Source organism: Marmoricola sp. URHA0025 HA25 (assembly GCF_054059435.1).
The window spans coordinates 2,248,908-2,471,962 of sequence record NZ_JBSSCD010000001.1 but is presented as its reverse complement, the minus strand read 5'-3'; the positions used below and the strand labels follow the sequence as shown (position 1 = coordinate 2,471,962).

General features: G+C 71.0%; 220 protein-coding genes, 4 tRNA genes and 2 pseudogenes (2 of these 226 cut by a window edge). 142 read left to right on the top strand and 84 right to left on the bottom strand.

Annotated features, from left to right (window positions below; translation table 11 throughout):
- Both ACVW00_RS12155 and ACVW00_RS12150 read left to right on the top strand, forming a co-directional pair.
- A protein-coding gene (locus ACVW00_RS12155) for an ABC transporter ATP-binding protein (protein WP_457111159.1) crosses the window boundary here: on the top strand, positions 1-445 show its 3' portion. 275 nt of this gene lie to the left of the window's left edge; the window shows 445 of its 720 coding nt (coding positions 276-720); the start codon falls outside the window, past its left edge; its stop codon occupies positions 443-445.
- 141 nt (positions 446-586) lie between these two features.
- Positions 587-1,180 (top strand): N-acetyltransferase family protein, encoded by a 594-nt coding sequence (locus ACVW00_RS12150; RefSeq protein ID WP_457111158.1) that lies wholly within the window; start codon positions 587-589, stop codon positions 1,178-1,180.
- A gap of 3 nt (positions 1,181-1,183) precedes the next feature.
- Here the strand turns inward: ACVW00_RS12150 and ACVW00_RS12145 are convergent, their stop codons facing one another.
- Entirely contained in the window at positions 1,184-1,612 is a 429-nt protein-coding gene (locus tag ACVW00_RS12145; protein WP_457111157.1) for a PaaI family thioesterase, read from the bottom strand.
- A gap of 64 nt (positions 1,613-1,676) precedes the next feature.
- Here ACVW00_RS12145 and polA point away from each other — a divergent pair, with 64 nt between their 5' ends.
- A complete protein-coding gene (polA, locus tag ACVW00_RS12140) occupies positions 1,677-4,376 on the top strand; it encodes a DNA polymerase I (RefSeq protein WP_457111156.1) in 2,700 nt (899 codons plus the stop codon).
- 11 nt (positions 4,377-4,387) lie between these two features.
- Here polA and ACVW00_RS12135 read toward each other — a convergent pair whose 3' ends face one another.
- Entirely contained in the window at positions 4,388-5,638 is a 1,251-nt protein-coding gene (locus tag ACVW00_RS12135) for a lipopolysaccharide biosynthesis protein (protein ID WP_457111155.1), read from the bottom strand.
- 65 nt (positions 5,639-5,703) lie between these two features.
- On the opposite strand from ACVW00_RS12135, the gene ACVW00_RS12130 reads away from it, so the two are divergent.
- From ACVW00_RS12130 to ACVW00_RS12100, 7 genes are all read left to right on the top strand, one after another.
- Complete coding sequence (locus ACVW00_RS12130; RefSeq protein WP_457111154.1) at positions 5,704-6,438, top strand: methyltransferase domain-containing protein; 735 nt, start codon at positions 5,704-5,706, stop codon at positions 6,436-6,438.
- 56 nt (positions 6,439-6,494) lie between these two features.
- Positions 6,495-10,517 (top strand): alpha-(1->3)-arabinofuranosyltransferase domain-containing protein, encoded by a 4,023-nt coding sequence (locus ACVW00_RS12125; RefSeq protein WP_457111153.1) that lies wholly within the window; start codon positions 6,495-6,497, stop codon positions 10,515-10,517.
- Positions 10,504-12,243, top strand: coding sequence for a hypothetical protein (locus tag ACVW00_RS12120; protein ID WP_457111152.1), 1,740 nt, complete (start codon positions 10,504-10,506; stop codon positions 12,241-12,243). Before ACVW00_RS12125 ends, ACVW00_RS12120 begins: the two co-directional genes overlap by 14 nt.
- Positions 12,244-12,308: 65 nt before the next feature.
- Positions 12,309-12,434, top strand: a complete 126-nt coding sequence (locus ACVW00_RS12115; protein WP_457111151.1) for a hypothetical protein — start codon at positions 12,309-12,311, stop codon at positions 12,432-12,434.
- A gap of 65 nt (positions 12,435-12,499) precedes the next feature.
- Entirely contained in the window at positions 12,500-13,291 is a 792-nt protein-coding gene (locus ACVW00_RS12110) for a glycosyltransferase (protein ID WP_457111150.1), read from the top strand.
- 1 nt (position 13,292) lies between these two features.
- The gene (locus ACVW00_RS12105) at positions 13,293-14,450 is read left to right on the top strand and encodes a glycosyltransferase family 4 protein (RefSeq protein WP_457111149.1); all 1,158 of its coding nucleotides are present in this window, start codon (positions 13,293-13,295) and stop codon (positions 14,448-14,450) included.
- Positions 14,450-15,433: a DUF3068 domain-containing protein gene (locus ACVW00_RS12100; RefSeq protein ID WP_457111148.1), complete on the top strand. Its 984-nt coding sequence runs from the start codon at positions 14,450-14,452 to the stop codon at positions 15,431-15,433. Before ACVW00_RS12105 ends, ACVW00_RS12100 begins: the two co-directional genes overlap by 1 nt.
- Here ACVW00_RS12100 and ACVW00_RS12095 read toward each other — a convergent pair.
- Together ACVW00_RS12095 and ACVW00_RS12090 are read right to left on the bottom strand one after the other, a co-directional pair.
- Positions 15,421-16,398, bottom strand: a complete 978-nt coding sequence (locus ACVW00_RS12095; RefSeq protein WP_457111147.1) for a hypothetical protein — start codon at positions 16,396-16,398, stop codon at positions 15,421-15,423. The genes ACVW00_RS12100 and ACVW00_RS12095 overlap by 13 nt on opposite strands.
- Before the next feature lie 65 nt (positions 16,399-16,463).
- On the bottom strand, positions 16,464-17,171 hold the full coding sequence (locus tag ACVW00_RS12090) for a class I SAM-dependent methyltransferase (RefSeq protein WP_457111146.1): 708 nt from the start codon (positions 17,169-17,171) through the stop codon (positions 16,464-16,466).
- 96 nt (positions 17,172-17,267) lie between these two features.
- On the opposite strand from ACVW00_RS12090, the gene ACVW00_RS12085 reads away from it, so the two are divergent.
- Positions 17,268-18,113, top strand: coding sequence for an FkbM family methyltransferase (locus ACVW00_RS12085; protein WP_457111145.1), 846 nt, complete (start codon positions 17,268-17,270; stop codon positions 18,111-18,113).
- Here the strand turns inward: ACVW00_RS12085 and ACVW00_RS12080 are convergent.
- Positions 18,103-18,948: a class I SAM-dependent methyltransferase gene (locus tag ACVW00_RS12080; protein WP_457111144.1), complete on the bottom strand. Its 846-nt coding sequence runs from the start codon at positions 18,946-18,948 to the stop codon at positions 18,103-18,105. The two genes, ACVW00_RS12085 and ACVW00_RS12080, sit on opposite strands and share 11 nt — an antisense overlap.
- A gap of 200 nt (positions 18,949-19,148) precedes the next feature.
- Between ACVW00_RS12080 and rpsA the strand changes: the two genes are divergently transcribed.
- Positions 19,149-20,612: a 30S ribosomal protein S1 gene (gene rpsA, locus ACVW00_RS12075; RefSeq protein ID WP_457111143.1), complete on the top strand. Its 1,464-nt coding sequence runs from the start codon at positions 19,149-19,151 to the stop codon at positions 20,610-20,612.
- Between the two features lie 59 nt (positions 20,613-20,671).
- Here the strand turns inward: rpsA and ACVW00_RS12070 are convergent, their stop codons facing one another.
- A complete protein-coding gene (locus ACVW00_RS12070; RefSeq protein WP_457111142.1) occupies positions 20,672-20,833 on the bottom strand; it encodes a hypothetical protein in 162 nt (53 codons plus the stop codon).
- Between the two features lie 93 nt (positions 20,834-20,926).
- On the opposite strand from ACVW00_RS12070, the gene ACVW00_RS12065 reads away from it, so the two are divergent.
- Positions 20,927-21,889, top strand: a complete 963-nt coding sequence (locus ACVW00_RS12065) for a GlxA family transcriptional regulator (protein WP_457111141.1) — start codon at positions 20,927-20,929, stop codon at positions 21,887-21,889.
- A 9-nt stretch (positions 21,890-21,898) separates the two neighbouring features.
- Here ACVW00_RS12065 and ACVW00_RS12060 read toward each other — a convergent pair whose 3' ends face one another.
- A complete protein-coding gene (locus ACVW00_RS12060; RefSeq protein WP_457111140.1) occupies positions 21,899-22,678 on the bottom strand; it encodes an alanyl-tRNA editing protein in 780 nt (259 codons plus the stop codon).
- Positions 22,679-22,712: 34 nt separating this feature from the next.
- Positions 22,713-23,957 (bottom strand): class I adenylate-forming enzyme family protein, encoded by a 1,245-nt coding sequence (locus ACVW00_RS12055; protein ID WP_457111139.1) that lies wholly within the window; start codon positions 23,955-23,957, stop codon positions 22,713-22,715.
- 19 nt (positions 23,958-23,976) lie between these two features.
- On the opposite strand from ACVW00_RS12055, the gene coaE reads away from it, so the two are divergent.
- Both coaE and ACVW00_RS12045 read left to right on the top strand, forming a co-directional pair.
- Positions 23,977-24,594 (top strand): dephospho-CoA kinase, encoded by a 618-nt coding sequence (gene coaE, locus ACVW00_RS12050; protein ID WP_457111138.1) that lies wholly within the window; start codon positions 23,977-23,979, stop codon positions 24,592-24,594.
- Between the two features lie 103 nt (positions 24,595-24,697).
- Positions 24,698-25,768 carry a M36 family metallopeptidase gene (locus ACVW00_RS12045; protein ID WP_457111137.1) on the top strand — a complete coding sequence of 357 codons (1,071 nt, stop codon included), beginning with the start codon at positions 24,698-24,700 and terminating at the stop codon, positions 25,766-25,768.
- Positions 25,769-25,844: 76 nt separating this feature from the next.
- Here the strand turns inward: ACVW00_RS12045 and ACVW00_RS12040 are convergent, their stop codons facing one another.
- The gene (locus ACVW00_RS12040) at positions 25,845-26,792 is read right to left on the bottom strand and encodes a sigma-70 family RNA polymerase sigma factor (RefSeq protein ID WP_457111136.1); all 948 of its coding nucleotides are present in this window, start codon (positions 26,790-26,792) and stop codon (positions 25,845-25,847) included.
- Positions 26,793-26,983: 191 nt separating this feature from the next.
- On the opposite strand from ACVW00_RS12040, the gene pxpA reads away from it, so the two are divergent.
- From pxpA to ACVW00_RS12025, 3 genes are all read left to right on the top strand, one after another.
- The gene (gene pxpA, locus ACVW00_RS12035; protein ID WP_457111135.1) at positions 26,984-27,697 is read left to right on the top strand and encodes a 5-oxoprolinase subunit PxpA; all 714 of its coding nucleotides are present in this window, start codon (positions 26,984-26,986) and stop codon (positions 27,695-27,697) included.
- 467 nt (positions 27,698-28,164) lie between these two features.
- Positions 28,165-28,773 (top strand): 5-oxoprolinase subunit B family protein, encoded by a 609-nt coding sequence (locus tag ACVW00_RS12030; RefSeq protein ID WP_457111134.1) that lies wholly within the window; start codon positions 28,165-28,167, stop codon positions 28,771-28,773.
- Positions 28,766-29,632 (top strand): 5-oxoprolinase subunit C family protein, encoded by an 867-nt coding sequence (locus ACVW00_RS12025; protein ID WP_457111133.1) that lies wholly within the window; start codon positions 28,766-28,768, stop codon positions 29,630-29,632. Before ACVW00_RS12030 ends, ACVW00_RS12025 begins: the two co-directional genes overlap by 8 nt.
- Here the strand turns inward: ACVW00_RS12025 and ACVW00_RS12020 are convergent.
- Entirely contained in the window at positions 29,610-30,932 is a 1,323-nt protein-coding gene (locus tag ACVW00_RS12020) for a DNA polymerase IV (protein ID WP_457111132.1), read from the bottom strand. The genes ACVW00_RS12025 and ACVW00_RS12020 overlap by 23 nt on opposite strands.
- Positions 30,933-31,061: 129 nt before the next feature.
- Here ACVW00_RS12020 and ACVW00_RS12015 point away from each other — a divergent pair, with 129 nt between their 5' ends.
- Both ACVW00_RS12015 and ACVW00_RS12010 read left to right on the top strand, forming a co-directional pair.
- Complete coding sequence (locus tag ACVW00_RS12015; protein ID WP_457111131.1) at positions 31,062-32,066, top strand: DUF4192 domain-containing protein; 1,005 nt, start codon at positions 31,062-31,064, stop codon at positions 32,064-32,066.
- A 42-nt stretch (positions 32,067-32,108) separates the two neighbouring features.
- Positions 32,109-33,581, top strand: a complete 1,473-nt coding sequence (locus ACVW00_RS12010; protein WP_457111130.1) for a glutamate--cysteine ligase — start codon at positions 32,109-32,111, stop codon at positions 33,579-33,581.
- On the opposite strand, the gene ACVW00_RS12005 is transcribed toward ACVW00_RS12010, so the two are convergent.
- Entirely contained in the window at positions 33,578-34,015 is a 438-nt protein-coding gene (locus ACVW00_RS12005) for a hypothetical protein (protein WP_457111129.1), read from the bottom strand. The two genes, ACVW00_RS12010 and ACVW00_RS12005, sit on opposite strands and share 4 nt — an antisense overlap.
- Before the next feature lie 83 nt (positions 34,016-34,098).
- On the opposite strand from ACVW00_RS12005, the gene ACVW00_RS12000 reads away from it, so the two are divergent.
- The 3 genes from ACVW00_RS12000 (at position 34,099) to ACVW00_RS11990 (ending at position 36,759) form a co-directional block, all read left to right on the top strand.
- Complete coding sequence (locus tag ACVW00_RS12000) at positions 34,099-34,641, top strand: hypothetical protein (protein WP_457111128.1); 543 nt, start codon at positions 34,099-34,101, stop codon at positions 34,639-34,641.
- Positions 34,642-34,708: 67 nt separating this feature from the next.
- The gene (locus ACVW00_RS11995; protein ID WP_457111127.1) at positions 34,709-35,269 is read left to right on the top strand and encodes an HhH-GPD-type base excision DNA repair protein; all 561 of its coding nucleotides are present in this window, start codon (positions 34,709-34,711) and stop codon (positions 35,267-35,269) included.
- A gap of 164 nt (positions 35,270-35,433) precedes the next feature.
- On the top strand, positions 35,434-36,759 hold the full coding sequence (locus ACVW00_RS11990) for an RNA polymerase sigma factor (RefSeq protein WP_457111126.1): 1,326 nt from the start codon (positions 35,434-35,436) through the stop codon (positions 36,757-36,759).
- On the opposite strand, the gene ACVW00_RS11985 is transcribed toward ACVW00_RS11990, so the two are convergent.
- Both ACVW00_RS11985 and ACVW00_RS11980 read right to left on the bottom strand, forming a co-directional pair.
- Positions 36,747-37,952 (bottom strand): MFS transporter, encoded by a 1,206-nt coding sequence (locus ACVW00_RS11985; protein WP_457111125.1) that lies wholly within the window; start codon positions 37,950-37,952, stop codon positions 36,747-36,749. The genes ACVW00_RS11990 and ACVW00_RS11985 overlap by 13 nt on opposite strands.
- A 77-nt stretch (positions 37,953-38,029) precedes the next feature.
- A complete protein-coding gene (locus tag ACVW00_RS11980; RefSeq protein WP_457111124.1) occupies positions 38,030-38,815 on the bottom strand; it encodes an enoyl-CoA hydratase/isomerase family protein in 786 nt (261 codons plus the stop codon).
- A 335-nt stretch (positions 38,816-39,150) separates the two neighbouring features.
- On the opposite strand from ACVW00_RS11980, the gene ACVW00_RS11975 reads away from it, so the two are divergent.
- The gene (locus tag ACVW00_RS11975; RefSeq protein ID WP_457111123.1) at positions 39,151-41,079 is read left to right on the top strand and encodes a hypothetical protein; all 1,929 of its coding nucleotides are present in this window, start codon (positions 39,151-39,153) and stop codon (positions 41,077-41,079) included.
- Between the two features lie 69 nt (positions 41,080-41,148).
- Here ACVW00_RS11975 and ACVW00_RS11970 read toward each other — a convergent pair whose 3' ends face one another.
- The 3 genes from ACVW00_RS11970 to ACVW00_RS11960 all read right to left on the bottom strand — a co-directional run bounded on the left by ACVW00_RS11970 (position 41,149) and on the right by ACVW00_RS11960 (position 42,838).
- Positions 41,149-41,991, bottom strand: a complete 843-nt coding sequence (locus ACVW00_RS11970) for an EamA family transporter (protein WP_457111122.1) — start codon at positions 41,989-41,991, stop codon at positions 41,149-41,151.
- Positions 41,991-42,467: a DUF456 domain-containing protein gene (locus ACVW00_RS11965; protein ID WP_457111121.1), complete on the bottom strand. Its 477-nt coding sequence runs from the start codon at positions 42,465-42,467 to the stop codon at positions 41,991-41,993. The genes ACVW00_RS11970 and ACVW00_RS11965 overlap by 1 nt, the downstream gene beginning before the upstream one ends.
- Positions 42,468-42,604: 137 nt before the next feature.
- Positions 42,605-42,838 (bottom strand): DUF7455 domain-containing protein, encoded by a 234-nt coding sequence (locus tag ACVW00_RS11960; RefSeq protein ID WP_457111120.1) that lies wholly within the window; start codon positions 42,836-42,838, stop codon positions 42,605-42,607.
- A 431-nt stretch (positions 42,839-43,269) separates the two neighbouring features.
- Between ACVW00_RS11960 and ACVW00_RS11955 the strand changes: the two genes are divergently transcribed.
- From ACVW00_RS11955 to ACVW00_RS11940, 4 genes are all read left to right on the top strand, one after another.
- The gene (locus ACVW00_RS11955; RefSeq protein WP_457111119.1) at positions 43,270-45,294 is read left to right on the top strand and encodes a DNA gyrase/topoisomerase IV subunit B; all 2,025 of its coding nucleotides are present in this window, start codon (positions 43,270-43,272) and stop codon (positions 45,292-45,294) included.
- Positions 45,295-45,394: 100 nt separating this feature from the next.
- Positions 45,395-46,321 carry an alpha/beta fold hydrolase gene (locus ACVW00_RS11950; protein ID WP_457111118.1) on the top strand — a complete coding sequence of 309 codons (927 nt, stop codon included), beginning with the start codon at positions 45,395-45,397 and terminating at the stop codon, positions 46,319-46,321.
- Position 46,322: 1 nt separating this feature from the next.
- Positions 46,323-46,817: a nitroreductase family deazaflavin-dependent oxidoreductase gene (locus tag ACVW00_RS11945; RefSeq protein WP_457111117.1), complete on the top strand. Its 495-nt coding sequence runs from the start codon at positions 46,323-46,325 to the stop codon at positions 46,815-46,817.
- Positions 46,818-46,946: 129 nt separating this feature from the next.
- Positions 46,947-47,747, top strand: coding sequence for an SGNH/GDSL hydrolase family protein (locus ACVW00_RS11940; protein ID WP_457111116.1), 801 nt, complete (start codon positions 46,947-46,949; stop codon positions 47,745-47,747).
- A gap of 19 nt (positions 47,748-47,766) precedes the next feature.
- On the opposite strand, the gene ACVW00_RS11935 is transcribed toward ACVW00_RS11940, so the two are convergent.
- From ACVW00_RS11935 to ACVW00_RS11915, 5 genes are all read right to left on the bottom strand, one after another.
- Entirely contained in the window at positions 47,767-48,264 is a 498-nt protein-coding gene (locus tag ACVW00_RS11935) for a beta-class carbonic anhydrase (protein ID WP_457111115.1), read from the bottom strand.
- A gap of 96 nt (positions 48,265-48,360) precedes the next feature.
- The gene (locus ACVW00_RS11930; protein WP_457111114.1) at positions 48,361-49,257 is read right to left on the bottom strand and encodes a sucrase ferredoxin; all 897 of its coding nucleotides are present in this window, start codon (positions 49,255-49,257) and stop codon (positions 48,361-48,363) included.
- Positions 49,257-51,173: an MFS transporter gene (locus tag ACVW00_RS11925; RefSeq protein ID WP_457111113.1), complete on the bottom strand. Its 1,917-nt coding sequence runs from the start codon at positions 51,171-51,173 to the stop codon at positions 49,257-49,259. Before ACVW00_RS11925 ends, ACVW00_RS11930 begins: the two co-directional genes overlap by 1 nt.
- Complete coding sequence (locus ACVW00_RS11920) at positions 51,170-51,889, bottom strand: LppX_LprAFG lipoprotein (RefSeq protein WP_457111112.1); 720 nt, start codon at positions 51,887-51,889, stop codon at positions 51,170-51,172. The genes ACVW00_RS11925 and ACVW00_RS11920 overlap by 4 nt, the downstream gene beginning before the upstream one ends.
- Positions 51,879-54,362: a DNA gyrase/topoisomerase IV subunit A gene (locus ACVW00_RS11915; RefSeq protein WP_457111111.1), complete on the bottom strand. Its 2,484-nt coding sequence runs from the start codon at positions 54,360-54,362 to the stop codon at positions 51,879-51,881. The genes ACVW00_RS11920 and ACVW00_RS11915 overlap by 11 nt, the downstream gene beginning before the upstream one ends.
- 150 nt (positions 54,363-54,512) lie before the next feature.
- Between ACVW00_RS11915 and ACVW00_RS11910 the strand changes: the two genes are divergently transcribed.
- The 5 genes from ACVW00_RS11910 (at position 54,513) to ACVW00_RS11890 (ending at position 61,610) form a co-directional block, all read left to right on the top strand.
- The gene (locus ACVW00_RS11910; RefSeq protein ID WP_457111110.1) at positions 54,513-55,121 is read left to right on the top strand and encodes a dihydrofolate reductase family protein; all 609 of its coding nucleotides are present in this window, start codon (positions 54,513-54,515) and stop codon (positions 55,119-55,121) included.
- Positions 55,122-55,181: 60 nt separating this feature from the next.
- The gene (locus ACVW00_RS11905) at positions 55,182-57,893 is read left to right on the top strand and encodes a bifunctional acetate--CoA ligase family protein/GNAT family N-acetyltransferase (RefSeq protein WP_457111109.1); all 2,712 of its coding nucleotides are present in this window, start codon (positions 55,182-55,184) and stop codon (positions 57,891-57,893) included.
- A 27-nt stretch (positions 57,894-57,920) separates the two neighbouring features.
- Entirely contained in the window at positions 57,921-58,508 is a 588-nt protein-coding gene (locus tag ACVW00_RS11900; RefSeq protein WP_457111108.1) for a DUF5998 family protein, read from the top strand.
- Positions 58,505-59,635, top strand: coding sequence for an alkaline phosphatase family protein (locus tag ACVW00_RS11895; protein WP_457111107.1), 1,131 nt, complete (start codon positions 58,505-58,507; stop codon positions 59,633-59,635). Before ACVW00_RS11900 ends, ACVW00_RS11895 begins: the two co-directional genes overlap by 4 nt.
- A 79-nt stretch (positions 59,636-59,714) precedes the next feature.
- Positions 59,715-61,610, top strand: a complete 1,896-nt coding sequence (locus ACVW00_RS11890) for a hypothetical protein (RefSeq protein WP_457111106.1) — start codon at positions 59,715-59,717, stop codon at positions 61,608-61,610.
- A 1-nt stretch (position 61,611) separates the two neighbouring features.
- On the opposite strand, the gene ACVW00_RS11885 is transcribed toward ACVW00_RS11890, so the two are convergent.
- Positions 61,612-62,265: a thymidine kinase gene (locus ACVW00_RS11885; protein WP_457111105.1), complete on the bottom strand. Its 654-nt coding sequence runs from the start codon at positions 62,263-62,265 to the stop codon at positions 61,612-61,614.
- A 16-nt stretch (positions 62,266-62,281) separates the two neighbouring features.
- On the opposite strand from ACVW00_RS11885, the gene ACVW00_RS11880 reads away from it, so the two are divergent.
- A complete protein-coding gene (locus ACVW00_RS11880; protein ID WP_457111104.1) occupies positions 62,282-63,100 on the top strand; it encodes a sulfurtransferase in 819 nt (272 codons plus the stop codon).
- Positions 63,101-63,137: 37 nt separating this feature from the next.
- On the opposite strand, the gene ACVW00_RS11875 is transcribed toward ACVW00_RS11880, so the two are convergent.
- Positions 63,138-65,147 (bottom strand): SDR family oxidoreductase, encoded by a 2,010-nt coding sequence (locus ACVW00_RS11875; protein WP_457111103.1) that lies wholly within the window; start codon positions 65,145-65,147, stop codon positions 63,138-63,140.
- Between the two features lie 151 nt (positions 65,148-65,298).
- The gene (sepH, locus tag ACVW00_RS11870) at positions 65,299-66,225 is read right to left on the bottom strand and encodes a septation protein SepH (RefSeq protein WP_457111102.1); all 927 of its coding nucleotides are present in this window, start codon (positions 66,223-66,225) and stop codon (positions 65,299-65,301) included.
- A 113-nt stretch (positions 66,226-66,338) separates the two neighbouring features.
- On the opposite strand from sepH, the gene ACVW00_RS11865 reads away from it, so the two are divergent.
- Entirely contained in the window at positions 66,339-66,968 is a 630-nt protein-coding gene (locus ACVW00_RS11865) for a trimeric intracellular cation channel family protein (protein ID WP_457111101.1), read from the top strand.
- 280 nt (positions 66,969-67,248) lie between these two features.
- Here the strand turns inward: ACVW00_RS11865 and ACVW00_RS11860 are convergent, their stop codons facing one another.
- Both ACVW00_RS11860 and ACVW00_RS11855 read right to left on the bottom strand, forming a co-directional pair.
- On the bottom strand, positions 67,249-68,544 hold the full coding sequence (locus tag ACVW00_RS11860) for a D-arabinono-1,4-lactone oxidase (RefSeq protein WP_457111100.1): 1,296 nt from the start codon (positions 68,542-68,544) through the stop codon (positions 67,249-67,251).
- Positions 68,541-69,746 (bottom strand): MFS transporter, encoded by a 1,206-nt coding sequence (locus ACVW00_RS11855; protein ID WP_457111099.1) that lies wholly within the window; start codon positions 69,744-69,746, stop codon positions 68,541-68,543. Before ACVW00_RS11855 ends, ACVW00_RS11860 begins: the two co-directional genes overlap by 4 nt.
- Before the next feature lie 45 nt (positions 69,747-69,791).
- Here ACVW00_RS11855 and ACVW00_RS11850 point away from each other — a divergent pair, with 45 nt between their 5' ends.
- The 3 genes from ACVW00_RS11850 to ACVW00_RS11840 all read left to right on the top strand — a co-directional run bounded on the left by ACVW00_RS11850 (position 69,792) and on the right by ACVW00_RS11840 (position 72,129).
- Positions 69,792-70,877, top strand: a complete 1,086-nt coding sequence (locus ACVW00_RS11850; RefSeq protein WP_457111098.1) for a ferrochelatase — start codon at positions 69,792-69,794, stop codon at positions 70,875-70,877.
- 12 nt (positions 70,878-70,889) lie between these two features.
- The gene (locus ACVW00_RS11845) at positions 70,890-71,690 is read left to right on the top strand and encodes an inositol monophosphatase family protein (RefSeq protein WP_457111097.1); all 801 of its coding nucleotides are present in this window, start codon (positions 70,890-70,892) and stop codon (positions 71,688-71,690) included.
- A gap of 148 nt (positions 71,691-71,838) precedes the next feature.
- Positions 71,839-72,129, top strand: coding sequence for a DUF4193 domain-containing protein (locus tag ACVW00_RS11840; RefSeq protein ID WP_457111096.1), 291 nt, complete (start codon positions 71,839-71,841; stop codon positions 72,127-72,129).
- 330 nt (positions 72,130-72,459) lie between these two features.
- On the opposite strand, the gene ACVW00_RS11835 is transcribed toward ACVW00_RS11840, so the two are convergent.
- Both ACVW00_RS11835 and ACVW00_RS11830 read right to left on the bottom strand, forming a co-directional pair.
- Positions 72,460-72,762 (bottom strand): DUF4235 domain-containing protein, encoded by a 303-nt coding sequence (locus ACVW00_RS11835; RefSeq protein WP_457111095.1) that lies wholly within the window; start codon positions 72,760-72,762, stop codon positions 72,460-72,462.
- Between the two features lie 88 nt (positions 72,763-72,850).
- A complete protein-coding gene (locus ACVW00_RS11830) occupies positions 72,851-73,303 on the bottom strand; it encodes a DUF3093 domain-containing protein (RefSeq protein ID WP_457111094.1) in 453 nt (150 codons plus the stop codon).
- 53 nt (positions 73,304-73,356) lie between these two features.
- Between ACVW00_RS11830 and dut the strand changes: the two genes are divergently transcribed.
- From dut to ACVW00_RS11810, 4 genes are read left to right on the top strand one after another with little or no spacing between them, the layout of a single operon-like run.
- Positions 73,357-73,821 (top strand): dUTP diphosphatase, encoded by a 465-nt coding sequence (dut, locus tag ACVW00_RS11825; RefSeq protein ID WP_457111093.1) that lies wholly within the window; start codon positions 73,357-73,359, stop codon positions 73,819-73,821.
- Positions 73,818-74,447: a DUF3710 domain-containing protein gene (locus ACVW00_RS11820; protein WP_457111092.1), complete on the top strand. Its 630-nt coding sequence runs from the start codon at positions 73,818-73,820 to the stop codon at positions 74,445-74,447. The genes dut and ACVW00_RS11820 overlap by 4 nt, the downstream gene beginning before the upstream one ends.
- A gap of 60 nt (positions 74,448-74,507) precedes the next feature.
- The gene (locus ACVW00_RS11815; protein WP_457111091.1) at positions 74,508-74,870 is read left to right on the top strand and encodes an OB-fold nucleic acid binding domain-containing protein; all 363 of its coding nucleotides are present in this window, start codon (positions 74,508-74,510) and stop codon (positions 74,868-74,870) included.
- Positions 74,871-74,873: 3 nt separating this feature from the next.
- Positions 74,874-75,596 carry a DUF3159 domain-containing protein gene (locus ACVW00_RS11810; RefSeq protein WP_457111090.1) on the top strand — a complete coding sequence of 241 codons (723 nt, stop codon included), beginning with the start codon at positions 74,874-74,876 and terminating at the stop codon, positions 75,594-75,596.
- A 50-nt stretch (positions 75,597-75,646) separates the two neighbouring features.
- Here ACVW00_RS11810 and ACVW00_RS11805 read toward each other — a convergent pair whose 3' ends face one another.
- From ACVW00_RS11805 to ACVW00_RS11790, 4 genes and pseudogenes are all read right to left on the bottom strand, one after another.
- The gene (locus ACVW00_RS11805; RefSeq protein ID WP_457111089.1) at positions 75,647-75,823 is read right to left on the bottom strand and encodes a DUF1059 domain-containing protein; all 177 of its coding nucleotides are present in this window, start codon (positions 75,821-75,823) and stop codon (positions 75,647-75,649) included.
- Complete coding sequence (locus ACVW00_RS11800) at positions 75,820-76,794, bottom strand: sensor histidine kinase (protein ID WP_457111088.1); 975 nt, start codon at positions 76,792-76,794, stop codon at positions 75,820-75,822. Before ACVW00_RS11800 ends, ACVW00_RS11805 begins: the two co-directional genes overlap by 4 nt.
- Positions 76,795-76,989: 195 nt before the next feature.
- Entirely contained in the window at positions 76,990-77,661 is a 672-nt protein-coding gene (locus tag ACVW00_RS11795; protein ID WP_457111087.1) for a potassium channel family protein, read from the bottom strand.
- 5 nt (positions 77,662-77,666) lie between these two features.
- A pseudogene (locus tag ACVW00_RS11790) lies at positions 77,667-78,315 on the bottom strand (NAD-binding protein).
- An 84-nt stretch (positions 78,316-78,399) separates the two neighbouring features.
- Between ACVW00_RS11790 and ACVW00_RS11785 the strand changes: the two are divergent.
- The 7 genes from ACVW00_RS11785 to ACVW00_RS11755 all read left to right on the top strand — a co-directional run bounded on the left by ACVW00_RS11785 (position 78,400) and on the right by ACVW00_RS11755 (position 87,692).
- Positions 78,400-80,421 (top strand): APC family permease, encoded by a 2,022-nt coding sequence (locus ACVW00_RS11785; RefSeq protein ID WP_457111086.1) that lies wholly within the window; start codon positions 78,400-78,402, stop codon positions 80,419-80,421.
- Positions 80,418-81,626: a class I SAM-dependent RNA methyltransferase gene (locus ACVW00_RS11780; RefSeq protein ID WP_457111085.1), complete on the top strand. Its 1,209-nt coding sequence runs from the start codon at positions 80,418-80,420 to the stop codon at positions 81,624-81,626. Before ACVW00_RS11785 ends, ACVW00_RS11780 begins: the two co-directional genes overlap by 4 nt.
- Entirely contained in the window at positions 81,623-82,495 is an 873-nt protein-coding gene (locus ACVW00_RS11775) for an LLM class flavin-dependent oxidoreductase (RefSeq protein WP_457111084.1), read from the top strand. Before ACVW00_RS11780 ends, ACVW00_RS11775 begins: the two co-directional genes overlap by 4 nt.
- Positions 82,496-82,650: 155 nt before the next feature.
- Entirely contained in the window at positions 82,651-85,458 is a 2,808-nt protein-coding gene (locus ACVW00_RS11770) for an aconitate hydratase (RefSeq protein WP_457111083.1), read from the top strand.
- 104 nt (positions 85,459-85,562) lie between these two features.
- The gene (locus ACVW00_RS11765; RefSeq protein ID WP_457111082.1) at positions 85,563-86,903 is read left to right on the top strand and encodes a hypothetical protein; all 1,341 of its coding nucleotides are present in this window, start codon (positions 85,563-85,565) and stop codon (positions 86,901-86,903) included.
- The gene (locus tag ACVW00_RS11760; RefSeq protein WP_457111081.1) at positions 86,896-87,390 is read left to right on the top strand and encodes a SigE family RNA polymerase sigma factor; all 495 of its coding nucleotides are present in this window, start codon (positions 86,896-86,898) and stop codon (positions 87,388-87,390) included. The genes ACVW00_RS11765 and ACVW00_RS11760 overlap by 8 nt, the downstream gene beginning before the upstream one ends.
- Entirely contained in the window at positions 87,387-87,692 is a 306-nt protein-coding gene (locus ACVW00_RS11755) for a thiamine-binding protein (RefSeq protein ID WP_457111080.1), read from the top strand. The genes ACVW00_RS11760 and ACVW00_RS11755 overlap by 4 nt, the downstream gene beginning before the upstream one ends.
- Positions 87,693-87,705: 13 nt before the next feature.
- Here the strand turns inward: ACVW00_RS11755 and ACVW00_RS11750 are convergent, their stop codons facing one another.
- The gene (locus ACVW00_RS11750) at positions 87,706-88,119 is read right to left on the bottom strand and encodes an SsgA family sporulation/cell division regulator (RefSeq protein ID WP_457111079.1); all 414 of its coding nucleotides are present in this window, start codon (positions 88,117-88,119) and stop codon (positions 87,706-87,708) included.
- Positions 88,120-88,267: 148 nt separating this feature from the next.
- Positions 88,268-89,341, bottom strand: coding sequence for an oxygenase MpaB family protein (locus ACVW00_RS11745; protein ID WP_457111078.1), 1,074 nt, complete (start codon positions 89,339-89,341; stop codon positions 88,268-88,270).
- 51 nt (positions 89,342-89,392) lie between these two features.
- Between ACVW00_RS11745 and ACVW00_RS11740 the strand changes: the two genes are divergently transcribed.
- From ACVW00_RS11740 to ACVW00_RS11705, 8 genes are all read left to right on the top strand, one after another.
- Positions 89,393-90,016: a TetR/AcrR family transcriptional regulator gene (locus tag ACVW00_RS11740; RefSeq protein WP_457111077.1), complete on the top strand. Its 624-nt coding sequence runs from the start codon at positions 89,393-89,395 to the stop codon at positions 90,014-90,016.
- 40 nt (positions 90,017-90,056) lie between these two features.
- The gene (locus ACVW00_RS11735; RefSeq protein WP_457111076.1) at positions 90,057-90,479 is read left to right on the top strand and encodes a hypothetical protein; all 423 of its coding nucleotides are present in this window, start codon (positions 90,057-90,059) and stop codon (positions 90,477-90,479) included.
- A 24-nt stretch (positions 90,480-90,503) separates the two neighbouring features.
- Entirely contained in the window at positions 90,504-90,941 is a 438-nt protein-coding gene (locus ACVW00_RS11730) for an NUDIX domain-containing protein (protein ID WP_457111075.1), read from the top strand.
- Positions 90,938-91,879, top strand: coding sequence for an SMP-30/gluconolactonase/LRE family protein (locus ACVW00_RS11725; RefSeq protein WP_457111074.1), 942 nt, complete (start codon positions 90,938-90,940; stop codon positions 91,877-91,879). Before ACVW00_RS11730 ends, ACVW00_RS11725 begins: the two co-directional genes overlap by 4 nt.
- A gap of 54 nt (positions 91,880-91,933) precedes the next feature.
- A complete protein-coding gene (gene dxs / locus ACVW00_RS11720; protein ID WP_457111073.1) occupies positions 91,934-93,832 on the top strand; it encodes a 1-deoxy-D-xylulose-5-phosphate synthase in 1,899 nt (632 codons plus the stop codon).
- A gap of 6 nt (positions 93,833-93,838) precedes the next feature.
- Complete coding sequence (locus tag ACVW00_RS11715) at positions 93,839-95,113, top strand: hypothetical protein (RefSeq protein ID WP_457111072.1); 1,275 nt, start codon at positions 93,839-93,841, stop codon at positions 95,111-95,113.
- 94 nt (positions 95,114-95,207) lie between these two features.
- Positions 95,208-96,140: a proteasome assembly chaperone family protein gene (locus ACVW00_RS11710; RefSeq protein WP_457111071.1), complete on the top strand. Its 933-nt coding sequence runs from the start codon at positions 95,208-95,210 to the stop codon at positions 96,138-96,140.
- Positions 96,140-97,003 (top strand): acyl-CoA thioesterase, encoded by an 864-nt coding sequence (locus ACVW00_RS11705; protein WP_457111070.1) that lies wholly within the window; start codon positions 96,140-96,142, stop codon positions 97,001-97,003. Before ACVW00_RS11710 ends, ACVW00_RS11705 begins: the two co-directional genes overlap by 1 nt.
- 248 nt (positions 97,004-97,251) lie before the next feature.
- On the opposite strand, the gene ACVW00_RS11700 is transcribed toward ACVW00_RS11705, so the two are convergent.
- Both ACVW00_RS11700 and ACVW00_RS11695 read right to left on the bottom strand, forming a co-directional pair.
- Entirely contained in the window at positions 97,252-98,145 is an 894-nt protein-coding gene (locus tag ACVW00_RS11700; RefSeq protein ID WP_457111069.1) for a MaoC family dehydratase, read from the bottom strand.
- A gap of 1 nt (position 98,146) precedes the next feature.
- Positions 98,147-99,484 carry a 3-oxoacyl-ACP reductase gene (locus ACVW00_RS11695; protein WP_457111068.1) on the bottom strand — a complete coding sequence of 446 codons (1,338 nt, stop codon included), beginning with the start codon at positions 99,482-99,484 and terminating at the stop codon, positions 98,147-98,149.
- A gap of 225 nt (positions 99,485-99,709) precedes the next feature.
- Between ACVW00_RS11695 and ACVW00_RS11690 the strand changes: the two genes are divergently transcribed.
- Positions 99,710-100,990, top strand: coding sequence for an acetyl-CoA C-acetyltransferase (locus ACVW00_RS11690; RefSeq protein WP_457111067.1), 1,281 nt, complete (start codon positions 99,710-99,712; stop codon positions 100,988-100,990).
- Positions 100,991-101,118: 128 nt separating this feature from the next.
- Here ACVW00_RS11690 and ACVW00_RS11685 read toward each other — a convergent pair whose 3' ends face one another.
- Positions 101,119-101,847, bottom strand: a complete 729-nt coding sequence (locus tag ACVW00_RS11685; RefSeq protein WP_457111066.1) for a TetR/AcrR family transcriptional regulator — start codon at positions 101,845-101,847, stop codon at positions 101,119-101,121.
- 39 nt (positions 101,848-101,886) lie between these two features.
- Positions 101,887-103,419, bottom strand: a complete 1,533-nt coding sequence (locus tag ACVW00_RS11680; protein ID WP_457111065.1) for an ATP-dependent DNA ligase — start codon at positions 103,417-103,419, stop codon at positions 101,887-101,889.
- Between the two features lie 69 nt (positions 103,420-103,488).
- Here ACVW00_RS11680 and ACVW00_RS11675 point away from each other — a divergent pair, with 69 nt between their 5' ends.
- The 9 genes from ACVW00_RS11675 (at position 103,489) to ACVW00_RS11635 (ending at position 112,777) form a co-directional block, all read left to right on the top strand.
- The gene (locus tag ACVW00_RS11675; RefSeq protein WP_457111064.1) at positions 103,489-104,427 is read left to right on the top strand and encodes a DNA-3-methyladenine glycosylase family protein; all 939 of its coding nucleotides are present in this window, start codon (positions 103,489-103,491) and stop codon (positions 104,425-104,427) included.
- 300 nt (positions 104,428-104,727) lie between these two features.
- The gene (locus ACVW00_RS11670) at positions 104,728-105,546 is read left to right on the top strand and encodes an MlaE family ABC transporter permease (RefSeq protein WP_457113106.1); all 819 of its coding nucleotides are present in this window, start codon (positions 104,728-104,730) and stop codon (positions 105,544-105,546) included.
- Positions 105,547-106,407: an MlaE family ABC transporter permease gene (locus ACVW00_RS11665; protein WP_457111063.1), complete on the top strand. Its 861-nt coding sequence runs from the start codon at positions 105,547-105,549 to the stop codon at positions 106,405-106,407.
- 4 nt (positions 106,408-106,411) lie between these two features.
- Positions 106,412-107,482 carry an MCE family protein gene (locus ACVW00_RS11660; protein WP_457111062.1) on the top strand — a complete coding sequence of 357 codons (1,071 nt, stop codon included), beginning with the start codon at positions 106,412-106,414 and terminating at the stop codon, positions 107,480-107,482.
- Positions 107,479-108,495 carry an MCE family protein gene (locus ACVW00_RS11655; protein WP_457111061.1) on the top strand — a complete coding sequence of 339 codons (1,017 nt, stop codon included), beginning with the start codon at positions 107,479-107,481 and terminating at the stop codon, positions 108,493-108,495. The genes ACVW00_RS11660 and ACVW00_RS11655 overlap by 4 nt, the downstream gene beginning before the upstream one ends.
- Positions 108,496-108,568: 73 nt before the next feature.
- The gene (locus ACVW00_RS11650; protein ID WP_457111060.1) at positions 108,569-109,537 is read left to right on the top strand and encodes an MCE family protein; all 969 of its coding nucleotides are present in this window, start codon (positions 108,569-108,571) and stop codon (positions 109,535-109,537) included.
- On the top strand, positions 109,537-110,610 hold the full coding sequence (locus ACVW00_RS11645; protein ID WP_457111059.1) for an MCE family protein: 1,074 nt from the start codon (positions 109,537-109,539) through the stop codon (positions 110,608-110,610). The genes ACVW00_RS11650 and ACVW00_RS11645 overlap by 1 nt, the downstream gene beginning before the upstream one ends.
- Positions 110,607-111,683 (top strand): MCE family protein, encoded by a 1,077-nt coding sequence (locus ACVW00_RS11640; RefSeq protein WP_457111058.1) that lies wholly within the window; start codon positions 110,607-110,609, stop codon positions 111,681-111,683. The genes ACVW00_RS11645 and ACVW00_RS11640 overlap by 4 nt, the downstream gene beginning before the upstream one ends.
- On the top strand, positions 111,680-112,777 hold the full coding sequence (locus tag ACVW00_RS11635) for an MCE family protein (protein ID WP_457111057.1): 1,098 nt from the start codon (positions 111,680-111,682) through the stop codon (positions 112,775-112,777). The genes ACVW00_RS11640 and ACVW00_RS11635 overlap by 4 nt, the downstream gene beginning before the upstream one ends.
- Positions 112,778-112,784: 7 nt before the next feature.
- Here ACVW00_RS11635 and ACVW00_RS11630 read toward each other — a convergent pair whose 3' ends face one another.
- Genes ACVW00_RS11630 through ACVW00_RS11620 form a run of 3 tightly spaced genes read right to left on the bottom strand, consistent with a single transcriptional unit; the run spans position 112,785 to position 115,511 of the window.
- Positions 112,785-113,324: a carboxymuconolactone decarboxylase family protein gene (locus ACVW00_RS11630; protein ID WP_457111056.1), complete on the bottom strand. Its 540-nt coding sequence runs from the start codon at positions 113,322-113,324 to the stop codon at positions 112,785-112,787.
- Positions 113,321-114,202 (bottom strand): SDR family oxidoreductase, encoded by an 882-nt coding sequence (locus tag ACVW00_RS11625; RefSeq protein WP_457111055.1) that lies wholly within the window; start codon positions 114,200-114,202, stop codon positions 113,321-113,323. The genes ACVW00_RS11630 and ACVW00_RS11625 overlap by 4 nt, the downstream gene beginning before the upstream one ends.
- A 49-nt stretch (positions 114,203-114,251) precedes the next feature.
- On the bottom strand, positions 114,252-115,511 hold the full coding sequence (locus ACVW00_RS11620; RefSeq protein WP_457111054.1) for a phospholipase D-like domain-containing protein: 1,260 nt from the start codon (positions 115,509-115,511) through the stop codon (positions 114,252-114,254).
- Between the two features lie 94 nt (positions 115,512-115,605).
- Here ACVW00_RS11620 and uvrB point away from each other — a divergent pair, with 94 nt between their 5' ends.
- The 19 genes from uvrB to ACVW00_RS11525 all read left to right on the top strand — a co-directional run bounded on the left by uvrB (position 115,606) and on the right by ACVW00_RS11525 (position 132,662).
- Entirely contained in the window at positions 115,606-117,741 is a 2,136-nt protein-coding gene (uvrB, locus tag ACVW00_RS11615; protein ID WP_457111053.1) for an excinuclease ABC subunit UvrB, read from the top strand.
- A 37-nt stretch (positions 117,742-117,778) separates the two neighbouring features.
- Positions 117,779-118,030 (top strand): DivIVA domain-containing protein, encoded by a 252-nt coding sequence (locus ACVW00_RS11610; protein WP_457111052.1) that lies wholly within the window; start codon positions 117,779-117,781, stop codon positions 118,028-118,030.
- The gene (locus ACVW00_RS11605) at positions 118,030-118,422 is read left to right on the top strand and encodes an MmcQ/YjbR family DNA-binding protein (RefSeq protein ID WP_457111051.1); all 393 of its coding nucleotides are present in this window, start codon (positions 118,030-118,032) and stop codon (positions 118,420-118,422) included. Before ACVW00_RS11610 ends, ACVW00_RS11605 begins: the two co-directional genes overlap by 1 nt.
- The gene (locus ACVW00_RS11600) at positions 118,419-118,871 is read left to right on the top strand and encodes a VOC family protein (protein ID WP_457111050.1); all 453 of its coding nucleotides are present in this window, start codon (positions 118,419-118,421) and stop codon (positions 118,869-118,871) included. The genes ACVW00_RS11605 and ACVW00_RS11600 overlap by 4 nt, the downstream gene beginning before the upstream one ends.
- A gap of 213 nt (positions 118,872-119,084) precedes the next feature.
- The gene (locus tag ACVW00_RS11595; RefSeq protein WP_457111049.1) at positions 119,085-119,858 is read left to right on the top strand and encodes an MlaE family ABC transporter permease; all 774 of its coding nucleotides are present in this window, start codon (positions 119,085-119,087) and stop codon (positions 119,856-119,858) included.
- Between the two features lie 71 nt (positions 119,859-119,929).
- Positions 119,930-120,739, top strand: coding sequence for an MlaE family ABC transporter permease (locus ACVW00_RS11590; RefSeq protein WP_457113105.1), 810 nt, complete (start codon positions 119,930-119,932; stop codon positions 120,737-120,739).
- Positions 120,740-120,908: 169 nt separating this feature from the next.
- Positions 120,909-122,036 carry an MCE family protein gene (locus ACVW00_RS11585; protein WP_457111048.1) on the top strand — a complete coding sequence of 376 codons (1,128 nt, stop codon included), beginning with the start codon at positions 120,909-120,911 and terminating at the stop codon, positions 122,034-122,036.
- Positions 122,036-123,166 (top strand): MCE family protein, encoded by a 1,131-nt coding sequence (locus ACVW00_RS11580; RefSeq protein WP_457111047.1) that lies wholly within the window; start codon positions 122,036-122,038, stop codon positions 123,164-123,166. Before ACVW00_RS11585 ends, ACVW00_RS11580 begins: the two co-directional genes overlap by 1 nt.
- Positions 123,167-123,209: 43 nt before the next feature.
- Positions 123,210-124,184 carry an MCE family protein gene (locus tag ACVW00_RS11575; RefSeq protein ID WP_457111046.1) on the top strand — a complete coding sequence of 325 codons (975 nt, stop codon included), beginning with the start codon at positions 123,210-123,212 and terminating at the stop codon, positions 124,182-124,184.
- Positions 124,185-124,189: 5 nt separating this feature from the next.
- Positions 124,190-125,401: an MCE family protein gene (locus ACVW00_RS11570; protein WP_457111045.1), complete on the top strand. Its 1,212-nt coding sequence runs from the start codon at positions 124,190-124,192 to the stop codon at positions 125,399-125,401.
- A complete protein-coding gene (locus ACVW00_RS11565) occupies positions 125,398-126,723 on the top strand; it encodes an MCE family protein (protein WP_457111044.1) in 1,326 nt (441 codons plus the stop codon). Before ACVW00_RS11570 ends, ACVW00_RS11565 begins: the two co-directional genes overlap by 4 nt.
- Positions 126,720-127,955: an MCE family protein gene (locus tag ACVW00_RS11560; RefSeq protein ID WP_457111043.1), complete on the top strand. Its 1,236-nt coding sequence runs from the start codon at positions 126,720-126,722 to the stop codon at positions 127,953-127,955. Before ACVW00_RS11565 ends, ACVW00_RS11560 begins: the two co-directional genes overlap by 4 nt.
- Entirely contained in the window at positions 127,952-128,467 is a 516-nt protein-coding gene (locus ACVW00_RS11555) for a hypothetical protein (protein ID WP_457111042.1), read from the top strand. The genes ACVW00_RS11560 and ACVW00_RS11555 overlap by 4 nt, the downstream gene beginning before the upstream one ends.
- Positions 128,464-129,258, top strand: a complete 795-nt coding sequence (locus ACVW00_RS11550) for a hypothetical protein (RefSeq protein ID WP_457111041.1) — start codon at positions 128,464-128,466, stop codon at positions 129,256-129,258. The genes ACVW00_RS11555 and ACVW00_RS11550 overlap by 4 nt, the downstream gene beginning before the upstream one ends.
- A 39-nt stretch (positions 129,259-129,297) precedes the next feature.
- The gene (locus ACVW00_RS11545; protein ID WP_457111040.1) at positions 129,298-130,302 is read left to right on the top strand and encodes an NAD(P)/FAD-dependent oxidoreductase; all 1,005 of its coding nucleotides are present in this window, start codon (positions 129,298-129,300) and stop codon (positions 130,300-130,302) included.
- Entirely contained in the window at positions 130,302-130,781 is a 480-nt protein-coding gene (locus ACVW00_RS11540; RefSeq protein WP_457111039.1) for a pyridoxamine 5'-phosphate oxidase family protein, read from the top strand. Before ACVW00_RS11545 ends, ACVW00_RS11540 begins: the two co-directional genes overlap by 1 nt.
- Positions 130,778-130,972 (top strand): ferredoxin, encoded by a 195-nt coding sequence (locus ACVW00_RS11535; protein ID WP_457111038.1) that lies wholly within the window; start codon positions 130,778-130,780, stop codon positions 130,970-130,972. Before ACVW00_RS11540 ends, ACVW00_RS11535 begins: the two co-directional genes overlap by 4 nt.
- A gap of 4 nt (positions 130,973-130,976) precedes the next feature.
- Positions 130,977-131,891, top strand: a complete 915-nt coding sequence (locus tag ACVW00_RS11530) for a 3-oxoacyl-ACP reductase (RefSeq protein ID WP_457111037.1) — start codon at positions 130,977-130,979, stop codon at positions 131,889-131,891.
- Positions 131,892-131,894: 3 nt separating this feature from the next.
- The gene (locus tag ACVW00_RS11525) at positions 131,895-132,662 is read left to right on the top strand and encodes a glucose 1-dehydrogenase (RefSeq protein WP_457111036.1); all 768 of its coding nucleotides are present in this window, start codon (positions 131,895-131,897) and stop codon (positions 132,660-132,662) included.
- Between the two features lie 11 nt (positions 132,663-132,673).
- Here the strand turns inward: ACVW00_RS11525 and ACVW00_RS11520 are convergent, their stop codons facing one another.
- A complete protein-coding gene (locus tag ACVW00_RS11520) occupies positions 132,674-133,285 on the bottom strand; it encodes a TetR family transcriptional regulator (protein ID WP_457111035.1) in 612 nt (203 codons plus the stop codon).
- Between the two features lie 106 nt (positions 133,286-133,391).
- Here ACVW00_RS11520 and ACVW00_RS11515 point away from each other — a divergent pair, with 106 nt between their 5' ends.
- The 4 genes from ACVW00_RS11515 (at position 133,392) to ACVW00_RS11500 (ending at position 139,175) form a co-directional block, all read left to right on the top strand.
- Positions 133,392-134,723: a glycosyltransferase family 4 protein gene (locus tag ACVW00_RS11515; RefSeq protein WP_457111034.1), complete on the top strand. Its 1,332-nt coding sequence runs from the start codon at positions 133,392-133,394 to the stop codon at positions 134,721-134,723.
- Entirely contained in the window at positions 134,710-135,432 is a 723-nt protein-coding gene (locus ACVW00_RS11510; RefSeq protein WP_457111033.1) for a methyltransferase domain-containing protein, read from the top strand. Before ACVW00_RS11515 ends, ACVW00_RS11510 begins: the two co-directional genes overlap by 14 nt.
- Before the next feature lie 6 nt (positions 135,433-135,438).
- On the top strand, positions 135,439-136,452 hold the full coding sequence (locus ACVW00_RS11505) for a prenyltransferase (protein WP_457111032.1): 1,014 nt from the start codon (positions 135,439-135,441) through the stop codon (positions 136,450-136,452).
- 236 nt (positions 136,453-136,688) lie between these two features.
- Entirely contained in the window at positions 136,689-139,175 is a 2,487-nt protein-coding gene (locus ACVW00_RS11500) for an ATP-binding protein (protein ID WP_457111031.1), read from the top strand.
- Positions 139,176-139,198: 23 nt separating this feature from the next.
- On the opposite strand, the gene ACVW00_RS11495 is transcribed toward ACVW00_RS11500, so the two are convergent.
- On the bottom strand, positions 139,199-139,858 hold the full coding sequence (locus ACVW00_RS11495; protein WP_457111030.1) for a class I SAM-dependent methyltransferase: 660 nt from the start codon (positions 139,856-139,858) through the stop codon (positions 139,199-139,201).
- A gap of 73 nt (positions 139,859-139,931) precedes the next feature.
- Between ACVW00_RS11495 and ACVW00_RS11490 the strand changes: the two genes are divergently transcribed.
- The gene (locus ACVW00_RS11490; RefSeq protein ID WP_457111029.1) at positions 139,932-142,055 is read left to right on the top strand and encodes an acyl-CoA dehydrogenase family protein; all 2,124 of its coding nucleotides are present in this window, start codon (positions 139,932-139,934) and stop codon (positions 142,053-142,055) included.
- A gap of 187 nt (positions 142,056-142,242) precedes the next feature.
- Here ACVW00_RS11490 and ACVW00_RS11485 read toward each other — a convergent pair whose 3' ends face one another.
- Positions 142,243-143,523, bottom strand: coding sequence for an alpha/beta hydrolase fold domain-containing protein (locus ACVW00_RS11485; RefSeq protein WP_457111028.1), 1,281 nt, complete (start codon positions 143,521-143,523; stop codon positions 142,243-142,245).
- Between the two features lie 67 nt (positions 143,524-143,590).
- Here ACVW00_RS11485 and ACVW00_RS11480 point away from each other — a divergent pair, with 67 nt between their 5' ends.
- Positions 143,591-144,988 carry a WS/DGAT/MGAT family O-acyltransferase gene (locus ACVW00_RS11480; protein WP_457111027.1) on the top strand — a complete coding sequence of 466 codons (1,398 nt, stop codon included), beginning with the start codon at positions 143,591-143,593 and terminating at the stop codon, positions 144,986-144,988.
- Between the two features lie 264 nt (positions 144,989-145,252).
- On the opposite strand, the gene ACVW00_RS11475 is transcribed toward ACVW00_RS11480, so the two are convergent.
- From ACVW00_RS11475 to ACVW00_RS11450, 6 genes are all read right to left on the bottom strand, one after another.
- Entirely contained in the window at positions 145,253-145,576 is a 324-nt protein-coding gene (locus ACVW00_RS11475; protein WP_457113104.1) for a PH domain-containing protein, read from the bottom strand.
- A 281-nt stretch (positions 145,577-145,857) separates the two neighbouring features.
- Positions 145,858-146,097: a hypothetical protein gene (locus ACVW00_RS11470; RefSeq protein ID WP_457111026.1), complete on the bottom strand. Its 240-nt coding sequence runs from the start codon at positions 146,095-146,097 to the stop codon at positions 145,858-145,860.
- Between the two features lie 54 nt (positions 146,098-146,151).
- Positions 146,152-146,340 carry a hypothetical protein gene (locus ACVW00_RS11465; RefSeq protein ID WP_457111025.1) on the bottom strand — a complete coding sequence of 63 codons (189 nt, stop codon included), beginning with the start codon at positions 146,338-146,340 and terminating at the stop codon, positions 146,152-146,154.
- Positions 146,341-146,450: 110 nt separating this feature from the next.
- Positions 146,451-147,761, bottom strand: a complete 1,311-nt coding sequence (locus ACVW00_RS11460) for an HNH endonuclease (RefSeq protein WP_457111024.1) — start codon at positions 147,759-147,761, stop codon at positions 146,451-146,453.
- 620 nt (positions 147,762-148,381) lie between these two features.
- Complete coding sequence (locus ACVW00_RS11455) at positions 148,382-148,768, bottom strand: hypothetical protein (RefSeq protein ID WP_457111023.1); 387 nt, start codon at positions 148,766-148,768, stop codon at positions 148,382-148,384.
- 33 nt (positions 148,769-148,801) lie between these two features.
- The gene (locus ACVW00_RS11450; RefSeq protein ID WP_457111022.1) at positions 148,802-149,701 is read right to left on the bottom strand and encodes an alpha/beta fold hydrolase; all 900 of its coding nucleotides are present in this window, start codon (positions 149,699-149,701) and stop codon (positions 148,802-148,804) included.
- 129 nt (positions 149,702-149,830) lie between these two features.
- Between ACVW00_RS11450 and ACVW00_RS11445 the strand changes: the two genes are divergently transcribed.
- From ACVW00_RS11445 to ACVW00_RS11410, 8 genes are read left to right on the top strand one after another with little or no spacing between them, the layout of a single operon-like run.
- Positions 149,831-152,008 (top strand): acyl-CoA dehydrogenase family protein, encoded by a 2,178-nt coding sequence (locus ACVW00_RS11445; RefSeq protein WP_457111021.1) that lies wholly within the window; start codon positions 149,831-149,833, stop codon positions 152,006-152,008.
- A complete protein-coding gene (locus ACVW00_RS11440; RefSeq protein ID WP_457111020.1) occupies positions 152,005-152,553 on the top strand; it encodes an FAS1-like dehydratase domain-containing protein in 549 nt (182 codons plus the stop codon). The genes ACVW00_RS11445 and ACVW00_RS11440 overlap by 4 nt, the downstream gene beginning before the upstream one ends.
- A complete protein-coding gene (locus ACVW00_RS11435) occupies positions 152,550-152,948 on the top strand; it encodes a Zn-ribbon domain-containing OB-fold protein (RefSeq protein ID WP_457111019.1) in 399 nt (132 codons plus the stop codon). The genes ACVW00_RS11440 and ACVW00_RS11435 overlap by 4 nt, the downstream gene beginning before the upstream one ends.
- Positions 152,945-153,331: a MaoC family dehydratase gene (locus ACVW00_RS11430; protein ID WP_457111018.1), complete on the top strand. Its 387-nt coding sequence runs from the start codon at positions 152,945-152,947 to the stop codon at positions 153,329-153,331. The genes ACVW00_RS11435 and ACVW00_RS11430 overlap by 4 nt, the downstream gene beginning before the upstream one ends.
- Positions 153,328-154,506, top strand: a complete 1,179-nt coding sequence (locus ACVW00_RS11425; protein WP_457111017.1) for a lipid-transfer protein — start codon at positions 153,328-153,330, stop codon at positions 154,504-154,506. Before ACVW00_RS11430 ends, ACVW00_RS11425 begins: the two co-directional genes overlap by 4 nt.
- 32 nt (positions 154,507-154,538) lie before the next feature.
- Complete coding sequence (locus tag ACVW00_RS11420) at positions 154,539-155,621, top strand: hypothetical protein (RefSeq protein ID WP_457111016.1); 1,083 nt, start codon at positions 154,539-154,541, stop codon at positions 155,619-155,621.
- Positions 155,618-156,529, top strand: coding sequence for an ABC transporter ATP-binding protein (locus ACVW00_RS11415; RefSeq protein ID WP_457111015.1), 912 nt, complete (start codon positions 155,618-155,620; stop codon positions 156,527-156,529). Before ACVW00_RS11420 ends, ACVW00_RS11415 begins: the two co-directional genes overlap by 4 nt.
- Positions 156,526-157,341, top strand: a complete 816-nt coding sequence (locus ACVW00_RS11410) for an ABC transporter permease (RefSeq protein ID WP_457111014.1) — start codon at positions 156,526-156,528, stop codon at positions 157,339-157,341. The genes ACVW00_RS11415 and ACVW00_RS11410 overlap by 4 nt, the downstream gene beginning before the upstream one ends.
- Here ACVW00_RS11410 and ACVW00_RS11405 read toward each other — a convergent pair.
- The 4 genes from ACVW00_RS11405 to kstD are packed head-to-tail and all read right to left on the bottom strand — an operon-like array spanning position 157,331 to position 161,549.
- Positions 157,331-158,134: a lipase family alpha/beta hydrolase gene (locus ACVW00_RS11405; RefSeq protein ID WP_457111013.1), complete on the bottom strand. Its 804-nt coding sequence runs from the start codon at positions 158,132-158,134 to the stop codon at positions 157,331-157,333. The two genes, ACVW00_RS11410 and ACVW00_RS11405, sit on opposite strands and share 11 nt — an antisense overlap.
- Positions 158,135-158,158: 24 nt before the next feature.
- A complete protein-coding gene (locus ACVW00_RS11400; RefSeq protein WP_457111012.1) occupies positions 158,159-158,893 on the bottom strand; it encodes a dienelactone hydrolase family protein in 735 nt (244 codons plus the stop codon).
- Complete coding sequence (locus ACVW00_RS11395; protein WP_457111011.1) at positions 158,890-159,777, bottom strand: MaoC/PaaZ C-terminal domain-containing protein; 888 nt, start codon at positions 159,775-159,777, stop codon at positions 158,890-158,892. The genes ACVW00_RS11400 and ACVW00_RS11395 overlap by 4 nt, the downstream gene beginning before the upstream one ends.
- Positions 159,777-161,549, bottom strand: a complete 1,773-nt coding sequence (kstD, locus tag ACVW00_RS11390) for a 3-oxosteroid 1-dehydrogenase (RefSeq protein WP_457111010.1) — start codon at positions 161,547-161,549, stop codon at positions 159,777-159,779. Before kstD ends, ACVW00_RS11395 begins: the two co-directional genes overlap by 1 nt.
- Before the next feature lie 35 nt (positions 161,550-161,584).
- Between kstD and ACVW00_RS11385 the strand changes: the two genes are divergently transcribed.
- The 4 genes from ACVW00_RS11385 to ACVW00_RS11370 all read left to right on the top strand — a co-directional run bounded on the left by ACVW00_RS11385 (position 161,585) and on the right by ACVW00_RS11370 (position 164,861).
- Positions 161,585-162,394, top strand: coding sequence for a 2-keto-4-pentenoate hydratase (locus tag ACVW00_RS11385; protein WP_457111009.1), 810 nt, complete (start codon positions 161,585-161,587; stop codon positions 162,392-162,394).
- A 2-nt stretch (positions 162,395-162,396) separates the two neighbouring features.
- Positions 162,397-163,341, top strand: coding sequence for an acetaldehyde dehydrogenase (acetylating) (locus tag ACVW00_RS11380; RefSeq protein WP_457111008.1), 945 nt, complete (start codon positions 162,397-162,399; stop codon positions 163,339-163,341).
- Positions 163,338-164,420 carry a 4-hydroxy-2-oxovalerate aldolase gene (gene dmpG, locus ACVW00_RS11375; protein ID WP_457111007.1) on the top strand — a complete coding sequence of 361 codons (1,083 nt, stop codon included), beginning with the start codon at positions 163,338-163,340 and terminating at the stop codon, positions 164,418-164,420. Before ACVW00_RS11380 ends, dmpG begins: the two co-directional genes overlap by 4 nt.
- 132 nt (positions 164,421-164,552) lie before the next feature.
- Complete coding sequence (locus ACVW00_RS11370; RefSeq protein WP_457111006.1) at positions 164,553-164,861, top strand: helix-turn-helix domain-containing protein; 309 nt, start codon at positions 164,553-164,555, stop codon at positions 164,859-164,861.
- Here ACVW00_RS11370 and ACVW00_RS11365 read toward each other — a convergent pair.
- Both ACVW00_RS11365 and ACVW00_RS11360 read right to left on the bottom strand, forming a co-directional pair.
- A complete protein-coding gene (locus ACVW00_RS11365; protein ID WP_457111005.1) occupies positions 164,821-165,435 on the bottom strand; it encodes a ClpP family protease in 615 nt (204 codons plus the stop codon). The two genes, ACVW00_RS11370 and ACVW00_RS11365, sit on opposite strands and share 41 nt — an antisense overlap.
- The gene (locus tag ACVW00_RS11360) at positions 165,432-166,064 is read right to left on the bottom strand and encodes a ClpP family protease (protein WP_457111004.1); all 633 of its coding nucleotides are present in this window, start codon (positions 166,062-166,064) and stop codon (positions 165,432-165,434) included. Before ACVW00_RS11360 ends, ACVW00_RS11365 begins: the two co-directional genes overlap by 4 nt.
- Positions 166,065-166,153: 89 nt before the next feature.
- Here ACVW00_RS11360 and ACVW00_RS11355 point away from each other — a divergent pair, with 89 nt between their 5' ends.
- Positions 166,154-166,918 (top strand): polyphosphate kinase 2 family protein, encoded by a 765-nt coding sequence (locus ACVW00_RS11355; protein ID WP_457111003.1) that lies wholly within the window; start codon positions 166,154-166,156, stop codon positions 166,916-166,918.
- Between the two features lie 38 nt (positions 166,919-166,956).
- Entirely contained in the window at positions 166,957-169,266 is a 2,310-nt protein-coding gene (locus ACVW00_RS11350; RefSeq protein ID WP_457111002.1) for a helix-turn-helix transcriptional regulator, read from the top strand.
- Here ACVW00_RS11350 and ACVW00_RS11345 read toward each other — a convergent pair.
- Positions 169,223-169,627 (bottom strand): response regulator transcription factor, encoded by a 405-nt coding sequence (locus ACVW00_RS11345; protein WP_457111001.1) that lies wholly within the window; start codon positions 169,625-169,627, stop codon positions 169,223-169,225. The genes ACVW00_RS11350 and ACVW00_RS11345 overlap by 44 nt on opposite strands.
- A gap of 294 nt (positions 169,628-169,921) precedes the next feature.
- Here ACVW00_RS11345 and hsaA point away from each other — a divergent pair, with 294 nt between their 5' ends.
- From hsaA to ACVW00_RS11315, 6 genes are all read left to right on the top strand, one after another.
- Complete coding sequence (gene hsaA, locus ACVW00_RS11340) at positions 169,922-171,088, top strand: 3-hydroxy-9,10-secoandrosta-1,3,5(10)-triene-9,17-dione monooxygenase oxygenase subunit (protein ID WP_457111000.1); 1,167 nt, start codon at positions 169,922-169,924, stop codon at positions 171,086-171,088.
- A 10-nt stretch (positions 171,089-171,098) separates the two neighbouring features.
- Positions 171,099-172,013, top strand: coding sequence for a 4,5:9,10-diseco-3-hydroxy-5,9,17-trioxoandrosta-1(10),2-diene-4-oate hydrolase (hsaD, locus tag ACVW00_RS11335; protein WP_457110999.1), 915 nt, complete (start codon positions 171,099-171,101; stop codon positions 172,011-172,013).
- Positions 172,010-172,906 carry an iron-dependent extradiol dioxygenase HsaC gene (gene hsaC / locus ACVW00_RS11330; protein WP_457110998.1) on the top strand — a complete coding sequence of 299 codons (897 nt, stop codon included), beginning with the start codon at positions 172,010-172,012 and terminating at the stop codon, positions 172,904-172,906. The genes hsaD and hsaC overlap by 4 nt, the downstream gene beginning before the upstream one ends.
- Positions 172,907-172,925: 19 nt before the next feature.
- A complete protein-coding gene (locus ACVW00_RS11325) occupies positions 172,926-173,570 on the top strand; it encodes a flavin reductase family protein (RefSeq protein WP_457110997.1) in 645 nt (214 codons plus the stop codon).
- Positions 173,571-173,639: 69 nt separating this feature from the next.
- Positions 173,640-174,098, top strand: coding sequence for a DUF1003 domain-containing protein (locus ACVW00_RS11320; protein WP_457110996.1), 459 nt, complete (start codon positions 173,640-173,642; stop codon positions 174,096-174,098).
- Positions 174,099-174,117: 19 nt separating this feature from the next.
- Positions 174,118-174,546 (top strand): TetR/AcrR family transcriptional regulator, encoded by a 429-nt coding sequence (locus ACVW00_RS11315; protein ID WP_457110995.1) that lies wholly within the window; start codon positions 174,118-174,120, stop codon positions 174,544-174,546.
- Between the two features lie 16 nt (positions 174,547-174,562).
- On the opposite strand, the gene ACVW00_RS11310 is transcribed toward ACVW00_RS11315, so the two are convergent.
- Positions 174,563-178,387, bottom strand: coding sequence for an arabinofuranosidase catalytic domain-containing protein (locus ACVW00_RS11310; protein WP_457110994.1), 3,825 nt, complete (start codon positions 178,385-178,387; stop codon positions 174,563-174,565).
- Positions 178,388-178,646: 259 nt separating this feature from the next.
- Here ACVW00_RS11310 and ACVW00_RS11305 point away from each other — a divergent pair, with 259 nt between their 5' ends.
- From ACVW00_RS11305 to ACVW00_RS11295, 3 genes are all read left to right on the top strand, one after another.
- Positions 178,647-179,561 carry a type IV toxin-antitoxin system AbiEi family antitoxin domain-containing protein gene (locus tag ACVW00_RS11305; RefSeq protein WP_457110993.1) on the top strand — a complete coding sequence of 305 codons (915 nt, stop codon included), beginning with the start codon at positions 178,647-178,649 and terminating at the stop codon, positions 179,559-179,561.
- Between the two features lie 31 nt (positions 179,562-179,592).
- On the top strand, positions 179,593-180,360 hold the full coding sequence (locus tag ACVW00_RS11300; RefSeq protein ID WP_457110992.1) for a GNAT family N-acetyltransferase: 768 nt from the start codon (positions 179,593-179,595) through the stop codon (positions 180,358-180,360).
- 91 nt (positions 180,361-180,451) lie between these two features.
- Positions 180,452-182,197 carry a phosphatidylglycerol lysyltransferase domain-containing protein gene (locus ACVW00_RS11295; protein WP_457110991.1) on the top strand — a complete coding sequence of 582 codons (1,746 nt, stop codon included), beginning with the start codon at positions 180,452-180,454 and terminating at the stop codon, positions 182,195-182,197.
- 33 nt (positions 182,198-182,230) lie between these two features.
- Here the strand turns inward: ACVW00_RS11295 and ACVW00_RS11290 are convergent, their stop codons facing one another.
- From ACVW00_RS11290 to ACVW00_RS11275, 4 genes are all read right to left on the bottom strand, one after another.
- Complete coding sequence (locus ACVW00_RS11290; RefSeq protein WP_457110990.1) at positions 182,231-183,088, bottom strand: HpcH/HpaI aldolase/citrate lyase family protein; 858 nt, start codon at positions 183,086-183,088, stop codon at positions 182,231-182,233.
- Positions 183,085-184,167 carry an HpcH/HpaI aldolase/citrate lyase family protein gene (locus ACVW00_RS11285; protein ID WP_457110989.1) on the bottom strand — a complete coding sequence of 361 codons (1,083 nt, stop codon included), beginning with the start codon at positions 184,165-184,167 and terminating at the stop codon, positions 183,085-183,087. Before ACVW00_RS11285 ends, ACVW00_RS11290 begins: the two co-directional genes overlap by 4 nt.
- A gap of 73 nt (positions 184,168-184,240) precedes the next feature.
- Positions 184,241-185,074, bottom strand: a complete 834-nt coding sequence (locus ACVW00_RS11280; RefSeq protein WP_457110988.1) for an SGNH/GDSL hydrolase family protein — start codon at positions 185,072-185,074, stop codon at positions 184,241-184,243.
- On the bottom strand, positions 185,062-186,150 hold the full coding sequence (locus ACVW00_RS11275; RefSeq protein ID WP_457110987.1) for an alpha/beta hydrolase: 1,089 nt from the start codon (positions 186,148-186,150) through the stop codon (positions 185,062-185,064). The genes ACVW00_RS11280 and ACVW00_RS11275 overlap by 13 nt, the downstream gene beginning before the upstream one ends.
- Positions 186,151-186,321: 171 nt before the next feature.
- Here ACVW00_RS11275 and ACVW00_RS11270 point away from each other — a divergent pair, with 171 nt between their 5' ends.
- The 3 genes from ACVW00_RS11270 (at position 186,322) to ACVW00_RS11260 (ending at position 187,865) form a co-directional block, all read left to right on the top strand.
- Complete coding sequence (locus tag ACVW00_RS11270; RefSeq protein ID WP_457110986.1) at positions 186,322-186,885, top strand: LysR substrate-binding domain-containing protein; 564 nt, start codon at positions 186,322-186,324, stop codon at positions 186,883-186,885.
- Between the two features lie 125 nt (positions 186,886-187,010).
- Positions 187,011-187,244 carry a WhiB family transcriptional regulator gene (locus ACVW00_RS11265; protein ID WP_457110985.1) on the top strand — a complete coding sequence of 78 codons (234 nt, stop codon included), beginning with the start codon at positions 187,011-187,013 and terminating at the stop codon, positions 187,242-187,244.
- A gap of 18 nt (positions 187,245-187,262) precedes the next feature.
- A complete protein-coding gene (locus ACVW00_RS11260; protein WP_457110984.1) occupies positions 187,263-187,865 on the top strand; it encodes a TMEM175 family protein in 603 nt (200 codons plus the stop codon).
- A 9-nt stretch (positions 187,866-187,874) separates the two neighbouring features.
- Here ACVW00_RS11260 and ACVW00_RS11255 read toward each other — a convergent pair whose 3' ends face one another.
- From ACVW00_RS11255 to ACVW00_RS11240, 4 genes are read right to left on the bottom strand one after another with little or no spacing between them, the layout of a single operon-like run.
- The gene (locus ACVW00_RS11255) at positions 187,875-188,792 is read right to left on the bottom strand and encodes an acyl-CoA dehydrogenase family protein (RefSeq protein WP_457110983.1); all 918 of its coding nucleotides are present in this window, start codon (positions 188,790-188,792) and stop codon (positions 187,875-187,877) included.
- The gene (locus ACVW00_RS11250) at positions 188,792-189,658 is read right to left on the bottom strand and encodes an acyl-CoA dehydrogenase family protein (RefSeq protein WP_457110982.1); all 867 of its coding nucleotides are present in this window, start codon (positions 189,656-189,658) and stop codon (positions 188,792-188,794) included. Before ACVW00_RS11250 ends, ACVW00_RS11255 begins: the two co-directional genes overlap by 1 nt.
- Complete coding sequence (locus ACVW00_RS11245) at positions 189,655-190,896, bottom strand: acyl-CoA dehydrogenase family protein (RefSeq protein ID WP_457110981.1); 1,242 nt, start codon at positions 190,894-190,896, stop codon at positions 189,655-189,657. The genes ACVW00_RS11250 and ACVW00_RS11245 overlap by 4 nt, the downstream gene beginning before the upstream one ends.
- Complete coding sequence (locus ACVW00_RS11240; RefSeq protein ID WP_457110980.1) at positions 190,896-192,446, bottom strand: FadD3 family acyl-CoA ligase; 1,551 nt, start codon at positions 192,444-192,446, stop codon at positions 190,896-190,898. Before ACVW00_RS11240 ends, ACVW00_RS11245 begins: the two co-directional genes overlap by 1 nt.
- A gap of 167 nt (positions 192,447-192,613) precedes the next feature.
- Between ACVW00_RS11240 and ACVW00_RS11235 the strand changes: the two genes are divergently transcribed.
- From ACVW00_RS11235 to ACVW00_RS11215, 5 genes are read left to right on the top strand one after another with little or no spacing between them, the layout of a single operon-like run.
- On the top strand, positions 192,614-193,813 hold the full coding sequence (locus ACVW00_RS11235) for an acyl-CoA dehydrogenase family protein (protein ID WP_457110979.1): 1,200 nt from the start codon (positions 192,614-192,616) through the stop codon (positions 193,811-193,813).
- Complete coding sequence (locus ACVW00_RS11230; protein ID WP_457110978.1) at positions 193,810-194,613, top strand: SDR family oxidoreductase; 804 nt, start codon at positions 193,810-193,812, stop codon at positions 194,611-194,613. The genes ACVW00_RS11235 and ACVW00_RS11230 overlap by 4 nt, the downstream gene beginning before the upstream one ends.
- Before the next feature lie 4 nt (positions 194,614-194,617).
- A complete protein-coding gene (locus ACVW00_RS11225; RefSeq protein WP_457110977.1) occupies positions 194,618-195,196 on the top strand; it encodes a TetR/AcrR family transcriptional regulator in 579 nt (192 codons plus the stop codon).
- Positions 195,193-196,356 (top strand): acetyl-CoA C-acetyltransferase, encoded by a 1,164-nt coding sequence (locus ACVW00_RS11220; protein WP_457110976.1) that lies wholly within the window; start codon positions 195,193-195,195, stop codon positions 196,354-196,356. Before ACVW00_RS11225 ends, ACVW00_RS11220 begins: the two co-directional genes overlap by 4 nt.
- 43 nt (positions 196,357-196,399) lie before the next feature.
- A complete protein-coding gene (locus ACVW00_RS11215; RefSeq protein WP_457110975.1) occupies positions 196,400-197,383 on the top strand; it encodes a GNAT family N-acetyltransferase in 984 nt (327 codons plus the stop codon).
- Positions 197,384-197,531: 148 nt separating this feature from the next.
- On the opposite strand, the gene ACVW00_RS11210 is transcribed toward ACVW00_RS11215, so the two are convergent.
- Genes ACVW00_RS11210 through ACVW00_RS11195 form a run of 4 tightly spaced genes read right to left on the bottom strand, consistent with a single transcriptional unit; the run spans position 197,532 to position 201,053 of the window.
- Positions 197,532-198,599 carry an NAD(P)H-dependent flavin oxidoreductase gene (locus ACVW00_RS11210; RefSeq protein ID WP_457110974.1) on the bottom strand — a complete coding sequence of 356 codons (1,068 nt, stop codon included), beginning with the start codon at positions 198,597-198,599 and terminating at the stop codon, positions 197,532-197,534.
- Positions 198,596-199,390: a CoA-transferase subunit beta gene (locus ACVW00_RS11205; RefSeq protein ID WP_457110973.1), complete on the bottom strand. Its 795-nt coding sequence runs from the start codon at positions 199,388-199,390 to the stop codon at positions 198,596-198,598. Before ACVW00_RS11205 ends, ACVW00_RS11210 begins: the two co-directional genes overlap by 4 nt.
- On the bottom strand, positions 199,387-200,274 hold the full coding sequence (locus tag ACVW00_RS11200; protein WP_457110972.1) for a CoA transferase subunit A: 888 nt from the start codon (positions 200,272-200,274) through the stop codon (positions 199,387-199,389). Before ACVW00_RS11200 ends, ACVW00_RS11205 begins: the two co-directional genes overlap by 4 nt.
- Positions 200,271-201,053: an enoyl-CoA hydratase family protein gene (locus tag ACVW00_RS11195; protein ID WP_457110971.1), complete on the bottom strand. Its 783-nt coding sequence runs from the start codon at positions 201,051-201,053 to the stop codon at positions 200,271-200,273. The genes ACVW00_RS11200 and ACVW00_RS11195 overlap by 4 nt, the downstream gene beginning before the upstream one ends.
- Positions 201,054-201,156: 103 nt before the next feature.
- Here ACVW00_RS11195 and ACVW00_RS11190 point away from each other — a divergent pair, with 103 nt between their 5' ends.
- The 6 genes from ACVW00_RS11190 (at position 201,157) to ACVW00_RS11165 (ending at position 205,742) form a co-directional block, all read left to right on the top strand.
- On the top strand, positions 201,157-201,906 hold the full coding sequence (locus tag ACVW00_RS11190; protein ID WP_457110970.1) for an SDR family oxidoreductase: 750 nt from the start codon (positions 201,157-201,159) through the stop codon (positions 201,904-201,906).
- 46 nt (positions 201,907-201,952) lie between these two features.
- A complete protein-coding gene (locus ACVW00_RS11185; protein WP_457110969.1) occupies positions 201,953-202,867 on the top strand; it encodes an SDR family oxidoreductase in 915 nt (304 codons plus the stop codon).
- Between the two features lie 40 nt (positions 202,868-202,907).
- Positions 202,908-203,891, top strand: coding sequence for a YihY/virulence factor BrkB family protein (locus ACVW00_RS11180; RefSeq protein WP_457110968.1), 984 nt, complete (start codon positions 202,908-202,910; stop codon positions 203,889-203,891).
- A 65-nt stretch (positions 203,892-203,956) separates the two neighbouring features.
- Entirely contained in the window at positions 203,957-204,232 is a 276-nt protein-coding gene (locus ACVW00_RS11175; protein ID WP_457110967.1) for a hypothetical protein, read from the top strand.
- A gap of 63 nt (positions 204,233-204,295) precedes the next feature.
- Positions 204,296-204,646, top strand: coding sequence for a hypothetical protein (locus ACVW00_RS11170; protein ID WP_457110966.1), 351 nt, complete (start codon positions 204,296-204,298; stop codon positions 204,644-204,646).
- Between the two features lie 4 nt (positions 204,647-204,650).
- Positions 204,651-205,742 carry a potassium channel family protein gene (locus ACVW00_RS11165; RefSeq protein ID WP_457110965.1) on the top strand — a complete coding sequence of 364 codons (1,092 nt, stop codon included), beginning with the start codon at positions 204,651-204,653 and terminating at the stop codon, positions 205,740-205,742.
- Between the two features lie 13 nt (positions 205,743-205,755).
- Here ACVW00_RS11165 and ACVW00_RS11160 read toward each other — a convergent pair whose 3' ends face one another.
- The 3 genes from ACVW00_RS11160 to ACVW00_RS11150 all read right to left on the bottom strand — a co-directional run bounded on the left by ACVW00_RS11160 (position 205,756) and on the right by ACVW00_RS11150 (position 207,561).
- Positions 205,756-205,929: a hypothetical protein gene (locus ACVW00_RS11160; protein ID WP_457110964.1), complete on the bottom strand. Its 174-nt coding sequence runs from the start codon at positions 205,927-205,929 to the stop codon at positions 205,756-205,758.
- A 307-nt stretch (positions 205,930-206,236) separates the two neighbouring features.
- Positions 206,237-206,953 carry an FAD-binding oxidoreductase gene (locus tag ACVW00_RS11155; RefSeq protein WP_457110963.1) on the bottom strand — a complete coding sequence of 239 codons (717 nt, stop codon included), beginning with the start codon at positions 206,951-206,953 and terminating at the stop codon, positions 206,237-206,239.
- A complete protein-coding gene (locus tag ACVW00_RS11150; RefSeq protein WP_457110962.1) occupies positions 206,950-207,561 on the bottom strand; it encodes a sulfite oxidase-like oxidoreductase in 612 nt (203 codons plus the stop codon). The genes ACVW00_RS11155 and ACVW00_RS11150 overlap by 4 nt, the downstream gene beginning before the upstream one ends.
- A 136-nt stretch (positions 207,562-207,697) precedes the next feature.
- On the opposite strand from ACVW00_RS11150, the gene ACVW00_RS11145 reads away from it, so the two are divergent.
- A complete protein-coding gene (locus ACVW00_RS11145) occupies positions 207,698-208,015 on the top strand; it encodes a hypothetical protein (RefSeq protein WP_457110961.1) in 318 nt (105 codons plus the stop codon).
- Between the two features lie 52 nt (positions 208,016-208,067).
- Positions 208,068-208,268, top strand: a complete 201-nt coding sequence (locus ACVW00_RS11140; protein ID WP_457110960.1) for a hypothetical protein — start codon at positions 208,068-208,070, stop codon at positions 208,266-208,268.
- Between the two features lie 12 nt (positions 208,269-208,280).
- On the opposite strand, the gene ACVW00_RS11135 is transcribed toward ACVW00_RS11140, so the two are convergent.
- Positions 208,281-208,982 carry an ANTAR domain-containing protein gene (locus ACVW00_RS11135; protein WP_457110959.1) on the bottom strand — a complete coding sequence of 234 codons (702 nt, stop codon included), beginning with the start codon at positions 208,980-208,982 and terminating at the stop codon, positions 208,281-208,283.
- A 112-nt stretch (positions 208,983-209,094) separates the two neighbouring features.
- On the opposite strand from ACVW00_RS11135, the gene ACVW00_RS11130 reads away from it, so the two are divergent.
- Complete coding sequence (locus ACVW00_RS11130) at positions 209,095-209,292, top strand: DUF2188 domain-containing protein (protein ID WP_457110958.1); 198 nt, start codon at positions 209,095-209,097, stop codon at positions 209,290-209,292.
- A 9-nt stretch (positions 209,293-209,301) separates the two neighbouring features.
- On the opposite strand, the gene ACVW00_RS11125 is transcribed toward ACVW00_RS11130, so the two are convergent.
- Both ACVW00_RS11125 and ACVW00_RS11120 read right to left on the bottom strand, forming a co-directional pair.
- Entirely contained in the window at positions 209,302-209,670 is a 369-nt protein-coding gene (locus ACVW00_RS11125) for a hypothetical protein (RefSeq protein WP_457110957.1), read from the bottom strand.
- 178 nt (positions 209,671-209,848) lie between these two features.
- A complete protein-coding gene (locus ACVW00_RS11120; RefSeq protein ID WP_457110956.1) occupies positions 209,849-210,187 on the bottom strand; it encodes an STAS domain-containing protein in 339 nt (112 codons plus the stop codon).
- 274 nt (positions 210,188-210,461) lie between these two features.
- Between ACVW00_RS11120 and ACVW00_RS11115 the strand changes: the two genes are divergently transcribed.
- Both ACVW00_RS11115 and ACVW00_RS11110 read left to right on the top strand, forming a co-directional pair.
- A complete protein-coding gene (locus ACVW00_RS11115; RefSeq protein ID WP_457110955.1) occupies positions 210,462-210,695 on the top strand; it encodes a hypothetical protein in 234 nt (77 codons plus the stop codon).
- Positions 210,692-210,829: a hypothetical protein gene (locus ACVW00_RS11110; protein WP_457110954.1), complete on the top strand. Its 138-nt coding sequence runs from the start codon at positions 210,692-210,694 to the stop codon at positions 210,827-210,829. Before ACVW00_RS11115 ends, ACVW00_RS11110 begins: the two co-directional genes overlap by 4 nt.
- Positions 210,830-210,898: 69 nt before the next feature.
- Here ACVW00_RS11110 and ACVW00_RS11105 read toward each other — a convergent pair.
- The 3 genes from ACVW00_RS11105 to ACVW00_RS11095 form a co-directional block, all read right to left on the bottom strand.
- Positions 210,899-210,973 (bottom strand) — tRNA-Val (locus ACVW00_RS11105).
- Positions 210,974-211,002: 29 nt separating this feature from the next.
- Positions 211,003-211,073, bottom strand: a tRNA-Cys gene (locus tag ACVW00_RS11100).
- Between the two features lie 22 nt (positions 211,074-211,095).
- A tRNA-Gly gene (locus ACVW00_RS11095) sits at positions 211,096-211,168 on the bottom strand.
- 113 nt (positions 211,169-211,281) lie between these two features.
- On the opposite strand from ACVW00_RS11095, the gene ACVW00_RS11090 reads away from it, so the two are divergent.
- Complete coding sequence (locus tag ACVW00_RS11090; protein ID WP_457110953.1) at positions 211,282-212,103, top strand: aminotransferase class IV; 822 nt, start codon at positions 211,282-211,284, stop codon at positions 212,101-212,103.
- Positions 212,104-212,112: 9 nt separating this feature from the next.
- Here the strand turns inward: ACVW00_RS11090 and ACVW00_RS11085 are convergent, their stop codons facing one another.
- Positions 212,113-212,535 (bottom strand): SsgA family sporulation/cell division regulator, encoded by a 423-nt coding sequence (locus tag ACVW00_RS11085; RefSeq protein ID WP_457110952.1) that lies wholly within the window; start codon positions 212,533-212,535, stop codon positions 212,113-212,115.
- Between the two features lie 408 nt (positions 212,536-212,943).
- On the opposite strand from ACVW00_RS11085, the pseudogene ACVW00_RS11080 reads away from it, so the two are divergent.
- The 5 genes and pseudogenes from ACVW00_RS11080 to ACVW00_RS11060 form a co-directional block, all read left to right on the top strand.
- Positions 212,944-213,021: pseudogene (locus ACVW00_RS11080) on the top strand (PGPGW domain-containing protein); the annotation flags it as partial.
- 42 nt (positions 213,022-213,063) lie between these two features.
- On the top strand, positions 213,064-213,237 hold the full coding sequence (locus ACVW00_RS11075; protein ID WP_457110951.1) for a hypothetical protein: 174 nt from the start codon (positions 213,064-213,066) through the stop codon (positions 213,235-213,237).
- 68 nt (positions 213,238-213,305) lie between these two features.
- Positions 213,306-213,377 (top strand) — tRNA-Val (locus ACVW00_RS11070).
- Positions 213,378-213,858: 481 nt separating this feature from the next.
- Positions 213,859-215,865, top strand: coding sequence for a threonine--tRNA ligase (thrS, locus tag ACVW00_RS11065; protein WP_457110950.1), 2,007 nt, complete (start codon positions 213,859-213,861; stop codon positions 215,863-215,865).
- A 3-nt stretch (positions 215,866-215,868) separates the two neighbouring features.
- The gene (locus tag ACVW00_RS11060) at positions 215,869-216,411 is read left to right on the top strand and encodes an HIT family protein (RefSeq protein ID WP_457110949.1); all 543 of its coding nucleotides are present in this window, start codon (positions 215,869-215,871) and stop codon (positions 216,409-216,411) included.
- An 84-nt stretch (positions 216,412-216,495) separates the two neighbouring features.
- Here the strand turns inward: ACVW00_RS11060 and ACVW00_RS11055 are convergent, their stop codons facing one another.
- From ACVW00_RS11055 to ACVW00_RS11045, 3 genes are all read right to left on the bottom strand, one after another.
- Positions 216,496-216,999, bottom strand: a complete 504-nt coding sequence (locus ACVW00_RS11055; RefSeq protein WP_457110948.1) for a hypothetical protein — start codon at positions 216,997-216,999, stop codon at positions 216,496-216,498.
- Between the two features lie 130 nt (positions 217,000-217,129).
- A complete protein-coding gene (locus tag ACVW00_RS11050) occupies positions 217,130-217,738 on the bottom strand; it encodes a sortase domain-containing protein (protein WP_457110947.1) in 609 nt (202 codons plus the stop codon).
- Positions 217,739-217,813: 75 nt separating this feature from the next.
- Complete coding sequence (locus ACVW00_RS11045) at positions 217,814-219,481, bottom strand: sigma-70 family RNA polymerase sigma factor (RefSeq protein ID WP_457110946.1); 1,668 nt, start codon at positions 219,479-219,481, stop codon at positions 217,814-217,816.
- A 144-nt stretch (positions 219,482-219,625) separates the two neighbouring features.
- Between ACVW00_RS11045 and ACVW00_RS11040 the strand changes: the two genes are divergently transcribed.
- Positions 219,626-220,390 (top strand): inositol monophosphatase family protein, encoded by a 765-nt coding sequence (locus ACVW00_RS11040; protein ID WP_457110945.1) that lies wholly within the window; start codon positions 219,626-219,628, stop codon positions 220,388-220,390.
- A 43-nt stretch (positions 220,391-220,433) separates the two neighbouring features.
- On the opposite strand, the gene ACVW00_RS11035 is transcribed toward ACVW00_RS11040, so the two are convergent.
- Positions 220,434-221,063, bottom strand: coding sequence for a hypothetical protein (locus ACVW00_RS11035; protein WP_457110944.1), 630 nt, complete (start codon positions 221,061-221,063; stop codon positions 220,434-220,436).
- 113 nt (positions 221,064-221,176) lie between these two features.
- Here ACVW00_RS11035 and ACVW00_RS11030 point away from each other — a divergent pair, with 113 nt between their 5' ends.
- A protein-coding gene (locus tag ACVW00_RS11030) for a thiamine pyrophosphate-binding protein (RefSeq protein WP_457110943.1) crosses the window boundary here: on the top strand, positions 221,177-223,055 show its 5' portion. Its footprint extends 62 nt past the window's final position; 1,879 of the gene's 1,941 nt are visible here — the first part of the coding sequence; its start codon is at positions 221,177-221,179; the stop codon falls past the right edge of the window.

Here is a 223,055-nt window from a genome sequence, read left to right as displayed (position 1 = left end):
GACCGTGCTCGAGAACCTCGACATGGGCGCGTTCGTGCGCAAGGACCGCAAGTCGCCGGCGTACCGGTCCGACCTGGACCGGGTCTTCGACCTGTTCCCACGGCTCAAGGAGCGCGAGCGGCAGGCGGCCGGCAGCATGTCCGGTGGCGAGCAGCAGATGCTGGCGATCGGCCGCGCGCTGATGGCGAAGCCGCGCCTGCTGCTGCTCGACGAGCCGTCGATGGGGCTCGCGCCGAAGCTGATCAAGCAGATCTTCGACATCATCACCGAGATCAACGAGCAGGGCACCACGGTCCTGCTGGTCGAGCAGAACGCCGCCCAGGCGCTCAAACGGGCCGACAACGCCCACATCCTCGAGACCGGCGAGATCGTCCGGTCGGGCACCGGCCACGAGCTCGCCGGCGACGAGTCGGTGAAGGCGGCGTACCTGGGCGGCGATGTCTGAGCGGGTCGAAACGTCGGTTCGTGCCGATCCATGAGCACGCTCACATCGGTGCTAGCTGGGGGCTTACCCCGGCACCCTACGGCGGCGTAGTGTGTGCGCCGTTGACCAGTCGGACCACCACGGGGGTTGGAGGAGCCGTCCATGTCCCGCTCTGCGCTCGAGATCCGCGACGCACGTCCTGAGGACGTGTCCGAGCTGCTGCGCCTGTGGGCGGAGGATCGGCGGACCGCCGAGGAGAGCACGCCCAGGCCGGTCGACGAGGCCAAGCGCGCGCTGGCCCAGATCGCTGCCGACCCGGACGAGCGGATGCTGGTGGGCCTCGCGGAGGGGCACGTGGTCGCGACCGTCCACCTCCGCCGGGCCTCACTGAGCCCGCTGAACACCGAGACGGCCGTGCACACCTCGTTCCTCCAGGTGCACCCCGACCACAGGCGGCGCGGCTACGCCCGCGCCCTCCTCGACGCCGCGCTCTCCTGGGCGGAGGAGAAGGACGTCACCCACGTCACCGCAATCACCAACAGCAGCTCGCGCGACACCAACCGCTTCCTCGCCCGTCTCGGCCTGGGCACCGCTGCCACGCTGCGGATCGCGACGACGGCGACGGTACGCCGCAAGCTCAGCCCCGAGCCGATCCGCACCCACGACGCCCGGCGCCAGCTCGGTCGCGTGCTCGCCCAGCGTCGCTCGATCCAGCGTCGCCTGGGGCAGGCACCGCTCGGCGAGACCCAGGAGTAGAGCTCAGCTGAACTTCTGCGCGGGAATCAGCGCACAGGTGATCCGCGACGTGCAGACGCGCCGGCCGTCCTCGTCGGTGATCACCACCTCGTACGCCGCGGAGCTGCGGCCGAGGTGGATCGCGGTGGCGGTGCCGGTCACCGTGCCGCTCGTGGCCGCGCGGTGGTGGGTGGCGTTGATGTCCACGCCGACCGAGAGCTTGTCGGGCAGCGCGTGCAGCGCGGAGCCGATGGAGCCGAGGGTCTCGGCGAGCGCCACGGACGCGCCTCCGTGCAGGAGACCGTACGGCTGGGTGTTGCCCTCGACGGGCATCGTCGCCACCACGCGCTCGGGGGAGATCTCGAGCAGCTCGATGCCCAGCTTCTCGTTCAGCGCACCCATGCCCTGGGGCATCCTGGACAGGAACTCGTCGAGGTCGTAGTCGTCGCTCATGGGCCTCATCCTCCCCGCTGGGGACGACGGCGCGGTTGTCGGGGCGACCCATTAGGGTCGGGACGTGCCCGCTGAGACCGCTGCCGACCGCCCTCGCCTGTTGCTCCTGGACGGCCACTCACTGGCCTATCGCGCCTTCTTCGCGCTGCCGGTCGAGAACTTCTCCACGATCACCGGACAGCACACCAATGCGGCGTACGGCTTCACCTCGATGCTGGTCAACGTCCTGCGTGACGAGCGGCCGACCCACGTCGGCGTCGCCTTCGACCTGTCGCGGCAGACGTTCCGGCTCGAGCAGTACTCCGAGTACAAGGCGAAGCGCAACAAGACGCCCGACGAGTTCAGCAGTCAGCTGCCGTTGATCCAGCGGCTGCTGGACGCCTTCCGCATCCGGCACCTGACCTACGCCGGCTACGAGGCCGACGACATCATCGCCACGCTGGCAACGCAGGCCCTGGACGCCGGCATGGAGGTGCTGATCCTCACCGGCGACCGCGACTCCCTCCAGCTCGTCACCGAGGACTCCACCGTCCTCTACCCCATGCGCGGCGTCTCCGACCTCGCCCGGATGACGCCGGCGGCGGTCGAGGCGAAGTACGGCGTGCCCCCGGCCCGCTACCCCGAGCTCGCCGCGATCGTGGGCGAGACCTCCGACAACCTTCCGGGGGTCCCCGGCGTCGGCGCGGGGTTCGCCGCCAAGTGGCTCAACCAGTACGACGGACTCGACAACGTCATCGCCCACGCCGACGAGATCACCGGGAAGAAGGGTGAGTCGCTGCGCGAGCACCTCGACGACGTGATCCGCAACCGACGGCTCAACGCACTGGTGTGCGACCTGCCGCTGGAGCTCGCGCCCATCGACCTCGGCCTGGTCGAGTGGGACCGCCAGGCCGCCCTCGAGCTCCTGGACGAGCTGGAGTTCCGCGGTGAGCTCCGCACCCGCATCCTCGACACGATGGCGCCGGCGGAGGAGCCGCTCGTCGAGGCGGGCTTCGACCTGGCGGGGCGCACCCTCGGGCCGGGCGAGCTGGCCGACTGGCTCGCCGGCCTGGGCACCGATCCCGTGGGCCTGCACATCCGCGGCAGCTGGGCGTCGGGCACCGGCCGGGTCGACGGGCTGGCGTTCGCCCGGGCCGACGGCGAGGCGGCGTACGTCGACGCCACCGGGCTCACCCCGCAGGACGACGCCGCGCTGGCGAGCTGGCTGGCCGACCCCGACCGGCCCAAGATCGTCCACGACGCCAACGGCCCGCTCCTGGCGCTCCGCGCGCACGGCTGGATGGTCGCCGGGCTGGCCACCGACACCGCGATGATGGCCTACCTGGTGGCCCCGGACCAGCGGTCCTACGCGCTGGCCGACCTCACGCTTCGCCACCTCAAGCGCGAGCTCAAGCAGGAGGCCGCCGAGGACCAGGGCCTTCTCTTCGAGACCGGGGACGAGGTGGGCGAGACCGCCATGCTGCACGCCCGTGCGGTCGTCGACCTCGCTGAGGCCCTCGAGACCGAGCTCGGCGAGCGTGGCGGCGCCCGGCTCCTCTCCGACATCGAGCTGCCCCTGGTCGAGGTGCTCGTCGGCATGGAGCAGGTCGGCATCGCGGTCGACCAGGACCTGCTGACCGGCCTGGAGGCGGAGTTCGCCGAGGGGGTGCGCGAGGCGGCCGACGACGCCTACGAGGTCATCGGGCGCGAGATCAACCTGGGCTCGCCCAAGCAGCTCCAGGAGGTGCTCTTCGACGAGCTCGGGATGCCCAAGACGAAGCGGACCAAGACTGGCTACACCACCGACGCCGACGCGCTCCAGGACCTCTTCGTCAAGACCGAGCACCCCTTCCTGCTCCACCTGCTGCGGCACCGCGACGTCATCCGGCTGCGCCAGACCGTGCAGGGCCTGCTCAAGACGGTCGCGCCCGACGGCCGGATCCACACGACGTTCAACCAGCTGATCGCCGCCACCGGCCGCTTGTCCAGCACCGAGCCCAACCTGCAGAACATCCCGGTCCGCACCGAGGAGGGCCGCCGGATCCGGCAGGGCTTCGTGGTCGGGTCGCCGATCGACGGTCAGGCCTACGACGAGCTGCTCACCGCCGACTACAGCCAGATCGAGATGCGGATCATGGCCGACCTCTCCGAGGACACCGGCCTGATCGAGGCGTTCAACTCTGGCCGCGACTTCCACCAGGTCACCGCGGCCCGGGTCTTCGGGGTCGACCCGTCGGCGGTCACCGGCGAGATGCGCGCGAAGATCAAGGCGATGAACTACGGCCTTGCCTACGGCCTGTCCGCCTTCGGGCTCTCGCAGCAGCTCAAGATCGACACCGGCGAGGCACGGGCACTCATGGAGGAGTACTTCGAGACCTTCGGCGGCATCCGCGACTACCTGGCCGGCGTGGTCGACGAGGCCCGCCGCACCGGTTTCACCGAGACGATCATGGGTCGTCGCCGCTACCTCCCGGACCTGACCAGCGACAACCGGCAGCGTCGCGAGATGGCCGAGCGGATGGCGCTGAACGCGCCGATCCAGGGATCGGCCGCCGACATCATCAAGGTCGCGATGCTCAACGTCGACCGGGCCCTGCGCAAGGCGGGGCTGGCCTCACGGATGCTGCTGCAGGTCCACGACGAGCTCGTGTTCGAGGTGGCGGCGGGGGAGCGCGCGGCGCTGGAGTCCCTGGTCCGCGAGCAGATGGCCGCGGCCGCCGACCTCACCGTGCCGCTGGACGTCTCGGTCGGCACCGGCCGCAGCTGGCACGAGGCGGCGCACTAGGAAGCCTGGAGCTATGAGCGCCCGGGATCGGCGGCTGCTGCTCGCGGCAACGTGTACAGGCTCAGGGCCAGCAGGAGCGCGAACAGCACGAGGTCCGTGGCGACCACGAGCGTGACCAGGGCGTGCAGCGACGTGACGAAGTTGCCGACTCCGACGACGGTCAGGAACGCTGCCCACACCAGGTACACCGGGCGTCGGCCCTGGCGGGCGAGGACGGAGTACACGAGGAGCTGCAGCATCGACAGCGCAGTGCCGAGGACCGCGAACACCCACAGGGTCGAGGCGATCTCGTGGTACTGGTCGCCGCCGACGAAGACCAGCGCGAGGTCCTTGAGCAGCAGGGCGCCGAGCGTCGCGCAGACTCCGAGGCCGCCCACCAGCGCCAGGCTCCGGGTGAGCGCGCTGCGGCGCTCGTCGGCGGTCGACATCGCCGGGAACGCGACGACGATGACGAATTGCGGCAGGAACAGCACCGCCTTGGCCAGGATCAGGCCGCCGGCGTAGAGGCCGGCGTCGTGCTCGGGCAGGACGTTGCGGGCGACGATCACGTCGGCGTTGGACAGGGCGAAGAACGCGAGCAGCGCCTGGGAGTTGTGCACCGCCTCCTTGAGCACCAGTCGGAAGCCGTGCTTCTCGCTGGTGACCCCGGGGACCCGCTCGCGGCGCAGCGCCCACCAGCCGAGGATGACGGGAGGCACCGCGCCGAGAGCGACGCCGAGCATCGCGCTGGTCTCGTTCGGACGCCACGCGATGAGCGCAGTGCCGATGACCAGCCGCGGCACCCCGCTCGCGACGTACATGACGGCGAGGGGCCACCAGCGGCGCTCGCCCTGGAGCACGCCGGCCTGGCCGCCCATCATCGTCATCGGGACGGCGGTGACCGCGACCAGGGCAGCGGTGGTGAGGCTGTCGAGCTTGAGCACCCGGTTGACCAGGGGCGTCAGCAGGAGCAGGACCAGCCCGATCGCCAGGGACGCCCGATAGGTGACTCCCAGGACCGTCTTCTCGATCTGCGCCACGTGCTCGGGATCGGCGGAGATGCGACGCGCTGCCGTGGCCTGCAGGCTCAGCTGCAGCACGCCGATCACGAGGAGCGTCGCGAGCAGTGAGGCCAGGGCGCCGTACGAGCGCGGGCCGAGCAGGTGGGCGGCCACGATCGTGAACCCGTAGACCGACAGGTTCATCACTGCCATCGCGACGGCGATGGCGCCGGGGCGGCGCAACGGGCTCGGGCGCGCCTCGGTGTTCGGCCGCACGGTCATGCAGGACACCCTATGGTGGTCTCGCTCGGCGAGCCGGACAGGGCCGAGTCGGACAGGAGGCCAGGGTGTCGGCACCCGTCGCGGTTCGGCGCAGCAGCCGATTCCGGGTCGCGAAGGCGCTGGCGCTGTTGCGGTGGCAGCCCGACCAGTGGCGCCGGATGACCCTGACTGCGGCGCAGGTCCCCCAGGACGCCGTGCGCGTCCTGGACGTCGGGGGGCGCGGTCGCCAGATGGCCAGCCTGCTCCGGCCCGCCGAGGTGACCAGCGTCAACGTCGAGCCTCCAGCTGACGTGGTCCTCGCTTCCGGCGAGTCACTCCCGTTCCCCGACGGTGCGTTCGACGTGGTGCTCAGCACGGACGTCCTCGAGCACGTGCCTTCCGGTGGCCGTGCGGCGCACGTCGCCGAGCTGATCCGGGTGAGCCGGCGGAGGGTAGTGCTGTGCTGGCCGCTGGGCTCGACGGAGAAGGACGCCGCTGAAAGACGGTTGCAGGCCCAGCTCCGAGCCGAGCTGGGGCTGAGCCTGGACTTCCTCGAGGAACACCTCCGCTACGGACTGCCGCGAGAGGAGCAGGTCCGGGCGATGGTCCGCGCGGCCGCGCCGGACGCGCGCCAGTCGTGGCTGTTCCAGGAGGGCATCGTCGCCGGAGACGCGGCGTTCCTCGACGCGATGCGCGCGAAGCACAGGCGGGACGTGCGGGCGCTGCTGCGGTTCGTGCTGAGGGCATACCTGCGCCGCCCGGGCTTCGGGTCGACGAGCTCGCGGGACACGTCGCGCGCGTACCTCGTCATCGATCTGTGACCCCCGTGTGGCGCCCGACCGGAATGCCCCGGCGACTGGGTAACGTGACTGCGGACATGCGCGCACTCCACGTCGGCACCCGTCTGGCCTCGGCCGCGGCGTACGGCGTGCTGCTGGTCGCGATGATGTTCGAGAAGGCCGGACAGACGACCTCGGACACGAAGGCCGCTCTCCTCGACGCGCCGGGGGAGCTGCTGCGCAGCACGTTCTCGTTGTGGAACCCCCAGACGTCGCTGGGCGAGCTGCAGAACCAGGCGTACGGCTACCTGTTCCCGATGGGGCCGTTCTTCGCCGGTCTCCAGGCGGTCCACGTGCCGGCCTGGGTCACCGAGCGGCTGTGGTCGTGGCTCGTCGTCGTGGTCGCGTGCGAGGGTGCGCGGCTGGTCTGTCGGCAGCTCGGCATCGGCGCGTGGCCCGCCGTGGTCGCGGGGCTCGCCTACGGGCTCAACGCACGGGTCATCAGCGAGATCGGAGTGCGCAGCGCTGAGATGCTGCCCGAGGCGGTGTTGCCGTGGGTCCTGCTCCCCGTGCTGTGGGTGCTGCGCGGGCGGGTGACCCCGCGCGTCGGAGCGCTCCTCTCGGCGGCCGCCTTCGCCTTCAGCGGCGCAGTCAACGGGACCGCGACCGTCGGGGGCCTGCCCCTGGTGGTCATCACCATCTGGTGGGGCTGTCGAAGCGGTCTGGCCCGCTGGTCCCTTCTCGGCTGGTGGTCGGGATGCACAGCTCTGGTCAGCGCATGGTGGGTGTTCTCGCTGCTGGAGCTGAACTCCTACTCTCCTCGGTTCTTCGACTACGTCGAGGACTCCCGGAACACCACTGCGACCACCGGGTTCGATGCCGGCCTGCGCGGCGCCAGCAACTGGGTCGGCTACCTGACCACGGGCGCCGAGAAGACCTGGCCCGCCGCATGGACGCTGGACTACAACCCCGTGCTGGTGGTCACGACGGCGCTCGTGGTGGCGATGTCGCTCGTCGGGCTCGCGAACTTCCGAAGTCCCTGGCGAACGCCCTTCGTCGTGAGCGCAGCCCTCGGCCTGGTCTGCCTCACCGTCGGGCACACCTCCTCCACGTGGATCCAGAGCCCGCTCGCACCAGCGGTGCAGTCCGTCCTCGACCACCCCCTGGCGTTGTTGCGCAACGTGTCCAAGGCCGATCCGATGATGCGTCTTCCGCTTGCCGTCGGCTTCGGGGTTGCGCTCGGCCAGCTCGCGGCGCTGGCCGTACGACTCCGCGACAGCCGACATCGCGTGCGCCCGGGACTGGTCCGCGTCGCCGCAGCCGGCGCCTGCCTGCTCGTCGTCGTGGCCGCGCAGCCCGTCCTCGCCCTCAACCTGCGGACGCCAGGCTGGAAGTCCCTCCCGTCGTACTGGTCGCAGGCAGCTGACTTCCTCGCACAGCAGCGGGGCCAGAACGCCGCGTGGGTGGTGCCCGGGAGCGGGTTCGGCATCCAGACGTGGGGCTGGACGATGGACGAGCCGATGTCGATGGTGGCGCACTCTCCCTGGGTCACCCGGTCGCAGGTCCCCCTCGTGCCACCCGAGACGATCAGGATGCTGTCGAACCTCGAGGACGTGCTCGACACGGGCTCCGGATCGGCCGAGCTCGGGGCGATGTTGCACCGGCTGGGGCTCGGGTTCGTGCTGCTGCGCCACGACCTTGATCCCGAGCTGGGAGATCCACCGCCGAGCAGCGTGGTGTCGATCGCGCTCGCACGGTCGAGCGGGATCCGCCGGGTTGCCACCTTCGGTGCGCTCGACTTCGGCCCGGCCATCGAGGTCTTCGAGGTGACCTCGCGAAGCCGGACGACCGGCGGCGACCTCACCGTCGCATCAGCCGCATCGGCCCGTACGGTCTCATCGGGGCCTGCGGACGTCCTCAACGCCGTCGGGTCCTCCCTCGTCGGGGAGGAGGACGCGACGATCGTCGCAGGTGACTCGGGCTGGACTCGCAAGGCACAGGTCGTGGGAGACGGCTATCAGATGAGGGTGCGGCAGTTCGGACGTGTCCACGCCGCCGAGGGCGCAGTTCTTGCGCGTGGGCAACCGCGACACGCGGTCCGGCGGGTCGAGAACTACCCCGGCTCGCCGGGCGCGCGTCCGGTGGTCGCTCGCTACCACGGGATCCGGTACGTCGACGCGTCGACGTCGCAGGCATATCCGCAGAGCCTGGGTCAGATACGCCCTGAGACCGCACCCTTCGCGGCCGTCGACGGGGATCCGAAGACCGGCTGGACCACCGCGTTTCCCAGCCGACCGCTGGGACAGTGGCTCTCCGTGCGGTACGACGGCACCCAGCGTTTCGGCGAGGTGGACATCCAGTCCGACGCTGATCCCTCCGGCGACGGAGTGCTGCGTTGGCAGGTGTCGGCGGCCGGCCGGTCGGTGACGGCTCGTGTCGACCCCTCCACGGGCCGGGCGACCGCGAACCTGCAAGGGGCGCGCGGCAAGTCCCTGCGGATCCGGGTCGCGGCGGTCGGGAAGAACACTCGCACGCAGGTCTCGATCCGGGAGATCTCGGCGACCGGGCTTCCCGTCGAACGCAGCCTCGTGGTCCCACCGGTGCACACCGTGGCGCCGACGGCGTACCTGTTCCGGAGCACCCCTGAGTCGCGTCCATGCGTCCCGACGCTCGTCGCGCCGGACTGCGACCCCTACCGGTACCGGCCGGCGGAGGAGTCCGCGGGAATCGATCGGGAGGTGACGCTCGACCGCGCCGGCACGTTCTCGGTGACGGGCACTGTCGTGGCGCGTGCCGATCCAGCGACGCAGACGCTCCTCGACCCTTTCGGTGGCGCGGTCACGATGCACGCGTCGTCGACCTACTTCGACGATCCGACGGTGTCGGCGCGGATGGCCTACGACGGCACGCCGACCACGTCCTGGATCGCCAGCCCGGGTGACACGAGCCCGACGCTCGTCGTGGACTTCGAGAAGCCGCGGCGCATCGACCACATCGCCGTCGCCGCCCCGTCGGCCCCGGGCGTCGCGCCGGCATCGGCGACGCTGGTCGCCGGACACCGCACCCGGGTCGTCGACCTGGGCGGTTTCGGCACGTTCAAGCGGCTGGTGACCAGGCACGTCGAGGTCACCTTCCACAACCCGACACGGAACGGCCGGCCCATCGGTGTCGGAGATCTGCGCCTCGGTCCTGCAGCCACGGCGATTCCGCTCGACGGCGCCGCCACGACGGGTGCGTTCTGCGGCTTCGGACCCGAGGTGTACGTCGACGGGCGACGCCACCCCACCCGTGTGGACGGACTGGTCGGCGACGTGGCGAGCTCCGGTCCGCTGTCGTTCTCCCTGTGTGGCGAGCCGGTCCGGATCTCCGGCGGCCCCCACCGGGTCCGGGTCGCCTCGACCCCGCAGTTCCAGCCGGTCCGGGTGGTGCTCGCGGAGCCGGGCGCGTTCGTCGACAGCAGTGCCGCCACGAGGCCCTCGCGGTCACTGCGACTGCTGGAGCAGACCGCCACCACCCGGCGAGCGGAGGTCGGCCCCGGGAACGAGGCGCTCCTGGTCACCCGTGGGAACTGGAACAGGGGCTGGACTGCCTCGCTGGACGGGAAGACCCTCCAGCCGCAGCGAATCGACGGGTGGGCCCAGGGGTGGCTGATCCCCGCCGGCGCCGGTGGCCGCGTGTCGATCCGCTACAGCCCCCAGCGGACCTACCTCATCGGCCTGGTCGGAGGCGCGGTCGTCGCCGGCGGCCTGATGCTGGTCGCTCTGTTCGTGGCGATCCGCACCCGTCCGGCGCCGGGGGCCGAGCCGCGGGTCGTCGTCCGCAGTCGTGGACGCCGCCGCTCGGCAGGACGGCTGCCACGCGTGGTCCTGCCGGTCGCCGCGTGGATCTTCGCCGGGTTGCCCGGACTCGCCGGCGTGCTGATCGCCCTCCTTCCTGGCGCCAGGCGGTACAAGGTGGTCGGCGCAGGGTTGCTCGTGGCCGCGGGCGCCTTGGTCACGGCCGGGACCTTCATCGCCCACGGTCGGGGGTTCCCGCCCGATGTCGCGGACGTACTCGCGGGGACGGGAGCGGTCCTCGCACTGGGGGTCGGCCTCGTCGGGGTACGGGATGAGCGCGCCTGACTCGGGGCGGGCACGGTGGCCTGCTTGGCTGGCCGTGCTCGTCGTGACGACTGTGGTGCTCGGCCCCCTGTACGTGCGCGGCGGCATCGCGCTGCGCGGCGACATGGTGTTCGTCCCCGACCAACCCTGGAAGCCGGCCTTCCTCGGCCTCGACGGGTCGGTCCCGCGGGCCGTGCCGATGGATGCGCTGGTGTCCTTCGTCGACAACGTGATCCCCGGGGCGCTCCTGCAGCGCCTCCTGCTCACCGCGGCGTTCCTGGGAGGTGGGCTCGGAATCGCGCGGCTCGTTCGCGGGATGCGTGCATCCGGTCAGCTGGCGGCCGTCGTCGTCTTCCTCTGGAACCCGTGGGTGGACGAGCGCCTCGCGATCGGCCAGTGGGCCACCGTCCTCGGCTACGCGCTCCTTCCCTGGCTGGTCATGGCTGCTGCGCGGGCGCGCGAGGGACAGCGCGGCGGCTGGCCCGCGACAGCGCTCCTGCTGGTGCTCAGTGCTGTGTGCGCACCCTCTGTCGGCATCGTCGGGGTCATCGTGGGCGTGGCCGTGGTCGGCGCCGGGCGGTCCGCCCTTCGCAAGATCACCGCGCTCTGCGGCCTCGCCGTCGCTGCCAATCTGCCGTGGATCCTGCCGGCCGTGCTGGGACCTGACCTCCACGCGTCGAGCGCCCAGTTCGGCGACTTCGCCGCGCGAGGTGAGTCCTCGCTCGGCACGCTGGTCAGCCTGCTGTCGATGGGTGGCATCTGGAAGACCTCGATCATCCCGCCCGAGCGGACCCACGTGGTGGTCGTGGGCGCCGCGACCGCACTCGCCGTGGCCTTCATCGTTGCCTTCCGGTACGCCGAGTCCGCGCTCGGTCGCGCCACGACCAGGGGCGTCGCCGCCGCCGGCGGCGCGTCGCTGGTCCTTGCGATCGTGCCGGCGATCGGACCGGTGGGACACGCGCTGGGCACGATGTCGGTGGACTGGACCGCGCTCGGGCTCCTGCGCGACTCCCACCGCTACCTGGCACCGTTCGGCCTGGTGCTCGCCGTCGGCGCGGCAGCTCTCGTGGACCGACTGGTCGCGAGCGCGAGCGCGGGCGCGAGCGAGGGCGCTCGCGCGGGACAGGATCGCACCGGTCGAGGCGCGATCGCAGCCCTCCTGCTGATCGCCCCCGTGGTGCTGCTGCCCTCGTTGGCCTGGGGGCTGGCCGGTGCCCTCGAGCCGGTGTCGTATCCCGGCGACTGGTCACGGGTCGCCGGCGCAGTGGCGTCAGGGCACGGCGCCACCGTGGTGCTGCCGTGGACCGGCAGCTATCGCGGCTACGGCTGGAACGGCTACCACGCCGTGCTCGACCCAGCGCCCCGATTCCTGCCCGGTGACGTGCTCATCGACGATCGCCACTTCCTGCGCCACGACGTGGTGCCGGGTGAGGACCCGTTCCTGCTCGAGATCGGAGACGCGCTGCACGCTGCTGATCGGTCGCGGGCACTGCGAGAGCTGGGCGTCCGGTGGGTGCTCGTGGAGAAGGGCAACGGTGTCGCCGAGGACGACGTCCCTGTCGGTGCGACGGCCTTCGACGGGCACTGGCTCAGGCTCGTCGACCTCGGTGCTCCCACACGGGACCTTGGCCCCTTGCGACCGGGCCCGCCGCGCTGGATCGTCGTGGCAGGAGACGTTGTCGCCGGATTCGTGGGGATTGTTTCAGTTCTGCAACTCGGAGGGCTGTTTGTCCGTACTCGTCGGTAATTCGGTGTAACGTCCGTCACGCGCTTCCTTGGGAGGGGAACGCAGGGAGGGAGTACCCAGTGAACATGCTGATCGCTGTTGTCGTGGGGGCGGTCGTGGGGGTTGCCGGAACCATCGGTGGTGTCGCCGCGTACCAGGGCAGTCCGCACGGCGTGTCCGAGATCCAGCTCTACAACTACGCAGACAACTGACCGCTCCTCGCTGAGCGGGCCGCGCTGGAGCCGCGGTTGTCTACGTGTGGTTGGAGGGCTGCACCGTGCAATTGATCATTCCTGCCTACAACGAGGAGCGCCGTCTTCCGGCAACCCTCAAGGCGCTACGCGCCTACGCGCTCTCGCCGGCCGAGCTGCCGCGCCCGCCGCTGGAGGTGCTCGTCGTCGACAACGCGAGCACCGACCGCACGGCCGCGGTCGCCCTTGCGATGGACTCACCGGCGATGCCGGTGCGGGTCCTTCGCTGCGACGTGCGCGGCAAGGGTGCGGCAGTGGCTGCCGGGATCGCGGCCACCACGGCCGACGTGGTCGGCTTCATGGACGCCGACGGGGCGACCCACCTCGACGCGTTCGAGTCCGCAGCGGCCCTGTTGGCATCGGGAGCCGACGTGGTCATCGGCTCGCGGTCCGCCGCAGGGTCGCAGACCCAGCACCGGCACACGCGCGTCCGTGGAATCGGCGCCGCGACCTACCGGCGCGCCACGGCCCGCCTCGTCCCGGGCATCGGTGACACACAGTGCGGCTTCAAGCTCCTGCAAGGGGCGCTCGCCCGTGACGTGTTCGCCGCGTGCTCGATCCGCGGGTTCAGCTTCGACGTGGAGGTGCTGGCGCGTTGTCGTCAGCAGCGCGCACGCGTCGTCGAGTTCCCGGTGACCTGGTCCGACGTACCGGGGTCCACGTTCAGCCCGTTCCGCCACGGCCTGCGCAGCTTCGTCGACCTGCTCGCCATCGCCTGGCGGCTCCGCAGCCGGCCGACTGTCCGCGTCGTCGCCGTCACGCCGCTGCAGCCGGAGGTCGGGGAGACGGCCGTGCTCGACCTGGCCGGCGGTGCGTGAGATGGACCTTCGCGGCAAGCGCGCCGTCGTCGTCAATTGGCGCGATCCCGACCACTCCCTCGCCGGGGGCGCCGAACGCTACGCCTGGGAGCTGGCCGTCGCACTGCGCGATGCGGGCGCTCGGGTCGACTTCCTGACCGCGCGCGAGCCAGGGCAGTCCCGCGACGAGGTCCAGGAGGGCATCCGGATCGTCCGCCGTGGTGGGCGGATGACGTACTACCTGTTCGGAGCACTCTGGCTGCTGCGTCATCGCTGGACGGTCGACTTCGTCACGGACATGGAGTCCGGCATCCCGATGTTCTCGCCGCTGCTGGTGTCGCGGCGCCGTACCGGTGTCGTGCTGGTCCTCCACCACGTGCACCAGGACCAGTTCGGCGTGTACTTCTCCGCCCCGGTCGCCTGGTTCGGGCGCTTCCTCGAGGGCACCGTGATGCCCCTCGTCTACCGGAACGTGACCACCGTGGCGGTGTCGGACTCGACCAGGCGCACGATGGTCGAGCGCCTCGGATGGGATGGTCCGATCACGCTGCTGCACAACGGCAACGTCGCGCCCGGCCAGGTCAGCTCCGTCCCGGAGGACACCGTCGACCGTCTGGTGGTGCTCGGCCGTCTCTCCTCGCACAAGCGGGTCGACCTGGTCATCCGGGCCGTCGCCGCCCTTCTGGTGACCCGGCCCGCGCTGCACCTCGACGTAGTCGGCAGGGGCCCGGAGCGTGAGCCGCTCGAGAAGCTCGTGCGCGACCTGGAGATCGAGAAGCACGTCACCTTCCATGGCTTCGTCTCCGAGGAGGAGAAGGCCGCGGTGCTCGGGCGGGCGCGGCTGCACGCGTGCGTCTCGGACGTCGAGGGCTGGGGTCAGGTCGTCATGGAGGCAGCCGCGTACGGCGTGCCGACGGTCGCCCGCGACGTACCGGGACTTCGCGACTCGGTTCGCGACCAGCACACCGGCTGGCTCCTCCCGGAGCCCACCACCGACCTTGCCACCGTGCAGGCGCGCCTGCTCGTCGGCATCGAGAACGCGCTTCGGGAGCTCGAGGATCCGGAGCGCAGCAGTGAGATCTCGGCGGCCTGCCGTGACTGGGCCGCCCAGTTCGACTGGGAATCCATGCGAGCGGGTGCAGTCGCACTCGTCGCAAACACCATGAAAGGGGCCAGCTGATGGCTGCCAACACGTTGATCGATGCACCCAGGTCCGCGGGCGGCGGCACGAACGGAGGGTCCCGACCGGTGCTGGGAGCAACCCTGGCAGGCCTCGGCGCCCTGCTGTTCGTGATCGGAGGCCTGGTCCACTTCTACGTCGTACCCACCCTGGCCGTCGCGCCGATCGACCAGAACTCGGTGACCTCGCTGGTGGCCAAGGACGCCACGGTGTTCGACACCGCGACCCTGAAGCCGATCACCACCGACCTGTCCGTCCAGGCGCGCACCGTCGGCGACGTCGCCGCCTCGAAGAAGGCTCCCGGTGATGCCGTCGTCTGGGTCAACACCACGACCGTCACGTCGTCCGACGGAGTCATCCGCTCCCAGAGCGTCAAGCGCGCTGCGTTCGACGAGACGACCGCCGAGGCCGTCAACTGCTGCGACAACTTCATGGAGACCGAACAGGGCGTCCGCCAGAAGGTCACCCGCTCGGGCCTCATGTTCAAGTTCCCCTTCTACGCCGAGAAGAAGTCCTACCAGGTCTGGGACGACACCATCGCGAAGCCGGTGACGACGACCTACAAGGGCACCGCGAAGGTGCAGGGCCACAAGACGTGGATCTTCACCAACGACGTCCCCGCGACCGTCGTCGGCAAGCAGGACGTGCCGGGTTCACTGGTCGGCCAGGCCAGCAACGACAACGTGTCGGCGGACAGCTACTACCAGAACCACAACACCTACTACGTCGAGCCGATCACCGGGGCGATCGTGAACCAGGTCACCGAGACCAAGTCCTGGTTCAGCTACCAGGGCACTGACCTCGTCACGACGGAGGCGCGCATCGCCTACACGCCGAAGGAGACCAGCGAGACCTACGACCTGCTGGGCGCACGACCGGCCCTGCTCGGCCTGGCGCACGGCTTCCTGCCGTGGGTGGTGGCTCTCGTGGGCCTCGGGCTGATCGGCCTCGGTGGTGCCCTCGGGCGCCGTCAAGCAGGCTGATCGGGAGCTCGATCCAGCTCCTCGACGACGAGGGCCAGTAGTTGCCGGAGGCCCTCGTCGTCGTGTCGTGACGCCCGGGCGCGAAAAGTGAGCGTCGTACGGTCCCGGAGAGTGACCGCTCCGAGCGACAGTCCCGAGCCGCCCCCGGTCACCGGGTAGAAGGCGAGCTCGTCGACCTCCGCAGGTGCCTCGACCTGCCCGAGGTGAGAGACCAGGAGAGTGGAACCGAGTCGACCGGCGAGGATCCGTACCCCTGTCTTCGCGACCGCGGTGACGATGGCCGACCCTGCGCGCTCGCTGCCGCCGGGCTGGAGCGGAGCGTGCGCGAGCAGGTCCCGGATCTCGTCGAGCTCGAGGCCTTCGACGTTTCGAAGCCGCAGGAACGCGCTGCGATCGGCCAGAGCTCCCGAGGTCGCGCCGACCGTCGAGACGCCCACGGCCACCGTGACCCGGCGCGCAGGTACTCGATGAGCCCGGTTCCACGCGACCACTGCTCGGGCTCCGGCGCGCACGAGATCGGCGGTGCGTGGCGTGCCGTCCACCCGGATCACGGCAAAGGAGTCTCCCGGCGCCGGTTCACCGGAGGCAGCGACCCGCGCCTGTGGGCGGACGGTGACCTCCCAGCCGCGTGCGGCCGCGGTCCCGACCGCGCGAGGCCGATCGGCTCCCACGCCACGGGCGGACGAGCGCAGGTCGCAGCCGAGCAGCCGGCCTGTGGCCGTCAGCATGGCGAGGCCGTCGAGCGCGTTGTGCCGGGCGGCCAGGACCATGCCCGCGTCGTGAACGCCCACTCGCGCGACCTGCGACCCGCCGGCCGCGAGCTCGCCCAGCAGCTCCCGGCGGCCGCCGGCGACCACGGCGGAGGAGGACGGAGCGGACCAGCCAGCGGTGCGGGCGAGGTCTTCGAGGCCCTCCTCGAGGCTGACGCGGCCGAGCGCCACGGCCGTCGTGACGTCGAGCAGCACGACCCACGGAATGCGTGGATCTCCCAGACCGTGTCGTTCGTGCCCTGCCGGGGTCGACGACAAGGTCATGTCCGCGTGGCCCGGATCACGAGACTGATCCCGCGGCGCGGCCGGACCGGAAGGAGCGCCTCCAGCCCCACCGTGGCGCGCAAGCCGAGGTTCAGCAGCGGATTGACCGGCACCATCTCGCTCTTCGACGTCGCCCAGGTACGCCGCCTCGTGCGCCTGGCCTTGGCCACGGGGCGCAGCAGGACGTTCCAGCTGAACACGTCGGCGACCCGGAAGCCTGCGTGCTCGACCAGCCGGACGAGGCTCTCGCGCTCGTAACGACGATGGTGCCCCAGCGCCACGTCGTGGCCGCTCCACAGGTCCGTGCCCGACGGGACCGCCACGAACAACGTGCCACCCGGCCGGAGCACGCGGTGGGCCTCGTCGGCGACGAGGTCGTCCTCCTCCACGTGCTCCCAGGCGTCAGTGGAGATGACCAGGTCGAAGGTGGACCCGGGGAAGGGCAGGATCCGGGCGTCGGCGCGCAACACCCGGAGTCCCCGGCGCCGCGTCGAGGTGACTGCCTCTTCGGAGTGGTCGAGTGCGGTGACGTCCCAGCCGAGACGGCGAAGGACGTCGCTGTTGCCGCCGGAACCGCAGCCGACGTCGAGCGCCCGCCCGGCGGTCAGGCCCGCCAGCTCGCGGCGCACCATGGAGCGTCGACTGGCATACCACCAGTGCCTGTCCTCGAGCTCGGCAGATCTTCGGATCTCCGCCTCGTCCATCGTCTCCCTCCCTGGGAACCTTCGGCGAGACGGTACCGGTCCACCGTACTGCCGCGCATCGCGGACGTCGGGCCCAGGCACTCCTACACTGGCCGGATGTTCAAGGTGGGTGGCCCGGTCCGGTCACGGGCGAGGGCCTTCCTGCGGTCCTACGCGCTGTATCGACCCGTGGAGATGGACCGCAGGTTCGCCGCAGTCGCGGAGATCGCTCGTCGTGCGGATCCTTCCCTGTACGCGGGATCCGACCTCAGCGCGTCGGAGCTCAAGGTGTTCTCGCAGAACGGCGAGGACGGGGTGATCGTCGAGATCTTCAACCGGATCGGCGTCACGAAGCGCTACTTCGTCGAGTTCGGCATCCAGGACGGCTCCGAAGGCAACTGCGTGATGCTCGCCGACATCTTCGGGTGGTCCGGGCTGTTCATCGAGGCCGACGACGATCACTTCGAGCGCGTGCAACGCAAGTACCTGCACGGACCCGTGGACGTGCGGCACGAGACCGTGACGGCGGCCAACGTCGACTCGGTGTTCGAGGACGCTGGCGTGCCGGACGACCTCGACCTGCTCTCGATCGACATCGACGGCAACGACCTGTACGTGTGGCGGGCTCTCACGCGCGTGCGGCCTCGCCTCGTGGTGATCGAGTACAACTCCGGCATCCTCGATCCCGGCCCGATGGCGCAGCCGTACTCGCCCGACCAGGGGTGGGACGGGTCGGGCGCGTTCGGAAGCACGCTCGCCGCGCTCGACGTGGTCGCGGCCGAGAAGGGCTACCGACTGGCCCACAGCGACCTCGCGGGCGTCAACGCGTTCTACGTCCGCGACGACCTCTGGGACGGGCTGGGCCTGACCAGCGTCCCGAGGCGCGGACAGAACTACGGCCTCACCGGCATCGAGCAACCACGCCGGGATCCTCCCGGCGGTTGGGTGCCGGTCACCGGCTGAGGTCGGCGACGTACAGGGCGGTGCCCGGCGTGAGCATTCCCCGCACGCGGCTCCACCCGCCCCAGACCCTGTCGTGGTCGGCCGGCCACTCCGGCTCGACGAGGTCGACCAGCCGGTAGCCGGCCGCCGCGAGCGCCCGCACCCAGTCCCCGAGGGTGCGGTGGTGCTCCACGTACGCCGTCTCGCCGGTCTCGTCGTCCACCTCGACGTAGGGCGTGCGGTCCCAGTAGGACTGCGTCGCCAGCAGACCGCCCTCGCCGGGGTCGTCGGGGAACATCCACCGTGTCGGGTGGGTGACGGAGAACGCGAGCCGGCCGCCCGGCCGGGTCACGCGTGCGATCTCCGCGACGAGCGCGTCGGCGTCGGCGATGAACTGCAGCGCACCGAACGCCGAGAACACGATGTCGAACGAGGCGTCCGGGAACGGCAGCGCGGCTGCGCCGGCGCAGACGGTCGGGACGGACGTGTCGAGCTCGACGTCGATGCGACGGCTGTGCTGGAGCTGTCGCAGCGAGACGTCGAGGCCCACGGGCAGCCCGCCGTGGCCGAGCACCCACCGCGAGCACTGACCGGCTCCGCACCCCAGCTCGAGCACCCGGCGCCCGGAGACGTCTCCCAGCGCGTGCAGGTCGTCCTCGCGCACGCCCTCGGGCCCCCAGAGGAAGCCGGCGTCGCCGAGGAACTCACCGTGCGTGGCCTGGTACTCGTCGGCGTAGCGGTCCCAGTCCGCCCGGTTCGCCCGCAGCGAGTCGTGCTCGTCGACCGGCCTGCGCTCGGCGCGCACGGTCTGCGGCGCGTGGTCGCGCGGGACAGACTCCACGTCATCGGTCTGCACGCGGTCAGTGTGGCACCCTCGTCCGAGGTCGTTCGGTTGGACGTGGGCAGGCGGGACGCCGTACCCTGTGAGATGCGCCAGAGGTCTGCCTGAGTCTCAGACGGAGCAGTCTCTCGCTCGCTGTCCTCAATCCGTGATGGTGAAACCGGCTTCCGCGCGCGCCCGCACGACATCTGTCCACCCCAAGGATCCATTTCCCTATGACCATCACCCCCACCCTCTCCGCCGCCCCGCAGGTCGCGATCAACGACATCGGGTCGGAGGAGGACTTCCTCGCCGCCATCGACGAGACCATCAAGTACTTCAACGACGGCGACATCGTCGAGGGCACCATCGTCAAGGTCGACCGCGACGAGGTCCTGCTCGACATCGGCTACAAGACCGAGGGCGTCATTCCCTCGCGCGAGCTCTCGATCAAGCACGACGTCGACCCCAACGAGGTCGTCGAGGTCGGCGACAAGGTCGAGGCCCTCGTCCTCCAGAAGGAGGACAAGGAAGGCCGGCTGATCCTCTCCAAGAAGCGCGCACAGTACGAACGCGCCTGGGGCACGATCGAGCAGGTCAAGGAGGAGGACGGCGTCGTCACCGGCACCGTCATCGAGGTGGTCAAGGGTGGCCTGATCCTGGACATCGGCCTGCGCGGCTTCCTGCCCGCGTCGCTGGTCGAGATGCGCCGGGTGCGCGACCTCCAGCCGTACGTCGGCAAGGAGCTCGAGGCGAAGATCATCGAGCTCGACAAGAACCGCAACAACGTGGTCCTCTCGCGCCGTGCCTGGCTCGAGCAGACCCAGTCCGAGGTCCGCCACGGCTTCCTCACCCAGCTGCAGAAGGGCCAGATCCGCAAGGGTGTGGTCTCCTCGATCGTCAACTTCGGTGCGTTCGTGGACCTCGGCGGCGTCGACGGCCTGGTGCACGTCTCGGAGCTGTCCTGGAAGCACATCGACCACCCGAGCGAGGTCGTCGCCGTCGGCGACGAGGTCACCGTCGAGGTGCTCGACGTCGACATGGAGCGCGAGCGCGTCTCGCTGTCGCTGAAGGCGACGCAGGAGGACCCCTGGCAGCACTTCGCCCGGACCCACCAGATCGGCCAGATCGTCCCGGGCAAGGTCACCAAGCTGGTGCCGTTCGGCTCGTTCGTCCGCGTCGAGGAGGGCATCGAGGGTCTGGTGCACATCTCCGAGCTCGCCGAGCGCCACGTCGAGATCCCCGAGCAGGTCGTCCAGGTCAACGACGACGTGATGGTCAAGATCATCGACATCGACCTCGAGCGTCGCCGGATCTCGCTGTCGCTCAAGCAGGCCAACGAGACCTCGACCGCTGCCGAGGCCGAGGACTTCGACCCGACGCTCTACGGCATGACCGCGACCTACGACGAGCAGGGCAACTACATCTACCCCGAGGGCTTCGACCCCGACACGGGCGAGTGGCTCGAGGGCTACGACGAGCAGCGCAAGGTCTGGGAGGAGCAGTACGCCAAGGCCCACGCGCGCTGGGAGGCCCACGTCAAGCAGCAGGCCGAGGCCAAGCAGGCCGAGGTCGAGGCCGGCGAGGCGACGTCCTACTCGAGCGACGCCGGCACGCCGGAGGCGGAGGAGGGCGGTTCGCTCGCCTCCGACGAGGCGCTGCAGGCGCTTCGCGAGAAGCTCACCGGCGGCGGCGCCTGAGCCGCAGTCCCGCACACGCATCGAGCCCGACCCCTCAGGGGGTCGGGCTCGAGTGTTTCTCAGGCCTGGCGGCGCCGGAACCCGAAGGGTCCGAGCTCGTCGGTGTGCCGGTACGCCGTGCCCGGCCCGGCGAACGAGTCGCCGCGGGCGAAGAGGACCAGCGCCACCAGGCCCGCGAGCAGCGCGATCAGGGCAGTGAGGGTGATCAGTGTGGTGGTCATGGCAGTAATGCTGCGCTCGCTCTGATCCTGCCACCAGTGGCAGATATGCCCCCTGCCCTCGATTTCCTGCCAGATCCGTGCCATGCTCGCGGGATGCTCACCAACGTGGCCGTCCTTGCCTTCGACGGCGTCGCCCCCTTCGAGCTGGGCGTGCTCTGCGAGGCCTGGGGCGTGGACCGCACGGAGCACGGCGTGCCGAAGCTGGACTTCGCGGTGTGCACCAAGCAGCCCGGGCAGGTGCAGACCAGCATGGGCTTCGGGCTCACCGTCGAGCACGGACTCGACCGTGCAGCCGAAGCAGATCTCGTCGCCGTACCGGCGCTCCAGCGCAGCTGGGACGTTCCGCAGGACATCCTGGGCTTCCTCCGCGAGACCATCGACCGCGGCGCTCGGGTGATGTCGGTCTGCTCCGGCGCCTTTCTCCTCGGCGCGGCCGGGCTGCTGGACCACCGCGACTGCACGACGCACTGGATGTACACCGACGAGCTGCAGCAGCGGTTCCCGAAGGCGTGCGTGGTCCCGGAGGTGCTCTACGTCGACGAGGACCCGGTCATCACGGCCGCCGGTTCCGCCGCCGGCCTGGACGCGTGCCTGCACCTGTGGCGCAAGGAGTACGGCGCCCGGGTGGCCTCCATGGTCGCGCGGCGCATGGTCGTGCCACCGCAGCGTGAGGGCGGACAGGCCCAGTACATCGCCCGCGCCGTACCCGACTGCTCGGCGGAGACCCTGGGCCCGCTGCTCCTCTGGATCACCGAGAACCTCGCCGAGGACCACAGCGTGGAGGCGCTCGCCCGGCGTGCACACATGTCCTCACGCACGTTCGCCCGCAGGTTCCGTGCCGAGACCGGGGCGACTCCCCACGCGTGGGTCACCAACCAGCGGGTGATGGCCGCCGAGGAGCTCCTCGAGGCCAGCGACGCGTCGATCGAGTGGATCGCCTCCGAGGTGGGCTTCGGCAACGCCGCGACGATGCGGCAGCACTTCACCCGGGTCCGCGGGATCAGCCCGCAGGGCTACCGCCAGTCCTTCAGCCGCTCCGCCGACCGGACGGCCTGAGGGACCACCTCACGCACCCGGGAGGTCGTCGACGACCTCGATCCGGATGCGCTTGTTGCCCTTGCCCTTGCTCTCGGTCTTCGTGACCCGCACTCCGCCCACCTCGGCGGTCGACAGCAGATGGGTGCCGCCGTCGGCCTGCCGGTCGAGGCCGACGATGTCGATGACGCGCAGCGGGTCGATCTCGCGGGGGATCAGGTCCGCGGCCGTGCGGATCAGCGCAGGGTCCGCGTCCGCGACCGAGCGCGGCAGGAAGTCCACCACGATCTCGTGGGCCTTCTCGATCTCCTCGTTGATCCGCCTCTCGATGGCGGTGCCCAGATCGATCGACATCGACTCGAACGGGAAGTCCAGCCGGCCCTGCAGCGGCTCCATGTTGCCGCCGGTCACCGGGATCCGGTAGTCCGCCCAGATCACGCCGCAGAGCACGTGCAACGCCGTGTGCGTCCGCATCAACGCGTGGCGTCTCGTCCAGTCGACCAGGCCGCGCACCTCGGTCCCCGGCTCGGGCGGCAAGCCGTCGACGGTGTGCCAGATGGACCCGCGATCGCGGCGTACGCCGGTGACGGCCAGCGTCCCGTCCGCCGTCTCGAGGCTGCCCAGGTCACAGGGTTGCCCGCCGCCACCGGGATAGAAGGCTGTGCGGGCCAGGCGCACGCGACCGTTCTCGTGGTCGACCTCCGCGACCGTCGCGTCGAACTCGTGGCGGTAGGCGTCCACGGCGAACAGCTCCGTCGACGCGAGGCCGGCCGGCGGCTCGCCGCGCGCCTGGCTCCCCGGTACTCCCATGCTGGTTCCTCCTCACCGGCACCGTAGCGCGTGGTCAGCCCTCACCCGTGAGGCGTCGGCGGAGCACCTTGCCGGTGGCCGTGCGGGGCAGCTCGCCGAGGAACTGGTAGTCCTTGGGTCGCTTCGGCGGGGCCAGCCGTTCCCTCGCCCAGGCATCCAGCTCTTCGCGAGTGGCGGGCCCGACGACCGCGGCGACCACGCGCTGTCCCCACTGCTCGTCCGGTACGCCGTAGACGGCGACGTCGTCGACGCCCGGATGTGCGGAGAGCACGTTCTCCACCTCCGCGGGGTAGACGTTCACGCCCCCGGTGATCACCAGGTCCTCGCGCCGCCCGGCCAGGTGGAGGTAGCCGTCGTCGTCGAGCCGGCCCAGGTCGCCGACCGTGAACTCGTCGCCCCGCCACGTGGCGGCGGTCTTGTCGGGGTCGCCGAAGTACTCGAAGCGGGCGTGCGGCGGCACCCGGCACCAGATCAGGCCGTCGGCATCGACGCGGAGGCTCCGACCCGGACGCGCCCGGCCGACCGTGCCGGGGTGCTCGAGCCACTCCTCGCTGCGACAGGCGGTGAACTGGCCCTCGGTCGAGCCGTAGAACTCCCACGTCGACCTCGGTGGGAAGGCCTCGATCAGGCGGCGCTTCAGCGGATCGGGGCACGGCGCTCCGGCGTGAGCGACCAGCCGGAAGCCGGTGAGGTCGGGCGTCCCGGCACGATCCCAGTGCGCGAAGAGGCGCTGCAGGTGCGTGGGCACGCAGAACATCGTCGTCGGCCGCTCGCCGTCGATCGTCGCCGTGACCCTCTCGGCGTCGAAGCCCGACCCCTGGCCCAGGCCGACGACTCGCCCGCCGGCCAGCAAGGTGCCGACGGCGAACCGCAACGGCGCCGAGTGGTGGAGCGGACTGAGCACCAGGTTCACGTCGTCGGCGGCGAAGCCCCACAGGTCGCGCTCCTCGGCGAGCAGGGCCCGCGCAAGCTCGGCGGAGAGCACGCCGCTCCACACGCCCTTCGGGTTTCCGGTGGTGCCGCTCGTCACGTGCATCGGCCGGGCCAGCGGCACGTCACCGGGAGCCCATCCGGTGGCGAGCGCGCGGAGCTCGTCCTCGTCGGTGACCACCAGAGCCGGATCGAGGTCGGCGAGGATGCGGGTGCGCTCGTGGTCGGTGAGGCGCGCGTCGAGCGGGATCGGCACCACGCCGCGGACCAGCAGGGAGATCACCGCGTCCAGGTACGCCGGCGAACCCGGCACGAGCAGCGCGACCCGGTCACCCACGTCGAGCTGCATGGTCCGCGATACTGCCACCATGGCTGGGACGAATGGCGAGCGCACCCTCCGGGTCGGGCTGACCGGCGGCATCGCGTCGGGCAAGAGCACCGTCTCGGCGATCCTCCGCGAGCTCGGCGCCGTCGTGATCGACGCAGACCAGCTCGCCCGCGACGTCGTCGCGAAGGGCACGCCCGGACTCCAGCGGGTCGTCGAGGAGTTCGGCCCGGAGCTGCTCACTGCTGACGGGGAGCTCGATCGGGCGGCGATGGGCGCGCTGGTCTTCACCGACGAGGCGGCCCGGCGCCGCCTCGAGGCGATCGTGCACCCGCTCGTCTTCGAGCAGATCGTCGCTCTGGAGGCCGACGCGCCCCCCGGGGCGGTGGTCGTGCACGACATCCCGCTGCTCGCCGAGAGCGGCCGAGCCGACACGTTCGATGCCGTGGTGGTCGTGGAGACCCCCGAAGAGGTCCAGGTCGAGCGGATGACGCGTGACCGGGGCTGGACCGAGGACGATGCCCGGTCCCGCATCGCCGCCCAGGCCACCCCGGAGGCCCGGCGCGCGGTCGCGACGTACCTGATCGAGAACACCGGCACCCGCGAGGAGCTGCGCCACCACGTCGAGCGGATCCATGCGCAACTCGAGGAGCTTCGCTGAATGCGTGGATCTTCCGGTCCTGAACCGTTCAGGAGCCCGGATCTGGCGCAGGACGGCCTCCGTGCCGCAGGATGTGTCCATCCAGCCCACTCGGAGGTCCTCCATGCGCATCCCCAGGCCCGCGGTCCGTGCCGCGTTCTCACTCTCCCTCGTGGTGGTGCTCGGCACCGCCCTCGGTGCCACGGCGCCGGCGCAGGCCACGAAGGGCGGCAGCGGTTCCTCGACCGGCACCGGTCGGGTCTTCATGGTCAACCCGGTCCAGTCGAGCGGTGACCAGACGCTCACCGACCAGAACGACTCGGCGACCGCCGTGCCCGCGAGCGCCTATCGCGACATGCAGCTGCGCAACCTCGACGGCTCCGGCTACCTGCGCGGCGCCTGGGCCACCGTCGAGTCGGCAACCGGCACGCCGGCGTTCAGCACGACCAACACGTTCCTCTACGACCGCAGCCAGGACCAGTTCGAGCAGGTGATGGCCTACTTCTGGGTCAACCAGGCCCAGGAGTACCTGCAGTCGCTCGGCTTCGGGTCGACCCTGCCGGGCATCGTCCACGAGTCGTTCGACGTCAAGATCGACCAGTACGGCGGCGACAACTCCTACCAGACCGACAAGCCGTACCGCGTCCGGCTGGGCAAGGGCGGGGTCGACGACGCCGAGGACGCCGAGGTGATCGTCCACGAGTACGGCCACGCCGTCCACGCCTCCCAGGTGCCCGGGTTCGGCGCCAGCGAGGAGGCCGGGTCGATCGGTGAGGCCTGGGGCGACTACTTCGCCGTCACCGTCGGGCTGGACGCCGCACACGACTACGGGTGGCCGGTGGCCGCCGACCCGTCGTGCCCGATGGACTGGGACTCGACGTCCTACACCGACGCTCCGCACTGCATCCGCAGCTTCCACACCGGCATGACGGTCGCGGACAAGACCGGCGAGGTGCACCACGACGGCCAGATCTGGAGCCAGGCGCTCTGGGAGATCCGCGAGGGTTACCGCGCGCTCGGCAAGGGCACGGCCGCCTGGGACACGACGCTGGTCGACTCGCAGTTCGACTACGCGCCGGACACGTCGTTCTCGGGCGCGGCCCGGGCGACCTACGACGTCGCGCTCACCAGGGACGGCAAGAAGGCAGCCGACCTGGTGCGCGACCGGTTCGCCGCCCGGGGCATCACCTTCTGAACGACAAACGAGCGCGGCGTCTGCGCAGTGTGACTGCGCTGACGCCGCGCTCGCCGGGGGTCCGTGGCGTTGGGCCTCAGGCTGCGAGGTCGGGATCCGCCAGCCGTCGCAGCTTGGCGATCGCCTCACGCTCGAGCTGGCGCACCCGCTCGGCGGAGATGCCGTGCCGGGCGCCGATGTCGGCGAGCTTGTGCTGCCGGCCGTCCACGAGCCCGTAGCGCGACCGCACGATGTCGGCCGAACGCTCGTCGAGCAGGTCGACCAAGGTGTTCAGCCGGTCGCGTGCCTCGGTGTCGAGCACGGTGAGATCGGGACCCGGAGAGCTCTCCTGGGCGATCAGGTCACCCAGTGAGGTGTCGCCGTCGACGTCCAGCGGGGTGTCCAGGCTGACGTGGTCGCGACCCCAGCTCATCAGGTCCAGCACGCGATCGAGATCCATGCCGAGCTCGGTGGCGACCTCCTCCGGCTCCGGCTCGCGTCCGAGTTGGCGCTCGAGGGTGCGGCGGGCAGAGGAGACCTGGTTGAGCTCCTCGACGACGTGCACCGGGAGCCGGACGACGCGGGCCTGCTGCGCGATGCCGCGGGTGATCGCCTGCCGGACCCACCAGGTGGCGTACGTCGAGAACTTGTAGCCCTTCGCGTAGTCGAACTTCTCGACCGCGCGGATCAGCCCGGTGTTGCCCTCCTGGATCAGGTCGAGCATCGGCATCGCGCTGCGCCCGTACTTGCGGGCGATCGACACGACCAGCCGAAGGTTCGCGTTGATGAACCGCTGCATCGCGCGCTCGCCCTCCTCGACGAGCCACTCGAGCTCTGCCTGGGTGGCGTAGGCCGGCGCGCCGCCCTTGCGGCGGCCGACGCGGCCCTCTTCCAGGAGCTTGGCGGCGAAGAGCCCTGCCTCGATGGCCTTCGACAGCTCGACCTCCGTGATGGCGTCGAGCAGCGGCGTACGCGCGATCTCGTCGAGGTACAGGCCGACGCTGTCGCGGCCCTCGATCTCGCGCTCGGTGCGACTTGTGGTCACTGCCGCCTCCCAATCTGTTCAGGTGACCCGCGCTAGCATGCTGCGGGCTCACACTCCTCAACGCACCGCCCCGGCCGGGGATTCCCCTGACGGATCGTGCCTTCTGCCTTGTACGACGGTCGGGGGGTACCCGAAGTTGCGGTGCCGATGAGGTTCTCAGCGACTTCTCAGCCGCGGGGCAGAATGTGTGCGTGCAGCGCCCGCGAACCATCGACCTGAATGCCGACCTCGGCGAGGGTGTGACCGACGACGCCGGGCTGCTCGCGGTCGTGACCAGCGCCAACGTCGCGTGCGGCTTCCACGCCGGCGACGCCGAGCTGATGCGGACGGTGTGCGCGGCTGCTGCCGCGCGGGGAGTGGTCGTCGGAGCACAGGTCTCCTACCTCGACCGGGAAGGCTTCGGGCGCCGGCCGACGGAGGTCGCCGGTGAGGTGCTCGAGGGGTGGGTGGCCGAGCAGATCGAGACCCTGGCCGGCATCGCCGCCGCGGCGGGCGTGGAGGTCACCTACGTGAAGCCGCACGGTGCCCTCTACAACCGCGTGGTCGACGACGCGGACCAGGCCGCAGCGGTGCTGCGGGGCAGCGGCACGCTGCCGGTGCTCGGCCTGCCCGGCTCGACCCTGTTGCGGCTCGCGGAGGCACGGGGACGCGTGGTGGTGCCAGAGGGCTTTCCCGACCGGGGATACACCGCTGAGGGTCGCCTCGTGCCCCGGTCGGAGCCGGGCGCGCTCGTGCACGGCGCCGAGGCGGTTGCCGCCAACGCGGTCGCTCTCGCCGAGGGGGGAGAGGTCCGCACGGTCTGCGTGCACGGCGACTCACCGGACGCGGTCGCCACCGCACAGGCCGTCCGAACGGCGCTGATCGCCGCCGGTTACGAGCTCCGAGCGTGGTGCACGGACTCCTGACCGGGCCGGAGTTGTCCACAGAAGCCTGTGGGCGACGCTGTGGAGATCGGGGTCCGGATGTGGATGGCCTGCCCTTTTCTGTGGACAAGCCTGTGCACTCGAGAATTCCTTGGAAAAACATCCGGAAAACCCTTGCGCGTTGATGGCCGGGTCCCGTAGAAATCTCCTACCGCCTCCCGCAAGGGGAGCGGGGAATCGGTCGAAGATCCGAGGATTCCACCGGAGGGGCAACCCACCGGAGGCGGCCAGGTGATGGGGTGGCTGGAGCCGAGGAGCCAGACCGGTTCGGAGCAGAGCATCACCGCTGATCCATTTGTAGGGCCCGCGAAACTCATACTTTCGCGGGCCCTACAATCAATTCCGGATCATTTCTGCTCGATTCCTTGCGGCCGCCGCTAATGCGCCGATCCGACCCCTGGGAATGCATTCTGAATTCTTCGTCGAGCTGATTGCGCGACACTGGTCCCATGCGCGCGCGACAGGTCGGACAGCACGCCCTGCTGGTGGAGTGCGCCGACGCCGACGAGGTCGCTTCGGCGTACGCCGCGCTGACCGAGCGGACCGACGACCTGCGGGCGCTGGACATCGTCCCGGCCGCACGGACGGTCCTGCTCGACGGCCTCGCGGACCTCGTGGCGGCGGCCGAGCTGGTAGCCGCGCTGAGCCCCGCCACCCGGGCGCCGGTCCCCACGGACGTCCGCGATGTGGAGCTCCCGGTCACCTACGACGGTCCGGACCTCGACGAGGTGGCGCGGCAGTGGGACGTGACCACCTCGGAGGTCGCGCGCGTGCACCGGGACACGGGGTTCGTGGTGGCGTTCTGCGGCTTCGCGCCCGGCTTCGCGTACTGCACCGGGCTGCCCGAGGATCGAGTCGTGCGACGCAGGGAGCAGGCCCGTCCGCGCGTCCCGGCCGGATCGGTGGCGCTCGCCGGGGAGTTCACCAGCGTGTACCCGTCGGCCTCGCCGGGCGGCTGGCAGCTCATCGGCAGCACCCGAGTGCCTGTGTGGAGACCGGATGCCGACCCACCCGCACTGCTCGCGCCCGGCACCAGGGTCCGGTTCGTCGATGCGTGAGGGTTCCGGAGAGCGGGCGTTCACCGTCGTCGACCCGGGTGCGCTCACGACCGTCCAGGACGCCGGGCGGCCCGGTTGGGCGCATCTCGGAGTGCCTCGATCAGGGGCGCTGGATGCCCCGGCGATGCGGCTGGCCAACCGCCTGGTCGGCAACCCGGAGTCGCTGGCAGTCCTGGAGACCACGTCGAGCGGAGTCGTGCTGCGACCCGGCGTGGCCCTTGCGCTCGCGGTCACGGGCGCTCACTGCGAGGTGCACGTCGACGGGCGCTCGGCACAGTGGGGTGCACCCGTGCCGGTTCCCGCAGGTGCCGAGGTGCGGGTCGGGACGGCGACCGAGGGCCTGAGGTCGTACGTCGCCCTCGCCGGCGGGGTCGACGTGCCCGCCGTCCTCGGCTCGAGGTCGACGGACCTGCTGTCCGGCCTCGGGCCCAGGCCACTCAGGGCCGGCGACCGGGTCGCCCTGGGGGCGCCGGGGCGCGCGGCGTACGGGACGGAGGCGGTGCCCCGGCGGCGCCCGGAAGAGCTCCGGCTCGTGCTCGGACCGCGCGCCGACTGGTTCACCACCCGGGCCGTCGAGTCGCTCGACGGGGCGACGTACGAGGTCCTCGCCGACTCGAACCGCGTCGGGCTGCGGCTCGGCGGAGTGCCGATCGCACGCTCCAGGGACGACGAGCTGCCCAGCGAGGGGATGGTGCTCGGCGCCGTCCAGGTGCCGCCGAACGGCCAGCCGGTGGTGCTGCTCCACGACCACCCGACCACGGGCGGCTATCCAGTGGTGGCGGTCGTGGTCGCCGATGACCTCCCGGTGTGTGCGCAGGCGCGGCCGGGGGAGCGGGTCACTCTTCGCGTGGTGGGCTGACCGGCCTCAGGCCGGGGTCGTCGGCGGCAAGGCTCAGCACCCTCCCCGGTGGCGTGTCCGCCGTCTCGAAGCGGACCGTCACCACACCGCGACCCGCGCCCCAGACCCAGCCCCGGCCGTGCGTGTCGTGCTCGACGTCCATGCCCGGCGCCCAGACCCGGCGCCGCGACAGGGAGGCGAGCGCGGACTCGGTCTCCTCGTCCATCTCCACGTCGAGCTCGTCGGCCGGGTCGGCGAAGAGGTCGTCCTGGATCCAGTCCGCGAGGCCGGAGACACCGACGCCGAGCAGCCGCACGCCGGCCGAGGTGTCCACCTCGGCGAGGAGCGTCCGGGCGACCCGGGCAACCGTCCTGGCGTCGTCGGTCGGTCCCGGCAGCGTGGCCGAGCGGGTGTGCGTCGAGAAGTCGTGCAGCCGGATCTTCACCGTGACGGTGCGACCGGAGAGGCGGGCCTTGCGGAGACGGTCCGTGACCTTCCCCGCCTGCCGGTCCAGCAGCGCCCGCAGCAGGCGCGGATCGACGTGGTCGGTGTCGTAGGTGTCCTCGACGCTGACCGACTTCGCCTCGCGCTCGGGCACCACGGGACGGTCGTCGTCGGCCCGTGCAAGGCGGTACAGGTTCTGTCCGTGGGACCGCCCGACGACGCGGACGAGCTCGTCGGCGCTGATCTCCTCGAGCTCTGCGACGGTGTGCACGCCGATCCGGCGCAGGCTCTCGGCGGTCGCGGGTCCGACCCCGGGGATCACGGTGACCTGCATCGGCCGGAGCAGGTCGCGCTCGTTGCCGGGTGCCACCACGACGAGCCCGTCGGGCTTGTCGAGGTCGCTGGCGATCTTCGCGATGAACTTCGACGACCCGATGCCGATCGAGCCGGTGAGGCCGCCCGAGACCGCGTGCACGCGCTCCTTGAGCTCGCGGGCGAACGCGCTCACCGTCGCGACGGAGTGGTCGGCGAGGTCGGCGGACGTGAGGTCGACGAAGGCCTCGTCGAGCGACAGCGGTTCGACCAGCGGGCTGATGCTCCTCAGCAGCTCCATGACGGCACGGCTGGTCTCGCGGTAGGCGTGGAACCGGCCCGTGAGGAACGCGGCGTTCGGGCAGCGACGCCTGGCTTCGGCGGTCGGCATCGCGGAGTGCACGCCGAACGCGCGCGCCTCGTACGACGCCGTGGCGACCACGCCGCGACCGCCGACGCCGCCCACCACCACCGGCTTGCCGCGCAGGGAGGGCTTGTCCCGCTGCTCGACCGCCGCGAAGAACGCGTCGAGGTCGACGTGCAGGATCGTCGGCTCGTCACGCACCCGGCCATCCTAGATTCGGCCTGCGCTCGCTCGGCCCGCTCACGTCCACAGTCGACCTGCGGACAACGCTGCACACAATCGCTCGGACGCGTGAGGCGAGGTGGTGGCGCACTGCGCTGGGGTGACGCCATGCGACAGCCGAGGATCACCTTCACCGCCCGGAACCCCGCCGACCTCGTGGCCCTCGTGCCCCAGGTGCTCGGGTTCCATCCCGACGACTCGGTCGTCCTGATGACCTTCGGACGAGCCGAGAACTTCCACGCACGCGTCGACCTTCCCACCGGCGAGGACGAGCAGCTTGCGGTCGTCGCGATGCTCGCCGACGTGATCGCCCACCACCGGGTACGCCAGGTGGCGCTGCTGCTCTACACCGCCGATCCCTGGGTCGCGGCTGCCTTCCACGACGCCGTGCTGGCCCGCCTCGTCCGCGACGGTGTCGACGTGATCGAGGTCCTCCGGGTCGCCGACGACCGCTACCACGATGCCGGCGACGTCGACGACCGCGGGCAGGCGTACGACCTCACGGCGCACCGGTTCACCGCGGAGCAGGTCGTGCGCGGTCACGTGGTCCACAAGAGCCGCGAGCAGCTCGCGGCCAGCCTCAGGTTCGTCGACGCGGAGGACGCCCGCGCCGTCGAGGAGGCCGCGAGCCTCGTGCGGGACGCGATCGGGTTCGCGGAGCTGTCGCGCGGACGCACCGGAGGCGAGGTCGTCGACGGAGCACGCTGGATCCAGCGCACCGTCAGACGGCAGCTGCGCAAGGGCGCGAGGCTCTCGGCCGACGATGCCGGGCGTCTGCTGGCACTGACGTCGGTGGAGGAGCTGCGCGACGTAGCGCTCGCCGAGATGACCCGCGACGACGCGGCACAGCACGTCGAGCTCTGGCGCGACCTGGTGCGTCGCTGCCCGCTGCCGTCGCTCGCCTCGGCCTCGTCGCTGTTGGCGTTCGCGGCCTGGCTGAGCGGGCAGGGAGCGCTCGCGTGGTGTGCGCTCGACCGTTGCGACGAGGTCGACCGGGGGTACCCGATGGCGGACCGCATCCGCGACCTGCTCGAGAATGCGGTGCCACCGAGCGCGTGGCCCGGGATCCCCCCGGAGGACCTCGCCGCCTTCTCGCCGCCGGACGCCTCCTAGCAGGCCTGTCCGTCGGAGTGCCCACCCGTCTAGGGTCGGGACATGGGCCAGGAGGTCGACCAGCAGGAGTTCAGCCGGGCGGACCGGACCGCGCACCGGGAGAAGGTACGCCGGTGCCTGGACGTGTTCGCGCTGATGCTGCGCCAGGCGCACTTCGAGGCCGAGGACCCGATGACCGGCCTGGAGATCGAGTTCAACCTCGTCGACGACGAGGGCCGGCCGGCACTGAAGAACGCCGAGGCGCTCGAGGCGATCGCGAACCCGGACTTCCAGACCGAGCTCGGCCAGTTCAACCTGGAGATCAACGTGGCGCCGCGCCGTCTCGGCAGCCGGGGCATCACCGGGTTCGAGGCCGACCTCCGCGCCAGCCTCAACCACGCCGAGGAGCGGGCCAACCAGGTCGGCGCGCACCTGGTGATGATCGGCATCCTGCCGACCCTGGAGCCGGGCCACCTGGCCCCCGGCACGATCAGCCCGAACCCGCGCTACCGGCTGCTCAGCGACCAGATCCTCGACGCGCGCGGCGAGGACATCGCGATCTCCATCTCCGGTGTCGAGCGGCTGCAGACGACCTCGGACTCGATCATGCCGGAGGCGGCCTGCACGAGCACCCAGCTGCACACGCAGGTGAGCCCCGAGCAGTTCGCGTCGTACTGGAACGCCTCCCAGACCATAGCCGGGATCCAGCTGGCGGTCGGCGCCAACTCGCCGTACCTGCTGGGACGCGACCTGTGGGCCGAGACCCGGATCCCGCTGTTCGAGCAGGCCACCGACACCCGCAGCGAGGAGCTGAAGGCCCAGGGCGTCCGACCGCGGGTGTGGTTCGGCGAGCGCTGGATCACCTCGATCTTCGACCTGTTCGAGGAGAACGTGCGCTACTTCCCGGCCCTGCTGCCGATCACGGAGGACGAGGACCCGCTGGCAGTCCTCGAGGCCGGCGGTACGCCGAGCCTGCACGAGCTGCGGCTGCACAACGGCACCATCTACCGGTGGAACCGGCCGATCTACGACGTGGTCGACGGCACCCCGCACCTGCGCGTGGAGAACCGCGTGCTCGCTGCCGGCCCGAGCGTCGCGGACACGATGGCGAATGCCGCGTTCTACTTCGGCCTGACCCGCGCCCTCGCCGAGCACGAGCGCCCGCTGTGGTCGCAGATGTCTTTCTCCGCGGCCGAGGAGAACTTCCACGTGGCGGCCCGCGACGGGATCGAGGCGCAGGTCTACTGGCCGGGCATCGGCCAGGTCTCGGCCACCGAGCTGGTGCTGCGGCGGCTGCTCCCCATGGCTCGGGAGGGACTGGAGCGGTGGGGCACGGACCCGGACGAGAGCAGCAGGCTGCTCGGCATCATCGAGGCGCGCTGCAGCACGGGGCGCAACGGTGCGAGTTGGTTCCGCGCACGGGTGCGCACCCGTGAGTCGGAGGGCAAGGACCGGGACGAGGCGGTGCGCGTGACGCTGCTGGAGTACCGCGAGCGGATGCACAGCAACGAGCCCGTGCACACCTGGCCGAGCTAGGCCTCCCGCTGGTCGCTCCGCGGACGCGGACGCACCCGCTTCCAGCGGATCACGTCCTCGTTGGCCAGGTTGATCCAGCCCTGACGCGTGATCACGAAGAACCCGGGCAGCTCGAGCCCGTGTCGACCGAAACCCTCCCGGGCGGCCGAGAACCAGGCGAAGTCGCAGTCGGCCGGCACCAGGTCGCCGGTCCGGGTCAGCCACGGGACCGGCCGCAGGGCGGCGGCCCCTTCGAGTCCGTCGATCGCACGCTCGACGAGATCGGCGCGCAGGCCGGCGTCGAAGTACGCGTCGTGGGGGAGGGTGATCCGGCCACCGCCCGGCGTGCCGACGTGGAACAGCGCCGGCAGCAGCCTTCGCGTCCCGGCGGAGGTCACGAAGTCACAGAGTGCCGCACGCAGCTGCCCGGCGAGGGGGAGCGCGTCGATGTCCATCGGCCAAGCGTGGACCTGCAGGGCTGTGTCCCGCAGGCGTCGTCCACAGCCGCCACGGCGCCGACCTCCGGCACACTGGCGCGATGGCGACGCACACCACTCGTGACGACAGGGCGTGGTCGAGAGCGTGGCGCGCGGTCGTGCTGCTGCTGGTCCTGTCGGCACCGCTGTGCGCCTGCTCCAGCGATGAGACCGGAGCCGCGCGGGGGCCGAAGGCGGCGTCGACCGGCTCCCTGTCCGACGACGACCGGGTGGTACCTCCCCGTGAGCTCGAGCCGGTCGACGTGGCCCGATCTCTCGCCGCAGCCTGCTCGACGGCGACCTTGAACCGGTCGGGCCTGAGCCATCAAGCCGCGGTGGAGCTGTCGACCTTCAGCGAGGACACGCTGGACCCGGCGAACGCGCTGTTGACGCCGCGGGACCGCAAGATCGTCGCCGGCAAGGCCTTCCGGAGCAGGTTCCTGCGCTGCTTCAGCGTGGCCTACGAGCCCACGAGCGAGGCAGCGAAGGCATGCGAGCGGCAGGCGCCACCCAGCGAGTTCACGCGCGCGAGCGTGGCCGAGGTCTGCCACGCAGCCTGGACGGTCGTCCTCTCCACCGGCGGAGAGCTCCTGCGGGTCTACTGAGTCCGGTGCTTCTCGACGGTCACCCTGGGCGCCGCGCTCGCCCTACGCCGTGAGGCATCCTTGGGCCATGGCGATCCACATCACCGGTGACGACGCGGCCGATAAGGTGCTCAGCGAGGACCCGTTCGCGCTCCTGCTCGGCATGCTGCTCGACCAGCAGTTCCCGATGGAGCGAGCCTTCGCGGGACCGGCGAAGATCCTCGAGCGGTTCGGCAGCCTGGACCCGGGGGCGATCGCCGCTGCCGACCCGGACACGTTCGCGGAGCTGTGCGCGACGCCGCCCGCGATCCACCGCTACGGGCGCTCGATGGCCGGCCGCGCGCAGGAGCTCGCCGCGCTCCTCCTCGAGCAGTACGACGGTGACGCCAGCCGCATCTGGACCGAGGCGACCAGCGGCGAGGACCTGGTCAAGCGCGTGATGGCACTCCCGGGGTTCGGCAGGCAGAAGGCGCAGATCTTCACCGCCCTGGTGGCCAAGCAGCTCGGCGTACGCCCGGAGGGCTGGGAGCAGGCGGTCGGCGACTACGCGCTCGAGGGCCACCGGTCGGTCGCCGACGTCGTCGACGCGGACTCCCTGGCGAAGGTTCGGGCGTACAAGAAGGAGAAGAAGGCGGCTGCGCGCGCCTGACGAGGGGCGCACGCGCGCGTGTCGGCCGACGCGACGCCACGTGACCACGTGGGCGGTGGCGTCGTTGTGTGGAGGTCCGTGCCAGAATGGGCGGTGCGGCTGTTGACAGGTACGGGCTTTGCCGCGCCCGAGTAGTGCCCAGACGTCTGACCGAGAGGTAGTTCGTGTCCTCGAGCTCGTCCACCGCGACCACCCGGAAGTCCACCCCGAAGACTGCCAAGGCCGCACCGAAGAAGGCACCTGCCAAGAGCGCGAAGGCACCTGAGAAGGTCGCTGACAAGGCTCCGGCCAAGAAGTCCGCAGCCAAGGCGCCCGCCAAGAAGGCGCCTGCGGCCAAGGCTGCGGCGGCGACCCCGGCCAAGAAGGCGGCCGCAGGCAAGGCGGTCACCGCCGAGGAGCTGCAGGCCACCGTCCAGGCTGTCGGGCCCGACGGCAAGAAGCTGCTGGTCGACGTACCGGACGAGCAGTTCGAGGCCGACGTCGTCGCGGACCCCACCATCGTGGAGGACGAGAAGCAGGCGTTCACGGTCTCCGCCGCCGACGAGACCGACGAGCCCGAGCAGCAGGTCATGGTCGCCGGCGCCACCGCCGACCCGGTCAAGGACTACCTCAAGCAGATCGGCAAGGTCCCGCTGCTGAACGCGGAGATGGAGGTCGAGCTCGCCAAGCGGATCGAGGCCGGCCTCTTCTCCGAGGAGAAGCTGGGCAAGGGCGGCAAGCTCAGCGCCAAGATGCTCGACGAGCTCGAGTGGATCGCGGAGGACGGCAAGCGCGCGAAGAACCACCTGCTCGAGGCCAACCTTCGGCTCGTCGTCTCCCTGGCCAAGCGCTACACCGGTCGCGGCATGCTCTTCCTGGACCTGATCCAGGAGGGCAACCTGGGCCTGATCCGTGCGGTCGAGAAGTTCGACTACACCAAGGGCTACAAGTTCTCGACGTACGCGACCTGGTGGATCCGCCAGGCGATCACCCGCGCGATGGCCGACCAGGCACGCACCATCCGGATCCCGGTGCACATGGTCGAGGTGATCAACAAGCTCGCCCGCGTCCAGCGGCAGATGCTGCAGGACCTCGGGCGCGAGCCCACTCCCGAGGAGCTCGCCAAGGAGCTCGACATGACCCCCGAGAAGGTCATCGAGGTCCAGAAGTACGGCCGCGAGCCGATCTCCCTGCACACGCCCCTCGGTGAGGACGGCGACTCCGAGTTCGGTGACCTCATCGAGGACTCCGAGGCGATCGTCCCGGCCGACGCGGTCTCGTTCACGCTGCTCCAGGAGCAGCTGCACGCGGTCCTCGACACGCTGTCCGAGCGTGAGGCCGGAGTGGTCAGCATGCGCTTCGGCCTGACCGACGGCCAGCCGAAGACCCTCGACGAGATCGGCAAGGTGTACGGCGTGACCCGCGAGCGGATCCGCCAGATCGAGTCGAAGACGATGTCGAAGCTGCGCCACCCCAGCCGGTCACAGGTCCTGCGCGACTACCTCGACTGAGCCGCGTCCAGCTCGGCGCCGGACACGCCTGCGGCACCCCGGCGCCGCACTGACTGCACCACGAGGCCGACCAGGGCCATGCCGAGCCCGACGAAGCCGGCGAGCTCGAAGCCGCCCTGCCAGCCGCCGTGGTCGATTCCCCAACCGACCAGTGGCGCACCGACCGCACCGCCGAGGGTGAGTGCGGAGCCGTGCCAGCCCATCGCCTCGCCCCGCACGCGGGCCGGAACGGCCCGGGACAGGTCGTCGATCGTGGCGGTGATGGTCGGCGCGCAGAACACGCCCGAGGCGAACAGCAGCACCGTGAACATCGCGCGCCCGTCGCCCAGGGCGACCAGCGCGGTCGAGCCGGCAAGGATGACGAGCAGGACCGGGGCAGGCGGGTGCCTGCGGAGGGCGCCGTAGACGATGCCGCCCACCGCCGAGCCCAGCCCCCACAGTGCCAGCACCCAGCCGATCGACGTCGTGTGGTGCATCTCGCGGAGCGCTGCGACGGTCCCGAGGTCCTCGCCGGTCAGGATGAGCACGGCGGTGGCGGAGATCGCCAGGATCGCCACCACGCCGGGCGAGAGCCACTCCGAGACCCGGCGCCGGGACGTGCTCTCGTCCGGGGCGACCCCCATGGGCGGGTTGACCAGCCACATCGCGATGCCGCCGATCACCACGGCCAGCTGGCAGAGCAGCAGCGCCACGGGCGTCGGAAGGTACGTCGCGGCGAGCACCCCGATCACCGGGCCGATCATGAACGAGAGCTCCACGACCACGGAGTCGACCGAGAGCGCCGCCGTGCGCTGCTCGTCCGGCACCGCACCGATCAGCACCTGCCGGACGATGGAGAAGGTCGGCATCGTGAACAGCCCGGCGACCGCGACGAACGCGAGCAGGATCCAGTAGCCGACCCACGGCGCGATGCTCCAGCACACCGTCAACATCACCAGTGACGGGACCAGCGCGGCGCGCAGGCCGACTTGGTCGAGCCGGCGGCCACGCCACGGGCCGCTCACCGCCAGGGCGAGGGAGTACACCATCTGCAGGATGCCGGCCTCGGTGTAGGAGCGGTCGAGGTGGGTCACCACGTGCAGCGTGATGACCACGGCCGAGGACCACAGGGGGATGCGCACGAGCAGGCCGAGGACGAGGATGCGGCGTACGGCGGGAATCCGTGCCAGGTCGGCGTACGTCGAGAAACCCACCGGCACAACCAATCACGTGCCGCCGATGGCCGGGTACTTGTTTGGGGAAGTCGTGCCCGCGGACCGGGGCGGTCGGGTCACCAGCCGGCGGGCAGCGCCGTGAAGTCGGGTTCGCGTCCCTCGGCGAAGGCGGTCAGCGCCTCCACGTTGGCGGGCCCGCCCATGAGCTCGGCGAAGCAGGCGTTCTCGCGCTCGCGCGCGGCCGCGACCTGGGCGCGCAGAGGTGCGGTCATGGTGTCCTTGACGGCCCTGAGGCTCGAGATCGGCCTCGACGCGAGGATCTCCGCGTGGGCTCGGGCGGTCGCCAACAGGTCGTCGGGCTCGCACACCTTCCAGACGAGTCCGGTCCTCAGCGCGTCGTGGGCATCGACCCACTCGGCGGACAGCAGCATCCATGCCGCCTCCTGCCGACCCATCAGCCGGGGGAGCAAGTAGCTCGAGGCAGCCTCCGGCGCCACTCCCAGGCTCGTGAACGGGCACTTGAGGCGTGCGGTGGTGGACATGAAGGCGAGATCGGCGAACCCGAGGATCGTGGCTCCGATTCCCAGCCCGACGCCGTTGACCGCGACCAGCAACGGCTTCGGGAAGGCAGCGAGCGCGTCGACGAGCCCGATGAAGCCGTGCTTGCCCCGCTCGAAGGTCGGGTCGGTCGCCATCCGGTGCATCTCGAGAAGGTCCGTGCCGGCGCTGAAGGCGCGCCCGTTGCCGGTGAGCAGGACGACGGCGACGCCCGGGTCCTCGGCCGCCTCCAGCAGGGCCTCGGCGGTCGCGTCGTACAGCGCCTCGTCGAACGCGTTGAGCGCGGCCGGCCGGTCCAGGGTGAGGGTGCGCACGCGGTTCTGGTCGTCGATCAGGAGGCTCATGCGGCGACTCTAGAACACGTTCCACTTCCTGGTGAGAACGTGTTCCACGGTGATGTGGCGCGGATTCGCACCGGTTGGCCCGGCATCGCCCGTTTCCTCATGGCCCAGACGGATCAGCCCGTCTGAAGGTCGTTCTGGCCGTTCGGGCAGGGGCGATGGTGCCATTGCGCGCGCGGGCGGTCGTGCAGTGTCCTGTCCGTGGCGGTCAGGGATCGGCCAGCAAGGTCGGGGGAGAGTCTCGTCAGCCGTGGTTCGGGGCAGCGACTTGGGGGTCGCGGCGCGGTGCAGTGCGTGGACGCGCACGCGTCCGTGAACGCTCGAAATGGGGACTCCACATGCACAAGACCTTCTTCTCGCCTGCCCGCAGCAGGAAACGGTCGGGCAGACGTCGCACGGTCGGCATTCTCGGCGCTCTCGTCGTGGTGCTGAGCGGCGCCCTCGTCGCCAGCGGACCCGCACACGCCGCGAGCGGACCCTTCGCGATCGACGGCACGGTGCCGGACGGCGGCGCGACCGAGCTCACCGATGTCTTCGGCAACGTCAAGGAGCTGGGCCCGCTCAACTCGAGCACCACAAAGATCGGGGTCATCCACAGCGACGCCGTCCCGACGCTCGGCACGACGAACCCGAACGCCCAGGTGGACCTGCGTCGGGCCTGGCTCAAGACCCAGCGCGACGCCGGCAAGGACTGGCTGTACTTCGGGTGGGAGCGCGACGCCAACAGCGGCAGCGGCTTCATTGCGTTCGAGTTCATGCAGGACGCGGCCGGAGCCACGTGCGACTACTCCACGAAGACCGACGCGGAGCTCGTCTCCGGCTGCAACCCGTGGGCGCACCGCAAGGCCGGCGACTTCATGATCCTGTGGGACCAGCAGGGGGGCAGCAAGGACCTCTCGGTGAGGACCTGGTCGGGCACGGCTCCCAACCTGGTCCTCGGCCCGCCGGTGACGCTCGTCGCGAGCGTCTCCGAGGCGCAGTACAGCCCCGACGGGTTCCGGGGGGAGGCTGCGGTCAACCTGACCGACACGATCTTCGGAGGCAGCACGGCCTGCAAGTCGTTCGCGAACATCATCCCGAGCACCGTGACCGGCAACTCTGACTCCGCGGACTACAAGGACACGATCCTGCAGCCGTCGATCCCGGTGACGAACTGCTCGTCGTCGACGGTCACGACGCCCAAGCAGAGTGACGGCACCACGAACGTCGCAGCCACTGGTCTGTCCATCGGGACCGGGGTCGTCGGCGTCAAGGACTCGGCGCTGGTCGGCGTCACCGGCGGGACGGCCACACCGGCCGGATCGGTGGCGTTCTCTCTGTGCAAGGTCGATTCGGCGAACGCGTGCGTCGGCACCGCGACCACGGTCGGCTCCTCGAACCTGAGCGGTACGGCGTACCCGGTCACGGTGGTGTCACCGATCGCCTACGTGACGTCGGCGGGCCGCTACTGCTGGAGCGCAACCTTCAGCGGGGACAGCGCGAACGGCATCCCGTCCTCTGGTGACTCCAGCGCGGGCGAGTGCTTCGACGTGAACCCGGTGTCAGCCACGCTGTCCACCACGGCCAGCGCGGGGGTCACTCTCGGTCAGTCCGTGAGCGACTCGGCACTGCTGGGCGGGACGGCGACGAAGCCGGCGAACCCGGTGATCAACCTGACCGGCACCGCCGGGGCCGCAGCGGACGGGACCATCACGTTCAAGCTCTACGGTCCCGGCAACTGCACGACTCTCGCCTACACGTCGGCGACGGTGCCCGTCTCGGGGAACGGGAGCTACAGCTCGCCAGCGCCCCAGTTCGTGCCCACGCAGGCCGGGAGCTACCACTGGGTCGCCACCTACAGCGGCTCGTCGCCGAACACGAGTGGCCTCACGCACAACGGGTCGTGCACGGTCGGAACCGAGGACGTGACCGTCAGCACCGTCGCCTCGTCGGTGTCGACCGCGCAGTCGTGGGTCCCGAACGACTCCGCGACCGTGAGCGCGCCGGCGGGCGGCAACCTCAACGGCACGCTGACCTTCACCCTGTACCCGACGGCCAACTGCACGGGCACACCGGTCTACGGGCCGATCGGCCGGACGGTCGCCGGAACCTCACCGCAGACGGTCGTCACGTCGAACACGACGGCCATCAGCGCGGCTACGGGTGCGCCGTACTCCTGGAAGGTCAGCTACAGCAGCTCGAACTTGGCGCAGCGAGCCATCCCGGACAGCTGCCAGGAGACCTCGACGCTGAGCATCGCGAACGGGAGCACTGTCTCGAGCCCCTGAGACGGCGGGGGCGGTCTGTGGTCCTGTTCGGGGGGCGGGACCACAGACCGCTGCGTCGGGACGACGTCGCTAGGCAACCGACACGAGCACGATCGTCACCGCGCAGAGGGCGAGCCCGACCCCCTGTGCGCGGTGGACGCGTTCTCGCAGCACGGCGACCGCGAGCAGGACCGTGGCGGCCGGGTAGAACGACGCCAGGACGCCGGCCAGGGTGAGGAACCCGTGGTGGGTGGCCAGCAGGAAGGCGAGCGTGGCCGAGGCGCCCAGCGGCCCGGTGGTGAGCGCCCAGGTCACCCGCCGACTTCGTGGCACCCACGAGGCCCCCAGGGCTGTCGCCAGCGCGATCACCGCCACCACGGAGGACGCCTGGGCGGTGGCGAGCGGCCAGAGTCCGGCCGAGTCGGGCACCTGGCCGAGCGCCGCGAAGAGGCCTCCGAAGCCGAGCCCCGCGAGCACGCCGTCGACGAGCCCGGCAGCGAGCGTCGCGCGCTCGAGTCCCCGGGTGGCGGCCGGCACCGTCGAGATCAGCCAGATCGCCGGGATCGCGAGCGCGATGCCGATCCACATGAGCGCGCCCGGGCGCTCGCCGTCGATCGCCCCGGCGACCACCGGAACCACCGCCGCCCCGACCGCGGAGACGGGCGCGACCACGCCCATCCGGCCGCTCTCGAAGCCGCGGTACAGGAACGCCGTACCGAGCCCGGCGCCCAGACCGGCGACGGCACCCCACACGAAGTCCGTGTGGCCGGGGCTGCCGCCGACGAAGACCGCGACCACGGCCGAGCACACCGTGGAGGAGAACTGCCCGACCACGGCGGCGGGCCACGCGGAGACGCGGCGGGAGACGAGGCCGCCGACGAAGTCGGACAGGCCGTACATCGTGGCCGAGACCAGCGCGAGCAGCACCACCATCAGGTCACGACCACGCCGATGGCCCAGGTCGCCGCGGCCAGGATGCCGAAACCGAGCTCGATGACGATCCCCAGCCCGACCGCCTTGAGGGCGTGCACGGTCGCCGGCCAGGCCTCGCGAGGGCCCAGCCTGCTCGACTCGGACAGGTAGACGCCCAGCACGAAGCCGACGAGCAGCCCGATGACCGGGATCACGAAGAAGCCGACGATCCCGAGGACTGCTCCGGCCGCCAGGGTGCGCGTGGGTACGCCGACCCGCTGGAGCCGGCGCCCGGGGACCAGGTACTTCACGACCGTGCCCGCGACCAGCAGCAGGAGCGCCACCGAGGCCACCAGCCAGGCCGTGGTCCCGGACTGTGCGAGCGCCCACACCACGATCGCGGCGGCGACGAGAAGGCTTCCGGGAAGGGCGGGGACGAGCACTCCGATCAGGCCTACCGCGATCGCGAGCGCGACGAGGACCTCGAGACCGGACACGTGGCGATCCTGTCAGCACGGGTCGGCCCGCTTCGAGGTCTTTTCGGTCGTGGCGGCCGAGAAGTCGCTCGCCACGACACCCGGAGACGACGATGCCCCGGTCACCGGACCGGGGCATCGTCAGCGCTCAGGGAGCCTCAGGCGTCGTCCTGCGCGGACACGGCCGGGGTGTCGGCGAGCTTGTCGGTCTCGTCGTGGACGTAGGCCGCGATCTCGCGCAGCTTGTCGCCGTGCTCGCGGGCGTGGTGGGCACAGAAGAGGAGCTCGCCGCCGCCTTGCAGGGACACCCGAAGGTATGCCTGGGCACCGCAGCGGTCACAGCGGTCGACCGCGGTCAGCGGCGTCGCACTCGGGGCTGTCGCAGTGGTCACGGTGGCCTCTCTCTCTCCTGGTACTGGTGCCTGTTCCAACGCGGGGCCTGCGAGGAAGTTCCGGGGACGATCCTCACGTTCTCCGGGCTGTCACCGGGCTCAACATCCAATCACGGCTGATTCTTCCCGCCCGACCCAATTACCCGGGTTGAGACGAACGATGACTCGAGTGTGACCCAAGCCATGGACAATCATCGGCATAAGAACCGCTGTGTTGCGTCGAATTTGCACGTTCGTAACAAGAGACGCGCGGAAGCGCCGGTCATGACGCCGTCAGATGAGCGAGTCGGCCGCCGACGCGTCGGTGCCGTTGAGTAGATTTCAGGTACTGACGCGGCACCGGGACCGAACCCGCCCGTGAGCGTCGGATCGCCCGCTACGAAGAGGATCCCGCAATCGTCGACAACACCTACAACGCGCAGCACCTGCTGGTGCTCGAGGGGCTCGAGGCCGTCCGGAAGCGACCGGGCATGTACATCGGCTCGACCGACTCGCGTGGGCTGGTCCACTGCCTGTGGGAGATCATCGACAACGCGGTCGACGAGGCACTCGCCGGGGTCTGCACGCACATCGAGGTGACGCTCCACGCCGACGGTTCCGCCGAGGTGCACGACAACGGTCGCGGCATCCCGGTCGACAAGGAGCCGAAGACGGGGCTGTCCGGGGTGGAGGTCGTCTTCACCAAGCTCCACGCGGGCGGGAAGTTCGGCGGCGGCTCGTACGCCGCGACCGGCGGCCTGCACGGCGTGGGCTCGTCGGTCGTCAACGCCCTGTCGTCGCGTCTCGACGTCGAGGTCGACCGCTCGCCGGCCACCCAGCACATGTCCTTCCAGCGCGGCGTGCCGGGAGTGTTCAAGGGCGACGGGCCCGACGTCGACTTCAAGCCCGAGTCCGGCCTCCACAAGGGTGGACGCGTCAAGAAGGGCGTGACCGGCACGCGCATCCGGTTCTGGCCGGACAAGCAGGTCTTCACCAAGGACGCCACCTTCGGCTACGACGAGGTGGTGACCCGGCTCCGGCAGACGTCGTACATCGTCCCGGGGCTGGAGCTGGTGATCACCGACCTGCGCGGCGAGACCCCGGTCACCGAGCGGTTCAAGCACGACGGCGGCATCTCGGAGTTCTGCGAGTTCCTGAGCCACGACGAGCCGGTCACCGAGGTCCTGCGGCTGCAGGGTGCCGAGCGCTTCGTCGAGACGGTGCCGCTGCTCGACGACAAGGGCCACATGAGTCCTCAGGACGTCGAGCGCGAGCTCACCGTCGACGTCGCCCTGCGCTGGGGCACCGGCTACGACAACGAGATCCGGTCCTACGTCAACGTGATCGCCACCCCGAAGGGCGGCACCCACGTCGCGGGTTTCGAGGCGGCCCTGACCAAGACCTTCAACGACGCGATGCGTGGCGTGCGGGTGCTCAAGGTGAGCGACGCGGACGTGATCAAGGACGACGTCCTCGAGGGCATGACCGCGATCGTCACGGTCCGGCTGGCCGAGCCGCAGTTCGAGGGCCAGACCAAGGAGGTGCTCGGCACGCCCGCCGCGCGCTCGATCGTGCGCAAGGTCGTCTCGAGCGAGCTCAAGCGGTTCCTGACCTCGACGAAGCGTGCCGAGAAGGCCCAGGCCAGGCTTGTGATGGACAAGGTGGCCGGCGCGGCGAAGACGCGACTCGTCGCGCGACAGCACCGCGACACCCAGCGACGCAAGAACGCGCTGGAGTCCTCGGCCCTCCCCGCCAAGCTCGCCGACTGCCGGTCCAACGACGTGGAGCGCTCGGAGCTGTTCATCGTCGAGGGCGACTCCGCGCTCGGCACGGCGAAGCTCGCGCGCAACTCGGAGTTCCAGGCCCTGCTCCCGATCCGCGGCAAGATCCTGAACGTCCAGAAGGCCCAGGTCGCCGACGTGCTCAAGAACGCCGAGTGCGCCTCGATCATCCAGGTCGTCGGAGCCGGCTCGGGCCGTACCTTCGACCTCGACGCCGCCCGCTACGGCCGGATCATCTTCATGGCCGACGCCGACTCCGACGGTGCCCACATCCGCTGCCTGCTCGCGACGCTGTTCTTCAAGTACATGCCCGATCTCGTCGAAGCGGGCCGGGTCTTCACCGCGGTGCCTCCGTTGCACCGGATCGAGCTGTCCAACCCGAAGAAGGGGATGGAGAAGTACGTCTACACCTACTCCGACCCCGAGCTGCAGCGAAAGCTCGCCGAGCTCACCAAGAAGGGCGTCCGCTGGAAGGACCCCGTCCAGCGCTACAAGGGCCTCGGTGAGATGGACGCCGACCAGCTGGCCGAGACCACCATGGACCCCCGCCACCGCACGCTGCGCAAGCTCACCGTGGACGACGCCGCCGCGGCGGCGGAGGTCTTCGAGCTGCTGATGGGTGCTGACGTGGCACCGCGCAAGGACTTCATCGTGGCCGGTGCCTACGAGGTCGACCAGGACGCCATCGACGCGTGAGGCCCGTGGCCGGCCACCGTCCGTAGCTCGATCCAACCGGTTGGTACGGTCCCGCAATGGACCTCATCGCCGCGTCGTCCGGCCACGGGCGGTCCCACCCGTGACCCTGGCGACCGCGCCGCGGGAGCACGCCGTCGAGCTGCCCGGCCTGACCGCGTCGGTGCTCGAGTGGGGCTCGTCCGATGCCCCGCTGCTGGTCGCCCTCCACGGGTTCCCCGACAGTGCCCGGACGTGGCGGAGGATCGCACCGCTCCTCGCGGACGCAGGCTGGCGGGTGGTCGCGCCGTTCCTGCGCGGCTACGCACCGACCGGCAGCCCGGCCGACGGCGACTTCTCCGTCCTGGCTGCTGCTTGCGATGCGGCCGCCCTGCACGAACGCCTCGGCGGCGACGAGCGGGCGGTCCTCCTCGGGCACGACTGGGGCGCATTGGCTGCCTCCGTACTCGCCGGACGGACGAGCTCGCCGTTCGACCGGTACGTCGCCCTGGCCCTGCCACCGATTGCGTTCATGAACCCGACCCGGGAGACGCTCCCGACCTGGACCCGCGCCGTCCTGCGCCAGCCGGCGCGATCCTGGTACATCGGGTTCAACCAGGTGCCGGGCCTCGCGGAGCGACGCTTCCACTGGCTTGCGCGACGACTGTGGACCGCCTGGTCGCCGGGCTACGACGCGACCGAGGACCTGGAGCTGCTTCGGGCGGCCGTGCCTGACCGAGCGCACGCGAAGGGTGCCGTGTCGTACTACCGGACCCTGGTGCGGCCGGCGTCCCGTGCGCTCGCAGCCGAGCCGCTGCGTCCGATGCTGTACCTGCACGGCGACCGGGACGGCGCCCTCGACCCGCGGTTCTTCGACGTGGTCGCGGCACGCATCAAGGCACCCTCGGCTGCGGCGCTCGTGCCGCGGACCGGCCACTTCCTGCACCTCGAGGACCCGACGACGGTGGCCGGGCACATCCTGGCGTTCCTCGGGTCGCCCGGCGCTGTGGAACATCCGGTCCCCCCGGCAACCGACTCGGAGGACAACTGACATGGGTCGCTTCTCCCTGCCCGACGAGCGTCCGGGCGGCCTCGACTCCCCGGCGACCGTCACGCTCATCAAGTACATGGCGAGGGCCCAGGTCCGCGCCTTCAAGCTCACGAACGGGCGCGTCGGGTGCAACTGGCGGATCGGTGCCGGCTTCAGGAAGCCCGTGCCGACGCTGCTGCTCGAGCACGTCGGCCGGAAGTCCGGCAAGCAGTTCACCACCCCGTTGCTCTACCTCCGGGACGGAGCGAACCTGGTGGTCGTCGCCTCCCAGGGTGGGCTGCCGAACAACCCGCAGTGGTTCCCGAACCTGGTGGCCAGCCCGGACACACGGGTCCACCTCCGCAAGGAGCGGGGACGCCCGGTCACGGCTCGCGTTGCTTCCGGCGAAGAACGTGCGGCGCTGTGGCCCAGGCTCGTGGACCTGTACGCCGACTTCGCCAAGTACGCCGAGTGGACCGACCGCGAGATCCCCGTCGTGGTCCTCGAACCCCGCTAGCGAGAGCGCGAGCCGGCACTCCGGTGAACGGCGCCGGGTGCTGGACAACGGCGCGCGCGACCGCTTTGCTGTGACGCGGGTCACACGCGTGACCGTGCGGGAGGGATGACCGCAAGGAGACAAGCTCGGATGAGGCCACGTCGCACCACCTGGATCGGAGGCCTCGCCGTTGCGGCGATCGCCCTCGTCACGCAGCTGTTCATCGCACCCGCGCTCGCGGCCGGACCGTCGTACGTCGCTCTCGGTGACTCCTACTCCTCAGGAGTCGGCACCCGCACCTACATCAGCGACGGGACGTCGTGCCAGCGCTCCACCTATGCCTATCCCTACCTGATCTCGCAGTCACGCGGCTACGCGCTCAGCTTCCAGGCCTGCTCCGGCGCGAAGGTCTCCGACGTGACCAGCAAGCAGCTCGGCGCCCTGTCGACCGGGACGGCGTACGTCACCTTGTCGGTCGGCGGCAACGATGCCGGGTTCTCCTCGGTGATCACCGAGTGTGCGCAGCCCGGCTGGATGAGCAACTGCGACGGTGCGGTCAACACGGCGCAGAGCTACATCAACAACACGCTGCCCGGGTCGCTGTCGACGCTCTACGCCAGCATCAGGTCCAAGGCACCGAACGCGAAGGTCGTCATCGTCGGCTACCCGCACGTCTTCAACGGTGAGGACTGCAACGCGGCCACCTGGTTCAGCCCGAGCGAGGAGACCCGGCTCAACCAGACCGCCGACCTGCTCAACTCCAAGCTGGCCGCGGCAGCATCGGCAAAGGGCTTCGGCTTCGCGAACCCGACCAGCCGCTTCATCGGACACGCGGTCTGCGACAGCGTCGAGTGGCTCAACGGGCTCTCCAACCCCATCTCGGAGAGCTACCACCCGAACCGCACCGGCCAGTCGTCCGGCTACACCCCGCTCGTCAGCGGTCTGCTCTGACGCAACGACGCCGGCCTGCTCAGACCAGCTGGTCGAGCAGGCCGGTGTCGACGTCGTAGAGGAAGCCGCCCACCTTGGTCTCAGCCGGGATCAACGGGTGCGACCGCACCTTGCGCACGTCCTGCTCGAGAGCAGCCCGCTGGTCGGTGACGACGTGGAACGGTTGCCAGGTCGCGTCCTGCCCCGCCGATGCGCTGATGCGCTCCTGCAGCTCGAGCTCCGTGCTCGAGGTCATCGCGCACCGGGTGTGCGGCACGACGAGGATGCGGCCGACGTTGAGGAGGTGCACCCCGAGCACCAGCGCCTCGAGGGCCTGCTCGGTCACCCGGCCACCGGGGTTGCGGAAGATCTTCGCGTCGCCGGCCTTCAGCCCGAGCATGCCGAGCGGGTCGATGCGCGAGTCCATGCAGGTGACCACCGCGATGCCTGCGTGAGCCACCCCGTCGAACCCGGCCAGCCCGAAGTCCCGGGCGAAGTCGCGGTTGGCGGCAAGGAGATCATCGAAGTCGGCGCTCACCCGGCAGAGGGTAGTGCAGCGCCCGGACCGCGCGCCGTGACCTCGAGCACAGCCGCGTCGGGCTGACCAGCCCGACCGGTGGACCGGCGCAGGCGGTCAGTTCGGCAGGGGTAGCAGGCTCACGGCGTACCTGGTCACCGGCTTGCTCGCCTTCCCGCAGGACTCCGGCCGCTCGCCGTCTTCGTACGCCGTGACGCTGACCTGCCAGCGCCGTCCGTCGCGGTGCGACACCAGCCAGTCGGGGTCGGCGCCGGAGACGTCGAGATCGTCGAGGCCGGTGATGGCGAGCTCGCGGCGCACGTGGTCCTCGGCGACCTGTGCGGTGCCGGACCACACCGAACGTCCCCGGTAGCCGCGGATCTCGAGGTCACCCGCGGTCTCCGCAGCCAGCAACGGCGCTGCGTCGAGCACCCGGCCGTGGAGCGAGCCCGAGGGCAGCAGCGCCGTGGTCGGGGCGAAGCGGTGCCCGGAGGTGTGGGTGGCCTCCCACACGCGCCCCGGGAAGCGCGCGGACGCCGCCACCGCGATCGGCCGTCCGAGGCGGGCGCAGCAGGTGTCGCGGGTGCCGTTGGTGCACACGAGGAGCTGCGGGGCGGCCGGCACCAGGCTCGGCAGGGAGGCGATGACCGCCTCCCGGTCGCCGGCTGCGACCGCCGCGAAGTCGAGCGCGAGCACCTCTGCGGGGGAGTCGACCCGAGCCTCGAGCAGCCAGGTCGCGCCGGGGCGTGAGTGCGCGACGAAGACCTGTCTGGCGGTGGCGACGCGAGCATCGGCATGGCGTCCTGGCCGCCGGATCAGGGTCGGCCGGATGTCGTTCGCCGCGGCGACGGCCTCGATCGCAGCGCCCAGCTCCGGGTCGAGGTGGGACGACGTCCAGGCCTTCGGCCCCCACGGACCGTTCTGCTCGAGGCAGAGCCAGCCGGCCGCCGTGGGCGCGCTGCCGGCGAGTGTCTCGCCGGCAGCCACCGAGGAGGCACTGCAGGGCAGCTCCATCAGGCACCCGCCGTGAGGACCAGCGCGGCCGAGCTGCCGCGCGTAGCAGCCCCGCGGAAGAGCACGGCAGCCACGACGCCCGCGACCAGCGCGCACCCGGCGGCTCCGGCGAAGATCGCGTGCAGCTGCTCGACGCCCGCGCCCCGCAGGAGGTCGTCGTAGGCGTCGCACCGCGTGTGCCCGTGGCACACGGCGCTGGGGGAGGGGAAGTCGGCCGAGACGGCGTAGTAGCGCCGAAGGCCGATCGTGGTGAGTGCGGAGATGCCCACCAGCATGCCGACCATGCGACTCACGACCAGCAGGGCGCTGGTCACGCCGTGCGCTGCGGCGTCCGTGCTGGCCAACAGCGCGGCGTTCACGGGCGCCAGTGCGAGGCCGAAGCCGAGGCCGGTCAGCGCGAGCACGGCGCCGGACGACAGGTGGTGGTGCAGCTGGTCGGCGTCCCAGCCGCTCATGGTCCAGAAGCCGGCAGCCGCACAGCCCATGCCGATCGCGGCGACGGCGCCGGACGGGACGCTCCTGGTCAGGTAGCCGCCGGCGAGCGCGCCCACCGGCAGGGCCACGAGAAGCTCGACGAGGACGAGCGCCGCCTTGATCTGCGAGTCGCCGTAGATGCTGACCCGGGCGAAGATCGGCACGTCCACGAGGGCGGCGATCAGCGCCGAGCCGACGAAGAAGCTGACCACCAGGGAGGCCCATGCCGGACGCCGCGCGAACGACCCGCGCGGGACAAGGGGCGCTGCTGCGCGCCGCTGGCGGATCACGAAGAGCACTCCCGCGACGACCGAGACGGCGAGGGCCCACGGTCCGGCGGCGGAGAACACCTGGACCTCCGGGTCGGCGGTCGCGAACGCGACGATGACGCCGCCGAGCGCGATCGCCAGGAGCACCGCGCCCGCGAGGTCGGCGCGACGTACGGTGGCCCACCAGTCCCGGACGTCGAAGAACGGTCGCGGCGCGAGGACGAGCCAGCCGGCGAGGGCCAGGCCCAGGCCGATGGCGAGCAGCCCGATCGGCGACCACCAGATCGAGGTTGCACCGCCGAACGGCACGAACGGTCGGCCCCAGCGCACCGAGGTCACCAGTGCGTGCGGCTGGCGCATCACCAGGAGGAGGGCCGTGAGCCCGAGGGCGAGGAGGGCGAGGCCGACGACGTCCGGTCTGCGCGCGGGCGCGGGAGGTCTCGACTGATCGGGTCTCGACTGATCGGGTCTCGACTGATCGCTCGCTTCGCTCGCTGCTCGACCACCGTCTCCGAGGTCTGCTCGACCACCGTCTCCGAGGTCCGCTCGACCACCGTCGGCTCGACCACCGTCGGCGACGTCTGCTCGACCACCCCTCGAGGAGCCCAGGGCGGCAATGGCCGCCGCGAGGACGAGGCCGACGGCGAGGTTGATCCAGAAGATGTCCCGCCAGTCGCCGAAGGCGAGCACGACGGCCCCGTAGAGCGGGCCGAGGACGCTGCCCAGCTCCTGGACGGCTCCGACGATCCCGAGTGGCACGCCGCGGCGCTCGGCGGGGTAGATGTCCGCGACCAGCGCCAGCGTGACGGGCACGAGTCCGCCGCCCCCGACGCCCTGGAGGAACCGGCCGACCACCAGGCTGGGCAGGTCGTACGCCGCCGCGGTGACCAGCGAGCCGAGCGCGAAGACGAGCAGCGAGACCACCAGCACGGGCAACCGCCCGCGCAGGTCGGCGATCCGGCCGATCAGCGGCAGCATCGCGACGTATCCGAGCAGGAAGCCGCTGATGATCGGTGCCGCGCGCTGCAGCTCCTCGCCGCTCAGGCCCGCCGAGGCCATCATGTCCGGCAGCGACAGCACGACCACGTAGGTGTCGGCCGCGGCGAACGCGACCGCGATGGCGGCGAGGGCGAGCAGCGCCCGCGCGCCGCCGACCGGTGCGGACCGGGTCACGGCGCGCTGATCTTCACGCTCTTGTCGTAGTCGTCGAAGGAGATCGTGTAAGTCTCGTCGCCACCGCCGGAGAAGAACTCACCGGTGATCTCGAGCGTCACCAGCCGGTCGTCCTGGTCGAGGCCCATGACCGTCTTGTAGGTGCCCGAGTCGTCCGCACTGGGGATGATCGGCGCGACGTACGAGCCGCTGAGGGTGCCGGAGTAGCGGGTCACGACCTGCTTGCCCTCGCGCGCGGTGCCGGCCTCCTTGACGTCCGCGATCTTCAGCAGGAGGCCCGAGATGCCCTTGGACGTGTCGGCGAACTCGGCGGGGTCGGGTGCGCCGTACTCGGCGGGGTCGATGGTGGCGTACTTCGGGGTGAGCGGCAGCTTGGCGTAGACCTTGCCGTCCACCGCGACGATCGGCACGTCGGCGGTGAACCCGCTCAGCACCACCTTGACCTTGCCGTCGAAGGCGGGCTGGTGGGTCAAGGTGCCGTCGGCGCCGAGCACGGCGTCGCCGCTGGTCGGCCTGGACGTGGTCGCCAGGACGAGGTGGACGCTGGCAGCGTCGTCGAAGTGCTTCTTCGCCACGGCGAGCACCTTCGTCGCGTCGGCGCCCTTGGGTGCGTCGGCCTTGCTCCCGCCACCGCAGCCGGCCAGCGCCGAGAGCAGCGCAACGGCGACGGCGATCCCGGCGCCGGCTCTGGACGCCCGGCGTCGGTCAGCGGTCATGGGCCAAGCCTGCCATGCGGCCGACCGGACCCGAGCAGGCGACGACGGGCTGGCTCCCCGGGGTCCCCGAGCCGTCGCGCCGGCCGATCGGCTCGGGCAGGTCGACGGGTGTGCCGCTCGCGGCGGCCGCGAACGCCGGCGCGGGTCCGGCCCACGCGAACACCAAGGTGTCCTCGCCCTTGAGGAAGCGGTGGCATCGCACACCGCCGGTGGCGCGGCCCTTGCCGGGATACTCGGAGAACGGTGTCACCTTGACCGAGCCCGGCTCGGTGCCGGGCAGGGCCGAGCCGGCACCCGAGATTGTCACCACGACGGCGTCGTCGGGTACGAGCGCGCCGAACCAGGCCGCCGACGCGCCTGGCGCCAGCTTGACCCCGGCGATGCCGCCGCCGGACCGGCCCTGCGGACGCACCCCTCCAGCACCGAAGTGCAGCAGCTGGGCGTCGTCGGTGATGAAGCAGAGCTCCTCGTCGCCGGTGCCGAGCTCCACCGCTCCGACGACCGAGTCGCCGTCCTTGAGCGCGATGACGTCCCACTCGTCGCGGTTCGAGAGGTACTCCGGGTGGACCCGCTTGACCACGCCCTGCGCGGTGCCGAGGGCGAGGCCCGGGGAGTCGCCCCCGCCGGGGGAGCCCGGGAAGGTGGTCAGGGCCAGGACTCTCTCCCCGGGCTCCAGCAGCAGCAGCTCGCCGACCGGCGCACCGCCCTGGAGGTTCGGATGAGTCGCGGTCGACGGCAGCGCGGGCAGGTCGAGCACCCCGAGCTTGCGGACCCGTCCCGCCGAGGTCACCGCGCCGATCTCGCCTCGCGCCGTGGAGCGCACGGCGGACACGATCACGTCGTGGCGCACCCGTCCGCCGCCCTCACCCGGCACCTCCACGTCCGAGGTGCGCGCGAGGAGTCCGCTGGAGGAGAGGTACACGAAGCACGGGTCGTCGGCGACCTCCAGCGGAGTCGCGGTGGTGGTGGTCGCCACGCCCGACGACTCGAGCAGCACCGTGCGACGCGGCGTGCCGTAGGTCCTGGCGACGTCGGCGAGCTCGTCGGAGACGACCGAGCGGAGCCGGTCCTCGTCGGCGAGGATCTCGTCGAGCTCGGCGATCGTCGCGAGCAGCTCCTCGCGCTCCTTGTCGAGCTCGAGCTTGGAGAACTTCGTCAACCGGCGCAGCGGCATGTCCAGGATGTAGTTGGCCTGGATCTCGGTGAGGTCGAAGACCCCCATCAGCCGCTCGCGGGCCTGCTCGGCGTTGTCGCTGGCCCGGATGAGCTGGATGACCTCGTCGATGTCGAGGATCGCCAGCAGCAGGCCCTCGACGAGATGCAGCCGGTCGGCCGCCTTGCCGCGGAGATGCGTGGAGCGACGGCGTACGACGTCGAAGCGGTGGCGCAGGAAGATCTCGAGCATCTCCTTGAGGCCGAGCGTGCGCGGCTGTCCGTCGACCAGTGCGACCGCGTTGATGCCGAAGGAGTCCTCCATCGGGGTGCTCCGGTAGAGCTGCTCGAGGATCGCCTCGGGATGGAAGCCGTTCTTCACCTCGATGACCAGCTGCAGCCCCTTCGCCCGGTCCGTGAGGTCCTTGACGTCCGCGATGCCCTGCAGCTTCTTGGCCTGCACGAGCTTCTTGATCGCCTCGATGACCCGCTCGGTGCCGACGCCGTACGGCAGCTCGGTCACCACGATGCCCTTGCGCCGGGGGGTGACGGACTCGATCCTGGCCGTGGCGCGCATCTTGAACGACCCGCGGCCGCTCTCGTAGGCGTCGCGGATGCCGTCCAGCCCGATGATCTTCCCGCCGGTCGGCAGGTCCGGCCCGGGGACGAACCTCATCAGTGCATCGAGGTCGGCGCCGGGGTGCTTGACGAGGTGCCGGAGCGCCTGCACGACCTCGACGAGGTTGTGCGGCGCCATGTTGGTGGCCATGCCGACGGCGATGCCGGATGCCCCGTTGACGACCAGGTGGGGGATCGCCGCCGGCAGCACGGCGGGCTCGATCTCCCGGCCGTCGTAGTTGGCGCGGAAGTCGACGGTGTCCTTGTCGAGGTCGGCCGTCATCGCAAGCGCGGCCGGCGCCATCCGGCACTCGGTGTAGCGCATCGCCGCCGGGGGATCGTCGGGAGACCCGAAGTTCCCATGGCCGTCGACGGTCGGCACCCGCAACGACCAGGCCTGCGCCTGGCGGACCAGCGCGTCGTAGATCGCGGTGTCGCCGTGCGGGTGGAACCGGCCCATGACCTCGCCCACGACCCGCGACGACTTCACGTGGCCGCGGTCGGGTCGCAGCCCCATGTCGTACATCGCGTAGAGGATCCGGCGCTGCACCGGCTTGAGGCCGTCGCGCGCGTCCGGCAGCGCCCGGGAGTAGATGACGGAGTAGGCGTACTCGAGGTAGCTCGCGCGCATCTCGTCGCCCACGTCGATGTCGAGGATGCGCTCTTCGAAGTCGTCGGGGACAGGAGCGGTACGGCGGGCCATGGGCGCATTCTCGCAACCGGGACGGACGTTCCCGGTGCGGGGCACGCCGCTTTCTCCGCCGCCCGTGCTCAACCGGGCGGTTGACAAGTGGCGGAGGCCCGGGCAAGGTGGTACGCAACCAGGTGGTTGACAAAGATCCAGGAGGTTCCCATGGCCACGGTCGTCACGCACGCAGTTGCCTCGCTCGACGGCTTCATCGCTCGACCGGACGACAGCGTCGGTCCGCTCTTCGACTGGTACGAGAACGGCGACACCGACCTCGTCGGCGGGGGCGGACGCTGGACCTTCCACGTCTCGCGGGCGTCCGCCGAGTACAGCCAGCCGTGGTGGGACTCGTGCCGGGCCCTGGTGATGGGCCGCCACCTGTTCGACACCACGAACGGCTGGAACGGCGTCCCGTCCGTGGGCGAGCGCGTCTTCGTGGTCACCCACGAGGCGCCGACGGACTGGGTCCCGAGCGAGACCCTGAGCGCCGAGGAGGCTCCGTTCACCTTCGTGACGACCGGTGTCGCCGACGCGGTCGCCCAGGCACGCGAGCTGGCCGGCGACGGCGTGGTCGCCGTCTGTGCGGGCGACGTCGGCGGGCAGGCGGTGGCGGCCGGGCTCGTCGACGAGGTCGCGATCGACATCGCACCGGTCCTGTTGGGACGCGGCAAGCGCTACTTCGGCGCCGCCGACCTCCCGGAGGGCCTCCTCGAGGACCCGGCGGTGGTCGAGGGCGACAGGGTGCTCCACCTGCGTTACCGGGTACGCCGCTGAGCGCACCGGACCGCCACGCTCAGGTCATCCGACGTCACCCGGGACCGGTACATTTCACGGGTGACCGCAGCCGAATCGACGTCGAGTGTGGAACGGGGCTATCCCGCGCACTGGGAGGCCGACGTCGTGCTCCGCGACGGGCGCACCGCACACCTGCGGCCGATCACGCCCGACGACGCCGAGGGCCTGGTCGCGTTCTACGCCGAGGTCTCGGCCCAGTCGAAGTACTTCCGCTTCTTCGCCCCGATGCCGTACCTCTCGGACAAGGACGTCCGCCGGTTCACCCACGTCGACCACCACGAGCGAGTGGCGTTCGTGCTGACCGTCGCGGAGCGGATCATCGCCGTGGGCCGCTACGAGCAGACGTCGCCCGGCGAGGCCGAGGTCGCGTTCCTCGTCCAGGACGCCCACCAGGGCCGCGGGATCGGGCAGCTGCTGCTCGAACACCTCGCCCAGGCCGCTCGCGAGCGCGACATCCACCACTTCGTCGCGGAGGTGCTGCCCGACAACCAGCGGATGCTGCAGGTGTTCCACGAGGCCGGCTACCAGGTCAAGGACGGCTGGGACGAGGGCACCATGCACCTCGAGCTCGACATCGACCCGACCGACACCTCCGTGGGCGTGATGTCGGCCCGCGAGCACCGGGCCGAGGCAGCCTCGATCGACGCATTCCTCAGTGCCCGGAGCGTCGCGGTGATCGGAGCGTCCCGTCGCTCGGACACGATCGGCGCCGCACTGGTGCGCAACCTCGTGCTCGGCGACTACGCCGGCCGCGTCTACGTCGTGAACCCCGCCGCAGACGCGGTGGCCGGCATGCCGTCGTACGCACGCGTCGGTGACATCCCCGGCGACGTCGACGTCGCGATCGTGGCGGTGCCCGCCGAGGCCGTGCAGGACGTCGTGCTCGACTGCGCGGCGAAGGGCGTGCACGGCCTGATCGTGATCTCCTCGGGCTTCGCCGAGACCGGTGAGGAGGGCCGGCAGCGACAGCGCCGGCTGGTCGGGCTGGCCCGCTCCTATGGGCTGCGGCTGATCGGCCCGAACGCGCTGGGCGTGATCAACACGGCCGTCGACATCTCGCTCAACGCCTCGCTCTCGCCGGTGATGCCCCCGCGTGGGCGCGCCGGGTTCTTCTGCCAGTCCGGCGCGCTCGGGTCGGCGATCCTCGAGAAGGTGCGCGGCCGTGGCCTGGGCCTGTCGACCTTCGTGAGTGCCGGCAACCGGGCCGACGTCTCGGGCAACGACCTCCTCCAGTACTGGGAGGAGGACGAGACCACCGAGGTCGTCCTGCTCTACCTCGAGTCGATCGGCAACCCACGCAAGTTCTCACGGATCGCCCGGCGCGTCTCGCGCAGCAAGCCGGTGATCGCAGTGCGTTCGGGCCGGACCACCCAGGGGGTGCCGATGGGGCACGCGGTCCGCTCGATCGAGGCGCCGCAGGCAGCCGTCGACGCGATGTTCCGGCAGGCCGGAGTGATCCAGGTCGACACGCTCGACGAGATGTTCGACGTGGCCCAGCTGCTGGCCCACCAGCCATTGCCGGCGGGCTCACGGGTCGCGGTCGTCGGCAACTCCGACGCGCTCGGCCTGCTGGCCGCCGACGCCGCCGCGGCGAGCGGGCTGTCCGTGACCCGCTCCGTCGCGCTCGGTGCCGAGGCCACCGCCGAGGACTTCGAGGACGCACTCGACGCGGTGATCGACGACCCCGAGGTCGACGGCGTCGTCGCGATCTACATCCCGCCGCTCAACGCCGGCGGGGCCGAGGTCGCGAACGCGCTCGCCGCCGTCGCCGAGCAGGCCGACAAGCCGATGGTCTCCAGCTTCCTCGGCCGCGAGGGCGTGCCCGAGCTGCTTCGGGTGCCCGACCTCTCCGGCAGCACGGCGGGACGGGGCTCGGTGCCGTCGTACCCGGCGGTCGAGCAGGCCGTCCGTGCCCTCGCCCGGGTGGTCGACTACGCCGCGTGGCTCGACCGCCAGCCCGACGACGAGGAGGTGCTGACCGGGCTCGACCACGACGCCGCGGCGAGGATGCTCGTGGAGATCCTGATCGGCGCTCCCGACGGGCGCGACCTGACCTTCGAGGAGTGCCAGCGACTGCTCGGCCACTACGGCGTCAACCTGTGGGACCGGATCGCCGTCTCCAGTGCCGAGGAGGCCGTCGCCGCCGCCGAGCAGCTCGGCTGGGACGTCGTGCTCAAGGCGACCGCGGAGCCACTGCGGCAACGCCCTGACCTGGCCCACGTCTGGCGCAACATCGAGGACGCCGACGAGATGCGGCACGCCTACCACCAGCTCTCGAGCATCGTCACCTCGGTCGAGGACGCCGCGTACGTCGTGCAGCGGACCGCGCCGCCCGGCGTACCGGTGCGCATCGACGGGCTCGAGGACCCGCTGTTCGGCCCCGCGGTGTCCTTCTCGATCTCCGGGGCGATCACCGAGCTCGTCGGCGACAAGGCCTACCTGATCCCGCCGATCACCGGGCTCGACGCCTATGAGGCGGTGCGCTCGATCAAGGCCGCGCCGTTGCTCTTCGGCCACCGGGGCAGCGACGGGGTCGACGCCGCCGCCATCGAGGACCTGTTCCGGCGGGTGGCGCACCTCAAGCACGACCTGCAGCAGGTCTGCGCGATCGACCTGAGCCTGGTCCACGCGACGGCCGACGGGGTGAAGGTGCTCGATGCGGAGATCAAGGTCGCGCCGGTGGTCGACCCGCGGTCCGACTGGTTCACCCGTCGGCTCAACGTGCACCCGGGGGACACGCTCCACGACTGACCGCGGGTGCGTGACAGACTGGCGATCATGCGTGTGACGTCCGAGGATCAGTCGGCAGAGCTCGGTGCCGCGATCGAGCAGACCGGCTACTACCCGGCCGTCGTCCGCGAAGGCGTCCAGGCATCGGTGGCCGGCGAGCGGGTCGTCTCGTTCCTGGTCCACCACGAGCCGACGATCGACCGCGACGAGGTCCGGCGGCACATCACCGTGGTCGTGCTCACGCCGACGCGCCTGATCCTGTGCCACACCGATGAGCACGCCCCTGACGACCTCCTGCCGATGCCCTACACGTCGACCTCGACCGAGGCGATCAAGCTCGACCAGGTGCGCTCGGTGGTCGTGAACCGGATGGTCGCCAACCCCGCCGAGGTGACCACGACGCCCGTCCCGGCGCCGGCGGAGGCCGTGGTGACGATCGGCTGGGGCGGCATCAACCGGATCGACCTCGAGCCGGCGGACTGCTCGGACCCGCAGTGCGAGGCCGACCACGGCTACACCGGCGTGCTGGCGTCCGACGACTTCTCCTTGCGACTGAGCTCCGCCGCGGACGGGCAGGCCGCCGTCGATCGGCTGCTCGCCTTCGCCGAGACCCTGTCGGCGAGCACGCAGGGGTGAGCGCGCAGGGGCCGGACGAGACGTTCGTCGAGCCGGCGTACGGGGGCCGCACGCTGGGTGACGTGCTGCCCGCGGTCGCCACGGCTCTCGGCGTCGACGTCGGCTTCCATGCGACCTCGCTGGAGCTGCCACCGGCGCGGCGCTACGTGATCTTCCTCGTCGACGGGCTCGGACACCGGCTGCTCGCCGCTCACCCCGAGCAGGCTCCGTTCCTCCACGCCCTGCTCCGCGAGCCGGGGCTCGCCGGCGTCCCGTCCACGACGGCGACGAGCATCACCTCGCTCGGCACGGCCCTGACCCCCGGCCAGCACGGCCTGGTCGGCTACACCTCCCGCATCCCGGGCACCGACCGGTTGCTGAACGCACTGATGTGGGACAAGCAGGTCGACCCCCTGGAGTGGCAGCCGAACGACAGCGGCTTCGCACAGCTGCGCGCAGCCGGGGTGCAGGCGACCGTCGTGAGCAAGCGCGAGTTCGTCGACACGGGCCTGACTCTCTGCGGGTTCCGCGGCTCGGACTTCGTCGGCGGCGACAAGGTGGGCGAGCGCATCGCCGGCGTGGTGGCGGCCTCTGCAGAGGACCCGAGCGTCACCTACGTCTACGACGGCGACCTCGACTGGACCGGTCACCGGTACGGCGTCGACTCGCCGCAGTGGCGGGCCCAGCTCGCCGCGATCGACGCGAGTGCCGAGCAGCTGCGCGAGGCGCTCGATCCGGGCGTACGGCTGGTGGTGATCGCCGACCACGGCATGGTCGACAGTCCGGCGGACAACCGCACGGACGTCGACAAGCACCTCGAGCTGCGCGACGGGGTGCGGCTCTTCGGCGGCGAGGCGAGGTTCCGGCACCTCTACTGCACGAGCGGTGCCGTCGAGGACGTGATGGCGACCTGGCGGGAGCGCCTGGGCCAGCACGCCGACGTGCTGAGCCGCGACGAGGCGATCGCGCGGGGCTGGTTCGGACCCGTCGTACCCCAGGTCCGGCCGCGGCTGGGTGATGTGGTGGTCGCGGCGCGCGGTGACCATGCCGTCGTCAGCACCGCGGACTTCCCCTACGAGAACATGCTGGTCGGCCTGCACGGCTCGCTCACGGCCGTCGAGATGGAGATCCCGATCCTGGTCTGCTGAGCGGTCAATGGCCCGTCCGGGTCATGTCGCCCACGGCTCTCCCGCGACGACTCTGGAGCATCCAGGGTCAGGAGGGCTCATGAGGCGCGTGGCGTGCTTGCTGGTGGTCACACTCGGATTGGCTGCGCTGTGGACACCGGTGGCCGCCACACCGAGCTTCGTCGCGAGCCAGCCGGTGTCGACCGGCTCGCTGTCGACCGAGATGCATGCCGCCATCGGGTCGGGCGGCGTCGTGGCCGTGGTGTTCATGACCGCCGACTATGCCGTCAGGGTGTCGGTGCGCCGACCGGGCACAGCGTGGGCCCAGGGGATCGAGGTGAGCCCAGCCGACGCCACGTCGCCCTACGACATGGACGCCACTGTTGCCCAGGACGGCAGCCTCACCGTTGCGTGGCGTCGGTTGAACACCGTCTTCGCACGGTCGATGTCGTCGTCCGGCGTCTGGTCGCCGGTCGTGCCGCTCAGCGAGGGTGTCCAGACTCCGTTCCACGCCGTCGTCGCGGGGAACGACAACGGCGACGTCGCCGTGGCCTGGCAGGAGGGCTTCACCTCGAAGGTCTTGTTGCGGGTACGTCGCGGGGGCTCGTGGTCGAGCATCGTCACCGTGTCGAGCCAGGCCGGCACGCCCAACACGGCCGGTTCCGCACCTGAGGTCGTCGTCGATCCCCTTGGTGGCGTCGTCGTCGAGTACCTGCAGCAGAACGGGTCGACGGCCGAGTGGTGGTCGATGCTGCGAGAGCTCCCGCCGGGCAGCACCACGCTCGGCGCCGTGCAGGATCCGAGTGCGAACCCGGTCACGCCGCCGACGAGCCTCGATCGGTACGGCCCCGTGCGCATCGCAGGCGACTCCCAGGGCCACGTCGCCCTGGCGATCAGGGACGCGACGGGTGCGGTGTGGGAGGACTACTGGGACCGCGTCGACCCGCCCGAGGGTGCGATCTCGAACAGCCACGGTTCCGAAGCGGTGCCGGGCTTCTTCGGTCGGGGCCGGCCGTACGTGGCGGTCCTCGAGGGAAGCGTCGGCTCCCGCGACGTCGTCGTCTACGACCGGGACGACTCCTCGATCTGGCCGACCAGCACCCCCGTGTGGACCGGCGCCGACGTGGACCAGCTCAGCACCGCGTGGGACGAGCACGGTCGCGTCCTCCTCGCGATGAAGGAGACGGCAACCGCCCCGGGACCCTACGTGAGCACGATCGTCCGAGAAGGCGGTGTGTGGGGAGGGACCGTACGTCAGCACGACCACGCCTTCGACGTCTGGGACGCCGCCATGAACCCTGCCGGTGACGGCCTGGTCGCGTGGTACAGCATCCTCGCCCCCGCGACGATCTGGGCAGCACCCTTCGACGCGTCCGGACCGTCCGCGACGCTCGACGGCCTGCCGACCTGGTCGCTCGCGGCGATCGCGCCCCTGCACTGGACGGCACTCGACACCTGGTCGACGACCGTCACCTCGACGGTGCGGCGTACCGGCTCACCGGGCGGTGCGTGGTCGGACGTCCTCACCACGAGCGGCTCCTCGACGTCGCAGCAGCTCGCACGGGGCACGACCGCCTGCTTCGCCGTCCGGGCCACCGATCCGTCCGCCAACACCGGCGCCTGGTCCGCGACGCAGTGCACGGCGGCCCCGCTGGACGACCGGTCGCTGTCGGGCAAGAAGAGGTGGCGCAAGCTCAACGGGTCCGGCTTCTACGCGGGCACGGCCCTGAAGTCCACGGCACAGGGTCGGGTGCTGACCTACTCCGCGACCGGCAAGCAGCTCGCGCTGGTGGCGTCGCGCTGCGGCGCCTGCGGAGCGGTCAAGGTGCTCGTGAACGGCGTCCTGGTACGCCGGGTCAGCCTGAAGGGCGCCGCGGCCAACCGCGTGGTGTTCGCGATCAAGGCCTATCCGTCGGCGCGCGCGTTGAAGGTGAAGGTCGTGACCACGTCGGGCAAGAAGGTGGTGATCGACGGACTCGGGATCAGTCAGTCCTGACTCACTGGAACGGGAGCGGCTCGCTGACCATCGAGACGGCACGCGCCCGCGCAGCGGTCATCCGGCGGCGGTGGTGCTGGCGGCAGAGGACCTCGTAGGCGATCTCCGCCGGCTCGTGGTCCGCGTCGTCGACGTCACCGACGACGATCACCTCGCCCTCGGTGACCATCTCTCCGTTCTCGGTCCGGGCGTTGTGGGTGGCCCGCTTGCCGCACCAGCACAGGGCCTCCACCTGGAGGACCTGGGTGCGGTCGGCGAGCTCGACCAGCCGACGGGAGCCGGGGAAGAGCTCGGTGCGGAAGTCGCTGAGGATCCCGAACGCGAACACGTCGATCTGCAGCTCGTCGACGATCCGGGCGAGCTGGTCGACCTGCTGCGGCTGGTAGAACTGCGCCTCGTCGCAGATCAGGTAGTCGATCCGCGCCCCGTGGGTGAGCGCGTCGACGACGTACCGCCAGAAGTCGAAGCCGTCGGCCACCTCGAGGGCCTCGTGCTCGAGGCCGAGCCGTGAGGAGAGGATCGCCTCGCCGGCGCGGTCGTGGGTGGTGAAGATCCGGCCGACGCGGCCACGGGCGGCGTGGTTGTGGTTCGTCTGCAGCGCCAGCGTGCTCTTCCCGGAGTCCATCGTGCCGGTGAAGAATTGGAGTTCGGCCATCGGGGAGGATCATGCCATGACCGATCCCCTCGTCTCCGCCGCCGAGCTGCTCGATCTCGCCGGCGGCGTGACGATCCTCGACGTGCGCTACCAGATGGGTGGGCCGGGCGGTCCCGGCGAGTTCGCAGCGGGCCACCTCCCCCGAGCGGCGTACGTCGACCTCGACTCAGCCCTCGCCGCCGCGCCCGGTCCGCGTGGTCGGCACCCGCTCCCGGACCTGTCCGTCTTCGAGGCGGCGATGCGCGCGGCCGGCGTCAGCAACGATCGACCGGTCGTGGTCTACGACGACTGGGGCGGCCGGGCGGCGGCGCGGGCGTGGTGGCTGCTGCGCTTCCACGGGCATCGCGACGTGCGCGTCCTCGACGGTGGCTGGTCGGCCTGGCAGCGCGCCGGCGGTGGCGTCGAGACAACCACGGTCGCCGCGGCTCCCGGTTCGTTCACTGCGGACCCGGGCCACCTGCCGGTGCTCGAGATCGACGACGTGCTCGGCTTCGCCGCGAAGCACACGCTGGTCGATGCGCGCGCCCCTGAGCGGTTCCGCGGCGAGGTGGAGCCGGTCGACCCGGTGGCCGGGCACATCCCGGGCGCGGTCAACGTCCCGACGGGAGCCAACCTCCGCGAGGACGGCACGTTCCGGAGCGCCGAGGAGCTGCGCACGGTCTACGGCGCCGTGCTCGCCGACGAGGGCGGCGAGGTCGCGACGTACTGCGGCTCGGGCGTCACGGCCGCGCACGACGTCCTCGCGCTCGCGGTGGCAGGGATCGACGCGGCGCTCTACCCGGGCTCGTGGAGCGAGTGGGTGGCTGACCCCAGCCGACCGGTCGAGAAGAGCTGACGTCAGCCGAGCGGTCCGCCGAGGTGGTCGCGGGGAATCACCAGTGGACGCCCTTGAGCACGCGCGCCATCATCGCCTGCTCGTTGGTCGGGGTCGCGGGCTGCTCCCCTCGGGCGGCCGCCGAGTCCGGGAAGATCTGGTAGGCCAGGTGCAGCACCCGGAACGCAGCCTTCGGGGCGAGCGTGTGGGCCAGCGCCCCGAGGTTGCCGGTGAGCGTGTTGATCTCGTGCGGCTTGTCGACGAGCGCCGTGACGACCTTGGCCGCCGCCTGGGCGGGGCTGATCGTCGGGAACCGGTCGTACATCCGGGTCGGCGCGATCATCGGCGTGCGGACGAGCGGCATGTGGATGCTCGTGAAGGAGACGCCGTCGCCGACCAGCTCGCTGGAGACCACGTTGCTCCACGCGTCGAGGGCGGCCTTGGACGCGACGTACGCGCTGAACCGCGGCGGGTTGGTGAGGACGCCGATTGACGAGATGTTCACGACGTGGCCCGACTTCTGCGCCCGCATCTTCGGCAGCAGGCCCATCACCAGCCGGATCGCGCCGTAGTAGTTGAGCTGCATGGTCCGCTCGAAGTCGTGGAAGCGGTCCTCGCTGAGCTTCAGCGAACGGCGGATCGAGCGACCGGCGTTGTTGATCACGAAGTCGATCCGCTCGAAGTCGCCGCTGAGCTGCTCGGTGAGCGCGTCGATCGCCTGGAGGTCGGACAGGTCGCAGCCGTAGGCGTAGGCCCGGCCGCCCTGGCTCTCGATCAGTGCCTTGGTCTCCTCCAGCTTGTCCTTGCCGCGGGCGACGAGGATCGGCACCGCACCGGCCTTGGCGACCTGGACCGCGACCACCCGGCCGATGCCGGAGGAGGCGCCGGTGATCACGACCGTCTTGCCCTTCAGTGCGGCGACGGCGCTCCGGTCGCGGGTGATCGAGTCGTCGAGGACCTCCTCCCAGAACGACCACAGCGTGCCGGCGTACGACTCGAGGTCGGGCACCGCCAGGCCGGAGCCGGCGAGGGCCTTCTGGGTGGAGCTCGACGCGTAGACGGTCGGGAACGAGACGTGCTCGAGCACCTCGGGCGGGATGCCGACGCGCCCGAGCGTCTGGTTCAGCGCGACGTGGGCCGGCGGGGTGCGCAGCGCAGCGCCGATCAGGGCTCCGGGACGGAACTGCCGGGGGAGCAGGCCGGTGGGGAGCCGGCTGGTCATGCTGCGGTCGAACGGCACCGCGAACTGGGGCGCCTTGGCGGCCGCCGCGAAGGTGTTCACCAGCTCGATGGTGTTCTGCGGCTCGGGGTTGACCAGGTGGAACGCCTCGCCGTTGCGGTCCGGCACGTGCGCCAGGTGGTCCATCGCCTTGGCGACGTAGTCCACCGGTACGACGTTGGTGTCACCGAGGTCGACGCCCACCAGCGGCAGCCAGGAGGGGAGGGTGTCGCGCATCCGCTTGAACAGCGGGAAGAAGTAGTACGGCCCGTCGATCTTGTCCATCGCGCCTGTCTCGGAGTGGCCGACGACGACCGCCGGGCGGTAGACCCGCCAGGGCACCGGTGACTCCTCGCGGACGATCTTCTCCGACTCGAACTTCGTGCGGTGGTACGCCGACGGCAGGCCCTGGCCCTCGTCGAACATCGACTCGTCGAACAGGCCGCGGTAGTCACCGGAGGCCGCGATCGAGGACACCTGGTGGAAGATGCCCGCCTCGAGCGCGCCCGCGAGGGACAGCGCCGCCCGAGTGCCGCCGACGTTGAGGGTCTCGTTGAGCTCGTCGCTCGCGGTCATGTCGTAGATCGCGGCGAGGTGGAAGAAGTGGTCGATCGCGCCGCGGTGCTGCGCGACCCACTCGGGGTCGACACCGAGCTGGTCGGCGCGCAGGTCGCCGATGACGGGCACCAGGCGCGAGCTGCCGCCCCACTGCTGGGTGATCAGGGCGTCGAGCCGCGCCCGCGAACCCTCCCGGCACAGCAGGTAGATCTCGCCCTCGCGGTTGGTGAGCAGCTCTTGGACCAGGAACCGACCGATGAAGCCGGTCGCACCGGTGACGAAGTAGGACATGGAGCCTCTTCCCGCTGGATGGGTGGGGCTGACGCAGCGCTCCGGGGAGCTGACGCCCATTCAACTCGCAACGCGGTGGTGCGTCACGCAGTGGCGCAGATGTTACTCGTGAGTAAGGAAGCAGGTCCAGCGCGCGGTCCAGAGACCCCGGTCACTCGCCCTTGCCGCCGCCGAACATGATCTCGTCCCAGCTCGGGACCGAGGACCTGCCCTTGCGCGCCGGCTTCTCCGCGACCTCGGCCGGCTCCGGGTCGGCGGCTGCACCGGTCGCCCCCGCTTCCTCTGCCGTCTCGTCGTGGTGCTCGGCCGCCGACTCGTCCTCGGCTTCCTCATCGGTCCGCGCGATCCAGTCGGCGTCGCCGTGGTCTGCGGCCGGGTCGAGCGCACGGTCGCGGACCAGCTCGATCGCGTCGTCGCCCAGCGGCAGCTCGTCGTCGACGCCCCGGTCGCTGGGCACCGCCGACAGGCGGCGTCCCGGCGTGCCTGTTTCCGGCGCCATGCTGGACTCGCCGGTCAGCAGCCTGGCCTCCTGGTTGTCGGCGACGACGTACCGGCCGGGCTGGTCGTAGGTGAACTCCGCGCGCCGCGGGGCGCCGCCGACGGCGTACTGGGCGACGAGGGTCCAGCGACCGTCCTCGCGGCGCCAGGCGTCCCACTCGACGTCGTCGGCGCGGACGCCGACGTCGGAGAGGTGCCGGCGCGAGGCCTGGTCGAGCGTGCCGACGGCCGTGCTGGTCTCGGTGGAGCGCCGGCGGATCGAGGACTTCTGAGCGCTCTCGGCGATGTGGGCCCGCTCGGCCAGGACGGGGGCGGCGAACCCCATGATCGCGTCGACCGTGGTCTGCGCGGCGGCGGCGACGTCCTCGGCGGACTCGCCACCCCGGATCCGCGCCTGGATGTCGCGCGGTCGAAGGGCGCTTTCCATCTTCATCTCCAACTGGCCGAGTCGAGCATGGTCTCCCCGGAGGGCTGCGCGAAGCCGGTGGTCGACCGGTACGGCGTACTCCTCGCCGGAGTTGCTGACCAGGACGAGGGTCTTGCCGTCCTTGCTCAGCCCCACCGGGGTGAGGTGCTGCATCGTTGCCGACTCCTTCGATCCGCGTGCTGCGAGCCTACCTTTCGCGCACCCCGCTCCGAGGGACCTTCGCGCGCGCCGCAGGGGTCCGTGCCGGACGGCCTACGCTCCCTCCCATGGTCGACGACTCGCCCCTGTTGCTGGTCCTCGAGCTCGGCGGGATCTTCGTGTTCGCGATCTCGGGAGGCCTGGTCGCGGTGCGCAAGCACCTGGACATCTTCGGGGTCGTCGTGCTCGCCGGTACGACGGGTCTCGGCGGCGGGTTCCTGCGCGACGTGCTGATCGACGCGACCCCGCCGACGGCGCTCTCCGACTGGCGGTACCTGCTGGTTCCGGTGGCGGCCGGGTTGACCACCTTCGCCTTCCACCCGGCGCTGGGCCGGATGGAGCGCCTGGTCAACGTCTTCGACGCCGCCGGCCTCGGCCTCTTCTGCGTGACCGGTGCGCTCAAGGCCCTGGAGTACGGGCTCGGGCCGGTCCCCTCGGCACTCATGGGCATGGTCACCGGCATCGGTGGCGGGATGGCCCGCGACCTGCTCGCGGGCCGGGTCCCCGTCGTGTTCTCCAGCGAGCTCTACGCGACTCCGGCGCTCGCCGGCGCGACCTGGGCCGTCGTCGCCCAGGAGCAGGGATGGACGGTGTGGGTGGTTGCGTTGCCCGGCGTCCTGGTCTGCTTCGGCTGGCGGGTGCTGGCGATCCTGCGGAACTGGCGGGCCCCGGTGGCGAGCGGCCCGGCGAGCGTCTAGGGCCGCCCGACCAGCGGAGGCTGAACGAAAGGGTGGTCGAGCAGCGAGCGCCAGCGAGCGTCTCGGGCCGCCCAACCACCGGCGGGCAGCGGAACCACCGGGTGGTCGAGCAGCGAGCGCCAGCGAGCGTCTCGGGCTGCCCAACCACCGGAGGGCAGCGGAACCACCGGGTGGTCGAGCAGCGAGCGCCAGCGAGCGATCAGTCGAGACCTGGTGCGGCACGCAGGGAGTTTCGACAGGCTCAACGACCGGGGACGGCTCGACCACCGGCGGGCGCGTCTCAGCTCCCGAGGACCCGGCGCAGGTAGTCGTTGGCGAACAGCCGGTCGGGGTCGAGCCGGTCGCGGGCCGCCCGGAACTCGGCCCACCGGGGGTAGGCGGGCTCGAGGTCGGCGGCCGTGCGGGTGTGCAGCTTGCCCCAGTGCGGCCGGCCGTCGTACCGGCGCAGGATTTCCTCGACGCCCGCGAAGTACGCTGCATGGTCGGTCTGCGCGTTCATGTGGAAGGCCAGGTAGGTGGACGCGCGTGCGCTCGACGTCGACAGCGCGATGTCGTCTGCGGGCGTCGTACGCACCTCGACCGGGAAGCTGATGTTGATCCCCGAGGCGTCGATCCAGCGACGGACGGCGCGGAGCGCCTCCAGGCCGGCCTCGCGCGGGACGGCGTACTCCATCTCCCGGAAGACCACCTCACGAGTCGACGTGAACACCTTGTGCGGCACGTCGGAGTAGGTCCGTTCGGACAGCGCCCGCCCCGACAGCCGGTTGATGCGAGGGACCGCACCGGCCCAGCGGTTGCCTACCTTGTTGGCCAGGCCGAAGACGGTGTTGGCGACGAGCTCGTCGTCGAACCAGCGGCGCAACCGGTTGAGCGGCTCCGGCTCGTCGAGCGTCCGGTTGTTCACCTTGGCCTGGACGAACTCCGAGTGCGGGAACCAGAAGAGCTCGACGTGGTGGTTGGCCTCGACGAGATCGTCGAAGCCGGCGAGGGCGTCGCGCCACACCATCGGGAACTCGTGCGCCTCGAGCGTGAACATCGGCTCGACGCGGAACGTCAGCGAGGTGATGATGCCCACGGCGCCGAGGCCGACGCGCGCCACCGCGAAGACCTCGGGATTCTCGGTCTCCGAGGCACGCAGGACCTCGCCGGTGCCGGTGACCAGCTCGAGACCGGCGAGCTGCGCGCTGAGCGAGCCGACGAGCCCGCCGGTGCCGTGGGTGCCGGTGGAGATGGCGCCGGCCAGGGTCTGCTCGGCGATGTCACCCATGTTGTGCAGCGAGAGCCCGAGCGCCTCGAGACCGGCGTTGAGCACCTTCAGGGGCGTGCCCGCGAGCGCCGTCACGGTCATCGCCTCGCGATCCACCGCGACGATGCCGGTCAGCTGCGCCGGGCTCAGCATGATGCCCTCGGGTGCGGCGATGCCGGTGAACGAGTGGCCCGTGCCCGGCATCTTGACGGTCGTACGCCGCTCGCGCGCCCGCTCGACTGCCGCAACGACGTCGTCGGTGTCCCGCGGCGTCCGGACCTCGGTCGGGGTCACCGTCGTGAGGCCCGCCCAGTTGCGCCAGCTGCTCATGGTCGAAGGCTAGTTGTCTCCTCGGCCACGGACGGCGCCGGTCGGCACAGCAGCGCGGCGCCGAAGGTGACGGCGCCCGACGCCACGCAGACCCAGTACGACGCCGCGCCGCCGGTGTGGTCGGCCGTGACGCCGGCCAGGTAGGCGCCCGGCGCGATGCCGGCCGAGATCCCCGTCTGGAAGACCGCCATCGCCTCGGTGAGGCGTCCTCGTGGCGTCGACGCCTCGAGCAGCGAGACGACCGCGATCAGGCTCGGTGCGAGAGTCAGGCCGATCAGGAACAGCAGGACACCGAGCACGACGAGGTCGGCGAGGAACGGCAGCACCAGCATCGTGACGGCAAGCGCGGCCACACCCACCTGGAAGCGCCGGTGGTCGGGTGCCGACCAGTGCACCGCTCCCGCCACCAGGCCGGACACCATGCTCCCGAGGGAGAACCCGGCCAGCAGCACGCCGGCGGCGGCCTTGTGACCGCCGTGGCCGGCAGTGGCGACCGTCGCGACCTCGAGTGCCCCGAACAGGCAGCCCAACGCCACGGCTGCGAACGCGATGGGGAGGATGCGGCGCCACGGCATCGACACCGCCGCGTCGTGCCCGCCGGCCGGCGCGGGCGCGGGTGCGGTGCGACGCTGGAGCGCGAGGAGCACGGTGCCGACCGTCCCGACCACGAGCGCCGTCACCAGGCCGGTCTGCGGAGCGCGCAGCGTGGAGAGGAAGGTGACGAGCGCGGGGCCGGTCACGAACACCACCTCGTCGCCGACCGCCTCCACGGCGAACGCCGTGTGTCGCTCGGTGTCGTCGGTGACGATGTGGGCCCACCGGGCGCGCACCATCGACCCGACCTGGGGGAGGGTGGCGCCGGAGAGCGCGGCCATCACGTGCGGCCAGGGCGTCACCCAGCCGTGGGTGATCGCCTGGACGAGCAGGCCGGTCGTGAGGGCGAACAGCACCGCGTCGGCGTACAGGACGAGGGTCTGGCCGAATCGGTCGGCGAGACGGCCGTGGGGGATCGCGACCACCGCGTTGCCCACGATGTACGCCGCGGACACCTGGCCGGCCATCGTGTAGGAGCCGGTCACCGAGCTGACCAGCAGCACGATCCCCAGGGTCATCATCGAGATCGGCAGCCGCGCGAGCATCCCCGTCGCCGAGAACGCCAGCGCACCCCGGTGGGCGAAGACGGTGCGGTAGGTGTCGAGCATGGCGTGAGGAACCCTAACGAGGCTGGTGAACCTAAGATGCTGGACATGCCCCCCGGTCCGGACCCCTACGACGCAGTCCTGATCGTGTCCTTCGGCGGACCGGAGAGACCCGAGGACGTCGTGCCGTTCCTGCGCAACGTGACCGCGGGCAAGGACATCCCCGACGAGCGGCTGGTCGAGGTCGGCGCGCACTACGACCTGTTCGGCGGTCGCAGCCCGATCAACGACCAGAACCGCGCGCTGGTCGCCGCGGTGCGTGAGGACCTGGTCACCAACGGCATCGACCTCCCGGTCTACTGGGGCAACCGCAACTGGGACCCCTACCTGGCCGACACGCTGGGCAAGATGAACGCCGACGGGATCACCCGGGCGGCCTGCCTGTTCACCTCGGCGTACTCCTCCTACTCCGGCTGCCGGCAGTACAGGGAGAACCTCGCCGACGCCGTCGCGAAGGTGCCGGGCGCCCCACGGCTCGACCGGTTGCGCGCCTACTTCAACCATCCCGGCTTCGTCGAGCCCAACGTGGACGCGACTCTCACCGCCCTGGCCGCCCTCCCCGACGCGGTACGCCGTGAGGCCCACCTGGTCTTCGTCACGCACTCGATCCCGACCTCGATGAACAGCGCCAGCGGCCCGATCGGCGAGGCCTACGTGCACCAGCACCGCAGCGTCGTCGACGAGATCAGCGACCGGGTCCGCGAGGAGACAGGGCATCGCTATCCCTCGGCACTCGTGTTCTGCTCGCGGTCGGGCCCGCCGTCGGTGCCCTGGCTCGAGCCGGACGTCAACGACCACCTGCGTGCGTTGCGCGACCGCGAGGTCCCCGCCGTGGTGCTGGTCCCGATCGGGTTCGTCTCCGACCACATGGAGGTCATCTACGACCTCGACACGGAGGCGATGGCGACGGCACAGGAGCTGGGGATCGCGTGCGAGCGTGCGGCCACCGCGGGCGTCGACCCGCGGTTCGTCGCGATGGTCCGCGACCTGCTCCTCGAGCGGGCCGCGGTCGAGCGCGGGGAGGACCCACCACGGGCCGCCGTGGGTGGCGTGCCGCCGGCCTGGGACGTGTGCGCGGCCGGCTGCTGCGCGAACCCGCGGGGTCACCGCCCGGCGCTGTGCGGCTCGGACTGAGGGGCGCGACTGATGGGTGACCTCCACGACGAGCTGCTCGAGCTCGCCCTCGTGGTCGCACGCGAGGCCGGCGAGCTCGTGCGCACGCGCCGGGAGGTCGGCGTGCGCGTGGCCGCCACGAAGAGCAGCGCCACCGACGTCGTCACCGAGGCCGACCGGGCCAGCGAGGCCCTGATCCTCGAGCGGATCCTCGCCGCGAGGCCAGGGGACGGCTTCCTCGGCGAGGAAGGCAGCGACACCGCCGGGACCAGCGGCGTGCGCTGGGTCGTCGACCCGATCGACGGCACGGTCAACTACTTCCTCGGGCTGCCCCAGTACGCCGTGTCGATCGGCGTGGAGGTCGACGGCGCCGTGCAGGTCGGCGTCGTGGTCAACGCGGCCACCGGCGACGAGTACGCCGCCGTCCGCGGACGCGGGGCCACCCGGAACGACCGTCCGATCGAGGTCCGTGCGCCGCGACCGCTGGACCGGTCGGTGGTGTCGACCGGCTTCAACTACGAGCTCGCCGTCCGCGAGCGTCAGGCGGCGGCGGTGGCCCGGCTGGTGGTCAACGTCGCCGACATCCGGCGGTTCGGCTCGTGTGCGCTGGACCTCTGCGCGCTGGCGTGCGGCCAGTCCGACGGCTATGTCGAGGAGGGCTGCAATCCCTGGGACTACGCCGCCGGTGGGCTGATCGCCGAGGAGGCCGGCGCGGTCGTCGAGGTCCTCGAGGGCGCCTCGGGACGGCGGCTCGTCGTGGCCGCTCCCGCCCCGTCGTACGAAGGCTTCCTGGGGCTGGTGGGGTCGTGTGGCTTCACCGGGAACGGCCGCTGACGTCCGCGGGAACAACCTGTGGGGTGCTTTCGTTGTGCCAGTCCCTGGACATGCCGGGGAATGGATGTGCACTTCGACCCGATGTGGTGCACAATCTGCGCGCCGCCCTTAAATCACGTGGATGCGGCGCAGTATCAGGAGAGGGACGATGGCGACCGACTACGACGCACCGCGCAAGACCGAGGAAGAGCAGAACGAGGACAGCCTCGAGGAGCTCAAGGCGCGGCGTCACGACAAGAATTCCGGCAAGGTCGACGAGGACGAGGCGGAGGCCGCCGAGTCGTTCGAGCTGCCCGGCGCGGACCTGAGCCACGAGGAGCTCGCGGTCGAGGTGATGCCTCGCCAGGACGACGAGTTCACCTGCATGAGCTGCTTCCTGGTCCACCACCGCAGCCAGCTGGCCGACGAGAAGAAGCTGATCTGCCGCGACTGCGCCTGAGCGCCGCACCGACCGAACACCGACGGCCGCCCCCCACCCGGGAGGCGGCCGTTCGCACGCCCAGGAGGGGTTGCGACAGGCTCAACCACCGGGACGCAGCCACAGGGTGGTCGAGCAGCGAGTGCCAGCGAGCGATCAGACGAGACCTGGTGAGGGTTTCGACAGGCTCGACCACCGGGGCGCAGCCACAGGGTGGTCGAGCAGCGAGTGCCAGCGAGCGATCAGACGAGACCTGGTGAGGGTTTCGACAGGCTCAACCACCGGGGCGCAGCCACAGGGTGGTCGAGCAGCGAGCGCCAGCGAGCGATCAGACGAGACCTGGCGGGCGGCTCAGACGTCGTCGGCGACGCCGGGCGGCAGGTGCCCGGTCGAGCGGGCGTAGTACTGGGCCGCACGGCGGGTCGCCAGCATCCGGGCGACCGCGACGATGGTGCCGCTGACCGCGGCCCAGAGGAGCGCCTCGCGCATCTCGACGTCCGGGGAGGCCGGGTTGGCGGGCGGGGGCTTGCCGGTGGCGGCCTTCCACGAGGCGTTCAGCGCCTTGCGGGCGGCGGCGGCCGCGGCGACCGCGGCCAGCAACGAGAAGATCCCCCAGATCTTCGAGCTGTCCTTGTGACCGGACTTCTTCGCCATCGTCGACCTCTCACCTCGGATTCGCCTCACCCTAGTGCCCCGCGCACCCGGGCCCATGCCAAGGCCTGCGCCTCCCGGATGCGGTGCGTCAGTGCGAGCCGGTGAGGGCGGCAGCGAGCTGGCGGGGGTGTCGCGAGGAGATCAGCCAGTACGGCGTCGGGTCGGCGGGGTCGTCGACCAGCACCTTCACCGAGCGGGCGATGTAGGGCCGGGTGACCAGGAACGCGCGGGCGTCGGCCTCGATCCCGTGGACCCGCCGGGTCGCGTCCTTGTCGAGTGCCTCCGCGGCGCCGATCCGCGAGAGCGGGATCGTCGCCGGGCCTGCCTGCAGGACCCCGTCGGCGACGAGCACCGTGGCGGTGCCGAGCCAGGCCAGGATCCCGTACACGCCCGCGAACGAGGCCGCGGACGCGGTCCAGGCGAGCCAGCCCGGAAGGGCGACCACGAGGGCCAGCCAGAGCGTCGCGAGGAACATCGTCGCCTGGACCCACCAGCGCAGCGGCACCCGGAGGCGCTCGGTGTAGATCACGGACGCCGGCATGGGGCAAAGCCTGACATCAGGCCGGCGCGTGCCCGCGGGTAGGGTCGCTGCCCGTGAGCGAGCGAAGTGTCCGAGAACGCGTCCAGGTCAGCATCCTCCGGCTCGACCCGGAGCTGCCGATGCCGAAGTACGCACACCCCGGCGACGCGGGCGCCGACCTCTTCGCCCGCGAGGACGTGACCCTGAAGCCCGGCGAGCGCGCGCTGGTCCCCACCGGCGTCGCACTGGCGCTGCCCGAGGGGTACGTCGCACTGGTGCACCCCCGCTCCGGGCTGGCGCATCGCAACGGGCTCTCGATCGTCAACGCACCGGGCACGATCGACGCGGGCTACCGTGGAGAGGTGCAGGTGTGCCTGGTCAACCTCGACCCGGCGACGCCGATCGAGCTGAGGCGCGGTGACCGGATCGCGCAGCTGGTGATCCAGCAGTTCGAGACCGCGACCTTCGTCGAGGTCGAGGAGCTGCCGGACTCGGCGCGCGGAGCCGGTGGCTACGGATCGACTGGAGGGTTTGCATGAGGTTGCGTCGCAAGCAGGGCGACCCCGTCGGGGAGGACGTGGCCGGCCCGATCGGGGACGTCGCGGGAGAGTCCGACGGTCCTCGCGGGCCGATCGACGCGAGCGAGCTGGACCCGGACGCGGCGTACGTCGACCTCGGCAGCCTTCTCGTGCAGCCTCCCGACGGCCTCGACCTGCGGCTGCAGGTGGACGAGGAGACCGGCACCGTGATGACCGTCCTCCTCGTCGCGGACGAGGGTGTCCTCGAGATGCGCGCGTTCGCGTCGTCCCGCGGCGGCGACCTCTGGACCGAGGCACGCCGTGAGATCGCCGCGGACACGACCCGGCGCGGTGGCACCGCGACCGAGCAGGACGGCAGCTTCGGCCCGGAGCTGCTGTGTCAGGTGCCGGTGACCGGCCCGAACGGCGAGTCGCTGACGCAGCCGTCCCGGGTGATCGGCCACACCGGCCCGCGGTGGTTCCTGCGGGCGACAATGGCCGGACGACCGGCGTTCGACGCCGAGTACGCCGAGCCCTTCGAGACCGCGCTGCGCAACGTCGCCGTCCGCCGCGGCAACGAGGCGATGGCTCCCGGCGAGGCGCTCCCGCTGCGGATGCCCCCGCAGGCCACACCGCTCGCCGAGTGAACGCGGACCGATCGGCGAAGACCCGGGCACCACGAACAGGCAGGAAATAGGCTCAACACCATGTCGATCACCAAGGGGCTGCGAAGCGGCCTGCGCCAGTGGGCGAGCGAGTCGCACGCCGAGGCCGCCGAGCTGCGCACCCATGCGGTCCAGTCCGGCTGCGTCCCGGTCGACGTCGCCCCCGACAGGGAGATGGTGACCGTCCAGGGCAGCCTCCGCACCGTGACCCTGCGTCCCCGCGGTGGCGTGCCCGCGCTCGAGGCGGAGCTCTTCGACGGGTCGGGCACGATCACCGTGCTCTGGCTCGGCCGGCGGCGGATCGCCGGGATCTTCCCCGGGCGCACGATCCGGGTGACCGGACGCATCGGCGTCCACGGGGGCGTCCGCGTGATGTACAACCCGCGCTACGACCTGCGGTACTGACCCGTGCCACCCGAGGGCCAGGACAGGGACGTCGACCAGGCGACCGCAGTCGCAGCGACCACCGTCGAGGAGGTCGTGCGTGGTCAGCTCGCGAAGGCGCTCGGTGGACGGCGCGGCATGCTCGAGGCGGCAGTGCCGACCGCGGTGTTCACGGTCGGCTTCCTCGTCTCCCACGAGCTGAAGCTCTCCGTGGTCGTGGCGGTCAGCTGCGCCCTCGTGCTGCTGGCCGTGCGGATCGGCCAGCGGACGACGACCCAGTTCGTGCTCAACAGCCTCTTCGGGATCGGCGTCGGTGCGCTCTTCGCCTGGCGCGCGGCGCGTGGCGGCGGAGACGCCAACGACCAGGCGCTGGCCTACTTCCTCCCGGGCATCCTCTACAACCTGGCCTACTCGGTGGTGATGGTCTTCACGATCCTGATCCGCTGGCCGGTCGTCGGCTTCATGGTCGGAAGTGTCACGGGGGACCCGACCGCCTGGCACCGCGACCGGGGGACGGTGAGGCTGTGCAGCCAGCTGACCTGGCTGCTCGTGCTGCCCTGCGTCGTCCGGGTCGCCGTCCAGGCACCCGTCTACCTCGCCGGCCGCAACGACTGGTGGGACCGGGACTCCGCGGTCGCCACCCTCGGCGTGGCGAAGCTCGCGATGGGGTGGCCGCTCCAGATCGCGGCGCTCGCCGCGATGGTGTGGCTGCTCAGCCGCAACAAGACACCTGTGGCAGCGGCCTGACGCGGATCGACCGGCCCGACCGAAGGGGCAGGCCGGTCGATCTCGGCGAGTCAGGCGGGGACGATGTTCGCCCCGATCGCCGTCAGCATCTCGGGCGTCACGTCGACGACGCCGTGGGCTTCGCGTGCGTGCACGGCGACCTGCTCCAGGATCACGTCCCGGCTCTCGTCCTCGAAACGAGCGGAACAGCCGGGCATGGCGTCTCCGCAGGACAGCTTGAACTTCATGGTTTCCCTCCCTTGTCACCCGTCGCCCCGGGCCCTGTTGGCTCCGGACCGCCGGCTGGTTCCTCTGTTGCTGGTGCCTCCGTCGCTGCTTCCTCGGCCGGTCGCTCGCGGGGCAGCCGCGCGAGCAGCACGGTGCTCTGGTCGTCACCCTCGGCGCCGAGGAACCCGCCGTGCGCCACCACGAGGGCGCGGGCGAGGTACAGGCCGATGGTCACGCCGGTGGTGTCGTCGTTGTTGCCGAACGGGTCGAACAGCGCGCGGAGCACTATCGGGCTGATCGGGGCTCCCTCGCGCACGACCCGGACCTCGTGCCACGAGCCTGCCTCGACCACGTCGATCGACACGCGCTCGGGGGCCGGGTCCCGGTGGGCGGTCGCCCACAGGTCGCGCAGGACGCGGCCGAGCAGCGCCGGATCGGCGTTCACCTTCAGGTCGGCGCCGTGACGGATACCCGGACTCCCGTCGAGGCCTGCGCTGATCGAGCCGACGTCGACGGGCTCGACGTTCACGCGGACCCGGCCCAGGGAGGCGGAGGCCGAGAGCTCGACGTCGAGGATGTGCTCGGACAGGCGCGTCAGCGCATCCGAGAGCTTCTCGAGCGAGTCGGGGACCTGCTGCTCGGGCACCTCGCCCTCCGCGAGCAACATCGCCCAGCCCCTGGCCACGGCGACCGGGGTCCGCAGCTCGTGGGCGAAGGCGGCCAGGAAGCGGTCGCGCTGGCGTGCCTCGTCGGGATCCGGCTTGTTGGTGACCACGGCGGAGCCGGCGACGAGGAAGTCGCGCACCCAGCGGTGCAGGAGCGAGGACTCGATCTCCCAGACGCCGGCCACGTCCTCGACGGACCGCCCGCCGAGCACCGCGAGCACCATCGAGACGCGCAGGTCGACGGCGGCCTGGGCGGTGACGCGAGGGTCGACCTGACCCGGCTCGCGGCCTCCGTGCAGCAGCTGAGGCCGCGCTGCCTCAGGCATCTCCGTCAATGCGATTCCCTAGATCGCGGCGCGCTCGCCCCCAGAGCTTGCCTTCCCTCCCCGCAGCCTCCCGAGCAGCGAGCGGGCCCAGGCCCCCACGCTACGCCGGTCCCGATTCTCGTGGGGCGATTAACGGGGAAATGTCCTAGATTCGCGTCTAGATTTGGCCGAACCGTTATCGGACGTGGCCGCGGCTCACGCGTGGCTCTCGCGAGGAGCCAGCACCTGCTCGAGCTCCTCCTCGACATCGGCCTGGCAGACGAAGAGCAGCTCGTCGCCGGCCTCGACCGGCTGCTGCGGGTCGGGCGTGTAGACCTGGCCGTCGCGCAGGATGGTGACCAGGGCGACGTTCTCCGGGAACGGGATCAGCCCCGACGGCTTGCCGACGTACGGCGACCCGGCCGGCAGCGTCATCTCGACGAGGTTGGCGTTGCCCTGCCGGAAGGTGAAGAGCCGGACCAGGTCGCCGACGGTGACCGCCTCCTCGACGAGGGCCGACATGATCCGCGGCGTCGAGACGTTCACGTCGACGCCCCAGGCCTCGGTGAACAGCCATTCGTTGTTGGGGTGGTTCACCCGGCCGACCGTGCGCGGCACCCCGAACTCGGTCTTCGCGAGGAGGGAGGTGACCAGGTTGGCCTTGTCGTCGCCGGTCGCGGCGATGACCACGTCGCAGTGCTCGAGGCGTGCCTCCTCCAGCGAGGACAGCTCGCACGAGTCGGCCAGCAGCCACTCGGCGTCGGGCACCCGCTCCGGCTTGATCGCGCCGGGCTCCTTGTCGATGAGCAGCACCTGGTGGCCGTTGGTGATCAGCTCCCGGGCGATCGAACGGCCGACGGCACCGGCACCGGCGATGGCAACGCGCATGCTGCTCAGTCCTCCTCGGGCCCGCGCTCGATGATCTTGTAGGCGTGCGTCGCGTTCTCCTCGCGCATGACGACGTGGAGCAGGTCGCCCTCCTGGATCACCGAGTCGCGCTGCGGCAGCATTCCCTCGCCGAGCCGGTCGATCCACGCGATCCGGCAGCGCGACTGTTCCTGGAACTGCACGGTGCGGTGGCCGATCCAGGAGTCGGGTGCGGGGATCTGGTCGAGCCGGATCGTCCCGGACGGATCGCGGAAGTCGGGCTCGGCGCCCGCCGGCAGGAGCCGGGCGCAGGACCTGGTCCGCGGTCCACTTCACGGTGGCCACGGTGGTGATCCCGAGCCGCTGGTAGACCTCGGCACGGCCCGGGTCGTAGATCCGCGCGACGACCTGCTCGATCCCGAAGGTCTCGCGGGCCACGCGGGCGGCGATGATGTTGGAGTTGTCGCCGCTGCTGACGGCGGCGAAGGCGTCCGCGCGCTCGATGCCCGCGTCGGTGAGCACCTTCTGGTCGAAGCCGTAGCCGGTGACCTTGATGCCGTTGAACGACGGTCCCAGGCGCCGGAACGCGTCCGGATTGCTGTCGATGATGCTGACGGTGTGGTTGCGGTCCTCGAGGGAGCGCGCCAGCGTGGAGCCGACCCGCCCGCAACCCATGATCACGACGTGCACGTGGGGAACGCTACTGCAAGGCGGACGGCGGGCGGCCGGTGCTCGGCCGATGGCCTAGCCTTGACGCTCGTGGGTGTCGGTGGGTTCTCCAAGCGGTTGCTGCTCGGGCGCAAGCTGCGCAGCGAGCAGCTCGGCGAGACGCTGCTTCCCAAGCGGATCGCGCTGCCGGTCTTCGCCAGTGACGCGCTGTCCTCGGTCGCCTACGCGCCCGACGAGGTCTTCATCATGCTGTCCGTCGCCGGCGCTTCGGCCTACGTCTGGTCGTGGAAGATCGGCCTCGTGGTCGCGCTGGTGATGATCACCGTGGTGGCCTCCTACCGGCAGAACGTGCACGCCTACCCGTCCGGTGGTGGCGACTACGAGGTGGCCACGGTCAACCTGGGCCGGACCGCCGGCGTGACGGTGGCGAGCGCGCTGCTGGTCGACTACGTCCTGACCGTCGCGGTTTCGGTGTCCTCCGGTGTGCAGAACGCCGCGTCCGCGGTCGGCTTCATCAACCACCACGAGACCACGTGGGCCTGCATTCTGGTCGTCGTGCTCGCCGCGATGAACCTGCGAGGGGTCCGCGAGTCCGGCGCGTGGTTCGCCGTGCCGACGTACGGGTTCATGATCGGCATCGTCGGGATGACCTTGTACGCGCTGTACCGCGGCCTCTCGGGCAACCTGCCCGACGTCGAGAGCGCCAAGCTCCAGCTCCACCCCGCCCCGGGCTACGGCGGCAGCATCGGGACGGCCGCAATGATCTTCCTGCTGGCCCGCGCCTTCTCCTCGGGATGCGCTGCCCTGACCGGTGTCGAGGCGATCTCGAACGGCGTGCCGGCCTTCCGCAAGCCGAAGAGCCGCAACGCGGCGACCACCCTGCTCCTGCTCGGGATGATCGCGGTGACCATGCTGCTCAGCATCATCGTGCTGGCGCACCAGATGGGGCTCAAGTACGTCGACCCCAACGACCTCGAACGCCTCCGCCGAGGTGACGGGAGCCCGCTGCCCCGGGGCTTCGACGAGCACACGGTGATCGCGCAGATCGCCAGGGCCGTCTTCAGCGACTTCCCGCCCGGCTTCTACTTCGTGGTCGCGATGACGGGAATCATCCTGATCCTGGCGGCCAACACCGCGTTCAACGGGTTCCCGGTGCTGGGCTCGATCCTGGCCAAGGACGGGTTCGCGCCACGCCAGCTCGGCTCGCGCGGCGACCGGCTCGCCTACAGCAACGGGATCCTGTTCCTCGCCGGGCTCGCGATCGTCCTGATCGTCGCGTTCCGCGCAGAGCCGACCCGGCTGATCCAGCTGTACATCGTGGGCGTCTTCGTCTCGTTCAACCTGAGCCAGCTCGGGATGATCCGGCACTGGACCCGTCACCTGAAGACGGAGAAGGACCCTGCTGTGCGGGGCCGCATGTACCGTTCGCGGGCGATCAACACCTTCGGACTCGCCATGACGGCGGTCGTGTTCGTGATCGTGCTGGTCACCAAGTTCCTCGCCGGCGCGTGGATCGCGATCCTGGCGATGGTCGTGTTCTTCGCGATCATGAAGGCGATCCGGCGGCACTACGACCGGGTCTCCGAGGAGCTCGTCGTGGGTGACGAGGACCCGATCATGCCGACCCGGGTGCACGCGATGGTGCTCGTCTCCAAGCTGCACAAGCCCACGATGCGGGCCCTCGCGTTCGCCAAGGCCACCCGCCCGAACGTCCTCGAGGCGGTCTTCGTGGCGACGGAGCAGCAGGAGTCCGACCGGCTCATCGCGGAGTGGGACGAGCGCCGGATCGACGTACCGCTGAAGGTGCTGTACTCGCCGTACCGCGAGATCATCCGGCCGGTCGTCCAGTACGCCGTCGAGATTCGCGAGCACAACCCGCGCGGCGTCGTCGCGGTCTTCATCCCCGAGTACGTCGTCGGCAGGTGGTGGGAGCAGCTCCTGCACAACCAGACGGCACTGCGGCTCAAGGGCAGGCTGCTGTTCACGCCCGGCGTCATGGTGATCTCGGTGCCGTACCAGCTGCGCGGTTCCGAGGTCGGCAAGGAGCGCGAGGACTGGCAGCTGCAGCGGCTGCGGGCGGGCGACATCCGCCGGGGACGCGTCGACCGGTGACCGCTCGCACCCTCTTCGCCGTGGGCGACCGTGTCGAGGCACGCACCGGGCCGATCGCGCACGGCAGTCACGTCGTTGCGCGGATCCCCGCGCCGGTCGGCGAGCCCGCCGAGGAGGCCGATCCGGTCGAACGGCGAGACGTCGTGGTGTTCGTCCGGCACGCGCTTCCCGGCGAGCGGGTGGTCGTGGAGATCACCGAGGTCAGCAAGTCGTTCCTGCGTGGTGACGCGGTCGAGGTGCTCGAGGCCTCGGCCGACCGGGTCGGGGCGCCGTGCCCGCTCGCGCATCCCGGCGGCTGCGGCGGCTGCGACTTCCAGCACGTCGCCCTTCCGGCCCAGCGACGACTGAAGGCCGACGTGGTCGCCGAGCAGCTGCGCCGACTGGCCGGGATCGATCTCGAACCCGTGGTCGAGGCAGTCGAGACCGACGGAACCCGCGACGGACTCCGGTGGCGGACCCGGATGCAGTACGTCGCGCTGCCGGGAGGTGGTCGCGGGCTGCGCAAGCACCGGTCGCACGACGTCGTACCCGTCGAGGAGTGCCTGATCGCCGCGCCGGACGCCCGGGTCTCGACCGGCTCGGCCACCGGAGAGGGCGGCAGACCGCGGTCCTCGTCCGCCGAGGTCGTGGTCGAGCACGTCGCAGGACGCGACTTCCGGGTCGCGGCCGACGGCTTCTGGCAGGTCCACCCGGACGCGCCCCGGGTGCTGGTCGAGGCGGTGCTCGGCATGCTGCAGCCGCGTCCGGGCGAGCGTGCGCTCGACCTGTACGCCGGCGTCGGGCTGTTCTCCGCCTTCCTCGCGGAGGCGGTCGGACGTGCGGGAGGCGTCGTCAGCGTCGAGGCGGACCGGCGGGCGAGCGAGCTGGCGGGGGAGAACCTCGCCGACTTCCCCCAGGCCGCGGTCCGCGCCGGCCGGGTCGACCGGGTGCTGTCGCAGGGGTTCGGCTCGCAGCGAGGCATCGATCTCGTCGTGCTCGACCCGCCGCGGGAAGGCGCGAAGCGCGCCGTCGTCGAGGCGATCGCCGGCCTCGGTCCGCGCGCCGTCGCCTACGTGGCGTGCGACCCGGCAGCGCTAGCCCGCGACGTCGCCTGGTTCCGGGACGCCGGCTATGAGCTCGGCAGCCTGCGTGCCTTCGACCTCTTCCCGATGACGCACCACGTGGAGTGCGTCGCCCTGCTGGTCCCGTCGGAGGTGCACGCATGAGGCTCGGCGTCGTCTTCCCGCAGACGCGTCCGTGGAGCGAGCTGGCGGCCGACTTCGCCTGGGCCGAGGAGATCGGCTACGACGTCGCCTACGTCTACGACCACCTCACCCACCCGACCGCGGCAGGCGGCTGGCTGGCCGACGGGTTCACCACCCTCGCGGCGGCTGCGGGCGTGACCACGACGATGGAGCTCGGCACGCTGGTGGCCTCGGCGACCCTGCACTCCCCGGTGGCGCTCGCCAGGCTCGCGGCGACCGTCGACGACGTCTCGGCCGGCCGTCTCGTGCTCGGCCTCGGCGCCGGCTCGCCCCGGTGTGCGCAGGCCGACCGGGGCGAGGTCCCGACGCAGGGTGAGATGCACCGCCGGCTCGTCGACGTGGTGGAGGGCATGGTCGCCGTGTTCGACGGCGCGACCGACTGGGAGGGCCGGACCAGGAGCTTCGCCGGCCTGGAGACGACGGCCGTGCCCGAGGGCGCCACGAGGCCGTACCTGATGCTCGCCGCGCACGGCCCACGGACGATCGAGCTGGCCGCGCGTCATGCCGACGCGTGGAACACCTACGGAGGCCCGAGCTCGAGCCTCGCCGAACCGGACGACTACTGGAGAGAGGTCGCCGTCCAGGTGGAGCGGATGGCCGCGGCCTGCCGGGCTGTCGGCCGCGAGCCGCAGGATCTGCGCCGGTCGCTCCTGCTCGGCTACGGCACGGTGCGACCGACCGGGAGCGTCGCGGCGTACCTCGAGGCCGTGGACCGGGCGCAGGCTCTCGGGTTCGACGAGCTCGTCGTCTACGGTCCCGGCGGACCCGGAGAGCGGTTCACCTCCGACCCGGCCGTCCACGTCGAGGCGATCGGCCGGACCAGGGCCTGAGTGCCCGGTCCGCGGACAATCGTCGACGTCGTGTATCTTGATATCAAGATAAAAATCCGGATTCGGTGAGACCGGCTTCCCGCACGTCGTGCGGGATGGGCAAGATGGGCCCTGGGTGGGCACCGAGACCGCACATTTCTTGAGGAGAGACGTCGATGGCCAGCGCGGGAACCAGCAAGGACAGCTTCGGTGCGAAGGACACGCTGGAGGTCGGCGGGAGCTCCTACGAGATCTACCGGCTCGACGCGGTCAGCGGGGAGGGTCTCGACGTCGCGTCGCTCCCCTTCTCCCTGAAGGTGCTGCTCGAGAACCTCCTGCGCACCGAGGACGGCGCCGACATCACCGCCGACGACATCCGTGCGCTCGCCGGCTGGGACGAGACCGCCCAGCCCGACAAGGAGATCCAGTTCACGCCGGCCCGCGTGATCATGCAGGACTTCACCGGCGTCCCGTGCGTGGTCGACCTGGCCACCATGCGCGAGGCGATGGCCGAGCTCGGCGGCGACGCCACGAGGATCAACCCGCTGGCCCCGGCCGAGATGGTGATCGACCACTCCGTGATCGCCGACGTCTTCGGCACCCCCGAGTCCTTCGAGCGCAACGTCGAGATCGAGTACGAGCGCAACCGCGAGCGCTACCAGTTCCTGCGCTGGGGGCAGGGCGCCTTCGACGACTTCAAGGTCGTCCCGCCGGGCACCGGCATCGTCCACCAGGTCAACATCGAGCACCTCGCCCGAGTCGTGATGGTTCGCGACGGTGTGGCCTACCCGGACACCTGCGTCGGCACCGACTCCCACACCACTATGGTCAACGGCATCGGTGTCGTCGGCTGGGGTGTGGGCGGCATCGAGGCCGAGGCCGCGATGCTCGGCCAGCCCGTCTCGATGCTGATCCCGCGCGTCGTGGGCTTCAAGCTGTCCGGCGAGCTCCCGGCCGGATCGACGGCGACCGACCTGGTCCTCACGATCACCGAGATGCTGCGCAAGCACGGCGTGGTGGGCAAGTTCGTCGAGTTCTACGGCGACGGGGTCTCGGCGCTGCCCCTCGCGAACCGGGCCACGATCGGCAACATGAGCCCGGAGTTCGGCTCCACGATCGCGGTCTTCCCGGTCGACGAGGAGACGGTGAAGTACCTGCGACTGACCGGCCGCTCCGAGGAGCAGCTCGCCCTCGTCGAGGCCTACGCCAAGGAGCAGGGCCTCTGGCACGACCCGGCGGCGGAGCCCCGATTCTCCGAGCGGCTCGAGCTCGACCTCGGGACCGTCGTCCCCTCGATCGCCGGTCCGAAGCGTCCGCAGGACCGGATCCAGGTGACCGACGCCAAGCAGTCCTTCCGCGGCGCGCTCGCCGACTACGTCGCGCCCGCCGAGGGCGGCGACGAGCAGGGGTACGACGAGTCGGTCGCCGAGTCCTTCCCGGCCTCCGACCCGCCGTCCAACGGCCACGGCGAGACGGCGCCGGACAACCACCTGTCGGCGGCGCCGAAGGACGGTGGCCGTCCCAGCGACCCGGTGGAGGTGACCCTCGCCGACGGCACGAGGTTCACCCTCGACCACGGCGCGGTGACCATCGCGGCGATCACGTCCTGCACCAACACGTCGAACCCGTCGGTGATGATCGGCGCCGCCCTGCTGGCGAAGAAGGCGGTCGAGAAGGGCCTGCAGCGCAAGCCCTGGGTCAAGACGACGCTGGCCCCCGGCTCGAAGGTGGTCTCCGACTACTACGAGCGGGCCGGCCTGACGCCGTACCTGGACAAGCTCGGCTTCAACCTCGTCGGCTACGGCTGCACGACGTGCATCGGCAACTCCGGCCCGCTGATCCCGGAGGTGTCCGCGGCCGTGAACGAGAAGGACCTCGCGGTCGTCTCGGTGCTCTCCGGCAACCGCAACTTCGAGGGCCGGATCAACCCGGACATCAAGATGAACTACCTGGCGTCGCCGCCGCTCGTCGTCGCCTATGCGCTGGCCGGGTCGATGGACGTCGACATCTACACCGACCCGCTCGGCCAGGACTCCGAGGGCAACGACGTGTTCCTCGAGGACATCTGGCCGTCGCCGGCGGAGGTCGAGGAGACCATCGCCAGTGCGATCACGGCGGAGATGTTCACGAACGACTACGCCGACGTGTTCGCCGGCGACGAGCGCTGGCAGTCGCTGCCGACGCCGGAGGGCAACACCTTCGCCTGGGACCCCGACTCGACCTACGTGCGCCGGGCGCCCTACTTCGACGGCATGCCCGACGAGCCCACGCCGGTCACCGACATCGACGGTGCACGGGTGCTGCTCAAGCTCGGCGACTCGGTGACCACCGACCACATCTCGCCGGCCGGCGCGATCAAGAAGGACTCGCCCGCGGGCAGGTACCTCTCCGAGCACGGCGTCGAGCAGCGTGACTTCAACTCCTACGGCTCACGTCGCGGCAACCACGAGGTGATGATCCGGGGCACCTTCGCCAACATCCGGCTGCGCAACCAGCTGGCGCCGGGCACCGAGGGCGGAGTCACGCGCGACTTCACCAAGGGTGGAGAGGTGACCTCGGTCTTCGAGGCCTCGGAGCACTACGTGGCCGACGGCACTCCGCTCGTGGTGCTCGCCGGCAAGGAGTACGGCTCCGGCTCGTCGCGCGACTGGGCAGCGAAGGGCACCGCGCTGCTCGGCGTGAAGGCCGTGATCGCGGAGTCCTACGAGCGCATCCACCGCTCCAACCTGATCGGCATGGGCGTGCTGCCGCTGCAGTTCCCGGAGGGCCAGACCGCGGAGTCGCTCGGGCTCACCGGTGAGGAGACCTTCGCCATCACCGGCGTGACCGCGCTCAATGACGGCACGACCCCGAAGACGGTCAAGGTCAGGGCCGACGGTGTCGAGTTCGACGCGGTCGTCCGGATCGACACCCCGGGCGAGGCGAACTACTACCGCAACGGCGGCATCATGCAGTACGTGCTGCGCAACCTCCGCCGGAGCTGATCGCCGGAAAGCCTGCCCGGGAGCTTTTCCGCGACCTCCCCACCTTTCGGCCCTGTTCGTGCGTGTCACGGACAGGGCCGAAGTCTTCTGGGAAGGTGGCCGCGATGAGCGAGCTCGGTGGGGCGCTGCGGGAGCTGGCGCGCGAGGCGGTGCCGACGGCACACGACGACGCACGGGAGCTCTGGGCCCGCGGGCGGAGGCGAGTCGGCCGTCGGCGGGTGGTCGTCGTCTCGGTCGGCCTGCTCCTGGCCGTGGTCGCGGGCTGGGTGGCGCTGGCCGCTCCGTCCCGGACGGTGGTCATGCCTGCGGGCGATCCCCATCCTCCCGCTGTCCCCGAGAACATCTACTCCCCCGACCCGCGCCTGGCCGGCACGGCACAGGACGGACCGCTCGGGCGTCTGGCAGTGCTCGGTGGCGGCGAGCGCGACTTCGGTGACTTCACGTTCTCGAACGCCGTGTTCGGGATCTCCGCGACCACAGGCGCCTACCGGTTCCTGGACCTGCCCGGCCAGGTCCTGGGGACCCCGGTCGCCCTGTCACCGGACGGTCGGCGGGTGGCCTACTGGACCTCGGGACCCACGACCGGAACGGCGTACGACGACGAGACCCCCCGCGGCACGCCGCGCCACGTCGGCGGCTTCGCGATCTACGACACCGAGGACGGCTCGGTCGCCCGCGCGCCCTTCGTGAGCGAGCACGGCCTCAGCGAGCAGGTGCCGTTCTGGGTCGACTCGAGCACGGTCGCCTTCGAGGTGTGGTGGAAGACCACCCGGACGGCAGCGCGAAAGGTGCACACCTACTTCTGGGCGGGCTCGGCAGCGCCGGTCGTCACCACGAGCGACGTACCCGACATCTCGTCGTTGCAGCGCAGTCGCGACGGGTCGCTGCTCACCCCGGTCCGCTCGGGCGGCTACGACGGACTGGTCGTCGCATCGGGAGGGTTCGTCCACCGACCCGGCGACCGGGTGCGGTTCGCCAGCGAGTCACCCCAGGCGAGCTTCGACGCCGTGTCCCGGTCCGGCGACCTGGTGGCGGTCGTTCCGGCAGACACCGAGAAGGTGTATCGACCCCTCGATGCGGGGCGCGCGCAGTCCGACGGCACGGTCCCCGCGCTGCGTCGCGTCGGAGAGCTGCAGTACGTCGAGATCCTGGGCTGGCGCGACGCCCGGACCGTCCTGGCGACCGGGAGCGAGTCGAGCGCGAGCGCCTCGCTCTTCACCGCAGACCTGCAGTCGGGCGACCTCCGCGAGATCGGCAAGGTCGACCCGGAGCTGGTCGCATCCGACAACCAGCTGTCCGTCGCGACCGACCTCGTCGCCGAGCCGCTGGTCCACGGCCGGCGACCGCCTGTCCCGCCTGACCGGGCGTGGATCGGGATCGCCACCCTCGTCGGAGCCGGCGGCATCCTCGTGGCGCTGTTGCTGTGGCGGAGACGACGTGGGTAGCCGCCACGACGCCGAGCGCACGTCGTTCGAGAAGTACGTCGCCGAGCGACGCCCGGCCCTCGTGCGCACGGCGTACCTGCTCTGCGGCGACGTCCACCTCGCCGAGGACCTGGTCCAGAGCGCGCTGGTCAAGGCGGTGGCGCACTGGCGGCGGATCGGGGACCACCCCGAGCCGTGGCTGCGCAAGGTCATCGTCAACGACCACATCAGCAGGTGGCGTCGCCACAAGGGCCGCGAGCAGCTGACCGACAGGGTGCCGGAGACCCAGGCGCCCTCCGGAGGTCACGACCTCGACCTGGCCGCGGCCCTGGCGCGGCTGGCACCACGGCAGCGCGCAGTGATCGTGCTGCGCTACTACGAGGACCTCACCGAGCGGGAGACCGCGCAGGTGCTCGGCATCAGCGTGGGGACGGTGAAGTCCCAGCACCGCGATGCGTTGGGGCGCCTCCGTGGCCTGGTGCCCTCGCTGGCTAGCGTGGCCCCATGATCGTGGCCATCAGCATCAGCCCGTCGGGCGCGGACGAGACCGGGGGAGTCAGCGAGGCGGTCGCGGACGCCGTACAGGTCATTCGCGATTCCGGCCTCCCCAACGAGACCAATTCGATGTTCACCAACATCGAGGGCGACTGGGACGAGGTGATGGCCGTGGTGAAGCAGGCGGTCTTCCGGGTCGCGGAGAGCTCACCGCGGGTCGGGCTGGTGCTCAAGGCGGACATCCGCCGCGGCTTCGACAGCGGACAGCTGGCCGCGAAGGTCGCGCGCGTGGAGGAGCACCTGGCGGAGCGGTAGCGACCGGTCGGGCTCAGTCGGCGAGCAGCTTCTCGAGCCATGCATCGACGTCGACCTTCTCGCCACCGAGGGGCACTGCGTCGATCGAGGAGTACACGAAGTCGTGGACGGCGCGCGTCGGGAACTGCAGCAGGGTCTCGCCGGCGGGAGAGGACAGCTCCACGATCACCACGGCGTCGCCGCAGGCGCTGAGGCACGGCCAGACGTGCACGTCGCCGTCGCCGACCGGCTCGTACTGACCCTCGACGAGGAGCTCCCGGCTGAAGGTCCAGTGCACCGGGCCGGACAGGGTCTGGATGACCAGGGTCACCGCGCAGGCGTCGGTGGGGTCGTAGACGAACTCGGCGACGAGCGCGTGGTCCTGCTCGGCCGTGGCCGTGGCGATCTGGACCGCCATCGTCGAGGTCGTGGTCAGCTTGCTGTCCATCGGGGTTCCCTGTCGCTGGGCCCTGGAGGGCCGTTCGCCAGAGGAACGGAGCGCGGCCGGGTTCATGACACGAAAACGGGGGACTGGTCCAGTAATTTCGCGTCGGTGGTCCAGTTTTCCGGCCGAATGGGGCATTTCGGCAGCGCGCTCAGGCGCCGATCGCTCCGAGGATGGGCTCGGACTCCACGATGCCCTCGTCGCTGGGCGGTCCGCCCTCGCCGAAGACCTTCGCGGCCTGTCGCGCCCGCAGGTCGAGGTGCGCGTCCGCCGGCCTGGCGTAGCCGTACAGCGCGCGTGCCTCCGCGGGCGTCCGGACGACCGGATGGACCGGCGTGACCTCGAAGAGCACCGGGGCGACCACGTCGCGCGTCATCGGCGAGAGGAAGGTGAGCATGGCGAGCTTGAGCCTGCTGTTCTGGTTGGCCACCGCGAACGCCACCCGCATCACCGGCCGGACGGCCAGGTCGACCGCACGGGACTGCCGCAGACCGGCCAGGTCGCGCATCCAGCGGGGCATCGTCGCGATGGTCGCCGCCCGCAGCGCTCGGGTCGTCACCCACGTGATCGGTGCGAGCGCACGTGGGGCCGGCGGCAGCATCACGTCCGCGCGGAGGAGGTGGTCCATAGCGTTCCGGGCGAGGTCCGAGCCGAGCAGCTGGGGCCGCACCCGCGCGTAGTAGGCGCGCAGCCCCTCGCGGGTGCGGGGAATGTCGTCGGGGGAGCAGGTCTGCAGCTCGGCGGCCACCCGGCACTCGGCCCAGTACTGCGCCTCGTCCTCGGCGGACAGCTTGCCGGGCCCGTACATCTCGTAGGCCTTGAGGATCGAGTGCCAGGCGGTGAGCTGGATCCAGAGCTGGGACGCCGGGTCGTTGGCGTCGTACCTCTTGCCGGTCACCGGGTCGGTGCCGATGCCCTTGCTGTGCACCTTGACCAGCACGTCGGCGGCTTGAGAGGTGCTCCGGCTGTCGCCGAATGCAACCAGCGCGAAGTAGCGAAGCGTGCGGTCATAACGGGTGCGTGGCCGGTCGAAGATCGCCTGCGTCTCGTCGACCGAGGCCACGAGCGCCGGGTCCAGCTCCTCGACCACGACCGCGCGCTGGAACCCGACGGTGAGCGAGGTCGGGTAGCTCCAGACCCTCCAGGTGACCGAGTCCGGACCGAAGAACCCGTAGTCCTCGTGGGGGGTGACGGCGGGTCGCGCGAGCAGCTTCCTGAGTGCCATGGCACCATTACTACACATGTGTAGCATTCGCGTCCAGAGCGGTCCCGCATCGTGACGACCACCGCACCCCGCAAGCGCCGCCCGTACGCCGCGCGCGTGCCCGCGGCGGTCCGTCGCGAGCAGCTCCTCGATGCGGCCCTGACCGTCATCGTCCGCGACGGCTACGACGCCGTGTCGGTGGACGCGATCGCGCGGGAGGCCGGCGTCACCCGGCCCGTGGTCTACGGCAGCTTCGACGGGCTCGCGCCCCTGCTCGGCGCACTCCTGGACCGCCAGCAGAAACGCGCCCTCCGCCAGCTCGCCGCTGCGATGCCGCGCGAGCCGGATCTGCTCGACCTGGAGGCGCTGGTCTCGGCAGCTGCCCGGCGGCTCATCGACCAGGTTCGCGAGGACCCGATGACCTGGCAGCCGATCCTGCTCGCGCCGCACAACGTGCCCGAGCAGGTGCGCCGGCGGATCGCCTCCGACCGCGACGCCGTGGTCCGGCAGCTGGCCGGCATGGTGGGGCTGGCGGTCGTGGCCCGCGGCGGACCTGCCCTCGACGCCGAGCTGCTCGCCCAGGCCGTCGTGGCGGTGATGGAGCACTTCGGCCGGCTCCTGCTCACCGAACCGGATCGCTACGACACCGACCGGCTGGTGGCCGCGGTGAGCGCGGTCGTGCGCACTCTCGGCTGACGAGCTTGCCGCTGTCGAACACACGTGCGAACATGACGGTATGTTCGTCTCTTGGCGCGAACCGGATCCGGTGCCGCGCACCGCGGCACCCGGGTCCGCGCCGGTCGCTCCGCCTGGCTGGCCCCCGACGGTCAGGCCGCCCGGCACACCTGACTGGGAGCGCACCGCGATCAACTGGCTGCTCGACACCTGCCCGCCGGAGTACCGCGCCTACCCGGGGCTGCGCCGCCACCCGGTCGTCCTCGCGAGGTTCGCGGTCCTGCACGTCGAGGCGGGCCAGGCGGCGGTCGAGCGTGGCCTCAGTGAGGCGCGAGGCGTCCTGCGCGACGTCGCGGGCCAGTCCGAGATCGCTGCCGCCCTGGAGATCTGGGAGCGGGAGGCGGCACGGCTCATCGGCGTACGCCGTGCCGTCGGTCTCATGGAGGAGGCCCTCCGGGGCCGCCGGTACGTCGCCCGGATGTGAGGTCCGCGTCACTAGGGTGAGCCCATGGATCCCGTCCCGATCGCCGTCGTGCTCCTCGTCGACCCCCGTGGCTGGGTGCTGCTGCAGGAACGGGACGCCGGGGCGCCGCGCGCGGCGAACCAGTGGGGCATGGTCGGCGGGCACGTCGAGGACGGCGAGGACTTCGAGCCGGCGGCCTACCGCGAGCTGGCCGAGGAGACCGGGTTGGTCCTGCCGCTCGGCAGCCTGCGACTGTGGCGCGACGAGGAGTTCACCTATCCCGACGGCCACCACGGCCGCTATCACGTGTACGCCGCGCCGGTGGAGGTCACCGACACGGACATCGTCGTCGGCGAGGGCCGGCAGATCGTCTTCGTCGACCCCGTCGACGTGCCGGCGCTCGACCTGGCGGCCTCGTGCCGGCACTTCGTGCCCGGCTTCCTGGCCTCCGACCTCTACCGCTCGCTGAGGAGGGCATCGTGAGCCAGACCGACGCGCGACCCGTCGTGGTCCACCCGGTGCCGGCGATGGGAGCCGAGGACGTCGTGGTCGCCGACAACGGGTTGATCTACACCGGCACGGAGGAGGGCAGCGTCTTCTCGGTGCGGCCCGACGGCAGCCGCGTCGAGCTCGTCGGGCACACCGGCGGGCGACCACTCGGCATCGAGCTGCTCCCCGACGGCCGGCTGCTCGTGGCCGACGCCCACCAGGGCCTGCTGGCGATGGAGACCGGCACCGGTGAGGTCGAGCGCCTGGTCGACACGGTCAACGGGCACCGGATGGTGTTCTGCAACAACGCGGCCGTCGCCCGCAGCGGCGACATCTGGTTCTCCGACAGCTCGACGCGCTACAGCATCGAGCGGTGGAAGGACGACTTCGTCCAGGACACCCGGACCGGCCGGCTCTTCTGCCGGCGCGCCGACGGCAGCGTGGAGAAGCACCTCGACGGCCTGGCGTTCGCGAACGGGGTCGCGCTGGCCGCCGACGAGTCGTTCGTGGCGGTGGCCGAGACCGGCGCCCGGACCGTCGTACGGGTGTGGCTGACCGGGGAGCGTGCCGGCGAGCGGGACTTCCTGTGCGAGGACCTGCCCGGCTACCCCGACAACATCTCGCGCGGCTCCGACGGCCTGATCTGGGTCACCATCGCCTCGCCGAAGGACCCGGTGGTCGAGGTGGTGCGGCGGCGGGCGCCGCTCGCGGTCCGCAAGGCCGTCACCCGGATCCCGGAGGCACTGCAGCCGAAGCCGAAGCGGACCGTCCGCGTGATGGCCTTCGACGACGCCGGCGAGGTGGTCCACGACATCACCGGCGACGCGTCCGGCTACCACATGGTCACCGGGGTGCGCGAGCACGGCGGCCGGCTCTGGCTGGGCAGCCTGCACGAGCCTGCCGTCGCGGTGATCGAGCTGGCCGGCCTATAGACTTCAACGGTTCCGCGCACGACGGGACGACGCGGGCGACGAGAGGCAGGGGGCATGGGCCAGCTGGAGGCGATCACCGGTCCCCAGGACCTGCGCCGGCTCGACGACCAGCAGCTCGTCGCGCTCGCCGCGGAGATCCGTGACGAGCTGGTCCGCACCTGCGCCCCGCGCGGTGGCCACCTCGGACCCAACCTCGGCGTGGTCGAGCTCACCCTCGCGCTCCACCGTGTGTTCGACTCCCCGCGCGACAAGATCGTCTTCGACACCGGCCACCAGGCCTACGTCCACAAGATGGTGACCGGCCGCGCGGGCCAGTTCGACACGCTGCGGACCGAGGGCGGCCTCTCCGGCTACCCCAGCCGCGCCGAGTCGCCGCACGACCTGGTCGAGAACTCCCACGCGTCCACCGCGCTCTCGTACGCCGACGGCCTCGCGAAGGCCTTCTCGATCCGCGGCGAGGACCGGCACGTGGTCGCCGTGATCGGCGACGGCGCCCTCACCGGTGGCATGGCCTGGGAGGCGCTGAACAACATCGCGGTCGGCGCGGACCGGCGGCTGGTGATGGTGGTCAACGACAACGGCCGGTCCTACATGCCGACCGTGGGCGGTCTCGCCAAGCACCTCACCGCGCTGCGCACCAATCCCCGCTACGAGCAGGTCCTCGACCAGCTCAAGCGCCGGCTCAACGGCGTGCGCGGTGTCGGGCCCGCGGTCTACGACGCACTCCACGCGATGAAGAAGGGCATGAAGGACGCGCTGGCGCCCCAGGGCCTCTTCGAGGACCTCGGCCTGAAGTACGTCGGCCCGATCGACGGGCACGACCGGGTCGCTGTCGAGCAGGCGCTCGCCCAGGCCAAGCGGTTCGGCGGGCCGGTGATCGTGCACGTGATCACCCAGAAGGGCTTCGGCTACGACCCGGCCGAGCGCCACGAGGTCGACCAGATGCACCAGATCGGCCCGATGGACGTCGAGACCGGCGAGGCGCGGCCGAAGGGGCGGATCTGGACGGACTTCTTCTCCGACGAGATCGTCGCCATCGGTGAGGAGCGCCAGGACATCGTCGCGATCACGGCCGCGATGCTCTACCCGGTCGGGCTCGACCGGTTCGCGGCGCGCTTCCCGGACCGCACCTTCGACGTCGGGATCGCCGAGCAGCACGCCGTGACCAGCGCCGCCGGCCTCGCGATGGGCGGGATGCACCCGGTCGTCGCGATCTACGCGACCTTCCTCAACCGCGCCTTCGACCAGGTGCTCATGGACGTGGCGCTGCACGGCTGCGGAGTGACCTTCGTGACCGACCGGGCCGGGGTCACCGGCGACGACGGCGCCAGCCACAACGGCATGTGGGACATGTCGATCTTCCAGGTCGTGCCGGGCCTGCGCCTGGCCGCACCGCGCGACGGCGCCCGGGTCCGAGAGCTTCTCCGCGAGGCGGTCGCGGTCGACGACGCCCCGACGATCGTCCGGCTGCCCAAGGGCGCGCCCCCCGCCGAGGACATCCCGGCGGTCGACCGCGCGGGCGGCTGCGACGTGCTCGTGCGCCAGGGCGCGCTCGACGTCCTGCTCGTCGCCCCGGGCGCCATGGCGGCCACCGCCGTCGAGGTCGCCGAGCGGCTGACCGACCAGGGCATCGGCGCCACCGTGGTCGACCCCCGCTGGGTCAAGCCGATCGACCCGGCGCTGGTGCCGCTGGCAGCCCGGCACCGGCTGGTGGTCACCGTCGAGGACAACGGCCGCATCGGTGGCTTCGGCGCCAACCTGCTGCAGGTGCTCAACGACGAGGGTGTGCGCACGCCGTTCCGGCTGCACGGCGTACCTCAGGAGTTCCTCGCCCACGCGAAGCGCGAGGCCATCCTGGAGCGGATCGGCCTCACCGCCCAGACGCTGGCCCGCCGGATCGTGGAGGACGTCACGGCGATCGACGCGGGTCACTCCCTGGTCGACATCGACTGACGCGCCATGCGCACCACTCGACCCGGCGGCCCCCTGGTCGCACTCTTCGCATTGCTCCTGCTCGTGGCCGGGCTCCTGGCCGGTTGCTCGTCGAGCGGCGACGCCAGCCTGCTCGGCGCCGGTGGTGCCGTCAGTCGGACCGAGGCCCAGCAGGTGCTCGACCAGCGCGCTGCCGCGGTCCGCGACGGCGACCTGCCCGGGTTCCTGAAGACCCTGGACACCGACGACAAGGAGCTGGTCCGGCGGCAGCGCAGATACTTCGCGAACCTCCGGCAGCTGCCGGTCGAGAAGTTCTCCTACCTCGTCCTGAAGTCCGACTGGCCCGCCGGACTCCGGCTGTCGAGCTGGGGCAACGACGTCGTGGTGCCGCAGGTGCGGCTGTCGATCCAGCTGCGGGACTTCGACGCCTTCCCGGTGCAGCGCGTGACCGGGTTCGCGCTGGCGCGCAGGCACGGCCAGGTGGTGGTCGTCTCCGAGCTCACCGGTGCCGGGAAGCCGTTCCCCGGCTCGAACCCAGCGCCCTGGGACCTCGTCCGCATCCATGTGCGCAGCGACTCCGAGACGCTGCAGCTCTACGACGACACGACCTGGGCGCGTGCGGACAGCGTCGGCGCGGAGCTGCGTTCCGATGTCGCGAGCATCCGCAGCGCCGTGCCGTTCGACTGGGACGGCCGCGCCGTCGTGTACGTCTTCGGACGTCAGGTGGTGCTGGACAGCTTCGAGGGAGTGCCCGGCGGCAACATCGCCCACCTCGGGGCGATGACGTTCCCGATGTACGCCGTACCGGGCCAGCCGGCGGTGGCCGGCATCCGGTTCACGCTGCTGCCGAGCTCGTTGCGGGCGGGCCCGGTGTTCCTCGGCCGGATCATCCGCCACGAGCTGACCCACGTCGCGCTGGGAGATCGCGACGACGGTGCGCCGGTGTGGTTCGCCGAGGGGATCGCGGAGTACATGGGAGCCCGCGACATCCCGCAGGACCAGCGCCGGATCGCCACTGTCGCCGTGGCGAAGGCGCGCGAAGGGGTGCGCGGGATGCCGGCCTCACGCGGGTTCAACGGCGAGGACCAGGCGTGGCACTACGCGCTGGCGTGGATGGCGTGCGACTACATCGCAGCCACCCAGGGCGAGGACCGTCTCTGGCAGCTGGTGGACGCCTTCCACAACGGTGGCAGCGGCACCCAGGACGCCGCGCAGGACGCGGTCCTGCAGAGCGTGATCGGTCTGGACGGCGTGCAGCTGGCAAGGCGTGCGGCCGAGCGGATCCTCAGGATCTACGGGTGATCGGCGACGAGCGAGGGCACCGGGGCATAGGACGCGCCGCTCGGGCGTTGTGCACCACTAGGCTGAACACGCAACCACCCGAACAGGAGCACTCGTGACGCAGGCACGCTTCGTGCACATCGTCGATGACGTCGCCGAGCTCGAGGGCCTGGCAGACGGCCCGGTGATGGTGACCGCGCTCGACGGGTTCCTCGACGCGGGCAGCGCCTCCGCGCTGGCGGTGGGCCATCTCCTGGAGTCCTCGGCCGGACGCGTCGTGGCCAGCTTCGAGGTCGACGAGTTCTACGACTACCGCGCACGACGTCCACCGATGTCGTTCGTGCGCGACCACTACAGCGACTACGAGGCCCCGCGCCTCGTCGTGCGCCTCATGCACGACGACCGGCGCGCGCCGTACCTGCTGCTCACCGGGCCCGAGCCCGACGTCCGCTGGGAGGCGTTCGCCGAGGCCGTTCGTGCCGTCGTCGAGAGCTTCGACGTGCGCCTCACCGTGTCGATGGGCTCGGTCCCGATGGCGGTGCCGCACACGCGGCCCGTCCAGGTCACCAACCACGCGACCGCCAAGCGGCTGGTCGTGACGGAGAACGTGTGGCGTGGCGAGATCCGGATCCCCTCGAGCGCCCAGTCCCTCCTCGAGCTGCGGCTGGGGGAGTGGGGACACGATGCCACCGGGTTCGTCGCGCACATCCCGCACTACGTCGCGCAGTTCGGATACCCGGAGGCCTCCGCCGCGATCCTGCGACAGGTCGGCGTCGTGACCGGGCTGGAGTGGGACATCTCTGCGCTCGAGGCCGCGGGCGCAGCCCGGCAGGCGGAGATCGCCGAGCAGGTGGCGGAGTCCGAAGAGGTCGGAGCCGTGGTCGCCGGGCTGGAGCAGCAGTACGACGCCTTCCACAGCGGTGGACCCAACCTGCTGGGCCAGGAGGACGGCTCGATGCCCGATGCGAGCGAGCTGCCGACGGGCGAGGAGCTCGGCGCGCAGTTCGAGCAGTTCCTCGCCGGGCTCGACCAGACCGAGGACGAGTAGTGCCGGCATCGGTCGACGAGCTCGTCGAGCTGCTGGACCTCGAGGAGATCGAGGACAACCTGTTCCGGGGCAAGCAGCCGGACACCGTCATGCAGCGGGTCTTCGGCGGGCAGGTCGCCGCCCATGCGCTCGTCGCCGCATCGCGGACGGTGCCGACGCAGTACGTCGTGCACTCGCTGCACTCCTACTTCCTGCGGCCCGGCGACACCGCCGTGCCGATCGTGTACGACGTGGAGGACGTCCGGGAAGGCCGCTCCTTCGCCACCCGTCGGGTCCTCGCCCGCCAGCACGGGCGGCCGATCTTCGCGATGACGCTGAACTTCCAGGTGCCCGAGGAAGGACTCGAGCATCAGGACACGATGCCCGAGGTGCCGCAGCCGGAGGACTGCCCGACGCTGAACGAGATCCTCGGCGGTCGCGAGGGCTCGGACGAGTCCGAGCGCTGGGCGCGCGAGTGGGCGGCGCTCGACGTGCGCTACGCAGGCAACTCGCGTCCCGGTGGGGAGCTCGACCCGAGCGGCCAGCCGGCGCGTGCCCGGCTCTGGATCCGCGCCGACGGCGACCTGCCGTCGGACCCGCTCCAGCACACCGCGGCGTTCACCTACGCGAGCGACATGACCCTTCTCGGCGCCTCACTCGTCCCGCACGGCATGTACATCGCCTCGCCCCGGATCCAGGCAGCATCGCTGGACCACTCGATCTGGTTCCACCGGCCCTTCCGGGCCGACCAGTGGTGGCTCTACGACCAGCACAGCCCGTCAGCCTCGGGTGGCCGCGGCCTGATCTTCGCCAGCGTCTTCACCCAGGACGGCCGGCTCGTGGCCAGCGTCGCCCAGGAGGGCCTGATCCGCGTCCGGTCCTGACCCCGAGAGGGCAGGAACGCAGCCCGCAGCAACGCCGAGCGGGCAATAACGCAGCCGGCAGCAACGCCTAGCGGGCGAAAACGCAGCCCCCCAGTGCGTCGAGCGGGAGAAAACGCTGCCTCACAGTGCATCGAGCGGGCAGAGATGCTGGTGACGGTGCAGCGTTTGTGCCCGTTCGGCGTACTCTCAGGGTGCGTTTGTGCCCGTTCGGCGTACTCCCGGGGTGCGCTTGTGCCCGCTCGGGGGTCCTAGCGGGTGCGGCCGACCAGGTGCGGCGCGCCCGTCCTCGGGTTGGTGAGCGAGAAGTCGACGCCCTGGTGGGCGCCGTCGTCGACGACGCGGGAGCCGAAGGCCACCGTGCCGGGCAGCACGATCGGCTTCTTGAACTCGACCTCGACCGTGACCTCGCCGGGCAGCCGGTTCGCGATCGCGGCGATGCAACGAGCCTTGCTCCACATGCCGTGCGCGATCTGGCGCTGGAAGCCGAACGCCTTCGCCGTGAGGGGGTAGAGGTGGATCGGGTTGTGGTCGCCGGAGACGGCGGCGTACCGGCGGCCGAGGTTGCCGGGCAGCCGCCACTCGACGCCGTTGCTCGGCACCACCTCGAGAGGTGCGCCCTCGGCCGTGGCGGCGTTGTCGCCCTTGCCGACGCGCAGGTACGTCGACGTCGACTCCCAGACGGTGTCATCGCCGCTGGTGATCGTGGTGACCAGGTCGAAGACCTTGCCCTTGGCGTGTCCACGCAGGTTGTTCGCGACAGCGGTCACGTCGAGCACCTCGGTCGGTGCGATCGGCCGGTGCTGGCTGATCGCGTTGCGCAGGTGCACTGTGCCGATGGCGGGGTAGGGGAACGAGCCGTCGGTCATGATCCCCATGTGCAGCGGGAACGCGAGCATGTGCGGGTAGGTGAGGGGGAGCGCCTGGCCACGGATCCCGCTCTGCGCGAAGCCGCAGACCTCCGCGTACGCCGCCGCGTGGGCCGGGTCGATCTCGACGCCGGGCCGCGTGAGCCGCAGGTCGGGCAGCTCGCCGCCGGTCTTGCGGATCCCCGGCAGCAGGTTCACGCCGGGCAGTGCCGGCAACGCGGCCCTGAGCATCGTCGGCAGGGCCGAAGGAGTTCCCTCGATCGTGCGCTCGACCATCTCAGGCGCCCAGCATCATCTGGCCGCACACGCGCACGACGTTGCCGTTCACCGCGGTCGAGCCGGGGCTGGCGTACCACGCGATCGTCTCCGCGACGTCGACCGGGAGACCACCCTGGGCCATCGCGTTCATCCGCTGGCCGACCTCGCGGGTCGCGAACGGCACCGCCGCGGTCATCTGAGTGACGATGAAGCCGGGCGCGACTGCGTTGATCGTGATGTCGTCCTTCAGCTCGCCGGCAAGTGCGTCGACGAACCCGATCACACCGGCCTTGGAGGCGGCGTAGTTCGTCTGGCCGACGTTGCCCGCGATGCCCGCGATCGACGAGACGCCGATGATCCTGCCGTTCTTGTTGACCAGGCCCTGGTCGAGCAGCTCGCGCGTGATCCGCTCGGGCGCGACCAGGTTGACCGAGATCACCGAGCTCCACCGGTCCTCGGCCATGTTGGCCAGCTTGCGGTCGCGCGTGATGCCGGCGTTGTGCACGACGATGTCCACGCCCCCGAACTTCTCCTTGACGTGGTGGGCGATCCGCTGCGGAGCGTCCTTGCCGGTGATGTCCAGCGTCAGCTGGTCGCCGTCCAGCTCCTGCATCAGGGTCACCAGCTCGCTCGCGGCCTGGGGTACGTCGATGCCGATCACCGTTGCGCCGTCGCGGTGCAGCACCCGCGCGATCTGCTCGCCGATGCCGCGCGAGGCGCCGGTGACGATCGCGACCTTGCCGTCCAGGGGCCGGGTCTGGTCGGCGACCTTCGCGGCCTTCTTCGTGCCGGTGAGGCCGAGGCGGGCCACCTGGCCGGAGACGTAGGCCGACTTCGGGGAGAGGTAGAACGCCAGCGTCGACTCGATGGTGGACTCGGCACCCGGGGCGACGTACACGAGGTTGACGGTGCTGCCCTTGCCGATCTCCTTGCCGAGCGAGCGGGTGATGCCCTCGAGAGCACGCTGGGCGATGCGCTCCTCGGCGCCGGACGCCTGGCTCGGGTTGGTGCCGAGCACGAGGACGCGAGCACACGAGGTGAGGCTGCGCAGAAGCGGCGTGAGGAACTGCTGGACGGCGACCAGGCCTTCGGCGTCACTGATGCCGGTCGCGTCGAAGACGACGCCCTTGTACTTCTCGCCCTCGGCTGCGATGGCGGTGCTGGCGATCCCGAGGCTGTCCAGCGAGGCGGTGACGACCTCGACGAGCCGGCCCGAACCGCCCACGACGACGGTGCCGTCGACCAGCGGGGCACCCGCCGTGTAGCGCTCGAGCCGCACGGGGCTCGGCAGGCCGAGGTTCTTGACGAACAGCTGCCCGATGGGGCTGGCCGTGAAGGACTGGTAGCGGTCGGGCATCTCGTCGTTCCTCGTGTCTCGTCGGTTGCGGGGGCGTCGGCGCGGGGCCTCGCACCGGAAATGTAACTTCGAGTTTCACTTGGTGTCCAAGGAAGGTGATCTGGCCCTCACCTCGTTTGCTTTCCCGATGTTACGCGCCAGTATGGATCGGTACCGCAGTGCCGACTCCCGCCCCCTTCGGGCCGGTGGCCGACCACTCCCGATCCGATCCAGGAGACCCTCGCCATGCTGGAAAACACCCGTCGCGTCGCCGTCCTGGGCGGCAACCGGATCCCCTTCGCCCGCTCGAATACCGCCTACGCGAGCGCCTCCAACCAGGAGATGCTCACGGCCGCGATCGACGGCCTGGTGGCCCGGTTCGGGCTCGAGGGCGAGCAGATCGGCGAGGTCGTCGCGGGTGCGGTGCTCAAGCACGCGCGCGACTTCAACCTGACCCGCGAGGCCGTCCTCGGCTCCCGGCTGGCGCCGACCAGCGCGGCCTGCGACCTCCAGCAGGCCTGCGGCACCGGCCTGCAGGCGGCGATCTACGTCGCGAACAAGATCGCGACAGGTCACATCGAGGTCGGCATCGCCGGCGGCACCGACACCACCTCGGACGCGCCGGTCGCCATCTCGGACAAGCTGCGCAAGAAGCTGATGAAGGTCAATGCCGCGCGCGACACCGGCGGCAAGCTCAGGGCGCTCGGCAACATCCGGCCCGGGGACATCGGCCTGGAGATCCCGCAGAACGGCGAGCCGCGCACCGGCCTGTCGATGGGCGAGCACGCCGCGCTGACCGCGCTGGAGTGGCAGGTCTCCCGCGAGGAGCAGGACGAGCTCGCCGTGGCGTCGCACCACAACCTCGCGAAGTCCTACGACGAAGGCTGGCAGGACGACCTGGTGACCCCGTTCAACGGTGTGGACCGGGACAACAACCTGCGTCCCGACTCCTCGCTGGAGAAGCTCGCCACCCTCAAGCCGGTCTTCGGCAAGGGCGCGGCCGCGACCATGACGGCGGCGAACTCGACGCCGCTCACCGACGGCGCGTCCGTCGTGCTGCTCGCGTCCGAGGACTGGGCCCGAGCGAAGGGCCTGGAGCCGCTCGCGTTCTTCACCGAGTACGAGACCGCGGCCGTCGACTACGTGCACGGCGGCGAGGGCCTCCTCATGGCGCCGGCGTACGCCGTGCCGCGGATGCTCGAGCGGGCCGGCCTGACCCTCCAGGACTTCGACTTCTACGAGATCCACGAGGCCTTCGCCTCCCAGGTGCTCTCCACCCTGAAGTCGTGGGAGGACCCGGTGTTCTGCAAGGAGCGGCTCGGCCTCGACGCGCCGCTGGGATCGATCGACCGCACCAAGCTGAACGTCAAGGGCTCCTCGCTCGCCGCGGGTCACCCGTTCGCGGCGACCGGCGGCCGCATCGTGGCCAATGCGGCCAAGCTGCTCGCCGACAAGGGCGAGGGTCGTGCGCTGATCTCGATCTGCGCCGCCGGCGGCCAGGGCGTCGTCGCGATCCTCGAGCGCTGACTTCATGTCGAGGCGGCGCAGATGAAAGGAATTCCTTTCATCTGCGCCGCCTCGGCGCATTCCCGGCTATCACTTGCGCCGCCTCGGCGAGCTGCCGGCTTTCGTCTGCGCCGCCTCGGCGACGTGGGTCAGCCCTTGGTGGTGGCGAGCGACACCGCGGTGCTCACCAGGAACTCGCGGACCTGCTCCCCGGAGATCCGGGAGATGGCCGGGATGCCGGGCGCGCTCTCCTTGACGACCATGCCGATCCGGGCGAGCTGCATCGCGCCGAGCCCGGTGGCGTACATGTAGTTCGCCATCAGCACGGTGTCGCCGCGGTGGAACTCCCCGGATGCCACGCCGTCCTCGAGGGTCTGGATCAGCGTGCGCAGGCAGGACGTGATGGCCCGTCCGAGGCGGAGCAGCGCGCCCTCGCTGACCTGCTCGAGGAGCTCGGGCCCGGGCCGGCGCATGAGGGTCTGGGCGCAGTCGATGAACGCGGGGTACTCGAAGCCGTAGTCCACGAAGGCTCCGACGACCGCGCGCAGGCGCGCGATCGGGTCCGACGGGTGCTCGGCCGCCGCCTGCTCCAGGCGGTCGCGCAGCTCCTCGAGGTAGCTCTCCACCGCGAGCGCGAAGAGCTCCTCCTTGCCGCTGAAGTGCCGGTAGATGATCGCCCGGTTGATCCCGACGGCGCGCGCGATGTCGTCGATCTGCGCATCGCGCACCCCGGACTCGTCGAACAGTCGCCGGGTGGCCGCCAGGATCTGCTGCTCGCGGCTGCGCCGGCGGGCGGCCGCCGCCGACTGCCGGCTCGGCGAACGACGGGGAGCCGCGACTTCGGCGCCTTCGCGATCCTCCGGCCGGGCTGGGCTCATGCGGCGATGTTAGTGCAACTCCGGTTTACACCGGCTGTCTCACGGCTCGGCGCCGTCGGCCGGCAGCACCGGTCCGGACAGCGAGCGCACGGTCCCGATCGTGTCGGCCTCCTCCGCAGACTTGTCCTCCCGGTAGCCGAGCACCCGGGCGAAGCGCAGCGCCAGTCCACCGGGATAGCGCGTCGAGCGCTGCAGGCCGTCGAAGGCGATCTCGACGACCTGCTCGGGTCGCACGTGCACGACGTGGCCCTCGCGGTGCGTCTCGAGCGCGAGGAAGCGCTCGGTCTGCCAGGCGAGCATCGCGTCCGTCATCCCCTTGAACGTCTTGCCCACCATCACCCAGCCGTCGCCGTCACGGGCACCGAGCCAGATGTTCGACAGCCAGCCACGGCGCCGACCGCTGCCCCACTCCACGGCGAGCACGACCAGGTCGAGGGTGTGCCGCGGCTTCACCTTGACCCAGGCCGAGCCCCGGCGGCCGGCTTCGTACGGCGCGTCGAGCTGCTTGAGGATCACGCCCTCGTGGCCGCCGGCGACCGTGCGCGCGAAGAACTCGGCGACCTCCTCGGCGTCGTCGGTCTCGAGACGGGACGTGCGCATCTCCGGAGGGACGACGAGGTCGAGCCGGGCGAGGCGCTCGCGGCCCGGCCGCTGCACCAGCGACTCACCCTCGTGGGCGAGCAGGTCGAAGAAGAACGGGTGCACCCGGTCGGACCGCTCGCGTGCCGACGTCCGCGAGGCCGTCTCCTGAAACGGTCTCGGGGTGCCGTCGTCGGCGAGCGTGAGGGCCTCGCCGTCGAGCACCAGATCGCCGCCCGGCAGTGCCCGCACGCTCTCGACGACGTCGGGCAGCCGCTGGCCGATCTCGTCGAGGCTGCGGGTGAAGACGAGGACCTCGTCGTCGCGCCGGTGCACCTGGATCCGGATGCCGTCGAGCTTGGTGTCGACGACGAGGGGCAGGCTGCCGACCTTCGCCACGCCGTCGGACACGTCGGGCGAGGCGGACGCGAGCATCGGCCGCACCGGTCTGCCGACCTCCAGGTCGAAGGCCGCCAGCGCCTCCTCGCCGCCGGTAAGAGCGGCCACGGCGATCGGTCCGGTGAGCGCACTGAACATCGCCGCCCGCCGCACGGCGGTGGCGGGCACTCCCGCTGCCTCGGCGATCGCGTCGAGCACGACCGAGTCGAGCGCGCCCTGCCGCACCTCGCCGGTCACGAGCCCGCGGAGGTACTGCTGCTCGTCGGCCGTGAGGCGGCCGAAGAGGGCGCGCACCGCGTCGCGCCTGGCGGTCCCGGACCCCTCGCCGGACAGCTCGGCGATCGCCTCCAGGGCCTCGTCGACCTCCGCAACGCCGACGCTCGCCGTGTCGGCAGGCGGCGGCAGCTCTGCCAGCCCGCGCCAGCCGACGCCGGTGCGCCGCTGGCGCAGCGTGCCGGAGAGGTACGCCGTGACGGTCTCCACCTCGTCGGCCGGCGTCTGGGCGAGCAGGCCCGCGAGCAGGCCGCGCTTCTCGATGCGGGAACGGGTCGCCGCGACCTGCTGGGAGACGGACACGAGGCGGGCGAGCTCCATGGCCGCCATCCTGCCCGAGCGCACCGACACCGCCCACCGAGCGGGGGAGGGCGGCACTAGATTGGAGCGGTGAGCCCGACCGTCCCGCGCACCCGCACCTGGCGGCCCGACTGGCCGTGCCCGGCGGGCGTGGTGCTGGGCGTGCACCGTCGGGGCGGCGGTGATCCGACGTACCGGGTGCTGCCCGACGGCAGCCACGCCCGCGGCATTCGCACACCGTGCGGGGTCGCGACGCTCGCGGTCTCGGTCGCTCCCGGCACGGCCGAGGTGCATGCCCGCGGGTGGGGACCCGGCGCCGACTGGGTGCTCGACCGGCTGCCGCGGATGCTCGGCGCCGACGACGACCCCACCGGCTTCGAGCCGCCTGCCCAGCTGGCACAGGTCTGGCGTCGGCACCGGCACTGGCGGCTCGGTGCGACCGACCTGGTGATGGAGTCGCTGGTGCCGACGATCATCGAGCAGAAGGTGACCGGCCAGGAGGCCTTCGCCGCCTTCCGGCGCCTGGTACGCCGCTACGGCGAGCGTGCCCCCGGGCCCGCGGAGCTCGACCTCTGGGTGCAGCCCGACCCGGCGACGCTGCGGACGATCCCGTCGTGGGAGTGGCTGCGGCTGCCCGTCGACGGCGGCCGGTCGCGGCCCCTGCTCGCAGCCGCCCGCGTCGCCTCGTCCCTCGAGCGTGCCGGAGCCGCCTCGCCCGCCGAGTTCGACCGCAGGCTGCGCAGCCTCTCCGGCATCGGGGTCTGGACGAGCGCCGAGGTGCGCTCGACCGCCCTCGGCGACCCCGACGCCGTGAGCTTCGGCGACTACCACGTCGCCAAGGACGTCGGCTGGGCGCTGGTGGGGGAGGCCGTCGACGACGACGGGCTCGCCGAGCTGCTCGAGCCGTACCGGCCGCACCGCCACCGGGTGCAGCGGCTGGTCGAGCTCGCCGGGCTGGGCCGGCCGCGGCGTGGTCCGCGGATGGCGCCGCGCACGCACCTGCCGGTGCGCCGGGGTGGTCTCGTCTGATCGCTCGCTGGCGCTCGCTGCTCGACCAGCGGGTTGCGGGGGTCTCGTCTGATCGCTCGCTGGCGCTCGCTGCTCGACCACCGGGCGCTTGGGTCTAGCGGAATGTAAACGCGTGTGACAGTCTGCGTTACGCGAACTTGTGGCACGTGCGGCCCGTCGGTCAGAGCCTTGTGGAGATGACAGCAGTACTGGCACAGTCGCGCTGACAACGGTATGTGTCCTGCGTAACTCCCACGTCGTCCGCGACGTTGCGCAGGGTGCATCGTCCCGAACACCCGACCGGGAGGCAGCGTGAGCTCGATGGCCGTCGCCGGCCGGTCCGGCATCGCCTCCATGCGGGCGCGCTCGCGCAAGGGCGTCGAGACCAGCGGGAAGCTGGCCGTGCTCGCGGTCGAGTCGGTCGTCGCCGGGGTGAGCGACATCGTCGCCCGGAGGTTCTCGTGGTCGGAGTTCATGCTGCAGGCGTGGTTCATGACCCGCGTCTCGCTGCTGCCCACGATCCTGGTCGCGATCCCGTTCGGCGTGATCATCTCGGTGCAGATCGGCGCTGTCGCCAGCCAGGTCGGCGCCACCTCGTTCATGGGAGCGGTCAACGGGATCGGCATCCTGCGGCAGGCGGCGCCCCTGGTCACCTCCCTGATGATCGCCGGGGCCGTCGGCTCGGCCATCTGCGCCGACCTGGGCGCCCGCACGGTGCGAGAGGAGATCGACGCCCTCAAGGTCATGGGGATCTCCCCGGTGCAACGGCTGGTGGCCCCGCGCGTCCTCGCCGCGTTGACGGTGGCGCTGCTGCTCACGGTGATCGTGTCGATGACCGCGATGGTCACGGCGTACATCCTCAACGTGGGTGGCGGCAGGGTGAGCTCGGGTGCCTACATGGACTCGTTCGTGGCGTTCAGCCAGCCGACCGACTTCGCGCTGGCGGAGTTCAAGGCGCTCGTCTTCGGCTTCATCGCAACGATCGTCGCGGCGCACAAGGGACTCACCGCCACCGGCGGCCCCAAGGGTGTCGCCGACGCGGTCAACCAGGCGGTCGTGCTCAGCGTGATCCTGCTGGCGGTCGCCAACGTCGCGATCACGCAGGCCTACGTGATGCTCGTGCCGCAGGGGATCGCGTAGATGAGCCTCCAGGTCGGTGCGCGGGCACAGCTGTCCGACGCGGTGGTCCGGGTGGTCGACTCCGTCACCGGCACCCTCGCGCAGGTCGGCGACTTCGCGACGTTCGCCGGCCGCACCCTGCTCGCACTCCCGGCGACCGTGCTGCTCTACCACCGCGAGGCGCTGCGCCAGCTCAAGGACATCGCCTGGGGCAGCGGCGCCCTGGTCGTGGGCGGCGGCACGATCGGGGTGATGGTGCTGCTCGCGCTGTCCGCCGGTACGTCGCTGGGCATCGAGGGCTTCAACGGGCTCGAGATCGTCGGCCTCGCGCCGCTCACCGGCTTCGTCTCGGCGAGTGCGAACACCCGTGAGCTCGCGCCGCTGATCGCGGCGCTCGCGCTGGCGTCCCAGGTGGGCTGCCGGTTCACCGCGCAGCTGGGCTCGATGAAGATCCACGAGGAGGTCGACGCGCTGGAGGTGATGGCGGTCGAGCCGATGCGCTACCTGGTCAGCACGCGGGTGATCGCCTGCGGCATCGCGATCGTCCCGCTCTACCTCGTGGGCCTGATCGGCTCCTACGTCGCCTCGATGCTCTCCGTCGTGGTGATCTTCGGGCAGTCGCCGGGCCAGTACGACCACTACTTCTCGACGTTCATCGACGGCGGTGACGTGTTCAAGTCGGTCGTGAAGATCCTGGTCTTCGCGATCGCGATCACGCTGATCCACTGCTGGTACGGGATGCGGGTGGGTGGCGGGCCGCAGGCCGTCGGCGAGGCCACCGGGCGCGCGATCCGGGCGAGCATCGTGGTGATCGTCGTGCTCGACATGATCATGACGCTGGTGTTCTGGGGCAGTGACTCCGGCTTCCGGATCTCCGGTTGAGCCGATGACGACAGCGAGGACCCACGGACGGCCGCGGCGCGAGCTGCGGCGGCGCGACCACGCCCGGCGAGGGCTGGTCGCCGTGGTCGGGTTCGCCCTCGTGCTGGCGCTCGTCTGGCTCAAGTCGTCGGGCGCCGTCGGCGGTCCCGACCGCGTCGAGGCGCAGCTGGCCAACGCCGGCGGCTCGCTCGGCTCGGGCGCCGACGTCAAGGTGCGCGGCGTGATCATCGGCAAGGTCGACGGCATCCGGCGCGGGCCCGACGGCGGTGTCCGGGTCGGGATCGCGGTGCGCGGTCACCGCCTCGCCCAGGTGCCCGACAACGTGGTCGCCCGGATCCTGCCGGCGACGGTCTTCGGTACGTCGTACGTCGACCTGGTCACCAGCGGCCCGGCGTCCCCACGGCCGCTGCGCGCCGGAGCGGTGATCCCGGCGGACACGACCCAGGACACCCTCGAGCTGCAGCAGGCGCTCGACGACATCGACTCTCTGGTCAAGGCGCTCGGGCCGGCCGACCTGGCGTCGGCGATCGGCTCCGTCGCCCAGGCTCTCGACGGCAGGGGCGGCCGCCTCGGCACGACGATCGACCTGGCCGACGACTACCTGGGCCGGCTCAACCCGAAGATGCCGCAGGTGCGCGACGACGTCCGCAAGCTCGCGGCCAACCTGGAGCTCGTCGCGGAGGTCGCTCCGGACCTGCTCGCGGCGACCGGTGACGCGATGGCGACCGCCCGCACGATCGTGGCCGAGAAGGCGGCGATCGCGACCGTGCTCGTCGGCGCGACGGCGCTGACCACCCAGGCCGACGCGTTCCTGCGCGCGCAGCAGTCGGGCCTGATCAGGTTCATCCAGAACTCCGCGCTGCTGCTCGACGTCGTGCACGCGAACCGGGCCGCCGGCATCACCGGAGCGATCCAGACCAACACCATGCTCGCCGCCAAGCTGGCGACGGTCATCCAGGACGGTTTCGTCAAGACGGTGACGACGTTCCTGATCGACGTACCGCCCTACTACACCGCCGCGGACTGCCCGAGGTTCGGCGCGGCGCGCGGCGACAACTGCGGGAGCAACCCGTGATCGCCGGGTTCCGCTGGATCGTGGTGAAGTTCACCGCGTTCGTGCTGGTCAGCGTCCTGCTCGCCGTGGTGCTGCTCAACACGATGCTCAACGGCGTGCACGGCGACACCCGGTCCTACCGCGCCGACCTCGCCGACGTCGCCGGGCTGCGCTCCGGCGACGACGTCCGGGTCGCCGGCGTCCGCGTCGGCCGGGTGCAGGACATCAGCGTCGGCAGGCACGGTGCCGAGGTGCGCTTCCAGGTCGCCGCCGAGCAACCGGTGCTGGACACCACGAAGATCGTGATGCGCTACCAGAACCTCCTCGGGCAGCGGTACCTCGCCCTGGTACAGGGGCCCGACCGCGGAGCCCGGCTGGCGCCCGGAGCGACCATCCCGTTGTCGCGGACCAGCCCGGGCTTCGACCTGACCGAGCTGCTCAACGGCTTCCGGCCGCTGTTCGAGGCGCTGCGGCCCGACGACGTCAACGCGCTCGCGACGTCCCTGGTCAAGGTGCTCCAGGGTGAGGGCGGCACCGTCGAGTCGCTGCTCGCGCAGACCGGGCGGCTCACGAACTTCCTCGCCGATCGCGACACCGTGGTCGGCCAGGTGCTCGACAACCTGACGCCGGTGCTCGCGGACCTGGCCGGGCACGGCACCGAGCTGCAGTCGACGGTCGAGGAGCTCCGGGCGCTGATGACCGGGCTGGCCCGCGACCGGAAGTCGATCGGCGCCTCGATCGACGGGATGAGCCAGCTGATCGGATCGACCTCCGACCTGCTCCAGCAGGCCCGGGTGCCGACGGTGCGCGCGGTGAAGCGGTTCCGCACGGTCATGGACCTGTTCATGGCCAACAAGCCCGGGTTCGTGGCCGCCCTCGGCTCGTTCGGCTCGACGCTGGCAGCGCTCGGGCGGGCGAGCTCGTACGAGAACGCGGTGAACATCTACCTCTGCTCGGTGATCGTCAACGTCGGCGGCGCCACCCTCAACCTCAACGGCAGCGGCAACGGACCGTGGAGCGAGGTGTGCAGATGAGCGAGCGCAGCGAGCGAACGATCCAGGCCCGTGCGCGGGCTTCATGCGCGCCCGCAGCGAAGCGAGGACGGGCATGAAGGCGCTCGGACGCCGGGACCCGTTCCGGGTCGGCCTGGTCACGATCGCCTTGGGGGCGGTCGTCTGCCTCCTGGTCGTGCTGGTCACCTTCGTCTCCTTCGGCACGCGGTCCTACACCGCCGTGCTGGCGCAGACTGCCGGCCTCCGCTCCGGCGAGGACGTCGAGGTGTACGGCGTACCGCAGGGCAAGGTGAAGTCGATCCGGCTCGCGGGTGACGTCGTCGAGGTGCGGTTCGTGCTCGACAAGGGAGTCGAGCTCGGAGACCGGTCGACCGCGGCCGTCAAGGTCGCGACCCTGCTCGGCACCCACTACCTGGCCGTGACGCCTGCGGGCAGCGGCCGGTCGGACAGGATCCCGCTGTCGCGGACCTCGGTGCCGTTCAACCTCCAGGACGTGCTGGAGAAGGGCACCGCGAACCTCGAGCAGCTCGATCCGGCGCTCCTCGCGCGGGCACTCACCGAGGCGAGCAAGACCCTGACGGCCACGAACGACCAGATCGGACCGGCGCTGACCGGGATCGCCCGGCTCTCGGAGGCGGTCCAGAGCCGCAGCCAGCAGACCGGCGAGCTCCTCGCGGCAGCTCGCGGCGTGACCAGCCAGCTGTCCGCCAGCAGCACCGACATCGTCGCGCTCATGCGGGAGGCGAACCTGGTGATCGGCGAGATCACCCAGCGTCGCGATGCGATCCACACGCTGCTGACCGAGACGACGACGCTTGCGCAGAACCTCGGCGCGGTGATCGACCAGACCCGCGAGGACATGGCGCCGGCCTTCCGGCAGCTGAACGCGGTGCTGAGCACGCTCCACGAGGAGGACGCCACCCTCAAGGAGGTGCTCGGCAAAATCGCGCCCACCGTGCGCTACTTCGCGAACGCCACCGGCAACGGCGCCTGGGCCGACCTGTGGCTGAAGGACCCGGCGCTGCCGCCGGACGACGTCGGCTGCAAGCTGGGGGGCTGCTGATGAGGAGCAGTCGCAGGTCGCTGAACAGGCTCGTCGGCATCGTCGTCGTCGCGGCCCTCGCGCTGGGGCTCTCGGGCTGCACCGCGCTGCCCGGCCGGACGATCACGGTCACCGCCCTGATGGGGGACTCCGCCGGCCTGTTCGTCGGCAACGACGTCGGAGTGCTCGGCGTACCGGTCGGCACCGTGACCTCCATCAAGCCCGAGGGCACGCACGTGCGCGTGACGATGTCGATCGACCGGGACCAGCCGGTCCCCGCCGACGCCGGTGCGGTCGTCGTGGCGCGCTCGGTCGCGACGGACCGGTACGTCGAGCTCACGCCGGTCTACCACTCGGGCCCGCGGATGCGGGACGGTGCCGTGATCCAGCAGCAGCTGACCCGCACGCCGGTCGACTTCGACGAGGTGCTGGAGGCACTGAACGACTTCGCGACCGGCATCGCCGGCCAGAAGGGCACCCGCAACGCCATCGCGAACATCCTGCGCGAGGGCTCGCAGGCGGTCGACGGCAAGGGCGCCCTCTTCAACAGGGCGGTCACGTCGCTGGGCGGGGCGGTGGACTCTATCTCGGGCCAGCGCGAGGACATCGCCGGCACGGTGAAGTCGCTCGACACGCTGACCTCGACCGTCGCCAGCCACCAGCAGCTCGTCCGCGACTTCGTGACCCAGGTGAGCCAGGCCAGCACGCTGCTCGCCGACGAGCGCGGCAACTTCCGCAGTGCCATGCGTGCGCTGGGCCGGGCCGTCGCCCTGGTCGCCGACTTCGCCCACCAGAACCGGCAGCAGCTGGTCCGGGCCGTGGACCAGAGCTCCGGGGTGATGCGCTCGATCCTGACGAAGCGCGACGACCTCACCGAGATCCTCCGGGTGATGCCGGTGACGCTGCAGAACCTCCAGGCCACGCTGCACCACGGGCGCGTCCGGGTCCGGGTCGACCCCCTGGTGCTCACCCCGCTGCCGACCCTGCTCAAGCCGCTCTGCAACGCGACGCAGACCGACTTCTGCTCGCTGTTCGGGCCCTCCCTGCTCAACCTCCAGAACCTCATCGACCTCCTCACCGGGAAGCAGCGATGAGCCGGCTCGCGGTGCTGGGCGCCGGGTTGCTGGGGCTGGTGATCCTGGTGGCCGGCTGCGGTCCGACGATGGCCGACCTGCCGCTGCCCGGATCCGGCGTCAGCGGCGACACGATCGCGGTCAAGGTCGAGTTCGACGAGGCGCTCAACCTCGCGCGCGGCGCACAGGTCCGGGTCAACGGGGTGAGCTCGGGCAAGGTCCGCTCGGTCAGCACCCGGGACTTCAAGGCGATCGTCGTCCTCGACGTACGCCGCTCCGCAGCGATCCGCGCGGATGCGACCGCACGGCTGCGCTACACGACTCCGCTCGGCGAGCTGTTCGTCGAGGTCACCAACCCGGCCACCGGAACCCTCCTCGAGGACGGCGCGCTCCTGCCCGTGAAGCAGACGACCACCGCGCCTACCGTCGAGGACGCACTCGCGTCGGCCTCGCTGCTGGTCAACGGCGGTGGCCTCAACCAGATGCAGACGGTCACCCAGGAGCTCAACGCCACGCTGGGGGGACGCGAGGACACCGTCCGCGAGCTGATGCAGCGATCGGACACCTTCCTCACCGAGGCGAACGCGACGACCGCGGACATCGGACGCGCCCTCGACGCACTGGCCACGGTGTCGAAGGTGCTCAACGAGAACCGGGCCACCATCGACGCGGCCATGACCGACATCCGGCCGGCGGCGCGGGTCCTGCGGAAGAACACGCCCGGCCTGACCCGGCTGCTCGCGAAGCTCACGGAGTTCTCCGGGACGGCCAACCAGGTCGTCGGCGCCACCCGCGACCAGATCCTGCAGATGCTGCGGGAGGTGTCGCCCGTGCTCGACCAGCTGAACGCCAACCGGGACACCCTCGGTCCGTCCCTGAAGGCGCTTGTGGCGCTCAACGACGAGCTCAACCAGGCGATCCCGGGTGACTACGCGAACATGAAGCTCGAGATGCAGCTGGACAAGGTGACCCTGCCGAACCTGCTCGGAGCCCCGGGCGGCGCCGCCGATCCCGGTACGACGCCCAGCGGCACCAACCCGGTGAACGACCTGCTCTCCACGCTCCTCGGACCGCTGCTCGGAGGTGGCCGATGAGGAACGTCTCCGCGATGCTCCGGGACCGCCTGTGGCAGAGCCTCATCGGGGTGCTGCTCGTGCTCGTGCTGGCCCTGGCCTACCTCTTCGGCTCGGTGCTCGACCGGCCGCTCGTGCGGGGCACCACGACGGTCCGCGTCCAGCTGGCCGCGACAGGAGGGCTCTTCGAGGGCGCCGCGGTCACCTACCGCGGCGTGAAGGTCGGCAAGGTGAGGTCGATCAACCTCAGCCCCGACGGCGTCGTCGCGACGATCCTGCTCACGTCGAAGGACCGGATCCCCGTGCAGTCGGTCGCCAAGGTGCGCAGCCTCTCGCCGGTGGGCGAGCAGTACCTCGACTTCCAGCCGCGCACCGCCGCCCGGCCGTTCCTGCACGACGGGTCGGTGGTGCCGGCGAGCGCGACCGACCTGCCGAAGACCCTCGCCTCGACGGTGATCAGTGTCAACAAGCTGCTCGGCCAGGTCGACGACCAGCAGCTGCACACGCTGCTCTCCGAGCTCGCGACCGGGCTCGGCGGCACCGGTCAGGACGTCGGCAAACTGGTCGACCAGGGTGCTGTGCTGCTCGCCGAGCTGGACCGGCTGTGGCCGGAGACGGACCGCCTCATCGACAACAGCTCGCCGGTGCTCGACATCGGGATCTCGAAGGCCGACGACATCAGGCGCCTCGCCTCGTCGTCGCGGAAGTTCGCCGCCTTCCTGAAGAGCTACGACCCCGAGCTGCGCAAGACCCTCGAGGACGCGCCCGGGCAGGTCGAGCAGCTGCAGGCGCTGGTCGGTGACGCCGACACGGTCCTCCCCGGCTTCCTCGGCACGGCGGTGCCCTTCACCGAGCTCTTCGCCGCCTACGCGCCCCACCTCGGGGTCATCCTGGCCACCTATGCGCCCGGTCTGGGCGTCCTCGGCGACGCGATCCGCGACGGCGAGCTGCTGATCGAGGGCATCCCGCAGCGCAGCCCCAGGTGCGACTACGGCACGGCGCGGCGCGACCCGAAGGACCCCGAGCGCCGCCCGCTGGTCACCGACGGACACTGCCCCACGTCGGCGGAGCACCTGCAGCGCGGCGCCGCGCACGCGCCCGGGCCGGTGGACTGAGCCGCGCTCAGCGACGCGGGTCCGGCTCCAGCCGCAGGGTCATCAGCGTGGTCGCGAGCATGTCGTAGTGCCCGACCAGCAGGAGCAGCTCGACCAGCGTGCGCTCGTCGTACGCCGCCCGGAGCTCCGACCAGGTCGGGTCGGAGAGGTCGCGGGTGGCGAGCAGCTCCTCGGTCGCCCGGATCAACAGCCGCTCGTGGCCCTGCCAGCCGTCGGCGGCCGAACCCGCCCGCACCCGCTCGACGTCCGCCGGGGTCACGCCGGCGCGGGCGCCCAGGCGCACGTGGTGCTCGAGCTCGTAGTCGCACCCGCGCAGCGACGCCACCCGCAGGATCACCAGCTCGGTCTCGCGCCGCGGCAGCCTGCCGCCGGGCATCAGCCGGCCGGCGAAGTGCAGCCACCCCCAGAACAGCCCTCGGCCCCTGCCCAGGGTGGTGAAGATCGCCGGTGGCGCGGTGCCGGTCGCCCGGCCGGCCAGGCGCGTGAACAGCCAGATCGGCAGGCCGAGCTCGCGGCGCGACCCGGGGGCGATGCGTGCCGGGCTCATGCGTCCTCCCGGACGGCGCGACCGACCTGGGGGAGCGCGCGGTTGGCGGCGAGGTTCATGACCTTCATCGCGAGCACGTACGCCGGTGGGAACCACCGCTGCAGCAGGTGCACGAACCTGATGTCCGGCGAGGTGTAGACCCAGTACCGGTTCCGGCGTACGCCGCGCAGGATCGCCTGCGCCGCGTGCTCTGGCGTCACGGCGCGCTTGCGGAAGGCGGCCTGGAACCGCCGGAACTGCGGTGTCGCGTTGTCCACGCCGGCGATGCTCACCGTCTCGGTCAGCCCGGTGTCGACGCCGCCGGGGCACACGAGGCTCACCCCGATCCGGTGCCGGGCGAGGTCGAAGCGCAGCACCTCGGAGACGCCCCGGAGACCGAACTTGCTCGCCGAGTAGGCGGCGTGCCAGGGCATCCCGATGATCCCGGCGGCCGACGACACGTTGACGACGTGCCCGCCACGCCGGGCCTCGATCATCGGCGGCACGAGGTACTCCAGGACGGCGATCGGACCCATCAGGTTCACGTCCACGACCCGCTGCCAGGTCCGGTGCGGCATCGCGGTGATCGTGCCCCACGACGCGATGCCGGCGACGTTCATCACCACGTCCATCGCGCCGTGCAGCTCGGTGATCTCGGTGGCCAGCGCCCGCACGGCTTCGTGGTCGGCGAGATCGGCCGGGGCGGCGTACGCGACCTCGCCGCCGGCGGCACGCACCTCCTCGACCACCCGCAGCAGGCCGGGCTGGTCGACGTCGGTGAGGAAGAGGACCGCACCCTCGCGAGCCAGCGCGAGAGCCGTGGCGCGTCCGATCCCGCTGGCCGCACCGGTGAGGAACACGGACTTCTCACGCAGGTCGCGTACGGGCGCTCGCAGCATGCAACGCACCCTAGCCCGGTTGGTGTAAACGCGGGTTACATCTCAGCGGTCAGAGCAGGTGCCGCAGCGGCCGCAGCACGCCCTCGGTGAACCGGCGGTGGATGCCGCGGGCGTTCCAGGTGCGCGCGGTGAGGAACGACGACTGCTCGAGGTCGGTGGCGAAGACCGCCTCCATCACCTCGGCCATCCCCGGGTCGATGAACTCGACGTTGATCTCGTAGTTGCCCGTCATGCTGAGCCGGTCGATGTTCGCGGTGCCGACCGTCGACCAGTTGCCGTCGATGGTGGCGGTCTTCGCGTGCACCATCGCGCCCTCGAAGCGGTGGATCTCGACCCCGGCGGCCAGCAGCTGGCCGAAGTAGCCGCGCGAGATCCAGTCGGCGACGACGTGGTTGGACGTCCGCGGGACGAGGATCTTCACGTCCACCCCGCGCCGCGCGGCCGCGGTGAGCGCCTCGACGAAGTCGGGGTCGGGGATGAAGTAGGCGTGCGTCATCCAGATGTTGCGCCGAGCCCGGTTGATCGCCTCGAGGTACATCGCCCGGATCGGGAACATCCAGTGCCGGGGGAGGTTCCGGTGCAGCCGGATCCGGGGCTCCCAGGCCGCCTCGGTGGTCTCGAGGAGCAGCGGCCGGCGGCCGTGCCGGTGCTCGTTCCAGAAGTCGGCGAAGCTGCGCTTGAGGTCCCACACCGCCGGGCCCGTGATCCGCACGTGGGTGTCCCGCCACTCGGTGGCGTACGCCGTGCCGATGTTGAACCCGCCCACGAAGGCGACGTCCTCGTCGACGATCATCACCTTGCGGTGCTCCCGGCCGTAGCGGCGCAGGTCGAAGAAGCGCCAGCCGGCGTTGTAGATCGGGTAGCGGAGCACCCGCAGCACGTGCGGGAAGCTCTTGAACCGGGGGTCGACGACGATGTTGGCGAAGGCGTCGTAGATGACGTAGACCTCGACGCCACGCTCGGCAGCCTCGGTGAACGCCCGCTTGAACCGCTCGCCGAGCTCGTCGCCCTTCCAGATGTAGGTCTCGAACAGGACCATGTGCCGGGCCGACCCGATCGCCTCCAGCATGTCGTCGTACAGGTCGCGGCCGTAGGTGTAGGTGGTGACGACCCCGTCGCCGATCTTCACCTCCCGAGGCGGCAGCGTCGTGAACGGCTGCGGCTTCTTGCCGCGGCGGCGCCACGAGTCGACCAGGGTCAGGCTCAGCGCCAGCACCAGCTGGACGCCGAAGATCGTCAGCAGCGTGCGCCGGACGACCGGCCAGATCTCCCGGCCGGCGAAACGGACCGCGCGGTAGCGCCTGCTCACGCCAGAAATCTAGCGGGCGCCCGGACCCGGCCCCCATCGCCGCGCGGTCGCGCGAGCGTGCGGTCCTGTCGGTGGACCGTCGTAGGCTCGGCGCATGCGCCCTGTCACCGATCTCGAGCGCCGGGTGGCGCCCCTCGAGGTCATCTCCGACTACGTCCCCTCCGGCGACCAGCCTGCTGCGATCGCCGACATCGACAAGCGCATCAAGGGCGGCGAGAAGGACGTCGTGCTGCTCGGCGCGACCGGCACCGGCAAGACCGCGACGATCGCGTGGGTCGCGGAGCGGCTGCAGCGGCCGTTGCTCGTGATGCAGCCCAACAAGACCCTCGCGGCCCAGTTCGCCAACGAGCTGCGCCAGCTGATGCCGAACAACGCGATCGAGTACTTCGTCTCGTACTACGACTACTACCAGCCCGAGGCCTACGTCCCGCAGACCGACACCTACATCGAGAAGGACTCCTCGATCAACGAGGAGGTCGAGCGGCTGCGGCACTCCGCGACCAACTCCCTGCTGACCCGGCGCGACGTCATCGTGGTATCCACGGTGTCCTGCATCTACGGCCTCGGCACCCCCCAGGAGTACGTCGACCGGATGCTGCGGCTCCGCGTCGGGCAGGAGATGGACCGTGACGGCGTCCTGCGCCGGCTCGTCCAGATCCAGTACACCCGCAACGACCTCGCCTTCACCCGCGGCACCTTCCGGGTGCGTGGCGACACGCTGGAGATCTTCCCCGTCTACGAGGAGCACGCCGTGCGGGTGGAGTTCTTCGGCGACGAGATCGAGCGGATGATGACGCTGCACCCGGTGACCGGTGAGGTGCTGACCGAGGACAAGGAGCTCTACGTCTTCCCCGCGACCCACTACGTCGCCGGGCCGGAGCGGATGGAGCGGGCCATCGCCGGCATCGAGGCCGAGCTCGAGGAGCAGGTCGCTTTCTTCGAGCGGCAGGGCAAGCTGCTCGAGGCGCAACGGCTGCGGATGCGCACGTCGTACGACGTCGAGATGATGCGCCAGGTCGGCTCGTGCTCCGGCATCGAGAACTACTCGATGCACATCGACGGCCGCAACCGGGGGAGTGCGCCCAACTGCCTGCTGGACTACTTCCCCGAGGACTTCCTCCTCGTCGTCGACGAGTCGCACGTCGCGGTGCCGCAGATCGGCGGCATGTACGAAGGCGACATGTCGCGCAAGCGCAACCTCGTCGACCACGGCTTCCGGCTGCCGAGCGCGATGGACAACCGGCCGCTGAAGTGGGAGGAGTTCCTCGACCGGATCGGCCAGACCATCTACCTCTCGGCGACCCCTGGCGACTACGAGCTGTCCCGGGTCACCGGACCCGACGGCCGCGCCCAGGTGGTCGAGCAGATCATCCGGCCGACCGGCCTGATCGACCCCGAGGTGATCGTCAAGCCCACGAAGGGGCAGATCGACGACCTGATCGGCGAGATCAACATCCGGGTCGAGCGCAACGAGCGCGTCCTGGTCACCACGCTGACCAAGAAGATGTCCGAGGACCTCACCGACTACCTGCTGGAGAACGGCATCCGCACGCGCTACCTGCACTCCGAGGTCGACACGCTCAAGCGGATCGAGCTGCTGCGTGACCTCCGGCTCGGCGAGTACGACGTGCTGGTCGGCATCAACCTGCTCCGCGAGGGCCTCGACCTCCCCGAGGTGTCCCTGGTCGCGATCCTCGACGCCGACAAGGAGGGGTTCCTGCGCTCCGACAAGTCCCTGATCCAGACGATCGGCCGCGCCGCCCGCAACGTGTCCGGGCAGGTGCACATGTACGCCGACCGGATCACGCCCTCGATGGAGAAGGCGATCGAGGAGACCAACCGCCGCCGGGCCAAGCAGGTCGCCTACAACACCGCCCACGGCGTCGACCCGCAGCCGCTGCGCAAGAAGATCGCCGACATCACCGAGATGCTGGCCCGCGAGGACGAGAACACCCAGGAGCTGCTGGCCACCTGGCAGGGCACCGGAGCCCGCGGCGACCGGAGCAAGAAGGCGCCGGTCCCGGGGCTGAGCCGGCTCGGGCAGGACCGCAGGACGATGCCCGACCTGGCCGGCCTGCCCTCCAGCGACCTCGCCGAGCTGGTCCAGCAGCTCACCGAGCAGATGCACGCCGCGGCCGCGGAGCTCCAGTTCGAGGTCGCCGCCCGCCTCCGCGACGAGATCTCCGAGCTCAAGAAGGAGTTGCGCCAGATGATGGAGGCGACGAGATGAGCGCCGCTCCGGTGACCGCGATGCCGTGCGAGAGCCGGTGAGCGAGTCCTACGGCGACCTGGTCGAGGAGATCACCACGGCCAGGTTCACCCCGGTGCGGATCCGTGAGGGCTACGACATGGGCGACGTCGACGACCTTCTCGACGAGCTGGTCGCGGCGCTGGGGCGCGGCGAGCCGGTGGGCCCGCTCATCGACCGGGTGCAGCTCGGCCACGTGCGGCTGCGCGAGGGCTACGACAGCGGTGAGGTCGACGAGTTCCTCGCCCGGCTGCGGGTGCGGGCCGGCTGATGGAGGTCGGCGCCCTGCAGGAGCACTGCCTCGCCCTCCCGGGCGCCTGGCCCGACAACCCGTGGGACCACGACCACCCGGTGATCAAGGTCGGCGCCGGAGAGCGCGGCAAGATCTTCGCCTTCCTCGGCGCCGACTCCGTCGGCGTCAAGGCAGGCCCCAACCGCGACGTCGCCGACGAGTGGCTCGACCGCCATCCCGGTGACGCCACGGTGATGCGCTACATCGGCCGTTCGGGCTGGAACTCCCTCTCGCTGGCCGGCGCGATCCCCGAGGAGGAGCTCCTCGAGGCGGTCGAGGAGTCCTACCGGCTCGTGGTGACCGGGCTGCCGCGCAAGCATCGCCCGGCCGGCTGGGAGACGGTCGGCACTCCACCGCAGGAGGCCCGATGATCGGACCGGTCCCGACCCGCACCGTCCAGATCACCGTCGACTGCGCCGACCCCGGAGCGCTCGCCGTGTTCTGGGCCGCCGTGCTCGGCTACGACGTCCAGCCGCCGCCGGCCGGGTTCGACACCTGGGATGCCGCGCTCGATGCCTGGGGCGTCCCGGCCGACCAGCGCAACGAGCGCTCCGCGGTCGTGCCGCCGCCGGGTGCCGACGGTCCCCGGGTCTTCTTCCAGCGCGTCCCGGAGCCGAAGACGGTGAAGAACCGGGTCCATCTCGACGTCCGGGCGGCGCCCGGTCTCGAGGGCGACGACCGCATGTCCGGGCTCGAGCGGGAGTGCGAGCGACTCGTCGGCCTGGGTGCACGGCGGATCGCTCGCTACGAGCCGGGTGGCATCGAGGCCGGGCACATCGTGATGGCCGACCCCGAGGGCAACGAGTTCTGCCTGGACTGACCGGGCTCGACAGGCCTCGCCGCACGGAGTACGCGTGCCCCGGCCTGCCCGGATCGACATCAGCACGCCAGGGGCGTGACCGAACCCGGACATAGTCGTTGATTTTGGTACAGGTCGGGGTGGCTGGTTGCGGCAAACGAGAACGTGTTCTAGGTTTGACGCTCGCATCGCGCCCCCGTGTCGGTGTCCAGGCGAGTCCGAGGGAGGTACGGCGTGGCGATCTCCGTCGCCTCCGTGGTGCGCGGCCCCGGCGAGATTGCGGCGATGGTCGTCGACGTCACCAAGGCCGTCTTCACCAGCCGCTTCCAGCTGCGTGAGTTCATCGAGCAGGCCTGGTTCATCACCAGCGTCACACTGATGCCGACGATCCTGGTCTCGATCCCGTTCGGCGCGGTGATCGCGCTCCAGGTCGGCAACCTCACCGGCCAGCTCGGTGCCCAGTCGTTCGCCGGGGCCAGCGCGGTCCTCGCCGTCGTCCGCGAGGCAGCGCCGATCGCGGCTGCGCTGATCATCGCCGGTGCGGCGGGGTCGGCGATCTGCTCGGACATGGGCGCGCGCAAGATCCGCGAGGAGATCGACGCGATGGAGGTGCTCGGCGTCGACCCGATCGAGCGGCTGGTCGTGCCCCGCGTCCTCGCGACGGTGTACGTCGCGGCGATGATCAACGGCATCGTGGTGGCTGCCGGCATCGGCGGCGGCTACTTCTTCACGGTGATCGTCCAGGGCGGCTCCGCGGGTGCGTTCCTCTCCTCCTTCACGGCGCTCGCGTCGCTCGTCGACCTGATCGTCAGCATGATCAAGGCGGTGCTGTTCGGCTACCTGGCCGCGATCGTGGGTGCCTACAAGGGCCTGAACGCCGGTGGCGGCCCCAGCGGTGTAGGTCGCGCGGTCAACGAGTCGGTGATCATCGCGTTCATGCTGCTGTTCGCCCTCAACTCGATCATCACGGCGATCTACTTCCAGGTCGTCCCGCAGAACGGGCTGTGACCGTCATGGCCGAGTCCGTCCCGCAGCCGAGACCCTCCTTCGGGGAGCAGGTCTCCGAGGTCGGCGTCGAGATGGCGCGCCAGTCGCGCGCCCGGATCGAGGAGCGCGGCGACCAGCTGCTCTTCTACGTCAAGGCGCTCGCGTGGACCCCGCGGGCGATCGCCCGCTACAAGCGCGAGATCCTGAACACCCTCGCCGAGGTGGCGTTCGGCGTCGGCGGCCTGTCGGTGATCGCCGGGACCGTCGGCGTGATCGCGTTCATGGCCTTCTTCGCCGGCACCGAGGTCGGCATCCAGGGGTACGCGTCCCTGAGCCAGATCGGCGTGGCGAAGTTCACCGCGTTCATCTCGGCGTACTTCAACACCCGCGAGGTGGCGCCGCTGGTGTCGTCGATCGCGCTGGCCGCGACCGTGGGCTGCGGCTACACGGCCCGGCTCGGAGCGATGCGGATCTCCGAGGAGATCGACGCCCTCGAGGTGATGGGCGTGCCGTCGCTGCCGTTCCTGGTGACCACCCGGATGATCGCCGGCTTCATCGCGGTGATCCCGCTCTACATCGTGGCGCTGTGCGCGTCGTACCTGGCTCCGCGGCTGATCACCACGCTGATCTACCACCAGTCCGCCGGCACCTACGACCACTACTTCATCCAGTTCCTGCCGCCGATCGACATGCTGTGGTCCTTCGGCAAGCTGATCGTGCTCGCGGTGGCCATCATCCTGATCCACTGCTACTACGGCTACACCGCCTCGGGCGGGCCCGCGGGCGTGGGGACGGCCGTCGGCCGTGCGATCCGCAGCTCGATCGTCACCGTCGTCGTGGCCGACTTCTTCCTGAGCTTCGCGATCTGGGGCTCGACCACCACCGTGCGGATCACGGGGTAGCAGAAGGTCATGACTCCCACATCCGTTGCCTGCTACGCGCCGCGATACACGGCGCCTCGCTGCGTTGTCCTCAGTCGGCGGCCAACCCCGGGCCGCCTCCTTCGTCCGCCTTGCCATGCACCGCGTCTCACGACGCTCGCGACGGCAGGGACGTGGGAGGCATGACCTCATGCTGGTGAACATCACCCACGACACCAGGGCCGAGCACCGGCGCCTGGTGTACGCCGGCATCGGCTTCATGCTCGTGATGGCGGTGCTCATCGCGTTCTCGATCGCGATCTACCAGAAGGTCTTCACGCCGGTCACGACGGTGACGGTCAAGGCCGACCGCGCCGGCCTGCAGCTGCCGAAGTACGGCGACGTCCGCGTCCACGGGGTGATCGTCGGCCAGATCCGCTCGGTGAGCGAGGAGGGCGGTCAGGCGGTGATCAAGCTCGGCCTGCAACCGAGCGCCGCCCGGAACATCCCCGACAACGTCTCGGTGGAGATCCGCCCGACCACGCTGTTCGGCCAGAAGTACGTCCAGCTCGTCGACCCCGCCGACCCGTCGTCGCGACCGCTGCACGACGGCAGCGTGATCCCGGCCTCGCGGGTGACCACCAACGTCGAGCTGCAGCAGGTCCTCGCCACGCTGTTCCCGCTGCTGCGGTCGATCCGGCCCGGGGACCTCAACTCCACGCTCTACGCCCTGGCCACCGCGCTCCAGGGCCGCGGCGAGAAGCTCGGCGAGACCGTCGAGAAGCTCGACTCCTACCTGGGAGCGATGAACGAGCAGCTCCCGACCCTGCGCACCGACCTCCAGCGGCTCGCGAGCGTGAGCAACACCTACGCGCTCGCGGCGCCCGACCTGGTCAACCTGCTGCGCAACGCCACCACCACGGCGCAGACGGTGACCCAGAAGCAGCAGCAGCTCAGCGGGTTCCTCACCTCGATGACCCGGCTCGCCACGGTGTCGACCCGGGTGCTCACCACGAACGAGCAGGGCATCGTCCGCGAGGGCGAGCTGGCGGCGCCGCTCATGAAGCTCCTCGACACCTACTCGCCCGAGTACACCTGCCTCCTCCAGGGTGCGGACCGCTACACCGACCGGCTGGCGCAGATCTTCGCCGGCGGCCGGGTCCGCCAGACGATGTCGTTCGACGCCGTCCAGCGGCGCGCCTACACCGCCGCCGACCGGCCGGAGTACGGCGAGGTCGGGCACGGACCGTGGTGCCTGGGCCTGCCGAACCCCCAGGTGCCGATCGGCTTCGGGCCACTGCGGAACGGCACCCCGCTCGACGAGCCGGGGAGGCACTGATGGCATCGAGGAACGCCGTGACCGCGATCGCGGGCATCAAGCTCGCGATCTTCACCGTGGTCTCGCTCGTGGTGACGACCGTGCTCGCGATGATCATGGGCAACTTCGGCTTCGGCTCGACGACCGAGTACCAGGCGGTGTTCAGCAGCGCCAGCCTGCTGACCAAGGGCGACGACGTCCGGGTCGCCGGTCTGACGGTGGGTTCGGTGAAGAAGGTCCAGATCCACGACCGCAACCACGCCCTGGTCACCTTCAAGGTCAAGAGCGACGTGCCGGTGACGGTCGCGAGCCACGCCGACATCCGCTTCCTCAACCTCGTCGGTGACCGGTACCTCGCCCTGTCGCAGGGCGAGCCCGGCGCGAAGCGGTTGTCGTCCCACGCGGTGATCCCGATGACCCGGACGACGCCGGCACTCGACCTGACCGCGCTCTTCAACGGGTTCCAGCCGCTGTTCTCGGCCCTGGACCCCAAGGAGATCAACGACCTCTCCCTGAACCTGGTGAAGGTCCTCCAGGGCGAGGGCGGCACCATCGAGGGACTGCTCGCCCGCACCGCCTCGCTGACCAACACCCTGGCCGACCGCGACCAGCTGATCGGCGACGTGATCAACAACCTCTCCGGGATGCTGCAGACGGTCGACGCCCACCACCAGCAGCTCGACACCCTGGTGGTCCAGCTGAAGGACTGGCTGGGCAACGTCGCCCGCGACCGCAACGTGATCGGCCAGTCGGTCGAGAACATCTCGACGCTCGCCGACGAGCTCGCCGGCCTGCTGGTCCAGAGCCGGCCGGCCATCAAGGGGGACGTCCACCAGATCCACCGGCTCGCCGCCATCCTGAAGAAGCCCGAGTCGAAGCAGATCATCAACGAGGCCCTCGACCGGCTCCCCACGATGTTCCGGCGGCAGGTCCGGATCGGCAGCTACGGGTCCTGGTACAACTACTACCTCTGCGACTTCGACGGCCAGATCGTGCTGCCCAAGCTGGCCACGCTCACCGGCCTCCTCGGCGCCGGCAGCGTCGGCCAGGCGCTCGACGAGCTGGGCATCACCAAGGCCGTCTACGACCAGATCCAGAGCCAGCTCAACAGCCTCAGCTTCCACAGCACCGCCGACAGGTGTGACCCGTGATGGCCATGACGCCCCGTACCCATGCACGGGGAGGCATGGCCTGATGGCCCGCCACTCCGAGCGGTCGGTCATGCGACTGGGTGCCATCGCCCTCGTGGTGCTGGTGCTGACGATGGCTGCCGCCTTCAACCTGCAGAAGTTCCCCGGCTTCCGCGGCACCGGCTACCACGCGGACTTCAAGGACGCGAACGGCCTCTCCCAGGGCGACATGGTGCAGATCGGTGGCGTGCGCGTCGGCCGCGTGGACCGGATCGAGATCCACAGCGACCACGTCCGGGTCGACTTCGACGTGCACGGCGCCGACTTCGGCAAGGACACCGAGGCGTCGGTCGAGGTGCTCAACCTGCTTGGCACGAAGTACCTGAACCTCACCCCGGCAGGCTCGGGCCAGATGGCGTCCGGGTCGACGATCCCGATCAGCCGCACGCACACGACGTACGACGTGGTCAGCACCCTGGACCAGCTGACGACGACGACCGAGCAGCTGGACACCGACCAGCTCGCCGATGCCCTCCGCACCCTCGCGGGCACCATCGACGCCTCGGCGCCGCAGGTGCACGCCAGCTTCACCGGGATCTCGCGGCTGAGTGCCTCGATCGCCTCGCGCAACCAGGAGGTCGAGCAGCTGCTCTCCCGAGCGGACGACGTGACCAAGCTGCTCGCCGACCGCAAGGGTGACCTGGTCACGCTGATGAAGCAGGGCGACCAGGTCTTCCAGGAGCTCGAGCTTCGCAAGGAGGCGATCCACCGGCTGCTCGTGAACGCCCGCCAGCTGGCGGTGTCGCTCCGGGGGATCGCCGACGACAACCGCGCGGAGATCGGCTCGGCGCTCGCCGACCTGCACGAGGTGACCAGCAACCTGCGCAACCAGAAGGACAAGATCGAGGCCACGATCCACTACCTCGAGCCCTATGCGTCGGTCCTCATCAACGTGATCGGCACGGGCCCGTGGTTCGACGCCTACGTCCCGAACCTCGTCGGCATGTTCAGCGGCGAGTTCGTCCCGGGGAGGAGGTGACCGCGATGACCCGCGTCCTGGAGAGGCTCAGCGGCCGGCTGCTGGCCGTCGTCGTCGCGGCGCTGCTGCTCACGGCGACGTTCCTGATCTTCACCGGCGGTGGCGAGCAGCGGACGCTGACCGCGCACTTCTCGCGCGCGGTCGCGATCTACAAGGGCTCCGAGGTCCGGCTGATGGGCGTGCGCATCGGCTCGGTGGACTCCGTGGTGCCCGAGGGCGACAGCGTCCGGGTCGAGATGCACTACGACGCCCAGTACAAGCTTCCGGCCGGCGCGAAGGCGATGATCGTGACGCCGACGCTCGTCGCGGACCGCTTCGTGCAGATCAGTCCGGCGTACACCAAGGGCGCGCTGATGGCGGACGGTGCCGACATCCCGCTCGACCGGACGGCGTCGCCGGTGGAGCTGGACCGGATCTACAAGAGCCTCGCTCAGCTCAGCAACGCGCTCGGTCCCAACGGCGCCAACAAGACCGGCGCCCTGAGCGACCTGATCAGCGCCGGTGCGAACGCGCTGCGTGGTCAGGGCCAGCTCGCCAACCAGACGATCAACAACCTGGCGGGCGCGGCGGAGGTGTTCGGCGACAACAGCGGGACCCTCTTCAGCTCGGTCCGCCAGCTGTCCCAGCTGACCGGCGTCCTCGCCGCAAACGACCGGTTCGTCAACCAGTTCATGGGAGACCTCGCCGGTGTCTCGCAGCAGCTGGCGGGCGAGCGCGACGACCTGCAGGCGGCCCTGGCCGCGCTCGCGCGCGCCGTCGGGACGGTTCGGAGCTTCGTGCACGACAACAAGGGCCTGGTGAAGGCCGACGTCGAGGACCTGTCCACGGTCATGGGCGCCCTGGTCAAGGAGAAGGACGCCTTCGCCACTGCCGTCCAGCTGGCTCCGCTGGGCCTGGGCAACCTGACCACCGCGTTCGACGTCAAGACCGGCACCATCGGTGCCCGGGTACAGCTCGGCGACGCCTGCGCCCAGTACGTCCCCTGCCTGCTCACTCCGAAGTCGCTGGGCACGGTGCTCTGCGACGTCGTGGTGAACTCCGGGAGCCAGAACGCACAGGCCGTCTGCGACCTGCTCAAGCAGGTCAGCGCGCTCCTGCCCGACGTCGGTGGCGCCGTGTCGACCGCGGGCAACGCGGCGTCGACGGCGCAGCCCAAGGCGATCGGCCAGGCCAGGCCGCCGAGCTCGCTGATCAGCCTGCTGGGAGGTGCCGGATGAGGGAGCTCCTGCGCCGCCGGCCGGTGGGACTGCTCGTGCTGCTGGCCGTCGCCTTCCTGCTGTCGTCCTGCCGGTTCCAGGGCGCGTACGACCTGCCCCTGCCCGGCGGCAAGGCGGTCGACCCCGGCGACGCGATCACGGTGACCGCGGAGTTCACCGACGCGCTCAACGTGGTGCCCCGCACCGCCGTCATGGTCGACGACGTCCCGGTCGGTCAGGTCTCCCGGATCGACCGGGTCGGCTGGAACGCCAAGGTGACGATGCAGATCCGCAAGGACCTCCACCTGCCGGCCAACACGGTCGCCGAGATCCGGCAGACCAGCCTGCTCGGCGAGAAGTACGTCGCGCTCATCGACCCGACCGGCACCGCACCGACGGGCCACCTCGCCGACGGCGACAACATCCCGCTGTCCTCCACCTCGCGCAACCCCGAGGTGGAGGAGGTGCTCGGTGCGCTGTCCTTCGTGCTCAGCGGGGGAGGCATCGGCCAGCTGCGGACGATCAGCACCGAGCTCAACAAGATGATGGACGGCCGCACCGAGGACATGCGCGAGCTGCTGGGCCGGATCAACACGCTGGTCGGCACCCTGGACGACCAGAAGGACGACATCATCACGGCGATGGAGGGGATCAACCGGCTCACCGCCACGCTCAACGACGAGCACCGCACGATCGGTGCGGCGATCGACGCGATCGGACCGGCCGTGAAGGTGCTCAACCAGCAGCACCAGGCGCTGGTCACGATGCTGCGCGAGCTCGACAAGCTCGGCCAGGTCGGCACCCGGGTGATCCGGGGGAGTCGCGACAACCTGGTGGCGACGCTGCGTCACCTCGAGCCCACGCTCCGCGGGCTCGCCGACGCCGGCGACTCGCTGCCACGCGGTCTCGGGATCATTGCGAGCTTCCCGTTCCCGAAGGAGGCCGCCGACCTCGCGAAGGGTGACTACGCGAACGCGCTGTTCTACGTGAAGTTCGACCTCAACAAGCTCTTCGGGTCCGGCGGCTTCGGCGACAGCCCGAACATCCCGAGCCCCGTCGAGATCTGCATGGCGACGCCGCTCGCGCCGGTCTGCGACACGCTGAGCAAGTCGCTGCTCGCGCAGCTCTGCTCGCTGATGCCCACCAACCCGTTGTGCCCCGGCGTCGGCCCCGGGCCCCTCGGCAACACCAACACTCCGCTGGTCTCCGGCCTGGACACCCTGCTGGGTGGACTGCAGAGCCCCGGTCCGGGGACCGGCGGCACGTCCGGCACCTCGGGCACGACCCAGTCCGGTGGCCTGCTCGGGCTGCTCGGCGGCCTGCTCGGAGGTGGGACGCCATGACGCGCGCGATCAAGGTACGGCTGCTGGCCTTCCTGCTGCTCAGCGCCGTCGGCATCGTCTACGTCGCCGGGAGCTACCTCGGCATCGTCGACCGGGTGCTCGGTCGCGGCCTGACGGTGCACGCCACCCTGCCGGCGTCGGGCGGCCTGTTCGTCGGGAGCGAGGTCACCTACCGCGGCGTCAAGGTCGGCAAGGTGTCGGACATGGACGTGATCCCGAGCGGCGTGCGCGTGGACCTGGCGCTGAAGGAGGGCACCAGGGTCCCGCTCGCGTCGAAGGTGTTCGTGCACAACCTCTCCGCCGTCGGCGAGCAGTACCTCGACTTCGAGCCCGCCTCGAAGGCCGGACCGTACGCCGGCGACGGCGATGTGATCCGGGGCGATGCGGAGAGCCTTCCGGAGTCCACGGACGACCTGATCACCAGCATGAACGGCCTGGTCAGCTCGGTGAACCGTGACGAGCTGTCGACCGCCGTCTCCGAGCTCGGCACCATGTTCCGCGGGACGGCGGACCCACTGTCGCGGATGGTCGATGCCGGGTCGCGGTTCGTCGACGAGGCGCAGGCCAACCAGCAGGCCACCATCGACCTGCTCGGCAGCGGGGGGACCGTGCTCGCCACCCAGCAGGCCAACGCCGACAACATCCGCTCGTTCGCCCGCGACCTGGCGTCGTTCACCGCGGGGTTGAAGGGCAGCGACAAGGACCTGCGCACGATCCTGCAGGGCGGCACGCCTGCGCTCGACGAGGTGCGGTCGCTCCTCGAGGGCCTGGAGCCGACGCTGCCGGTCTTCATCAGCAACCTCGTGACGGTCAACCAGGTGCTCACGGCGCGCCTGCCTGCCGTCGAGCAGACCCTGGTGACGTTCCCCCGGGTGATCGCGTCGGGGTTCACCGGAACGCCCGGCGACGGCTACGGGCACATCAACCTGCAGATGAACTACCTGGTGCCCCCCTGCACGAAGGGCTACAAGCCGATCGACCAGTGGCTGCCCGGCACCTACACCGGGGATCCGCCCACCTACCCGGCCAAGTGCGAGTCCGGGCCGCCGATCAACCAGCGCGGGTCCAAGTACGCGCCGGCGGCCGGGGCCGCCTCCGGGACGAGCTACCGGGTCGCACCGTACGATGCGAGCACGGGTCAGGTCGACGAGAACCTGACCCTGGGGAGGCACACGGTGTTCGGTGACCACAGCTGGCAGTCGATGCTGATCGGACCGACCGAGCAGCGATGAGGCTGACGAAGTACGCACTCGCCGGCCTGGCGGTGCTCCTGGCGGCGGCCTGCGTCGTGGTGCTGGTCTGGCCGACCGCGGTTCCCGGCGCGTCGGCGGCGGAGAAGGACAGCGACCGCGACCTCGCCGTACGGGTGGCGGCGACCAACGTCACCAAGGCGTTCCTCGACGTCGACTACCGCGACATGGACCCTCGGATCGTCAAGGTGCTCAAGCTCTCGACCGGGACCTTCAAGAACCAGTACGAGACGGCGAAGGTGGACCTCAAGACCCAGGCGCAGCAGGCCAAGGCGGTCGCCACCGGCGCGGTGCGCTACGTCGGCATCGGGGACATCGACGACGACACCGCGGTCGTGTACGTCGCCGCGGACACCAAGGTCTCGAACGCCTCCATCGAGCAGGACAAGTCGGCGGGCAAGGACGTCGACGACAAGCGCTACTACCGCTTCCAGCTCAGCCTCAGCAAGGTCGGCGGCCGCTGGCTCCTCAACGATCTGCAGTTCATCTCATGAGCACCCTCGCCCCGGACGAGAAGCTCTGCCCCTTCTGCGCGGAGACGATCAAGGCCGCCGCCGTGAAGTGCCGGTTCTGCCAGTCCGACCTGGCGCCGGAGACGGCGGTCGTCACCGCCGGTGCGGCCGCCTCGCCCCCGATCGAGCCCGAAGGCCCAGCGCCCGCACTCGCAGCCGACCCAGAGCCGGGGTTCGACCCGGAGGTCGAGCCCGCGTCGGACCTGGACCTCGACGAGGATGCCGAGCCCGGGTGGACGCCGGAGCCGCCGCCGGTTCCGCAGCGCGGCCGGCGCGGCCTGCAGGTCGTCGCCGCGCTGGTCGTGCTCTGCCTGGTCCTGGCCGGCACCCTGTGGTTCCTCGTCGACCGGTCGCGCCACCCGCACCTCGGCACCGCACCCGACGGCCAGGTGACCGACACGTCCTTCCGCAACGCCGCCATGAGCGCCGCGTCCGACGCGGCCGCCCAGGCGCTGTCCTACAGCTGGCAGACCTTCGACCAGGACCGAAAGAAGGCGCGTGCGCTGATGGGCAGCAAGCTCGCCAAGCAGTACGACGCCGCGATGGACCAGGTCGCCCAGCAGACGGCGACGTCCAAGCTGACCCTCAAGGCGACCGTGCTGTCCGCGGGCCTGCTCTCGGCCGAGGAGCACAAGGCGAAGGTGCTGCTCTTCGTCAACACGCTCACCACGCGCGAGGGCTCGAAGAAGCAGCAGCTGGACCAGAACCGCGTGGTCATGACGCTGACCCGCAAGGATGGCGACTGGACCGTGTCCCAGATGGACGCGTTCTGATAAACTAGAACAGGTTTCAGTTCTTGGAAGGACGTCGAGGTGCCCCCAGCCGATGACACGGCGCTTGACCCGGTCCACGAGACGGACGTGCTCATCGTCGGTGCCGGTCCCGCCGGACTGTTCGGTGCCTACTACGCCGGCTTCCGTGGCATGTCGGTGACCCTGGTCGACTCGCTGCCCGAGATCGGCGGCCAGGTCTCGGCCCTGTACCCCGAGAAGGCGATCCTCGACGTCGCGGGCTTCCCGGTCATCAAGGGCCGCGAGCTGGTCAACGAGCTGATCGCGCAGGCGGCGAGCGCGAAGCCGACGTACCTCCTCGACCGCACGGCCAACTCGATGACGGTCGACCCGGACGAAGGCGTGACCATGGGGCTGGACGACGGCTCCCAGGTGCGCGCCAAGGTCGTCGTGATCACCGCCGGGATCGGCAAGTTCACGCCACGACCGCTGCCGGCCGGCGACGGCTGGGAGACGCGCGGCCTGGTCTTCTTCGTGCCCAGCTTCGACGAGTACGTCGGGAAGGACGTCGTGATCGTCGGAGGGGGTGACAGCGCCTTCGACTGGGCGCACCACCTCGAGCCGATCGCCTCGTCGGTGACCCTCGTGCACCGTCGGGACGCCTTCCGCGCGCACCAGGCGACCGTCGACGCCGTCCTCGCCGGCAGCACCGAGGTGATCACCAAGGCCCAGGTGACGGCGCTCGTCGGCGACGACCGCGTCGAGAAGGTGGAGATCACCACGAACGACGGTGAGGTGCTCGTGCGTCCCGCGCAGGCCGTCGTCGCCGCCCTCGGGTTCGTCGCCGACCTCACCGCGATGAAGGACTGGGGCGTCGAGTTCGACAAGCGCCACGTCAAGGTCGACACCGCGATGCGCACCAACCTTCCGCGCGTGTTCGCCGCGGGCGACATCACCGAGTACGACGGCAAGGTGCGCCTGATCGCCGTCGGCTTCGGCGAGGTCGCGACCGCGATCAACAACGCGGCCCCGTTGGTCTTTCCCGACCAGGGCGTGTTCCCGGGCCACTCGAGCGAAGGATCCTGATGGCGAGCAGCCGCGATGCGGTCAAGCTGACCGAGGAGGAGCTCACCGAGTTCCTCGAGTCGAACACGAAGGTGCAGGTCGCCACCGTCGGACCGGACGGCCGGCCGCACCTGACCACGCTCTTCTACGTGATGGTCGACGGACAGATGTTCTTCTGGACCTACGGCCGCTCGCAGAAGATCCAGAACCTCCGCCGCGACCCGCGCGTCACGTGCCTGGTGGAGGACGGCGAGGACTACTTCGAGCTGCGCGGCGCCACGATCTTCGGCAAGGCGCGGCTGCTCGAGGACTACGACCAGCTCGTCGACCTGGGCGGCCGGGTGGCCCGGCGGATGGCCGGCGGCGCCGACCTGGGCGACTTCGGCGACCAGATCGTCGCCCAGCAGGCTCGCAAGCGGGTCGGGGTGATCGTCGAGCCAGACAAGATCGCGAGCTGGGACCACCGGAAGATGACTGCTCCCCCTGGAGGAAACCGATGAAGATCAAGGTCGACTTCGACCTCTGTGAGTCCAACGCCCTCTGCGAGGCGCTCGCGCCTGCGAACTTCCAGATCGACGACGACGACTTCCTGCAGATCCTCGACGACGACGTCACCGACGAGAACCGCGACGTCGTGATGCAGGCCGTCGCGGCCTGCCCGAAGTCCGCGATCAGCGTGGTCGAGGGCTGACCCGGTGGACCAGCTCTCCCTCGACGGCAAGGTCGCGATCGTCACCGGGGCCGGCGCCGGCCTCGGCCGTGCCGAAGCGCTGTCGCTCGCGCGCGCCGGCGCCGCGGTCGTGGTCAACGACCTGCCCGGAGCAGGCGACGACGCCGTCGAGGAGATCCGCGGCCTCGGCGGCACCGCCACCGTGGTGGCCGGTGACGTCGGCGAGCGGACGACCGCGGACGCCCTGGTCGAGGCCGCGCTCGCGCTCGGCGGTCTCGACATCGTGGTCAACAACGCCGGCGTGACCCGCGACAAGATGCTGTTCAACATGACCGACGAGGAGTTCGACCTCGTCGTCAGGATCCACCTGCGCGGTCACTTCCTGCTCTCGCGCAACGCCGCGGCGTACTGGCGGCAGCGCAGCAAGGACACCGGGGCGCCGGTGGACGCAGCCGTCGTCAACACCGCCTCCGAGGCGTTCCTGGTCGGCTCGCCCGGGCAGGCCAACTACGCGGCCGCGAAGGCCGGCATCACGGCCCTGACCCTGTCCACGGCCCGCGGGCTGGCGCGGGCCGGTGTGCGGGCGAACGCGATCTGCCCCCGGGCACGCACCGCGATGACCGCGGATGTCTTCGGCGAGGACACCTCGGGCCACGCGGTCGACCCGTACTCGCCGGAGCACGTCGCTCCGCTGGTGACCTACCTCGCCTCGCCGGCCGCGGCCAGGATCACCGGCCAGGTGTTCGTCGTGTACGGCGGGATGGTGGCCGTCCTGGCTGCCCCCGTCGTCGCCGAGCGGTTCGACACCGGGGGAGCCGTGTGGACCCTCGACGGCCTCGACAAGTCCCTGGGCAGCTGGTTCGAGGACCGTGACCCCTCGTCCGGCTTCGCCGCGGACGACGTGATGGCCCTGAAGCCCTTCTACGAGAACGAGAGCTGACCCATGGCACGACTCGACGGAAAGATCGCCATCGTCACCGGCGCCGCACAGGGCCAGGGTGCCGCGATCGCGACGGCGTTCGTCGCCGAGGGCGCGCGCGTGGTCATCGCCGACGTCGCCGACGAGCCCGGCGAGCTGCTCGCCAAGGAGCTCGAGCAGCGGAGTCCCGGTGCGGCGTACTTCCGGCACCACGACGTCAGCGACGAGTCCTCGTGGACCTCGCTGGTCGAGGAGGCCAACGAGCGCTTCGGCCCGGTCAGCGTGCTCGCCAACAACGCCGGCATCCTGCGGTTCGGCGAGCTGGAGAAGATGCCGGTCGAGGAGTACCTGCTGCTCGTCCAGGTCAACCAGCTCGGCTGCTGGCTGGGGATGAAGTCGGTCGCCCGGACGATGCGCAAGAACGGCGGCGGCTCGATCATCAACGCCTCCTCGGTCGAGGGCCTGGCCGGGATGGCGTCGCTCACGGCGTACACCGCCACCAAGTTCGCGATCCGCGGGATGACCAAGGCGGCCGCACTCGAGCTCGGGCCGAAGGGCATCCGGGTGAACTCGGTCCACCCGGGGATGATCGACACCCCGATGACCCGGCCGCACGGCGGCGACGCGGCGATGGAGTACGGCGCGTCGAAGGTGGCCCTGAAGCGGGTCGGGACGCCGGCCGACATCGCGCCGCTCTACGTCTACCTGGCCAGCGACGAGTCCAGCTTCGTCACCGGTGCCGAGATCGCCATCGACGGCGGCGCGACCGCCACCCATGCCTTCGGTGGGTGACGGTAGAGGTGCTACCTGAGAACCAAGCCGACGGCGGTCTCGATGTGCTCGCTGACCTCCTCGGCCGAGGAGCGCCCGGTCACCCAGGACACCAGCGCCGAGAGCCACACGTCGCTGATCACGCGGGCGACCAGGATGTCCTCGTCGGACGGCTCGGCGCCCTCGACGTACTCGTCGCCGCGGATCGCTCGGGTCAGCATCGTGGTCAGCTGCATCCCGACCACGTGGATCTCGTTGGCGACGCTCGCGTCGGCGAACATGAACGCCCGGGTCAGCGCCTCGGTGAGGTGGGCGTCGCCCTGCATGCCGCGGGTGGCGCGCTTGAGCACGTAGATCACCCGGTCGGCCGGGGTGTCGCCGGGCACCGGGCGGCGTCCGACGATGGCCTGGGTGTCCTCGAACTGGCGGGCCAGCGCGGAGACGAGCAGGTGGATCTTGGACGGGAAGTAGCGGTACAGGGTGCCGAGTGCGACGTCCGCGCGCTCGGCCACCGCGCGCATCTGCACGGCGTCGAAGCCGCCCTTCGAGGCGAGCTCGATGGTCGCGTCGAGAATCCGCCGGCGGCGGTCGCGCTGGGCGGCCGACCCGAGATCGTCGAGCGCCAGGGAGTTCGTGGTGGCCAAGTCCTTGTCCTTTTCCCGGTACCGCGCCGAGGCTATCAACGCCCTTGGGCATAATAGAAACACGTTTCACTTCCAAAACACCCGTAGTGCCGACAGAAGAAGGGGCGTGCCGTTGCGCATCGCACTCGCGTCCTACCGCAGCAAGCCGCACTGCGGGGGACAGGGCGTCTACGTCCGCCACCTCAGCCGCGAGCTCGTCGCGCTCGGACACACCGTCGAGGTGTTCTCCGGTCAGCCCTACCCGGAGCTCGACGAGGGCGTCGCCCTGACGAAGGTGCCGAGCCTGGACCTGTACCGCGAACCTGACCCCTTTCGGATGGTCTGGCCCTGGGAGTACCGCGACCTGGTCGACGCCCAGGAGTTCGCGATCATGTGCACCGCCGGCTTCCCGGAGCCCCGGACCTTCGGCAAGCGGCTGCTCAAGGTGCTGCGCGAGCGCCGCGACGACTTCGACGTCGTGCACGACAACCAGGTGCTGGCGCATGGGATCGCGAAGATCGAGCCGGAGCTCGGCATCCCGGTCCTGACCACGCTGCACCACCCGATCACGTTCGACCGACGCGTCGACATCGCGGCCGCGCCGACCCTGCGCAAGAAGCTGAGCCTGCGCCGCTGGTACGGCTTCCTGCGGATGCAGGGAGCCGTCGTGCGCAAGGCCCGCTGGATCCTGCTGCCCTCGGAGTCGTCGAAGCGCGACGCGGTCACCGACTTCGGGGCCGACCCGTCGAGGATGCAGGTGATCCCGCTCGGCGTCGACGACTGCTTCGTGCCGCCGACGAAGCCGCGCGTCCCGGGCCGGCTGGTCGCGATGGCCAGCGCCGACGCCCCGATGAAGGGCATCGCGACGCTGCTCGAGGCGTTCGCCAAGCTGCGCACCGAGCGTGACGTGGAGCTGATCCTGGTGACCCGGCCGACCCCGGGCGGCCGGACCGAGCAGCTCATCGAGGAGCTCGGGATCGGCGACCACGTGCGCTTCGTCAGCGGCATCAGCGACGACGAGCTCGTCGAGGTGATGGGCTCTGCGGAGATCGCCTGCGTGCCTTCGCTGTACGAGGGTTTCTCGCTGCCCACCGCCGAACTGATGGCCTGCGAGACCCCGCTCGTGGTGAGCCGCACCGGGGCGATCCCCGAGGTTGTCGGTCCCGACGGGCTGTGCGCCGACCTGGTCACCCCTGGTGACATCGGCGAGCTGGCCCGCACCATCGCCGACCTGCTCGACGACCCGGATCGCCGGGTGCGGATGGGCCGGGCCGGACGCGAGCGCGCCCAGGAGCTGTTCAGCTGGCGGGCAGTGGCCCGGGCGACGGCCGCGGCGTACGAGCGCGTGATCGAGGACCACCGGTCCGAGGGGCTCGGCAAGGTTTCGACAGGCTCGGTTTCGACAGGCTCGGTTTCGACAGGCTCAACCACCGGCAAGGAGAAGCATGCTGACCGTTGACTTCGACCGGCTCGGGCTGCGCCCGGGCGACCGGGTCATCGACATGGGCTGCGGCGCCGGCCGGCACGCCTTCGAGATGTACCGCCGCGGCGCGGACGTGATCGCGTTCGACCAGGACGCCGACGAGCTCGCCGGCGTGCTCGAGCTCTTCGGCGCGATGAAGGAGGCCGGCGAGGTGCCCGAGGGCGCCTCGGCCGACATCAAGGAGGGCGACGCCCTGGCGCTGCCGTTCGCCGACGACGAGTTCGACCGCGTGGTGGCCTCGGAGGTGCTCGAGCACATCCCGGCCGACATCCAGGCGATCGGCGAGCTGGTCCGGGTGCTCCGCCCGGGCGGCACGATGGCGATCACCGTGCCGCGGTGGTTCCCCGAGCTCGTCTGCTGGAAGCTCTCCGACGACTACCACAACGCGCCCGGCGGCCACATCCGGATCTACTCCGACAAGGAGCTGATCGGCAAGGGCGTCAACGCGGGCCTGGTATACGAGGGCAAGGACTACGCCCACGGCCTGCACACGCCGTACTGGTGGCTGAAGTGCGCGGTCGGGGTCGACAACGACCAGAACCCGCTCGTCAAGGCGTTCCACCAGGTGCTGGTCTGGGACATCATGCGGACGCCCCGCTACAGCACTGCGACCCGGCTCGCGGAGAAGGCCCTGAACCCGGTGCTGGGCAAGAGCCTGGTGCTCTACTTCCGCAAGCCGGAGTAGCCGCCGATGGCGACACCTTCCGATCGGCTCGACGGCATCCCGGCCGTTCCCGGCGTCCTGACCGCGGCCCAGGTCGCCGACACGGCGCGCTCGATCGCCGCGATGCAGGAGCCCAGCGGCGCGGTCCCGTGGACGGTCGGCGAGCACACCGACGTCTGGAACCACGTCGAGGGCGCGATGGCGATGCTCGTCGGCGGCGAGGTCGAGGCCGCAGAGCGCGCGTTCGCCTGGTGTGCGGAGACCCAGCGGTCCGACGGGTCCTGGCCGCTCAAGATCGTGGCGGGCGAGGTCGAGGACGCGTCGGGGGAGACGAACATGTCGGCGTACCTCGCCGTGGGCGTCTGGCACCACTGGATGCTCCGGCGCGACCGAGGCTTCGTCGAGCGGATGTGGCCCGTCGTACGCCGCGGGCTGGACTTCGTGGTCGGCATGCAGCTCTCGTTCGGCGGCATCGCCTGGTCGCAGGAGTGGGACACGGCGCCGGGAGGAGGGGGTCGACCGGCCCGGGTCAACGATGACGCGCTGCTGGCCGGGTCGTCGAGCATCTACCAGTCGCTGCGCGCCGGCGTCGCGCTCGCCGACCTCGTCGACGACCCGCAACCGGAGTGGGAGCTCTCCGGCGGCCGGCTCGGGCACGCGCTGCGCCACCACCGCGACCAGTTCCTGGACAAGTCGGAGTTCTCGATGGACTGGTACTACCCGGTCCTCGGCGGCGCCGTCAGGGGCGAGGCGGCGGTCGCCCTGCTGAGGAGCGGGTGGGAGACGTTCGTCGTGCCGGGCCTGGGCATCAAGTGCGTCAGCACGAACAACTGGGTCACCGGGGCGGAGACCTGCGAGCTGGTGATGGCCCTCGACGCCGTCGGCGACCGCCACTATGCCCGCGAGCTGTTCGCCGCGATGCAGCACCTGCGCGAGGACGACGGCCGGTACTGGACCGGCTACGTCTTCCCCGACGACGTCAACTGGCCGGCCGAGCACACGACGTACACGGCGGCAGCGGTGGTCCTGGCCGCGCGATGAGCTCTCCCGCACCACGCCCGCGTCCGGGATCATGCGCGGCGACACGCTGGCTCCGCACTTCGACGAGATCGCGCTCGAGTGTGGCTGCTCGCGGCTCGCCGTCTGACCGCGTCGTCGCGGCCCGGGTCGGGCGTGGAGGCCCCTCTGGACCGGTGGTGAGCAGTTCTGCCGTTTGCCTGCAATTGCCAGATGTCCGAATTATCCTTTAGGTGGGGACTCGTGGGGAGGCGAGGAGCATGGCGGTCGACCCGGGCACGGAGACGGGGACGGTCGCGCCCTCGCGCGACGCACTGCTCGCCGAGCTGAGCCGGAGCCGCTCCCAGCTCGCCGAGGCGCAGGCGATCGCGCGGATCGGCAGCTGGGAGATCCAGGTCGAGCCCTACGAGGTCACCTGGTCGGACCAGATGTACCGGCTGCTCGACGTCGATCCCGAGACGTTCGTCCCGGGGGCCGACGCCTTCGTCAGCCGGCTCGTCGAGGAGGACCGCGAGCTCGTCGCCGGCGAGTGGGAGCGCCTGGGCATCGAGCCGGGCGTGCGGACGGTCGACGCACGCGTGCTGCTCGCCGACGGCTCGAGCAGGTGGGTGCGCACCGTCGGCCGTGTGCTCGAGGCGGCGCCGGACGGCACCCCCGTCCGCTTCGGTGGCACCGTGCAGGACATCAGCGAGCTCAAGCAGACCGAGCTCCAGCTGCTCGACGCTGTCGACGTGAACACGATCATGCAGTTCATCGCGAGTGCCGCCAACCAGACCAACACCCTCGACGAGGCGCTGGGCCGGACCCGGGAGCTGCTGCTCGCCCATCCCGACTGGGACCGGGGCGTGGCCTTCGACGTGAACGAGGCCGGGCTGTCCTTCCGTCCGGTCGGGCCCGACGACGACGTCCGCCCGACCTTGCTGGAGCGGCAGGTGGCCGAGCGGGTCCTTGCCGGCGAGGAGCTCGTGTTCGAGGAGGATGCGGAGCCCGAGCATCCCCTGATGGGATTCCCGGTCTGCCTCGAGGGCAACATGATCGCGATCCTCGTGGTCACGAACATCTCCCGGTTCGCCCGCCACGCCATGCTCCGATCGATGGCCGGCCAGGTGGCCGACCAGCTCTCGCAGGTCGCGGCACGGGAGCTGGTCTCGAGCCAGCTCTCCTCGGCGCGTGACCTCGCGATGGCGGCCTCGACCGCCAAGTCGGACTTCCTGGCCACGATGAGCCACGAGATCAGGACGCCGCTCAACGGTGTGATCGGGCTCAACGAGCTGCTCCTGCGCACCGAGCTGGATCCCGAGCAACGCCAGCTCGCCGAGGCGATGCAGGGTGCCGGCCGTTCACTGCTGGTGCTGATCAGCGACATCCTGGACTTCTCGAAGATCGAGGCCGGAGGGCTCGAGCTCGAGGCCGTCGCGTTCCGGCCCGCGGTCGTCGTGCACGCCACGCTGGAGCTGTTCGCCCCGATGGCCGCTGCCAAGGGCATCGACCTCACGGCCGACATCGACGAGGGCGTCCCCGACCTGCTCGAGGGCGACCCCAGCCGGTTCGGGCAGGTGCTGTCGAACCTGGTCGCCAACGCCGTGAAGTTCACCAGCGACGGCGGCGTGCAGGTCCGCGTCTCCTCGACCGCTGACGACGACGCCGTCACCCTGCGCGTCGCAGTCCGCGACACGGGCATCGGGATGGACGACGAGCAGCTGAGCCGCATCTTCCAGCCGTTCCGGCAGGCCGATGCCTCCACGACCCGCACCTTCGGCGGCACCGGGCTGGGCCTGGCCATCGCTCAGCGCCTCGCAGACGCGCTCGGTGGTCGGATCGGCGTGGCGAGCACGCTCGGCGAGGGCAGCACGTTCTGGTTCACCGGCAAGTTCCGGGTCCTGTCCATCTGGACACAGCCGGCTGCGCCGACCCCGTCGAGCCCCGCGGAGGACCGCGTCGGCGGGCACGTGCTCGTCGTGGAGGACAACGAGGTGAACCAGCTCGTCGCCGCCGGCATGCTGAAGGTGCTCGGCTACACCTGTGAGCTGGCGTCGGACGGCGCGGCGGCCGCGGCGCGGGCGACGACCGGGCGCTTCGACGCCATCCTGATGGACCTGCAGATGCCGCGGCTCGACGGCTTCGCCGCGACCCGTCTCATCCGGCAGGCCGAAGCGCCGGGCGTGCACGTGCCGATCGTCGCACTGACGGCGTCGGCGGTCGCGGGGGAGCGTGAGCGCTGCCTCGCGGCAGGCATGACCGGGTTCCTCGCCAAGCCGGTGGGCGTGGACGCGCTCGGACGGGTGCTGCGCGAGCAGCTCGGACCACGCCGCCGCGCCGCGGGCAGCCCGACGACCACGACAGCTGCTGGCCCGCGTGCGGTGGACCGTCCCCCGGGCAGCACCCTGGACACCAGCAGGCTCGACGAGCTCGCCGAGATGGGTGTGGCGGCGGTGCCGCTGATCGAGCGGGCCATCGACCACTTCGTCGACGGAGCCGCAGAGAGCATCGAGGAGCTCCGTGCGGCCATGGCGGACGGTGACGCGGCGGCGCTGCGCAGTGCCGCCCACCGGCTCAAGGGCAGTGCGGCCAACCTCGGCGCGGTGCGGGTCGCCGATTTCGCGTTCGACCTCGAGCAGCGCGGCGACGAGGCTCACCTCGATGGCGCTGGCCTCGTCCTCGACGAGCTCGAGCAGGCGCTCGGCGAGGCCTCGAAGGCACTCGCCGGCTATCGGTTCGTGGCACCGTCCGAGGCACGTTCGGCCTGAGACCAGGTGACGCTGCGGGCTCGTCAGCCCTTCCGGTGAAGCACACGCATCGACCCGACCGTCTCGGCCGGCTCGAAGTCGCCGCTGTCGACCGCCCGCAGCCACACGTGGTACGGCGCCTGGCCGCCGTCCTCCGGCCGCTCGAACACGTCGTGGACGACCAGTGCGCCACCGGCCTGCACCCAGCGCGCGAAGCCGGTGTAGTCGTTCTGCGCGTGGATCTCGGCGTGGCCCCCGTCGATGAACAGCAGCGCGAGCGGGGTGCGCCAGTGTGCGGCCACGGTGGTCGACCGGCCGACCACTGCGACCACGGAGTCCTCCAGTCCCGCCAGCGCGATCGTGCGCCGGAACGTCGGCAGCGTGTCCATCAGCCCGAGCTCCTGGTCGACCAGGCTGGCGTCGTGGTGCTCCCAGCCCGCCTGGTTCTCCTCCGACCCGCGGTGGTGGTCGAGAGTGAAGACCGTGCTGCCGAGCTCGCGGGCGGCGGCACCGAGGTAGATCGCCGACTTCCCGCAGTAGGTGCCGATCTCCAGCGCGGGACCGTCGGCCAGGTGCGCGAGCGCGGTCCGGTGCAGGAACGCCCCCTCGTCCTCGGGCATGAAGCCCTTGGCTGCCCGGGCATGCGCGAGGAGATCTGCGGAAAGGCCGGTCGAGGGGCCGGCGGGATGGTCTGGGGCACTCACGCGGGGGAGCCTATCCATGGCATCATTGGAACACGTTCTAGTTTCTGCCCGCGCCGCCCCAAGGAGTTCATCCGTGCCGATCGGTATCAGTGACGAGCACGCAGAGCTCGCCGCGACCGTGCGCAAGTGGGCCGAGAGCCAGGGCGCGATCGAGGCGATCCGCGCGGCCGAGGACGACCCGCGCGCGCTGGTGGCGTGGGGTGCCCGCGCCGCGGAGCTGGGTCTCACCGCGATCGCCCTTCCCGAGAGCGACGGCGGCGGCGGCGGCAGTCTCCTCGACCAGGCGGTCGCTCTCGAGGCTGCGGCGTACGCGCTGGTGCCGGGACCGCTCCTGTCCACGACGGTCGGCGGGCTCGCCCACGAGGACCCCGCGCTGCGCGCCGGGATCGCCGCCGGCGAGGTCACCATCGGCATCGCCGTGCGCGACGGTCTCAGCACCGACGGGGCATCGGTGTCCGGATGCGTCCCCGTGGTGCTGGACGCGCCCGGGGCCTCGCACGTGTCGGTCCCGCTGTCGACCGCGGAGGGCACCCGCAACCTCCTCGTCGAGGTCGGCGAGGTGGAGCTGTCGCCGGGTCCGTCCGTCGACCTGACCCGGGGTGTGGGTGAGGTCCAGCTCGCCGAGCTCTCGCTCCAGGACGTGGAGCTGTCGGCCACCGACCGGGCCGCCCGGCTCTTCGTCTGCCTCGCTGCCGCCGAGGCCTCGGGCGTCGCCCGCTGGTGCCTGGACACGGCGGTGGAGTACGCGAAGGTCCGCGAGCAGTTCGGACAGCGGATCGGCGCGTTCCAGGCGGTCAAGCACCTCTGCGCCGAGATGCTCGAGACGAGCGAGTCGGTGACGGCCGCGGCGTGGGACGCGGTGGTGGCGTTCGACGACGATCCCGGTCAGGCGCGCTTCGCCGCCGACGTCGCAGCGACGGTGTGCTTCGACGGCGCGGTCGAGGTCGCCAAGGCGTGCATCCAGGTCCTCGGCGGCATCGGCTTCACCTTCGAGCACGACGCCCACCTCTACCTGCGTCGCGCGGTCGCGCTGCGGGCCCTCGCCGGCGATCCGGGCCGGTACGCCGCATCGCTGGCCCGGCGCGCACGGGAGGGGGTCCGGCGTACCGGGCAGATCGACTTCGACGGCCAGGACGTGGAGTTCCGCGACGAGGCGCGCCGCGAAGCCGCGCGGATCGCCGCCCTGCCCGAGGGCGACCGCCGGGTCGCACTGGCCGAGTCCGGACTGCTCGCCCCCCACTGGCCGGCGCCGTACGGGCTCGGAGCCGGGGCGGTCCAGCAGCTGGTGATCGACCAGGAGCTGACCGCGGCCGGCGTCGAGCGGCCCGATCTGGTCATCGGCGGCTGGGCGGCGCCGACGATCCTCGAGCACGGCTCGGACGCGCAGCGCCAGCGCTTCCTCCGACCCACGCTCCGCGGCGAGGTCACCTGGTGCCAGCTGTTCAGCGAGCCGGGCGCCGGCTCCGACCTCGCGTCGCTGCGCACGAGGGCCGAGCGGGCCGAGGGCGGCTGGCAGCTGACCGGTCAGAAGGTCTGGACATCGGTGGCCGAGCGCGCCGACTGGGGGATCTGCCTGGCGCGCACCGACCCCGACGCCAAGCCGCACGCCGGGATCACCTACTTCCTGGTCGACATGCGCAGCGCGGGGATCGACATCCGGCCGCTCCGCGAGCTCACCGGTGACGCGCTGTTCAACGAGGTCTTCCTCGACGAGGTCTTCGTGCCGGACGAGCTCGTCGTCGGCGAGGTCAACGGCGGCTGGCGGCTGGCCCGGACGACCTTGGCCAACGAGCGCGTCGCAATGGCGGGCTCCAGGCTCGGCGACAGCGTCGAGCTGGCGATCTCGATGCTCGACGAGCCGGCCCTCGGCCCGGCCGCGGCGGAGAAGATCGGTCGCGCGATCGCACTGGCGCAGGTGGTCAAGCTGCTCGGCACCCGGTCCACCCTGCGCTCCATCGCCGGGCAGGGGCCGGGCGCCGAGTCCAGCGTCGCGAAGCTGGTCGGCGTACGCAGCCGCCAGGACTCTGCGGAGCTCGCCATGGAGCTGGTCGGCGAGGAGATCTTCACTGACACCCCGCGGGCGGCGCAGGCCGCCGACCTCTTCCTGCGCAACCGCTGCCTCTCGATCGCGGGCGGCACGACGCAGGTCCTCCGCAACGTCGCGGGAGAGCGGATCCTCGGTCTGCCGCGCGGATGACCTGCGTCGTGCGGGCACGCTGTGTCTGATCGGCGCCTTCGGCGCGCGGGGTCCTCCGCAACGTGGCGGGGGAGCGGATCCTCGGTCTGCCGCGCGGATGACCTGCGTCGTGCGGGCACGCTGTGTCTGATCGGCGCCTTCGGCGCGGGGGGTCCTCCGCAACGTCGCGGGAGAGCGGATCCTGGGTCTACCCCGCGGCTGATGCCGACTCGGCGGCGGTCCCGCGCGCATGGTCGGACGTCGCGTCGCGCCGGGTCACCCGGTGCCACTCGAGCCAGCGCTCCACGGCCCGGATCACCTGCTGGCTGCGGATCGAGGAGAACACCTCGAACGCGTGCTGGGTGCCGGGCAGCTCGAGGTAGGTGACCACGCCGGTCGAGACCTCGCGCAGCTTCTGCACGAACGCGCGCGCCTGGCGCACGCTGACCAGCCCGTCGTGGTCGCCGTGGATCACGAAGAAGTCGGGCGCGTCGGGCACGACGTGGGTGATCGGCGAGGCCAGCTCGAACTCGGCAAGATCGCTCTTCGGGTCCTTGCGGAACACCCGCGGCGCGAGGAAGTAGTCGCGCATCTCGACCGCCGAGCGGTCGCCGGTCACTCCGGCGAGGTCGTAGACGCCGTAGAACGGCACGCAGGCCGAGACCGAGGTGTCGGCGTCCTCGAAACCGGGCTGGTACTCCTCGACGTCGGGCGTCAGGGCAGCGAGCGCCGCAAGGTGACCGCCGGCGGAGCCACCGGTGACGACGAGGTACGACGGGTCTCCGCCGTACGACGCGATGTGCTCGCGCGTCCAGGCGATCGCCTTCTTCACGTCGACGATCTGGGCAGGGAAGGGGTGCTTGGGGGCGAGCCGGTAGTTCATCGCCACGCAGATCCACCCGCGCGCGGCCATCCGGTTCATCAGGAGCAGCCCCTGCTGGCTCTTGTCGCCGATCGTCCAGGCTCCGCCGTGCACCTGCACGAGCACGGGGGCGTCGCGGAGGTCGGCGTCCTTGCGGCGGTAGATGTCCAGCCGTGCCCGGCTGCCGCCGTCGGTGTAGCTGACGTCGCGGATCCGCTCGACGTCCGGACGCATCATCGCGAACGGCCGGACGATCTCACGCACGGCGATCTTCGCGGCGTCCTTCAGATCCGCCGCCGAGGGGTCCTCGGTCACCAGGTCGAGGTAGTCCTCGCCGAGTGACTCGACCAGCTGCGCCTCGGCGAGCGTGCCTGCCTTCCTCGCGCCCCTCACCAGGTAGGCGAGGCCGGCGGCGCTCGCAGCGGCGAGCACCAGCCCGGTGCGGCCGGCCTTGCCGCGGACGACCGCCTGTGCGGTGTCGAGCGCGGTGAGCGCGAGGAGCTGGGGAGCGAGCTCGCCGGTGGGCCAGCCGACGGCGAAGCCGAGCGCCGAGAGCTTGCCGCGCAGCGGGCGCACGGCGTTGGCGGTCAGGAGGGCGGTGGCGACCTGGCGACGGGTGTATCCCATGCCTTCGAGCCTACCGGGGAACGGCACGAACTAGAACACGTTCTACCTCGCAGGGTAGGATGCGCACATGGAACGGCTCAGCGGACTGGACGCCAGCTTTCTCTACCTCGAGAGCCCGGCGCAGCTGATGCACGTCTGCGGTGTGCTGCTGCTGGACCCCAAGACGATCCCCGGCGGCTACTCGTTCGAGACGATGTGTGCGGGCATCGACGCGCGCGTCCGGGCGATCCCGGCGTTCCGGCGCAAGCTGCGCCAGGTCCCGCTGGAGATCGACCACCCGGTGTGGGTCGAGGACACCGACTTCCACATCGACCGGCACGTGCACCGGCTCGCCGTACCGACTCCGGGCGGGATCTCCGAGCTGGCCGACCTGTGCGCCCACATGGCCGGCATCCCGCTCGACCGGTCGCGCCCGCTCTGGGAGATGAGCGTCATCGAGGGGCTGGCCAGCGGCCAGATCGCGGTGTTCACCAAGATGCACCACGCGACCGTCGACGGCGTCTCGGGCTCGAACCTGATCTCCGTCCTCTGCACCCTCGAGCCCGACGCGCCTCCTCTGGAGCTCCCGGTCGCCGGAGCGGTCTCGAGCCGCAACCCGAGCGACCTCGAGCTCCTCGGGCGCGGCGTGCTGGCCAACCTCACGAAGCCCCTGCACGCGGTGCGGCTCGTGAAGCCGACGGTGTCGCTGTTGACCCGCACGGTCGAGCGGGCCCGGGCCGGTACGGCGATGGCCGCCCCGCTGACCGCACCGCGGACCGCGTTCAACGGCAACATCTCGGGCCGGCGGACGATCGCGCTCGCGGACATGTCGCTGGACCGGGTCAAGGAGGTCAAGCACGCCGTGGAGGGGGCGACGGTCAACGACGTCGTGCTCGCGATCAGCGGCGGCGCGCTGCGGCGCTATCTCGCGGAGCGGGGAGACCTGCCTTCGGCCTCCCTCCTGGCCAGCGTCCCGGTGTCGGTGCACCAGACGTCGAGCCGCTCCAGCGGCACCAACAAGGTGTCGTCGTTGTTCGCGAAGCTCGGCACCGACGTCGCGGACCCGGTCGAGCGCCTGCGCCGGCTCGCGGTCGCGAACATGCACGCGAAGGACCACCACCGGGCGATCCCGGCCGACACCCTGCAGGACTGGGCGGAGTTCGCCGCGCCCCGCACCTTCGGCCTGGCGGTCCGGATGGTCGCCGGGCTCAAGCTGGCCGAGAAGGGCCCGGTCATCCACAACCTGGTGATCTCCAACGTCCCGGGCCCGCCCGTACCGCTCTACTTCATGGGCGCCCGCGTCGACGCGCTCTACCCGCTCGGCCCGGTCTTCCACGGAGCCGGCCTCAACGTCACCGTGATGAGCAGCAACGGCAAGATGCACATCGGCCTGATCGGCTGTCGCGAGGCCCTCCCGGACATCGCCGACCTCGGTGAGCACTTCAAGGCCGAGCTCGACGAGCTGTACGCCGCGACGGTGGGTTGAGCAGCCTCTGGCGAGTGGCTCGGGCCGACAGGCTTCTGAGCGGGGCGTGACGCCCGCGTATGGTCAATGGAACTAGCAGCCGATGGGCGCCCGTTAGAACAGTCGCGTTGGTCACTGGTCTTGACGATTCACCGCGCTGATGTAATCCCGCCGATCACTCGGCAGCGAACGATCGGCCGGGCCGATTCAGGACCTCAACCACACCTCTTGTGGGGCCAACAGGTCTAGGCGTAGCCAGCCCATCGTGCGCGAAGGGCACGTCCGTCAGTGGCCCTCTCGTCGCCCTGTGAGGACTTGCGTCTTCCACGTCGTGAGGTCATCCAGCAGCTTCTCGAGTCGAAGGCGTCGACCGCGGATCGAGTCCGTCCGCCTGGTCACCGCCAACTCCACATCTTGACCATCACGTGTCCGCACGTGCACCGATTCTCGGAACGGATCCCAACCCGTAGGACCAATGCGGAAACCGGCGATGTTCTCGGGGGCCATCTCGTACCTCCGAAAGCGGTTGCGAACGATCAGACGATCCGCGCGAGTCACCACGCACACCCGGTACTCGCCGTACAAGGCGACCACGCCGCAAGCCAGCATCAAAAGGACGGCGAGTGCCGCCGGCGACCTATGCCTGACGGTCGACACGAGCCCAGGAATGAGGACCGCGCTCCAGATCAAGGCAAACATAGCGATGAACACGCGCAGAGCCGCCGGTCGACGGATCACCCTCTGCACCCCAGACTCCGGCACTCGCTGATCTTGACAGCAGCTTCCGGCCCATGTCATGTCCCGCGCGGATCAAGACTCGAACGCACTCATCTGCGGCTGAGGGCGCACACCCGCCGATGGCGGAGAGCCGAGACCCTGTGCCCAACGGCTCACGACTTGTCGGCAACGAAGTGCCAGCCGTCGCCGTCGGTAGCTACGACCGGTCCTGGAAGGTCGCCCTCGGCACCGCCGGACCTCTGCTGCACCCTGATCGCTCTGGAGGCGCCGTGCGAGACGGTGACCCGGAAGGGGATGACGCCGCTGCTCGACGGGCTGACCGCGACGTCGCGCGGCCGGATCTGGATGCCCGTCCCGTCCGGGACGAGAGCTACGCGTCCACCGAGCGACACCGAGACGCACGCGTAGACGACGACTGTGTCCCCGTCATCGTGGTGCTCACCGGATCAGTCGGTGCCCAGCAGGATGCCGGGGTCGCCACCGAGCGCCGGCATGTCACTGCAATCGCTGGGTCGGGTCGGCACAGCATGCAGTCCGGGAGGGAAGCCCTTGGACGGGTCGTCGCTGCATCCGGCACACATCCCCGCCACCCCGAGGGCGACCGCGAGCAGGCTCAGACCGCGAAGGATTGTCACGTCACTCCGACGCCCGGATGCAGCCATCCGTTCCCGTGTGAGCGCGCTCATGACTCGGGCGACGTGCACTGCGGCCACCCGGTCGGGAGAGACGGAAGGCCGGCCGCGGTCTAGGTGCGCCTGGCGAACGTGACCTTGCCGTGCTTGTCGGTCTTGAGCTGGTAGCGGGCATCGTGGGCCAGCGTGTGGTGTCGCGGGCACAGCATGATCCCGTCGGCAACACTGGTGGCGCCGCCCCTCGACCACGGGGTCCGGTGGTGGACGTGGCACATGCCGGGTGGCCAGTCGCAGCCGATGGCCGCACAGCCACCGTCGCGGAGCATGATCGCGACCCGTTGGGCGGGGGTGTGGAAGCGGGCCTTCCGACCGAGGTCGAGCGGCTGCGACCTGGTGGCCAGGACGGCGGGGATGATCCCGGCCTCGCAGGCCAGCCGGCGGGCCTGGGCGGCGGAGATGACCTCACCGGTGTCCAGGGCCGCCGGCAGCTCACTGCCGTGGACGCCGTTGAGGAGGTTCTCCAGCGTCATGGTCACCACGACGGTGGCCGGGACCCCACCGGCGTTGGGAAGGCCGGTCGTGCTGCGCGTCTCGAGGTATTCGACGAATGCCTGGCCCCAGCGCAGCGGCTTGGCCACCCGGTGGCCGTCCGGGTCGGTCGTCGAGCCACCGGTCGCGTGTTGGTGCCTCGGGGCCGCGATCGCGTCCAGGTGCCTGGTCAGCATCGCCCCGTGCAGCATCGGGACCTTGAACCTGCCCAGCATTGACCCGTGTCCGTCCGGGCGCATCGTCAGCATCGCGGCGGCGGCGGCCAGATGTTCCTCCGCCTCCAGCTGCCGGGCTTCGTGGGCCTCGGCGACCTCAGGGGCGACGACCTCGAGGATCTTGCGCCCGGCGACCCGCAGTGCCCTGGGATCGAACCTCGTCGTCCCGTCCAGGTCGGCCAGCCCGATCAGGTGGGCCTCGGCATCGGCGACCAGGTCCGGACCGACGAGGGCGGACGGCAGGGCCTCGACGGCGTCGAGGATCACCTGGGCCTGGTCGACCTGGACCCGCCCGGTGGCCAGCGCAGCACGAGTCGCGGCATGTATGTCGTCGTCGAGCTTCCCGGCCAGCGTGACCAGGCGCTGCGCCGCGGGCACACGCTGGCCGGTCAGGTGGGCCCACCAGGCCGCGGTGTTGGCGGCGCCGACGTCGTCACCGACCGAGTGCCGGTCTGCCTCACGCAGCACGCGCAGCTCGACCTCGGCGAGCCGGGCTTTCGCCCGGGTGAGCCGCGGCAGCACCGAGCGCAGCTCGGAGGAGGTCATCGTCCAGGCGTTCGCCGCACCCGCGGAGTCGAGAAGCGTCTCGAGGTCCTCGACGAACCGGATCAGGGCATGGCCTGACGGGATCGGAGGAGGGGTGCTGCCCACTGCTGTCATCGGTCGTCCTTGGTGCGGAACGGTCACGTGTAACAGGGGCAGTACCTTCATTATCGACCATACGTGCGACTGTTGTCAAGCGCTTGGCTTCGGGGCAGCCGGGGTCGGGTCTGCGGTGAGCTCGCCGGGTCTCGACTGGCCGCTCGCTGGCGCTCGCTGCTCGACCACCTGGGGGTCGGGTCTGCGGTGAGCTCGCCGGGTCTCGACTGGCCGCTCGCTGGCGCTCGCTGCTCGACCACCTGGGGTCGGGTCTGTGGTGAGCTCGCCGGGTCTTGACTGGTCGCTCGCTGGCGCTCGCTGCTCGACCACCTGGGGTCGGGTCGGGTCTGTGATGAGCTCGCCGGGTCTCGACTGGTCGCTCGCTGGCGCTCGCTGCTCGACCACCTGGGGGTCGGGTCTGCGGTGAGCTCGCCGGGTCTCGACTGGCCGCTCGCTGGCGCTCGCTGCTCGACCACCTGGGGGTCGGGTCTGCGGTGAGCTCGCCGGGTCTCGACTGGCCGCTCGCTGGCGCTCGCTGCTCGACCACCTGGGGGTCGGGTCTGCGGTGAGCTCGCCGGGTCTCGACTGGTCGCTCGCTGCTCGACCACCTGGGGTCGCACTGGCTGCTCGATGAGCTGCCGTCACGCAGCCGGCTGCTCGCCCGGCAGTGTCAGCGGTCGCACCCCGCCCAGCCGGCGCGCGAACCGGACGTGGTCGGCATGCGCGTCGAGGAACTGCCAGAGCACGGAGTGGGCCTGCCAGGGCAGCGGCTCCTCGTCGTGTCGCCAGGAGCCGCCGAAGCTGATCCACACGGGGGTCCAGGCGGCCGCGTCGTCCCAGGCGCCGCGGCGCTGCATCAGGAGCCGGCGGCGTACCTGGAACGCGGTCCGCGGGCCGTCCGCGCAGTTCGGTGCGGTGCTGATCGGCCACACCCGCAGGTCAAGCGTCATCAGCTCGAGCTCGAGCCACGGCAGCACGCGTGGGTCGACCAGCACGGTCGCCACGTTCTCGTGGGGCTCGCGTCTCACGGTCGAAACGCTAACCCGGTACGCCGGCGCCTGTCAGCCCACTCCGAGGTTGCTCGCGCGACGACCCATCGTCACGTCGACGGCCTCGAGGAACGCCGGGACGAACGAGTCGGCCTGCAGGACGCAGCCCGCGTGCCCGCACGGCGCCTCGTGGACGGTCGCGCCCGGGATTCGGGCGGCGATCGCCCGCTGCCGCTCCGGCGCGAGCACGCGGTCGCGCGTGGTGACCACGACGGCGGTCGGCACGTCGATCCGGGAGAGCCACGGCGTCGAGTGGTGCCGGCCGAGTGCGGCGACCGCTTGCGCCACGGCCCACCCACTGGTGCTGCGCCACTGCGCGAGGGCCCACTCGTGCGTGTCGGTCGGGTCGAGCAGGTCGCCGGCCAGCCGGCCCGCCGCGCTGATCGTCTTCGAGCGCGACAGCGTGCGCAGTGCTCCCATCCCGAGCTCCATGCCCTGGTGGAAGGCCCGCTCGGTCCCCTTGGTGCGGAAGTGGTCGGTGGTCGCGGCCAGCACCAGGCCGCCGATGCGATCGGGGTGCTGGCGCCACACGCGCTGGGCGATGATCGATCCCATCGAGTAACCGGCGACGACGGGTGCCTCCAGGCCGAGCGCGTCAGCGATGGCCACCACGTCGTCCGCGCAGTCACGCAGCGAGAAGTGCTCCGAGACGATGCCGCGCCCGTGCCAGCGCTGGTCGAAGACCACCACCCGGTACTTCTCGCTGAGTCGCTCGATCGCCGGGAACCAGGTGAGCAGCCCGGTGCAGCCCACGGCGTGCAGAAGCACGACCGCCGGCGCGTCCGGAGAGGGCCCCGGCACGTCGGTGAGCCAGGTCCGCCCGCGGCCGGGGAGCGCGAGCCAGCCGGCCTCGGGCACCTCGAAGGCAGGCACCTCCACGATCTCGCGCAGCAGCGTGCGGGGGAGCGACACTGTTCCTCCGATCCTGCACCTCGTCGCGGTCCGTTGCCCGTACCCGGGACGGTCTCGATCACCACGTCCCGTTCACGCTAGACTAGAACAGGTTTCATTTCTGCGTTCGACGTGCTGAAGGGAGCACCCGTGGACTCCGGCGTGCGTGACGAGATCCGGTCGGTCGTCACCGACGTGCTCGACAAGGGTGGTGCCAGCTGGCAGGCGTTCGCGGACGCGGGCCTGCTCGGCCTGGTAGCACCCGAGGACCTCGGCGGCGAGGGCCTCGGGCTGGGCGAGATCGGGGTGCTGCTCCACGAGGTCGGCACCCGGGCGCTGGACCTGCCGGTCTGGGACACGCTGGCGTGCGGACTGATGACCCTGGTCCGGGCCGGTACGCCGGAGCAGCAGGCGCGCTTCGTGCCCGACCTGGTCGCCGGCAAGCTGCTTCTCGCAGCCGCAATGTCCGAGCCGGGGGCCGCACTGCTGGATCCTCCGCGCACGACCCTCGTCGACGGGCTCGTGAGCGGCCACAAGACCTCCGTCAGCGACCTCGAGAGCAGCCTGCTGCTGGTCACCACCGACGCCGGCGTGGTCGTCGTGGACCCGGCCGGGGACGGCGTCACCCGCACCCCTGGTTACGCCTCCCGCGGACAGGCCGAGACCGGCTTCGTGTTCGACCGGGCACCTGTCCTCGAGGTGCTCCCGGAGGGCGCCGAGCGGGTGCTCCGCGAGCACGCCGCTGCCGGCCTGCTGCTCCTCGGGGCGGGCCTGCTCGCCGGAGCCCGCGACCTCACCGCCGGCTACATCAAGGAGCGCGAGCAGTTCGGGCGCCGGCTGGCCGAGTTCCAGGCCGTCGCGATGCAGATCGCCGACGTCTACGTCACGTCGCGGATGACGGCGCTGGCCGCCGCTTCTGCTTCGTGGCGGGTGCAGGAGGCCCTCCCCGCCGACGAGGACCTCGCCGTCGGCGCCGCGTGGTTCGCCGACCGTGCCCCCGCCGCGTTGCAGACCTGCCACCACCTGCACGGCGGCATGGGCGTCGACGAGACCTACCCGCTGCACCACTACTTCGCGCAGGTCAAGGACGTCGCCCGCCGCCTCGGCGGCCGGGCGGCCACGCTCGCGCACGTCGACCTGACCGACGGCGAGGGCAAGGGCCTCGAGCTCACCGAGTCGCAGCGAGCCTTCAGGGCCGAGGTGCGCGAGTACTTCTCCGGCCTCGTCGGCCCGGACGACCGGCGGGAGATGATGACCGACCGGCACGGCCCGGCGTACCACCGGATCATCAAGCAGATGGGCTCCGACGGCTGGATGGGTGTCGGCTGGCCGGTCGAGTACGGCGGCAAGGGGCTTGGCGAGGTCGAGCAGCAGATCTTCGCCAACGAGGCCGCTCGCGCCGACGTGCACCTGCCCTCCGTGACGCTGCAGACCGTCGGCCCGACGCTGCAGGCGTTCGGGACGCAGAAGCAGAAGGACCTCTTCCTCAAGGACATCCTCACCGGCGACGTGCACTTCGCGATCGGCTACTCCGAGCCCGACGCAGGCACCGACCTCGCCTCGCTGCGCACCACGGCGAGGCTTGACGGCGACCACTACGTCGTCAACGGCCAGAAGCTCTGGACCACCGGAGGGCACGCGGCGGACTACGTCTGGCTCGCGGTGCGCACCGACCCGGACGCTCCCAAGCACAAGGGCATCTCGGTGCTGATCGTCGACACCAAGGACCCCGGCTACTCGTGGACGCCGATCGTCACGTCCGACGGCTCCCACCACGTGAACGCCACCTACTACAACGACGTGCGCGTGCCCGTCGACATGGTCGTCGGCGGGGTCAACGAGGGCTGGAGGCTGATCACCACCCAGCTCAACCACGAGCGCGTGATGCTCGGCCCGGCCGGCCGGCTCGAGGGGCTACGAGACCTGGTCGCCGCCTGGGCGAGCACCCGGCAGACCGTCGACGGCGTCGCGCTGCTCGACGTGTCCTGGGTGCGCGAGACCCTGGCCCGCACCACGGTCTCCTTCCGCGTCAACGAGCTGCTCAACTGGGAGGTCGCCGGTGGCGGCGCCACCGGCACCGACGCGGTGGCGGACGCGTCGGCGTCGAAGGTGTTCGCCTCCGACGAGGTCCAGTCGCTCGGCCTGGCCCTCGAGGAGATCGTCACGGCGTACGGCGACCCCGCTGACCCCGAGACGGCCACGCTGCTGCACTTCCTCGACGCGACCACCAAGCGCAACCTCGTGCTCACCTTCGGCGGCGGTGTCAACGAGGTGCAGCGCGAGCTGATCGCGATGTTCGGCCTCGGACTACCGCGGGTGCCCCGATGAATCACCCCACGACGAGCGACTCTGCACCCGAGGTCGACACGCAGACCCGGCACGCGCGCATCATGGCCGAGGCGGAGCGGATCTCCGCCCTGGGCGAGGCGGCGGAGTCGATCGCGCCGTACCCCGTCAACCAGCCGACGATCGGCGCCTGGCTGGACGCCATGGGCTACGACAACGAGCGCTTCCGGTCCGGCGAGGCACCGCCGTCGATGGCGCAGGTGTGGACGATGCCCGGGCTCGGCCGGCGCCGACCCCCCGAGGACCCGCTCAGCCGGATGACCGAGTTCCTCACCGAGCAGGGCTACGCCGCCGTCCTCGGGACCAACTGCGAACAGACCTACGAGCGCTACCTCCGCGTCGGGGAGCAGCTGCGCGTCACCAGCGCCCTCGAGTCGGTGGCGGGCCCGAAGAGCACGGCCATGGGCGAGGGCTACTTCGTGACCTCGCGGAACACCTGGTACGTCGACCACCCGGACGGGCGCAGCGAGAAGGTCGCGTCGATGCTGTTCCGGGTCCTGAAGTTCATCCCGAAGGAGAAGGCGTGACCGCCCACGTCGTGCGCCCGATGGTGAACCGTGACTCGCGGTTCTTCTGGGAGGGCACCGCTGCCGGCGAGCTGCGCATTCCGAAGTGCAACGCGTGCGGCGCCCTCCGGTTCCCGCCCGGGCCGGCGTGCCAGTCTTGCGACGCCTACGACCGCGGCCACCAGGTCGCCGCCGGGACCGGCACGGTGTTCTCCTACGTCGTGCACCGGCACCCGCCGGTGCCCGGCAAGGAGCTGCCGATCGTGATCGCCCTGATCGATCTCGACGAGGGCGTGCGGATGGTCGGCGAGGTCGTCGACGTCGGTGACCAGGAGATCGAGATCGGGATGCGGCTGCGCGTGGACTTCAACCGCGTGGACGACGACCTGACGCTGCCGGTGTGGAGGAAGGCATGACGAGGTTCGAGCCGGGCCAGCAGCTCCCCGAGTGGAGCCTGCCGATGACGCCCACGACGATCGTGAGCACCGCGATCGCCACCCGCGACTGGCAGGACGTGCACCACGACCGTGACGCCGCCCAGGCGGCCGGGTCGAAGGACATCTTCATGAACATCCTCACCACCAACGGCCTGGTCGAGAGGTACGTCGTCGACTGGGCCGGACCGGACGCCGAGCTCAAGGGCATCGCGATCCGGCTGGGCGCTCCGGCGCACCCCTACGACACCCTGACGTTCAGCGGCAGCGTCACCGACGTGTCCGACGGCATCGCGACGATCGAGGTCGTCGGCCGCGTCTCGCTCGGCGACCACGTGACCGGCACCGTCAAGGTGGTCGCATGAGCGCGCCCGCGGACGGTCTGAGCGGCCGCGCCGCCATCGTCGGGATCGGCGCCACAGAGTTCTCCAAGGAGTCCGGCCGCTCCGAGCTCCAGCTCTCGGTGGAGGCGGTGCGCGCCGCGCTCGCCGACTGCGGGCTGACCGCGTCGGACGTCGACGGCCTGACGACGTTCACGATGGACACCTCCTCGGAGATCGCGGTCGCCCGGGAGCTCGGTGTCCCCGGCCTGCGGTTCTTCAGCCGGATCAACTACGGCGGCGGCGCGGCCTGCGCGACCGTCCAGCAGGCGGCGATGGCGGTGGCGACCGGCGTCGCGGACGTCGTGGTCTGCTACCGCGGCTTCAACGAGCGCTCCGAGAGCCGGTTCGGCCAGTTCAGCCTCGCCGCGGCGACCCAGGTGAACACCAACGGCCTGGACAACGCGTGGACGTACCCGATGGGCCTCGGGACGCCGGCAGCGACGGTCGCGATGCAGGCGCGCCGCTACATGCACGAGTACGGCGCGACGTCGGAGGACTTCGGTCGCGTGGCGGTGGCCGACCGCAAGCACGCGGCGACCAACCCGAACGCCTTCTTCCACGGAAAGCCGATCACGCTGGAGGACCACCAGGCCTCCCGGATGATCGTCGACCCGCTGCACCTGCTCGACTGCTGCCAGGAGAGCGACGGCGCGGTGGCGCTGGTCGTGGTCTCGGCCGAGCGCGCGAAGGACCTGCCGCAGGCTCCGGCGCTCGTGACAGCGGCGGCACAGGGGAGCGGGCGCGACCAGTTCGTGATGACGTCGTACTACCGTGACGACATCGGCATCCCGGAGATGGGCGTCGTCGGCAACGAGCTCTGGCGGCAGAGCGGCCTGGGCCCGGATGACATCCAGACCGCGGTGCTCTACGACCACTTCACGCCGTACGTGCTGATGCAGCTCGAGGAGCTCGGGTTCTGCAAGCCCGGCGAGGCCCGGGACTTCATCGCCGACGGCGCGATCGAGCTCGGCGGCCGGCTGCCGCTCAACACGCACGGCGGCCAGCTCGGCGAGGCCTACATCCACGGCATGAACGGCATCGCCGAAGCAGTCCGGCAGATCCGCGGCACCTCCGTCAACCAGGTCGACGCCGTCGAGCACGTGCTCGTCACCGCCGGCACAGGGGTGCCGACCAGCGGGCTGATCCTCTCGGCCTGAACCCGGAGCGGATCGCCGACGTAGTCTTCAGCATGACCCGGGGGCGCAGATGGTGGCTGGCGGCCGCTGCGGTCGCGCTCCTGGTCGGGGTGCCGCTGGCCGCTCGCTCCCGACCCGTCGTGGCACCCGAGGTCAGCGCCGCGTCCCTGCTCGCGGCGATCCGCGCGGGAGCGGCTCATCCCTACACGGGACGGGTCTCCATGGTCGGCAACCTCGACCTGCCGGTGACCTCGAGGTTCACCGACGTCGCCGCCCTGCTCGGCGAGCGCACCACCGCGCGGGTGTGGTGGCGCAGTGCGCGGCACTGGCGCGTCGACACCCTGCTGGTCACCGGCGAGACCGACCTGGTCCACGACGTCGGGCTGACGACCCGGTGGAGCTACGAGGACGCCGCGGCGGTGCGCAGCGTCGACCCCGACGTGCGGCTGCCACGCGACGCCGACCTCATCCCGCCCGCCCTGGCCCGCCGGGTGGTCGACGGCGCAGACCGGAGCTCCGTGACCTCGATCGCGGCCCGCCGGGTCGCCGGTGTCGCTGCGCCCGGCATCAGGGTGGTCCCCTCCGACGAGCGGTCGAGCATCGACCACGTCGACCTGTGGGCAGACCCGGCGACGGGGCTGGCGCTGCGACTCGACGTGTACGCCGGTGGCGACTCCGCACCCTCCTTCTCGACCGCGTTCGACGCCTTCTCGCCGCACGCGCCGGAGCTCAGCCTCACCCGGTTCGTGCCGACCGCCGGCGTCCGGGTGTCCTTCGACGACGTGCTCGACATCGCCGATGCAGCGAACCAGTACGCGCCCCTCGAGCCTCCGGCGACCGTCGCGGGCCTCCACCGCGCGCCGACCCCCCGCGGCGGGGTGGGCGTCTACGGGTCGGGGCTCACTCGGCTCCTGGTGATCCCGCTGCGGCACCGTGACGCCGAGCCCCTGCGCGACCAGCTGCGCCGGTCGGCGGGAGCGACCGAGACCGACGCGGGCGTCGACCTGTACGCCGGCCCGCTCGGCGTCCTTGTCACCGGCGACCGGCACGGCTCGTGGCTGGTCGCCGGCCTGGTCACGGAGCAGACGCTGGTCGACGCGGTCGCGGACCTGGACTCGGGCGCGACGCTGCGATGATCCGGACCACGTCCCTGACCAAGCGCTTCGGCCCGATCCTCGCCGTCGACGACCTGGACCTCGACGTGCGCGAGGGCGACATCTTCGGCTTCCTCGGGGCGAACGGCTCCGGCAAGACGACCACCGTGCGGATGGTGCTCGGCCTGGTGCTGCCGACCTCCGGCTCGGTGCGGCTGCTCGACCGGCCGATGCCGTCCGCGGCCCGCGAGGTCCTTCCCGACGTGGGCGCGCTCGTCGAGGGTCCGGCGGCGTACGGGCAGCTGGGCGGGCGGGTCAACCTCGGCCTCCTCGATGCCGCCGGGCCGGCCCGCGGCCGCCGCTCCGCCCGGAAGCGACGGATCGAGGAGGCGCTGGACCGAGTCGGCCTCGGCGGGGTCGACAACCGTCCCGTCCGTGCATACTCACTCGGCATGCGGCAGCGGCTCGGCCTCGCAGCGGCGATCCTCCGCACGCCGCGGCTGCTCGTCCTCGACGAGCCGACCAACGGGCTCGATCCGCAAGGGATCCGCGAGATCCGCACGCTCGTCCGGGAGCTGCACGCCGGCGGGACCACCGTGCTGCTGCTGAGCCACCAGCTGGCGGAGGTGGAGCAGCTGTGCAGCCGGGTCGGCGTGCTCGACCGTGGTCGGCTGGTGCTGCAGGACGACATGGCCGACGTCTGCGGACCCACCGGCCGCGTGCACCTGCACACGCGCGACGTCGACCGCGCGCGCTCGCTTCTCGACGGCCAGGTCGAAGGGCGCACGGCACAGGGCCTCGTGGTGCGGCACCCGGATCCCGCCGAGCTCAACGCGCTCCTCGTGCGGGGCGGCGTCCGGATCGACGCGCTGACCCCGGAGGTCCGCACCCTCGAGGACGCGGTCCTCGAGGCGACGTCGGCCGGCGCCGACAGGATCGAGCGGTCGTGATCGCCGTCGAGCTGGTCAAGCTGGTCCGCAGCCGGCGTACCTGGACGACCATCCTGCTGCTGGACGCCCTGCCCACGCTGGTCGCCGTGCTGCTCGCCGTCACCGATCTCGGACCGCGGCCCGGGACCGGACCGGCGTTCCTGTCCGCGGTGCTCCACGACGGCAAGCTGTTCCCGTTGGCGGCGATCGCCATGGTGCTGCCGCTGTTCCTGCCGGTCGCGGTCGCGATCAACGCCGGTGAGGCGATCGCCGGCGAGGCGCAGGCCGGCACCCTGCGCTACCTGCTGGTCAGGCCGGTCGGCCGGACGCGACTGCTGGTGGCCAAGCTGGTCTCGGTGATGAGCTTCGTGCTGCTCACCGTGCTCGTCGTGGCGGCGACCGCGCTCGTGACCGGCCGGCTGTTCCTCGGCCACGCCGCGGCCGGGGCGCCGACCATCAGCGTGTCCGGGACGCCCTTGAGCACCGGCGAGCTCGCGTGGCGCACCGGTCTGGCGCTGCTGTTCGCGATGCTGGCCATGCTCGGCGTCGCCTCGATCGCCCTGTTCCTGTCCACGATGGTGCGCTCGCCGCTGGCGGCGGCGATGGGCACGCTGGCGGTCCTGGTCGCCTCGACGGTGCTCCTCACCCTCGATGCCGCCCACGCGCTGCGGCCCTACCTGCTCACCCGCTACTGGCTGTCGTTCGTCGACCTGTTCCGCGACCCGATCCTGTGGACGAACGTCGTGCACGGCGTCCTGCAGCAGGCGGCGTACGTCGTGGTGTTCCTCACCGCGGCCTGGGCGAACTTCGCGACCAAGGACGTCACCGACTGACCTTGGCGCACACGTCGGTGCCGGGCTTCTCGGGAAGGGACCGGCCCAGCTCCGCCAGGACGATCGCCACCACGATGGGGTCGGAGGGAAGCGTCTGGTGGGAGATCCGCGCAGCGGGGCAGATCGACTGCACCGGGATGTCCAGGGCACCACTCAGCGTCGCCGACGACGGCGGCACCACGGTCTTGTCCTGGCTCGTCCACACCGAGACCCATCGCGGGCCCGCCGCTGTCTCGTCGCGGGCGTTGAGGGAACGGAGCAGCTCACTGCCCGGGGCCAGCTGCTGGCACGCCGTGGGGCAGACCCGCGCACCGAGGTCCGCGCCCAGGGCGGCGACGGCGGTGCCGTGGTGCGGCGACCCGAGGGTCACGATGCGACGAGCGACGTCACCGCCGCGGTGGTCGGCCATCCAGACCCGGACGACCACACCACCGGCCGAGTAGCCGACGAGGTCCACCGAACGGGACCCCGTGGACGTGCGCACCTCCCGGACCGCGTCGTCGAGCACGCGGGCCTGGGCGTGCAGGTCTCCGGTGCTCCGGGCGCCGAGGGCGACGATCCGCGTCGTCCGGCCGGCGTCCTCCAGCGCCTTGGCCAGTACGGCGAGATCGGTGGTCGAGCCGCCGTACCCGGGCACGAGGAGCACCGGCGGCTGCGCGTCCTGGGCGACCGGCGAGACCGATGGCGCCCGGTGCGCGAGCGCCACCCCGCCGGCGACCGCCACCGCCACGACCGCGATCCCGGCGACGGCGAGGACGAAGCGACGCCGGGCGGGGGCGAGGGCGTCGAGCATGCGTCGATCATCCCCCTGCGGCCCTCAGGCGGGTCGGAGCTTCTCTCGGAAGAACGCCAGCGTGCGGTCGACGGCCTCGTGCTGCCGGTGCTCGGTCAGCGTGCTGTGGCCCCGGCCGTCGAACTCGACCCGCAGGAACGCGTCACCGAGCTCGCGGGTCAGGGTGTCGAAGCGCTTCCCGACCGCAGGGTCGGAGCGGTACCTCAGGCCGAGGACCTCGCAGCCGGCAGCAGCGCGCTCCTTCACCACGGCGAGGTCGGCGGCGGACAGGTTCAGGTCGGCCGATCGCTTCGGCGTCACCGCGAACGGCGTGGACGGTTGGGCGACCACGGGCGCGGCGACCGAGGTGTCGACCATCATCGCGAGAGCGAAGCCACCGGTGAAGCACATCCCGACCGCGCCCACGCCGGGGCCACCGAGCTCCTCGTGGAGTGCGCGGGCGAGGGTGCGCAACCAGTCCGCCACCGGCTGGGTGCGGCCGAGCGCGAGCATGCTGAGCTCGCGGTTGACGCAGATCCGGCCCAGGCTCCGGGCCACCCGGCCGACGGACATGGCCGCCCCGGGCGTGCCGAAGAGGCTCGGCATCACGACCGTGAACCCGGCGGCGACCACCTCGTCGGCGTACGCCGCGACCTCGGGCGTGATGCCGGGGATCTCGTGGATCACCACCACGCCCGGTCCGGTGCCCCTGCGGTACGTCGGGTGGGTGCTGCCGCCGTGGGAGTGCTCGCCGAGGGTCCAGCCCTCGAGGTTCGTCATCGTCGCGGGGTGAGGACGCAGTCGGCGAGCACCGGGGCGCCGTCGCGCTCCTCGCGCGGGCTGTCGATGGTCGCGGTCACCGCGATCCGGTCCTCGTCCTCCCAGGCCTGGACCCGGATGGTCTCGCCGGGGAAGACCACCCCGGCGAAACGGGCGGAGAAGGACGCCACCTGCGCCGCATCCCCGCCGAGCAGGTCGTCGGTCACCGTGCGCAGCACGATCCCGTAGGAGCAGAGCCCATGCAGGATCGGCGCGGGGAACCCGGCGCCCCGGGCGAACTCCGGATCGGCGTGCAGCGGGTTCCGGTCGCCGCACAGCCGGTAGAGCAGCGCCTGCTGCGGCGTCACGTCGTACGTCGTGTCGGTGTCCGGCTTGCGGTCCGGGATGTCCACCGCGGTCGAGGTGCCACGGTCACCGCCCCAGCCGCCCTCGCCGCGGACGAAGATCGACGAGCGCACCGTCCACAGGTGCTTCCCCTCCGGCGAGCGGGCGACGCCCTCCTGCCAGATGACGGCGGCCTTGCCCTTGTCCCAGACGTCGGTGATCCGCGTGGACAGCACGGCCGAGCCGGACGTGGGCAGCGTTGCGTCGAGCTCGATCGCCTGGCTGCCGTGGACCACCTGCGCCAGGTTGATGTCGCAGCCGGGCAGGTCGAGCGGCGGGGGATCGGTCTCGTGGAAGGTGGGCGCGACGATGCCGAAGGAGGGCAGCACCTGCAGGTGCTCGTCGTCCAGGGTGTAGCGCAGCGCCTTCGGGTCCAGGTTGTCGCCCGGACGAGACCCGGCGCCGATGCCCAGGTGGTAGAGCAGCACGTCGCTGCTGGTCCAGGAGAAGGAGCGGTCGGGGAGCTCGGCACCGACGGCGACGTCCGGGTCGATCGGCATCAGGAGGCCTCCGTCCCGTGGTGGTGCAGCGTGTCGAGACCAGAGGTTTCGACAGGCTCGACCACCGGCGAAACAGGCTCGACCGTCTGCCCCTCCGACCTCGCGATGTCCTCGGCAGCAAGGTACCCGAAGGTCATCGCGGGCCCGATGGTCGCGCCCGGACCTGCGTAGGTGTGTCCCATCACCGCCGACGAGCAGTTGCCCGCGGCGTACAGGCCGTCGATGACCGAGCCGTCCGGGCGCAGCACGCGCGCGCGGTCGTCGGTCACCAGACCACCCTTGGTTCCGAGGTCGCCCGGCACGATCTTGACCGCGTAGAAGGGCCCGTGGTCGATGGAGTGCAGGGAGGGGTTCGGCTTCACCGACGGGTCGGAGTAGTACTTGTCGTAGGCGCTCTCGCCGCGGTGGAAGTCCTCGTCGACGCCGCTTCGCGCGAACCCGTTGAACCGGTCGACGGTGTGCCGCAGCGCCTTGGCTGGTACGCCGATCTCCTCGGCCAGGCCCTCGACGGTGGCGGCCTTCCGGATCACGCCGCTCTTGTACCAGCGGCCCGGGAAGGGCTGGCGCGGACTGAGCCCGGCGAAGAGGTAACGGTTGCGGTAGCGCTGGTCGATGACCATCCAGGACGGCACGTGCGTGACGCCGGTCTGCTCGCCCTTGTAGATCTCGTGGACGGCCTCGACGTACGGAAGGGCCTCGTTCATGAACCGGTCGCCGGCGCCGTTGACGATGATCGAGCCCGGCAGGTTGCGCTCGGCCAGGCAGAACCACGGACCGTTGGGGAGGGGGATCGTCGGGCCCCACCAGGCGTCGTCCATCAGGTCGATCTCGGCTCCGGCGGCGATGCCGGCCAGGATGCCGCCACCGGCGTTCGAGGGCGCTCCGGTCGTCCAGTCCACCGACGTGGGCTGCGGCTGGTACTTCTCGCGCATCTCGAGGTTCGTCTCGAAGCCGCCACTGCCCAGGATCACGCCACGAGCCGCGCGGATCTCGGTGCGGACGCCGTCACGCAGCACGTTCACGCCGACCACCCGGCCGTCCTCGATCACCAGGTCGGTGAGCTCGGTGTCGTAGTGGACCGGGACGCCCGCGTCGATCAGTCCCTTGCGCAGCCCGATGGCGAGCGCGTTGCCCATCGCGTACATCTTGCGTCCGAGCAGGAGGGTGACGGCGCGCATGACCAGCACCCGGAGCATCGTCAGGGGACCCTTGATGCTGCGGAGGCCGAGGCTGATCCTGCGGTAGTCGGCCTGGGTCACGATCAGGTTCGCCGGCGCCTTCCCGTACGGCGGGTGCAGGCGCTCGAGCTCGTCGCCGAGGAACCGGGCGTCCAGCGGGATCGGCTCGACGGTCCGCCCGCGCGGGCGGCCGCCCGGCGCCTCCGGCAGGTAGTCGGCGTACTCGGGCACCCAGGTGAAGCGGACCGGCGTGTTCTCCTTGAGGAACTCCATCACCTCGGGCCCGCGGTCGAGGTAGGTGTCGCGCCGGTCCTTCGGGACGACGCTTCCCACGATGGAGTCGAGGTAGGTCTTCGCCGCCGCGTCGTCGCCGGGGTCGACCTGACCCGCGGCGCGCAGGGCGTAGTTGCCCGGGATCCAGACGCCGCCACCGGAGCGCGCGGTGGAGCCGCCGAACCAGCTGCTCTTCTCGACCACGACGGTGTCCAGGCCCTGTCGCGCGGCGGCGAGCGCGGCCGTCATCCCGGCACCTCCGGCGCCGACCACGACCACGTCGCAGGCACTCTTCAGGGGAACGTCTCCTGGGGCCTTCATGGCACGAAACTGTAACAGGTTCTAGTATGTCGGACGTGATCTCCTCCGATGCCGTGGCAGCCGCCGTCGAGCGGCTGTCCCGGGCCCAGGCCGGCAGGGTCCCGTGCGCTCCGGTGCGCGACCTGATCGGCACCGACGACCTCGCTGCGGCGTACGCCGTGCAGCAGGGTCTGGTGCAGGGCCGGCTCGGCGCGGAGGTCACCGTGGTCGGTCGCAAGATCGGCGCCACGTCGAAGGCCGTCCAGGACCAGCTCGGTGTCGACCAGCCCGACTTCGGCTACCTGCTGTCCGACATGGACGTCAGCGCCGCGGCGTCGACCACGGGTGGCCCGATCTCGATGTGGACGCTGCTGCAGCCGCGCGTGGAGGCCGAGGTCGCGTTCCGCCTCGGCCGTGACATCGACGTGCCCGAGGACGAGATCACCCTCGCCCACGTCCGCGATGCCGTCGACGTGGCCCTGCCGGCACTTGAGATCGTCGACTCGCGCATCGCCGACTGGGCGATCGGGTTCACCGACACGGTCGCGGACAACGCCTCGAGCGGCCTGTTCGTCGTCGGCACCGACGGGCGTCCGCTCAGCGAGCTCGAGCCGCGCGACGTCGAGATGTCGCTGAGCATCAACGGCGAGGTGCGCTCGTCGGGCAACGGTGCGGCCTGTCTCGGTGACCCGCTGGAGGCGCTGCGCTGGCTCGCCGTGCAGGCCCGCCGCTTCGGGGACCCGCTCCGAGCCGGCCACGTGATCCTGTCCGGGGCGCTGGGTCCCTTCGTGCCGTTCGCCCCGGGTGACCGGGTCGAGGCGTCCATCAGCGGGTTCGCCCCGCTTCGAGTCGAGTTCGGGGAGTAGAGATGAGCAAGCTGACCGCAGCCATCGTCGGGCCGGGAAACATCGGCACCGACCTGATGTACAAGCTGCTCCGCAGTGACGTGATCGAGCCGCGCTGGATGATCGGCGTCGACCCGGAGAGCCCCGGCCTCGGCCGCGCCCGTGAGCAGGGTCTGGAGGCCAGCGCCGAGGGCGTCGACTGGCTGCTGAAGCAGGACGAGCTGCCCGACCTCATCTTCGAGGCGACCAGCGCCTACATCCACCGCGAGTACGCACCCCGGTACGCCGAGGCGGGCATCCCCGCCGTCGACCTGACCCCGGCCGCGGTCGGGCCGGCCTGCATCCCGGCGGTCAACGGCGACGAGCACGCGGGTGCGGAGAACGTCAACATGATCACCTGCGGCGGTCAGGCGACCATCCCGATGGTGGCGGCCGTCTCGCGGGTCACCCCGGTGTCCTACGCGGAGATCGTCGCCTCGGTGGCGTCGCTGAGCGCCGGTCCCGGGACTCGCCAGAACATCGACGAGTTCACCCGCACCACCGCAGGTGGGGTGGAGACGATCGGTGGCGCCGAGGTGGGCAAGGCGATCATCATCCTGAACCCCGCCGAGCCGCCGATGATCATGCGCGACACGATCTTCTGCGCGGTCGGACCCGACGCCGATCGCGACGCGATCGCCGAGTCCGTCCACCGGATGGTGGCGGCCGTGCAGGACTACGTGCCCGGCTACCGGCTGCTGCAGGAGCCGCAGTTCGACGACCCGTCACCGGCGACCCGCGGGGCGACGAAGGTCAGCGTCTTCATCGAGGTCGAGGGCGCCGGCGACTTCCTCCCGCCGTACTCCGGCAACCTCGACATCATGACCGCCGCCGCCACCCGGGCCGGCGAAGGCATGGCCAAACACCGGTGGTCGATCTCGACTGGGCTCGATCCAAGGAGCACGGAGACCGAAGGAGCGGGCGCATGAGTGTCTTCGGAGCACCCGAGCTGAACACGCTGGCCCGCACGTGGCGGGACACCGACCCGACGTCCGACCTGGACATCCGGCTCACCGACACCTGCCTGCGCGACGGGTCGCACCACAAGCGCCACCAGTTCACCGCCGAGGAGGTCCGCTCGATCATCGCGGCGCTCGACGAGGCCGGCGTCCCGGTGCTCGAGGTGACCCACGGCGACGGCCTCGGTGGCTCGAGCTTCAACTACGGCTTCTCCCACACCCCGGAGCAGGAGCTGATCAAGATCGCCGCCGAGACGGCGAAGAAGGCGAAGATCGCGTTCCTGATGCTGCCCGGAGTGGGCACCAAGGACGACATCCGCGAGGCGCAGGGCAACGGCGGCTCGATCTGCCGGATCGCCACGCACTGCACCGAGGCGGACACCTCCGAGCAGCACTTCGGGCTCGCCCGCGAGCTCGGCCTGGAGACCGTCGGCTTCCTGATGATGAGCCACACCCAGCCGCCCGAGGTGCTCGCGAAGCAGGCCCGGATCATGGTCGACGCCGGCTGCCAGTGCGTGTACGTCGTGGACTCCGCCGGTGCCCTCATCCTCGAGGGCGTCTCGGACCGGGTGGCCGCGCTGGTCGCCGAGGTAGGGGCGTCGGCTTCTGTTGGTTTTCATGGCCACGAGAACCTCGACCTCGGCGCGGGCAACACCGTGATGGCGGTCCGGGCGGGCGCCACCCAGATCGACGGATCCGTCCGCAGGTTCGGCGCCGGTGCCGGCAACACGCCGCTGGATGCCTTCGTCGGCATCTGCGACAAGCTGGGATGGAGGACCGGCGTGGACTTCCTGAAGATCATCGACGCCTCCGAGGACGTCGTCCGCCCGGCCATGCCCGAGGAGTGCCGGCTGGACCGGATGACGATGATGATGGGGTACGCCGGGGTCTACTCCTCCTTCCTCAAGCACGCCGGCAACGCCGCGGACCGCTACGGCGTCTCCGGCGCCCGCATCCTCGCCGAGGCCGGCCGCCGCAAGCTCATCGGCGGCCAGGAGGACCAGCTCATCGACATCGCCCTGATGTTGAAGGCCCAGCAGGATCGTTGAGTTGGCAGTCCCTGACCGTCGAGTAGCCAGTCCCTGACTGTCGAGTCGGCAGTCCCTGACCGTCGAGTCGGCAGGTTCTGCCCAGAGCAGAACCTGGACGCGGGATGGGTCCTCGCGGGCTAGCGTGGGTCCATGGGCGACGTACTCCCGTTCAAGCCGGCCACCCCGACGACCGCCGACGAGCCGCTGTGGCGCGAGCTGGTCGGCAGCCGGCTGCGCGACCGGCGGCACGAGCGCGGCGAGCGTCTCGTCGACGTCGCCGAGCGAGCCGGTGTCTCGACGCAGTACCTCTCCGAGGTCGAGCGCGGCCTGAAGGACCCGTCCTCGGAGATCCTGTCCGCCGTCGCGGGAGCGCTCGGCCTGTCGGTGCGCGAGATCGCCGGTGGGATCGGGAGCGATCTCAGAACGGAGCTGCGGGGCCCCCTGTGCCTCGCGGCCTGAGCACCTCGTCGACCAGTCCGTAGTCGACCGCGGCCGCCGCAGTCAGCACCAGGTCACGATCGGTGTCCTCGCGGATCTGCTCGGTGGTGCGCCCGGTGTGCCGCGACAGGATCTCCTCGAGCATCTTGCGGACCCGCGCGATCTCCTCGGCCTCGAGGATGAGGTCCGGGATCGTGCCGCGCCCCTGGGCGGCCGGCTGGTGCAGGACCACTCGGCCGTGCGGCAGGATCGTCCGCTTCCCGGGCTCACCACCGGCCAGCAGCACGGCGGCGGTCCACGCTGCCTGACCGACACAGGTCGTCTCGACGGGTGCCCGCACGAACTGCATGGCGTCGTAGACGGCGAGCATGGCGGTGATCGAGCCACCCGGTGAGTTGACGTACAGGTTGATCGGCAGGTCCGGGTTGTCGGACTCGAGGTGCAGCAGCTGACCGATGAGCACGTTGGCGACGCCGTCGTCGAGCTCGGTGCCGAGGTAGACGATCCGGTCCTCGAGCAGCCGGCTGAACAGGTCGACGGTGCGCTCGCCGCGGGAGGTCCGGGTCGTGACGTAGGGGACCGTGTAGCTGCTCATGCCCGTGCCCCCAGCCCGACTCGCTGCGGCCGGGCCGGCGTGACGTCGTCCATCGACTCGATGACCCGGTCGACGAAGCCGTAGTCCAGGGCCTGCTCCGCGGTGAACCAGCGATCCCTGCGCGAGTCGAGCTCGATCGTCCTGACGTCCTGGCCGGTGTGCGCGGCGACGAGGCTGAGCACCGTGTCCCGAGTGTGCCTCAGGTCGTCGGCCTGGATCTCGATGTCCATCGCGGTGCCGCCGATCCCGGCCGAGCCCTGGTGCAGCAGGATCCGGGCGTGCGGGAGCGCGAACCGCTTGCCCGGCGTACCGGCGGAGAGCAGGAACTGACCGGCACTGGCGGCCATCCCCATCGCCAGGGTGCTCACGTCGTTGGGGATCAGCCGCATCACGTCGTGGATCGCCAGCATCGCCGGCACGGACCCACCGGGGGAGTTGATCCAGAGGCTGATGTCGCTGCGCGGGTCCTCGGCCGAGAGCAGGAGCAGCTGGGTGCACAGGCGGTTGCCGTCGGCCTCCTCGAGTGCCGAGCCGAGCACGATGATCCGCTGGGCCATCAGCCGGTGGGTGAGCTCGTCGTCGATGGTCCCCCGCAGGGGCGCCCGGGTCTGCATGAGTGCTCGTGTCATGGATCCACCCTGTGGCGGCGCCGGCGGCCGGCCAAGAGGTTGCTGCCGTGGGCGGATCCGCTCTCGGCGGCACCGCCTAGCATCGACCCATGGGCCGCCTCGACCAGCTCGACCTCACCGTGCGGCTGACCGGCCGGCAGGAGAAGGAGCGGCTCGTCGCCGCCTCCAACCGGCTCGCGCAGATCCGGCTCGCCATCGGCGGCAAGTTCCCCGGCCAGTCGGACATCGGACCGGGCCTGCTGGTGCTGTTCGAGGGCTGGGACGCGTCCGGCAAGGGCGGCGCGATCAAGAGGCTCGTCGCGCCGGTGGATCCCCGACACGTGCGGGTCACGGGGTACGCCGCGCCGTCCGCCGACGAGAAGCGGCACCACTTCCTGCACCGGTTCGCGCCGGCGGTCCCGGGTCTCGGCGGCTTCGCGGTGCTGGACCGCACCTGGTACGGCCGGGTCCTCGTGGAGCGGGTCGAGGGATTCGCGACCGAGGAGCAGTGGCGACGTGCGTACGGCGAGATCCGCTCCTACGAGACGATGCTGCGCAGTGAGGGCGTGCTCGTGCTCAAGCTCTGGATGCACGTCTCGGCGGAGGAGCAGGAGCGCCGCTTCAACAAGCGGGCCGTCGACCCGCTGAAGACCTGGAAGCTCACCGAGGAGGACTGGCGCAACCGCGCCCGTCGCGCGGACTACGTGACAGCGGTCGAGGACATGCTGCGGGAGACCGACATCCCCGAGGCGCCGTGGGTGCTGGTCGAGGCCGACGACAAGCGCTTCGCCCGCGTCAAGGTGATCGAGTCGGTGATCGCGCACCTCGAGACGGGATGCGAGGCGCTCGGCTTCCCGCTGCCCCAGCCGCTCTAACCCGCTCGAACCCACCGCGCAGGGCCTACGATCCGAGCGTGGTCGGTGTCCCGCGCGGTCTCCATCTCTCGACGTTCGTCGGACGGCGCGACGAGCTCGCAAGGGTGCACGATCTGCTCCGCAGGTACCGGCTCGTCACGCTCGTCGGCACCGGCGGAGTCGGCAAGACGCGGCTCGCCGACGAGGCACTGGTGTCGCCGGACGCTCCTCCCGACATCCCGATCTGGCGGGTCGAGCTCGCCGACCTCTCCGACCCATCCCTGCTCGACCAGAAGGTCGCCGAGTGCCTGGGCCTCCGCATCGGAGCCGACACTCCCGATGCGGAGTCGCTCAGCGCTCACCTCGGCGACCACCCCGGCATCCTGTACCTGGACAACTGCGAGCACCTGCTCGAGGCCTCTGCCGCGCTGGTCGCCCTTCTGCTGGGGAGCTGCCCGAACCTCCGTGTCGTGACCACCAGCCGGCAACCGCTGGGCCTGATCGGCGAGCGGCTGTTCCCGGTGCCTCCGATGGCCCGCGCCGAGGCGGTCGGACTGTTCACCGACCGGGCACTCTCCGTCCTGCCGACCTGGGGCCCCACCGACGAGGACGCACGAGCGATCGCACAGCTCTGCGAGACGCTGGAAGGCATCCCCCTCGCGATCGAGCTCGCTGCCGTGCGGATCCGCAGCTTCTCACCCACCACGCTGCTCGATCACCTGCCCGGCGGCGCCCTTCCGGCGCCGACCCTGCGCGGTGCACCCGTACGACGGTCCTCGCTGGACGCCTGCGTGCGGTGGAGCTACGACCTGTGCGTCGAGGCAGAACGCGCCCTGTGGTCGCGGCTCTCGGTGTTCGCCGGGGGTGTCTCGGTCGCGGCCGCGCAGCACGTGTGCACCGGTCGTGGCCTGGACCCCGGCCAGGTTCTCGACGCCCTGGCCGGGCTCGTCGACAAGTCAATCCTGGAACGGGACCCGCACGAGCCCGAGGGTCGGTACCGCATGTTGGAGATCATCCGGCAATTCGGGTCGGACCGGCTTCGCGAGGACGACGAGCTCGACCTGTGGCGCAGGAGGCACGGCGCGTACTACGTCGAGCTCGCCGAGCGCTTCTCCGCCGACATGATGGGCCCGCACCAGACCGACTGGATGCGGCTGTTCAGGGCCGAGCGTGCGAACCTCAACGCGGCGTTCGACTTCGCGGTGGCCACACCTGAGGGATCGCTCACGGCACTCCGGATGGCGCCGGTGCTCGAGCACTTCTACGCGTCGTCCGGCGGCGGCGAGGAGGCGATCCGCTGGCTGCAGGTCGCGCTTGCGCACGATGTCGGTCCTCCGCGTGCTCGAGCCGCGGCGCTGCGGGTCGGGACCTTCGTCGCGAGCATCATGGCGAGTACGCAGGTCGCCGAAGCGTTCCTCGTCGACCTGCGGACCCTGGAGCGGGACCTCCCCGACGACGACCGCGTCCGTGCGGAGCTCCTGTACGCCGAGTCGGTGTGGCGAGCCTTCTCGGGCGACGCCGAGACCGGCGCGCGGGTCGCCGCAGACGGAGTGGAGCTCCTTCACCGGCTCCGGGAGGACTGGCTGGAGGCGAACCTGCTGTTCCTGCGCGGCCTGATGCTCGGCTGGGCGGACCGGCCCGACGAAGCGGCGGCGGCCTACCGCGCGTGCCTCGAGATCGGAGAGCCGCAGGGCGAGCGGTGGCTGACGAGCTACTCGAAGTGGGGGCTGGGGCTCGACGCGCTCAATGCCGGGCGGTTCGACGAGGCGATCACCCTGGAGCGCGACGCATTGCGGGCCAAGGTCGACTTCGGCGACACCCTCGGCATCGGACTGACGATCGAGGTGCTCTCCTGGGCCGCGGCCGAACAGCGGCGAGGTCGCGAGGCGGCGTTGTTGCACGGTGCTGCCGCCTCGATCTGGGACCTCATCGGGATGACGGTGGCCGCGATGCCCTACGTATCACGCCGGCGAGAGGCAGGCATCGCGCTGATCGGGCGCCTGCTCGGCGCCGACGAGTTCGACCGGCTCGTCGAGGAGGGACGTGCCCTGCCCCGCGAGCAGGCGATTGCGGTCGCGCTCGGCGACGCACGGACGCCGGACGAGAGATCCGCGAGTGTCCTGACCCGGCGCGAGCGCGAGATCGCAGGGCTGGTCGCCGAAGGAGGCAGCAACCGGGCGATCGCCGAGGCCCTGGTCATCTCTGTCCGGACCGTCGAGTCCCACGTCGAGAGCCTGATGCGGAAGCTCGGCGTCACGACGCGCACGAAGGTGGCGGCGGCGCTCGCCGAGGTGGCCCCCACCGATCAGGGTCCCCCGAGCGACCTCATGCCTCCAGCACCGTCGACATCACCTGGACCAGCTGCCTGAGGGACGTTCCCTTGACGACGTACTGAGCGGCGCCGCCCGCCAGTGCCTGCTCGGCGGCTGCACCCTCGTTCTCTCCCGAGAACACGACGACCCGGGTGGCCGGAGCGGCCCGCAGGATGGCCGGCAACGCTTCGAGTCCGTCCATGCGTGGCATGCGCAGGTCGAGCAGGACGAGGTCTGGCTGCAGGAGCGTGGCCAGGGCAAGGCCCTCCGCACCGTCGCAGGCCTCGCCGACGACCGCGAAGCCTTCCGTGGCGTCGAGCCGGAGCCGGATCAGGTCGCGCAGGTCGTCGCAGTCGTCGACGACCAGCACGCGGAAGGGCCGGCTCGGCTCCGCGCTCGGACTTGTTCCCTCGGTCACCGAGCGGTTCCCGGGGTGCTCGGGACCGCCGGGCGCGCTGTGTCGACGGCCCGGCACCGTCCGTGCGCGAGAATTGCCATGGTCTTTCCCTCCTGGAGCTGGTCCGTCGATGGTGCGTGCATCCGCGCCGGGACACACCCGTAGGGCTACGGAGAAGCAGTACGGAAATCGCCCACCTGAGCGCGCCAGGCTCTGCTCCGGGAGGGTCGTGGGGGCGGAACCGCCCGGTTCATTGCCGCACAGGTAGAACGTGTTCTAGTATTGGTCGGAGCACCCGACGACCGAGGAGAAGTCATGAGTCAGGCAGTCCTGGACGGCATCCGTGACCTGCTGCCCACGCTCCGCGAGCGCGCGGACGAGGCGGAGCGGCTCCGGGTCGTGCCGGAGGCCTCGGTCAAGGAGATCGAGGAGACCGGCTTCTTCCGGATGCTGCAGCCCAAGCGGTTCGACGGGCTCGAGGCCGATCCGATCGACTTCTACACGGCGGTCCGCGACATCGCGAGCGCCTGCGGCTCCACGGGCTGGGTCTCCAGCGTGCTCGGCGTCCACCCCTGGCAGGTGGCGCTGTTCGCCGACGACGCCCAGCAGGCGGTCTGGGGCTCGGACACCAACGTCCGGCTGAGCTCGTCGTACGCGCCGACCGGCAAGGCGACGCTCGCCGACGGCGGCTACACGCTCTCGGGCAAGTGGAGCTTCTCCTCGGGCTGCGACCACGCCACCTGGGTGCTGCTCGGTGGCCTGGTGTTCAACGCCGACGGCAACGTCGTGGACTTCAAGACCTTCATGGTGCCGCGCGACAAGTACCGCATCGAGGACGTCTGGAACGTGGTCGGCCTGCGCGGCACCGGGTCCAACGACATCGTCGTCGAGGACGTGTTCATCCCCCAGGCGTTCACCCTCTCGATGAGCGAGACCGGGCAGTGCAAGGGCCCGGGCCAAGAACAAAACAGCGCAGATCTCTATAAATTGCCGTTCCACTCGATCTTCACCACGACCATCTGCACGCCGATCATCGGGATGGCCTACGGCGCCTACGCCGAGCACGTCGACATGCAGCAGAAGCGCGTGCGGGCTGCGTACCTCGGGGAGAAGGCGTCCCTCGACCCGTTCGCCGCAGTTCGCATCGCGCGCGCTTCCAGCGACATCGACGCCGCCTGGGCGCTGGCGATGAACAACATCCGCGAGGAGGTCGCGCTCGTCGAGAGGGGCGAGCCGATCCCGCTCGGCCTCCGGCTGAAGGTACGCCGCGACCAGGTGCTCGGCACGCAGCGGTCCATCGACGCGATCGACGCGCTGTTCGAGGCGTCCGGCGGTCGCGCGCTCGCCGAGGGCACCTACCTCCAGCGTGCCTGGCGCGACGCCCACGCCGGTCGCGTGCACGCCGCCAACGACCCCGAGCGCGCCCTCCAGATGTACGGCGCCCACGAGTTCGGCCACAAGATCGACCCGGGGATGTACTGAGCGGGATGCGATGACTGACTTCTCGAAAGAGGCCACCCAGCGGTCGGCCAAGGCCGGCGACATCACCCTGAACTACTACGAGGCTGCGCCCGAGGGCGGCGTCTCGACCGTGGGCGGTGGTCTGCCGTTCGTGCTGCTGCACGGCGGCGGACCGGGTGCGTCGGCGTGGAGCAACTTCGGGTCGGCGCTTCCACGCTTCGCGACCAGCTTCCGCACCCTGCTGGTCGACCAGCCCGGGTTCGGCGCCTCGGACAAGCCGGAGGTCGCGGCGAACTACTTCCGGCACGCTGCCGGCTACCTGCTGCGGTTCCTCGACGAGCTGGAGATCGACCGGATCCACCTGCTCGGGAACTCCCTCGGCGGAGGCACCGCGACGCGGTTCGCCCTGGAGTACCCCGACCGGGTCGGCCGCCTGGTGCTGATGGGCCCGGGTGGTCTGTCGCTCAACCTGCTCCACGCCGACCCGACCGAGGGCGTCAAGCGACTGATGGACTTCAGCATGGCGCCGAGCCGCGAGGCACTGCGCGCGTTCATCTCCACCATGGTCGTCGACCAGTCCCTGGTCACCGACGAGCTCGTCGAGGAGCGGTACGCCGATGCGACCGCGCCCGGCTCTCTCGAGGCGATGCGCTCGATGGGTGCGTCCTTCTGGAACCCCGAGTGGGCCGAGGACGGCATGCTCTGGCGCGAGGTGCACAAGCTCCGCAAGCACACGCTGCTGACCTGGGGTCGCGAGGACCGGGTCAACCCGCTCGACGGCGCGCTGGTCGCCCTCAAGCAGATCCCGAAGGCCCAGCTGCATGTGTTCCCGAATTGCGGTCACTGGGCGCAGATCGAGGCCGCCGAGGAGTTTGCCGAGATCACCACGGCGTTCCTCGCCCGCCACGTCGAATCTCGACAGGCTCGATCACCGGAGGTGTCATGACCATCGACATCAGGTCCATGGGCTACATCCGGGTCGCCAGCACCGACCTCGACCAGTGGCGCACCTTCGCCGAGAAGGTGCTCGGGCTGGCCGCCGGGCGCGGCCCGAACCCCGACCACCTCTACTACCGCATCGACGAGGTCTCGGCGCGTGTCGTGGTCTTCCCCTCCGACGTCGACCAGCTCGACGCGACCGGCTGGGAGGTCGCTGACCACCAGGCGCTGCACGCAGCCCGCCTGCACCTCAAGGAGGCCGGAGTCGTCTTCGAGGAGGGCACCAGCGAGGAGCTCGCCGAACGCCGTGTCCAGGAGCTGATCCGGTTCACCGACCCGTGGGACAACGTCTTCGAGCTCTTCCACGGCATCACGTACGAGTCCCGACCCGTCGTCACGCCGTACGCCGCGACATTCGTCACCGGCGACCAGGGGATGGGCCACATCGTCATCCCGGTCACCGACGACGTGGAGGCGCTGCGCTTCTACACCGAGGTGCTCGGCTTCCGGCTGCGTGACTCGATGAGCATGCCGGGTGAGTTCGTCGGCAAGGAGCCCGGGTCCAAGGTGTGGCTGCGGTTCCTCGGGGTCAACCCGCGACACCACAGCCTGGCGTTCCTGCCGATGCCGAACCCCGCGAAGTGCGTCCACGTGATGCTCGAGGTCGACGAGCTCGACCACGTCGGCCGGGCGCTCGAGCGCGTGCGCAAGCACAAGGCACCGCTCTCGGCCACGCTGGGCCGGCACATGAACGACGAGATGGTGTCGTTCTACGTGAAGTCCCCGGGTGGGTTCGACGTGGAGTTCGGCTGCGAGGGCCTCCGCGTCGACGACCACCGGTGGGTCGCACGGGAGAGCACTGCCGTCTCGTACTGGGGCCACAGCTTCGGGGGGCAGTGACCCCGTGAAGAATGGCCCGGTGACCAGACAGCCTTCCGGCGGCGAGATCCCCGAGGGGATGAGCGAGGACGCCCGGGACACGTGGCCGAGCGCCGAGCTGATCAAGTCCTGGCTGGGCAACGAGCTCGACTTCGAGCTGCGCCTGGGCGAGCACACGCCGATCCCCGACGACCCGGAGTCGGCGGCCCGCGCACGGCGCTTCCGCGACGTGCTCGGCCTGTTCGCGAGCGGGGTCACCGTGGTCACCACGATGTCCGAGGGGGAGCCGATCGGGATGACCTGCCAGTCGTTCTCCTCGGTGTCGCTGGAGCCGCCGCTGGTGATGTTCTCGCCGGCGAAGACCTCCCGGGCCTGGCCCCGGATCCAGCGCGCGGGCTACTTCTGCGTGAACATCCTGGCTGCCCACCAGGCCGAGGTGTCCACCGCGATGGCCACCAAGGGCAGCGACAAGTACGACGGCATCGGCTGGCGTCCGGCGGCCACGGGCGCACCGCTTCTCGACGGAGTCCTGGGCTTCGTCGACTGCACCGTCCACTCGGTCCACGAGGCCGGCGACCACTACGTGGTGCTCGGGCGCGTCAAGGAGCTCGGCTTCGGCGACGAGGACAGCAAGCCGCTGCTGTACTACCGCGGCGCCTACGACACCGTGACCCGCGAGGACTGAGCGCGGCCGGTTCGTGTCGTCGGATGCGCGATGATTCACGCGAGACACGACCCGGAGGTGGCAATCGAGATGACCAGCCCGCAGACGGCGGCGGCCGGCCCACGCAGCACGGCGCCCGACGTCCAGAGCCACCCGGCCTACCAGCAGGTCGCCGAGCGGCGCGCCGCCCGGGTGCAGCTGCGCGTGGCAGACGCGATCACGAAGTTCGCCGGCTCGATGTGGTTCGTCTACCTGCACATCGCCGCGTTCGCGGCCTGGATGCTGCTGGCCGAGTCCTCGCCCTGGCCCACCTTGACGCTGGTCGTCTCGCTCGAGGCGATCTTCCTCTCGACGTTCGTGATGATCGGGCAGAACCGGCAGGCGGCGTACCAGCAGGCGAAGGCCGACCACGACTTCGTCGAGCAGGAGCTCGAGCTCAAGACCAACACCGAGATCACCCGGTCCATCCACGCGCTCACCGCCGAGCTGCACCGCCGGTTGATCCCGGGGGAGGCGGTCTCCGACCTCCCGGCGACCCCGCCGGCCTGACCCTGACTACCGTGGACGCGTGAGCGCGCCCGTGTTTCCCGACTCGCCGGCCGTCGTGGCGGCGCACGAGTCGGCCCGGGCCCGCGCCGAGGCCGACCCCGACGAGGCGGTCAGGGACTTCAGCGACCGCCTGCTGCGCACCTTCCTCTCCCTGTGCGAGAACCCGCGGACCCGCCAGGGCATGCTCCGGATGGTGCGCTCGTCGGTCGGCAGCGCGCGCGCCGGGCGTGCGTTCTACCGGGTGCTGAACCGGACGGTCGTCAACCCCGCAGCGCGGGCCGCCGGTGTTCAGGCGTCCGCGCTGCGCTACGAGCTGGTCTGCGGGCAGCTCGTCGGGCTGGCGATGATGCGCTACGTGCTGCAGGTCGAGCCGGTCGCGTCGGCTCCCGCCGACGAGATCCTGCGCCAGTTCGCCCCCGCGATCAGGGCGACCCTCAAGGGCTCCTGACCCAGGAGGCGCACGATCACTGCGCCCACGGGGTCGCCTCCAGCCAGGTCGAGTCCTCGGCCCACGACGCCGCGTCGTCCCAGGCGTTGGTGCCCCCGTTGCTCGCCAGGTACGCCGCACCCTGGTAGGCGCGGACGTACTTCTCTGTGAAGTTCACCGACTGGTACGACACACCTTGTCCGCTGTTGCCCGGCTTGGCGCAGAAGGTCGCGTCCTGCGCGAAGAGGGAGCTCCCGTCGTCGGGCTGCAGGTGCAGCACGAAGTTCTCGTGCCGCAGGTAGCTGCCCGGCCTGTTGACCGACTCGAACGACACGCAGCTGGGATCCGCGAGGCCGGCTGCCTTGACGAAGGTCGCGTCCTGCTTGACCGCAGTGGAGCTCGACGAGGTCACCGGCGACACCAGCACGTCGGTGCCGGCGTCCTCGTGCCGCAGGTACGTCGACGCGCTGCCGCTCGTCTGCAGAGACACCAGCGGGCCGGCGTCGAGCGCGCTCTCGTTGCTCGCTCCCGGAGTCGGCTTGCGGGTCGTGATGAAGTCGGCACAGTTGCTGTCCGTGTCCGCCCCGTCCGGGTAGCGGGCGGCGCTGCTCCCGGGGCCGGACGTCGTCGCCGGTACGGCGGCCGTGCACCCGGCGCGACCCGAGCCCGACGTTCCCTGGTAGCCCTCGGCGAGCCAGGGGTCGACCAGCCGGCCGTAGTTCAGGCTGTCGGCCACGTGTCCGGCGGCGTCGCGCAGCACCATGTTGCCCGCGCCTGCGAGGGCCGGTCCGCCGAACCACTGGTCGGGTGCCGGTGACCCTTGGTAGCCGGCCTTGTTGACCGCGTCGTCCACGACGGCCGCATTGACGCCGTGGCTGCTCTCCAGCGGCTTGTCGAGAGTGATGCCGCTGCCCAGGGGGCGCACCGGCTCGTTGCTGGAGTGGGCGAAGCGGGTCGCCGGGGTGAACGTCACACCGGTACCGCGATCGCTGAAGGGCAGGTTCGACGAGTGCGCGAACTTCAGGGGCGCGGCCAGGGTGAGGCCGGTGCCGCCCGATCCGGGAGTGCCGACCGACGCGACGGTGACCTTCTCGATCCGAGAGTCGATGTCGAGCCGGATGCTGTCGCCGGCGGTGATGTTGGCCGTCGAGGTCACCTTGAGGGTGGATGAGCCCGCAGTCGCCGGAGCGGCCAGGTAGGCCTGGGTGCCGCGCTTGCCCACCGCGGTCACCGTGGCTGTCTCGATCCGGTCCCCGTAACCGACGGCCACCTTCTGGCCGACCGTGAACCCGGCGGTGCTCGTGACCGGGACGTTGGTCGAGCCGGCGGGCACGGTGATGACCGGACCGTCCGGCAGCGGCTGCCACAGGGGCGTGCCGGCGCTCGCGGCGGTCGCGTCGCTGATGATCGTCGCGTCGTGGCCCTTGCCCGACGAGTCCAGCGCGGTCGGGCCCGAGGCCTCGTCGAACTTGTACGACGCGACGTTGCCCGCCCCGGCCTGGCCGCCGGCCAGCGCCGTGACCTCGGCGTCGGAGAGCGCGTGGTCGTAGAGCTGGAAGTCGTCGACGGCGGCGTTGAGGTAGGGGTCGGGGTACTGCGAGCGGCCGATCCAGTTCTGCGTCGTGCTCCCCAGGCTCGAGGGGTGCAGCGTCATGTTGGGGTTGGTCGCCACCAGGTTGCCGTTGAGGTACAGCCGACCGGTGTTGCCGGTCAGGGTGACCGCGACGTGCGACCAGGTGTTCAGCGGCAGCTGGCCGCCGCCCGTGAGCTGCTGCTCGGCGCCGTTGCCGGTCTTGGTGACCGCGAACCGCAGGCCCGAGCCGCCACCGTCCACCGTGAGGAACATGTTGGTCCCGGTGCCGCTGCCGAAGTCGAAGATCCGCGACCACGTGCTGGTCGCCGACGGGTTGACCCAGGCGGAGGCGGTGAAGTCGTCCAGCCCGCTGACGATCCCCTCCGGCAGGGCGACGTACTCACCGTTGCCCGAGAGCCGGACGGCGTTGCCGAGCTTGCCGGGCGCCCGCGGCCCGGTCGCGCCGGTGCTCGTGATCGCCGAGATCGTGCGCGTCTCCGCGCCGGGCCCGCTGCCGATCCGGACCTGTTGCCCGGGGGCGAGGCCAGTCGTGCTGCGGACGTTGATCGAGCTGTCGCCCGCGTCTGCGGGGGCGGCGAGCCCTGAGGTCGCCAGACCGAGCAGGTAGGCCTTGCCGGCGCCCAGCTTCGTCCCGGCAGGGACCGTGATCGTGGAGTCCACGGCCTGCTCGGCCGGGTGCTCGGTCAGCGTCCAGCCCGAGAGGTCGACGGTGCTGTCGCCGGAGTTGTAGAGCTCGATGAACGAGTCTGTCGGGTCGGCGTCGGTGCCGATCCGGTACTCGTTGATCTTGATCGGGCTGGTGTTCCTGACGTGCTCGGTCGTCGTCCCCGCGCGGCGCGAGCCCTGTCCCGGTGTGGTCCACGAGTCCTGGCCGACGAGGTCGCCCTCGAACGCGATCGGACCCGACGTCACCGTGAAGGTGGCGCTCACGCTCGCTCCCGGTGCGACCGAGTCGAAGGTCTTCGACGTGTCGGCGGTCCCGGTCACCACGGAGGTCCAGCCACTGGGCACCGTGAGGCCGAGCTTGACGCCGGCTGCCGTTGCGCCGGTCGTGTTCGTGAACGTCTCGGTCACCTGCTGGCCGGCGCCCGGCGCGAACGTCTGCACGCCCGGCGGGGTGTCCGTCGCGGAGGCGGGCGTCAGGGTCAGCTGCGGCACGTCGTACGCCGCCTTGACGATGTTGGCCTGGACCGCGTGGTCCGTGCTGTCGCTGGGGTAGCCGGCGGTCATGACGCCCTCGTAGAACGTGCCCTGCGAGCCGACGCTGTTGTCCCCGCCGTTGCCGAGGACGATGGCGCCCTGCTTGCGCATCGGGTCGTAGCTGGGGCCGATCCGGGGGCCGTCGTACATGGTGGCCAGGTCGCCGTGCTGGGCGTCGCCACCCAGGGAAGCCCAGTGGTGCGGCTCGCCCTTGGCCACTGCCGTCACGAAGCGTGAGGTCATCGTGGGCAGGTCGGCGCAGAGCTTCGAGGTGCTGCCCGGGTTGACGCAGCCGACGAGGTTGTTCTCCTGGTCGGTCATCACCCACGGGCCCGGCGGGTTGCCGTGGTACCACCACGGGGCGTTGCCGAAGTAGGAGGTCTCCATCGTCCCGTCCCCGTCGTCGCGGCTGTCGGTCTCGCCGTTGCCGTAGTCGAAGCAGCAGCCGTCGTTGTAGTGCTGGCCGTTGACCACCCAGTACATGCCCTCGGGCTCGTCGTCGACCGCGATGCCGCGGGTGTCGTTGTTGCGCAGCCCCATGCCGGGCTCGATGAAGATGCCGTAGGCCTTGTGCCCGGACACCGTGATCGGGGCCATGTCGGCGACCGGCAGGTTGTTGGCGCCGCCCATCGCCGGCCCGGTGAACGCTCCTCGAGGCGCCTGCGTGAGGTCGTTGTGCTGCGGCGACTGGTCGTACAACGTCGTGATCAGGCAGGTCGTGTCCGCACAGAAGGCGTCCTGGGCAGCCGAGTCGGCGTAGCCGCCGGCATCGGGGAACGGCTTGAGGCTCGGCTCGACGACCCCGACGTCCTTCAGCTTGCCGTCGGAGAGCCGGCGGACCTGGTAGAGCGGCCCGTGGTAGCCGGCGTACAGGGCGCGGGTGGTGCTGTGCGCGGCGACGCACGGCGTGCCCCCGGCGGCGTAGAGGTCGCACGGGCCCTGTGGCCTGGCCGGGGCCTGCGCCTTGGCCTGTGCCGGGCCCGCGAGGAGCGCGGTGCCCGTCAGCGCGAGTGTGGCCAGCAGAACGGCGAGGAGGTGGACCGGACGGTGCCACACGATTCTGAACATGGACGACTCCCTGGCTTCCCGAGTTGCGAGGCTGTAGCGGCCATGTGTTGGACGTCACAGTCGTACGGTCGGCAATGTTTGCGCTAACATCCGGATCCGTCAAGACCCCAGATCCCGTGCCGGACGTGCGTCCGGGATGCGGGATCCGTGCGCCCGGAGGCAGTCGTAGCCGGGTGTGTGCGTTCACATTCGTGGCCCGGGAGCCGCACCCTGTGGATACGCCTGACGGGGACGGCGCGTCGTGGGCCATCGTGAGCCGATGGACACCTCGCCGACGCCCCTGGTGGCGCTGCCGCTCGACCCGATCTCGCCGAGGCTGCCGCTCGAGGAGCCGTTCACCCCGGTGATGGCCGCCCGCGCCGGCATCGGCCGCGCGGTGCTCGACCGCCTCCACCGCGACGGCAGGGTGCGCCGGCTCCTGCGCGGCGTCTACGTCGACGCGACCGTGCCGGCGTCGGTGACCCTGCGGGCTCGAGCGCTCGCCCTCGTGACCGGCGAGGCGCAGGTCCTCGTCGGGCAGACCGCCGCCTGGCTCCACGGTGTGGACGTCCCACGGGCAGACCCGGACGGACCGGTGCCGATCGAGGTGCGTGGCCGCCGGCGGCTGCCGGATCGCGATCGCGGCCGGGCGACCCGGTACGCCGACCGCGACCTGGAGACGATCGGCGGCGTCCGCTGCACCACCGCGCTGCGCACGGCACTCGACCTCGGTCGCTGGCTGGCACCCGACCGTGCGCTTGCCGCGCTGGACGGGCTGCTCGCCCTGCGCGCCTTCCCGCACACCGCGCTGATGGCCGAGCTGCCCCGGTTCGGTGGGTCGCAGGGCGTGGTCCAGCTGCGAGAGCTGGCCGCGCTCGCCGACGGCCGTGCCGAGGGCGCTGCCGAGTCGGTGCTCAGGATGCGGTGGCTGGACGGACGGCTGCCGACTCCGACGCCCGGCCTGCTCGTCCCCGGCCCTGGCGAGCAGGTGCGGCTGGGGCTCGGCCTCGAGCTCCACCGCTTCGGAGCGGCGCTCGCCGGCAGGCTCACCGACGCGGAACGCAGCGGCGTGTCGTCGCTCGGGTGGCGGGTCGTCGTACTGGCTCCGGAGCGGGTGCTGCGCAGCGACCCCACCTTCGTGATCGGCCACCTCGAGCGGGAGTTCCACCTGCACCTGCTCGAGCAGGTGGGGTGAGCGGGGCCGCGCGCCGGGTACCTTCGCCCGCATGGATCTCCCCCTGGGCTGGCGCACCGACCTGGCCGTACGACGGGCCGGCGGCTCGACGGTCGACGAGCTGGCCGACCACCTCGTCGTGCGCAGTCCTGACAACCCCGCGTTCCACTGGGGCAACTTCGTGCTGGTGACCGATCCGGGCGCCGTCGACGACGCGGACCGCTGGGTGTCGACCTTCGAGAAGGAGTTCCCTGGCGCCGAGCACCGGGCCATCGGGCTCGTTGCGGAGCCGGGCGACGACTCAGGCTGGTACCAGCAGGGTCTCGTCGTCGAGCACGAGGACGTCCTCGGTGCGGACCGCCGACCGGAGCCGACGCCGGTGCCCCAGGGCTACCTGGTCCGTCGACTCGGGACGCACGAGGACTGGTCGCAGTCGACCGGCCTCGAGCTCGACGAGTATCCCGGCGACGCGGAGTTCCACCATGCCGCGACCGCGACCCGGGCCCGGATGAGCGAGCGCGGAGTCGCTGCCTGGTTCGGGGCGTTCCACGGCGACCGGCTCGTCGCGCAGCTCGGGATCGTCGACTGCGGCGACGCCGTGGCGCGCTACCAGGCGGTGCTCACCGCCGCCGACCACCGCCGCCATGGCCTGGCGAGCCACCTGCTCGGCGAGGCCGCGGGCTGGGCCGCCGACCGCCGTGCCCGGAGCTGGGTGATCGTCGCCGACGCGGACAGTCCGGCGAGCCGGCTCTACCAGGGTCGCGGGTTCGGGCTGGCTGGACGTTCGTCGCAGGCGTACCGCCGGCCGGCTTCGCGGTGACGGTGACCGACCGCGGCTAGGGCCGCCGTCGCGGTCCGCGGGTGCCCGGTGCAGTCAGCCTGTGGACAGGTCGCGCAGGCAACACTCGAGCGTGCACGTGCAGAAGGAAGAGCGCCGCTGGCTCCCGCGGACGGTGGACAGGAACGGCGTACCCGGATGGGCGGCTCTGAAGTCACCGCCGTGGATCGCCCGCATCGTCGCTGCGGTCGGGGCGATGACGATCCTCAGCGCCCTGCTGCCGGCGTTGCGAGGCCGGGTCGACCTCGTGACCGCGATCCTGCCGGACTACGCGCCGGCCGCGGCGACGACCGGCGCGCTGGCGACCGGGACGATCCTGATCGTGCTCTCCCGCGCCTTGCGTCGCGGCAAGTTCCGGGCCTGGCTGCTGGCCACGGTGATCAGCACGTTCACCGTGGTGCTGCACCTGGTCAAGGGCCTGGACGTGGAGGAGGCGGCCGTCACGACGGCCATGCTGGTGCTGCTCGTCTCGGCACGGCCGAACTTCTCAGCTCGGCCTGACCGGCGGTCGCTGTCCCGGGTGCTCGCCGTCGCCCTTGCGGGCCCGGTGCTCGCCACGATGCTCGGCTGGATGTGGCTCGCCATCGACGCTGACGGCCAGCTTGCCGGCACGGCACAGGGTGAGCGGCTCCGGCAGGCGTTCGAGGGGCTGGTCGGGATCACCGGACCCGTCCATTTCGCGCACGCCTCCGATGCCCACCACGCGGCCATCGCGCTGCTGACCCTCGGCGCGACCGTCGCCGGGTTGCTGGTGCTGGCGCTCACCATGCCGGCGGGCGGACCGCACCCGCTGACGCCCGACGAGGCAGCCCGCCTTCGCCTCCTGCTGGACCGTTGGGGAGAGGTCGACTCGCTGTCGTACTTCGCGACACGGGGAGATCGTTCGGTCATCTTCAGCAAGAGCGGCAAGGCGGCCGTCACCTATCGCGTGGTCGGCACGGTGACGCTTGCCGCCGGTGACCCGGTCGGGGACCCCGAGGCCTGGGGCGGCGCGATCGAGGCGTGGTTGGCGGAGGCCAGGTCCTTCGGCTGGGTGCCGGCCGCGCTCGGCGTCAGTGAGGCCGCCGCGACGTGCTTCCACCGCGCCGGCCTGGACGCGCTAGAGCTCGGTGACGAGGCGATCGTCGACGTGGACTGCTTCTCGCTCGACGGGCGCAGCATGCGGGGCGTGCGCCAGGCTGTGTCCCGCTGTGAGCGGGCAGGCCTCGCGATCGAGTGCGTGCGCGTGCGGGATCTCGACGACGCGACCCGGGAGGAGATCCGGGCACGCGCGGACGAGTGGCGCGACGGCGCCGTCGAGCGAGGGTTCTCGATGGCGCTCGGCCGGTTCGTCGATCCGGTCGACGGCGACTCCGTGGTGGTCCTCTGTCGTGACCGGGCGGGCTGCGTGCGCGGGCTGCTCAACTTCGTGCCGTGGGGTCCGGACGGGCTGTCGCTCGACCTGATGCGCCGCGACCGTGGCGCGGAGAACGGGATCGTCGAGCACATGGTGGTCGGGCTCTGGCGGCACTGCCCTGATCTCGGCGTACGCCGGTTCTCGCTGAACTTCGCGGTGTTCCGGTCGGTGTTCGCGCGCGGCGACCGGCTGGGAGCGGGGCCGGTGCTGCGGATGTGGCGGTCCCTGCTGCTCACGCTCTCGCGGTTCTGGCAGATCGAGTCGCTGTACCGCGCCAACGCGAAGTACCAACCCACCTGGGAGCCGCGGTTCCTGTGCTTCGCTCGCCCCGGGGACCTGCCCCGGATCGGTACGGCCGCGCTGCGTGCCGAGGCGTTCCTGGTTGCACCCCGCTGGGCGCAGCGCATCGTCTCGCGGCGCTAGTGCGTCCCGGTCGAGACAGAAACGCGGAGCTCGCTAGAGCGCCGCGATGGCCTCGGCGATCGCCAGCGTCCGCTGTGCCGACTCCACGTGCAGGTTCTCGATCATCCGGCCGTTGTAGGTGACGACGCCGGAGTCGCGGGCCTCCCAGGCGGCGAGGATGCCCTGGGCGTCCTCGATCGCCCGGGCCGACGGCGCGAAGGTCTCGTTGGCGCCGTCGACCTGGCCGGGGTGGATCAGCGTCTTGCCGTCGAAGCCCATCTCGCGGCCCTGCCGGCACTCGGCCAGGAACCCGTCGAGGTCCTTCACGTCGTTGTAGACCCCGTCGATGATCACCTTGCCGGTCGCCCGGGCCGCCAGGAGCGCGAGGCCGAGCCCCGCGAGAAGCGGCTGACGGCCGGGGACGTGCTCGGCGTACAGCTCCTTGGCGAGGTCGTTGGTGCCCATCACCAGGACGGTCAAGCGCTCGGACGCCGAGGCGATCTCCTCGGCATGGAGCATGGCGTACGGCGTCTCGACCATCGCCCAGAGCTTCGTGTGCTCGGGCGCGTCGTGGCCGGCCATCGCCTCGACCAGCTCGAGCACGGCATCGGCGGAGCTCACCTTGGGCACCACGATCGCGTCGGGACCCGCGGCGCAGGCCGCCGCGAGGTCGTCCGCGTGCCACTCGGTGTCGGCCCCGTTGACCCGGATGGTCAGCTCACGACTGCCGTACTCGCCCGACTGCACCGCGGCACAGGCTGCGTCGCGCGCGGCCGGCTTGTCGTCAGGGGCGACGGCGTCCTCGAGGTCGAGGATCAGCCCGTCACAGGCGATCGACTTCGCCTTCTCCAGTGCGCGGGCGTTGGACGAGGGCATGTAGAGCACAGAGCGGCGCGGACGGAGCGTGCTCATGCGCCCTCGACCTCGATCGCGTCGTACCGCGCCTTGAGCTCCGGATCGATCGCGGCCAGCTCCTCGGCGAGCGCGACCATCACCTTGCACTGCTTGACCGAGGCGTCGTCCTCCATCTTGCCGTCGAGCATCACCGCGCCGGTCCCGTCGCCCATGGCCGCGATGACCCGGCGGGCGTGCCGGACGTCCTCGACGCTGGGGGAGAAGACCTTGTTGGCGATGGCGATCTGCTTGGGGTGCAGTGACCAAGCGCCCACGCAGCCGAGCAGGAAGGCGTTGCGGAACTGGTCCTCGCACGCCACGACGTCGGCGATGTCACCGAACGGCCCGTAGTAGGGGTAGATGCCATGCATCGCACAGGCGTCGACCATCCGGGCGATGGTGTAGTGCCACAGGTCCTGCTGGTACGTCGGTCGTGGTGCGTCGATCTGTCCGTCCACCGGGTCCTGCCGGACCAGGTAGCCGGGATGCCCCCCGCCGACGCGGGTGGTCTTCATCCGGCGGTCGGCGGCGAGGTCTGCCGGACCGAGCGAGAGCCCCTGCATGCGGGGCGAGGCGCCGCAGATCTCCTCGACGTTCGCGACACCCCGCGCGGTCTCCAGGATCGCGTGCACCAGGATCGGGCGGTCGAGGCCCGCCTTGGCCTCGAGCTGGGCGAGGATCCGGTCGACGTAGTGGATGTCCTCGGCGCCCTGGACCTTCGGCACCATGATCACGTCGAGCTTGTGGCCGATCGCCGGCACCAGGGTGGTGAGGTCGTCGAGGACCCAGGGGGAGTCCAGGGAGTTGATCCTGGTCCACAGCTGCGTCGGCCCGCTGGTTCCCCCCAGATTGGCTGTGTCGAGGGCCACCTTCACCAGGCCCTCGCGGGAGATCTCCTTGTTCTCCGCCTTCACCGCGTCCTCGAGGTTGCCGAGAAGCACGTCGACGGTGCCGACCATGTCGGGCACCTTCGCGGCCATCTTCGGGTTGCCGGGGTCGAAGAAGTGGATCGCGCGGCTCGGCCGGGCCGGGATCTCGCGCAACGGGGTGGGCGCGCCCACGGCGAGGGGCGCGAAGAAGTCCTTGGCGGTACGCATGAGCCGGAACCTAGCAGCGCCCTTGCGGCGTGGGTATGACGCACGTCTCGCCCGCCGGTCAACCTCGACGACGTCACAGGTCTCCAGGTGTCGCCTTCATGAGCGCGGCCACGATCACCTTCATGCCGACCGCGTTCGGGTGGTCGCCGTCGTCGGCGAGCAGGGGCGTCGGATCTCGGCCGCCTGATCCCTTGAACGGCCGCACGAGGTCGACGCACCGCGCCCCCGAGGTCCGGGCGGCGCGGCAGATCGCAGCGTTGGCCGCATCGGTCACGCGCACGCTCCAGTCGTGCTCCGCGCGGCCCTCCGCATCGAGCGCCACCTGACCATCGAGGAAGACGTTCCAGTAGTTGGTGACCAGGACGTGATCGGTGCGCCCGCCGCGCGCGGACTGCAGGGCTCGGAGCACCCGGGAGAGGTTGCGGCCCACGGCCGCCGCCGCCACCTGGAAGCACGTCCGTGGGCAGCCGGACGAGCGCCGCGCCCGCAGCTGCGGTGCGAGGTCGTTCGCGCCGATCGTCACCACGACCATGTCGGCCCGGGCGGCCGCGGACCGGGTCTGCGGGTTCGAGGTCAGGTCTGTGAGCAGATCGTCGGTGACGGCGCCGTTGTCCCCCAGGTTGTCCACGTGCACGGGCCGGTGGACACGGTGGCCGAGCGCCGCGGCGTACTCGTCGACCAGACCGCTGCACCCGCAGTTCGTGCCCGCCATCACCGAGTCGCCCAGCCCGATCACCCGGAGGGCGCCGGTGCCCGTAGCCGCCGACGACTGGAGCGACTCCGCTCTGGCGGGTGCCGATGTCGCCGGCGCGTGCAGGGCCCCGGCCGGCGCGCCGTGCGTGCCGCACGCGGCCAGGACCGCTGCAGCTGCGAGCACGCAGGCCGCGCGGCGCGTCAGGCCGACCACGCGGATGCGCTCCAGGCGAGGGCGGCCGGCAGGTAGCGGCGATAGTTCTCGAAGTTGTGGCCGCCGACCGGGAACGCTATGTGCGCGACCCCCGGGTCGCGGGCTGTCACCGCCAGCATCCTGCGGGTCTGGGGCCAGGTTTCCTTGTCTTGCTTGCCGGCGACGAGCAGGAGCCGGTCGCCTCCGAGGCCGCCGCGCCGCTGGTCGCGCAGGTAGAGCCACAGGGGCGAGTTCTCCTGCTCGAGCGTCCGGTCGCCGCCGAACAGGTCGCCGGTCGTCCGGTCCTCGAGAGGCTGGTAGTACGCGCCGAAGCTCACTGACGAGGAGTACTGCGCCGGCTGGCTGGTGAGCAGCTTGCTGGCGCAGAAGCCCCCGGTGCTCCAGCCCATCACGGTCCAGTCGCGTCCGGGCTGCTGGACCCGGTAGTGCGCCGTCACGAACGCCGGGACGTCCCGTTGCAGCCAGGTCTCGGCCTGCGGTCCGCCGGGCACGTCGGTGCACTCGGTGTCCCGGGGCGGGGCAATCATCAGGCTCGGGAACACCGCGACGAACGGCGGCACCTTCCCGCTGTCGATCAGCCGCGTTGCGGTGGCCGCGAACTGGAAGTGCCGGAAGGTGCCGTCGGGCGTGCTCGGCTGGCCGGGCAGGAACACCACGACGGGGAACAGGTGCTGCGCCGTCGACGGCGCGTCGTACTGCCGGGGCGTCCAGACCAGCACGCGCTGGTTGCGACCGTCGACGGGGGCGTGGACGGTGTACGACCGCACGGCGCCCTGCCCGGACCCGACCAGCCCGCCGGTGTGGATGGCCGTGTCCGGGCTCGGTCGGCCGAGCAGGTCGGACCAGCTGGTGTAGAAGCCGTAGTTGTCGTTGATCGCCAGTCCGACGGCCGAGACTGCGAAGGCCTGACCGGCGACGACCAGGGCCACGATCGGTGCGGTCCGGAGCGCGACCCGTCGGCCCAGAGAGGTGGCCCGGCCGCTCTGCCGGGTGACGAGTGCGGCCACGGCAAGGACCGACAGGACGGCGCCGGTGATCATCTCGACGAACAGGCCGGTGGTGGTGAGCCCGAACATTCCCCAGTGGCCTCCTCGGCACGAGAACTGCCGATCACGGTAGCCACGGACCTTTGCCGATCCTGTGCGTCTGGGCATTTCCTTGGCCAGATCCTCGGTGATTCTCAGCGCCGCGCCCGGTCGTTCACGGCAGCGTTCCAGGGGTTGATCGACGGCGGCTAGCCTGAGCCGGTGCCCGCTGCCACTTCGTTCCGCGTCGGCTTCGTGCCCGGCGTGATGCCCGGCAAGTGGGAGCGTGCGTGGCGCGAGAGGATGCGCCGGCCGCTGGAGCTGGTGAACGTCGAGGTGGCGGACCAGGAGGCGGCGCTCCGGGAGGGGCGCGTGCAGATGTGCCTGGTGCGGGGCGAGGTCGACCGGGACGCGTTCCACCTGATCCCGCTCTACCGGGAGGTCCCGGTGGTCGTCGTACCGGTCGAGCACCCGGTGACGGCGTACGACGAGATCGACCTCGCCGAGCTCGCCGACGAGCTCGACGTGCTCCGGCAGCACCCCGGGCTCGCCCTCGGGGACGCGATCGCGACCGTGGCCGCCGGCACCGGAATCGTGGTCGTACCGATGTCGCTGGCCCGGCTGCACGCCCGCAAGGACGTTGCCTTCAGGCCGGTCACCGGGGTCGAGGAGTCGCCGGTCGGGCTCGCGTGGCTCCGCGACCAGCCGGGTGACGACGACGATCCGGACATTCAGGCCTTCATCGGGATCATTCGCGGGCGGACGCCGCGCAGCAGTCGCACGTGACCTGAAAAGTCAGGGCTACCTTAGGGAATTCTCCCGATGCCGCGCCCTACCTCAGACGCCCACGCTGGTGCTCCAGGTCGAGGGAGATCCCCAGCCGACCGAGCCACGCGAAGAGGGTGCAGCCGATGTCCAACCTGCCGTGCCGCGACGAGCCCGACCTGTTCTTCGCGGAGTCGCCTCGGCTGTTGGAGCAAGCCCAGAACCTGTGCGCCGCCTGCCCCGTCCAGGAGCTGTGCCTCGCGGGCGCTCTCGAGCGGCGGGAGCCGCACGGCGTGTGGGGCGGCAAGATCCTGGTCGGCGGCCAGGTCGTCGAGCACAAGCGTGGCCGTGGGCGTCCCCGGAAGACGGACGTCGCCTGACCCCTCTACGCTCCCGCCATGGGCACCGGGCGGTTGGAAGCGTTCAGCGATGGCGTGCTCGCCATCATCATCACGATCATGGTGCTGGAGCTCCCGGTGCCCGAACATCCGACCTGGGATGCGTTCAGGCACGACACCGCCACCGGTCTCCTCGTCTACCTCCTGAGCTTCGTCTACGTCGGGATCTACTGGAACAACCACCACCACATGCTCCAGATCTGCGAGCGGGTGAGCGGAGGGGTGCTCTGGGCCAACCTGCACCTGCTCTTCTGGCTGTCGCTGTTCCCGTTCGCCACGAAGTGGATGGGGGAGGACGACTTCGAGCGGGTGCCGGTGCTCGTGTACGGGCTCAACCTGCTGATCGCCGGCGTCGCCTACTACCTCCTCGAGCGCACGATCATCAGGACCGAGGGGCCCGAGTCCCGGCTGAAGAAGGCACTCGGGCGTGACGTCAAGGGGCTCGCGTCCCCGCCGGTCTACCTGCTCGGCATCATCGCCGCGACCTTCTTCGAGCCCTGGTTGGGCATGGTGTTCTTCGTGGCGGCGGCGCTGATGTGGCTGGTGCCCGACCGGCGGCTGGAGCACTTCGTCGCCGAGGCGGCGGCTGCCGAGGAGACGTGACGGCTCGGCTCATCGAGCCTCGAGGGCTGCCGCCCGGTGCAGGTGCGCCGCGCCGCTGAGCTGGTTGAGCGCGTGCGCCCGCTTGAACACGAGCTGGGCGTCGTGCTCCCAGGTGATCGCGATGCCGCCGTGGAGCTGCACGGTCTCCGAGGCGATCTGCTCGAGGGCGTCGGAGCAGTACGAGCCGGCGACTGCGGCCAGCCGGGTCAGCTCGCGGGCGCTGTCCGTGCCCGGATCGGCGAGGTGCGCGGCAGCAGCAGCCGTGGCGCCCCAGCTGGCCGAGCGGGACGACTCCAGGAGGACGAGCATGTCGGCCATCCGGTGCTTGAGGGCCTGGAAGGAGCCGATCGGCCGGCCGAACTGCACGCGCTCCTTGGCGTACGCCACGGTCATGTCCAGCGCGCGCTGCATCGCCCCGACCTGCAACGCCGAGACCAGTGCCGTGCTGATCGCGCGCACGTCCGCCGGCGGCTCGACGGGGGTGGTCGCAGTCTGGAGCCGGAGCGTCTGGTCCATCGTGCCGGTGTGCTCGGTGGGCTCGAGGACGACCGCTCCGAGGGTGAAGGGCACCACCTCGCCCGCGGCGAGCCGGGGGAGGAGGTCCGACCGCTCTGCGTCGGTCCCGTGCAGGAGCGTCTGCGCGGCAGCCAGGGTGCTGGCCAGCAGCGGGTTGGGCGCGAGGTTCGCGCCGAGCTCCTCGAGGACGACTGCCGTCTCGACCAGCGAGGCCCCGAAGCCGTCGTACTCCTCGGGGACGGCGAGCGCGGCGACGCCGACCTGCTCGCACAACGCGCGCCACAACCCGGTGTCGTAGCCCGCGGGCGTCTCGATGGCGGCGCGCAGGGCCGTGCTGTCCGACCGCTTCGCCAGGAGCGCCCGGACGGTACGGGCGAGCTCGTCCTGCTCCTCGGTGCGCGCGAAAGGCATCAGAGGGTCCCGGCGATGTGGTCGAGCACCCGCGCGCGGTGGTACGCCGGTGTGCCCCATGCGGTCACCAACGCCCGGACCCGCAGGATCCAGAGGCCGAGGTCGAACTCGCCGGTGTAGCCGATCGCGCCGTGCACCTGCAGGCCCACCCGTGACGCGCGGTAGGCGGCGTCACCGGCGGCGACCTTGGCGGCCGACACGGGCACCTCGCCGAGCGCGGCGCCGAAGACCAGCGGCCGGGCGAAGTCCAGCGCGATCCGCACGTCCGCGAGCTGGTGCTTGAGCGCCTGGTAGGAGCCGATCTCGCGGCCGAACTGCCGGCGCTGCTTCGCGTAGGCGACGGAGTCCGCGAGCAGCCGCTCACCGGCGCCGAGCAGCTGGGCCGCGCAGGCCAGCACCGCACGGTCCACCGCCTCGTCGTCGAACGGCTCGGCGCCGGTCACCTCGACCAGCGTCCTGGTGCCGTCGACCGACGGGTGGACCGTGCCCGCCGTGCCGCTGAGCAGCCGGGCGACGTGCGCGTCGACGGCGTACGGCATCAGCGGAGGCACGGCCGCAGTGATCATCGAGCCGGCGAGCTGCGGCGCAAGTGCGGCCGACTCGATCCACGGCCCGACCGCCAGCTCGTGGCCGAGCACCTCGAAGGCGACCGCCAGGTCGACCAGGGTGCCGCCGAGGCCTCCGTCCTCCTCCGGGGCCACCAGCGCAGTCACGCCCTGGTCGGCCAGTCGCTTCCACAGGTCCTCGCCGGGCGTGGTCTCGCCGGCGGCCCACGCGCGGGCCACGGAGACGGAGTCCGCCGCGCGCATCAGGTCGGTGAGCGACTGGGCGAAGCCGGTCTGCTCGTCGGTGAGCTCGAACCTCATCGGCGCACCTCCCGCGGGAGCCCGAGGATCCGCTCGGAGACGATGTTGCGCTGGATCTCGTTGGTCCCGGCGTAGATCGGGCCGGACAGCGAGAACAGGTAGCCGTCCATCCACGGGCTGTCCGCGCGCTCCGCCTCCGGCCCGAGCAGGTCGAGGGCGGTCTCGTGCAGGGCGATGTCGAGCTCGCTCCAGAAGACCTTGTTGACCGAGCCGGCCGCGCCGATGTCGCCACCGTCGGCCAGCCTGGTGACCGTGCCCCAGGTGTAGAGCCGGTAGGCCTGCGCCTTGATCCAGGCGTCGACGACACGGTCCGCCCCGCCGGTGGTCCGGCCCGTCCCTCGGGTGGGGTCTGCCCTTCCGGTGGTTGAGCCTGTCGAAACCCCCTCCGCCGTCGCCCGCCACAGGTCCACCAGCCGGTCGGCGGCCGCACAGAACCGTCCCGGCGAGCGCAGCGAGAGGCCGCGCTCGTTGCCCGCGGTGCTCATCGCCACCCGCCAGCCGTCGCCAGGCGCCCCGAGCACGTCGGAGTCCGGCACGAAGACGTCGTCGAAGAACAGCTCGGCGAAACCTGCCTCGCCGTCGAGCTGGGCGATCGGCCGCACCGTGACACCCTCGGCGTCGAGGGGAAAGACGAAGTAGGTCAACCCGTGGTGCCGCTCCGCGTCGGGGTCGCTGCGGAACAGCCCGAAGCCCCAGTGGGCGTACGTCGCGCGCGAGGACCAGGTCTTCTGGCCGTTGAGCACCCACCCGCTCTCTCCCGTGGTCGATCTCGACTGGGCTCGATCCAAGGAGCCGGGTGAGACCCGGGTCGCCGTCGACCGCAGCGAGGCGAGGTCGGACCCCGCCTCCGGCTCCGACCAGGCCTGCGCCCAGATCTTCTCGCCGGTCGCCATGCTCGGCAGGAACCGCGCCTGCTGCTCCGGGGTGCCGTGCTCGAAGATGATCGGGGCGAGCAGGAAGATGCCGTTCTGGCTGAGCCTGCCGGGCGCGCCGGCGCGGTAGTACTCCTCTTCGAAGATGACCCACTCCACGAGCGACGCGTCGCGGCCGCCGTACTCCGGCGGCCACGAGACCACCGACAGACGCGCCTCGGCAAGCTTCGCCTCCCACTCCTGGTGGGCAACGAAGCCCTCGGCGGAGTCCATCGACGGAAGGCGGTCCTGCGGCACGTTGGCCGCCAGCCACTCGCGGACCTCGGCCTGGAACGCGCGCTCCGACTCCGACAGGGTCAGGTCCATCAGGTCGTCTCCGCTCCGGTGGTCGAGCCTGCCGAGATCCGCCGCAGCTCGGTCTTGAGCACCTTGCCGCCGAGGTTGCGGGGGAGCACGTCGACGAGCTCCACCTCCCGGGGCACCTTGAAGTTCGCGAGCCGCTCGCGGGCGAACTCGACCACGGCGTCGGGCGTCACGTCGCCCACCACGAACGCCTTCCCGACCTCACCCATCCGCTCGTCCGGTACGCCGACCACGGCGACGTCGCGCACGCCGTCGAGCCGCATCAGGGTCTGCTCGACCTCGGCCGGATAGACGTTGAACCCGCCGCTGATGTACATGTCCTTGAGCCGGTCGGTGATCGTCAGGTTGCCGTGCTCGTCGAGGGTCCCGATGTCGCCGGTGTGCAGCCAGCCGTCCTGGTCGATCGCCTCGGCGGTCGCCTTGGGGTCGTCGAGGTAGCCGAGCATCACGAAGTCGCCGCGCAGGAGGAGCTCCCCGGCCCCGTCGTCGTTCGGGGCAGCGATGCGCGCCTCCATGCCGGGGATCGTCCGCCCGCAGGTGTTGGCCACGGTCTCCGCCGAGTCGTCCTCGCGGCACATTGTGACCACGACCGCCTCGGTCATCCCGAACGCGGTGACGACCTGGTCGATGGCCAGGCCCTCGGGCGCTGGTGCGCGCATCCGCTCGATCAGCACGACCGGCACCATGGCGGCACCCGTGACGGCGAGCCGCAGCGAGGAGAGGTCGAAGCCGCCCCGGGCGGGTGCCGAGAGGAGTGACTGGTAGAGCGTCGGCGCCCCGGGGAAGACCGTGATCCGGGCGTCCTGGATGAGCCGCATCGTGGCGTCGAGGTCGAACGTGGCGACCGGGTAGAGCGTCGCACCGGTGGTGAGGCCGGTGACGATGCCGACCTTGTAGCCGAAGGAGTGGAAGAACGGGTTGACCACCAGGTAGCGGTCGTCGGCGTTCACCCCGCCCAGCTCACCCCAGGCACGTGCGACGCCGACCGTCTGCCGGTGCGCCGACATCGCGCCCTTCGGCCGGCCGGTTGTCCCGGAGGTGAACAGGATGTCGGCGACGTCGCCCGGCTGCGCGGCGTCGGCCCTGGCCTCGACCTCCTGCAGGGGCGTGCCGTCGCCGGCCGCGACCACTCGCGCCAGGTCGGCGATGTCGACGATCTCCAGCACGGAGTCGAGGTCACTGGCCGCGCGGAGGTCCGCGATCTGCGTGCGGCCGAGGAAGCCGTCGGCCACGACGACGAGCTGGGCGCGGGTGCGCTCGACGATCGCGGCGACCTCGTGGCCGGTGTAGCGGCTGTTCGCCGGCACCAGCGTCCCCCCGGCGTACGAGACGGCGAGCGCTGCGACCGCCCAGTCGATGCTGTTGGGCGCCCAGATCACGACGCGCGCGCGCGGCTGCAGCCCGAGCGCGACGTACCCGCGGGCCGTGTCGCGCACGAGTGCGTGCAGCTGCGCGAACGAGACGGTGCGGTCACCCTCGACGTACGCCGCGTGGTCCCCGAACGCCTCGGCCGCGGCACGAAGGACCCCGGGCAGGGTCTGTGCACCGGTCAACGGTGGCCTCCTCCGCAGGTGAGATCTTCGTCGGTGGTCGCGACATGCCTCGGTGTTCGAGCGAAACACGTCGGTGGTCGAGCGAGACACGTCGGTGGTCGAGCGAGACACGTCGGTGGTCGAGCTCAGTCGAGACTCCCAAGCAAGTGCTTGGTAGGCTACCAGACATGGCCGACGACCAGACCTTCCGCAGGGAGGTGCGCGCATGGCTCGCAGACCACCTCGTCGGCGAGTTCGCGTCGCTGCGCGGGCTCGGCGGACCCGGGCGCGAGCACGAGGCCCACGACGAGCGCCTTGCGTGGGACCGGCACCTCGCGGAGCACGGCTGGACCTGCATCGGCTGGCCGGAGGAGTACGGCGGCCGCGGGCTCTCGCTCGAGCAGCAGGTGATCTTCCATGAGGAGTACGCGCGAGCCGACGCCCCCGGCCGGGTCAACCACCTGGGCGAGGAGCTCCTCGGACCGACGCTGATCGCATTCGGCACCGACGAGCAGAAGGCGCGGTTCCTGCCGAAGATCCTCGCCGTCGAGGAGCTGTGGTGTCAGGGCTACTCCGAGCCGGGTGCCGGCTCCGACCTGGCCAACGTGCAGACGCGGGCTCGGCTGGTTTCGACAGGCTCGACCACTGGGTCGGAGTGGGTGATCGACGGCCAGAAGGTGTGGACCTCCCTGGCGCACCTCGCGGACTGGTGCTTCGTCGTCGCCCGCACCGAGGCTGGGTCGAAGCGGCACGCCGGTCTCTCCTACCTCCTCGTGCCGATGGACCAGCCCGGTGTCGAGGTGCGCCCGATCGTGCAGCTCACCGGCACCTCGGAGTTCAACGAGGTGTTCTTCACCGGCGCGCGCACCTCGGCCGACCTCGTCGTCGGTGAGCCCGGTGGGGGATGGGCGGTCGCGATGGCCACCCTCGGCTTCGAGCGCGGTGTCTCCACGCTGGGCCAGCAGGTCGGCTTCCGGCGCGAGCTGGACGCGCTGCTCGACCTCGCCAGGGCGAACGGCGCATACGACGACCCGGTCGTGCGTGACCGGCTCGCACGCGCCGACGTCGAGCTCGAGGTGATCCGGCTCAACGCGCTGCGGACGCTGGCAGCATCAGCCACTCCCGAGGAGTCGTTGAAGTCCGCCAGTGTCGCGAAGCTGCTCTGGGCCCGCTGGCACCGGACCCTCGGCGAGCTGGCGATGCTGGTGCGCGGGGTCGACGCGCTCACCACCGGGCCGGACTACGACCTCGACGAGTGGCAGCGGCTGTTCCTGTTCACCCGGGCCGACACGATCTACGGCGGCTCCGACGAGATCCAGCGCAACATCCTGGCCGAGCGCGTGCTCGGCCTTCCCCGAGAAGTCCGAACCAGTGAGGCACGCGCATGACCGCGACCAGGCCCGAGCAGCCGACTCCCGACTACGTGCCGGGTCACGGCCTCCTGCGCGACAAGGTCGTCGTGGTGACCGCTGCGGCCGGTGCGGGCATCGGGGCCGCGGTGGTCCGGCGGGCCCTGGAGGAGGCCGCGCGGGTCGTCGTACTCAGTGACACGCACGAGCGCCGCGTCGCCGAGGCGCACGAGGCGCTCGCCGGAGAGTTCGGCGGTGACCGGGTGGTCTCGACGGTGACGGACGTGACGCAGGAGGACCAGGTCGCCGCGCTGCTCGACCTGGCCGACGCCCATGGTGGAGTCGACGTGATGGTCAACAACGCCGGCCTCGGTGGGACCGCGAGCGTCCTGGAGATGACCGACGACCAGTGGGGCAAGGTCCTCGACATCACCCTGACCGGCACCTTCCGCTGCGTGCGTGCGGCGTCGAACCGGATGGTCGCCAACGGCACCCGGGGCGTGATCGTCAACAACGCCTCGGTGATCGGCTGGCGTGCGCAGGAGGGTCAGGCGCACTACGCCGCGGCGAAGGCGGGGGTGATGGCGCTGACGCGGTGCGCGGCGCTCGACGTCGCTCCCCACGGCATCCGCGTCAACGCGGTGTCGCCGTCGCTGGCGATGCACCCGTTCCTGGCGAAGGTGACCTCCGACGAGCTGCTGCACGAGCTGAAGCAGCGGGAGGCGTTCGGCCGCGCGGCGGAGCCCTGGGAGGTGGCCAACGTGATGGTGTTCCTGGCGAGCGACTACTCGTCGTACCTGACCGGTGAGGTGATCAGTGTCAGCAGCCAGCACGCCTGAGCCCGTGACCGGACAGAGCCGCCGCGACGAGCTGCTCGCGATCGCGGCGACGCTGTTCGCCGAGCGCGGGTTCAAGAACACGACGGTGCGCGACATCGCCGACGCCGCCGGCATCCTGTCGGGCAGCCTCTACCACCACTTCGACTCCAAGGAGGCGATGGTCGACGAGCTGCTGGACACGTTCCAGACCGAGCTCTGGAGGCGGTACGACGAGATCGAGGCCTCCGACCTGTCGCCGCGGGCCAAGCTCGAGGCGATTGTGCGCACGTCGTTCGACGCCATCGACCACCACCACAGCGAGGTGGCGATCTTCCAGAACGATGCGGCGCACCTGGTGACGTTCGAGCGGTTCGCCTATCTCAACGAGCGCAACAACAAGTTCCGGACGCTGTGGACCGGGCTGCTCCGGGCCGGGGTCGACAGTGGCGAGCTGCGGGCCGACCTCGAGGTCGAGCTCGTCTACCGGTTCCTCCGCGACACGGTGTGGGTGGCCGTCCGGTGGTACCGGCCGGGCGGGACCCTCTCCCCGTCCGACATCGCGGACCAGTACCTGCGGATCCTCCTCGAAGGGATAGCGACATGACCGAGGCCTACATCGTCGACGCCGTGCGGACGCCCGTCGGGAAGCGGCGCGGCTCGCTGGCCGGTGTGCACTCGGCCGACCTCGGCGGCCACGTGCTGTCCGCCCTGATGCGGCATACCGGCGTCGACCCGGGCGCCGTCGACGACGTGATCATGGGCTGCTGCGACACGATCGGGTCGCAGGCCGGCGACGTCGCCCGGACCGCCTGGCTCGTCGCCGGACTGCCCGACCACGTGCCGGGCGTGACCATCGACCGTCAGTGCGGGTCGTCGCAGCAGGCGGTGCACTTCGCGGCCCAGGGCGTGATGTCGGGCACCCAGGACCTGGTCGTCGCGGGAGGGCTGCAGAACATGTCCGCCATCCCGATCTCCGCGGCGATGCTGGTCGCCGACCAGTACGGCTTCACCACGCCGTTCGCCGAGTCGCCGGGATGGGTTGCTCGCTACGGCGACGTCGAGGTGTCCCAGTTCAGCTCAGCGGAGATGATCGCCGAGAAGTGGGGCATCAGCCGCGAGCGGATGGAGGAGTTCGCGCTCGCGTCGCACACCCGGGCGAGGGCCGCGATCGCCGAGGGACGGTTCGACCGCGAGATCGAGCCGGTCACGCTCCCCGACGGGGGCGTCTTCAACACCGACGAGTGCCCGCGCGACACCTCGCTGGAGAAGATGGCGGCGCTCGAGCCGCTCACGCCGGGCGGGCGGATCACGGCGGCGGTCGCCTCCCAGATCTGCGACGCCTCCTCGGCGATGCTGATCGCCTCGGACCAGGCGGTGCGCGACCACGGGCTCACGCCGCGTGCGCGGATCCACCACCTGTCGGTCCGCGGTGACGACCCGGTCTGGATGCTCACCGGTCCGATCCGGGCGACCCAGCACGCGTTCGAGAAGACCGGCCTGTCGGTCGACGACATCGACCTCTTCGAGTGCAACGAGGCGTTCGCGTCGGTCGTGCTGGCCTGGTCGGACGAGATCGGCGTACCGCTGGACAAGGTAAACGTCAACGGCGGCGGCATCGCGCTCGGGCACCCCATCGGAGCGACCGGCACCCGGCTGATGACCACGCTGCTCAACGAGCTGGAGCGGACCGGCGGCCGCTACGGCCTGCAGACGATGTGCGAGGGCGGCGGCCAGGCGAACGTGACGATCATCGAGCGCCTCTGAAACCCCTTCGACGCGGTCGCCGATTTCGATCACACTCCGGGACATGGAGCTGGTCGAGTTCGGTCCGGACGACGCCACGCACTTCGACGCGTTCCTCGCACTGACCCTCGAGACCGACGCCATCGACTGTCCGTGGGAGCTGCCACGGACGCCGTTGCGCCAGCGGATGTACATGCGGCACAGCTGGGAGGGCGAGCCGGGCCGCTGGTTCCTCGCCTACGACGGGCGGCGCCCGGTCGGCACGGCCGTGATCGACGCGAGCGACTACGACAACCTCGAGATGGCGTGGTTCACCCTGCGGGTGGCGCCGGCTCACCGGCGCCGCGGGCACGGAAGGCAGCTGCTCCGGCTGCTGGAAGGACAGGCCGACGAGATGGGGCGGCCCCTCCTCGGCATGGACGGCTGGGACAGCGAGGCGACGCGGGAGTTCGCCGCAACGACCGGCTATGCCCTGAAGAGCGCGGAGATCCGCCGGATCCAGCGGATCGAGGAAGCCCCCGATCCGGTGCCGATCCGGGACGACGCCGTGCGCATGGCCGCCGACTACGACCTGGTCCGGATCGAGGGCTGCTCGCCGGCAGACCTGCTGCCCGGGATCGTCGACCTCACGGCCGCGATCAACGACGCCCCCATCGACGACCTGGAGTGGGAGGACGAGGTCTACGGCCCTGAGCGCGTGCGTGCCTACGAGCACGCGCAGATCGAGTCCGGCTTCCGCTTCCGGCGGATCGTCGCCCGGCACCGACCGACCGGTGAGCTCGCCGGGCACACCGTCGTCGTCGTGGACGCCGAGAGCCCGGAGGTCGCCGATCAGCACGACACCAGCGTCGCCCGCAGCCACCGCGGCCACCGCCTCGGACTGCTCCTGAAGGCCGAGATGCTGCTCTGGCTCGCCGCCGAGGAGCCCCAGGTCGAACGGATCTTCACCAACAACGCCGAGTCGAACCGCTACATGATCGCCGTCAACGAGGCCCTCGGCTACCGCCCCGCCGGCCGGATCCTCGAGTTCCAGCGCCGCATCCGTTGAGTTGGGCCTCCCTGACCGTCGAGTTGGGCCTCCCTAACCTTCGAGTTGGGTGTCAGCAACCGAGCACCCGTGCCCATTCCCGATTCGACGGGCCGTAACCCCCAACTCGACGGCCACTTACCCCCAACTCGACGATCGGGGGAGTGGCTCAGGCAAGGTAGGACTGGGTACGCCGGAGCTCGGCCGCGGCCTGGGTGACCACGCGGTCGATCAGCTGCTCGCACGTCGGCAGTTCGTCGATCACGCCGACCACCTGCCCGGAGGCCAGTACGCCGGCGCCGGTGTCGCCCTCGACGAGACCCGCCTTGAGCATCATCGGCGTGTTCGCGGCGAGCACCATCTGTGCCCACGACCGGTCCGAGCCGTGCTTCATGGCGCGACCGTCGGCGGCGAGCTGTCGCCAGGACATGCCGCTCATCTTCTTGAAGGCGAGCGTGCGTCGGACGGTGGGCCCGAGGCGCCTGAGCGCGCGCGAGTCCTCGACCGACTCGACCAGGTCGGTGCGCAGCATCCGGTGCGGCATGCCGTCTACCTTGGCCGTCACGACGGTGCCGTCGAGGTCGGCCTCGAGGTAGCGCTGCTTCACGGCGTCCGGCACCGTCGAGTCCTGGGTCAGCAGGAAGCGGGTGCCCATGCCGACGCCGGCCGCGCCGTACGCGAGCGCCGCCGCGAGCCCGCGCCCGTCGAAGAACCCGCCCGCGGCGATCACCGGGATGTCGACGGCATCGAGCACGGTCGGCAGCAGCAGCGTGGTCGGCACGCTGCCGGTGTGGCCGCCGCCCTCGCCGCCCTGGATCATCACCGCGTCGGCGCCCCAGCCGGCCACCTTCTTCGCATGCTTCGCAGCGCCGATGCTGGGGATCACCACGATCCCGTGCTCCTTGAGCATCCCGATCAGCTCGGGCTTCGGCGCCAGCGCGAAGCTGGCGACCTTGACGTCGTGGTCGACGAGCAGCCGGCAGCGGTCGGGAGCATCGCCTGCGTCGGCGCGCAGGTTGACGCCGAACGGCTGGTCGGTGCGCTCCTTCACCTCGACGATGGCCTTCTCGAGCTCTGCGAAGGTCATCGTGGCGGAGGCCAGGATCCCCAGGCCGCCGGCGTTCGCCGTACCGGAGACCAGGCGTGGCCCGGCCACCCAGCCCATCCCGGTCTGCACGACCGGGTGCGGCACGCCGACCAGGTCGGTGAGCGGTGTCCTGAGGAGCTGGTCGATCACGGCTTCATCTCCTCGGGGACCTCCCGCTCGCGCAGCTTCTTCGGGTCGAGCATCTCCCGGATGATCACCAGCTCGGAGTACGACGGCTCACGCGAGGTCGGCACCTCGTCGCTGATGTCGAGCTCGAAGCCGGTGGCCTCCCGTACCTCGTCCACGGTCACGCCCGGATGGACGCTGAGCAGTCGCACGGTGTCGTCGGCACCCCGGACGTCGAAGACGCCGAGGTTCGTGACGATCCGGTGGATGTCGTTGTACCGGGCGGCCGCAGGACCGGCCTCCTTCGCCCGCTTCGGACCGACCCCGGAGACGGTGTCGACCTCCTCGACGAAGACTCGCGGCGAGTGCTTCGGCACCCAGTACGACGTCCGGTTGTTGACCGTGTTGCCGGGCGCACCGCGCGAGCCGAGCAGCTGTCGCTTCGGCTGTGCGAAATCGCCGATAGCGGAGATGTTCTGGTTGCCGTGCCGGTCGACCTGGGTGGCGCCCATCATCACGTGGCGCTTGCCGTGGGCGACCACGTCGAACACCTTGCGGAACGGGATCCAGCCCTCGACCACGTCGCCCTTCGCGAACAGCGGCGGCACGCCGGCGAGGAACAACGACTCCCCGTCGGAGATCACCAGGTCCGGGTTGGACGTCAGCTTGGCCAACCGCACGCCGAGCATCGGCAGCATGCCCATCGGGCTGGCGAAGATCTCGCCGTCGTCCTTGAAGGCATCCGCGATCGCGGCCGCGCACACCTCCGCGCGCGTGATCTGTCCGGTGGTCGAGCCGGTCGAGACCTCGGTCATGCCTGCTCCTCTGCGAACGCCGCGACTGCGGCCTGGTAGGAGGCTTCGTCCCCGGTGAGGAACCGTTCCTCGAACGCCGCCCAGAGCTCGTCGTCGGCAGCGGCCGCCGCGTAGTGCTTCTGGAACCTCTCGTCGCGCTCGTAGTCCGGCGTGCAGGTCGTGAAGTGCGCACCGTTCGGGGTCTCCACGACGCCCGCGACCATCATCCGACTGACCAGCAGCCGCTGGACCGCCGAGTCCACCGTGAGGCCCGCGGTGTCGACGATCTGCTCGCAGCTGACGAACGCCTTGTCCGCGGCCATGCAGAACAGGTCGTCGAAGTACGGGTCCGGCCCCAGGTACGCGGCGTTCCCGTGCACGTCCGCGCGGTTCAGGTGCACCAGGGCGACGTCCAGCTTGAGCGCAGGCACCGCGACCAGCTCCTCGAAGTCACCGTCGGCATGGGCATACGGGCTGGTCACCGTCCGGATCTGCGGGTTGTTCACCAGTACGTCGGAGCCGAGCCCCGCCCGCATCGGCAGGAACGGCAGCCGTTGCGCCGCGGCGTACAGGCCGGTCTGGAACATGCCCTCGTCGAGCTCGACGACCTCCGGGATCGTGGCCTGCTGTCGCGCGCGCTGGAAGTTCGGCTCGAGAGGGATCGAGTCGAGCGACACGAACGCGTAGACCAGCTTGCGGATCTTGCCGGACCGCGCGAGCAGACCGACGTCGGCTCCGCCCCAGCTGACGACCGTCAGGTCCTTCAGGTCGGAGCGGAGGATCGCCCGGACCAGCGCCATCGGCTTGCGCCGCGGGCCCCAGCCGCCGATGCCGACGGTCATGCCGTCCTCGATCTGGGCGACGACCTCGTCGATGCTCAGCTGCTTGTCTCGCGGCTTGCTCACGTGCCCGCCTTGTCAGTCTCGGCGCTCTGCCCACTCTTCGCCGTCCCGGCGAAGGAATCCCGGAGCTCGTCCGAGACACCCATCAGGTTGAGCTCCATCGTGAAGCCCTGCTCGAAGCGGTAGCTCTTGTTGACGTCGACCGGGTCGATGCCGTTGAGCGCCTCCTTGGCGGCGCGGATGACCCGGGTGTCCTTCTCGGCGATCTCCCCGGCCAGCGCGAGCGCGGTCGCGTCGAGGTGGTCGCGCGGGACCACGTCGTACACCGAGCCGTGCTGGACCAGGTCGGCCGCGGGGATGGTGCGCGCGGTGAAGTACAGCGTGCGCATCAGGTGCTGGGGGACGAGCCGGGCGAGGTGGGTCGCTGCGCCGAGCGCGCCCTGCTTCACCTCGGGTACGCCGAAGTAGGCGTCGTGACTCGCCACGACGATGTCGGCGTTGCCGGCCAGGCCGACGCCACCGCCGAGGCAGAACCCGTGGACCGCGGCGATCACCGGCACGCGGCACTCGTAGACCGCCTTGAACGCGGCGAAGCAGCCCTTGTTCGCGCCGATCAGGGCGTCGAAGCCGTCGGTGTGCTGCATCTCCTTGATGTCGACGCCGGCGTTCCAGCCGCGTCCCTCGGCCCGCAGCACGACGACCCGGGTGGCCTGGTCGGCTCCGGCCTCGTCCAGCTCGGTCGCGAGGTCGAACCAGCCCTGCACGGGCAGCGCGTTGACCGGGGGATGGTCCATCGTGACGACCCGGATCCCGTCGTCACGCAGCTCACTGGTGATCGGCATGCGGTGAGACCTCTCGGTGGTTGAGCCTGTCGGGACGGGACCGCCGGCCCGGTGGTTGAGCCTGTCGAAACCAAACCAAGCATTTGCTTGGTACCCTATCAGCATGCCGCTCACCCTGGACCTCTCCGGCCGCGTCGCGCTGGTCACCGGCGGCTCCCGCGGCATCGGCCGCGGGATCACCGAGGTCCTCGTCGCTGCCGGCGCCACGGTCGTGACCTGTGGCCGCTCCGAGGCCGACCCGCTGCCCGGCAGCACCCACGAGCAGTGCGACGTCCGCGATCCCGACTCGGTGGCCGCCCTCGTCGACGGGATCCTCGCCCGGCACGGCCGCCTCGACGTGCTCGTCAACAACGCCGGGGGAGCGCCCTACGCGCTGGCCGCGGACGCCTCGCCGCGCTTCCACGACAAGGTGCTCGGCCTCAACCTGCACGCCCCGCTGCTGGTCGCGCAGGCCGCCAACGCGGTGATGCAGCGCCAGGACAGCGGCGGGTCGATCGTGAACATCTCCTCGGTCAGTGCCCTGAGACCCTCACCCGGCACGGCGGCGTACGGCGCTGCCAAGGCCGGGGTCGACTCCCTGACCCGCACGCTCGCGGTGGAGTGGGCGCCCAAGGTGCGGATCAACTCGGTCGACGTCGGACTGTGCCGGACCGAGCAGACCGGCGACCACTACGGCGGCGACGACCGGGTCGCCGCGATCGAGCGGACCATCCCGCTGCGACGGATGGCCGAGCCCACCGAGGTCGGCCACGTGGTCGCGTTCCTCGCCAGCGACCTGGCCTCCTACGTCAGCGGCGCCCAGGTCGCCTGCCACGGCGGTGGCGAGCCCCCGATCTTCCTCTCCGTCGAGTAGCCAGCCCGTCCCCCTCGAGTCGTCAGTCCGTCAGCAAGGAGCAGCAGTGAGTCGTCTTCTGGAAGGTCGCGTGGCGATCGTGACCGGAGCAGGTCGTGGCATCGGCCGCGCGCACGCCCTGGAGCTGGCGCGCCACGGCGCCAAGGTGGTCGTGAACGACTTCGGCGTCTCGCTGGCCGGCGAGGGCACGGGGGAGTCGCCCGCGGACGAGGTGGTTGCCCTGATCGAGCAGGACGGCGGCGAAGCGGTCGCCAACGGCGCGGACGTCGCCGACTTCGCGCAGGCCGCGGCGATGGTGCAGCAGGCGATCGACACGTACGGCGGCCTCGACATCCTGGTCAACAACGCGGGGTTCGTCCGCGACCGGATGCTGGTGAACACCTCCGAGGAGGAGTGGGACGCCGTGATCCGCGTCCACCTCAAGGGCCACTTCGCGCCACTGCGGCACGCCGGTGCCTACTGGCGCAACGAGGCCAAGGAGGGCCGGACGCGGGCCGCCCGCGTCGTCAACACGTCCTCGGGCGCGGGCCTGCAGGGAAGCATCGGGCAGACCACGTACTCCGCCGCCAAGGCCGGCATCGCGGCGATGACCCTCGTCGCGGCTGCCGAGCTCGGCCGGTACGGCGTGACGGTGAATGCGATCGCCCCGGTCGCCCGGACCCGGATGACCGAGGGCGCGTTCCCCGAGATGATGGCCACCCCGGATGGTGAGGTCGCGTTCGACAGGATGGACCCCGCGAACAACTCACCGGTCGTCGCGTGGCTCGCCTCCGAGGAGGCCGGCGACGTCACCGGTCGCGTCCTGGAGATCGAGGGCGGTCAGCTCTGCGTCGAGCAGGGATGGGCCCACGGTCCGAGGCGCGACATCGGCCGCCGGTGGGAGGCGACCGAGGTCGCGGAGGCGGTCCGCGCGCTGATCGCCGAGGGCGCCGCGCCGGAACCCGTCTACGGCACCAGCTAGCTCCCGGCCTATGGCGCTCCGGGACCGTACGGTAGGCGGCATGGCAGCGGAGAGCGAGGCCCGCGCGACTGCCGGGCAATGGTCGCTGCTCCGGATCCGGCGCGGCATCTGGCGGATCGTCGTCCTCACCGTCGGCACCTGCCTGCGCCACCGGGTGACCGGCCTGGCCGCCGAGGCCGCCTTCTTCGCGGTGCTCTCACTGCCGCCGCTGATCTTCGCGCTCGCCGGTTCGATCGGCTACGTGTTCGCCCAGCTCGACAACAGCCAGATCGCCGACGTGCGCTCCACCGTGCTCGACCTCGCCGGGCGCGCGCTCACCCCGGAGACCGTCGACAAGATCATCCGGCCGACCCTCAACGACGTCCTCAAGGGCGGCCGGTACGACGTGATCTCGATCGGCTTCATCCTGGCCCTGTGGTCGGGCTCCCGGGCGCTCAACGTCTTCGTCGACACGATCACGATCATGTACGGCCTCAGCGGGCATCGCGGCATCATCCGCACCCGGGCACTGTCGTTCCTGCTCTACGTGCTCGGGATGCTGACCGGCGTCGTCACGATCCCGCTCGTGGTGGCCGGCCCCCGGGTCGTGGCCCGGACGCTTCCCGATCGGCTGCACTTCCTCAACGGCCTGTACTGGCCGACGGTGATGCTGCTGTGCGTGGTCTTCCTCACGACCCTCTACCACGTGTCGGTGCCGGTGCGGACCGCCTGGCGCTACAACGTCCCCGGAGCGGTCTTCACGATGTTCTGCTGGATCGTGGGGTCGGCCGTGCTGCGCTTCGTGCTGGTCGGCACCGCACAGGGCTCGACCTCGATCTACGGGCCGCTCGCGGCCCCGATCGCGGTGCTGCTGTGGCTCTACATCCTCTCCATTGCGGTACTCATCGGTGCCGCGCTCAACGCGGCCTTCGACCAGATCTGGCCGCAGAAGGAACTGGCCTCGGCGCGGTCCGAGCTGCTGCACCGGCTGAGCCTCGACGCGGTGCTGCCGTGGCGTGGTCCGCATGACGAGAGCGAGGCTTAATCACATGCACACATGTGCCTGCGGAAGTACATTCGAGTCGTGAACTCCGCAGGAGCGGCGTGCCCGTGAGCGCCGAAAGAGTCTCCCGGCTCGACCCCTGGGTGGGGTGCGTGGTCGGGGGTGAGCCCGGCGTCGCCCGGGTGCTCACCGATCAGGGAGAGGTGCGCGCCAGCTACAGCGGTGCGATGCTCGCCCGCATCGCCTGTGACCGCGGTTGCGTGCCCGAGCCGGGGCACTGGGTGGTCCTGCGTCGCTGGTGCGACAACCGGATCACCATCGAGGACACCTGGACCGGCCCGGCCGGCGCGAAGGTGATCCCGCTGCACGGCCGTCGTCGCTGAGCGTCGTCCCCACTACCGGGGTCGCTGCCCGGACACACCCACCCTGCGTGCCATGCTCTGCGTGTGGGAAACGTGACGCTGCCGACCCCGGTGTTCCTTGCGGGCGGCGCCTTCTGCCTCCTGGCCGGTTATCTCACCGGAGCCGTCGTCGGACCCGACAACGAGCACGGCCAGACTGCCACCGTGGTCAGCTTCGAGACCGGCACCGCCAAGCTGTGCCTGCAGGGTGACGCCGTCAAGGACGAGCCCGGGGTCAAGGACGGCCTGCTCTGCGGCACGTGGAGCCACTCGACGGGGTCCGTCACGCCGCACAAGGGCGACACGTTCAGGTTCGTCACGATGGACACCTCCCGGGTGAAGGGCTCCAGACCGCGCGACACCACGGTCATCTACGGGACCGTGGTCGGGGACTGAGGACGTGGTCGCCGACGCGAAGGTGGTGACCGGTCAGCTGCTGCTGCCGGCCTCGACCCGCTCCCCGTGGTGGCGGCTCACCCAGCGCATCCTGCTCGCCCTCGGCGTCCTGGTCGTCACCGTGCTCCTGGTCTACTTCGACCGCGACGGCTACCGCGACAACGCCGATCCGGGGAGCCACTACGCCGTCGGGCTGGTCGACGCGATCTACTACACGACGGTGACGCTCAGCACGACCGGGTACGGCGACATCGCGCCCGTCGCCGACCACTCCCGGATGATCAACGCCTTCGTCGTCACTCCGCTGCGCGTCGCGTTCCTGGTGCTGCTGATCGGCACCACGCTCGAGGTGCTTGCCGCGCAGGGACGTGAGACCTTCCGAGCCGCCCGATGGAGGAAGCACATGGACCAGCACGTCGTGGTGATCGGATACGGCACCAAGGGCCGGAGTGCCCTGGACACCTTGGTCAGCAACGGCGTGTCCAAGGAGGAGGTCGTGGTCGTCGACCCGAGCAGCGTCGCGCTGGGGGAGGCGCATGCCGCCGGATTCGCGGTCGTCACCGGCGACGCCAGCCGGCGTGACGTCCTGCGGCGCGCCGGCGTCGACCGCGCGCGTCAGGTGATCATCACCACCGCCCGCGACGACACCGCGGTGCTGGCGACCCTCACCGTGCGCCAGCTCAACCCGGACGCGTACATCGTCGCGGCGGTCCGCGAGCAGGACAACGTGCCACTGGTCCGCCAGAGTGGAGCGGACGCCGTGGTCACGTCCTCGGACGCGGTCGGCCGGCTGGTCGGGCTCTCGTCGATCTCGCCCCCGCTCGCAGCCGTGCTCGAGGACCTGCTCACCTACGGCGAGGGCCTCGAGGTCGCGGAGCGTGAGCTGCTCGTCTCGGAGGTCGGCAAGGCGCCCCAGTCGCTGCCCGACCAGGTCATCGCCGTGCTGCGGGACGAGAAGGTCTACCGCTACTTCGACCCGACGGTCACCCAGCTGGCCCGGGGCGACCGGTTGATCGTCGTCAGGCCTTCGAAGGAGCTTCCATGGGCGCCGAGGCCCGGCACGCACGGCGAGACGCTCGCCGACGACGCCGACTGATCGCGGAGCCCAGTCAGCGGTACAGGACGTCGTCGCAGCCGGCGCACTCGTAGCGGCGCACCTCGAAGGCGTCGTCGTACTCCACCGACCGCAGGTGCCACGTGTGCTCGTGGGTGACCAGGCGCAGCAGCGGCGTCTCGGGTGGGTCTGACGGCTCCGGCGTCGCCGGCACGGGAATGACGCTCACACTGCCCACCTCCATCGGATCGGGCGCGCGGACGACCGCGTCGCACCGCCCAAGTGCCCCGATTGTGCGCGTCGCAAACGCTCGCGGCTGCAGCGACACACCGTGAGGTGCAGCGAGGCGGCGCCGCTCCGGATGCTGGGGGTAACACCGGAGCGACGCCACTGCGCCCGCTCCCTCGTGCCTTCCGTGACGGACGCGTGCCGATCCTCGCGAACCAGTCGGGCAGGCGTCTGTAGCCACTTCTCGCCACGGCCGGGCGACCGATCGGCGGAGACAAAGCGGGCGTCCGCCAGGGTCGCGGGCAGCCTCAACCGGTCGCGCCGAACTGCTCGACCCGGATCGCGTCGGTGGGGAAGCCCAGCTCGGCCAGCGTGCGCACGGCGTACGACGCGAAGCCGACCGATCCGCACACGTAGGCGCGCTCGGCTCCGGTGACCAGCGGCTCCAGCTCGGAGGGGTACGGCGGAGCGGCGACCCGGTCGCCGAGGTTCTCCCGCGTCAGCGCGACCATCGCGCCCGCGGCGATGAGCTCGTCGACGTAGGGGAGCTCGAGGTGGGTGCGGCCGACGGCGCAGATCCGCAGCCGGTCGGCGAACCCGAGGCGACGTGCGTACCGGAGCATCGAGACGATCGGGACCACGCCCGTGCCCCCGGTCAGGCAGATCGACGAGGGCTCGCCGGTCCACGTGAACCAGCCGCCGATCGGGCCGCGCAGCTCGAACTCGTCGCCGACCCGCGCCTCGTCGTGGAGGTGCCCGGACACCTCGCCGCCGGGCAGGCACTCGACCATGAGCTCGAGGAGCGCGTCGGCCGGGTCGGAGGCGACGGAATAGTCGCGCTGGGCCGTGTAGCCGTCTTCGGCTCGCAGCCGCAGGGCGCAGTGCTGTCCGGGGACGAAGTCGAAGCGCTCGGCGAGATCGAGGCGCAGCCTGACGAGCCGGTCACCGATCCGCTCGAGCTCGGCGACGCGGGCGGTGGTCCACGGTCGCGGCGTGACGGCGTCGTCGGTGGCCGCGGCCGTCACGGGTCTCCCTGGTAGCGCTGCTCGAGCCAGGGATCGCCGCGGTCGTGGTAGCCGTTCTGCTCCCAGAAGCCTGGCCGGTCCTCGGCCATCAGCTCGAGCCGGGAGACGAACTTCGCCGACTTCCAGAAGTACAGGTGCGGGACCAGCAGGCGGACCGGGCCGCCGTGCTCGGCGGTGAGGGGTCGCCCGTCGTACTCCCACGCCAGCCACGCCTTGCCGCCGGTGACGTCGGCGAGCGGGAGGTTCGTCGTGTAGCCGGTCGTCGAGTGCGCCATCACGTACGCCGCCTCCGGCAGCGGCCCGGCAAGCGCGAGCAGCTCGTCGACGGCGAGACCACCGAAGGTCACGTCGAGCTTGGACCACGACGTGACGCAGTGGATGTCGCCGAAGTACGTCGACCCGGGAAGGGCGTGCGCCTCGCGCCAGCTCCACGTGTGCGGCCGCTCGACGAGGCCGTCGACCGTGATCGTCCACTCCTCGGGAGGGATCTGCGGTGTCGCCTCCGCGGTGAGCACGGGCCAGTCCGAGCCGGTGTCGTACTGGCCGGGCGGGAGCCGGTCGGGGCGGTCGGGCCGTCGCTTTCCCGAGAAGCCGCGAGTGACGGACATGAGGACACCGTAGAGGACCTTCGCTCGGGAGTGTCCGCGGACCTCGTGGCCCGCTGCTGGCGCGGCTTGGGTACGGTTGCGCCGCGGGTCGAAAACAGCGTGCCCCAGCCCCCATCTCTTCCCTGGAGGCCCTGGCATGCCCGGACGCCGCCTGCCCGGCTCGCCGCGCGCCACCCGCGCGATGATCGACCTCCTCTACGCCGTGGGATCGTGCGCGGGCGTCGTCGGCACCTGGGAGGTCAGCGGCCAGCAGGAGGGTCTGGTCGTGCGACTGCGGACTCCGCAGACCTACGACGCGGAGCCGGCTGCGATCGAGGCGGCGAAGACGATGATCAAGAGCGTGCTTCCCGGTGGCGAGGAGACCGTGTCGACGATCGCCACCGCACGGGTCGAGGGACGCACCGCTCCGCGGTGGCGCGGTGTCGCAGAGGTCGTCGTCGCGCCCTCGGGCTGACCTGCTTGCTGCCCGGACGACTGGGTACCTCCGCGGTGAACGGGAGGTCGTCATGCGAATCGGATCCGCACTCATCGTGCTGTGGCTCGTCGTCGGTGTGCTGGCGGCGTACCAGCGCGACTACTTCTCGGGCAAGGACGCCAACTGCGCCAAGACGAGCACGGTCGTGGTCACCGTGATCGCCGGCCCGCTGAACTACCTCGGCGTCAACCCGAAGGTGAAGCATTGCAACGTGCCGCAACCCTCGAAGTAGCGCTGGTCGGCGTCAGGTGGTGGGGGAGTCGACGGAGCGTCGTTCGGCATCGGCGACGAGCTCCGCGGCGACGTCGCGCAGCTTGACGTTCCGCGTCTGCGACACCCGCGCCAGGAAGGCGAAGGCCCGCTCCTCCTGCAGCCCGTAGCGCTCCATGACGATCCCGACCGCGCGGCCGATGGCCTGCCGGGTCCGGACCGCCTCCTGGAGGTTCGCGATCTCTCGGGCGTAGTCGAGCGCAGTCGTCGCCTGGTGGGCGAAGAGCTGACCGATCACGCTCATGTCGGCGAAGTTGCCGACGTCCCGCGAGTACAGGTTGAGCGCGCCTTGTGCGCTCGGCTTCGGAGTGTCGAACAGCTTGACGCCGGCCTGGGCGCGGATGCCGGCCTTGACCGCCATGGCGGCGTACCGGGTGAAGCGCTCGTCTGCCGCGAGGTTCGGCGAGCTGACGTACGCGTCCTCGACGGCCGCCTGGTAGCACGGTCCCTCGCGCAGGTCGTACTGCGCGGCGTCGACGCCGAGGAGCATCTGGTCCGTCGGTGCGACGGTCTCGAGCTTGCCGTCGGCATGCATCACGGTGATGCTCGCGTAGTGCACTCCGGGCAGCACCTCCACCGCCGCGGCCGTGATCCGTTCGAGCGTGTGGTCCAGGTCTCCCGGTGACAGGTTCGTCGAGAGCCGCCGGATCGTGTCGAGCAGGCGATCATCGGTCATGGCCACTGGGTACCCGCGGCCGGAACCATCAATCCGGGCCGCCGAGCGCAGCGGGACAGGGTTGCCCACGTAACGGGCGGGTACCGGACCCTCGACGTCAAGGAGGTGTCCGATGGTGAACGGCGAGGTCGAGACCTACTTCGAGAACGGGCAGTGGAAGACGGCGATCGTGCCCGGGGAGGACCTCGGTGGGCCCTACGGATCGCGCGAGGAGGCCGTTGCCGCGGGCCGTGAGGCCGCGCGCGAACGCGGGGTCGAGCACGTCGTCCGCGACGAGCACGGCACGGTCGTCGACCAGACGTCCGTGTGAGCACAGGGCTCAGGCGGGCCGGCGCTCCTGGCTGACGGCGGTGTGCACGTCGAGCAGCTCCTCGATCACCGCGCGGGTGACGTTGCGGCCGGGGATCTCGTACGCCGAGAAGACCTCGACGGGCGCGACGATCACCGTGACCATCTCGGGCAGCTGCTTGCCGACCGTGCTGGCGTAGGTCCGGGTCCGGCGGCCGACGGTCCGCCCGGCCGCCTGGGCGGCCCAGCGCAGGTCGATGAGCACCTGACCGGCCTGCGAGTCGATGTGGGCGAGGTAGTAGCCGCGGCTCCGCAGCTCGGCGACGATGCGCCCGACCAGGCAGTCACGGGCGGCGATGACGTTGCCCGAGGCGCCGGGTTCGGCAGTGTGTGGGTCCATCTCGATCTCCCCCAGGCAATTGGTGATGAGGCACCCCGATCCATCCATCGTCGCGGTTCCGGCAACCGGAGGGTCAGGGCACCTTGACTCGTTGTGACTGACGAAGGTCTGTGGTCTCTTGGGACCAAGGTCCCGACGGTCGCTGGGCAGCGGGTCCCGCCGGTCCGGTCGTCAAGTCTCAGGTGAGTCCGAGATCGTCCTCGGCGTGCAGGAGGCCGATCACCCTGCGGATCGCGTGGTTCGCTCCGACGGTGGTGACGTCGCGACCCGTGCGCCTGGCCTCGCGCGCAAAGGCCGTCAGCCGTCGGATCGTGGCGGCGTCGGCGAAGTGGAGCTCGCCCACCACCAGCTGGATGGCGCGAGCACCCTCGTGCTCGACGGCTTCGAGGGCCTCGTCGAGCTCTCCGAGGGTGGAGAAGTCGGCCTCACCGCGCAGCACCACGCGGGCGACGCTGTCGTCCGCGCTGGTCTCGGCCCGGAGCGCCTGCGCGCCGTAGGGGTTGGTCAGGGGAATCATCTGCGTCCCGGATCCAGCAGCATCACTGGTCAGACCCGTCTGATCAGCCCGGGACGGTGTCGCCGTGGCTTGACGACGCTCGGGCAGCTCAACCGTACGCCGATCGGGCGATCCGGAGAGGAAGTTTGCGCAACACGTGCGGGCCGAGATCGACGACGAGGCGGCGCTCGCGATCCCCTTGGACGGACCGGTGCATGCAAACGCCCGTTCGGGGCACACTGGGAGCCACGGTCGAGAAGAGGCTGAGGACTCGCTTCCAGCGATTGGCCCCCTGATGGACACCAACGACCTGTGTCAGGCACTGCTCGACCACCTCGCCCGTGAGCTCCCGGACGAGCGTGACGCGCTCCTCGGACTGGCGGCGCTGCTCACCTTCCATCCCGAGGAGGTCCGGCTCTTCGTCACCGAGGCGATGGTCCTGCTGATGCGCAACGGCCGAGAGCTCCCCGAGCCGCTGGCCCACGAGGTGAGCGGCTGGCTGATCGGTAAGGCGGCCGTGGCCCGATGAGCCAGACGCACAGGGCGCTGCGGCGTACGAGGTGGAGCGCGGACCAGTGGTGCCGAGCGCAGCAGGGCGCCGTCCTGCTCGTGTTCGTCGCCGCGGCCGTCCTCGCCGTCTCCCGCTTCGCCGCGCTGCTGTAGCACTCGGGCGCGGACATGCCACGAGGCCGGCTCCATCTCTGGAGACCGGCCTCCGACCTGCGGACACTCTGGTGGGCGATACTGGGTTTGAACCAGTGACCTCTTCCGTGTCAAGGAAGCGCGCTACCGCTGCGCCAATCGCCCCGGGCACTGCTTTGAGTTGTGTTCGTTCGAGGTGGGTACGGGATTTGAACCCGTGTAGACGGATTTGCAGTCCGTTGCCTCGCCTCTCGGCCAACCCACCGTGGAGGTTCGGCTGTTCTCCGAGCGGACGACGAGGCTCGAACTCGCGACCTCAACCTTGGCAAGGTTGCGCTCTACCAACTGAGCTACGTCCGCTTGCGGCCACCGGAGTCCGGCGGTGCGAAGAGAACCATAGCCGATGCCCACGCACCGGCCAATTCGGGCCTGGCGCCGGCGTGCCGCACCTTTCCGGCCCCTAGGGTCGGGTCATGCGCGTGTGGTTCAACGGCTCGCTGCTCGACGACCCGGGGGCTCCTGTCATCGGTGTCGACGACCACGGCCTGACCGTCGGGGACGGGGTCTTCGAGACCATGAAGGTCGTCGACGGCCGCCCGTTCGCCCTCACCCGGCACCTCGACCGGCTGGCGGTCTCCGCCGCCGGTCTCGGGTTGCCCGCGCTCGACCTCGACGAGGTGCGACGCGGGGTGGAGGCAGTGCTCGACGGACCGGTCCTGCCGCTGGCCCGGCTGCGGATCACCTGCACGGCAGGTCCGGCGCCGATGGGATCGGGCCGGGGAGACGGCCCGCCGAGTCTCGTGGTGGCTGCCGGCCCGATGGCGCCGGCACTGGACACGGCGGCGGTCGCGCTCGTGCCGTGGGTCCGCAACGAGCGAGGTGCGGTGTCCGGGCTCAAGACGACGTCGTACGCCGAGAACGTGGTCGCCCTGGCCCGGGCCGCGGAGAGCGGGGCCAGCGAGGCGATCTTCGCCAACACGCTCGGCAACCTCTGCGAGGGCACCGGGTCCAACATCGGCTACGTGATCGGCGGTGAGGCGAGGACGCCGTCGCTCGCGTCGGGATGCCTGGCCGGCGTGACCCGCGCGCTGCTGCTGGAGTGGTCCGACGTGGTCGAGGTGGACGAGCCGGTCACCGTGCTCGACCAGGCGGAGGAGGTCTTCCTGGTCTCGACGACCCGTGACGTGCAGCCGGTCCATCGCGTGGACGGCCGGGTGCTCGACGCACCGGGTCCGGTGACCCGCAGGCTGCAGGAGACCTGGGCAGACCGGGCTGCGGCCGACATCGACCCGTGAACGGGCCGATCAGGCGAGCAGCTGGGCGATCTCCGCGTCGAGGTCGACCAGGGACTCCTCGGAGCCTTGCGGCACCATCGCCACCATCTGGTGGATGAAGGTCGAGAGCGTCCGCGAGTGCGCCTGGACGAGCACCTCACCACTGGGCGAGGACAGCTCGAGGATGACGACTGCGGCACCCTCCGGGCTCAGGCACGGCCAGACGTGCACGTCGCCGTCACCGGTCGGCTCGTAGAAGCCCTCGATGAGCAGCTCGCGAGCGAACGTCCACCGGACCGGCGTCGGCTCGTCGGTGAAGAGCACGCTGACGGCGTACGGGTCGGCCGGGTCGTAGGCGAACTCCGCCTCCAGTGGCGTCGACAACCCCTCCGTGTCGACGAACTCGAGACGCATCGGCTCCGTGATTGCCTGTGCAGTGATTTGCTTCTGCATCGGTCTGTCCTCCCAGTGGTCGCATCTGATGGAGAAGGCCCTCCCGCCAGCTCCCAGCGCGACAATGATGAGTGTGCGGGTATTTGGCGGTCGCGCAACTGCAGATGCCCCAAAAAGTCCGTTTTCCGGGCACGTGGTCTAGGAAATCTGAGCCAGTGGTCTAGTTGAAGGGCTCAGTGGGCTAGACCGGATTCCACCCTCCTGGTAGGGCCCGGACTCGGTCGTTGCGGCCCGTTTGGCAGGCTGTGGAGGTGCCACCCGATCCCGTCGACGAGCCATCGCGCTGGCAGCGCCTCCATGCCCACCTGCACCGCAACCGGGCGATGTCGGCGACGACGAAGCTGGTCGTCACCCTGGTCGGCGGGGCGGTCCTCAGCGCCGGGCTGGTGATGATGGTGACGCCCGGACCTGGGCCTGCTGGGCATCGTCGCCGGCCTGGCCATCCTCGCCACCGAGTGGGACTGGGCAGACCGCTGGCTGACGACTGCGCGCCGCAAGCTCCAGGAAGCCCGGGCCGCCGCCGAGGCCATGGACCCGCACGTACGCCGGCGCCGGATCGTGCTCGGCTCCGGACTCCTCGCCGCGGTCTCCGGGCTGACCGCGGGCTACCTCGTGCTCGCCGACTGGCCGCGCTGGTCGCTGCGGGCGTGGGACCGCGCGCAGTCCTTCCTCGGCTTCCTGCCGGAGCTGCCGGGGATGTGATCGCGGTGCTCGGGCTCGATGTGAACCGTCGGACCCGATGGGCTAATCTGTCCCGCGCACCAGATCTGGGGCGATTGGCGCAGTGGTAGCGCGCTTCGTTCACACCGAAGAGGTCACTGGTTCGAACCCAGTATCGCCCACCGATTCGAGCCGCTCGCCGTTGGCGGGCGGCTCTCGGACTTCTCGGGGCAGTGGTAGCGCGGCTGTGTCGTCTGCACCGAGGAGGTCACTGGTTCGAACCCAGTATCGCCCACCGATTCGAGCCGCTCGCCGTTGGCGGGCGGCTCTCGGACTTCTCGGGGCAGTGGTACCGCGGCTGTGTCGTCTGCACCGAGGAGGTCACTGGTTCGAACCCAGCATCGCCCACCGATTCGAGCCGCTCGCCGTTGGCGGGCGGCTCTCGGACTTCTCGGGGCAGTGGTATCGCGGCTGTGTCGTCTGCACCGAGGAGGTCACTGGTTCGAACCCGGTATCGCCCACCGATTCGAGCCGCTCGCCGTTGGCGGGCGGCTCGCGGACTTCTCGGACCACGCCGTTTGCGGAGCCGGGAAACCGCAGCGCGACGGCGGCGGGCCCACCGATACGATCGACCGGTCCTGATCCCCTGCTCGAGGAGCACCCGTGTCCGACGTCCGCGTGACCGTCATCAGCCAGTCCGGCAAGGCGGAGCAGCGCGTGACCACGGGCACGAAGGCGTGGGAGCTGTTCCAGGGCGACGCCGACGTGATCGCCGCGCGGGTCTCGACGGCGTCGGCGCCCGAGCCGGTGCTCAAGGACCTCGCCGTCGAGCTCTCCGACGGTGACGAGGTCGAGGGTGTCGCGATCGGCAGCGAGGACGGCCGCGCGATCCTGCGGCACTCCACCGCGCACGTGCTCGCCCAAGCGGTGCAGGACCTCTACCCGGACGCCAGGCTCGGGATCGGGCCGCCTATCGAGAACGGCTTCTACTACGACTTCGACGTCGAGACGCCTTTCGTGCCCGAGGACCTCGAGAAGCTCGAGACCCGGATGCGCAAGATCATCAAGGAGAACCAGAAGTTCTCCCGCCGGGTGACCAGTGACGACGACGCCCGCGTGGAGCTCGCCGAAGAGCCCTACAAGCTCGAGCTGATCGGTCTGAAGGGGTCGGCGGCCGACGCCGCCGAGGGAGCCGATGCCGAGGTCGGCGGCGGCGAGCTCACCATCTACGACAACCTCGACCGCAACGGCGAGGTCGTCTGGAAGGACCTCTGCCGCGGCCCGCACCTGCCCACCACGAAGCGGATCCCGGCCTTCAAGCTGATGCGCACCGCCGCGGCGTACTGGCGCGGCAACGAGAAGAACAAGCAGCTCCAACGCATCTACGGCACCGCCTGGGAGTCCAAGGAGGCGCTCGCCGAGCACGTGCACCGGCTCGAGGAGGCCGAGCGGCGCGACCACCGCAAGCTCGGTCGCGACCTCGACCTCTTCAGCTTCCCCGACGAGATCGGGTCCGGCCTCCCGGTCTTCCACCCCAAGGGCGGCGTGATCAAGCGGGAGATGGAGGACTACGTCCGCCGCCGGCACATCGAGGAGGGCTTCGAGTACGTCGGCACCCCGCACATCGCCAAGGAAGGGCTCTTCTACACGTCCGGACACCTGCCGTACTACGGCGAGGGGATGTTCCCCCCGCTCGACGTCGACGGGATGGACTACCGCCTCAAGGCGATGAACTGCCCGATGCACAACCTGATCTTCCGGTCGCGCCAGCGGTCCTACCGCGAGCTGCCGCTGCGGCTCTTCGAGTTCGGCCACGTCTACCGGCACGAGAAGTCCGGTGTGATCCACGGGCTGACCCGGGTGCGCGGGTTCGCGCAGGACGACTCGCACTCCTACGTCACCAGGGAGCAGGCGCCGGCGGAGATCAAGCACCTCCTGGACTTCTGCCTCGGGCTGTTCCGCGACTTCGGCCTGGACGACTTCTACCTCGAGCTGTCCACCCGCGACGACTCCAAGCCCGACAAGTTCATCGGCTCCGACGAGGACTGGGAGATCGCCACCAAGGTGCTCGAGGACGTGTGCATCGAGTCGGGCCTCGAGCTGGTCCCCGACCCGGGTGGCGCGGCGTACTACGGGCCCAAGGTCTCCGTGCAGGCGCGCGACGCCATCGGGCGCACCTGGCAGATGTCGACCATCCAGTACGACTTCAACCAGCCGTCCGCCGAGCGGTTCGACCTCGAGTACGTCGCGGCCGACGGCTCGCGGCAGCAGCCGGTGATGATCCACTCGGCCAAGTTCGGCTCGATCGAGCGGTTCATCGGCGTGCTCGTGGAGCACTACGCCGGCGCCTTCCCGCCGTGGCTCGCCCCTGTCCAGGTGCAGGCGATCCCGGTCGCCGACACGTTCTCCGACTACCTGCACGACGTCGCTCGCCGGATGCGGGCGCAGGGCCTGCGCGTCGAGGTCGACGACTCCGACGACCGGATGCAGAAGAAGATCCGCAACGCGCAGCTGCAGAAGGTGCCGTTCATGATGATCGCCGGAGCCGACGACGTCGAGGCAGGCGCGGTGTCGTTCCGCTACCGCGACGGGCGCCAGGAGAACGGAGTCCCGGTCGACGAGGCGATCGCCCGGGTGGCGCAGGCCGTCGCCGAGCGCGCCCAGGTCTGAGCCGTGACCGACGAGATCCTGTTCCAGGACGGCATCGGGGCGACCGACGGGCTCGACCGGCTCTGGACGCCGTACCGGATGGCCTACATCCGCGGGGAGAACAAGCCGTCGGACGACTCGGCGGGCGAGTGCCCGTTCTGCCGCATCGGTGCCAGTGACGACGACGAGTCGGTGCTGATCGTGCACCGCGGTGAGACGGCGTACGTCGTGCTGAACCTCTACCCCTACGCGCCCGGCCACCTCATGGTCTGCCCCTACCGGCACGTCGCCGACTACACCGAGCTGGACGAAGCGGAGGTGGCCGAGGTCGCGGAGCTCACCCGCGCGGCGATGCGGACGGTCCGGGCGGTCAGCCAGGCGCAGGGGTTCAATCTCGGCATGAACCAGGGCGCGGCTGCGGGCGCCGGGATCGCCGCGCACCTGCACCAGCACGTCGTGCCGCGCTGGGTGGGCGACCAGAACTTCATGCCGATCATCGGCAACACCAAGACGCTGCCGCAGCTGCTCACCGAGACGCGGGCGCTGATCGCTGCTGCCTGGGGCTGAGCCGCCGGCAACACGCAGACGAGGAAGCCGCACCACCCCCAGGGGTGCGGCTTCCTCGTCCGGTGGTCGAGCCTCTCGACTCCCTCAGGCGCTGGCCTGCCCGCGGCGCCGGGCGGCGAACGCGGCACCGGTCGCCGTCACCAGCGCGCCGCCCGCGAGGACCCAGGAGAGCTCGAGGCCCGAGTGCTCGTGGTGCGCGGCCGGGGCCAGGCCCGCGTCGATCCGGGTCGGGAGCGCGATCGAGCTGACCGCGTGGTTGCCGGGCTGGGCGTGGTGACCCTGGTGGCCCTTGGTGTGGTCGCCGGCGTTGTCGCCCGTGCCTCCCTGCTGACCGGAGCCGCCGCCGTTGCCGCCGCACACGCCGTGGGTGGGGCAGGGCTGCGGTGCGGTGAGGTCGCCGGGTCCGGTCGGGCCCACCGGGTCGTGGCCGGGCGTGGGGTTCGCGATGACCGGGCCCTGCGGGTCGCCGCTCGGCGGCGGCAGGACGATGACCGGGCCGTTGTCGGCCTGGGCGACACCGGGCGTCATGGCGAGCGCGGCGGTGGCGAGCGGAAGGGCGACGATCAGGTTGCGAAGGGTGGTGTTCATGTCGGTTCTCCTTGGTCGGATGCTGCTGTGGGTGGTTGTCGGTGACTGCTGTGCTGCGGTTCTCGGTGCTTCTCGGGGACAGGAGCCCCGGAGGTGGTGAGGTCTTGCAACTTTTCGGAGCTTCTTTTCCTCAGGACTCGAGGTGGGCGTAGACGATCGTGTTGTCGGGGTACATCCGCGTGACCGGGTCGGGCTTGCCGCCGCAGGTGATCAGCCGCAGGACCGACTGGTCGGTCTTCGCCCAGATCCGGTCGTAGGGCAGCGCCTCCTTCGACGCGTGCTCGACCGAGTCGACGACGAACGTCGAGACGCCGTCGGTACGCCGCACCGTCACCCGGTCTCCGGGCTCGAGGTCGTGGAGGCGGGCGAAGACGTCGTCGCCCGCCGGCCCGTGCACGTGCGCGACGATCACCGCCGGACCTGCCGCTCCGGGTCGTGGGCCGAGGTCGTACCAGCCGGCATCGCCGAAGGCGGGCGTCTCCATGGCACCGTCGGACTTCAGCCCGACGCCGTACAGGCCCTCGTCGACGTGGATGGCCGGGATCTCGAGGTGCGTGGGCCGGCCCACGTGGCGCGGTGCCACCGGCAGCGCGGTCACGGCCGGCGCCGGTGTCGCGGCCACGACAGGCGCGGCGACGTGTGCGGGCGGTGGCGCCTCGCGGTCGCCGCACCCGGACAGCCCGACGAGGGCGCCGAGCAGGGCGGTGGTCGCGAGTGTCGTGCGGAGGGTGCGGTTCATCTCAGGTCTCCCGGTCTCGTGTGCGGTCACGAGTGGGAGGACCCGGAGCGGTCCGGTCTTACAGCTTTTCGCGGACTACTGCGGACACGGGTCGACCGCGACGGTCGTCGGGCCGCCCTGCGCGGTGTTGCCGCGGCTGTCGGTGGCGCTTGCCCGGAAGGTGAAGGAGCCGCCGATCGCCACGTGGATCGTCGCCGACCAGGTCGCGCCGGATCCCGACATGGCCGCCGTGCCGGGACCCTCCGGTCCCGACCAGGCCAGGCTCACTCCGGCCACGCCGCTCTCGTCGGTGGCCCTGACGGTCACCGTCACGTCGCAGGAGGAGCCCGGCGGGACGCTCGGAACGGACACGGTCGGGCCACGTTCCTCGGTGACGTGCACACGCACGACCGTGCTTCCCCCGTCCCAGCTGACCACGACGCTGCCCGACGACCTGCCCTCGCGCACCGCGTCGCGGTCGACGCGGAGGTCGATCCTGCGCCCGTCCTGGCCGGGCAGCTTCCCGCCGATCGGCTCGACGGCGATCCAGGGCGTCCTCGAGGACACCTGGTACAGCACGGCGACGTCGCCCGCGTTGGCGATGCCGAAGGAGCTGGTGCTGGCCGTCCGGCCGAGGTCGAGGGAGCGCGTCGACACGACCAGCTCGCCCGGCCGCTGGGTGGGAGACGCCGGTGACGTCGATGCCGGCTGCGTCGACGGATCCGACGTGGAAGGAGCGGAGGAGGGCGCAGGGCCGGACGTTCCGGGACCCGCGGTTGCCGTCGGGGTCGGGCCGGAGGCCGCTGGTGCGTCGGTGTCCCTCGTGTCCGGCCAGAGGAGCACAGCCGCCAGGACCGCGAGCAGCAGCAGCGCGGCGGCTGCCGTTGTGATGTGGGCGGCGCCCCAGCGACCGCTCCCGACGGTCCGGCCGCCGGACCACTCGTCGGGTCCGCCCGGTCCCTTGTGCGCGACGAGCTCGGTGTCACGCAGCACGCGGTCGCGCAGGGCCAGGGGAGCGGCGAACATCGGGACGCCGGCCAGCAGCATCCACGGGCTCACCATCTTGCGGCGCCGCTCCGAGCACACGTCGCAGCCGTCGACGTGCCGGGCCACCCGCTTGCGCACCAGCGGCGAGAACCCGCCGTCCCAGCCGGCCAGGATCGAGTCCAGCTCCTCGCAGGCGTCGCGCCCGAGCCGGGCGATGAGCAGGGCGCCGAGCGAGCGGTCGACCTGCGCGCGCAGCCGGTTGAGCATCACGTAGGCGTTGGCCGCGCTCACGCCCATCGCCTCGCCGAGCTCGGCGCCCTCGAGCCCCTGGCGAAGGTGCAGGTCGAGGAGCGCGCGGTCGCGGTCGGCCAGCCCGGCGGAGGCGTCCCACACGAGCGCCTGGAGAGCAGCTCGTTCGGCCGACTCCTCCGGGGTGGTCGCGTCGTCAGCCATCTCGACCAGCTGCTCGTCGTCGCCGTACGCAACGCGCTTGCGTGCCTTCAGCCGGCGCAGGCACTCGCTGCGCACGATGGCATAGAGCCAGGGCCGGAGCCGGTCCGGGTCGCGCAGCTGGCCGAGCCGCTCCGCGAACAGCACGAACGAGTCGGCCACCGCGTCGGCCGCGTCCTCGCGGTGCCGCAGCATCGAGTAGGCGAAGTCGTAGAGCTTGCCGCCGTAGCGGTCGTAGACGACCGCGAACGCTTCGCGGTCCGCGGCGAGGACCCGCTCGACGAGCTCCGCGTCGGTCGGTCCCGGCGGCCCTGGAGCAGCGGTCACGCTCGGATCCTAGGGCGCGAGCCGGTCCGTGTCCGGTCTGCCGCGACATCTCTCATTCCTCCTCCTGGTGGTCGTTCGCCGGTAGGAGGCGCGCAGGGTGGTCGCTCTTACAACTTTTGTCCGGATGGTCGTAGGGTCCCGGTCATGACGGACCTGGCCGAGGACGCCGCCCTCGCCGCCGACCTGGTCCGGGAGGCCGGCCTGCTGGCCGAGGAGCTGCGGACGTCGGGGCTGCGCGTCGACCACAAGTCCTCGGTCTCCGATGTCGTGACCGCCGCGGACCGGGCAGCGGAGCGGCTCATCGTCGACCATCTCGACGCGTTCCGTCCCGACGACGGTGTCCTCGGCGAGGAAGGCAACGAGCGTGCGTCCTCCTCGGGGCGCACCTGGATCGTCGACCCGGTCGACGGCACCTACAACTTCGTGCACGGTCTGGGCTGGTGGTGCTCCGCCGTGGCACTGGTGGAGGACGGCGACGCACTCCTCGGCGCGGTCTACCACCCCGCCGAGGGCACCCTGTACGTCGGCGGCCCGCAGCTGCCGACCACGCGCGACGGCGCTCCGGTCGACCCGATCGCCGACGTCGACCTGGCCAACAGCTGCGTGTCGACGTACCTGCACCCGCCGTTCTTCGAGGGCGCAGTCGGCGCCACCTTCGCCCGGGTGGTGCAGGGAGCAGCCACCTTGCGGATGCTCGGCTCCGGGAGCCTGGACCTCAGTGCGGTCGCGCAGGGACATCTGGGTGTCTTCGTGCAGCACTCGGTGGCGCCGTGGGACTGGTGGCCGGGCTCGGCGCTGGTGCGCGGGGCCGGCGGCGTCGCCCGACAGCTGACCCGGGACGACAAGGTGTGGTCCGTCGCCGGCGCGCCGACCGCCGTGGCCGAGGTGTGCGACCTCTTGGCGCGCTAGGTCGGCAGCCGCGGGTCGAGGTGCGCCCGCCAGCCCGGGTGCCCTAGCGCCCGAGCCGGGACCGGGCCTCGTCGAAGAACGACACCACGGAGTCGACGTCGTCGGGCAGCTCGCGTGCCGCCCCGAAGGACTGGTTCCAGAAGGCGTCGGCCGGCTGAGGCTCCCAGGGCCCGACGTACATGTAGGGCGCGGGGAGCGTGCTGTCGCCGGGTGACACCCCGAAGTTCAGGCGCTCGGCGTCCAGGCTGATGCCGATGTCGAAGTGCTCCGGCCACAGGATCGCCGTCGAATCCGGGGCCAGCGCGCGCAGGGCCTGGTCGCCGAGCTCGTAGACCCGCGCGATGCGCGCCGCCGCCGAGGAGTCCGCCCGGAGCACGTCGTCCAGCGTCACTCCCGACCCGTCGCTGTAGACCTCGGAGAGGTCACCGGCCGGGAGGCCGAGCTCCTTGCCGATCTCGCGGGCCGTGTGCCCTTCGATGGGTGCGCGACGCCCTCCGGAGACGACCGCCGTGCCGTCCACGCGAACGTCCGGTGCGTGCGTGGTGGCGAACCCGCCCGGCACCGCCCGCAGGGTGATCTTCCCGCTCGCTGCGTGCTGTGGCCCGGCCAGGAGCAGCTCGGCGACGCCGTGCAGCGACAGGCGGGTCGAGGTGAAGGTGCTGTCGACGTCCATGCCCGCGAACGTAGCCAAAGGCGTCGCCGTGCGGCAGCACGGCGCCCTTACGGTCCGGTGACGGGCCCGGCGGGACTATCGACGCGCGCTGCCGCTGCTGCGACGGTGACGCCATGGAGAACACAGCTTCCGGCGGCTGGCACCGCGTCGATGCATCGGAGGTTCCCGACGAGGGCAGGGTCGGCAGCCTCGTCGTCGACGGGCGTCCGGTGGCCCTGACCCGGTGTGGCGGCCGGGTCGGAGCGCTCGAGAACCGGTGTCCCCACCAGGGCGGTCCCGTCGGCGAGGGCTCGATCGAGAACGGCTGGCTGCGGTGTCCCTGGCACGGCTACGACTACGACCCGCTGACGGGCCGGCCGCCCGAGGGCTTCGCGGACGCGGTCACGGCCTACGACGTGGAGGAACGCGCGGACGGTGTCTTCGTCCGGCTACCGGAGCGTGCGACGACGATCCGGACTGTCGGCGACGTGGTGATCGAGACCCTGGTCGCGCATGGCGTCGACACGGTGTTCGGGATGGTCGGGCACTCGAACCTCGGGCTCGCCGAGGCGATGCGGAAGGCGGAGGAGCGCGGCGAGCTGCGCTACGTGGGCATCCGCCACGAGGGCGCCGCTGCCTTCGCTGCGAGCGCGTACGGCAAGCTCACCGGCCGGCCGGCGGCCTGCTTCGCGATCGCTGGACCCGGCTCGACCAACCTCCTCACCGGCCTGTACGACGCGAAGCTCGACGGCTCGCCGGTGATCGCGCTGTCCGGGCAGGTCCCGTCGAGCGTGATCGGTCGTGGAGCGTTCCAGGATTTGGACCTGCAGGCAGTCTTCCGTGACGTCTCGGTCTGGAACGCCACTGTCGCGGCCGGGAGCGACCACGGCGAGCTGGCTGCTCTCGCGGTGAAGCACGCGATCGACGAGCGCGGCGTCGCCCATCTCGTGTTCCCCGACGAGGTCCAGGTCCTGCCCAGCTCGACGCAGGCGTCGCAGCCGGTCGGCAGGTCCGCCGCCCGTTGCACCAGGCCGGACGAGCAGGTGCTGGCCGACGCCGCCGCTGCGATCAGGGCTGCCCGACGACCGGTCGTGATCGCCGGCGCCGGCGCCCGCGACGCGCAGCGGGAGCTGATCGCGTTCGCGGAGGCTCTCGACGCGCCCGTGCTGACGACCTTCCGGGCCAAGGGCCTGGTGCCCGACACGCACCCGCTCGGCGCCGGCGTGCTCGGCAGGAGTGGCACTCCGGTGGCGAGCTGGCTGATGAACGAGTCCGACCTCCTCGTCGTGGTGGGGGCGAGCTTCTCGAACCACACCGGCATCGCGGCGTACAAGGAGATCGTGCAGATCGACGACGAGCCGGGTGCGATCGGCCGGTTCCACGCGGTCGCGCACCCGATCCTGGCCGACACGGCACTCGGGCTCGCCGCGCTCACCTCCGCGCTCGGCGAGTGCCAGGCGGTCGACCAACGACCTGACGTCGCCGAGCGGTGGCGCCTGTGGCGGGCCGAGAAGAGGCGCCGGGTCGCCGACGACCGCGGGCGCGGCGTCTCCGCGGCGGCCGTGTTCGAAGCTCTCTCCGAGGCGTTGCCCGAGGATGCGGTCGTCGCCGTCGACGTGGGCAACCACGCGTACTCGCTGGGTCGCTACCTCGAGTCCAAGGGCCAGCCGGTGCTGATGTCCGGATACCTCGGCTCGATCGGCTTCGGCTACCCGGCGGCGCTCGGCGCCTGGGCCGCCGACCCGTTCCGCCCGGTGGTCGCGGTCACCGGCGACGGCGGATTCGGCCAGTACGCCATGGAGCTCACCACCGCGGTCAAGCACGGCATCCCGGTCAAGCACGTGCTGCTCGACAACCACGGGCTCGGCAAGATCGCCAAGGAGCAGATCGCGGGTGACTTCCCGGTGTGGCACACCTCCCTGCACAACCCCGACTGGGCGGCGTACGCCGAGCTCTGCGGCGCGACCGGCATCAAGGTGACCGCTCGCGACCAGCTGCCGGACGCCATGGCAC

Excerpts from the sequence above, each read along its gene's own strand:
- ACVW00_RS12150 (WP_457111158.1), top strand. The coding sequence starts at position 587 with ATGTCCCGCTCTGCGCTCGAGATCCGCGACGCACGTCCTGAGGACGTG.
- ACVW00_RS12145 (WP_457111157.1), bottom strand. The coding sequence starts at position 1,612 with ATGAGCGACGACTACGACCTCGACGAGTTCCTGTCCAGGATGCCCCAG.
- ACVW00_RS12135 (WP_457111155.1), bottom strand. The coding sequence starts at position 5,638 with ATGACCGTGCGGCCGAACACCGAGGCGCGCCCGAGCCCGTTGCGCCGC.
- ACVW00_RS12125 (WP_457111153.1), top strand. The coding sequence starts at position 6,495 with ATGCGCGCACTCCACGTCGGCACCCGTCTGGCCTCGGCCGCGGCGTAC.
- ACVW00_RS12120 (WP_457111152.1), top strand. The coding sequence starts at position 10,504 with ATGAGCGCGCCTGACTCGGGGCGGGCACGGTGGCCTGCTTGGCTGGCC.
- ACVW00_RS12115 (WP_457111151.1), top strand. The coding sequence starts at position 12,309 with ATGCTGATCGCTGTTGTCGTGGGGGCGGTCGTGGGGGTTGCCGGAACC.
- ACVW00_RS12105 (WP_457111149.1), top strand. The coding sequence starts at position 13,293 with ATGGACCTTCGCGGCAAGCGCGCCGTCGTCGTCAATTGGCGCGATCCC.
- ACVW00_RS12100 (WP_457111148.1), top strand. The coding sequence starts at position 14,450 with ATGGCTGCCAACACGTTGATCGATGCACCCAGGTCCGCGGGCGGCGGC.
- ACVW00_RS12090 (WP_457111146.1), bottom strand. The coding sequence starts at position 17,171 with ATGGACGAGGCGGAGATCCGAAGATCTGCCGAGCTCGAGGACAGGCAC.
- ACVW00_RS12085 (WP_457111145.1), top strand. The coding sequence starts at position 17,268 with ATGTTCAAGGTGGGTGGCCCGGTCCGGTCACGGGCGAGGGCCTTCCTG.
- rpsA (WP_457111143.1), top strand. The coding sequence starts at position 19,149 with ATGACCATCACCCCCACCCTCTCCGCCGCCCCGCAGGTCGCGATCAAC.
- ACVW00_RS12070 (WP_457111142.1), bottom strand. The coding sequence starts at position 20,833 with ATGACCACCACACTGATCACCCTCACTGCCCTGATCGCGCTGCTCGCG.
- ACVW00_RS12065 (WP_457111141.1), top strand. The coding sequence starts at position 20,927 with ATGCTCACCAACGTGGCCGTCCTTGCCTTCGACGGCGTCGCCCCCTTC.
- ACVW00_RS12060 (WP_457111140.1), bottom strand. The coding sequence starts at position 22,678 with ATGGGAGTACCGGGGAGCCAGGCGCGCGGCGAGCCGCCGGCCGGCCTC.
- ACVW00_RS12055 (WP_457111139.1), bottom strand. The coding sequence starts at position 23,957 with ATGCAGCTCGACGTGGGTGACCGGGTCGCGCTGCTCGTGCCGGGTTCG.
- coaE (WP_457111138.1), top strand. The coding sequence starts at position 23,977 with ATGGCTGGGACGAATGGCGAGCGCACCCTCCGGGTCGGGCTGACCGGC.
- ACVW00_RS12045 (WP_457111137.1), top strand. The coding sequence starts at position 24,698 with ATGCGCATCCCCAGGCCCGCGGTCCGTGCCGCGTTCTCACTCTCCCTC.
- ACVW00_RS12030 (WP_457111134.1), top strand. The coding sequence starts at position 28,165 with ATGCGCGCGCGACAGGTCGGACAGCACGCCCTGCTGGTGGAGTGCGCC.
- ACVW00_RS12025 (WP_457111133.1), top strand. The coding sequence starts at position 28,766 with ATGCGTGAGGGTTCCGGAGAGCGGGCGTTCACCGTCGTCGACCCGGGT.
- ACVW00_RS12015 (WP_457111131.1), top strand. The coding sequence starts at position 31,062 with ATGCGACAGCCGAGGATCACCTTCACCGCCCGGAACCCCGCCGACCTC.
- ACVW00_RS12010 (WP_457111130.1), top strand. The coding sequence starts at position 32,109 with ATGGGCCAGGAGGTCGACCAGCAGGAGTTCAGCCGGGCGGACCGGACC.
- ACVW00_RS12005 (WP_457111129.1), bottom strand. The coding sequence starts at position 34,015 with ATGGACATCGACGCGCTCCCCCTCGCCGGGCAGCTGCGTGCGGCACTC.
- ACVW00_RS12000 (WP_457111128.1), top strand. The coding sequence starts at position 34,099 with ATGGCGACGCACACCACTCGTGACGACAGGGCGTGGTCGAGAGCGTGG.
- ACVW00_RS11995 (WP_457111127.1), top strand. The coding sequence starts at position 34,709 with ATGGCGATCCACATCACCGGTGACGACGCGGCCGATAAGGTGCTCAGC.
- ACVW00_RS11980 (WP_457111124.1), bottom strand. The coding sequence starts at position 38,815 with ATGAGCCTCCTGATCGACGACCAGAACCGCGTGCGCACCCTCACCCTG.
- ACVW00_RS11975 (WP_457111123.1), top strand. The coding sequence starts at position 39,151 with ATGCACAAGACCTTCTTCTCGCCTGCCCGCAGCAGGAAACGGTCGGGC.
- ACVW00_RS11970 (WP_457111122.1), bottom strand. The coding sequence starts at position 41,991 with ATGGTGGTGCTGCTCGCGCTGGTCTCGGCCACGATGTACGGCCTGTCC.
- ACVW00_RS11945 (WP_457111117.1), top strand. The coding sequence starts at position 46,323 with ATGGGTCGCTTCTCCCTGCCCGACGAGCGTCCGGGCGGCCTCGACTCC.
- ACVW00_RS11940 (WP_457111116.1), top strand. The coding sequence starts at position 46,947 with ATGAGGCCACGTCGCACCACCTGGATCGGAGGCCTCGCCGTTGCGGCG.
- ACVW00_RS11930 (WP_457111114.1), bottom strand. The coding sequence starts at position 49,257 with ATGGAGCTGCCCTGCAGTGCCTCCTCGGTGGCTGCCGGCGAGACACTC.
- ACVW00_RS11920 (WP_457111112.1), bottom strand. The coding sequence starts at position 51,889 with ATGACCGCTGACCGACGCCGGGCGTCCAGAGCCGGCGCCGGGATCGCC.
- ACVW00_RS11915 (WP_457111111.1), bottom strand. The coding sequence starts at position 54,362 with ATGGCCCGCCGTACCGCTCCTGTCCCCGACGACTTCGAAGAGCGCATC.
- ACVW00_RS11910 (WP_457111110.1), top strand. The coding sequence starts at position 54,513 with ATGGCCACGGTCGTCACGCACGCAGTTGCCTCGCTCGACGGCTTCATC.
- ACVW00_RS11900 (WP_457111108.1), top strand. The coding sequence starts at position 57,921 with ATGCGTGTGACGTCCGAGGATCAGTCGGCAGAGCTCGGTGCCGCGATC.
- ACVW00_RS11890 (WP_457111106.1), top strand. The coding sequence starts at position 59,715 with ATGAGGCGCGTGGCGTGCTTGCTGGTGGTCACACTCGGATTGGCTGCG.
- ACVW00_RS11885 (WP_457111105.1), bottom strand. The coding sequence starts at position 62,265 with ATGGCCGAACTCCAATTCTTCACCGGCACGATGGACTCCGGGAAGAGC.
- ACVW00_RS11880 (WP_457111104.1), top strand. The coding sequence starts at position 62,282 with ATGACCGATCCCCTCGTCTCCGCCGCCGAGCTGCTCGATCTCGCCGGC.
- ACVW00_RS11875 (WP_457111103.1), bottom strand. The coding sequence starts at position 65,147 with ATGTCCTACTTCGTCACCGGTGCGACCGGCTTCATCGGTCGGTTCCTG.
- sepH (WP_457111102.1), bottom strand. The coding sequence starts at position 66,225 with ATGCAGCACCTCACCCCGGTGGGGCTGAGCAAGGACGGCAAGACCCTC.
- ACVW00_RS11865 (WP_457111101.1), top strand. The coding sequence starts at position 66,339 with ATGGTCGACGACTCGCCCCTGTTGCTGGTCCTCGAGCTCGGCGGGATC.
- ACVW00_RS11860 (WP_457111100.1), bottom strand. The coding sequence starts at position 68,544 with ATGAGCAGCTGGCGCAACTGGGCGGGCCTCACGACGGTGACCCCGACC.
- ACVW00_RS11855 (WP_457111099.1), bottom strand. The coding sequence starts at position 69,746 with ATGCTCGACACCTACCGCACCGTCTTCGCCCACCGGGGTGCGCTGGCG.
- ACVW00_RS11850 (WP_457111098.1), top strand. The coding sequence starts at position 69,792 with ATGCCCCCCGGTCCGGACCCCTACGACGCAGTCCTGATCGTGTCCTTC.
- ACVW00_RS11845 (WP_457111097.1), top strand. The coding sequence starts at position 70,890 with ATGGGTGACCTCCACGACGAGCTGCTCGAGCTCGCCCTCGTGGTCGCA.
- ACVW00_RS11840 (WP_457111096.1), top strand. The coding sequence starts at position 71,839 with ATGGCGACCGACTACGACGCACCGCGCAAGACCGAGGAAGAGCAGAAC.
- ACVW00_RS11835 (WP_457111095.1), bottom strand. The coding sequence starts at position 72,762 with ATGGCGAAGAAGTCCGGTCACAAGGACAGCTCGAAGATCTGGGGGATC.
- ACVW00_RS11830 (WP_457111094.1), bottom strand. The coding sequence starts at position 73,303 with ATGCCGGCGTCCGTGATCTACACCGAGCGCCTCCGGGTGCCGCTGCGC.
- ACVW00_RS11820 (WP_457111092.1), top strand. The coding sequence starts at position 73,818 with ATGAGGTTGCGTCGCAAGCAGGGCGACCCCGTCGGGGAGGACGTGGCC.
- ACVW00_RS11815 (WP_457111091.1), top strand. The coding sequence starts at position 74,508 with ATGTCGATCACCAAGGGGCTGCGAAGCGGCCTGCGCCAGTGGGCGAGC.
- ACVW00_RS11805 (WP_457111089.1), bottom strand. The coding sequence starts at position 75,823 with ATGAAGTTCAAGCTGTCCTGCGGAGACGCCATGCCCGGCTGTTCCGCT.
- ACVW00_RS11800 (WP_457111088.1), bottom strand. The coding sequence starts at position 76,794 with ATGCCTGAGGCAGCGCGGCCTCAGCTGCTGCACGGAGGCCGCGAGCCG.
- ACVW00_RS11795 (WP_457111087.1), bottom strand. The coding sequence starts at position 77,661 with ATGCGCGTTGCCATCGCCGGTGCCGGTGCCGTCGGCCGTTCGATCGCC.
- ACVW00_RS11775 (WP_457111084.1), top strand. The coding sequence starts at position 81,623 with ATGAGGCTCGGCGTCGTCTTCCCGCAGACGCGTCCGTGGAGCGAGCTG.
- ACVW00_RS11770 (WP_457111083.1), top strand. The coding sequence starts at position 82,651 with ATGGCCAGCGCGGGAACCAGCAAGGACAGCTTCGGTGCGAAGGACACG.
- ACVW00_RS11765 (WP_457111082.1), top strand. The coding sequence starts at position 85,563 with ATGAGCGAGCTCGGTGGGGCGCTGCGGGAGCTGGCGCGCGAGGCGGTG.
- ACVW00_RS11755 (WP_457111080.1), top strand. The coding sequence starts at position 87,387 with ATGATCGTGGCCATCAGCATCAGCCCGTCGGGCGCGGACGAGACCGGG.
- ACVW00_RS11750 (WP_457111079.1), bottom strand. The coding sequence starts at position 88,119 with ATGGACAGCAAGCTGACCACGACCTCGACGATGGCGGTCCAGATCGCC.
- ACVW00_RS11745 (WP_457111078.1), bottom strand. The coding sequence starts at position 89,341 with ATGGCACTCAGGAAGCTGCTCGCGCGACCCGCCGTCACCCCCCACGAG.
- ACVW00_RS11735 (WP_457111076.1), top strand. The coding sequence starts at position 90,057 with ATGTTCGTCTCTTGGCGCGAACCGGATCCGGTGCCGCGCACCGCGGCA.
- ACVW00_RS11730 (WP_457111075.1), top strand. The coding sequence starts at position 90,504 with ATGGATCCCGTCCCGATCGCCGTCGTGCTCCTCGTCGACCCCCGTGGC.
- dxs (WP_457111073.1), top strand. The coding sequence starts at position 91,934 with ATGGGCCAGCTGGAGGCGATCACCGGTCCCCAGGACCTGCGCCGGCTC.
- ACVW00_RS11715 (WP_457111072.1), top strand. The coding sequence starts at position 93,839 with ATGCGCACCACTCGACCCGGCGGCCCCCTGGTCGCACTCTTCGCATTG.
- ACVW00_RS11700 (WP_457111069.1), bottom strand. The coding sequence starts at position 98,145 with ATGGTCGAGCGCACGATCGAGGGAACTCCTTCGGCCCTGCCGACGATG.
- ACVW00_RS11695 (WP_457111068.1), bottom strand. The coding sequence starts at position 99,484 with ATGCCCGACCGCTACCAGTCCTTCACGGCCAGCCCCATCGGGCAGCTG.
- ACVW00_RS11690 (WP_457111067.1), top strand. The coding sequence starts at position 99,710 with ATGCTGGAAAACACCCGTCGCGTCGCCGTCCTGGGCGGCAACCGGATC.
- ACVW00_RS11685 (WP_457111066.1), bottom strand. The coding sequence starts at position 101,847 with ATGAGCCCAGCCCGGCCGGAGGATCGCGAAGGCGCCGAAGTCGCGGCT.
- ACVW00_RS11680 (WP_457111065.1), bottom strand. The coding sequence starts at position 103,419 with ATGGAGCTCGCCCGCCTCGTGTCCGTCTCCCAGCAGGTCGCGGCGACC.
- ACVW00_RS11670 (WP_457113106.1), top strand. The coding sequence starts at position 104,728 with ATGGCCGTCGCCGGCCGGTCCGGCATCGCCTCCATGCGGGCGCGCTCG.
- ACVW00_RS11665 (WP_457111063.1), top strand. The coding sequence starts at position 105,547 with ATGAGCCTCCAGGTCGGTGCGCGGGCACAGCTGTCCGACGCGGTGGTC.
- ACVW00_RS11660 (WP_457111062.1), top strand. The coding sequence starts at position 106,412 with ATGACGACAGCGAGGACCCACGGACGGCCGCGGCGCGAGCTGCGGCGG.
- ACVW00_RS11650 (WP_457111060.1), top strand. The coding sequence starts at position 108,569 with ATGAAGGCGCTCGGACGCCGGGACCCGTTCCGGGTCGGCCTGGTCACG.
- ACVW00_RS11645 (WP_457111059.1), top strand. The coding sequence starts at position 109,537 with ATGAGGAGCAGTCGCAGGTCGCTGAACAGGCTCGTCGGCATCGTCGTC.
- ACVW00_RS11640 (WP_457111058.1), top strand. The coding sequence starts at position 110,607 with ATGAGCCGGCTCGCGGTGCTGGGCGCCGGGTTGCTGGGGCTGGTGATC.
- ACVW00_RS11635 (WP_457111057.1), top strand. The coding sequence starts at position 111,680 with ATGAGGAACGTCTCCGCGATGCTCCGGGACCGCCTGTGGCAGAGCCTC.
- ACVW00_RS11630 (WP_457111056.1), bottom strand. The coding sequence starts at position 113,324 with ATGAGCCCGGCACGCATCGCCCCCGGGTCGCGCCGCGAGCTCGGCCTG.
- ACVW00_RS11625 (WP_457111055.1), bottom strand. The coding sequence starts at position 114,202 with ATGCTGCGAGCGCCCGTACGCGACCTGCGTGAGAAGTCCGTGTTCCTC.
- uvrB (WP_457111053.1), top strand. The coding sequence starts at position 115,606 with ATGCGCCCTGTCACCGATCTCGAGCGCCGGGTGGCGCCCCTCGAGGTC.
- ACVW00_RS11605 (WP_457111051.1), top strand. The coding sequence starts at position 118,030 with ATGGAGGTCGGCGCCCTGCAGGAGCACTGCCTCGCCCTCCCGGGCGCC.
- ACVW00_RS11600 (WP_457111050.1), top strand. The coding sequence starts at position 118,419 with ATGATCGGACCGGTCCCGACCCGCACCGTCCAGATCACCGTCGACTGC.
- ACVW00_RS11590 (WP_457113105.1), top strand. The coding sequence starts at position 119,930 with ATGGCGCGCCAGTCGCGCGCCCGGATCGAGGAGCGCGGCGACCAGCTG.
- ACVW00_RS11585 (WP_457111048.1), top strand. The coding sequence starts at position 120,909 with ATGCTGGTGAACATCACCCACGACACCAGGGCCGAGCACCGGCGCCTG.
- ACVW00_RS11580 (WP_457111047.1), top strand. The coding sequence starts at position 122,036 with ATGGCATCGAGGAACGCCGTGACCGCGATCGCGGGCATCAAGCTCGCG.
- ACVW00_RS11575 (WP_457111046.1), top strand. The coding sequence starts at position 123,210 with ATGGCCCGCCACTCCGAGCGGTCGGTCATGCGACTGGGTGCCATCGCC.
- ACVW00_RS11570 (WP_457111045.1), top strand. The coding sequence starts at position 124,190 with ATGACCCGCGTCCTGGAGAGGCTCAGCGGCCGGCTGCTGGCCGTCGTC.
- ACVW00_RS11565 (WP_457111044.1), top strand. The coding sequence starts at position 125,398 with ATGAGGGAGCTCCTGCGCCGCCGGCCGGTGGGACTGCTCGTGCTGCTG.
- ACVW00_RS11560 (WP_457111043.1), top strand. The coding sequence starts at position 126,720 with ATGACGCGCGCGATCAAGGTACGGCTGCTGGCCTTCCTGCTGCTCAGC.
- ACVW00_RS11555 (WP_457111042.1), top strand. The coding sequence starts at position 127,952 with ATGAGGCTGACGAAGTACGCACTCGCCGGCCTGGCGGTGCTCCTGGCG.
- ACVW00_RS11550 (WP_457111041.1), top strand. The coding sequence starts at position 128,464 with ATGAGCACCCTCGCCCCGGACGAGAAGCTCTGCCCCTTCTGCGCGGAG.
- ACVW00_RS11540 (WP_457111039.1), top strand. The coding sequence starts at position 130,302 with ATGGCGAGCAGCCGCGATGCGGTCAAGCTGACCGAGGAGGAGCTCACC.
- ACVW00_RS11535 (WP_457111038.1), top strand. The coding sequence starts at position 130,778 with ATGAAGATCAAGGTCGACTTCGACCTCTGTGAGTCCAACGCCCTCTGC.
- ACVW00_RS11525 (WP_457111036.1), top strand. The coding sequence starts at position 131,895 with ATGGCACGACTCGACGGAAAGATCGCCATCGTCACCGGCGCCGCACAG.
- ACVW00_RS11510 (WP_457111033.1), top strand. The coding sequence starts at position 134,710 with ATGCTGACCGTTGACTTCGACCGGCTCGGGCTGCGCCCGGGCGACCGG.
- ACVW00_RS11505 (WP_457111032.1), top strand. The coding sequence starts at position 135,439 with ATGGCGACACCTTCCGATCGGCTCGACGGCATCCCGGCCGTTCCCGGC.
- ACVW00_RS11500 (WP_457111031.1), top strand. The coding sequence starts at position 136,689 with ATGGCGGTCGACCCGGGCACGGAGACGGGGACGGTCGCGCCCTCGCGC.
- ACVW00_RS11485 (WP_457111028.1), bottom strand. The coding sequence starts at position 143,523 with ATGGGATACACCCGTCGCCAGGTCGCCACCGCCCTCCTGACCGCCAAC.
- ACVW00_RS11480 (WP_457111027.1), top strand. The coding sequence starts at position 143,591 with ATGGAACGGCTCAGCGGACTGGACGCCAGCTTTCTCTACCTCGAGAGC.
- ACVW00_RS11475 (WP_457113104.1), bottom strand. The coding sequence starts at position 145,576 with ATGCTGGCTTGCGGCGTGGTCGCCTTGTACGGCGAGTACCGGGTGTGC.
- ACVW00_RS11460 (WP_457111024.1), bottom strand. The coding sequence starts at position 147,761 with ATGACAGCAGTGGGCAGCACCCCTCCTCCGATCCCGTCAGGCCATGCC.
- ACVW00_RS11440 (WP_457111020.1), top strand. The coding sequence starts at position 152,005 with ATGAATCACCCCACGACGAGCGACTCTGCACCCGAGGTCGACACGCAG.
- ACVW00_RS11430 (WP_457111018.1), top strand. The coding sequence starts at position 152,945 with ATGACGAGGTTCGAGCCGGGCCAGCAGCTCCCCGAGTGGAGCCTGCCG.
- ACVW00_RS11425 (WP_457111017.1), top strand. The coding sequence starts at position 153,328 with ATGAGCGCGCCCGCGGACGGTCTGAGCGGCCGCGCCGCCATCGTCGGG.
- ACVW00_RS11420 (WP_457111016.1), top strand. The coding sequence starts at position 154,539 with ATGACCCGGGGGCGCAGATGGTGGCTGGCGGCCGCTGCGGTCGCGCTC.
- ACVW00_RS11415 (WP_457111015.1), top strand. The coding sequence starts at position 155,618 with ATGATCCGGACCACGTCCCTGACCAAGCGCTTCGGCCCGATCCTCGCC.
- ACVW00_RS11405 (WP_457111013.1), bottom strand. The coding sequence starts at position 158,134 with ATGCTCGACGCCCTCGCCCCCGCCCGGCGTCGCTTCGTCCTCGCCGTC.
- ACVW00_RS11400 (WP_457111012.1), bottom strand. The coding sequence starts at position 158,893 with ATGACGAACCTCGAGGGCTGGACCCTCGGCGAGCACTCCCACGGCGGC.
- ACVW00_RS11395 (WP_457111011.1), bottom strand. The coding sequence starts at position 159,777 with ATGCCGATCGACCCGGACGTCGCCGTCGGTGCCGAGCTCCCCGACCGC.
- kstD (WP_457111010.1), bottom strand. The coding sequence starts at position 161,549 with ATGAAGGCCCCAGGAGACGTTCCCCTGAAGAGTGCCTGCGACGTGGTC.
- ACVW00_RS11380 (WP_457111008.1), top strand. The coding sequence starts at position 162,397 with ATGAGCAAGCTGACCGCAGCCATCGTCGGGCCGGGAAACATCGGCACC.
- dmpG (WP_457111007.1), top strand. The coding sequence starts at position 163,338 with ATGAGTGTCTTCGGAGCACCCGAGCTGAACACGCTGGCCCGCACGTGG.
- ACVW00_RS11370 (WP_457111006.1), top strand. The coding sequence starts at position 164,553 with ATGGGCGACGTACTCCCGTTCAAGCCGGCCACCCCGACGACCGCCGAC.
- ACVW00_RS11365 (WP_457111005.1), bottom strand. The coding sequence starts at position 165,435 with ATGAGCAGCTACACGGTCCCCTACGTCACGACCCGGACCTCCCGCGGC.
- ACVW00_RS11360 (WP_457111004.1), bottom strand. The coding sequence starts at position 166,064 with ATGACACGAGCACTCATGCAGACCCGGGCGCCCCTGCGGGGGACCATC.
- ACVW00_RS11355 (WP_457111003.1), top strand. The coding sequence starts at position 166,154 with ATGGGCCGCCTCGACCAGCTCGACCTCACCGTGCGGCTGACCGGCCGG.
- hsaA (WP_457111000.1), top strand. The coding sequence starts at position 169,922 with ATGAGTCAGGCAGTCCTGGACGGCATCCGTGACCTGCTGCCCACGCTC.
- hsaD (WP_457110999.1), top strand. The coding sequence starts at position 171,099 with ATGACTGACTTCTCGAAAGAGGCCACCCAGCGGTCGGCCAAGGCCGGC.
- hsaC (WP_457110998.1), top strand. The coding sequence starts at position 172,010 with ATGACCATCGACATCAGGTCCATGGGCTACATCCGGGTCGCCAGCACC.
- ACVW00_RS11320 (WP_457110996.1), top strand. The coding sequence starts at position 173,640 with ATGACCAGCCCGCAGACGGCGGCGGCCGGCCCACGCAGCACGGCGCCC.
- ACVW00_RS11310 (WP_457110994.1), bottom strand. The coding sequence starts at position 178,387 with ATGTTCAGAATCGTGTGGCACCGTCCGGTCCACCTCCTCGCCGTTCTG.
- ACVW00_RS11305 (WP_457110993.1), top strand. The coding sequence starts at position 178,647 with ATGGACACCTCGCCGACGCCCCTGGTGGCGCTGCCGCTCGACCCGATC.
- ACVW00_RS11300 (WP_457110992.1), top strand. The coding sequence starts at position 179,593 with ATGGATCTCCCCCTGGGCTGGCGCACCGACCTGGCCGTACGACGGGCC.
- ACVW00_RS11290 (WP_457110990.1), bottom strand. The coding sequence starts at position 183,088 with ATGAGCACGCTCCGTCCGCGCCGCTCTGTGCTCTACATGCCCTCGTCC.
- ACVW00_RS11285 (WP_457110989.1), bottom strand. The coding sequence starts at position 184,167 with ATGCGTACCGCCAAGGACTTCTTCGCGCCCCTCGCCGTGGGCGCGCCC.
- ACVW00_RS11275 (WP_457110987.1), bottom strand. The coding sequence starts at position 186,150 with ATGTTCGGGCTCACCACCACCGGCCTGTTCGTCGAGATGATCACCGGC.
- ACVW00_RS11265 (WP_457110985.1), top strand. The coding sequence starts at position 187,011 with ATGTCCAACCTGCCGTGCCGCGACGAGCCCGACCTGTTCTTCGCGGAG.
- ACVW00_RS11260 (WP_457110984.1), top strand. The coding sequence starts at position 187,263 with ATGGGCACCGGGCGGTTGGAAGCGTTCAGCGATGGCGTGCTCGCCATC.
- ACVW00_RS11255 (WP_457110983.1), bottom strand. The coding sequence starts at position 188,792 with ATGCCTTTCGCGCGCACCGAGGAGCAGGACGAGCTCGCCCGTACCGTC.
- ACVW00_RS11250 (WP_457110982.1), bottom strand. The coding sequence starts at position 189,658 with ATGAGGTTCGAGCTCACCGACGAGCAGACCGGCTTCGCCCAGTCGCTC.
- ACVW00_RS11245 (WP_457110981.1), bottom strand. The coding sequence starts at position 190,896 with ATGGACCTGACCCTGTCGGAGTCGGAGCGCGCGTTCCAGGCCGAGGTC.
- ACVW00_RS11235 (WP_457110979.1), top strand. The coding sequence starts at position 192,614 with ATGGCCGACGACCAGACCTTCCGCAGGGAGGTGCGCGCATGGCTCGCA.
- ACVW00_RS11230 (WP_457110978.1), top strand. The coding sequence starts at position 193,810 with ATGACCGCGACCAGGCCCGAGCAGCCGACTCCCGACTACGTGCCGGGT.
- ACVW00_RS11220 (WP_457110976.1), top strand. The coding sequence starts at position 195,193 with ATGACCGAGGCCTACATCGTCGACGCCGTGCGGACGCCCGTCGGGAAG.
- ACVW00_RS11215 (WP_457110975.1), top strand. The coding sequence starts at position 196,400 with ATGGAGCTGGTCGAGTTCGGTCCGGACGACGCCACGCACTTCGACGCG.
- ACVW00_RS11205 (WP_457110973.1), bottom strand. The coding sequence starts at position 199,390 with ATGACCGAGGTCTCGACCGGCTCGACCACCGGACAGATCACGCGCGCG.
- ACVW00_RS11195 (WP_457110971.1), bottom strand. The coding sequence starts at position 201,053 with ATGCCGATCACCAGTGAGCTGCGTGACGACGGGATCCGGGTCGTCACG.
- ACVW00_RS11190 (WP_457110970.1), top strand. The coding sequence starts at position 201,157 with ATGCCGCTCACCCTGGACCTCTCCGGCCGCGTCGCGCTGGTCACCGGC.
- ACVW00_RS11180 (WP_457110968.1), top strand. The coding sequence starts at position 202,908 with ATGGCAGCGGAGAGCGAGGCCCGCGCGACTGCCGGGCAATGGTCGCTG.
- ACVW00_RS11150 (WP_457110962.1), bottom strand. The coding sequence starts at position 207,561 with ATGTCCGTCACTCGCGGCTTCTCGGGAAAGCGACGGCCCGACCGCCCC.
- ACVW00_RS11145 (WP_457110961.1), top strand. The coding sequence starts at position 207,698 with ATGCCCGGACGCCGCCTGCCCGGCTCGCCGCGCGCCACCCGCGCGATG.
- ACVW00_RS11140 (WP_457110960.1), top strand. The coding sequence starts at position 208,068 with ATGCGAATCGGATCCGCACTCATCGTGCTGTGGCTCGTCGTCGGTGTG.
- ACVW00_RS11135 (WP_457110959.1), bottom strand. The coding sequence starts at position 208,982 with ATGACCGATGATCGCCTGCTCGACACGATCCGGCGGCTCTCGACGAAC.
- ACVW00_RS11130 (WP_457110958.1), top strand. The coding sequence starts at position 209,095 with ATGGTGAACGGCGAGGTCGAGACCTACTTCGAGAACGGGCAGTGGAAG.
- ACVW00_RS11125 (WP_457110957.1), bottom strand. The coding sequence starts at position 209,670 with ATGGACCCACACACTGCCGAACCCGGCGCCTCGGGCAACGTCATCGCC.
- ACVW00_RS11120 (WP_457110956.1), bottom strand. The coding sequence starts at position 210,187 with ATGATTCCCCTGACCAACCCCTACGGCGCGCAGGCGCTCCGGGCCGAG.
- ACVW00_RS11115 (WP_457110955.1), top strand. The coding sequence starts at position 210,462 with ATGGACACCAACGACCTGTGTCAGGCACTGCTCGACCACCTCGCCCGT.
- ACVW00_RS11110 (WP_457110954.1), top strand. The coding sequence starts at position 210,692 with ATGAGCCAGACGCACAGGGCGCTGCGGCGTACGAGGTGGAGCGCGGAC.
- ACVW00_RS11090 (WP_457110953.1), top strand. The coding sequence starts at position 211,282 with ATGCGCGTGTGGTTCAACGGCTCGCTGCTCGACGACCCGGGGGCTCCT.
- ACVW00_RS11085 (WP_457110952.1), bottom strand. The coding sequence starts at position 212,535 with ATGCAGAAGCAAATCACTGCACAGGCAATCACGGAGCCGATGCGTCTC.
- ACVW00_RS11075 (WP_457110951.1), top strand. The coding sequence starts at position 213,064 with ATGGACCCGCACGTACGCCGGCGCCGGATCGTGCTCGGCTCCGGACTC.
- ACVW00_RS11055 (WP_457110948.1), bottom strand. The coding sequence starts at position 216,999 with ATGAACACCACCCTTCGCAACCTGATCGTCGCCCTTCCGCTCGCCACC.
- ACVW00_RS11050 (WP_457110947.1), bottom strand. The coding sequence starts at position 217,738 with ATGAACCGCACCCTCCGCACGACACTCGCGACCACCGCCCTGCTCGGC.
- ACVW00_RS11040 (WP_457110945.1), top strand. The coding sequence starts at position 219,626 with ATGACGGACCTGGCCGAGGACGCCGCCCTCGCCGCCGACCTGGTCCGG.
- ACVW00_RS11035 (WP_457110944.1), bottom strand. The coding sequence starts at position 221,063 with ATGGACGTCGACAGCACCTTCACCTCGACCCGCCTGTCGCTGCACGGC.